The organism is Cellulomonas cellasea (genome assembly GCF_030372105.1).
GTDB classification, from domain to species: Bacteria; Actinomycetota; Actinomycetes; order Actinomycetales; family Cellulomonadaceae; genus Cellulomonas_A; species Cellulomonas_A cellasea_A.
The window spans coordinates 1-230,686 of record NZ_JAUDBQ010000004.1 but is presented as its reverse complement, the minus strand read 5'-3'; the positions used below and the strand labels follow the sequence as shown (position 1 = coordinate 230,686).

197 protein-coding genes, 3 tRNA genes, 1 other RNA gene, 2 pseudogenes and 1 riboswitch (1 of these 204 cut by a window edge) are annotated in these 230,686 nt (G+C 72.9%); of the genes and pseudogenes, 73 read left to right on the top strand and 130 right to left on the bottom strand.

All coding sequences use genetic code 11. The annotated features are described in order from the left end of the window. The 4 genes in view from QUV83_RS05995 to narI are tightly spaced (each overlapping or abutting the next) and all read left to right on the top strand, a layout consistent with a single transcriptional unit that may run on beyond the window. Positions 1 to 3,196 carry the 3' portion of a nitrate reductase subunit alpha gene (locus QUV83_RS05995; RefSeq protein WP_289563307.1) on the top strand. Its footprint begins 470 nt before the window's first position, so 3,196 of the gene's 3,666 nt are visible here — the last part of the coding sequence; the start codon falls outside the window, past its left edge; the stop codon is at positions 3,194 to 3,196. Further along, positions 3,196 to 4,953: a nitrate reductase subunit beta gene (gene narH, locus QUV83_RS05990; RefSeq protein ID WP_289563286.1), complete on the top strand. Its 1,758-nt coding sequence runs from the start codon at positions 3,196 to 3,198 to the stop codon at positions 4,951 to 4,953. Before QUV83_RS05995 ends, narH begins: the two co-directional genes overlap by 1 nt. Continuing rightward, positions 4,950 to 5,651: a nitrate reductase molybdenum cofactor assembly chaperone gene (gene narJ, locus QUV83_RS05985; protein WP_289563285.1), complete on the top strand. Its 702-nt coding sequence runs from the start codon at positions 4,950 to 4,952 to the stop codon at positions 5,649 to 5,651. Before narH ends, narJ begins: the two co-directional genes overlap by 4 nt. Next, entirely contained in the window at positions 5,648 to 6,391 is a 744-nt protein-coding gene (gene narI, locus QUV83_RS05980; protein ID WP_289563284.1) for a respiratory nitrate reductase subunit gamma, read from the top strand. The genes narJ and narI overlap by 4 nt, the downstream gene beginning before the upstream one ends. A 28-nt stretch (positions 6,392 to 6,419) precedes the next feature. Here narI and QUV83_RS05975 read toward each other — a convergent pair whose 3' ends face one another. The 4 genes from QUV83_RS05975 to QUV83_RS05960 form a co-directional block, all read right to left on the bottom strand. Beyond that, positions 6,420 to 7,991 carry an aspartate:alanine exchanger family transporter gene (locus QUV83_RS05975; RefSeq protein ID WP_289563283.1) on the bottom strand — a complete coding sequence of 524 codons (1,572 nt, stop codon included), beginning with the start codon at positions 7,989 to 7,991 and terminating at the stop codon, positions 6,420 to 6,422. Between the two features lie 164 nt (positions 7,992 to 8,155). After that, complete coding sequence (locus QUV83_RS05970) at positions 8,156 to 11,083, bottom strand: beta-glucosidase H (RefSeq protein WP_289563282.1); 2,928 nt, start codon at positions 11,081 to 11,083, stop codon at positions 8,156 to 8,158. A gap of 140 nt (positions 11,084 to 11,223) precedes the next feature. After that, on the bottom strand, positions 11,224 to 11,595 hold the full coding sequence (locus QUV83_RS05965) for a hypothetical protein (RefSeq protein WP_289563281.1): 372 nt from the start codon (positions 11,593 to 11,595) through the stop codon (positions 11,224 to 11,226). A gap of 136 nt (positions 11,596 to 11,731) precedes the next feature. Beyond that, positions 11,732 to 12,622 (bottom strand): UbiA family prenyltransferase, encoded by an 891-nt coding sequence (locus QUV83_RS05960; protein ID WP_289563280.1) that lies wholly within the window; start codon positions 12,620 to 12,622, stop codon positions 11,732 to 11,734. 130 nt (positions 12,623 to 12,752) lie between these two features. Here QUV83_RS05960 and QUV83_RS05955 point away from each other — a divergent pair, with 130 nt between their 5' ends. From QUV83_RS05955 to QUV83_RS05930, 6 genes are all read left to right on the top strand, one after another. Next, a complete protein-coding gene (locus QUV83_RS05955) occupies positions 12,753 to 13,838 on the top strand; it encodes a type III polyketide synthase (RefSeq protein WP_289563279.1) in 1,086 nt (361 codons plus the stop codon). Continuing rightward, a complete protein-coding gene (locus QUV83_RS05950; RefSeq protein ID WP_289563278.1) occupies positions 13,835 to 14,419 on the top strand; it encodes an isoprenylcysteine carboxyl methyltransferase family protein in 585 nt (194 codons plus the stop codon). Before QUV83_RS05955 ends, QUV83_RS05950 begins: the two co-directional genes overlap by 4 nt. Further along, positions 14,416 to 15,447, top strand: a complete 1,032-nt coding sequence (locus tag QUV83_RS05945; protein WP_289563277.1) for an NAD(P)/FAD-dependent oxidoreductase — start codon at positions 14,416 to 14,418, stop codon at positions 15,445 to 15,447. Before QUV83_RS05950 ends, QUV83_RS05945 begins: the two co-directional genes overlap by 4 nt. A gap of 151 nt (positions 15,448 to 15,598) precedes the next feature. Beyond that, positions 15,599 to 17,122 (top strand): MmgE/PrpD family protein, encoded by a 1,524-nt coding sequence (locus QUV83_RS05940; protein WP_289563276.1) that lies wholly within the window; start codon positions 15,599 to 15,601, stop codon positions 17,120 to 17,122. Beyond that, a complete protein-coding gene (gene prpB, locus QUV83_RS05935; protein ID WP_289563275.1) occupies positions 17,122 to 18,015 on the top strand; it encodes a methylisocitrate lyase in 894 nt (297 codons plus the stop codon). The genes QUV83_RS05940 and prpB overlap by 1 nt, the downstream gene beginning before the upstream one ends. A 59-nt stretch (positions 18,016 to 18,074) precedes the next feature. Then, positions 18,075 to 19,271, top strand: a complete 1,197-nt coding sequence (locus tag QUV83_RS05930; protein ID WP_289563274.1) for a bifunctional 2-methylcitrate synthase/citrate synthase — start codon at positions 18,075 to 18,077, stop codon at positions 19,269 to 19,271. A 140-nt stretch (positions 19,272 to 19,411) separates the two neighbouring features. On the opposite strand, the gene pyk is transcribed toward QUV83_RS05930, so the two are convergent. The 16 genes from pyk to QUV83_RS05850 form a co-directional block, all read right to left on the bottom strand. Continuing rightward, positions 19,412 to 20,848 carry a pyruvate kinase gene (gene pyk / locus QUV83_RS05925; protein WP_289563273.1) on the bottom strand — a complete coding sequence of 479 codons (1,437 nt, stop codon included), beginning with the start codon at positions 20,846 to 20,848 and terminating at the stop codon, positions 19,412 to 19,414. 93 nt (positions 20,849 to 20,941) lie between these two features. Then, positions 20,942 to 22,426 (bottom strand): glutamate synthase subunit beta, encoded by a 1,485-nt coding sequence (locus QUV83_RS05920; protein WP_289563272.1) that lies wholly within the window; start codon positions 22,424 to 22,426, stop codon positions 20,942 to 20,944. Continuing rightward, entirely contained in the window at positions 22,419 to 26,990 is a 4,572-nt protein-coding gene (gene gltB / locus QUV83_RS05915) for a glutamate synthase large subunit (protein WP_289563271.1), read from the bottom strand. The genes QUV83_RS05920 and gltB overlap by 8 nt, the downstream gene beginning before the upstream one ends. Positions 26,991 to 27,142: 152 nt before the next feature. Continuing rightward, positions 27,143 to 28,033: a prolipoprotein diacylglyceryl transferase gene (gene lgt / locus QUV83_RS05910; protein ID WP_289563270.1), complete on the bottom strand. Its 891-nt coding sequence runs from the start codon at positions 28,031 to 28,033 to the stop codon at positions 27,143 to 27,145. Further along, positions 28,030 to 28,887: a tryptophan synthase subunit alpha gene (trpA, locus tag QUV83_RS05905; RefSeq protein ID WP_436231886.1), complete on the bottom strand. Its 858-nt coding sequence runs from the start codon at positions 28,885 to 28,887 to the stop codon at positions 28,030 to 28,032. The genes lgt and trpA overlap by 4 nt, the downstream gene beginning before the upstream one ends. Next, positions 28,884 to 30,161, bottom strand: coding sequence for a tryptophan synthase subunit beta (trpB, locus tag QUV83_RS05900; protein ID WP_289563269.1), 1,278 nt, complete (start codon positions 30,159 to 30,161; stop codon positions 28,884 to 28,886). The genes trpA and trpB overlap by 4 nt, the downstream gene beginning before the upstream one ends. Then, a complete protein-coding gene (gene trpC, locus QUV83_RS05895) occupies positions 30,158 to 30,970 on the bottom strand; it encodes an indole-3-glycerol phosphate synthase TrpC (protein ID WP_289563268.1) in 813 nt (270 codons plus the stop codon). Before trpC ends, trpB begins: the two co-directional genes overlap by 4 nt. A gap of 122 nt (positions 30,971 to 31,092) precedes the next feature. Further along, positions 31,093 to 31,731 (bottom strand): DUF4190 domain-containing protein, encoded by a 639-nt coding sequence (locus QUV83_RS05890; protein WP_289563267.1) that lies wholly within the window; start codon positions 31,729 to 31,731, stop codon positions 31,093 to 31,095. A gap of 46 nt (positions 31,732 to 31,777) precedes the next feature. Then, positions 31,778 to 32,236, bottom strand: a complete 459-nt coding sequence (locus tag QUV83_RS05885; RefSeq protein ID WP_289563266.1) for a DUF2752 domain-containing protein — start codon at positions 32,234 to 32,236, stop codon at positions 31,778 to 31,780. A gap of 67 nt (positions 32,237 to 32,303) precedes the next feature. Further along, complete coding sequence (locus QUV83_RS05880) at positions 32,304 to 32,849, bottom strand: DUF4190 domain-containing protein (protein ID WP_289563265.1); 546 nt, start codon at positions 32,847 to 32,849, stop codon at positions 32,304 to 32,306. A gap of 182 nt (positions 32,850 to 33,031) precedes the next feature. Then, entirely contained in the window at positions 33,032 to 33,352 is a 321-nt protein-coding gene (locus QUV83_RS05875) for an HGxxPAAW family protein (RefSeq protein ID WP_289563264.1), read from the bottom strand. 100 nt (positions 33,353 to 33,452) lie between these two features. After that, positions 33,453 to 34,079, bottom strand: a complete 627-nt coding sequence (locus tag QUV83_RS05870) for a Trp biosynthesis-associated membrane protein (RefSeq protein ID WP_289563263.1) — start codon at positions 34,077 to 34,079, stop codon at positions 33,453 to 33,455. Continuing rightward, on the bottom strand, positions 34,076 to 35,644 hold the full coding sequence (locus QUV83_RS05865) for an anthranilate synthase component I (protein ID WP_289563262.1): 1,569 nt from the start codon (positions 35,642 to 35,644) through the stop codon (positions 34,076 to 34,078). The genes QUV83_RS05870 and QUV83_RS05865 overlap by 4 nt, the downstream gene beginning before the upstream one ends. After that, entirely contained in the window at positions 35,644 to 36,093 is a 450-nt protein-coding gene (gene hisI / locus QUV83_RS05860; protein WP_289563261.1) for a phosphoribosyl-AMP cyclohydrolase, read from the bottom strand. Before hisI ends, QUV83_RS05865 begins: the two co-directional genes overlap by 1 nt. A 123-nt stretch (positions 36,094 to 36,216) precedes the next feature. Then, on the bottom strand, positions 36,217 to 38,070 hold the full coding sequence (locus QUV83_RS05855; RefSeq protein ID WP_289563260.1) for an ABC transporter ATP-binding protein: 1,854 nt from the start codon (positions 38,068 to 38,070) through the stop codon (positions 36,217 to 36,219). Then, positions 38,067 to 39,956, bottom strand: a complete 1,890-nt coding sequence (locus QUV83_RS05850; RefSeq protein WP_289563258.1) for an ABC transporter ATP-binding protein — start codon at positions 39,954 to 39,956, stop codon at positions 38,067 to 38,069. Before QUV83_RS05850 ends, QUV83_RS05855 begins: the two co-directional genes overlap by 4 nt. A 94-nt stretch (positions 39,957 to 40,050) precedes the next feature. Here QUV83_RS05850 and QUV83_RS05845 point away from each other — a divergent pair, with 94 nt between their 5' ends. After that, a complete protein-coding gene (locus QUV83_RS05845) occupies positions 40,051 to 40,698 on the top strand; it encodes a TIGR03085 family metal-binding protein (RefSeq protein ID WP_289563256.1) in 648 nt (215 codons plus the stop codon). A gap of 29 nt (positions 40,699 to 40,727) precedes the next feature. Here the strand turns inward: QUV83_RS05845 and hisF are convergent, their stop codons facing one another. The 6 genes from hisF to QUV83_RS05815 form a co-directional block, all read right to left on the bottom strand. Next, entirely contained in the window at positions 40,728 to 41,498 is a 771-nt protein-coding gene (hisF, locus tag QUV83_RS05840) for an imidazole glycerol phosphate synthase subunit HisF (protein ID WP_289563254.1), read from the bottom strand. 1 nt (position 41,499) lies between these two features. Then, a complete protein-coding gene (locus QUV83_RS05835; RefSeq protein ID WP_289563252.1) occupies positions 41,500 to 42,378 on the bottom strand; it encodes an FKBP-type peptidyl-prolyl cis-trans isomerase in 879 nt (292 codons plus the stop codon). A 73-nt stretch (positions 42,379 to 42,451) separates the two neighbouring features. Beyond that, positions 42,452 to 43,813: a Pup--protein ligase gene (gene pafA / locus QUV83_RS05830; RefSeq protein WP_289563251.1), complete on the bottom strand. Its 1,362-nt coding sequence runs from the start codon at positions 43,811 to 43,813 to the stop codon at positions 42,452 to 42,454. A gap of 46 nt (positions 43,814 to 43,859) precedes the next feature. Beyond that, complete coding sequence (gene prcA, locus QUV83_RS05825; protein WP_289563250.1) at positions 43,860 to 44,573, bottom strand: proteasome subunit alpha; 714 nt, start codon at positions 44,571 to 44,573, stop codon at positions 43,860 to 43,862. Then, entirely contained in the window at positions 44,570 to 45,427 is an 858-nt protein-coding gene (prcB, locus tag QUV83_RS05820) for a proteasome subunit beta (RefSeq protein ID WP_289563248.1), read from the bottom strand. The genes prcA and prcB overlap by 4 nt, the downstream gene beginning before the upstream one ends. A gap of 6 nt (positions 45,428 to 45,433) precedes the next feature. Beyond that, positions 45,434 to 45,631, bottom strand: coding sequence for a ubiquitin-like protein Pup (locus QUV83_RS05815; RefSeq protein WP_066588025.1), 198 nt, complete (start codon positions 45,629 to 45,631; stop codon positions 45,434 to 45,436). A 158-nt stretch (positions 45,632 to 45,789) separates the two neighbouring features. On the opposite strand from QUV83_RS05815, the gene QUV83_RS05810 reads away from it, so the two are divergent. Then, the gene (locus tag QUV83_RS05810) at positions 45,790 to 50,979 is read left to right on the top strand and encodes an SCO7613 C-terminal domain-containing membrane protein (protein ID WP_289563246.1); all 5,190 of its coding nucleotides are present in this window, start codon (positions 45,790 to 45,792) and stop codon (positions 50,977 to 50,979) included. 15 nt (positions 50,980 to 50,994) lie between these two features. On the opposite strand, the gene dop is transcribed toward QUV83_RS05810, so the two are convergent. From dop to QUV83_RS05790, 4 genes are all read right to left on the bottom strand, one after another. Further along, positions 50,995 to 52,605 (bottom strand): depupylase/deamidase Dop, encoded by a 1,611-nt coding sequence (dop, locus tag QUV83_RS05805; protein ID WP_289563244.1) that lies wholly within the window; start codon positions 52,603 to 52,605, stop codon positions 50,995 to 50,997. 109 nt (positions 52,606 to 52,714) lie between these two features. Continuing rightward, a complete protein-coding gene (arc, locus tag QUV83_RS05800; RefSeq protein ID WP_289563243.1) occupies positions 52,715 to 54,349 on the bottom strand; it encodes a proteasome ATPase in 1,635 nt (544 codons plus the stop codon). A 174-nt stretch (positions 54,350 to 54,523) separates the two neighbouring features. Beyond that, complete coding sequence (locus tag QUV83_RS05795) at positions 54,524 to 55,570, bottom strand: tRNA (adenine-N1)-methyltransferase (protein ID WP_289563242.1); 1,047 nt, start codon at positions 55,568 to 55,570, stop codon at positions 54,524 to 54,526. Positions 55,571 to 55,581: 11 nt separating this feature from the next. Continuing rightward, entirely contained in the window at positions 55,582 to 56,709 is a 1,128-nt protein-coding gene (locus QUV83_RS05790) for a site-2 protease family protein (protein WP_289563240.1), read from the bottom strand. Positions 56,710 to 56,791: 82 nt separating this feature from the next. Here QUV83_RS05790 and QUV83_RS05785 point away from each other — a divergent pair, with 82 nt between their 5' ends. Further along, on the top strand, positions 56,792 to 57,730 hold the full coding sequence (locus tag QUV83_RS05785) for a RecB family exonuclease (protein ID WP_289563238.1): 939 nt from the start codon (positions 56,792 to 56,794) through the stop codon (positions 57,728 to 57,730). A gap of 14 nt (positions 57,731 to 57,744) precedes the next feature. Here QUV83_RS05785 and QUV83_RS05780 read toward each other — a convergent pair whose 3' ends face one another. Then, positions 57,745 to 58,503, bottom strand: coding sequence for an HAD family hydrolase (locus tag QUV83_RS05780; protein ID WP_289563236.1), 759 nt, complete (start codon positions 58,501 to 58,503; stop codon positions 57,745 to 57,747). Between the two features lie 107 nt (positions 58,504 to 58,610). On the opposite strand from QUV83_RS05780, the gene QUV83_RS05775 reads away from it, so the two are divergent. Further along, positions 58,611 to 59,474: a PAC2 family protein gene (locus tag QUV83_RS05775; protein WP_289563235.1), complete on the top strand. Its 864-nt coding sequence runs from the start codon at positions 58,611 to 58,613 to the stop codon at positions 59,472 to 59,474. On the opposite strand, the gene mshC is transcribed toward QUV83_RS05775, so the two are convergent. Together mshC and QUV83_RS05765 are read right to left on the bottom strand one after the other, a co-directional pair. Further along, on the bottom strand, positions 59,471 to 60,733 hold the full coding sequence (gene mshC / locus QUV83_RS05770) for a cysteine--1-D-myo-inosityl 2-amino-2-deoxy-alpha-D-glucopyranoside ligase (protein WP_289563233.1): 1,263 nt from the start codon (positions 60,731 to 60,733) through the stop codon (positions 59,471 to 59,473). The genes QUV83_RS05775 and mshC overlap by 4 nt on opposite strands. A gap of 32 nt (positions 60,734 to 60,765) precedes the next feature. After that, entirely contained in the window at positions 60,766 to 61,662 is an 897-nt protein-coding gene (locus tag QUV83_RS05765) for an undecaprenyl-diphosphate phosphatase (RefSeq protein WP_289563231.1), read from the bottom strand. 65 nt (positions 61,663 to 61,727) lie between these two features. Here QUV83_RS05765 and QUV83_RS05760 point away from each other — a divergent pair, with 65 nt between their 5' ends. Next, positions 61,728 to 62,690, top strand: a complete 963-nt coding sequence (locus tag QUV83_RS05760; RefSeq protein WP_289563230.1) for an aldo/keto reductase — start codon at positions 61,728 to 61,730, stop codon at positions 62,688 to 62,690. 16 nt (positions 62,691 to 62,706) lie between these two features. On the opposite strand, the gene QUV83_RS05755 is transcribed toward QUV83_RS05760, so the two are convergent. After that, positions 62,707 to 63,039, bottom strand: coding sequence for a primosomal protein (locus QUV83_RS05755; protein WP_289563229.1), 333 nt, complete (start codon positions 63,037 to 63,039; stop codon positions 62,707 to 62,709). Between the two features lie 94 nt (positions 63,040 to 63,133). Here QUV83_RS05755 and QUV83_RS05750 point away from each other — a divergent pair, with 94 nt between their 5' ends. Next, on the top strand, positions 63,134 to 63,391 hold the full coding sequence (locus tag QUV83_RS05750) for a DUF5703 family protein (RefSeq protein WP_289563228.1): 258 nt from the start codon (positions 63,134 to 63,136) through the stop codon (positions 63,389 to 63,391). Positions 63,392 to 63,403: 12 nt separating this feature from the next. Here the strand turns inward: QUV83_RS05750 and QUV83_RS05745 are convergent, their stop codons facing one another. From QUV83_RS05745 to QUV83_RS05715, 7 genes are all read right to left on the bottom strand, one after another. Continuing rightward, complete coding sequence (locus QUV83_RS05745) at positions 63,404 to 64,777, bottom strand: M20/M25/M40 family metallo-hydrolase (RefSeq protein ID WP_289563226.1); 1,374 nt, start codon at positions 64,775 to 64,777, stop codon at positions 63,404 to 63,406. 76 nt (positions 64,778 to 64,853) lie between these two features. Then, positions 64,854 to 66,956, bottom strand: coding sequence for a M3 family metallopeptidase (locus tag QUV83_RS05740; RefSeq protein ID WP_289563225.1), 2,103 nt, complete (start codon positions 66,954 to 66,956; stop codon positions 64,854 to 64,856). A gap of 21 nt (positions 66,957 to 66,977) precedes the next feature. Next, a complete protein-coding gene (locus tag QUV83_RS05735; protein WP_289563224.1) occupies positions 66,978 to 68,006 on the bottom strand; it encodes an NAD-dependent epimerase/dehydratase family protein in 1,029 nt (342 codons plus the stop codon). Between the two features lie 61 nt (positions 68,007 to 68,067). After that, complete coding sequence (locus tag QUV83_RS05730; protein ID WP_289563223.1) at positions 68,068 to 68,610, bottom strand: dihydrofolate reductase family protein; 543 nt, start codon at positions 68,608 to 68,610, stop codon at positions 68,068 to 68,070. Between the two features lie 43 nt (positions 68,611 to 68,653). Further along, entirely contained in the window at positions 68,654 to 70,144 is a 1,491-nt protein-coding gene (locus QUV83_RS05725; protein ID WP_289563222.1) for an APC family permease, read from the bottom strand. Positions 70,145 to 70,238: 94 nt separating this feature from the next. Then, positions 70,239 to 71,354, bottom strand: a complete 1,116-nt coding sequence (ald, locus tag QUV83_RS05720; RefSeq protein ID WP_289563221.1) for an alanine dehydrogenase — start codon at positions 71,352 to 71,354, stop codon at positions 70,239 to 70,241. Between the two features lie 92 nt (positions 71,355 to 71,446). Then, on the bottom strand, positions 71,447 to 72,403 hold the full coding sequence (locus QUV83_RS05715; protein WP_289563220.1) for an aminoglycoside phosphotransferase family protein: 957 nt from the start codon (positions 72,401 to 72,403) through the stop codon (positions 71,447 to 71,449). A 3-nt stretch (positions 72,404 to 72,406) separates the two neighbouring features. Between QUV83_RS05715 and QUV83_RS05710 the strand changes: the two genes are divergently transcribed. Further along, positions 72,407 to 73,198: a fructosamine kinase family protein gene (locus QUV83_RS05710; RefSeq protein WP_289563218.1), complete on the top strand. Its 792-nt coding sequence runs from the start codon at positions 72,407 to 72,409 to the stop codon at positions 73,196 to 73,198. Positions 73,199 to 73,500: 302 nt separating this feature from the next. Here QUV83_RS05710 and QUV83_RS05705 read toward each other — a convergent pair whose 3' ends face one another. From QUV83_RS05705 to QUV83_RS05695, 3 genes are all read right to left on the bottom strand, one after another. Beyond that, on the bottom strand, positions 73,501 to 73,668 hold the full coding sequence (locus QUV83_RS05705; protein WP_289563217.1) for a hypothetical protein: 168 nt from the start codon (positions 73,666 to 73,668) through the stop codon (positions 73,501 to 73,503). A gap of 500 nt (positions 73,669 to 74,168) precedes the next feature. Next, positions 74,169 to 74,609 carry a hypothetical protein gene (locus tag QUV83_RS05700; protein ID WP_289563216.1) on the bottom strand — a complete coding sequence of 147 codons (441 nt, stop codon included), beginning with the start codon at positions 74,607 to 74,609 and terminating at the stop codon, positions 74,169 to 74,171. 1 nt (position 74,610) lies between these two features. Next, on the bottom strand, positions 74,611 to 74,967 hold the full coding sequence (locus tag QUV83_RS05695; protein WP_289563214.1) for a hypothetical protein: 357 nt from the start codon (positions 74,965 to 74,967) through the stop codon (positions 74,611 to 74,613). A gap of 109 nt (positions 74,968 to 75,076) precedes the next feature. Here QUV83_RS05695 and QUV83_RS05690 point away from each other — a divergent pair, with 109 nt between their 5' ends. After that, on the top strand, positions 75,077 to 76,582 hold the full coding sequence (locus QUV83_RS05690) for a leucyl aminopeptidase (RefSeq protein WP_289563213.1): 1,506 nt from the start codon (positions 75,077 to 75,079) through the stop codon (positions 76,580 to 76,582). Positions 76,583 to 76,677: 95 nt separating this feature from the next. On the opposite strand, the gene QUV83_RS05685 is transcribed toward QUV83_RS05690, so the two are convergent. Then, positions 76,678 to 77,043, bottom strand: coding sequence for an oxidoreductase (locus QUV83_RS05685; protein WP_289563212.1), 366 nt, complete (start codon positions 77,041 to 77,043; stop codon positions 76,678 to 76,680). A gap of 277 nt (positions 77,044 to 77,320) precedes the next feature. On the opposite strand from QUV83_RS05685, the gene lpdA reads away from it, so the two are divergent. The 3 genes from lpdA (at position 77,321) to QUV83_RS05670 (ending at position 81,517) form a co-directional block, all read left to right on the top strand. Continuing rightward, positions 77,321 to 78,706 (top strand): dihydrolipoyl dehydrogenase, encoded by a 1,386-nt coding sequence (gene lpdA / locus QUV83_RS05680; RefSeq protein WP_289563211.1) that lies wholly within the window; start codon positions 77,321 to 77,323, stop codon positions 78,704 to 78,706. 30 nt (positions 78,707 to 78,736) lie between these two features. Next, positions 78,737 to 80,491, top strand: coding sequence for a 2-oxoglutarate dehydrogenase, E2 component, dihydrolipoamide succinyltransferase (gene sucB / locus QUV83_RS05675; RefSeq protein ID WP_289563210.1), 1,755 nt, complete (start codon positions 78,737 to 78,739; stop codon positions 80,489 to 80,491). 135 nt (positions 80,492 to 80,626) lie between these two features. Further along, complete coding sequence (locus QUV83_RS05670) at positions 80,627 to 81,517, top strand: TIGR01777 family oxidoreductase (RefSeq protein ID WP_289563208.1); 891 nt, start codon at positions 80,627 to 80,629, stop codon at positions 81,515 to 81,517. A gap of 12 nt (positions 81,518 to 81,529) precedes the next feature. Here the strand turns inward: QUV83_RS05670 and QUV83_RS05665 are convergent, their stop codons facing one another. Genes QUV83_RS05665 through QUV83_RS05655 form a run of 3 tightly spaced genes read right to left on the bottom strand, consistent with a single transcriptional unit; the run spans position 81,530 to position 86,585 of the window. Next, positions 81,530 to 83,095, bottom strand: coding sequence for a protein kinase domain-containing protein (locus tag QUV83_RS05665; RefSeq protein ID WP_289563207.1), 1,566 nt, complete (start codon positions 83,093 to 83,095; stop codon positions 81,530 to 81,532). A 59-nt stretch (positions 83,096 to 83,154) separates the two neighbouring features. Next, positions 83,155 to 84,231 carry a Gfo/Idh/MocA family oxidoreductase gene (locus QUV83_RS05660; RefSeq protein ID WP_289563206.1) on the bottom strand — a complete coding sequence of 359 codons (1,077 nt, stop codon included), beginning with the start codon at positions 84,229 to 84,231 and terminating at the stop codon, positions 83,155 to 83,157. Between the two features lie 35 nt (positions 84,232 to 84,266). Further along, a complete protein-coding gene (locus QUV83_RS05655; protein ID WP_289563205.1) occupies positions 84,267 to 86,585 on the bottom strand; it encodes an MMPL family transporter in 2,319 nt (772 codons plus the stop codon). Between the two features lie 56 nt (positions 86,586 to 86,641). Here QUV83_RS05655 and QUV83_RS05650 point away from each other — a divergent pair, with 56 nt between their 5' ends. After that, positions 86,642 to 87,184, top strand: coding sequence for a MarR family winged helix-turn-helix transcriptional regulator (locus tag QUV83_RS05650; RefSeq protein ID WP_289563203.1), 543 nt, complete (start codon positions 86,642 to 86,644; stop codon positions 87,182 to 87,184). Positions 87,185 to 87,193: 9 nt separating this feature from the next. Beyond that, a complete protein-coding gene (gene lipB / locus QUV83_RS05645; RefSeq protein ID WP_289563202.1) occupies positions 87,194 to 87,877 on the top strand; it encodes a lipoyl(octanoyl) transferase LipB in 684 nt (227 codons plus the stop codon). Between the two features lie 28 nt (positions 87,878 to 87,905). On the opposite strand, the gene QUV83_RS05640 is transcribed toward lipB, so the two are convergent. Then, a complete protein-coding gene (locus QUV83_RS05640) occupies positions 87,906 to 88,409 on the bottom strand; it encodes a flavodoxin domain-containing protein (RefSeq protein ID WP_289563201.1) in 504 nt (167 codons plus the stop codon). A 214-nt stretch (positions 88,410 to 88,623) separates the two neighbouring features. Here QUV83_RS05640 and QUV83_RS05635 point away from each other — a divergent pair, with 214 nt between their 5' ends. The 4 genes from QUV83_RS05635 (at position 88,624) to QUV83_RS05620 (ending at position 92,891) form a co-directional block, all read left to right on the top strand. Further along, positions 88,624 to 89,901 carry an MFS transporter gene (locus QUV83_RS05635; RefSeq protein WP_289563200.1) on the top strand — a complete coding sequence of 426 codons (1,278 nt, stop codon included), beginning with the start codon at positions 88,624 to 88,626 and terminating at the stop codon, positions 89,899 to 89,901. 57 nt (positions 89,902 to 89,958) lie between these two features. Then, positions 89,959 to 90,960 carry a lipoyl synthase gene (lipA, locus tag QUV83_RS05630; protein WP_289563198.1) on the top strand — a complete coding sequence of 334 codons (1,002 nt, stop codon included), beginning with the start codon at positions 89,959 to 89,961 and terminating at the stop codon, positions 90,958 to 90,960. A 72-nt stretch (positions 90,961 to 91,032) separates the two neighbouring features. After that, complete coding sequence (locus QUV83_RS05625) at positions 91,033 to 91,740, top strand: DUF4191 domain-containing protein (protein ID WP_289563197.1); 708 nt, start codon at positions 91,033 to 91,035, stop codon at positions 91,738 to 91,740. A gap of 53 nt (positions 91,741 to 91,793) precedes the next feature. Further along, positions 91,794 to 92,891 carry a serine hydrolase domain-containing protein gene (locus QUV83_RS05620; RefSeq protein ID WP_289563196.1) on the top strand — a complete coding sequence of 366 codons (1,098 nt, stop codon included), beginning with the start codon at positions 91,794 to 91,796 and terminating at the stop codon, positions 92,889 to 92,891. Between the two features lie 4 nt (positions 92,892 to 92,895). On the opposite strand, the gene QUV83_RS05615 is transcribed toward QUV83_RS05620, so the two are convergent. After that, complete coding sequence (locus QUV83_RS05615) at positions 92,896 to 93,393, bottom strand: RDD family protein (protein ID WP_289563195.1); 498 nt, start codon at positions 93,391 to 93,393, stop codon at positions 92,896 to 92,898. 184 nt (positions 93,394 to 93,577) lie between these two features. On the opposite strand from QUV83_RS05615, the gene glnA (QUV83_RS05610) reads away from it, so the two are divergent. Further along, on the top strand, positions 93,578 to 95,002 hold the full coding sequence (gene glnA, locus QUV83_RS05610) for a type I glutamate--ammonia ligase (RefSeq protein ID WP_289563194.1): 1,425 nt from the start codon (positions 93,578 to 93,580) through the stop codon (positions 95,000 to 95,002). Positions 95,003 to 95,433: 431 nt separating this feature from the next. On the opposite strand, the gene QUV83_RS05605 is transcribed toward glnA (QUV83_RS05610), so the two are convergent. The 6 genes from QUV83_RS05605 to QUV83_RS05580 all read right to left on the bottom strand — a co-directional run bounded on the left by QUV83_RS05605 (position 95,434) and on the right by QUV83_RS05580 (position 102,261). Continuing rightward, complete coding sequence (locus QUV83_RS05605) at positions 95,434 to 95,814, bottom strand: hypothetical protein (protein WP_289563193.1); 381 nt, start codon at positions 95,812 to 95,814, stop codon at positions 95,434 to 95,436. Positions 95,815 to 96,448: 634 nt separating this feature from the next. After that, on the bottom strand, positions 96,449 to 96,781 hold the full coding sequence (locus tag QUV83_RS05600) for a hypothetical protein (protein ID WP_289563191.1): 333 nt from the start codon (positions 96,779 to 96,781) through the stop codon (positions 96,449 to 96,451). A 350-nt stretch (positions 96,782 to 97,131) separates the two neighbouring features. Next, positions 97,132 to 97,959 (bottom strand): energy-coupling factor transporter transmembrane component T family protein, encoded by an 828-nt coding sequence (locus tag QUV83_RS05595; RefSeq protein ID WP_289563305.1) that lies wholly within the window; start codon positions 97,957 to 97,959, stop codon positions 97,132 to 97,134. A gap of 2 nt (positions 97,960 to 97,961) precedes the next feature. Continuing rightward, positions 97,962 to 99,707: an ABC transporter ATP-binding protein gene (locus tag QUV83_RS05590; RefSeq protein ID WP_289563190.1), complete on the bottom strand. Its 1,746-nt coding sequence runs from the start codon at positions 99,705 to 99,707 to the stop codon at positions 97,962 to 97,964. Continuing rightward, on the bottom strand, positions 99,704 to 100,597 hold the full coding sequence (locus tag QUV83_RS05585; RefSeq protein WP_289563189.1) for a cell division protein FtsQ: 894 nt from the start codon (positions 100,595 to 100,597) through the stop codon (positions 99,704 to 99,706). Before QUV83_RS05585 ends, QUV83_RS05590 begins: the two co-directional genes overlap by 4 nt. A gap of 41 nt (positions 100,598 to 100,638) precedes the next feature. After that, positions 100,639 to 102,261 (bottom strand): HAD-IA family hydrolase, encoded by a 1,623-nt coding sequence (locus tag QUV83_RS05580; protein WP_289563188.1) that lies wholly within the window; start codon positions 102,259 to 102,261, stop codon positions 100,639 to 100,641. A gap of 124 nt (positions 102,262 to 102,385) precedes the next feature. Here QUV83_RS05580 and QUV83_RS05575 point away from each other — a divergent pair, with 124 nt between their 5' ends. After that, positions 102,386 to 103,429: a LacI family DNA-binding transcriptional regulator gene (locus QUV83_RS05575; RefSeq protein WP_289563187.1), complete on the top strand. Its 1,044-nt coding sequence runs from the start codon at positions 102,386 to 102,388 to the stop codon at positions 103,427 to 103,429. Positions 103,430 to 103,473: 44 nt separating this feature from the next. Here QUV83_RS05575 and QUV83_RS05570 read toward each other — a convergent pair. The 13 genes and pseudogenes from QUV83_RS05570 to QUV83_RS05515 all read right to left on the bottom strand — a co-directional run bounded on the left by QUV83_RS05570 (position 103,474) and on the right by QUV83_RS05515 (position 112,785). Continuing rightward, a pseudogene (locus QUV83_RS05570) lies at positions 103,474 to 104,033 on the bottom strand (RBBP9/YdeN family alpha/beta hydrolase). 651 nt (positions 104,034 to 104,684) lie between these two features. Next, positions 104,685 to 105,125, bottom strand: coding sequence for an Imm61 family immunity protein (locus tag QUV83_RS17655; RefSeq protein ID WP_354003927.1), 441 nt, complete (start codon positions 105,123 to 105,125; stop codon positions 104,685 to 104,687). A gap of 337 nt (positions 105,126 to 105,462) precedes the next feature. Next, on the bottom strand, positions 105,463 to 105,954 hold the full coding sequence (locus tag QUV83_RS05565) for a hypothetical protein (RefSeq protein WP_289563186.1): 492 nt from the start codon (positions 105,952 to 105,954) through the stop codon (positions 105,463 to 105,465). After that, positions 105,951 to 106,238 carry a TNT domain-containing protein gene (locus tag QUV83_RS05560; protein ID WP_289563304.1) on the bottom strand — a complete coding sequence of 96 codons (288 nt, stop codon included), beginning with the start codon at positions 106,236 to 106,238 and terminating at the stop codon, positions 105,951 to 105,953. Before QUV83_RS05560 ends, QUV83_RS05565 begins: the two co-directional genes overlap by 4 nt. 473 nt (positions 106,239 to 106,711) lie before the next feature. Further along, positions 106,712 to 107,548: a TNT domain-containing protein gene (locus QUV83_RS05555; protein ID WP_289563185.1), complete on the bottom strand. Its 837-nt coding sequence runs from the start codon at positions 107,546 to 107,548 to the stop codon at positions 106,712 to 106,714. Between the two features lie 35 nt (positions 107,549 to 107,583). Then, entirely contained in the window at positions 107,584 to 108,084 is a 501-nt protein-coding gene (locus tag QUV83_RS05550) for a hypothetical protein (protein WP_289563184.1), read from the bottom strand. Beyond that, on the bottom strand, positions 108,081 to 109,430 hold the full coding sequence (locus tag QUV83_RS05545; RefSeq protein WP_289563183.1) for a TNT domain-containing protein: 1,350 nt from the start codon (positions 109,428 to 109,430) through the stop codon (positions 108,081 to 108,083). Before QUV83_RS05545 ends, QUV83_RS05550 begins: the two co-directional genes overlap by 4 nt. Before the next feature lie 9 nt (positions 109,431 to 109,439). Further along, a complete protein-coding gene (locus QUV83_RS05540; protein WP_289563182.1) occupies positions 109,440 to 110,372 on the bottom strand; it encodes a hypothetical protein in 933 nt (310 codons plus the stop codon). 7 nt (positions 110,373 to 110,379) lie between these two features. After that, positions 110,380 to 110,745, bottom strand: a complete 366-nt coding sequence (locus QUV83_RS05535) for a DUF6507 family protein (protein WP_289563181.1) — start codon at positions 110,743 to 110,745, stop codon at positions 110,380 to 110,382. Between the two features lie 12 nt (positions 110,746 to 110,757). Further along, positions 110,758 to 111,093 carry a hypothetical protein gene (locus tag QUV83_RS05530; RefSeq protein ID WP_289563180.1) on the bottom strand — a complete coding sequence of 112 codons (336 nt, stop codon included), beginning with the start codon at positions 111,091 to 111,093 and terminating at the stop codon, positions 110,758 to 110,760. After that, a complete protein-coding gene (locus QUV83_RS05525; RefSeq protein ID WP_289563179.1) occupies positions 111,093 to 112,115 on the bottom strand; it encodes a DUF6177 family protein in 1,023 nt (340 codons plus the stop codon). The genes QUV83_RS05530 and QUV83_RS05525 overlap by 1 nt, the downstream gene beginning before the upstream one ends. Before the next feature lie 2 nt (positions 112,116 to 112,117). Further along, positions 112,118 to 112,426, bottom strand: a complete 309-nt coding sequence (locus tag QUV83_RS05520; protein ID WP_289563178.1) for a hypothetical protein — start codon at positions 112,424 to 112,426, stop codon at positions 112,118 to 112,120. Between the two features lie 14 nt (positions 112,427 to 112,440). After that, positions 112,441 to 112,785: a hypothetical protein gene (locus QUV83_RS05515; protein WP_289563176.1), complete on the bottom strand. Its 345-nt coding sequence runs from the start codon at positions 112,783 to 112,785 to the stop codon at positions 112,441 to 112,443. 273 nt (positions 112,786 to 113,058) lie between these two features. On the opposite strand from QUV83_RS05515, the gene QUV83_RS05510 reads away from it, so the two are divergent. The 8 genes and pseudogenes from QUV83_RS05510 (at position 113,059) to QUV83_RS05475 (ending at position 124,583) form a co-directional block, all read left to right on the top strand. Continuing rightward, complete coding sequence (locus QUV83_RS05510) at positions 113,059 to 113,871, top strand: FHA domain-containing protein (protein ID WP_289563175.1); 813 nt, start codon at positions 113,059 to 113,061, stop codon at positions 113,869 to 113,871. Continuing rightward, positions 113,868 to 114,377, top strand: coding sequence for a hypothetical protein (locus tag QUV83_RS05505; RefSeq protein ID WP_289563174.1), 510 nt, complete (start codon positions 113,868 to 113,870; stop codon positions 114,375 to 114,377). Before QUV83_RS05510 ends, QUV83_RS05505 begins: the two co-directional genes overlap by 4 nt. Continuing rightward, positions 114,374 to 115,678: an EsaB/YukD family protein gene (locus QUV83_RS05500; RefSeq protein ID WP_289563172.1), complete on the top strand. Its 1,305-nt coding sequence runs from the start codon at positions 114,374 to 114,376 to the stop codon at positions 115,676 to 115,678. Before QUV83_RS05505 ends, QUV83_RS05500 begins: the two co-directional genes overlap by 4 nt. After that, the gene (locus QUV83_RS05495) at positions 115,678 to 116,568 is read left to right on the top strand and encodes a hypothetical protein (RefSeq protein WP_289563171.1); all 891 of its coding nucleotides are present in this window, start codon (positions 115,678 to 115,680) and stop codon (positions 116,566 to 116,568) included. Before QUV83_RS05500 ends, QUV83_RS05495 begins: the two co-directional genes overlap by 1 nt. Continuing rightward, a complete protein-coding gene (gene eccCa, locus QUV83_RS05490) occupies positions 116,565 to 120,476 on the top strand; it encodes a type VII secretion protein EccCa (protein WP_289563170.1) in 3,912 nt (1,303 codons plus the stop codon). The genes QUV83_RS05495 and eccCa overlap by 4 nt, the downstream gene beginning before the upstream one ends. After that, the gene (locus tag QUV83_RS05485; RefSeq protein WP_289563169.1) at positions 120,473 to 121,021 is read left to right on the top strand and encodes a hypothetical protein; all 549 of its coding nucleotides are present in this window, start codon (positions 120,473 to 120,475) and stop codon (positions 121,019 to 121,021) included. Before eccCa ends, QUV83_RS05485 begins: the two co-directional genes overlap by 4 nt. Before the next feature lie 702 nt (positions 121,022 to 121,723). Further along, a pseudogene (locus QUV83_RS17650) lies at positions 121,724 to 122,690 on the top strand (methyl-accepting chemotaxis protein); the annotation flags it as partial. Between the two features lie 270 nt (positions 122,691 to 122,960). Continuing rightward, on the top strand, positions 122,961 to 124,583 hold the full coding sequence (locus QUV83_RS05475; RefSeq protein WP_289563168.1) for a methyl-accepting chemotaxis protein: 1,623 nt from the start codon (positions 122,961 to 122,963) through the stop codon (positions 124,581 to 124,583). A gap of 12 nt (positions 124,584 to 124,595) precedes the next feature. On the opposite strand, the gene QUV83_RS05470 is transcribed toward QUV83_RS05475, so the two are convergent. After that, positions 124,596 to 124,964 carry a nuclear transport factor 2 family protein gene (locus tag QUV83_RS05470; protein ID WP_289563167.1) on the bottom strand — a complete coding sequence of 123 codons (369 nt, stop codon included), beginning with the start codon at positions 124,962 to 124,964 and terminating at the stop codon, positions 124,596 to 124,598. Between the two features lie 200 nt (positions 124,965 to 125,164). Here QUV83_RS05470 and QUV83_RS05465 point away from each other — a divergent pair, with 200 nt between their 5' ends. After that, the gene (locus tag QUV83_RS05465; protein WP_289563166.1) at positions 125,165 to 125,896 is read left to right on the top strand and encodes a GAP family protein; all 732 of its coding nucleotides are present in this window, start codon (positions 125,165 to 125,167) and stop codon (positions 125,894 to 125,896) included. Between the two features lie 9 nt (positions 125,897 to 125,905). Here QUV83_RS05465 and QUV83_RS05460 read toward each other — a convergent pair whose 3' ends face one another. Then, entirely contained in the window at positions 125,906 to 126,904 is a 999-nt protein-coding gene (locus QUV83_RS05460) for a YihY/virulence factor BrkB family protein (protein ID WP_289563165.1), read from the bottom strand. Positions 126,905 to 126,942: 38 nt separating this feature from the next. Continuing rightward, positions 126,943 to 127,518 carry a GNAT family N-acetyltransferase gene (locus tag QUV83_RS05455; protein ID WP_289563164.1) on the bottom strand — a complete coding sequence of 192 codons (576 nt, stop codon included), beginning with the start codon at positions 127,516 to 127,518 and terminating at the stop codon, positions 126,943 to 126,945. A gap of 95 nt (positions 127,519 to 127,613) precedes the next feature. On the opposite strand from QUV83_RS05455, the gene QUV83_RS05450 reads away from it, so the two are divergent. From QUV83_RS05450 to QUV83_RS05435, 4 genes are all read left to right on the top strand, one after another. Then, positions 127,614 to 128,138 (top strand): RNA polymerase sigma factor, encoded by a 525-nt coding sequence (locus tag QUV83_RS05450; RefSeq protein ID WP_289563163.1) that lies wholly within the window; start codon positions 127,614 to 127,616, stop codon positions 128,136 to 128,138. Beyond that, positions 128,135 to 129,262, top strand: coding sequence for a hypothetical protein (locus QUV83_RS05445; protein WP_289563161.1), 1,128 nt, complete (start codon positions 128,135 to 128,137; stop codon positions 129,260 to 129,262). The genes QUV83_RS05450 and QUV83_RS05445 overlap by 4 nt, the downstream gene beginning before the upstream one ends. Positions 129,263 to 129,458: 196 nt before the next feature. Continuing rightward, a complete protein-coding gene (locus tag QUV83_RS05440) occupies positions 129,459 to 130,991 on the top strand; it encodes a DUF4153 domain-containing protein (RefSeq protein WP_289563160.1) in 1,533 nt (510 codons plus the stop codon). A 96-nt stretch (positions 130,992 to 131,087) separates the two neighbouring features. Continuing rightward, positions 131,088 to 132,005 carry a universal stress protein gene (locus tag QUV83_RS05435; RefSeq protein ID WP_289563158.1) on the top strand — a complete coding sequence of 306 codons (918 nt, stop codon included), beginning with the start codon at positions 131,088 to 131,090 and terminating at the stop codon, positions 132,003 to 132,005. An 11-nt stretch (positions 132,006 to 132,016) separates the two neighbouring features. Here QUV83_RS05435 and QUV83_RS05430 read toward each other — a convergent pair whose 3' ends face one another. Together QUV83_RS05430 and QUV83_RS05425 are read right to left on the bottom strand one after the other, a co-directional pair. Next, positions 132,017 to 132,607, bottom strand: a complete 591-nt coding sequence (locus tag QUV83_RS05430) for a hypothetical protein (protein WP_289563157.1) — start codon at positions 132,605 to 132,607, stop codon at positions 132,017 to 132,019. Between the two features lie 32 nt (positions 132,608 to 132,639). After that, complete coding sequence (locus tag QUV83_RS05425; protein ID WP_354003924.1) at positions 132,640 to 133,839, bottom strand: methyl-accepting chemotaxis protein; 1,200 nt, start codon at positions 133,837 to 133,839, stop codon at positions 132,640 to 132,642. A 207-nt stretch (positions 133,840 to 134,046) separates the two neighbouring features. On the opposite strand from QUV83_RS05425, the gene QUV83_RS05420 reads away from it, so the two are divergent. Next, the gene (locus tag QUV83_RS05420) at positions 134,047 to 135,201 is read left to right on the top strand and encodes an AI-2E family transporter (protein ID WP_289563155.1); all 1,155 of its coding nucleotides are present in this window, start codon (positions 134,047 to 134,049) and stop codon (positions 135,199 to 135,201) included. Between the two features lie 96 nt (positions 135,202 to 135,297). Then, complete coding sequence (locus QUV83_RS05415) at positions 135,298 to 136,497, top strand: AI-2E family transporter (RefSeq protein ID WP_289563154.1); 1,200 nt, start codon at positions 135,298 to 135,300, stop codon at positions 136,495 to 136,497. Between the two features lie 2 nt (positions 136,498 to 136,499). On the opposite strand, the gene QUV83_RS05410 is transcribed toward QUV83_RS05415, so the two are convergent. Both QUV83_RS05410 and glnA (QUV83_RS05405) read right to left on the bottom strand, forming a co-directional pair. Further along, positions 136,500 to 139,538 carry a bifunctional [glutamine synthetase] adenylyltransferase/[glutamine synthetase]-adenylyl-L-tyrosine phosphorylase gene (locus QUV83_RS05410; protein ID WP_289563153.1) on the bottom strand — a complete coding sequence of 1,013 codons (3,039 nt, stop codon included), beginning with the start codon at positions 139,536 to 139,538 and terminating at the stop codon, positions 136,500 to 136,502. A 31-nt stretch (positions 139,539 to 139,569) separates the two neighbouring features. Then, complete coding sequence (glnA, locus tag QUV83_RS05405; protein WP_066587880.1) at positions 139,570 to 140,907, bottom strand: type I glutamate--ammonia ligase; 1,338 nt, start codon at positions 140,905 to 140,907, stop codon at positions 139,570 to 139,572. Positions 140,908 to 141,004: 97 nt separating this feature from the next. On the opposite strand from glnA (QUV83_RS05405), the gene QUV83_RS05400 reads away from it, so the two are divergent. Continuing rightward, positions 141,005 to 142,657, top strand: a complete 1,653-nt coding sequence (locus QUV83_RS05400; protein WP_289563152.1) for an NAD+ synthase — start codon at positions 141,005 to 141,007, stop codon at positions 142,655 to 142,657. Positions 142,658 to 142,724: 67 nt separating this feature from the next. Beyond that, positions 142,725 to 143,537 carry a 3-methyl-2-oxobutanoate hydroxymethyltransferase gene (gene panB, locus QUV83_RS05395; RefSeq protein WP_289563151.1) on the top strand — a complete coding sequence of 271 codons (813 nt, stop codon included), beginning with the start codon at positions 142,725 to 142,727 and terminating at the stop codon, positions 143,535 to 143,537. A gap of 33 nt (positions 143,538 to 143,570) precedes the next feature. Here the strand turns inward: panB and QUV83_RS05390 are convergent, their stop codons facing one another. Further along, positions 143,571 to 143,753 carry an SPOR domain-containing protein gene (locus tag QUV83_RS05390; RefSeq protein ID WP_289563150.1) on the bottom strand — a complete coding sequence of 61 codons (183 nt, stop codon included), beginning with the start codon at positions 143,751 to 143,753 and terminating at the stop codon, positions 143,571 to 143,573. A 56-nt stretch (positions 143,754 to 143,809) separates the two neighbouring features. Here QUV83_RS05390 and map point away from each other — a divergent pair, with 56 nt between their 5' ends. The 3 genes from map to QUV83_RS05375 all read left to right on the top strand — a co-directional run bounded on the left by map (position 143,810) and on the right by QUV83_RS05375 (position 146,496). Further along, positions 143,810 to 144,682, top strand: a complete 873-nt coding sequence (map, locus tag QUV83_RS05385; protein ID WP_436231885.1) for a type I methionyl aminopeptidase — start codon at positions 143,810 to 143,812, stop codon at positions 144,680 to 144,682. After that, positions 144,679 to 145,515, top strand: coding sequence for a polyphosphate--glucose phosphotransferase (ppgK, locus tag QUV83_RS05380; protein WP_289563149.1), 837 nt, complete (start codon positions 144,679 to 144,681; stop codon positions 145,513 to 145,515). The genes map and ppgK overlap by 4 nt, the downstream gene beginning before the upstream one ends. Positions 145,516 to 145,710: 195 nt before the next feature. After that, a complete protein-coding gene (locus QUV83_RS05375; protein WP_289563148.1) occupies positions 145,711 to 146,496 on the top strand; it encodes an MBL fold metallo-hydrolase in 786 nt (261 codons plus the stop codon). A gap of 70 nt (positions 146,497 to 146,566) precedes the next feature. Here the strand turns inward: QUV83_RS05375 and QUV83_RS05370 are convergent, their stop codons facing one another. Further along, positions 146,567 to 146,746 carry an Rv0909 family putative TA system antitoxin gene (locus QUV83_RS05370; protein ID WP_289563147.1) on the bottom strand — a complete coding sequence of 60 codons (180 nt, stop codon included), beginning with the start codon at positions 146,744 to 146,746 and terminating at the stop codon, positions 146,567 to 146,569. 125 nt (positions 146,747 to 146,871) lie between these two features. Next, on the bottom strand, positions 146,872 to 147,381 hold the full coding sequence (locus QUV83_RS05365; protein ID WP_289563145.1) for a hypothetical protein: 510 nt from the start codon (positions 147,379 to 147,381) through the stop codon (positions 146,872 to 146,874). 104 nt (positions 147,382 to 147,485) lie between these two features. Here QUV83_RS05365 and QUV83_RS05360 point away from each other — a divergent pair, with 104 nt between their 5' ends. Beyond that, the gene (locus tag QUV83_RS05360) at positions 147,486 to 147,890 is read left to right on the top strand and encodes a VOC family protein (protein WP_289563144.1); all 405 of its coding nucleotides are present in this window, start codon (positions 147,486 to 147,488) and stop codon (positions 147,888 to 147,890) included. Between the two features lie 3 nt (positions 147,891 to 147,893). Here QUV83_RS05360 and QUV83_RS05355 read toward each other — a convergent pair whose 3' ends face one another. The 3 genes from QUV83_RS05355 to rnpB form a co-directional block, all read right to left on the bottom strand. Beyond that, on the bottom strand, positions 147,894 to 148,286 hold the full coding sequence (locus QUV83_RS05355; RefSeq protein ID WP_289563143.1) for a RidA family protein: 393 nt from the start codon (positions 148,284 to 148,286) through the stop codon (positions 147,894 to 147,896). Between the two features lie 40 nt (positions 148,287 to 148,326). Next, positions 148,327 to 148,884 (bottom strand): isochorismatase family protein, encoded by a 558-nt coding sequence (locus tag QUV83_RS05350; RefSeq protein ID WP_289563142.1) that lies wholly within the window; start codon positions 148,882 to 148,884, stop codon positions 148,327 to 148,329. 104 nt (positions 148,885 to 148,988) lie between these two features. Continuing rightward, positions 148,989 to 149,372, bottom strand: an RNA gene (gene rnpB / locus QUV83_RS05345) — RNase P RNA component class A. An 84-nt stretch (positions 149,373 to 149,456) separates the two neighbouring features. Here rnpB and QUV83_RS05340 point away from each other — a divergent pair. Continuing rightward, on the top strand, positions 149,457 to 150,233 hold the full coding sequence (locus tag QUV83_RS05340; protein WP_289563141.1) for a YaaA family protein: 777 nt from the start codon (positions 149,457 to 149,459) through the stop codon (positions 150,231 to 150,233). Positions 150,234 to 150,264: 31 nt separating this feature from the next. Here QUV83_RS05340 and QUV83_RS05335 read toward each other — a convergent pair whose 3' ends face one another. The 9 genes from QUV83_RS05335 to QUV83_RS05295 form a co-directional block, all read right to left on the bottom strand. Beyond that, positions 150,265 to 151,479 (bottom strand): bifunctional RNase H/acid phosphatase, encoded by a 1,215-nt coding sequence (locus QUV83_RS05335; protein WP_289563140.1) that lies wholly within the window; start codon positions 151,477 to 151,479, stop codon positions 150,265 to 150,267. Then, positions 151,479 to 152,219 carry a zinc ribbon domain-containing protein gene (locus QUV83_RS05330; RefSeq protein ID WP_289563139.1) on the bottom strand — a complete coding sequence of 247 codons (741 nt, stop codon included), beginning with the start codon at positions 152,217 to 152,219 and terminating at the stop codon, positions 151,479 to 151,481. The genes QUV83_RS05335 and QUV83_RS05330 overlap by 1 nt, the downstream gene beginning before the upstream one ends. Further along, positions 152,216 to 153,436, bottom strand: a complete 1,221-nt coding sequence (locus tag QUV83_RS05325; protein ID WP_289563138.1) for a Nif3-like dinuclear metal center hexameric protein — start codon at positions 153,434 to 153,436, stop codon at positions 152,216 to 152,218. The genes QUV83_RS05330 and QUV83_RS05325 overlap by 4 nt, the downstream gene beginning before the upstream one ends. 57 nt (positions 153,437 to 153,493) lie before the next feature. Then, positions 153,494 to 154,378, bottom strand: coding sequence for an MOSC domain-containing protein (locus QUV83_RS05320; RefSeq protein ID WP_289563137.1), 885 nt, complete (start codon positions 154,376 to 154,378; stop codon positions 153,494 to 153,496). A 43-nt stretch (positions 154,379 to 154,421) separates the two neighbouring features. Next, the gene (locus tag QUV83_RS05315) at positions 154,422 to 154,805 is read right to left on the bottom strand and encodes a hypothetical protein (RefSeq protein WP_289563135.1); all 384 of its coding nucleotides are present in this window, start codon (positions 154,803 to 154,805) and stop codon (positions 154,422 to 154,424) included. After that, the gene (locus tag QUV83_RS05310) at positions 154,802 to 154,996 is read right to left on the bottom strand and encodes a type II toxin-antitoxin system HicA family toxin (protein ID WP_289563133.1); all 195 of its coding nucleotides are present in this window, start codon (positions 154,994 to 154,996) and stop codon (positions 154,802 to 154,804) included. The genes QUV83_RS05315 and QUV83_RS05310 overlap by 4 nt, the downstream gene beginning before the upstream one ends. Positions 154,997 to 155,160: 164 nt before the next feature. After that, positions 155,161 to 155,234, bottom strand: a tRNA-Val gene (locus QUV83_RS05305). 61 nt (positions 155,235 to 155,295) lie between these two features. Continuing rightward, positions 155,296 to 155,769 carry a peroxiredoxin gene (locus tag QUV83_RS05300; RefSeq protein WP_289563132.1) on the bottom strand — a complete coding sequence of 158 codons (474 nt, stop codon included), beginning with the start codon at positions 155,767 to 155,769 and terminating at the stop codon, positions 155,296 to 155,298. Between the two features lie 2 nt (positions 155,770 to 155,771). Further along, positions 155,772 to 156,194, bottom strand: a complete 423-nt coding sequence (locus QUV83_RS05295; protein ID WP_289563131.1) for a DUF3052 domain-containing protein — start codon at positions 156,192 to 156,194, stop codon at positions 155,772 to 155,774. 301 nt (positions 156,195 to 156,495) lie between these two features. Here QUV83_RS05295 and aceE point away from each other — a divergent pair, with 301 nt between their 5' ends. After that, positions 156,496 to 159,240, top strand: a complete 2,745-nt coding sequence (gene aceE / locus QUV83_RS05290) for a pyruvate dehydrogenase (acetyl-transferring), homodimeric type (RefSeq protein ID WP_289563130.1) — start codon at positions 156,496 to 156,498, stop codon at positions 159,238 to 159,240. Positions 159,241 to 159,343: 103 nt separating this feature from the next. On the opposite strand, the gene QUV83_RS05285 is transcribed toward aceE, so the two are convergent. Next, complete coding sequence (locus QUV83_RS05285) at positions 159,344 to 159,907, bottom strand: hypothetical protein (RefSeq protein WP_289563128.1); 564 nt, start codon at positions 159,905 to 159,907, stop codon at positions 159,344 to 159,346. A 242-nt stretch (positions 159,908 to 160,149) separates the two neighbouring features. Between QUV83_RS05285 and QUV83_RS05280 the strand changes: the two genes are divergently transcribed. The 5 genes from QUV83_RS05280 (at position 160,150) to QUV83_RS05260 (ending at position 165,183) form a co-directional block, all read left to right on the top strand. Next, a complete protein-coding gene (locus tag QUV83_RS05280) occupies positions 160,150 to 161,412 on the top strand; it encodes a PucR family transcriptional regulator (protein WP_289563127.1) in 1,263 nt (420 codons plus the stop codon). A gap of 107 nt (positions 161,413 to 161,519) precedes the next feature. Further along, entirely contained in the window at positions 161,520 to 162,500 is a 981-nt protein-coding gene (locus tag QUV83_RS05275) for an ACP S-malonyltransferase (protein WP_289563126.1), read from the top strand. Next, on the top strand, positions 162,497 to 163,501 hold the full coding sequence (locus tag QUV83_RS05270; RefSeq protein WP_289563125.1) for a beta-ketoacyl-ACP synthase III: 1,005 nt from the start codon (positions 162,497 to 162,499) through the stop codon (positions 163,499 to 163,501). The genes QUV83_RS05275 and QUV83_RS05270 overlap by 4 nt, the downstream gene beginning before the upstream one ends. Before the next feature lie 76 nt (positions 163,502 to 163,577). Next, positions 163,578 to 163,826 (top strand): acyl carrier protein, encoded by a 249-nt coding sequence (locus QUV83_RS05265; protein WP_289563124.1) that lies wholly within the window; start codon positions 163,578 to 163,580, stop codon positions 163,824 to 163,826. A 112-nt stretch (positions 163,827 to 163,938) separates the two neighbouring features. Continuing rightward, positions 163,939 to 165,183, top strand: coding sequence for a beta-ketoacyl-[acyl-carrier-protein] synthase family protein (locus QUV83_RS05260; protein WP_289563123.1), 1,245 nt, complete (start codon positions 163,939 to 163,941; stop codon positions 165,181 to 165,183). An 86-nt stretch (positions 165,184 to 165,269) separates the two neighbouring features. Here the strand turns inward: QUV83_RS05260 and QUV83_RS05255 are convergent, their stop codons facing one another. Together QUV83_RS05255 and def are read right to left on the bottom strand one after the other, a co-directional pair. Further along, positions 165,270 to 165,770: a DUF3145 domain-containing protein gene (locus tag QUV83_RS05255; protein WP_289563122.1), complete on the bottom strand. Its 501-nt coding sequence runs from the start codon at positions 165,768 to 165,770 to the stop codon at positions 165,270 to 165,272. Positions 165,771 to 165,935: 165 nt separating this feature from the next. After that, positions 165,936 to 166,424, bottom strand: a complete 489-nt coding sequence (def, locus tag QUV83_RS05250; protein ID WP_289563121.1) for a peptide deformylase — start codon at positions 166,422 to 166,424, stop codon at positions 165,936 to 165,938. A 197-nt stretch (positions 166,425 to 166,621) separates the two neighbouring features. Here def and QUV83_RS05245 point away from each other — a divergent pair, with 197 nt between their 5' ends. Genes QUV83_RS05245 through QUV83_RS05235 form a run of 3 tightly spaced genes read left to right on the top strand, consistent with a single transcriptional unit; the run spans position 166,622 to position 170,222 of the window. Further along, entirely contained in the window at positions 166,622 to 167,419 is a 798-nt protein-coding gene (locus QUV83_RS05245; protein ID WP_289563120.1) for an AAA family ATPase, read from the top strand. 49 nt (positions 167,420 to 167,468) lie between these two features. Further along, positions 167,469 to 169,604: a YhgE/Pip domain-containing protein gene (locus tag QUV83_RS05240; RefSeq protein WP_289563119.1), complete on the top strand. Its 2,136-nt coding sequence runs from the start codon at positions 167,469 to 167,471 to the stop codon at positions 169,602 to 169,604. Positions 169,605 to 169,616: 12 nt separating this feature from the next. Then, positions 169,617 to 170,222: a TetR/AcrR family transcriptional regulator gene (locus QUV83_RS05235; RefSeq protein WP_289563118.1), complete on the top strand. Its 606-nt coding sequence runs from the start codon at positions 169,617 to 169,619 to the stop codon at positions 170,220 to 170,222. A gap of 72 nt (positions 170,223 to 170,294) precedes the next feature. Here the strand turns inward: QUV83_RS05235 and QUV83_RS05230 are convergent, their stop codons facing one another. After that, positions 170,295 to 170,483, bottom strand: a complete 189-nt coding sequence (locus QUV83_RS05230; protein ID WP_108723892.1) for a BldC family transcriptional regulator — start codon at positions 170,481 to 170,483, stop codon at positions 170,295 to 170,297. Between the two features lie 60 nt (positions 170,484 to 170,543). Next, positions 170,544 to 170,618, bottom strand: a riboswitch (cyclic di-GMP riboswitch). A 315-nt stretch (positions 170,619 to 170,933) separates the two neighbouring features. Then, a tRNA-Ile gene (locus QUV83_RS05225) sits at positions 170,934 to 171,007 on the bottom strand. Between the two features lie 88 nt (positions 171,008 to 171,095). Between QUV83_RS05225 and QUV83_RS05220 the strand changes: the two genes are divergently transcribed. The 3 genes from QUV83_RS05220 to QUV83_RS05210 all read left to right on the top strand — a co-directional run bounded on the left by QUV83_RS05220 (position 171,096) and on the right by QUV83_RS05210 (position 172,769). Continuing rightward, entirely contained in the window at positions 171,096 to 171,617 is a 522-nt protein-coding gene (locus tag QUV83_RS05220; protein WP_289563117.1) for a hypothetical protein, read from the top strand. Positions 171,618 to 171,708: 91 nt separating this feature from the next. Then, positions 171,709 to 171,781, top strand: a tRNA-Asn gene (locus tag QUV83_RS05215). Positions 171,782 to 171,971: 190 nt separating this feature from the next. Then, positions 171,972 to 172,769, top strand: coding sequence for a transglutaminase-like domain-containing protein (locus tag QUV83_RS05210; protein WP_289563116.1), 798 nt, complete (start codon positions 171,972 to 171,974; stop codon positions 172,767 to 172,769). A gap of 65 nt (positions 172,770 to 172,834) precedes the next feature. Here QUV83_RS05210 and dnaG read toward each other — a convergent pair whose 3' ends face one another. From dnaG to QUV83_RS05180, 6 genes are all read right to left on the bottom strand, one after another. Further along, positions 172,835 to 174,823: a DNA primase gene (gene dnaG, locus QUV83_RS05205; protein ID WP_289563115.1), complete on the bottom strand. Its 1,989-nt coding sequence runs from the start codon at positions 174,821 to 174,823 to the stop codon at positions 172,835 to 172,837. Positions 174,824 to 174,876: 53 nt separating this feature from the next. Beyond that, a complete protein-coding gene (locus QUV83_RS05200) occupies positions 174,877 to 176,151 on the bottom strand; it encodes a deoxyguanosinetriphosphate triphosphohydrolase (protein ID WP_289563114.1) in 1,275 nt (424 codons plus the stop codon). Positions 176,152 to 176,239: 88 nt separating this feature from the next. Beyond that, positions 176,240 to 178,093, bottom strand: a complete 1,854-nt coding sequence (locus tag QUV83_RS05195) for a glycoside hydrolase family 13 protein (protein ID WP_289563113.1) — start codon at positions 178,091 to 178,093, stop codon at positions 176,240 to 176,242. A 3-nt stretch (positions 178,094 to 178,096) separates the two neighbouring features. Next, a complete protein-coding gene (locus QUV83_RS05190) occupies positions 178,097 to 179,008 on the bottom strand; it encodes a sugar ABC transporter permease (protein ID WP_436231884.1) in 912 nt (303 codons plus the stop codon). Position 179,009: 1 nt separating this feature from the next. Next, positions 179,010 to 180,653, bottom strand: coding sequence for an ABC transporter permease subunit (locus tag QUV83_RS05185; RefSeq protein ID WP_289563112.1), 1,644 nt, complete (start codon positions 180,651 to 180,653; stop codon positions 179,010 to 179,012). Between the two features lie 125 nt (positions 180,654 to 180,778). Further along, positions 180,779 to 181,999 (bottom strand): sugar ABC transporter substrate-binding protein, encoded by a 1,221-nt coding sequence (locus tag QUV83_RS05180; protein ID WP_289563111.1) that lies wholly within the window; start codon positions 181,997 to 181,999, stop codon positions 180,779 to 180,781. A gap of 188 nt (positions 182,000 to 182,187) precedes the next feature. Between QUV83_RS05180 and QUV83_RS05175 the strand changes: the two genes are divergently transcribed. From QUV83_RS05175 to QUV83_RS05165, 3 genes are all read left to right on the top strand, one after another. Next, a complete protein-coding gene (locus tag QUV83_RS05175; RefSeq protein ID WP_289563110.1) occupies positions 182,188 to 183,276 on the top strand; it encodes a LacI family DNA-binding transcriptional regulator in 1,089 nt (362 codons plus the stop codon). A gap of 93 nt (positions 183,277 to 183,369) precedes the next feature. Continuing rightward, the gene (locus QUV83_RS05170; RefSeq protein WP_289563301.1) at positions 183,370 to 185,103 is read left to right on the top strand and encodes a glycoside hydrolase family 13 protein; all 1,734 of its coding nucleotides are present in this window, start codon (positions 183,370 to 183,372) and stop codon (positions 185,101 to 185,103) included. 150 nt (positions 185,104 to 185,253) lie between these two features. Next, on the top strand, positions 185,254 to 186,249 hold the full coding sequence (locus tag QUV83_RS05165) for a LacI family DNA-binding transcriptional regulator (RefSeq protein ID WP_289563109.1): 996 nt from the start codon (positions 185,254 to 185,256) through the stop codon (positions 186,247 to 186,249). Between the two features lie 18 nt (positions 186,250 to 186,267). Here QUV83_RS05165 and dusB read toward each other — a convergent pair whose 3' ends face one another. Further along, complete coding sequence (dusB, locus tag QUV83_RS05160; RefSeq protein WP_289563108.1) at positions 186,268 to 187,467, bottom strand: tRNA dihydrouridine synthase DusB; 1,200 nt, start codon at positions 187,465 to 187,467, stop codon at positions 186,268 to 186,270. A 74-nt stretch (positions 187,468 to 187,541) separates the two neighbouring features. On the opposite strand from dusB, the gene QUV83_RS05155 reads away from it, so the two are divergent. After that, on the top strand, positions 187,542 to 188,831 hold the full coding sequence (locus QUV83_RS05155) for a YibE/F family protein (protein ID WP_289563107.1): 1,290 nt from the start codon (positions 187,542 to 187,544) through the stop codon (positions 188,829 to 188,831). On the opposite strand, the gene QUV83_RS05150 is transcribed toward QUV83_RS05155, so the two are convergent. The 3 genes from QUV83_RS05150 to QUV83_RS05140 all read right to left on the bottom strand — a co-directional run bounded on the left by QUV83_RS05150 (position 188,715) and on the right by QUV83_RS05140 (position 191,972). Continuing rightward, entirely contained in the window at positions 188,715 to 189,905 is a 1,191-nt protein-coding gene (locus QUV83_RS05150) for a YibE/F family protein (protein ID WP_289563106.1), read from the bottom strand. The two genes, QUV83_RS05155 and QUV83_RS05150, sit on opposite strands and share 117 nt — an antisense overlap. A gap of 75 nt (positions 189,906 to 189,980) precedes the next feature. Next, positions 189,981 to 190,520, bottom strand: a complete 540-nt coding sequence (locus tag QUV83_RS05145) for a DinB family protein (RefSeq protein WP_289563105.1) — start codon at positions 190,518 to 190,520, stop codon at positions 189,981 to 189,983. 69 nt (positions 190,521 to 190,589) lie between these two features. Next, positions 190,590 to 191,972 (bottom strand): glycine--tRNA ligase, encoded by a 1,383-nt coding sequence (locus QUV83_RS05140; protein WP_289563104.1) that lies wholly within the window; start codon positions 191,970 to 191,972, stop codon positions 190,590 to 190,592. 139 nt (positions 191,973 to 192,111) lie between these two features. Here QUV83_RS05140 and QUV83_RS05135 point away from each other — a divergent pair, with 139 nt between their 5' ends. The 4 genes from QUV83_RS05135 to QUV83_RS05120 are packed head-to-tail and all read left to right on the top strand — an operon-like array spanning position 192,112 to position 195,441. After that, entirely contained in the window at positions 192,112 to 193,077 is a 966-nt protein-coding gene (locus tag QUV83_RS05135) for a metal ABC transporter substrate-binding protein (protein WP_289563103.1), read from the top strand. Then, a complete protein-coding gene (locus QUV83_RS05130) occupies positions 193,074 to 193,895 on the top strand; it encodes a metal ABC transporter ATP-binding protein (RefSeq protein WP_289563102.1) in 822 nt (273 codons plus the stop codon). Before QUV83_RS05135 ends, QUV83_RS05130 begins: the two co-directional genes overlap by 4 nt. Further along, complete coding sequence (locus QUV83_RS05125) at positions 193,892 to 194,812, top strand: metal ABC transporter permease (protein ID WP_289563101.1); 921 nt, start codon at positions 193,892 to 193,894, stop codon at positions 194,810 to 194,812. The genes QUV83_RS05130 and QUV83_RS05125 overlap by 4 nt, the downstream gene beginning before the upstream one ends. Before the next feature lie 44 nt (positions 194,813 to 194,856). Further along, the gene (locus QUV83_RS05120; RefSeq protein WP_289563100.1) at positions 194,857 to 195,441 is read left to right on the top strand and encodes a DedA family protein; all 585 of its coding nucleotides are present in this window, start codon (positions 194,857 to 194,859) and stop codon (positions 195,439 to 195,441) included. 5 nt (positions 195,442 to 195,446) lie between these two features. Here QUV83_RS05120 and QUV83_RS05115 read toward each other — a convergent pair whose 3' ends face one another. The 19 genes from QUV83_RS05115 to QUV83_RS05025 form a co-directional block, all read right to left on the bottom strand. Next, a complete protein-coding gene (locus QUV83_RS05115) occupies positions 195,447 to 195,803 on the bottom strand; it encodes a VOC family protein (RefSeq protein ID WP_289563099.1) in 357 nt (118 codons plus the stop codon). 48 nt (positions 195,804 to 195,851) lie between these two features. Further along, positions 195,852 to 196,625, bottom strand: a complete 774-nt coding sequence (locus QUV83_RS05110) for an isoprenyl transferase (protein ID WP_289563098.1) — start codon at positions 196,623 to 196,625, stop codon at positions 195,852 to 195,854. After that, complete coding sequence (gene recO, locus QUV83_RS05105) at positions 196,625 to 197,356, bottom strand: DNA repair protein RecO (RefSeq protein ID WP_289563097.1); 732 nt, start codon at positions 197,354 to 197,356, stop codon at positions 196,625 to 196,627. Before recO ends, QUV83_RS05110 begins: the two co-directional genes overlap by 1 nt. Positions 197,357 to 197,363: 7 nt before the next feature. After that, positions 197,364 to 198,959, bottom strand: coding sequence for a tetratricopeptide repeat-containing diguanylate cyclase (locus QUV83_RS05100; protein ID WP_289563096.1), 1,596 nt, complete (start codon positions 198,957 to 198,959; stop codon positions 197,364 to 197,366). Between the two features lie 177 nt (positions 198,960 to 199,136). Further along, a complete protein-coding gene (leuA, locus tag QUV83_RS05095) occupies positions 199,137 to 200,882 on the bottom strand; it encodes a 2-isopropylmalate synthase (RefSeq protein ID WP_289563095.1) in 1,746 nt (581 codons plus the stop codon). Positions 200,883 to 201,055: 173 nt separating this feature from the next. Then, a complete protein-coding gene (locus tag QUV83_RS05090; protein ID WP_289563094.1) occupies positions 201,056 to 202,507 on the bottom strand; it encodes a PQQ-binding-like beta-propeller repeat protein in 1,452 nt (483 codons plus the stop codon). Between the two features lie 10 nt (positions 202,508 to 202,517). Beyond that, the gene (locus QUV83_RS05085) at positions 202,518 to 203,819 is read right to left on the bottom strand and encodes an RDD family protein (RefSeq protein ID WP_289563093.1); all 1,302 of its coding nucleotides are present in this window, start codon (positions 203,817 to 203,819) and stop codon (positions 202,518 to 202,520) included. After that, complete coding sequence (locus tag QUV83_RS05080) at positions 203,816 to 206,206, bottom strand: transglutaminaseTgpA domain-containing protein (protein WP_289563092.1); 2,391 nt, start codon at positions 206,204 to 206,206, stop codon at positions 203,816 to 203,818. The genes QUV83_RS05085 and QUV83_RS05080 overlap by 4 nt, the downstream gene beginning before the upstream one ends. Further along, positions 206,203 to 207,348 (bottom strand): DUF58 domain-containing protein, encoded by a 1,146-nt coding sequence (locus QUV83_RS05075; RefSeq protein WP_289563091.1) that lies wholly within the window; start codon positions 207,346 to 207,348, stop codon positions 206,203 to 206,205. Before QUV83_RS05075 ends, QUV83_RS05080 begins: the two co-directional genes overlap by 4 nt. Positions 207,349 to 207,350: 2 nt before the next feature. Next, positions 207,351 to 208,307, bottom strand: coding sequence for an AAA family ATPase (locus QUV83_RS05070; protein ID WP_289563090.1), 957 nt, complete (start codon positions 208,305 to 208,307; stop codon positions 207,351 to 207,353). Between the two features lie 88 nt (positions 208,308 to 208,395). After that, positions 208,396 to 214,446, bottom strand: a complete 6,051-nt coding sequence (locus QUV83_RS05065) for an Ig-like domain-containing protein (protein WP_289563089.1) — start codon at positions 214,444 to 214,446, stop codon at positions 208,396 to 208,398. Beyond that, complete coding sequence (locus QUV83_RS05060; RefSeq protein ID WP_289563088.1) at positions 214,443 to 216,113, bottom strand: serine/threonine-protein kinase; 1,671 nt, start codon at positions 216,111 to 216,113, stop codon at positions 214,443 to 214,445. Before QUV83_RS05060 ends, QUV83_RS05065 begins: the two co-directional genes overlap by 4 nt. Beyond that, a complete protein-coding gene (locus tag QUV83_RS05055) occupies positions 216,110 to 217,675 on the bottom strand; it encodes an FHA domain-containing protein (RefSeq protein ID WP_289563087.1) in 1,566 nt (521 codons plus the stop codon). The genes QUV83_RS05060 and QUV83_RS05055 overlap by 4 nt, the downstream gene beginning before the upstream one ends. 2 nt (positions 217,676 to 217,677) lie before the next feature. Then, positions 217,678 to 218,463 (bottom strand): PP2C family protein-serine/threonine phosphatase, encoded by a 786-nt coding sequence (locus QUV83_RS05050; protein WP_289563086.1) that lies wholly within the window; start codon positions 218,461 to 218,463, stop codon positions 217,678 to 217,680. 146 nt (positions 218,464 to 218,609) lie between these two features. After that, entirely contained in the window at positions 218,610 to 220,106 is a 1,497-nt protein-coding gene (locus tag QUV83_RS05045; protein ID WP_289563085.1) for an alpha/beta hydrolase family protein, read from the bottom strand. Positions 220,107 to 220,170: 64 nt separating this feature from the next. Continuing rightward, positions 220,171 to 221,082 (bottom strand): GTPase Era, encoded by a 912-nt coding sequence (gene era / locus QUV83_RS05040; RefSeq protein WP_289563084.1) that lies wholly within the window; start codon positions 221,080 to 221,082, stop codon positions 220,171 to 220,173. Between the two features lie 16 nt (positions 221,083 to 221,098). Continuing rightward, the gene (locus tag QUV83_RS05035) at positions 221,099 to 222,382 is read right to left on the bottom strand and encodes a hemolysin family protein (protein WP_289563083.1); all 1,284 of its coding nucleotides are present in this window, start codon (positions 222,380 to 222,382) and stop codon (positions 221,099 to 221,101) included. Beyond that, positions 222,379 to 222,831, bottom strand: a complete 453-nt coding sequence (ybeY, locus tag QUV83_RS05030; RefSeq protein ID WP_066587727.1) for an rRNA maturation RNase YbeY — start codon at positions 222,829 to 222,831, stop codon at positions 222,379 to 222,381. The genes QUV83_RS05035 and ybeY overlap by 4 nt, the downstream gene beginning before the upstream one ends. After that, positions 222,828 to 223,829, bottom strand: a complete 1,002-nt coding sequence (locus tag QUV83_RS05025) for a PhoH family protein (protein ID WP_289563082.1) — start codon at positions 223,827 to 223,829, stop codon at positions 222,828 to 222,830. Before QUV83_RS05025 ends, ybeY begins: the two co-directional genes overlap by 4 nt. A 159-nt stretch (positions 223,830 to 223,988) precedes the next feature. On the opposite strand from QUV83_RS05025, the gene QUV83_RS05020 reads away from it, so the two are divergent. Then, a complete protein-coding gene (locus QUV83_RS05020; RefSeq protein WP_289563081.1) occupies positions 223,989 to 224,546 on the top strand; it encodes a Gmad2 immunoglobulin-like domain-containing protein in 558 nt (185 codons plus the stop codon). Positions 224,547 to 224,559: 13 nt separating this feature from the next. Here QUV83_RS05020 and QUV83_RS05015 read toward each other — a convergent pair whose 3' ends face one another. From QUV83_RS05015 to QUV83_RS05000, 4 genes are read right to left on the bottom strand one after another with little or no spacing between them, the layout of a single operon-like run. After that, the gene (locus tag QUV83_RS05015) at positions 224,560 to 225,339 is read right to left on the bottom strand and encodes a 16S rRNA (uracil(1498)-N(3))-methyltransferase (RefSeq protein ID WP_289563080.1); all 780 of its coding nucleotides are present in this window, start codon (positions 225,337 to 225,339) and stop codon (positions 224,560 to 224,562) included. 2 nt (positions 225,340 to 225,341) lie between these two features. After that, positions 225,342 to 226,466, bottom strand: a complete 1,125-nt coding sequence (gene dnaJ / locus QUV83_RS05010) for a molecular chaperone DnaJ (RefSeq protein WP_289563079.1) — start codon at positions 226,464 to 226,466, stop codon at positions 225,342 to 225,344. 43 nt (positions 226,467 to 226,509) lie between these two features. Continuing rightward, positions 226,510 to 227,532 (bottom strand): heat-inducible transcriptional repressor HrcA, encoded by a 1,023-nt coding sequence (gene hrcA / locus QUV83_RS05005; protein WP_289563078.1) that lies wholly within the window; start codon positions 227,530 to 227,532, stop codon positions 226,510 to 226,512. A 58-nt stretch (positions 227,533 to 227,590) separates the two neighbouring features. Next, positions 227,591 to 229,048, bottom strand: a complete 1,458-nt coding sequence (locus QUV83_RS05000; protein WP_289563077.1) for an MFS transporter — start codon at positions 229,046 to 229,048, stop codon at positions 227,591 to 227,593. Between the two features lie 96 nt (positions 229,049 to 229,144). On the opposite strand from QUV83_RS05000, the gene QUV83_RS04995 reads away from it, so the two are divergent. After that, positions 229,145 to 230,008 (top strand): DUF3097 domain-containing protein, encoded by an 864-nt coding sequence (locus QUV83_RS04995; protein ID WP_289563076.1) that lies wholly within the window; start codon positions 229,145 to 229,147, stop codon positions 230,006 to 230,008. Between the two features lie 16 nt (positions 230,009 to 230,024). Here the strand turns inward: QUV83_RS04995 and QUV83_RS04990 are convergent. Then, the coding region (locus QUV83_RS04990; protein WP_289563075.1) for a hypothetical protein at positions 230,025 to 230,686 on the bottom strand (662 nt) is incomplete at its 5' end.

Below are 230,686 nucleotides of genomic sequence, written 5' to 3'. Positions count from 1 at the left end.
CGGCAAGGGCGGGCTGGTCCGCGCGACCTGGGACGAGGCCGTCGAGATGGTCGCCGCCGCGCATGTGCACACCATCAAGGAGCATGGGCCGGACCGCATCGCGGGCTTCTCCCCCATTCCGGCGATGTCGATGGTGTCGCACGGTGTCGGGTCGCGGTTCTTCGCGCTGATCGGCGGCGCGATGCTCTCGTTCTACGACTGGTACGCGGACCTGCCCGTCGCCTCCCCGCAGGTCTTCGGCGACCAGACGGACGTGCCGGAGTCGGGCGACTGGTGGGACGCCGGCTACCTGATCATGTGGGGCTCGAACGTGCCGGTGACCCGCACGCCCGACGCGCACTGGATGGTGGAGGCCCGGTACCGGGGCCAGAAGGTGGTGGCCATCTCCCCCGACTACGCGGACAACGTGAAGTTCGGCGACGAGTGGCTCGCCCCGCAGCCGGGCACCGACGGCGCCTTGGCGATGGCGATGGGGCACGTGGTGCTCAAGGAGTTCTTCGTGGACCGCACCACCCCGCACTTCGACCAGTACGTGCGCCGGTTCACCGACTTGCCGTTCCTGGTGCGGCTGGAGCCGCATGGCGACCGGTTCACGCCGGGCAAGGTCCTCACCGAGGCGGACCTGGGCGGGATCAGCGAGCATGCGGACTTCAAGCCGCTGCTGCTCGACGAGGCCACGGGGCGGCCCGTGGCGCCGAACGGCTCACTCGGATTCCGCTACGGCGCCGAGGGCGAGGGGCAGTGGAACCTCGACCTGGGCGACGTCGTGCCGATGCTCACCATGGCCGGGGAGGGCGCGCGCGGCGTCGAGGTGGACCTCCCGCGCTTCGACGGGGTGGACGGCTCGGCGGGGGTCATCCGGCGCGGGGTCCCGATGCGGGTGGTGGCAGGCCACCTGGTGACCACGGTGTACGACCTGCTCCTGGCGCAGTACGGGGTGGGACGGCCTGGGCTGCCGGGGACGTGGCCCACGGGGTACGACGACGCGTCGTCGCCGTGCACCCCCGCCTGGCAGGAGGCCATCACCGGGGTGGCGGCGTCGAAGGCCGCCCGGGTGGGCCGGGAGTTCGCCGCCAACGCCGAGGAGTCGAAGGGCCGGTCCATGATCATCATGGGCGCGGGCGTCAACCACTGGTTCCACGCCGACACGATGTACCGGGCGTTCCTCACGCTGACCATGCTGTGCGGCACGCAGGGCGTCAACGGCGGCGGCTGGGCGCACTACGTCGGCCAGGAGAAGGTGCGGCCGCTCACCGGCTTCACGCAGTACGCCAACGCGCTCGACTGGTCGCGCCCCCCGCGCCTGATGATCCAGACGGCCTACTGGTACCTGCACTCCGGCCAATACCGCTATGACTCCTTCGGCGCCGACGCCCTCGCCTCAGCGGCCGGCGGCGGGGCGTTCACGGGCATGGCGACGGCGGATGTGCTGGCCAAGTCCGCGCGGATGGGCTGGATGCCCAGCTACCCGACCTTCGACAGGAGCTCGCTGACGCTGGCCGACGACGCGGAGGCCGCCGGGGTCCCGGTCGACCAGTACGTGCCGGCCGCGCTGCTGGACGGCAGCCTCAAGTTCGCGGGCGAGGACCCGGAGGCGCCGGCGAACCACCCGCGCCTGCTCACGGTGTGGCGCTCGAACCTGCTGGGCAGCTCGGGCAAGGGCGACGAGTACTTCCTCAAGCACCTGCTCGGCACCGACTCCTCGCTGCGGGCCCACGAGGCCGAGCCCGGGGTCCGGCCCCGGGACGTGGCGTGGGCGCCCGAGGCCACCCTCGGCAAGCTCGACCTGCTGCTCACCATGGACTTCCGCATGACCAGCACCACCCTGTTCTCCGACGTGGTGCTGCCCGCGGCCACCTGGTACGAGAAGTTCGACCTGAGCACCACGGACATGCACCCGTTCGTCAACTCGTTCAACCCGGCCATCGCCCCGCCCTGGCAGACACGCACCGACTTCGACGCGTTCCACACCATCGCCCGCAGGTTCTCCGAGCTCGCGGCCGTGCACCTGGGCGCCCGCAAGGACGTCGTGGCCGTCCCGCTGATGCACGACACCCCCGACGCCATGGCCAACCCCTCCGGCCGGGTCCGGGACTGGAAGCTGGGCGAGTGCGACCCCGTGCCGGGAAGGACCATGCCGAAGCTCGTGGTGGTGGATCGGGACTACCCGGCGGTGGCGGAGAAGCTCGGCGCGCTGGGCCCGCTCGCCGACAAGCTCGGCGCCACGACCAAGGGCATCACCTACGACCTCACCGAGCCGGTGGCGTACCTGGCCCGCAAGAACGGCGTGGTGCGCGGCGGCGTCGCGGACGGGCGGCCGTCGCTGCAGCGCGACGTGCACGCCTGCGAGGCGATCCTGGCCCAGTCGGCCGCCACGAACGGCGCCCTGGCGGCGGCGGGCTTCCGCGACCTGGAGCGGCGCACCGGGCAGCCGATGGTCGAGGTGCTCGCGCTGGAGAACGAGGGGCGGCGCGTCACCTTCGCCGACGCCCAGGCGGCGCCCGCGCCGGTGCTCACCTCGCCGGAGTGGTCCGGCTCGGAGACCGGCGGGCGGCGCTACTCGCCGTTCACCACCAACACCGAGCACCTCAAGCCGTGGCACACCCTCACCGGGCGCCAGCACTTCTTCCTCGACCACGACTGGATGATCGAGCTCGGCGAGCAGCTGCCGGTCTTCCGGCCGCCGCTCAACATGGCGGCGCTGTTCGGCGAGCCGCAACTCGGCACGCAGGGCGAGCTGGGCATCACGCTGCGGTACCTCACCCCGCACAACAAGTGGTCCATCCACTCCGAGTACCAGGACAACCTGCTGATGCTCAGCCTGTCCAGGGGCGGGCCGCTGATCTGGATGAGCGAGAAGGACGCCGCGAAGATCGGCGTCGCGGACAACGACTGGATCGAGGCGGTGAACCGCAACGGGGTCGTGGTGGCCCGGGCCGTCGTGTCCTACCGGATGCCCGAGGGCACCGTCTACATGCACCACGCCCAGGACCGGCTCATCGACGTGCCGCTCGCGGAGGCGTCGGGCCAGCGCGGCGGGATCCACAACTCCCTGACCCGCATCCTCATGAAGCCCAGCCACCTGGTGGGCGGGTACGCGCAACTCTGCTTCGCGTTCAACTACCTCGGGCCCACGGGCAACCAGCGTGACGAGGTCACGGTCATCCGCCGACGTTCCCAGGAGGTGCGGTACTGATGCGCGTCATGGCCCAGATGGCGATGGTGATGAACCTCGACAAGTGCATCGGGTGCCACACCTGCTCGGTGACCTGCAAGCAGGCGTGGACGAACCGCTCGGGCACCGAGTACGTGTGGTTCAACAACGTGGAGACGCGGCCCGGCCAGGGCTACCCGCGCCGCTACGAGGACCAGTCCACGTGGGAGGGGGGCTGGGAGCTCACCAAGAAGGGGCGCCTGCAGCTCCGCGCGGGCGGGCGGTTCAAGAACCTGCTGACGATCTTCGCCAGCCCCAAGATGCCGTCGATCGACGACTACTACGAGCCGTGGACCTACGACTACTCGGTGCTGACCGACGCCCCGAGCCAGGAGCACATCCCCGTCGCGCGGCCCCGCTCGCTGATCACCGGCGAGGACACCGCCATCACGTGGAGCGCGAACTGGGACGACGACTTGGGCGGCTCGACGGCCCTCGGCCAGGACCCGGTGCTCGCCAAGGTCTCGGACAAGGTCAAGCTGTCCTACGAGCAGACGTTCATGTTCTACCTGCCGCGGATCTGCGAGCACTGCCTCAACCCGTCCTGTGCTGCGTCGTGCCCGTCCGGGGCGATCTACAAGCGCGCCGAGGACGGCATCGTGCTCGTGGACCAGGACCGGTGCCGGGGCTGGCGCAAATGCGTCACCGGCTGCCCGTACAAGAAGGTCTACTTCAACCACCGCACCGGCAAGGCCGAGAAGTGCACGTTCTGCTTCCCGCGCATCGAGGTGGGCCTGCCCACGGTGTGCGCGGAGACGTGCGTGGGGCGGCTGCGCTACATCGGCCTGGTGCTGTACGACGCCGACCGGGTGCTGGAGGCGGCCGCCGTGCAGGACCCGCACGACCTGCTCGAGGCGCAGCGCGGCGTCTTCCTGGACCCGAACGACCCCGCCGTGGAGCGCGCCGCCGAGCAGGCGGGCATCCCCTACGACTGGGTCAAGGCGGCCCGACGCTCGCCGATCTGGTCGCTGATCAGCACCTACAAGGTGGCGCTGCCGCTGCACCCGGAGTACCGGACGATGCCGATGGTCTGGTACATCCCGCCGCTGTCCCCGGTGGTGGACGTCGTCGCGGAGACGGGCGAGGACGCCGAGGCGGCGGACAACCTGTTCGCCGCGATCGACACGCTGCGCATCCCCGTGGAGTACCTCGCCGAGCTGTTCACCGCAGGCGACCCCGCGCCCGTCACGGGCGTGCTGAAGAAGCTCGCCGCGATGCGCTCGTACATGCGCGACCTGAATATGGGCCGCGAGGGCGACCCGTCGATCCCCGCCGCCGTGGGCATGTCCACCCAGGAGATGGAGGCGATGTTCCGGCTGCTGGCCCTCGCCAAGTACGACGAGCGGTACGTCATCCCCCCGGCGCACGCCGAGCAGGCGCACAACCTGGAGGAGCTGGCCTCGGAGTGCAGCCTCGACTACGAGGGCGGCCCGGGCATGGGCGGCTCGGGTCCGTTCGGCGAGGGCTCGGGGGCGGGCACACCGCTCGCCGTGGAGAACTTCCGGGCCCTGCAAGACAGGCAGACCTCAGGGTCGAGCACCGACACCACGGGCGCCGGCAGCAGGGTCAACCTGCTCAACTGGGACGGTCGCGCGGCCCCGCGGGGGATGTTCCCACCCCGGGCGGAGCCGTCCGAGGGGGCGGAGCCGTCCGGGGGCGCAGAGTCGTCCGAGGGCGCTAGCCCCCCTCCCGACACCGGGCCCACGCCCGACCCCAGGCCCGACCCGGGGGCACGATGACGAGCCGTGCGCCGGCCGCCCGGCTGCGGCGTGGGCGGGCCCGGCGCACGCCGCTGGACGACGGCCAGCGCGCACTCGTGCACCGCGTGGCGGCGCTGCTGCTCGACTACCCCGACGCGGAGCTGCTGGGGCGGCTGCCTGCGCTGCGCGCAGCCGTGGGCGCGCTGCCCGAGCCGGTGCGCTCCGACCTCGCCGGGCTCGTCGACCACCTCGCGGCCGTGCCACCCCAAGAGGCCGGCGCGGCCTACGTGGAGACGTTCGACCTGCGCCGGCGCGCCTGCCTCTACCTGACCTACTACGCGCATGGCGACACCCGGCAGCGCGGCGTGGCCCTGCTCGCGTTCAAGCAGGCCTACCGGGCCGCCGGGCTGCTGCTGCGCGACGACGAGCTGCCGGACCACCTGTGCGTGGTGCTGGAGTTCAGCGCGACGCAGGACCTCGCCGCCGGGACCGCCCTGCTGCTGCAGCACCGCGCCGGGCTGGAAGTGCTGCGCCTGGCGCTGCGCGACGCCGGCTCGCCGTACGCGGGAGCCCTCGCCGCGGTGTGCGCGACGCTGCCCCCGCTCGCCGGGAACGACCGTGACGCGGTCGCCCGGCTCGTCGCCCAAGGGCCACCGGACGAGTCGGTGGGCCTCGAGCCGTACGGCGCCCACGACCCCGCCCTCGGCGGCCACCCCTCCGAAGGAGCACGACGATGAGCTCTGGCGACCTGCTGCTCTGGGTGGTGCTGCCGTATGTGACGCTCGCGATCTTCATCGGCGGGCACATCTGGCGCTACCGCTACGACAAGTTCGGCTGGACCACGCGGTCCTCCCAGCTCTACGAGAGCCGCCTGCTGCGCTGGGGCAGCCCGCTGTTCCACTTCGGCATCCTCGCCGTGGTGGTGGGCCATGTCGCCGGCCTGGTGATCCCCGAGTCGTGGACCGACGCGATCGGCATCTCCGAGGGCGTCTACCACGCGTTCGCCGTGGGGGTGGGGTCGATCGCCGGGTTCTGCACGCTCGTCGGGCTCACGCTGCTGATCTACCGCCGGCGGACGGTGGGACCCGTGTTCCGGGCCACGACGCGCATGGACAAGGTCATGTACTTCTTCCTCGCGCTCGTGATCGTGCTGGGCGTGTTCAACACCGTCTCCGGCGCCGTGCCGAGCGTCGAGGGCGACTACAACTACCGCGAGGGCGTGTCCGTGTGGTGGCGCGGGATCTTCTGGCTGCGGCCGCAGCCCGAGCTGATGGCCGAGGCGCCCATCGGCTTCCAGGCGCATGCGGTGGTCGCGATGATCCTGTTCGCGCTGTGGCCGTTCACGCGGCTGGTGCACGTGTTCAGCGCGCCGCTGTTCTACCTGTGGCGGCCGTATGTCGTGTACCGCAGCCGGGGCGATCAGCCGGCCCGCCCGGACCGCGCGGGCTGGGGCGCCACAGAGCCGGCGGACCGCTGAGCCCCTGGACCGCTGAGCCCATGGACGGCTAGATCAGCGCCACCACCGGGGCCAGGATGATCTTCACGATGATGCCGAGCGCGAAGATCGCCGCGTAGCCGCTGTCGATCCGCTCGTCCACGGTGCGGCTGTTCGCGTAGGCCAGCACCGCGGGCTGCCCCACGAAGCCGGCCAGGCCGCCGGCCGCGCGCGCCGAGCTGACCCCGATGAGCCGGGCGAGCACGACGAACAGCACCGAGGCCGCGCCGACCACCACCACGGCCTCGATCACGATCTTGAGGCCGAGCAGGGAGAACGCCTGCCCGGCGAAGGCCTGCCCGGACGCCAGCCCGGTGGCGGCGAGGAACAGCAGCAGGCCGAGCTGGCGGATGGTGAGGTTCGCCGACTGCGGCAGCCCCCACACCAGCGGCCCGGTGCGCTCGAGCCGCCCGAGCACCATGCCCGCGACCAGCGGGCCGGCGGCGGCGCCGAGGGCGAACGTCGTGCCGCCGGGCAGCGGCACCTGCACCAGGCCCAGCAGCAGCCCGAGCACCAGTCCCACGCCTAGGGACAGCGCGTCGACCTCGCTGACCTTGCGCTCCGAGTCCCCGAAGAGCTGGGAGACGGCCGGCATCTCCTCGCGGGGGACGATGACGCGGACCCGGTCGCCGAGCTCGAGCACGAAGTCGTCGGAGGCGAGCAGGTCCAGGTCGCCGCGTCGCACGCGGGTGACGGTGCCACCGAACTTGGCGGGGATGTCGAGCTCGCCGACCGTGCGCCCGGCGACCTTCGGGCTGGACAGCAGGAACCGGCGGAAGTCGACGACGCTGCGGTCGTGCGCCAGGTGCTGGCCCACCCGCTCGCCCAGGTACTCGCGGGCGCGCTGCACGTCCGGCGCCGGTCCGACGACCACGACGACGTCGCCCTCGCGCAGCTCCTCGTCGGCCGTCACCACGCGGGTGTGGCCGTCGCGGGCGAGGTAGGAGAACCGCACCGAGCCGTCGCTGAAGCCCGGCACGTCGCGCAGCGGGCCCGCGCGGTGCACCTCGACGGAGATGTCCACGAGTCCTTGGCGGGCGGCGGACTCCGGGTCGCGCCGCGCCCGCCATGCCCGCCCCACGGTCAGGGCCACCACGATGATCGAGACGGTGACGCCCACCGGGTAGGACAGCGCGTAGCCGACGGCGGGCTCCTGGCTGCCGTCGGCCGCCGCGGTGGCGGCCGCGAGCGCCGGGGTGCTGGTGAGCGAGCCAGCGAAGATCCCCGACGCGATCGAGGAGGCGATGTCGAACCCGCCGGCGAGGACGATGGTGATCCCCGCGGCGATCACCAGGATCACCACGGACACCGCCATGATCGGCAGCTGCCGCCGCAGGTCCCGGAAGAAGCTGTTGCCGGCCGCGAGGCCCACCGTGTAGACGAACAGCGCCAGGCCCAGGCTCTGCAGGAGCCCCAGGCCCTCCCCGAGCCGCGGGTCGAGGGCGCCCACCGCGAGCCCGACGAACAGCGCGCCCGCGGCGCCGAAGCGCAGCGGCCCGAAGGGGACGGCGCCGAGCAGCGAGCCCAAGGCCAGCACCAGCAAGATCGTCAAGAGCGGGGAGGCGGCGAGGACCTCGATCATCGGGCTGCCTGGTGTGTCACGTGCGTCTCCCCACGGGGGCGCGCTGCCCCCACCCGCCCATCCTAGGAGCGCTCGCACACGTCGGCGCCCCGCAGACCAGGAGCCGGGGAGGGGCGGCGCGTACCACCCCTCCCCGGCTCGGCCCGAGGCCTAAGCCTCGACCCTCACGAGCGTGAACGGATCCGCACCGTCCCCACCAGCGGGGTGTCTGCCGAGGACGGCCCGACGTAGACCGGCACGTCCCCGGACGGGGTCACCCACCGGTCGCCGTCGACGTCCCAATAGGAGAAGGCGTGCTGGTCGAGCTCGAGCGTCACGACCTGGCTCTGGCGCGGCCGGAGGGTGACTTTGCCCCAGCCGGCCAGCGACTTGGGCGCCGTGGCCACGGGAGCCGCTGCGAGCTCGCCCGCGTAGGCCTGGACCACCTCGGACCCGGTCCGTCGGCCGGTGTTGGTGATCTTGACGGTGGCGGTCAGGCCCTGCTTGCAGTTCTTGTCCTTCTTGCCACCCCCCTTGCCCCAGCCCCAGCCCTTGTCCTTGCCCTTGCCGTGGCCCTTGCCCCAGTCGTCACCACGGTCGCCACCGCCGTTGAGATGGCTGGACCTGGCGTTGGCCTCATCCGGGTCGGCGCTCTTCTGGTGGCCTCCCGACCCGGAGTCCGGGTTGGTGACGTTCCACGTCTTGCACGCGATCCGCAGGTCGGAGTACGCGAACGTGGTGTACGAGAGCCCGTAGCCGAACGGGTAGGACGGCTCGATGCCGAGCGCCTCGTAGCCGCGGTAGCCGACGAAGACGCCCTCGGTGTACTCGGCGTTCGCGTCGATGCCCGGGAACTGCGCGAGCGTCGACGTGGGCGTCTGGCTGTCGTCCACCGGCATGGTGATCGGCAGCTTGCCGGACGGGTTCGTGTCGCCCCACAGGATGCTGGCGATCGCGGAGCCCTGGTTCTGGCCGGGGTACCACGCGTGCACGAGGCCCTCCACGTCGTCCTGCCAGTCGGAGACCTGGGTGGCCCCACCGGTGGTGAGGACGACGATGGTGCGCGGGTTGGCGGCAGCCACCTGCCGGATCACCTCGGCCTGCCCGTTGGGGAGCTGGAGGGTGGGCAGGTCGCCGCCCTCGGAGGAGTAGTCGCGCACGAACACCACTGCCACGTCCGCGTCGGCGGCCGCCGCGGCGGCGGCGGCGGCCTGCGGGGCCACGACCCCCTCCGGTGGGACCCACCCGAGCTTGATGTGCTGGGCGCCGCCGTTCCAGGCCTCGCTCGTGTCGTACACGTAGGACAGCACGACGGAGTGCGTCGAGCCGGCCTCGAGGTCGATCGGGTACGAGACGATCTGGTCGGCCTCGTTGGCGTTCGGGGTGAACGCCTCGGTGGTGATGACGTCCGCCCCGTCGATCGTGAGCGTCGTCGCGCCGTTCGTGACGACCTGCAGCTCGTAGGTCCCGGTGACCGGGGCCACGATCGAGCCCGACCAGCGCACCGACATGTTGGTGTCGAGGGCCTGGGGCTGGGTCGGGAAGTGCGGCGACGCGGCGTTGAACCCGGTGTAGATGAAGAACCCGCCGTTGAGCCCGGCGTACGGCTCGGTGCGGTCGAGGTACGGGTCCCCGGAGAAGTCCTGGTTGAGGTAGTACTGCGCGGTGAGGCCGTTCTCGCCCGAGGCGGTCCGCAGGAAGTCGGACGGGATCGGCTGGGCGCCCCGCAGCAGCGCGGTGGAGGTCACGGGGTCGGAGCCGCTGGTCCAGCTCACGTCCGCGCCCGCGCCCGCCCGGTTGGTCACGCCCTCGAGCGGGGAGGTCGTCTCCGCCGGGAACTCGATGTGCGAGCTGCCGCCGCCCTGGACGATCGTGTCGGCGTCAGAGCCGATCACGGCGACCGAGCCGACTCCCCTGCCGAGCGGCAGCGCCTGGTCGTCGTTCTTCAGCAGCACGATGCCCTGCTCGGCGATCTCGGCCGAGTCCTGGTTGTGCTCGGCGTAGGGCAACGGCTGGATCTCCAGCGGGTTGTCGAAGACGCCGAGGCCGAACATGGGCCGCAGGATGCGCAGCACCGCGTCGTCGACGCGGCTGATCGGCACGCTGCCGTCGTTCACCGCGTCGATCAGCGGCCCGCAGAACTCGCAGGTCCCGGGCTGCTGGTCCGGTGTGAAGTTGCCGGGCTGCTCCTGGTCCTGGCCCGCGAGGATCTCCAGGGTGCCGTGGTTGGCGCCGTAGTCGGTGAGCACCCAGCCGTTGAACTCGTACTGGGTTTTGAGGATCTGGTTGATCAGGTAGTCGCTCCCGCAGGAGTACTCGCCGTTGACCTGGTTGAACCCGCACATCACGGAGGCGGCATGCGACTCCTCGATGGCGATGTCGTAGGCGCGGTTGTAGATCTCCTGCTGCGCCCGCTCGTCGACCACCGCGTTGAGCCCTTGGAGCCGGTTGGTCTCCTGGGTGTACACGGCCCAGTCCTGCAGGTTGCCGATCATCCCGCCGTAGTTCTGCGTGGTGCGGACGTAGGCGCCGCCCAGCTTGCCCTGGAGCAGCGGGTCCTCGCCGTAGGACTCGAAGTTGCGGCCGTTCTGCGCCACCCGCGCGATGTTGAGCGAGGGGGCCAGCACCAGGTTCTGCCCGGTGAGGAACGTCTCGTCGGTCTCGACCTCGGAGGCGTAGGCGGCGATGTCGGTGTCCCAGGCCGCGGCCACGCTGACGGCTGAGGGCAGCAGGGTGGACAGCTGGCCGGGCACGTCGGGGTTGGCGACGCGGACGCCGTTGCGCCCGTCCGTCATCCGCAGCGACGGGATCCCCAGCCGCTCGATGGGCGCGTTGTAGAAGCCGTACTGGCCGTTCAGCTCGCCGTGGAGCATGTCGACCTTCTCTTCGAGGGTCATCTCCGCGAGGAGCGCCTCGGCACGTTCGGTCGCGGACTCGTCCGTGTCCCACCACTGCTGGCCGGACCGCCAGTTGTCCCCCTTGGTGTGCTGTTGGCCTCCTCGCGGCGTGTTCCTCTCGCCTGCCACGGCCGCCGTCGTCGGCGCGACGAGGGCGACCGCACAGGCGGCGGCAGCCAGGACGCGCAACGGCGGTGATAGTCGTGCTTGTCGCATCGGACACTCCCTCGTGTCGGGGATCCCGCGCGGCGGATGAACGTCGCTACGGCGCTCGTGCGGCACCCCAGAGGCGATTCACACTATTTCACCCGATATGCCCTGCCAACCGCTCAGCAGATCTGGTATAGGCGCGCCGGTCAGCGCACCAGATCTGCCTCCCGGGCGCTCAGATGGACGACATCGCCCTCGACCCGGGCCACCTGAGCCGACGACGCGAACCGATGCCACCCCCCGAGGGCATGCCGGTCGATCCGGAGATAACCGATGCGCGCGAGCTCGTCCCTCGCCTGCCGCGGGAGACGCTCCTCGTCATTCATCGCCGCGGCCACGGCGCCGATGATGCCCCCACCTCCCCCGGGCTCCTGGCCGCGTGCCGTCACCGCCTCCGGGTCTCCCATCCGGACGAAGCCGACCTTGCCCACCTCATGCCCTTCCACGTCGACGACCTTCATCCCCTCCCGCACGTGCGCGATCGGGCCCGGGTCGTCAAACGGCAGCTCCCCAGTCATCTCCACCCCCTCGTCGAGCGGGCGGACGTCCGCCCACCTGCGCTTCCACGGTATGCCCGGGATGTCCGGGCTGCCCGCCCTCGCCCGGCGGACCCCGCGCAGCCCTCCGAGGCTCGGCGCACGGGCGCGACGGGGCTCAGGCCTGGGCCCCGAGAGCCCCGATGAGCAGCACCACGTCCACAGCGGCGACAGCCATCGCCAACGCGAACGGCAGCCTGCTCCACGGGCGGGCCACCGCCGTCGCGGCGCAGCCCGCCACGAGCAGGACCGCTGCCGCGAGGCCCGCGCCCGGTGGGCCGATCAGCCCGCTGCCCGGCGCCAGCACCAGGCAGCCGGTCGCCACCAGCATCGCCGCGGCGGCGAGCACGGTCGAGGCCCGCGCGCCCAGCCGGTGCGGCAGTCCGCGCACCTCGGTCGCGGCGTCGTCCTCGAGGTCGGGGACGACGTTCACGAGGTGCGCCCCGACCCCGAGCAGCGCGCCTGCGGCCACAGCCCACCATGGAGGTCCCGCGCGGCCCGGCACAGCGAGCGCGGTGAACACCGGGATGAGGCCGAACGACACGGCGAACGGCGCCCAGGACCACGCCGTCCGCTTGAGCACCAGGTTGTACGACCACGCTGACGCGACCGCGAGCAGGTGCAGGCCGCCCGCCCGCCATCCCAGCGCCCACGAGGCGGGGACGCACGCCGCGAGCGCCGTCAGGGCAGCCCCCCGCACGACGCCCACGCGCAGGCTGCCGACGGCGAGCGGCTTGTCGGCCCGGCCGACGCGGAGGTCCCGGGCATGGTCGACCCAGTCGTTCGACCAGCCCACCGAGAGCTGCCCCAGGAGCACCGCCCCGGCCATCGCGAGCCACACCCCCACCGCGGCGCCCATGCCCGCGCACAGCGCCGTGGCGAAGGCCGTGACCGCGAGCGCGGGGCCGAGGTGACTCGCCTGGAGGAGCGCCCACGCGGCGCGCCACGGCCTGCGCCGTCCCGCCGCGGGAGCGCCCGACGGCGGCCCGGCCGGCGCCCGCGACGGCATCGGGGAGCCTGGGCGGCTCGACGCGCTCGGTGCCCGCAACCCGTCCGACATCGGCCTCACCCCCGCCACCGAGAGTAGGGGCGCCACCAGCGCCCGCGCCGTTCGAGCCAGGGCGTGGCACGATGCCGAAATGTCCAGGATCGTCGCAGTCGCGCCAGTCCTCCCCGAGCACGCCTACTCACAGGCGACAGTCGCCGCGCACATCGCCCCGCTGCTGAGCCCCGATCCCGCCCGCCAGGCCGTCATCACCCGCCTGAGCGCCGCCAGCGGCGTCGACACCCGGCACTTCGCCCTGCCCCTCGAGGAGTACGCCGGGCTGCGCTCCTTCGGGCAGGCGAACGACCTGTTCATCACCCTGGGACTGGACCTCGCCGAGGAGGCCGTGCGGCAGGCCCTCAAGGCGGCGGCGCTGGGCCCGGACGACATCGACCTCATCATGTTCACGTCGATCACCGGGATCTCGGCGCCGTCCCTCGACGCGCTGCTCGTGGGCCGGGTCGGCCTGCGGCCGGACGTCAAGCGCATCCCGGTCTTCGGGCTCGGCTGCGTCGCGGGGGCCGCGGGGCTCGCCCGGCTGCACGACCACCTGGCGGGCCACCCCTCCGATGTCGCGCTGCTCGTCTCCGTCGAGTTGTGCTCGCTCACGCTGCAACGCGACGACGGCACACTGGCGAACGCTGTCTCATGCGCGCTGTTCGGGGACGGCGCCACCGCGGTGGTGGTGGCCGGCGACGAGCGCGCCACCGACGCCGCACTGGCCGGCCCGACGATCCAGGCCACCCGGAGCTGGCTGTTCCCGGACACCGAGAACGTGCTCGGCTGGGATGTGGTCGACACGGGCTTCCGCATCGTCCTGGCGCCGACGCTGCCACGCCTCGTGGAGTCGGCGCTCGGGCCCGCTGTCGAGTCGTTCCTCGGATCGCAGGGCCTGGCCGTCGCCGACGTCGCCGCCTGGCTGGCCCATTCCGGCGGCCCGAGGATCCTCGACGCCGTCGCCAGCTCGATCGGACTGCCGCCGGATGCGCTGGATCTGAGCCGGCGGGCGCTGGCCCGCACCGGGAACCTCTCGTCGTCGGGGGTGCTGCACGTGCTCGCCGACGCGCTGGCCGGGGCAGAGCACCCGCCGCCGCCGCGCGGGTCTCCCGTGGTGCTGCTCGCCCTCGGTCCGGGGGTCAGCACGGAACTGCTGCTGCTGCGATGGGAGGCACTGACATGAGCACGCTCACCCTGTTCACGCTCCTGGTCGCCGCGGTGGCGGCGGAGCGGCTCGTGGAGTTGGCCGTCGCGCAGCGCAACGCCTCCTGGGCGTTCGCGCACGGCGGCGTCGAGTCGGGGCGCGGGCACTACCCCGCGATGGTCGCGCTGCACACGGGCCTGCTGGGCGCCTGCGTCGCGGAGGCGTTCTGGTCAGGGCGCCCGTTCGACCCGCGGTGGGGGCTCGTCGCGCTGGCGGCGGTCCTGGCGAGCCAGGCGCTGCGGTGGTGGTGCGTGGCGACGCTCGGCCCCCGCTGGAACACCCGGATCATCGTCGTGCCCGGGCTCGCGCTGGTGGCCCGCGGCCCGTACCGCTGGCTGCGGCACCCGAACTACGTGGCCGTGGCCCTCGAGGGCGCCGCGCTCCCGCTCGTCCACTCCGCCTGGCTGACCGCAGTGGCGTTCACGGTGCTGAACGCGGTGCTGCTGCTGCGGTTCCGCATCCCCGCCGAGGAGCGCGCGCTGGCGCTGGCGCCCGCCTCCCCCACCACCCCCGCCCCTTCGGGCAGCCGCGGCGGCGGACAGAGCCCGGCGGGGTCATGAGCGCGCCCGTCGACGTCCTGGTCGTCGGCGGCGGTCCCATCGGCCTGGCGACGGCGATCGAGGCGCGTCTTGCCGGGCTCAGCGTGGTGGTGCTCGAGGCCCGCCGCGGTGTGATCGACAAGGCATGTGGCGAGGGCCTGATGCCGGGCGCTGTGCGGGCGTTGGACCGGCTGGGCGTCCACCCCGTGGGGTTCCCCCTGGCCGGCATCGCGTACGTGGATGGCACGCGGCGCGCCGAGCATCGCTTCGTGGCCGGCCCCGGGCTGGGGGCGCGCCGCACGCGGCTGCACGCGGCCCTCGCGGTGCGGGCCGTGCGGCTCGGGGTGACGGTGCGCCAGGCGCGGGTCACCGCCGTGGCGCAGGATGCGGCGTCCGTCCATGCGGCAGGCGTCAGCGCGCGCTGGCTGCTGGCCTGCGACGGGCTGCACTCCCGGGTGCGCGAGCTCGCCGGGCTGGCCGTGCCGCCGGCGCCCGCCCGGGGCCGCCGACGGTTCGGGCTGCGGCAGCACTTCCGCGTCACGCCGTGGAGCGACGTCGTGGAGGTGCACTGGTCGCCCCGCTCGGAGGCCTACGTGACGCCGGTCGCCCCCGACCTGGTGGGCGTCGCGCTGCTCGGGCCGCCCGGCGCCGGCTACCGGGAGTCGCTCGCCGCGCTGCCGGACCTCGCGGCCTGCCTGGAGGGCGCCGTGCCGGTGGGAGCCCTGCGCGGCGCGGGCCCGCTGCTGCAGCGCGCCCGGCGGCGCTCCGCCGGGCGCATCCGGCTGGTCGGCGACGCGGCCGGCTATGTCGACGCGCTCACCGGCGAGGGCATCCGGGTGGGCCTGGCCCAGGCCCGCGCTGCGATCGCGACGCTGGACGCGGGCGAGGAGGCCTACGAGGCGGCGTGGTCGGCGGCGACGCGGGACTACCGCGTGCTGACCTCGGGGCTGCTCGCCGCGGCCCGCTCGCCGTTGCGCGGCGCCATCGTCCCGGCCGCAGTCACGCTGCCCCGCCTGTACGGCCGTGTCGTGGAACGCCTGGCCAGGTGAGGCGGCGCCGCGGCGCCTGTGTACAGCGCATGCCCTGGTTGATACGTTCCGTCCACCCGATCGAGGAGGGCCGGATGCGCGGCAGCGGCACAGCACCCGCCCGGCTGCGCGTCCTCTCCGCGGCCAGTCCCGACGACGCCGACAGCCCCGCATGATCGCCCATCGCGTCCGCGTGCACCCCAGCAGCGAGCGGCTGCCTCGTTCCCAGCAGCTCGCGTGGGCGTTGGCGGAGGTCGCCGCCGACGATGTCCCGGTCGACGACGACGTCGCGGAGATGGTGGTCAACCGGGTCCTGGACGACGCTGCCGTCGCCGCCGCGTCACTCATGCGGCCGCCCGTGGTGGCGGCCCGGGCGCAGGCCCTGAGCCACCCGCGGTCCCGCGGTGGCACGGGGTCCACGGTGATCGGCGTCGACCCGGGCGTGCGCACGAGCCCCGAGTGGGCGGCGTGGGCCAACGGCGTGGCGGTGCGCGAGCTCGACTTCCACGACACGTACCTCGCCGCCGACTACTCCCATCCCGGGGACACGATCCCGCCGCTGCTGGCCGTGGCCCAGCACGTCGGCGCGTCCGGCGGGGACCTGGTGCGCGCCATCGCCACGGCCTATGAGGCGCAGGTGGCGCTGGTCCGCGCCATCAGCCTGCACCGGCACAAGATCGACCACGTCGCGCATCTGGGGCCCGCGGTGGCCGCCGGGCTGGGCTCGCTGCTCAGGCTGCCGCCCGAGGTGACGTTCCATGCGATCGGGCAGGCGCTGCACACCACCACCGCCACCCGGCAGTCCCGCAAGGGCGAGATCTCCACCTGGAAGGCCTACGCGCCGGCCTTCGCGGGCAAGGCAGCCGTCGAGGCCGTGGACCGCGCCATGCGCGGCCAGACCTCCCCCACCCCCATCTACGAGGGCGAGGACGGCGTCATCGCGTGGCTGCTCGACGGCCCGGACGCCGAGTACGAGGTGCTGCTGCCCGGGCCGGGCGAGCCGCGCAGGGCGATCCTGGAGACGTACACCAAGGAGCACTCGGCCGAGTACCAGTCCCAGGCGCTCATCGACCTCGCGCGGCGCCTGCACCGCGAGCGCCCCGAGGTCGGCGACCCGGGCAAGGTCCGCTCGATCGTGCTGCACACGTCCCACCACACCCACCACGTGATCGGCTCCGGCGCGAACGACCCGCAGAAGTACGACCCGCAGGCCTCCCGCGAGACGCTCGACCACTCGATCCCGTACATCCTGGCCGTTGCCCTGCAGGACGGCGCGTGGCACCACGAGGCGTCCTACACGCCCGAGCGCGCGGCCCGGCCGGACACCGTGGAGTTATGGCGGCGGATCACCACGGTGGAGGACCCGGAGTGGACCCGCCGGTACCACGCCACCGATCCGCGGGAGAAGGCGTTCGGGGGCCGCCTCGTCGTCGAGCTGGCCGACGGCTCCCGGCTGGAGGAGGAGATCGCCGTGGCCGACGCGCACCCCCTGGGCGCCCGCCCGTTCACGCGGCCGCAGTACCTGGACAAGCTGCGCGCCCTCGCCATGGACGCCATCGCCGACGACGAGCTCGAGCGCTTCGTCCACCACGCGCAGCGGCTGCCCGCCCTCGGCCCCGGCGAGCTCGACGGCGTGCACCTCACCGCCCGGCCCGGGCTCCTGGACCACGCCAACAGCCCGGGAGGCCTGTTCTGATGCTCTACTCCGACGTCACCCCGGCGGCGAAGCGGCGCGCCCTGCGCGAGCGCCTCGCCAGCGGCGACCTGCTGCAGATGCCCGGCGCCTTCAACCCCCTCGCCGCGCGGCTCATCGAGGCCAAGGGATTCGACGGGGTGTACGTGTCGGGCGCGGTGCTCTCGGCGGACCTCGGCCTGCCCGACATCGGGCTCACCACCGCGACAGAGGTGGCCGCCCGCGCCGGGCAGATCGCCCGCATGACCACCCTGCCCACCCTGGTCGACGCCGACACCGGGTTCGGCGAGCCGATGAACGTCGCCCGCACCGTGCAGGCCCTCGAGGACGCCGGGGTGACGGGCTGCCACATCGAGGACCAGGTGAACCCGAAGCGCTGCGGGCACCTCGACGGCAAGCAGGTGGTCGGCGAGGCCACCGCCGTGCAGCGGATCCGGGCCGCCGTCACCGGGCGCCGCGACCCCGACTTCCTCGTGATGGCCCGCACCGACGTCCGGGCCGTCGAGGGCCTGCCCGCCGCGATCGACCGGGCGAAGGCGTACGTCGACGCCGGGGCCGACGCGGTCTTCCCCGAGGCGCTGCTCGGGCCCCACGAGCTCGAGGCCTTCCGCGCCGCGATCGACGTCCCCCTGCTCGCGAACATGACCGAGTTCGGCAAGGGCGAGCTGCTCACCGCGAAGCGGCTCGCCAGCCTCGGCTACAACATCGTCATCTACCCGGTCACGCTCCTCCGGCTGGCGATGGGCGCAGCCGAGGCCGGCCTGGACGAGATCCGGGACACGGGCACGCAGGCCGGCCTGCTGGACCGCATGCAGCACCGCTCCGACCTCTACACGCTCGTCGACTACTCCGGCTACCGCGCGTTCGACGCGGGGATCGACGACTTCCAGCTCTGACAACACCAGCTCTGACAGCTCAGGCGCACCGCGACGTCACCACGACGATGGAGGCACCGATGACCGACGAGAGCACCCCCACGGCAGGCACGGCCGCCGCGCTCCCCGACCGGCCCGAGATCCATCGGGGGCTCGCCGGGGTCGTGGTGGACGCCACCGAGATCTCCTCGGTGGATCCCGCCAGCAGCTCGCTGCTGTACCGCGGCTACCCCGTCCAGGAGCTCGCGGGGACCCGCTCCTTCGAGGAGGTCGCGTACCTGCTGTGGCATGGCGAGCTGCCTGACGACGCCGAGCTCGAGCAGATGCGCGCGCAGGAGCGCGCGCGGCGCGAGCTGCCCGACGCCGTGATGGAGACGGTGCTGGCGCTGCCCCTGACCACCCACCCGATGGACGTGGTGCGCACGGCGGTCAGCGTGATCGGCGCCCACGACCCCACAGCGGAGGACAGGTCCCCCGAGGCGGACCTGTCGCGGGCGCAGGACCTCATGGCGCAGCTCCCCGGGATCGTGGCCCTCGACCAGCGCCGCCGCCATGGCCTGGAGGCGGTGGACCCCCGCCCCGACCTCGGGTACGCGGAGAACTTCCTGCACATGGTGTTCGGGCAGGCGCCGCCCGAGCCCGTCGTCCAGGCCTTCGAGGTGTCGATGGTGCTGTACGCGGAGCACTCGTTCAACGCCTCGACGTTCACCGCCCGGGTTGTCGCGTCCACGCTGTCCGATCTGCACTCGGCTGTCACCGCGGCGGTCGGCGCCCTCAAGGGCCCGTTGCACGGAGGCGCCAACGAGGCCGTGATGGCGGCGTTCGGGGAGATCGGCACGGCCGACAGGGTGGACGCCTGGCTCGACGACGTGCTGGCCCGCAAGCAGAAGGTCATGGGGTTCGGGCATCGTGTCTACCGCACCGGCGACTCCCGGGTCCCCGCGATGAAGGCCGCCCTCGACGGGCTGCTCGCGATCGACGACCCGGAGGGCCTGGGCGCGATGTACGCCGCCCTGGAGCGCGGCATGGCCGAGCGCACGGGCATCCTGCCAAACCTCGACTACCCGACCGGGCCCGCTTATCACCTGATGGGCTTCGACACCCCGACGTTCACCCCGCTGTTCGCCGCGAGCCGTGTGGTCGGCTGGACCGCCCACGTGCGCGAGCAACTCGCGCACAATGCGCTGATCCGGCCGCTCAGCGAGTACACCGGACCCGAGCGCCGACACGTGCCGCAGGGCGCGGGACGCGGCCCCGAGCCGGCCCGCCCGCGCTGACGCCCGCGCTGACGCCCGCGCCTGAGCGCCGTGAGCGCCATGAGCGCCATGAGCGCCATGAGCGCCATGAGCGCCGTGAGACGGCGCAAGCCCCCGGGAGCGTTTGCTCCCGGGGGCTTGCGTCTGCGTGAGGCTGGTGATCAGGCGATGCGGCCCGAGCCGCCGTCCTCGTCACCGATCTTGTGCACGACGATCGAGTTCGTCGAGCCGACCTCGCCGACCGGCGTGCCCGCGACGACAACGACGTAGTCGCCGATCTCCGCGAGGCCGTTGGCGCGCAGCGTCGTGTCGACCTGCTTGACCATCGCGTCGGTGCTCTCGACCGAGGGCACCTCGTAGGACTGCACGCCCCAGCTCAGCGACAGCACGTTGCGCACCTGGCGCTCCGGCGTGAAGGCGAGCAGCGGGATCGACGAGCGCAGGCGCGACATGCGGCGGGCCGAGTCGCCCGACTGCGTGAACGTCACCAGGTACTTGACGCCCACCGTCTCGCCGATCTCGGCGGCGGCGCGCGTGATGGCGCCACCACGCGTGTGCGGCGTCGAGCCGAGGGGCGCGATGCGCTCCCGGCCCAGCTCCTCGGTGTTCTCGATGATCCGCGCCATGGTGCGCACGGCCTCGATCGGGTAGTCGCCGACGCTGGTCTCGCCCGAGAGCATGACCGCGTCCGCGCCGTCGAGCACCGCGTTGGCGCAGTCGGAGGCCTCGGCGCGCGTCGGGCGCGGAGCCGAGATCATCGACTCGAGCACCTGCGTGGCGACGATGACGGGCTTCGCCGAGCGGCGGGCCAGCTCGACGGCGCGCTTCTGCACCAGCGGGACCTGCTCGAGCGGCAGCTCGACGCCCAGGTCGCCACGGGCGACCATGATGCCGTCGAACGCGGCGACGATCTCGACGAGGTTCTCGACAGCCTGCGGCTTCTCGATCTTGGCGATGACGGGGAGGATCCGGCCCTCCTCCTCCATGATCCGGCGGACGTCGTCGTAGTCGGCCGCGCTGCGCACGAACGACAGCGCGATGATGTCGGCGCCGATCTGGATGGCCCAGCGGAGGTCCGCCTCGTCCTTGTCGCTCATCGCGGGCACGGAGACCGCGACGCCCGGGAGGTTCAGGCCCTTGTTGTTCGAGACCGGGCCGCCGACCTCGACGCGGGTGACGACGCGGGGGCCGTCGACCTCGATGACGCGCACGAGGACGCGACCGTCGTCGATGAGGATGGGGTCGCCCACGCGGGCGTCGTTCGGCAGGCCCTTGTGCGTGGTGGAGACGAGCTCCTTGGTGCCGGGCACGTCCTCGGTGGTGATGGTGAAGATGTCACCCTCGGCCAGCTCGTGCTTGCCCTCGGCGAAACGGCCCAGGCGGATCTTGGGACCCTGCAGGTCGACCAGCACGGCCACGGAACGGCCCGACGCCTGAGCGGCGGCGCGCACGTTCTCATAGACCTTGCGGTGCACGTCAGTGTCACCGTGGCTACGGTTCAGGCGGGCGACGTCCATGCCGGCGTCGACCAGCGCCTGGATCTGTTCGGCGGACTCCGTGACGGGTCCGATGGTGCAGACGATCTTTGCTCTACGCATGAGGCAAGCCTAGGCCTTTCGTGGGGAACTGGTTCGGGACCGAACGTCCCGGCCCGCGTTCCCACCGACCGGTTGCGACGTTGATCAGGGGAATTACGGTCGCAGCGCCATGGTTCGGGCCGTGACCGGAGCAGGGAGCTCGGTGCTCCCTGCGAGATAGGTGTCGACGGCCGCGGCGGCTGCGCGGCCCTCGGCGATGGCCCAGACGATGAGCGACTGCCCGCGCCCGGCGTCGCCGGCCACGAAGACGCCCGGCAGCGAGGTCGCGAAGTCGTCAGAGCGCTCGACCAGGCCGCGCGAGGTGAGCGCGATGCCCGTCTGCTCGACGAGCTCGCCCGTCTCGGGGCCGGTGAAGCCCATCGCGATGAGCACGAGGTCGGCGGGGATGTCCCGCTCGGTGCCCGGGGTGGGCACACGCCGCCCGTCGGGCAGGTACTCCGTGGTGGCGAGCCGCAGCGCGCGCACCCGGCCCGCCTCGTCGCCCTCGCCGCCCAGGAACGCGACGGTGGAGGCGAGGTAGTCGCGCTCCCCGCCCTCCTCATGCGAGCTCGAGACCTCGAACAGGATCGGGTCGGTGGGCCACGGCTGGCTCTCGGGCCGCTCCGTCGGCGGGCGCTTGCCGATCGCGAGCGTGGTCACCGACGCGGCGCCCTGGCGCAGTGCCGTGCCCAGGCAGTCCGAGCCGGTGTCGCCGCCGCCGATGATGATGACGTGCTTGCCGGTGGCCGTGATCTGGTCGGGCACGTCGTGGCCTGCGACCACGGCGTTCGCCTGGTGCAGGTAGTCCATCGCGACGTGCACGCCGTCGAGCTCGGAGCCGGGCACGCGCAGCTCGCGCGGCACCGTGGCGCCGGTGGCGACGACCACCGCGTCGAACCGGGCCTGCAGGTCGTGCCAGGAGATGTCATGGCCGATCTCCACACCCGGGCGGAACCGGGTGCCCTCGGCGCGCATCTGCTCGAGCCGGCGGTCGATGTGCCGCTTCTCGAGCTTGAAGTCCGGCACTCCGTAGCGCAGCAGGCCGCCGATCGCGTCGTCCCGCTCGAAGACGGCGACGGTGTGGCCCGCCCGGGTGAGCTGCTGGGCGGCGGCCAGCCCGGCCGGCCCCGAGCCCACCACGGCCACCGTGTGGCCGGTGAGGCGCTGCGGCACCTGGGGCTGCACGAAGCCGCGGTCGAACGCCTCGTCGATGATCGAGACCTCGACGTTCTTGATCGTCACCGGCGGCTGGTTGATGCCCAGCACACAGCTCGTCTCGCACGGCGCGGGGCAGATCCGGCCGGTGAACTCCGGGAAGTTGTTCGTCGCGTGCAGGCGCTCGATCGCATCCGCCCACTGCCCGCGCCACACCAGGTCGTTCCACTCGGGGATCAGGTTCCCCAGCGGGCAGCCGTTGTGGCAGAACGGGATGCCGCAGTCCATGCAACGGCCGGCCTGGCGGGTCAGCACCGCGGTGTCCTCGGGGTGCCCGGCGCGGTGCTCATGCACCTCGCGCCAGTCCATCAGGCGCACCGGGACGGGACGGTTGGCGGGCAGCTCGCGCTCCCGCACCTTCAGAAAGCCATGCGGGTCAGCCACGTGCCACCTCCAGGATCTCGTTCCAGACACCGGGAGCCGCCGGGTCGAGGCCGTCGGCCTCGGCCTGGGCGAGCGCACGGCGCATGCGGGCGTACTCGGTGGGCAGGATCCTCGTGATCCGCGCGCGGGTGCCGGCCGGGTCGGCCAGCAGCTCCTCGGCCACCGGGGAGGACGTCTCCGCCAGGTGGCGGCGGAGCAGGTCCTCGACGAGCGCGGCGTCCTCGTCGTCCAGCGGCTCGAGCGCCAGCTCGCCCGAAGCGAGCGCCGCGGTGTTGAGCAGCGCCGGGTCGACGTCCAGCACGTAGGCGCTGCCGCCGGACATGCCCGCGGCGAAGTTGCGCCCCGTCGGCCCGAGCACGAGCACCGTGCCGCCCGTCATGTACTCGCAGCCGTGGTCGCCGACGCCTTCCACGACCAGCGTCGCGCCGGAGTTGCGCACTCCGAACCGCTCCCCGGTGAGCCCGCGCACATACAACTCGCCGGAGGTGGCGCCGTAGCCGATCACGTTGCCCGCGACGACGTTGTTGCCGCCCGAGAGCACCGCGTTGCGGTCCGGCCGCACCGCGATCCGGCCGCCGGACAGGCCCTTGCCGACGTAGTCGTTCGCGTCGCCGAACAGCCGCAGCGTGATGCCGCGCGGCAGGAACGCCCCGAACGACTGCCCGGCCGAGCCGGTCAGCGTCACATCGATCGTGCCGTCGGGCAGGCCCGCGCCGCCGTGCCGCCGAGTGACCTCATGGCCGAGCATCGTCCCGACAGTGCGGTTCACGTTGCGCACCGGCAGCGAGATCTGCACGGGCGTCCCGTGCTCGAGGGCGTCGGCGGCGAGCGAGATGAACTGGTTGTCGAGCGCCCGGGCGAGCCCGTGGTCCTGCTCGCGGGTGTGGTGCAGGGCCGAGCCCTCCACCGGCTCCGGCACCGCCAGCACGGGGCCCAGGTCGAGCCCCTCGGCCTTCCAGTGCTCGATCGCCGTGCGCGTGTCCAGCAGCTCGACGCGCCCCACCGCCTCCAGCAAGGTGCGGAAGCCGAGGCTCGCGAGGATCTCGCGGACCTCCTGGGCGATGTACTCGAAAAAGGTCACCACGAACTCGGGCTTGCCGGTGAACCGCTCCCGCAGCTCGGGGTTCTGCGTGGCGACGCCCACCGGGCAGGTGTCCAGGTGGCACACCCGCATCATCACGCAGCCGGACACCACCAGCGGCGCCGTCGCGAAGCCGAACTCCTCGGCGCCCAGCAGCGCGCCGACCACCACGTCGCGGCCAGTCTTGAGCTGGCCGTCCACCTGCACGACCACGCGGTCGCGCAGGTTGTTCAGCACCAGCGTCTGCTGCGTCTCCGCGAGCCCGATCTCCCACGGGGTGCCCGCGTGCTTGAGCGACGTCAGCGGGCTCGCGCCCGTGCCGCCGTCGTGACCGGAGATCAGCACCACGTCCGAGTGCGCCTTGGCGACCCCGGCGGCGACCGTCCCGACCCCGAACTCGCTCACGAGCTTGGTGTGGATGCGGGCCCGCGGGTTCGCGTTCTTCGCGTCGTGGATGAGCTGCGCGAGGTCCTCGATCGAGTAGATGTCGTGGTGCGGCGGCGGCGAGATGAGCCCGACGCCAGGCGTCGAGTGCCGCGTCTTGGCGACCCACGGGTACACCTTGTGGCCCGGCAGCTGGCCGCCCTCGCCGGGCTTGGCGCCCTGCGCGAGCTTGATCTGGATGTCGTCGGCGAACGTCAGGTACTCGGACGTGACGCCGAACCGGCCCGAGGCGATCTGCTTGATCGCGCTGCGCCGCTCCGGGTCGTGCAGCCGCTCCGGGTCCTCGCCGCCCTCGCCGGTGTTCGATCGCGCGCCGATGCTGTTCATCGCCACCGCGAGCGTCTCGTGCGCCTCGGCCGAGATCGAGCCGTAGGACATCGCGCCCGTGTTGAACCGCTTGACGATCTCGCTGACCGGCTCGACCTCGTCGATCGGCACCGGCGTGCGCTCGCCGTCCTTGAACTTCAGGAGCCCGCGCAGCGTCATCAGCCGCGAGGACTGCTCGTCGACCCGCTTCGAGTACTCGCGGAACACGTCGAACTGCCGGGTGCGCGTCGAGTGCTGCAGCCGGAAGACCGTCTCCGGGTCGAACAGGTGCTCCTCGCCGTCGCGGCGCCACTGGTACTCGCCGCCCACCGCGAGCCGCTGGTGCGGCTGGCGGTTGCCGCTCGCCGGGTAGGCGTCGGCGTGCCGCGCCGCGACCTCGGCCGCGATGACGTCCAGGCCCACCCCGCCGAGCCGGCTCGTGGTGCCCGTGAAGTACCTGTCGACGAGCGCGTGGGACAGGCCGATGGCCTCGAAGACCTGGGCGCCGCGGTAGGACGCGATCGTCGAGATCCCCATCTTGGACATGACCTTGAGGACGCCCTTGCCGAGCGCCTTGATGAGGTTCTTGACGGCCTGCTCGGGCTCGACCCCGGGCAGGTAGCCGCTACGGGCCAGGTCCTCCACCGTCTCCATCGCGAGGTACGGGTTGACCGCCGCCGCGCCGTAGCCGATCAACAGCGCCGCGTGGTGCACCTCGCGGATGTCGCCGGACTCGACCACCAGGGAGACCTGGGTCCGGCTGCGCCGCCGCAGCAGGTGGTGGTGCACCGCGCTGGACAGCAGCAGCGACGGGATCGGGGCCAAGTCGGCGTCGCCGTCCCGGTCAGAGAGCACGATGAAGCTCACGCCCTCGGCGACCGCCCGGTCGACCTCGGCGAAGATCTCCTCGAGCCGGCGCTCCAGCGCCGCTCCCCCGCCGTCCACCTTGTACAGGCCGCGCACGATGATCGAGCGGAAGATCCCCGCGAGCTTGGGGTCCTTGTCGATGCGCACGATCTTCGCGAGCGCGTCGTTGTCGATGACCGGGAACGGCAGCACCAGCTTGCGGGCGTGCTCGGGCAGGTCCTCCAGCAGGTTCGGCTCCGGCCCGATGGCGCCGCCGATCGCGGTGACCAGCTCCTCGCGGATCGCGTCCAGCGGCGGGTTCGTCACCTGCGCGAACATCTGGGTGAAGTAGTCGAACAGCAGGCGCGGGCGCGTCGAGAGCACCGCCACCGGGGTGTCCGAGCCCATCGCGCCGAGCGGCTCCGCGCCCGTGGCGCCGATCGGGCCCAGGATGATCTTGAGCTCTTCCTCGGTGTACCCGAAGGCCCGCTGCCGGCGGCGCACCGACGCCGACGAGTGCGCCACGTGCTCACGCTCGGGGAGCTGGTCGAGGTAGACCGAGTTCTCCCGCACCCAGTCCGCGTAGGGGCGCTGCGCGGCGAGCTGGGACTTGACGTCCTCGTCGTCGATGATCCGGCCCTTGCCGGTGTCCACCAGGAACATGCGGCCCGGCTCGAGCCGGCCCTTGCGCACGATGGTGGACGGGTCGAGGTCCAGCACGCCCGCCTCGGAGGCCATCACGACGAGGCCGTCCTCGGTCACCCAGTACCGGCCGGGACGCAGTCCGTTGCGGTCCTGCACCGAGCCGATCAGCGTGCCGTCCGTGAACGTCATCGCCGCCGGGCCGTCCCACGGCTCCATCAGCGTCGAGTGGTACTCGTAGAACGCGCGCCGCTCGGGGTCCATCTGAGCGTGGTTCTCCCACGCCTCCGGGATCATCATCATCACGGCGTGCGGCAGTGACCGGCCCGCCAGGTGCAGCAGCTCGAGCACCTCGTCGAAGCTGCCGGAGTCCGAGCCGCCCGGGGTGCACACCGGCAACAGCGGGGCCAGGTCGCCCAGCAGCTCGCTGGACAGCATCCCCTCACGGGCCGCCATCCAGTTCCGGTTGCCGCGCACCGTGTTGATCTCGCCGTTGTGCGCCACGATCCGGAACGGCTGCGCGAGCGGCCAGGACGGGAAGGTGTTCGTGGAGAACCGCGAGTGCACGAGGGCGAGTTCGCTCGCGTAGCGCGGGTCCGAGAGGTCCGCGAAGAACGGCTCGAGCTGCGCCGTGGTGAGCATGCCCTTGTAGGTGAGCGTGCGCGCCGACAGCGACGCGAAGTACACGCCCAGCTCGCGCTCGGCCCGCTTGCGCAGCCGGAACGCCCGGCGGTCGAGATCGATGCCCGACAGCTCCCGCGAGGGGTCGGCCACCACCAGGTGCTTGAACACCGGCATCGACGCGCGGGCCGTGGGCCCCACCAGGTCCGCCGTCACGGAGATGTCGCGCCAGGCCAGCACGTCGAGCTTCTCCTCGACGGCGATGGCCTCGATGCCGCGCACCGCTGCGGCCTGCTCGCCGGCATCGACCGGCAGGAAGGCCATCCCGATGGCGTAGTGGCCCGCCGGGGGCAGCTCCGCGTCGACGACGTCCCGCAGGAAGGCGTCGGGGATCTGCGTGAGGATGCCGGCGCCGTCGCCGGAGTCCGCCTCCGCGCCCACGGCGCCTCGGTGGTCCAAGTTGAGCAGCGCCGTCAGGCCGGCGTCGACGATGTCGCGGCCAGGGGTGCCGCGCAGGGTCGCGACGAACGCGAACCCACAGGCGTCGTGCTCGGCCACAGGGTCATAGAGACCCTGCGACACCGGCGCGCGCAGCATGCCGGGGGTCACGGGCGACGTGGACATCAGCACCGTCCTCAGAACCCCGAGCTCGGGGCGTAGCGACAACATGGAGGGAAACGCGGGGTCGCCATTGGCCCGAACGTCACGCGACGATATCCCCTCGTGCGAGGTGGGTCACATCGTCGTTGTGAGGAGAGTGCACCCGTCCGCCCCGGTCAGCGGGCGGGCTCCGATGCGTTGTCCTCGTCCTCCTGCGCTTCGGGGGTCCTCAGCAGGAGGCTCGTCTCGCGTCCAGGATGCCGACGTCCGACCAGGATGAACGCTACCAGCGCACCGACCCCCACCACGATCGACGTCCAGACATTGAGGCGGAAAGGCCCAATCATCTCGGCCGGGTCGATGCGCAGGAGCTCGATCCACAGGCGCCCCGTGGTGTAGATCACCACATACAGCCAGAACACCCGACCGTGGCCCAGCCGGTATCGCCGGTCGAGCCAGATGAGCAGCGCGGCGCCTGCGAGGTTCCACAGCAGCTCGTACAGGAACGTCGGGTGGAACAGCGTGCCCGACTCGTAGCCGAACGGCAGGTGCGCGTCATCGATGCGCAGCCCCCAGGGCAGTGTCGTGGCCGAGCCGAACAGCTCCTGGTTGAACCAGTTGCCGAGCCGCCCGATGGCCTGCGCGACCAGCAGCCCGGGCGCGACGGCGTCGGCGAACGACGCCAGCCGCACACCCTGCCGCCGGCAGCCGATCCACGCGCCCACCGCGCCGAACGCGACGGCGCCCCAGATCCCGAGGCCGCCCTCCCAGACGGCGAAGGCGCTCCACGGGTCGCCCCCCTCGCCGAAGTACTGGTCGGGTGAGGAGATCACGTGGTAAATGCGCCCGCCGATGATGCCGAACGGCACCGCCCAGAAGGTGATCTCCAGCACGTCGTCGGCGTCCCCGCCCCGGGCGACCCAGCGGCGCTGGGTCATGAGCACCGCCACCACGATGCCCGTGAGGATCGCGAGCGCGTAGGCGCGCAACGGGAACGGCCCGAGGTGCCACACGCCCACCGACGGGCTCGGGATGGCAGCGGGCAGTGCCAGCGCGAGGGCGTTCACCGGCGGGCTCCTCGCACCCCGGCGGCGAGCCCAGCGGTGACATCGGCCAACCGATCCAGGCCACGCGCGGAGTCGGGAGCCGACTCCACCAGGGCGCGGACCAGCGCCGAGCCGACGATCACACCGTCGGCGTAGGCCGCGACCTCCGCGGCCTGGTCGGGGCGGGAGACGCCAAGGCCGACGCACACGCGCTCGGCGCCCGCGGCCCGGGTGTCCGCGACGAGCTGCGCGGCCCGGTCCCCGACCGTCGCGCGCTCGCCGGTGATGCCCATCGTCGAGGCGGCGTAGACGAACCCGCGCGATGCCGCGGAGGTGCGCGCCAGGCGCTCGGGAGTGGAGCTGGGCGCGACCAGGAAGACCCGGTCGAGGTCATGCTCGTCAGAGGCCGCGATCCAGCGCGCCGCCTCGTCGGGGATGAGGTCGGGGGTGATGAGCCCCGCGCCGCCCGCGGCGGACAGGTCGCGCGCGAACGCCTCGATCCCGTAGCGCATGACGAGGTTCCAATAGATCATCACCAGCACCGGGGCGCCCGCCTGCGCGACCTGCTCGACGGACGACAGCACGTCGCGCACCCGCACCCCGCCGGCGAGCGCATGCTCCACGGCGTGCTGGATCGTCGGGCCGTCCATCACCGGGTCCGAGTAGGCGGCGCCGAGCTCGACGATGTCGGCGCCCGCCTCCACCATCGTGCGCGCGGCCTGCACCGACCCCGCCACGTCCGGATAGCCGACCGGCAGGTAGCCGATCAGCGCCGCGCGGCCTGGCTCGTCCGCAGTGCCGGCGGCGAGCACGTCGAGCAGCGAGCCCGTGGGGCTCTGGCCCGTCGCGCGGTCCGCCGCGTCGAGAACACTCACAGCTGCACCCCTTCGTCGGTGGCCCCGGCGGCGTCGTCGACGAGGCCGAACCAGCGCGCGGCAGTCGCCACGTCCTTGTCGCCCCGGCCGGAGAGGTTGACCAGGATGACCGGCGCCTGGCCGTCGGGCACGTCCCAGGACGCCGCCGCAGCGCCGAGCCGCAACGCGCCAGCCAGGGCGTGCGCGGACTCGATCGCCGGGATGATCCCCTCGGTGCGGCATAGCAGCCGGAACGCGTCCATGGCCTCGGTGTCCGTGACGGGCTGGTAGTCCACCCGCCCGATGTCGTTGAGCCACGCGTGCTCCGGGCCCACGCTCGGGTAGTCGAGCCCAGCGGAGACGGAGTGGCTCGGCAGCGTCTGGCCGTCCTCGTCCTGCAGCAAGTACGACAGCGCGCCATGCAGCACGCCCGGGGCGCCGCCGCTGAACCGGGCCGAGTGGCGGCCCGACGAGATGCCCTCGCCGCCCGCCTCGAAGCCGAACAGCCGCACCTCGGGGTCGTCGAGGAACGCGTTGAAGATGCCCATCGCGTTCGATCCGCCGCCCACGCACGCCGCGACGGCGTCCGGGAGCCGGCCGATCTCCTCCGCGAGCTGGGCCTTCGCCTCCTCGCCGATGACCTTGTGGAAGTCGCGCACCATCTCGGGGAACGGGTGCGGGCCGGTGACGGTGCCCAGCAGGTAGTGCGTCGTCTCGACGTTGGCCACCCAGTCCCGCAGCGCCTCGTTGATCGCGTCCTTGAGCGTGCGGGTGCCGATGGTCACCGGGATGACCTCGGCGCCGAGCAGGCGCATCCGGGCGACGTTCAGCGCCTGGCGCCGGGTGTCCTCCTCGCCCATGTAGATCGTGCACTCGAGGTCCATGAGCGCGGCCGCCGTCGCGGTGGCCACACCATGCTGCCCGGCGCCCGTCTCCGCGATGACCCGCTTCTTGCCCATGCGCTTGACCAGCAGGGCCTGGCCCAGCACGTTGTTGATCTTGTGCGAGCCGGTGTGGTTGAGGTCCTCGCGCTTGAGGAACACCCGCGCGCCGCCCCCGACGTGCTCGGCGAACCGGGGCACCTCCGTGAGCATGCTCGGGCGGCCCGTGTACGTGCGGTGCAGCCGGGCGAGCGCCTGGCCGAACGCCGGGTCGGCCAACGCCTTGTGGTACTCCGTCTCCAGCTCGTCGAGGGCCGCGATCAGCGCCTCAGGCACGAACCGGCCGCCGAACTGGCCGAAGTACGGCCCCGCGTGCGTGCCCAGCGGGCCGCCAGACAGCTCCGGGGCGCTCACTGCCGCACCGCCCGCAGCGACGGGTGCGCCCCCGCGGCGACCAGGTCGGCCACCGACTCGCGCGGCGCGTCGTCCGTCACGAGCGCCTCCCCCACCAGCACGGTGTCGGCGCCGGCACGCGCGTAGTCCATGACGTCCAGTGGCCCGCGCACCCCGGACTCGGCGATCCGCACGATGCCCGAGGGGATGGACGGGGCGACGCGCGCGAAAGTGCCGCGGTCCACGTCGAGGGTCTTGAGGTTCCGGGCGTTCACGCCGATCACCCGCGCGCCGGCGTCGGCGGCACGCGCCACCTCCTCGGTGTCGTGCACCTCCACCAGCGCCGTCATGCCCAGGGAGTGGACGCGCTCGATGAGCGAGGTCAGCACCGTCTGCTCGAGCGCCGCCACGATCACCAGCACCAGGTCCGCGCCATGGGCGCGCGCCTCCCACACCTGGTACGGCGTGACCACGAAGTCCTTGCGCAGCACAGGGATGTCCACCGCCGCGCGCACCGAGTCCAGATCCGCCAGCGAGCCGTTGAACCGGCGCTGCTCGGTGAGCACCGAGATGGCGGCCGCGCCACCCTTCTCGTACTCCGCGGCCAGGGCGGCGGGGTCGGCGATGGACGCGAGGGCGCCCTTGCTCGGGCTCGACCGCTTGACCTCGGCGATCACGGTGACCGCGTCCTCGACCCGGAGCCGCGAGAGGCACTCCTTGGCCTCGGGCATCCGGGCGGCGCGCTCCTTGAGAGCCGCCAGCGGCGTGGCCGCCTCGCGTGCGGCGAGGTCCAGCCGCACTCCGGCGACGATGTCGTCGAGAACTGTCATGTCTCCCCCTTCGGCACCCGTCACCGTTCAGGTCGACGGCCTCATCCCTTGCCATCGTAGAGGCGAGTCCGCACGGCCCCGACCAGCGGCCAACCTGTGGACCCGCAGGTTGGCCGCAACGGTCAGTAGCCGTAGGAGTTGCTGCTGGCCCCGACCAAGATCAGCGGCAGCACGACGAAGAACAGCAGGATCAGCACGCTGATCCCGAGGGAGATCCACCCGAGCACCACTCCCGCAGTGGCCAGGCCCGCGTTGTTCGCCTCCCCGGCCAGTGCCGCGTCCTTCGCCTTCTTGCCGACGATGATCGCGGGGATGCCCGTGAAGAACAGGCAGCCCAGCACGAACGACGCGATGCCGAGGACGAGCGACCACACCGCCAGGTCATTGCGCGGGTACACGTAGGGGGCGGCATACCCGTACCCCTGCTGTGCGGGGTAGGGCTGCTGGGCGCCGTAGGGCTGCTGGCCCGGGTGGGGCTGCTGCGCGCCATAGGGCTGCTGCGCGCCGTAGGGCTGCTGGCCCGGGTAGGGCTGCTGCGCGCCGTAGGGCTGCTGGCCCGAGTAGGGCTGCTGGGCGCCGTAGGGCTGCTGGCCGGCGTCAGGCTGTTGGCCGGCGTCAGGCTGCGGCGTGCTGTGCGACTGGCCCGGCGCGGGCGGCTGCGCGGCGTCCGGCTGCTGCGCCCCGGGATACGGCGGCTGCGCGGGCTGCTGCGGCTCGGCGCGGTCGGCGTCGTCGGCGGGCTGGTTCGGGTTGTCGCTCATGGCACGCATCTCTCTGTGGTCCTGGTCGGTCTTGTGAGCCTAGGCCTCAGGGCGCCAGCCACGGGGCGAGATCGGGCACGTTCCGCAGCGCGGAGTAGCCGAGCACGACCACGAGGAACAGCCAGGCGGGCCACGCCCTCACCCGGTCGGATGGCGCGCGGGACGTCCCACGCCACCGCCGGACGGCCCAGCGCCCCCACAACGCCGCTAGCAGCGGCACGGCCAGCACCCACAGCGGGTTCATCGCCCATGCGCCGGCCAGGTCGCCCGTCGCGAGGTCGTGCGTCGCGCGCAGCCCTCCGCAGGCCGCGCAGTACAGCCCGGTGAGGGCGAGCAGCGGGCACACGCCGTACTGGCCAGGCGTGTGCGGGCTGACGAGCGCGACCACAGACGTGGCGATGGCGATGCCGAGGGCGACCGCGCCGGGGGCCGCCATCCGCGCGAGGCGCCCTTGCGGGGCCGTCGGGACCTGCGCCTGGGCGGTGGCGTGCTCGTGTGGCGCCACAGACGCAGGCCAGCCCGCCCCCGGATCTGGGAGCGGGCTGGCCTGCGGGTCGTTCATCGAGCTCGGCTCAGTACCCGCTGGGCGTGTTCGACATCTCGTCCAGGAAGTCGGTGTAGCCGGCGATGCCGCCGATCGCGATGAAGAAGATGATGCCCAACACGGACAACGCGATGGCGACCCAGCCCAGGATGATGCCGGCCGTCGCGAGCCCGCTGTTGTTGGCCTCGCCCGAGGCGACTGCCTTCTTCGCCTTGGAGCCGACGATCACGGCCGGGATCCCGGTGAAGAACCCGCACGACAAGACGATGCCCACCAGGCCCAGGACGAAGGACCACACACCCAGGTTGTTCTTGGGGTAGCCGTAGGCGGGCTGGCCGTAGCCGCCGCCGGGGTACTGGCCGGCGCCGCCGTACTGCGGGGCGGCCGGGTAGGGCGTGCCGGGCTGCTGCGCCTCGCCCGGGTACTGCGGGGCGGACGGGTACTGCGGGGCCGGCGGGTACTGGCCGCCGCCAGGCTGCTGCGGGGTGCTGCCGGGCTGCTGCGGCGTGCCGCCGGGCTGCTCGGGCTGGTCACCGGCGCCGTACGGGTTCTGCGGCTCGTTCGGGGTCGACATCATGTCTCCTGAGGTCACACCGACGGCACGCACCATCGGTAAGGAACGGTCTGACTCCGGCAGGGCAGGTCAGCCATGCCGCGCGGGCAGGCTAGTGCCGATGCCCAGCCCGCACGGCCCGACACGTCGCCGCGAATAACTCGCCCACCTGGGGCGGGGCTCCTCGCGGCGACCTCTTGAGTTCAGTGTGCGCCGTGTCCGGCCTGCTTGGCGAGCGTTGCGGCGCCACCCTGGCCGTGGCCGAGGATCTGCATGACCTTGCCGACGACGACGCCGAGCACGAGGACGCCCATCCCCGTCCAGAAGAGCCACGGCTGTGCGAAGACGAGCGCCAGGCCAGCGATGGTGAAGCCGACGAGGACGAACACGACGAGCGTCCACGAGGCGTTCGTGTGGCCGTGGTTCGTCGGCGGGGTGGTGAGGGGAAGGGTGACGGTCTCCTCGGATGTGGAACCCGTCGGGGCACCGCTCCCGGGACGACGTTCGACAGTCTGCTCGGCCATGTGACGGCGCCTTTCGGGTCAGAGATTCTGCTGGACACCTTATCGGACCAGCGCGGACACCGGCGCGCGGGGCGCCGGCCCTGGCATGTCGGGCGGGGTCTCAGGTGGGGTCGTCGCCGCGGGTCAGCGAGTCCCAGGCGGCTTGGTCGTCGTCGGGCTCCACGCGTGCCGCCACGGGGTCGGCGGCGCCCGGGGCGGAGTGCCGGCGCGTCGGGCTCGGCCAGGCGCGTGACATGACCGCCAGCAGGGCCGCTCCGCCCAGGTCGGCGGCGCCCACCACGAGGGCCGCCCACGGCCACAGGGTGGGTCGCACGGGCGCGGCGAGGGCGCTCACGCCGGTCAGCTCCGCCGCGGCGGTCTCCGCGATGCCCGCGCTGTCCGTGAGCGCGCCCACCGTCGACGCGAGCACGATGGCGCCGGCCAGGGCGACGACCGCCACCACCACCCAGCGCCCGGCGCGACCCACCAGGCCCGTCGCCCCCATCGCCGCCAGCAGCACCACCGCGGCGGCCACGACCCCGGGCGCGGCTTGCGTGCCCGTGACGTCGACGGGGACCGCGCCCTCGAGCGCGGAGGCGCCTGTGCTGCGCAGCCAGACTGGGACTGCGCTCACCGCCGTGAGCGCGGCCAGCAGCAGCAGGAGCATCGCCGCGGGGCCGCGCCCAGCCCGGCGCCCTGGGGCGATGCCCGGCGAGGCGTCGCCGTGGGCGGACGTGTGCGAGGTCATCGCCGCACGGCCCGCACACGCGACGCGATCTGCACGGCGCGCACCGCCGCGGCCGCCTTGTTGCGCGACTCCTCGTACTCGAGGGCCGGCACCGAGTCGGCCACGATGCCGCCGCCCGCCTGCACGCTCGCCCGCCCGTCGCGGATCAGGGCCGTGCGGATCGCGATCGCCATGTCCATGTCGCCCGCGAGGTCGAAGTAGCCGACTGTGCCGCCGTAGATCCCCCGGCGAGCCGGCTCGATCTCGTCGATGAGCGCGATCGCCCGCGGCTTGGGCGCGCCGGAGAGGGTGCCCGCGGGGAACGTCGCCATCAGGGTCTGCAGCGCGGTGGCGCCCTCGCGCAGCCGCCCGACCACCGTCGAGCAGATGTGCATGATGTGGCTGAAGCGCTTGACCTCCATGAACTCCACGACCTCGACGCTGGCCGGCTCGCAGACCTTCACCAGGTCGTTGCGGGAGAGGTCCACCAGCATCAGGTGCTCGGCGCGCTCCTTCGGGTCGGCGAGCAGCTCGTCCATGAGCTGCTTGTCGTGGTCCGGGTCCGTGCCGCGCGGCCGCGACCCCGCGATGGGGAAGGTCACGACGCGCCCGTCGGTCACCTTGACCAGTGTCTCGGGGCTGGACCCGACCACGGCGAACCCTGCGCCGTCCGCGTCCTCGAGCTGCAGGTAGTACATGTACGGGCTCGGGTTGATCGTCCGCAGCACGCGGTACACGTCGATCGGGTCCGCCGGGCACTCCAGGTCCAGGCGCTGGGAGAGCACCACCTGGAAGACCTCGCCGTCGCGAATGGCGTCCTGGCCCGTGCGCACGGACTCCTCGAAGTCCGCCCGCGAGGTGCGGAACTCCAGGGCCGGCTCAGGGGCGTCCACCAGCTCCGACGCCGCGGGGGGCGCCGGGCTCAGCAGGCCCTGCTGCATGGCGTCCAGCCGGGCCACGGCGTCGGCGTGCGCGTCGTCGACCCGCTCGTCGGTGTCGTCGAAGTTGATCGCGTTGGCGACGAGCCACACCGAGCCGTCGTGGTGGTCGACGATGGCCAGGTCGCTGGCCAGGCACATGGTCAGCTCGGGCACGCCGAGCTCCTCGGGCGCCCGGGCAGGCAGAGTCGGCTCCCAGTGCCGCACCACGTCCCAGCCGAGTGCGCCGACCAGGCCGCCGGTCAGCGGGGGCAGGCCCGGCGCCGCGGGGGTGCGCAGCACCTCGAGCGTCGCGCCGAGCACCTCGACGGGGTCGCCCTCGAGCGGCACGCCCACCGGGACGTCGCCATGCCACACGGCGCGGCCGTCGCGCGCGGTCAGCGTCGCGCGGGACCGCACGCCGATGAACGAGTAGCGCGACCAGGCGCCATCCGACTCGGCGGACTCCAGGATGAACGTCCCCGCCCGCCCCTGCGCGAGGGTGCGGTACAGGCCGACCGGCGTCACGTCGTCCGCGAGCAGCCGCCGGACCACGGGCACCACGCGACGCTCGGCGGCGAGGGCGCGGAACTCCTCGAGGAGCGGCCACGTCGCGCCCCACGGAACCTCGACGGCTGTCGTCGCGGCGGGGACGGCGGGTGCGCTCATCATGCTCCTCGGGTGTGGGGTGGGACGGATGTGCTGTCGGCTTCCGGCTCGGGGCGCCAGCCCACGACGGCGGGCAGGTCGCCGCCGGCCTCGAAGCAGGTGCGCGTGCCGGTGTGGCACGCCGCGCCGACCTGGTCGACGCGCACGAGCAGCGCGTCGCCGTCGCAGTCCAGGCTGACGGACTTCACGTACTGGGCGTGGCCTGACGTGTCGCCCTTGCGCCAGTACTCCTGGCGCGATCGGCTCCAGAACGTGACGCGGCCCGACGTCAGCGTGCGGTGCAGCGCCTCGTCGTCCATCCAACCGACCATGAGCACCTCGCCGGTGTCGTGCTGCTGCACGACGGCGGCGATCAGGCCCGCGGCGTCGCGGCGCAGGCGCGCAGCAACGGCGGGGTCGAGGCCGGTTCCGGGAGTCGGGTCCGTGGTGGGCGAGGTCGGTGCGGGCACCCCTGGATCTTCCCACGCAGGCGCGGCGGCCGGTCGTGCGGTCCGACGCCCGGACGCCCGCCGGGCATCGACCGCGGCCCAGCCGTCGAGCGGCGACCAGTCACGACGCCGCCGGTGGCAGGCTCAGCGGGTCTGCGACACCCAGCTCGCGTGCATCCCCGCGTAGGCGCCGCCACGCGCGACGAGCTCGTCGTGCGTGCCCACTTCGACGACCTCGCCGGCGTCGACCACGACCACCAGGTCGGCGGCCTCCGCGGTGGACAGCCGGTGCGCGATCGTCAGGGTGCTGCGGCCCTGGGTCAGGGAGCGCAGCGCGCGGGCGATCCGCACCTCCGTGGCCGGGTCGACCGCCGAGGTGGCCTCGTCCAGCACGAGCAGGTCGGCGCCCGCGAGGTGGGCCCGCGCGAGGGCCACGAGCTGGCGCTCCCCCGCCGACAGCGACTCCCCGCGCTGGCCCACAGGCGTGCGCAGCCCCTGGGGCAGCTCGTCGAGCCATTCGCCCAGGCCCAGTTCCACGAGTGCGCCGCGCGCTGCCGGCTCCCATGCCTCGGGGGTGGGCGCGTCGACGCCGCGCATCCCCAGGGCGATGTTCTCCCCGAGGGTCGTGTCGAACAGGAACCCCTCCTGGGGCACCATCACGACCCGCTCGCGCAGGTTCGCCAGCCCGATCTCGCGCACGTCCACCCCGTCGAGCAGCACCTGGCCCGACGTCGGGTCCATGAGCCTGCCGACGAGCTTGGCCATCGTCGTCTTCCCCGAGCCGGTCGCGCCGACCACGGCGACGGAGGTGCGGGCGGGCAGCTCGAGGTCCACGCCGTGCAAGACCGGCGGGCCGCCCGGGTACGCGAAGCCCACATCCCGCAGCGTCACAGCAGCGGGGCCGCGCGCTGAGCGCGGCGCGTCGGGGCCCGCGTCGACGACGCTGACCGGGGTCTCGATGACGGCCAGGACGCGGCGCCAGCCCGCCACGGCGTTCTGCAGCTCGTTGAGCACCTCGGTGGCCATCTGCACGGGGCCGGTGAAGAGCTGCACCAGGAACAGGAAGGCCAGCAGCCGCCCGACGCTCAGGTCGCCCGCGATGCCCAGATAGGTGCCGCCCACCACGACGGCGGCGAGCACCAGGTTCGCCACCAGCACGCCACTGGAGAACACGAGGGCGACGGTGTTCTGCGCGCGCACCATGGCGTTGCGCGTGCCACGGATCGCGCGGTCGATCTTGCGCTGGGTGCGGGCCTGCACGCCGTACGCGCGGATCGTCTCGGCGCCCACGACGGCCTCGGAGATCGCGCCGAGCATCGCGCCGATCTGCTCGCGGACAGCGGTGTACGCGGCGTTGACGCGCTTCTGCAGCGGCCCGAGCGCCACCATCAGCGGCAGGAAGCACAGCCAGACGAGGATCGTCAGCTGCCATGAGTAGACGGCCATGAGCGCCGTCGCGACGGTGAGCTGCAGCAGCGAGACGAGCAGCATGATGCCGCCCCACTGGACGAACATCGAGATCGTGTCGACGTCCGAGGTGACGCGCGAGACGAGCGACCCGCGCCGCTCGGTGTTCTGGGTCAGCACCGACAGGTCGTGCACGTGCCGGAACGCCCGCACCCGCAGGGCCAGCAGGCCGCGCTCGCTGGCCCGGAAGAGCCGCACGTTGACCAGCGCCGAGCAGGCGGCGCCGGCCAGCAGGCCGACCACCGCGAGCGCGACGAGCGTGAGCACGCGCCGGACGTCGGGGCCGTCGGCCGCCAGGATCCCGGTGTCGATGGTCTGCTGCACCGCGATCGGCACCACGATGCGCCCGGTCGCGGCGAGCAGCGCCAGCAGCAGGGTGAGCGCGATGCCGTCGAGCAGCTCCGGGGAGACCTGCACGCCGCGCCGCAGCGTGCTCCAGACGCCGAGTGTCGAGGCGCCGATGCGGTGATCGGCTCCGTGCGGCGTCGCGGGGGCCGACGTGGTGGGCTCGGTGGCGGCGGGGGCGGTCATCGGAGTCCTCCGGTCGGCAGCTCGGCGGACTCGTCCAGCTCCGCGGCGCGGCGGGCCGACTCCTGCTCGTAGGCGGTGGCGAGCTCGCGGTACCCGGGGTCGCGGGCCAGCAGCTCGGCATGCGTGCCGCGGTCGACCACGCGGCCGCCCTCGAGGTGCACCACCTCGTCGGCGAGGCTCACCGAGGACATCCGGTACGCCACCATCAGCACAGTCGGCGACACCGCTCCATCGCCGGCGGAGGCCGCGGCGCGCAGCCCGGTGAGGATCTGCTGCTCGACGCCGGGGTCGACGGCCGACGTCGCGTCGTCCAGCACGAGCAGCCGCGGCCGCCGCACCAGCGCGCGGGCCAGCGCGAGCCGCTGCCGCTGGCCGCCGGACAGGTTGGACCCTCGCTCGCCCAGCGGCGCGTCGAGGCCGCCTGGCAGGGCCCTGACCACGTCGTCCACCCGGGCGAGCCGCAGCGCCGCCCAGACCTCCTCGTCGCTCGGCGCCCCGGGCTCGGCGACGTCCGCGAGGGTGACGTTGCCCCGCACCGTGTCCTCGAACACGAAGGTCGTCTGCGCCACGAGCGCCACCTGCGAGGTGATCGCCTCGGCGCGCAGGTCGCGCAGGTCGTGGCCGTCGATCTCGACCACGCCGCTCGACGGGTCGATCAACCGGCTGAGCATCGAGGCCAGCGTCGTCTTGCCGGCCCCGGTGGGGCCCACCAGCGCGACGGTGCGGCCCGGCGCGAGGTCGAGGTCCACCTCCGCCAGCAGCTCGGCGGAACCGCCGCCGGCCGGCACGCTGACGCCCACCTGGCGCATCGAGACGTGCGCGCCCTCGGCGGTGCGGGGCAGGTCGCCCTCGCCCGGCTCGAGCGCGCTGGTCGAGTCGAGCACCCGCGCGACCCGGTCGTGGCCGACTAGCGCGCGCGGCAGGTCGCCCAGCACCCAGCCGAACGCGCGCACCGGCACGGCCATGAGGGTCAGCAGGTAGGCGGCCGAGACGATGTCGCCGGTGCTCACCGCGTTGTCGGCGGCCCGCATCGCGCCGACCAGCAGGAGCAGCAAGGTCCCCAAGCCCGGCAGCGCGTCGATGGTCGGGTCGAAGAACGCGCGGATCACGCCCACCTTGATGTTCGCGTCCCGCAGCGTCTGCGCGCTCGCCGTGAACCGACGCTCCTCGCGGTCCTCCGCGCCGAGCGACTTGACCAGCAGCGCGCCCTCGAAGCTCTCATGCGCGATGTCCGAGACCTCCGCGCGGAGCTGCTGGGCGCGGGTGACCGCCGGGGACATCTTCCGCTCGAAGACCACGTTCGCGACCATGGCCAGCGGCAGCACGACGAGCGCGGCCAACGCGAGCCACACGTCGGTGCGCAGCAGCTGCACCGCCGCGACGCCGATCATCACCACCACGCCCAGCGCGAAGGGCAATGGGTTGAACACCGACGTGGTGGCCTCGACATCGGCGTTCGCGTTCGACAGCAGTTGGCCGGTGGGGTGGCGCCGGTGCCACGACATGGGCAACCGCAGGTACTGGCGGGTCACCTTCGCGCGGAAGCCCGCCTGCTGGTCGGCCACGCCCATGCCCGCGAACACGCGGCGGCCGGCGACGCTCAGCGCCAGGGTCACCGCGACGGCGACCAGGGCGAGCCCGGCGAGCCAGATGCGCTCTCGCGCCTCCGCGGAGCCGTTGAGCGCGGGGACCACCACGTCGTCCGTGACGACGCCCAGCACGCTGCTCACCGCGACCGTCGACGCGCCGAACACCGCCGAGGTGCCGATGGCCAGCACATAAGTGCGCGGCTGGGAGGCTATGCCCTGCCACAGCAGGAGGGCCGATCGTCGGGCGAGGGATCCGGTCAGCGCGACCTGACGCGGTGCTGCGGGGCGCGCGGGCACAACGGTCCTTCCATGGGGCGGGCGGGATCTGAGGATCCTCTCACGCACCGCCGACAGCGGTCCGTGAGGGCTCGTGACGTGGGACGATGCCCGCATGACGACGTGGCACGCGCTCGAGCGCGCAGACCTGGTCCAGGCGCTGTCCGAGGCCGGGCCCGACGCGCCCACGCTGTGCGCCGGCTGGCGCACCCGCCACCTCGCCGCGCACGTCGTGCTGCGCGAGCGCTCGCTCGTCGTGCCGGCCGGGCTCGGCGGGCCGCTGGCGGAGCGCGCCGACCAGGCCATCGAGGACGCCGCGGCCCAGGGCGCCACCGCGCCAGGCTTCGAGGCCCTCCTCGAGCAGATCGCCGAGGGCCCCCGCCCGTGGCATCCGCTCGCCTGGGGCGCCGAGCTCGCCAACGTGCTCGAGTTCTTCGTCCACACCGAGGACGTGCGCCGCGGCGACGGCCACGCCGCCCCGCGCGGGCTCGACCCCGACCGCTCCGAGGCGCTGTGGCGCCAGCTGCTGCGCATGGCCCCGTTGGCCTACCGGCGCTCAGGCGCGGGGGTCGTGCTCGTCCGCCCCGACGGCGTGCGGCGCGCTGTGCGCAGGCCCACCGGCGACCAGGGCGCCGTCGTGGTGCGCGGCGCTGTCTCCGAGCTGGTGCTGCACGCCTTCGGGCGCGGCGCGGCGGCCGACGTGACGCTCGACGGCGCGCCGCACGCGGTCGACGCGGTGCGCGACCTGCTGCCCGGCGGCTGAGAGGCCGCGACTGAGGGCTGGGGGCTGCCCTAGCGGACGGTGATCCCGGCCGCCCGCAGGTGGTCCTTGACCTGCCCCACCGTGAGCGCGCCGAAGTGGAACACGCTCGCGGCGAGCACGGCGTCGGCGCCGGCTCGGGCGGCCTCCACGAAGTGCTCGGGCGTCCCCGCCCCACCGCTCGCGATCAACGGCACCCGCACCTCGCGGCGCACATCGCGCAGCATCTCCAGGTCGAAGCCCGCAGTCGTGCCGTCGGCGTCCATCGAATTGAGCAGGATCTCCCCCGCGCCCAACTCGGCGGCGCGCGCCGCCCACTCCACCGCGTCGATGCCGGTGCCGGTGCGACCGCCGTGCGTGGTCACCTCGTAGCCCGAGTCGGTGCGCACGTCGCCGGTGACCCGGCGCGCGTCGACGGACAGCACGAGCACCTGGCTGCCGAACCGCTGGGCGATCTCGGCGATCAGCTCGGGGCGCGCGATGGCCGCCGTGTTGACGCCCACCTTGTCCGCGCCCGCCCGCAGCAGCCTGTCGACGTCATCGGTGGTCCGGACGCCGCCGCCGACCGTCAGCGGGACGAACACCTCCTCGGCGGTGCGGCGCACCACGTCGTAGGTGGTCTCGCGGTTGCCGGACGAGGCCGACACGTCGAGGAAGGTCAGCTCGTCGGCGCCCTCGGCGTCGTAGCGGTGCGCGAGCTCCACCGGGTCGCCGGCGTCGCGCAGGTTCTCGAAGTTGACGCCCTTGACGACGCGGCCCGCGTCCACGTCCAGGCACGGGATGACCCGCAGCGCGACTCCCATGTCAGCCTCCCGTCCCGCCGGCGCCGGACGCGGGGCCCGTGGCCAGGATGTCGATCACGAACACGATGGTCTGGCCGGCGAGCTCTTCGCTCTCGGTGGCGCGCATCGGGTAGCTCGGCGGCACCACGAGCATCACCTGGCTGCCGACCGGCTGCTCCACGAGCGCCGACCACGCGGGCACGCTGTCGAGCCGGAAGGTCCACGGCACGCCGTTGGTCCAGCTGGTGTCGAACGGCTCGCCGGACGTCCACGAGAACCCCGTGTACTGCACGGTGATGGTGTCGCCCTCGGCCACCTGCTGGCCGGTGCCGCGCAGCAGCGGCTGGACGACCAGGTCGGTGGGCGGCTCCGTCTCCGACGGTGAGATCGACGGGGCGCCGTTCTCCGCCAACGTCACCGTGGGCAGGTCCTCGCGGGGCGCCAGCGGCTCCCCGTCGGCGCGGGTGTTGAGCACGTCGATCACCGTGACCGTCGGGTAGTTGGCCGCGCCGCTGCCGGGCGCAGGGCTGACCTGCACCAACCGTGCGCCGACGCGCTGGCCGCGCAGCATCTCGTAGAGGTCCTTGCCGAGGTCCTCGGCCGTCAGCACGCGCGGCGTGGGGTTCGTCGAGTAGCTCTCCGTGACGACGCTCGCGTCCGTGGCGTTCTCCAGCCAGAAGTCCACGAGCACCGGGCTGCCCTCGACGAGCTCGGGGCCGGTGCCGGGCCAGACCTCCTGGGTCAGCGTCTCGCTGACCGACAGCGGCGTGCGGTACGTCACCGTCGGCTTCTCGCCGGCCGTCCCGGTGACCACCACCTCCGGCGGGTCGTCCGGCGTGGCCACACAGCCGGTGAGCAGCAGCATCGCGGCCGCGAAGCACGCGACAACGTGACGTCGCACAGTCGTCCTTCCGTCGTGGATCCGGCCCACTGTACGGGGCGGGCGCTGGGCGCCCTGCGGAGGTCCACGACGATCACATGGACTCGATGAGCCTCTCGACGCGCTCGTCGACGTTGCGGAAGGGGTCCTTGCACAGCACAGTCCGCTGCGCTTGGTCGTTGAGCTTGAGGTGCACCCAGTCGACGGTGTAGTCCCGTCGGGCCTCCTGCGCCTTGCGCACGAAGTCGCCGCGCAGCTTCGCCCGGGTGGTCTGCGGGGGCACCGCCGTCGCCTCGAAGACCTCCAGGTCGGTGGTGACCCGCTCGACGAGGCCGCGCGCCGCGAGGAGGTTGTACAGGCCCTCGGTGCGGGAGATGTCGTGGTACGCCAGGTCGAGCCGCGCGACCCGCGCGTCGGACAGGTCGAGGCCGTGCTTGGCGCGGTAGCGCTCGATCAGCCGGTACTTGATCACCCAGTCGAGCTCGCGCTCCACCAGCGCCAGATCCCCCGTGCGCAGCGCCCGCAGCCCGCGCTCCCACAGGTCGATCACCTGCTTGACCACGGGTGTCGGCCCGACCTCCCGGTCCACGAAGTCCTTGACCCGTGCGAGGTACTCCTCCTGCAGGTCGACGGCCGTGACCGTGTGCCCATTGGCCATCACCACAGGCCGCTTGCCCGTCATGTCATGGCTGATGTCGCGGATCGCGCGGATCGGGTTCTCCAGGGCCATGTCCCGCATGGGCATGCCCGCCTCGATCATCCGCAGGATGAGGTCCGTGGACCCCACCTTCAGCAGGGTCGTCGTCTCCGACATCGACGAGTCGCCGACGATCACGTGCAGCCGCCGGTAGTGCTCGGCGTCGGCATGCGGCTCGTCCCGTGTGTTGATGATGGGGCGCGACCGCGTCGTCGCGCTCGACACCGCCTCCCAGATGTGGTCGGCGCGCTGCGAGAGGCAGTAGACGGCGCCCCGCGGCGTCGTGAGCACCTTCCCGGCGCCGGTGAGCACCTGGCGGGTGATGAGGAACGGCACCAGCACGTCCGACAGCCGCGCGAAGTCGCCCTGCCGGCGCACCAGGTAGTTCTCGTGGCAGCCGTAGGAGTTGCCCGCCGAGTCGGTGTTGTTCTTGAACAGGTGGATGCGGCCCGTCAGGCCCTCGTGCTCCAGGCGTTGCTGGGCGTCCTGCACCAGGCCCTCGAGGATCCGCTCGCCGCCCCGGTCATGCGCGACGAGCTGGCGCACGTCGTCGCACTCGGCCGTCGCGTACTCCGGGTGCGAGCCCACGTCGAGGTACAGCCGCGACCCGTTGCGCAGGAACACGTTCGACGACCTGCCCCACGAGACCACCTTGCGGAACAGGTAGCGCGCGACCTCGTCGGCGGACAGGCCACGCCCGTCGTCCGACGCGCACGTGACGCCGTACTCCGTCTCCAACCCGAAGATCCGACGGTCCATCGTTCGCCCCCCTGTGGTCAGACTGCCCTGCATGCGAGCCGACGGCTCATGAGCTCGGCGGCGCCATCGCGAGCAGGTCCTCGAGCACCGGGCCGGTCAGCCGGCGGAACGCGCGCCTGGGCCGGGTCCGGTCGAGCACCGCGACCTCGAGCTGGCTGGCCGGGATCTCCTGCGGCTCGCCCTCGCCCGTCGATCCGAGCACCCTGACGGCCACCGAGAGCACCTCGGGCAGGGACATCCCCGCCCGCCACTCCTCGGCGAGGACGGTTCCCAGGCGCTCGGCCTGGCCGCCCATCACCACGTAGCCGTACCCGTGCTCGTCGGCCACCGAGCCGTCATAGGACAGCCGGTAGATCTGGTCCCCGGCCGGGGTGTCCGCCACCTCCGCCACGACCAGCTCGACCTCGAGGGGCTTGGACTCGGTGGTGAACACCGTCCCCAGCGTCTGCGCGTATGCGTTCGCCAGCCCCCGGGCGTTCACGTCCTTGCGGTCGTAGGAGTACCCGCGCAGGTCCGCGTAGCGCACGCCCGCCACCCGCAGGTTCTCGAATTCGTTGTACTTGCCGACCGCCGCGAACGCGATCCGGTCGTAGATCTCCGAGATCTTGTGCAGCGCGCGGGACGGGTTCTCCGTGGCGAACGCGATCCCGTCCTCGTATTGCAGCACCACGACCGACCGGCCGCGGGCGATGCCCTTGCGCGCGTAGTCGGCCCGGTCCTTCATGAGCTGCTCGGGCGAGACGTAGAACGGCATGCTCATCGGTCGGAGTCCTCCGTCTCGCGGCGGTCGCGGCGATGCTGCTCGCGACGCTCGTCCAGCACGTCCTCCACGATGCGCCCGAGCTCGTCCTGGGGCACCCGGACGTAGCCGGCCGCCGTGACGCTCGCGATCACGGGGTAGATCCGACGGGACTCATCCGGCCCGCCCGTCGCGGAGTCGTCGTCCGCGGCGTCCACCAACGCCCCCACAGCGACCCGCACGGCAGCCGTGGCGTCCAGGCCCGGCCGCCAGAGCTTCTTCAGCGAGCCCCGCGCGAACACCGAGCCCGAGCCGACGCTGTGATGGTCGCGCTCCTCATACCGGCCGCCCGTGACGTCGTAGGAGAAGATCCGCCCGGCCCCGCGGTCGAGGTCGTACCCAGCGAACAGCGGAACCACGGCCAGGCCCTGCATGGCCAGGCCCAAGTTGCCGCGGATCATCGTGGACAGCCGATTGGCCTTGCCGTCGAGCGAGAGCAGCGTGCCCTCGATCTTCTCGTAGTGCTCCAGCTCCAACTGGAAGAGCCGGACCAGCTCCACCGCCAGGCCAGCGGTGCCGGCGATGCCGACGGCGGAGAACTCGTCGGCGGGGAAGACCTTCTCGATCTCGCGGTGCGCGATCATCGAGCCCATCGTGGCGCGGCGGTCGCCCGCCATGATCACGCCCCGGTCGAACGTCAGGGCGACGATCGTGGTGCCGTGCGGCGCGAGCGGGCCCTCGCCTCCGGGCTGCTCACCCCGCCCCGGCAGCAACGCAGGGGCGTGGCCCTGCAAGAACTCGACGAACGAGGAGGAGCCGGGCGTGGTGAACGCGCCCGGCAAACGCCCCGGGGACGCCGTGTGGTCCGTGCCCATCGGCGCTCACTGACCGCCCTTCTGCACGAACCCGCGCACGAACTGCTCCGCATTGGACTCCAGCACCTCGTCGATCTCCTCGAGGAGCGCGTCGACCTCGGCGTCGCGGGCCTGCGCCGCGGGCGTCGGTGGCGTGGGGACGTCCGGTCCGTCGACCGGCTCGTCCTCCTCGCGGCGGACGCGACCGTGTTCCTGACCAGCCATCGTGACCTCCCGGTGTGCTGAACGAGTCGTGCTGCTCCCACAGTAGGCCCTGCCCCGCGACCGGTCCGACTGGAGCCGTCCACCCTGCGGACAGCCTCGCCGACATCGGCTGTGGAATACCCGCCCAGCGGGCCTCCGGGTACGCCACGATGTGCCACATGCCGTCCTCGCAACGCCCTGACCAGCCAGGCGACCTCGTCATGGCGGTGCGCGCGGCGCTCGTCGACTCCTCCCGCTGCCCGGCCTGCGCAGCCACGCTCACCGCGAGCACCTGCGTCGTCTGCGGCTTCGAGCTGACGGGCTCCGGCGGGCGCCGCCTCTGGGAGCTCTCCCAGGAGGCTGTCGGCGCGCTGGACCGCCGGACGGAGCACCTCGACCTGATGCGGGCGGAGCAGCATCAGCGCCGGGCGGCCGAGGCCTCCGCGGCCGCGGCGCGCGCGGCGGAGGTCGCCGCGGCGGCACGGGCGGCGGCGGTGGCCGCCGAGCAGTCCGCGGCGGCGGCATGGTCGTCGCCGCCTGTCGCCCCGATGGCCGCCCCGCCGCCGCGAGTCGCGCCTCTCGCCGGGCCGCCCACTGGCCCTCCCCTCATCCCGTACTCCACACCTCCCCTCCCCCGCCCGATGGCGTCACAGCCAGCGCCACCGCCGCGGGCGCCGTGGCGTGTCCAGACGGTGCTCCAGATACTCGGCGCGCTCCTGATCGCCGCCGCCTGCGTGGTCTTCCTGCTGTTCAGCTGGGGATGGCTCGGCTTGGTGGGCCGCGCCGCGGTGATCGGCGTCGGAACCGTGGTGGTCTTCGCCGCCGCGTCGAGCCTGCGCCGGGCCCGCCTCGGCTCCAGCGCGGAGGCCGTCGGCGGCATCGGGACGGTGATGCTGCTGCTCGACGCGTGGGCGGTGCACGCCACCGGCCTCATCGCGCCCAGTAGCGGCGCCGTGTACGCGGCTGCCGCATGCCTGGTCTGCGCGCTGCTGCTCGGCGCGTGGGGGCACGTCGCGCGGATCAGGACCGGCGCCGCCGCCGGCGCGGTGCTTCTGCCGGTGGCCCCGGTGCTGCTGGCGCCGCTGACGCCTGGGCACACTGCGTGGCTGCTGGTCGGGAGCGTGTTGCTCGCCTCGGCCCGGTTCGCCATGGGATCCGCCACTGCCGTCGCAGGTCCGCCGCCCGGCGAGCCCGCCCGCGGCGAGGACGGGCCTGGCAGTGGCCTGGGGCTCGGCGCCGAACGGGAGCGGGGCTGGAGCGGGCTCGAGCGCGGGGTGCTGGAGTGGGTCGCGTGGCTGGCGGCCGGATCGGCCACCGTCATCGCCCTCGTCGACGTGGCGCGTGCCACCGCCAGCCCGTGGTCCCCGGCCGCCGCGCTGCTCCTGCTCGCGGTGTTGGCGGGCCTCCAGAGCCGCTGGTCTCGCGCGCGGCATCCGCGCAGGGCCGCGGCGTGGGAGGCGGCGGCTGGCGCGCTGCTCGCGCTCGGGTCCGTGGGCGTCGGCGTGGCCGGGGTCCACGCGGGGATTCCGAGCGGCGTGTTGTGGGCGTGGGCCCCCGCCAGCGCAGCGGCTGTCACGATCGGCCTGGCGCGGGCCGCGGCGGGCCGCGCGACTCGCGGGGCCCTCGTCGTGGCGATGCTCGCGGCGGCTCCCTCGGCATCGATGCTCGTCGCGCTGCTCGCGGCGCTGATGCTCGACGTCCGTCAACTGCCGCCACCGCTGACGGCGGCTGCTGTCGTCGGCGGCGCGCTGGCCTTCTGTGCCGCGACGGGCCTCGCGTCGCCGTGGCGCGCGGCCCGGGTGGGCGGCGCGTGGACCGCGGCGCTGGCGCTGCTCGCGCTGCCCGCGCCAGTCGTCTCGATGTGGCCGGGGCTGGGGCCCGTCGGCCTGGTGCTGCTTCTCGCCTTCGTGGCGGCCCTCGGGGTCCTCGCCGACAAGGCCGGGCTGCGCCTGGACGGTCGCAGCCGCACACCCCTTCGCTCACTGGTGGTCCTGGCCCCGGTGGTGGCGCTCATCGCGTCCCGGGACGCCGTGTCGGCAGGTCTCGCACTCCTCGCCTGTGCGGCCGTGGCCGTCGTCACCCGCGGGTGGGCGTCTGGCCGGGCCCTCGCCCGTGCCGCGCTGCTCGCCACAGCCCTCGGGCTGCTCTGGCTCGGCGGGGTGGTCCTGGTCGCGAAGCCGCTCGCCCCGGGGACTGCGGCGGCCGTCCTCGCGGCGCCGATGCTCGCGGCGGTCGTCGCCGCCGTCCTCGCCCCGCGCATGCCGTGGACGCGCGCCGATCGATCGGCTTCGCTGTCCGTCGCAGCCACGGTGTCCGTCGCCGCGTGGATGTCGGGCGCAGCGGGCCTGCCCGCACAACCCACTGTGCTCGACCAGGCGGCGCTGATCGCCGTCGCCGTGGCAGCCGCCGTGGCGGCCCTCGTCGTCGCGGGGCGCGGCCGGTCGACGCTGGGGCCGCGCTGGCAGGTAGGCGCCTCGGCGGCGTGGGCCGTGCTGGTGCCGGGCTCCTTGCTCACCGCGTGGCTGGCCACCGACGGCGCGCTGCTCGGCGCCGCACTGCCGGTGGCCGTCACAGCCGTCGCGGGCGCCTGCGTGCTGCTGGCCGGGCCGCTGTCGGCCCGCCAGGAGGACGCCCGCCGCGCCACCGAGGGCGCAGGCTGGGCGATGGCCGGCACGCAGCTGCTCGCGGCGGCGGCCACCGTCGGCGCCCAGGGCGGTCCCGGGCGCCTCGCGCTGGCGGTCGTCGTCAGTGCGGTGGTCGCCGGGGCCTGGTCGTGGCAGCCGGGCCGCCGATGGGCCCGCTGGTGGGCTCTCGGACTGGGCGTCGCCGCGACGTGGGTGCTGCTGCTGCACGGCGGAGTGGGCGCCCCCGAGGCCTACCTGGCGCCGACGGGCGCCGTCCTCCTCGTCGTGGCGCTGCGACGCCGGCGCCTCGGCGGCGAGGACGACGTGCCCCTGCTGGTCGCCGGCCTCGCGCTCGCCACAGTGCCGACTGCGCTGCTCGGCGGCGACCTCCCCCTGGGGAATGTGCCGCGCGCCGCGCTCGCCCTCGGCGCGGGAGCGGTGCTCGTCGCCTGCGGGATGTGGGGCCGGTCCAGGCCCTTCCTCGCGGCGCCGCGCCGCGACGTCCTCCTGGGGCTGGCAGTCCTCGTGCTCGTCCTCGGGCCGGCGGGTCATGCGCTGCGCGCGACCGAGCCGGTGAGACGGGGCAGTGGGCTGCCCGGGACCCTGGGCCTCGAAGAGGTCGAGGCATGGTCCCTGCCGGCCGTCGCCCTCACCCTCCTCGCCTTGCGGGGGCTGGTCACCTGCACGGCGCGCAGCCGGCGGGCAGCGCTGCTCGTCGGGCCGTGGATCGCGGCCGGGATCGCGGCGATCCCGAGCCTGCTGGCCGTCGACCACTCGACGCTCGGGACAGTCCGCTGGTCGGTGCTCTTCGCGGCGGGCTGCGCTCTGGCCCTGCACAGCGCGGCTCGGGGCGGATGGAGCACCCCGGGAGGAGCGCCCACCGTTCCGGTCGGCCTGGTGGTGGCGGCCGTCGCGGCGTTCACCAGCGCGTCGTCCGCCATGAGCGCGCTCTGGGACCTCCCCTTGGCGCTGCTGGGCTTGCTGCTCGTCGCCGTGACCGCGTTGCTGCTGCGCGCCGGGGCGCAGGTCCCGACTCTGCTCCACGCGGGGGCGCTGCTGCTGCTGCCCTCGGCCCTCCATGACGACACCTGGCGTGTGCTCGCCGCGCTCGTCGTCGGCGCCGCGCTGGCGGCCTGGGCGACGCGCCTGGGCCAAGGGCCCGCGTCCCGACTCCTCGCGCTCGTCGGCACGATGCTCGTGCTGGCCGGGCCCGTCCGCCACGGACTCGTGGCCGCCACCGTCAGCGCGGGCACACCCGCACTGGTCGAGGTGGAGCTGTGGGCGATCGCCTCGGCCCTCGTGACCGCCGGCGCGGCCCGTGCGCTGCACCGCCTCGGCGGCGACGACGCCCGGGCGGTGGACCGGGTGGCGCCCTGGCTGCTCACCCTCGTGCTCGTGCTGCCCACCGCCATCGCTGTGGACGAGACCCCGGCGGGCCTCCTGCGCTGGGCCTGCGTCATCGTCGCGGGGGCCGCGTTGGCCTGGTGGGCGGCCTGGTCCCCGAGGGCCGGGGCCCGAGCGGCCCAGCTCGTGGCGATCGGGCTCACGGCGTGTGCGCTGGCCACGCCGTCCGCCGTCCTGCAGGGCGTGCTGCCGAGCGTGGAGCTCCCCCTGGTGGTGCTCGGCGTCGTCCTCACCGCCACCGCCGTGTTGAGGGCGGCCCGCGGACGCGCGGACGTGATGACGACAGTGGCCGGACCGCTCCTGCTCGCCTCGCTCGCCCTCGGCCCCGCCACCACCTGGCGCGCGCCCGTGGCCCTTGCCGCCGCTGCCGTGTTGATCGCCCTGAGCGCGTCGACGCTGTGGGGCGGGCGGCACTCCGCTGAGCCGGGCGCGCCCTCCGCTGAGCGCAGCGCGCGAGCCGCACGGGCCAGCGCGGGCCCGCTCCTCGGCGCGGTCCTCCTGTCCGTCATCGTCGCCACCCGCGATGCCGCAGTCCCCGCGACGGTCCGCGCCGGTGGGACCACCCCGGGTCTGGGCGACGTCGAGCTGTGGTCACTGCCGAGCGCCGGGCTCCTCGCCGCCGCACTGGTCCTGGCCGCCTGGCGATGGCCGTTCCCGAGCCCGGGTCCACGCCGATGGGGACTGCCCTGGGTCACGGCCGTCGCGCTGGCCCCGACGCTGCTCGCCGTGGACTCCAGCGGCTCCGGGACGGTGCGCGCCCTCGCGGTGCTGACGGCCGGGAGCACGCTGGCGCTCATCGCCGGGCTGCGCGCTGCGACGGGGGCGGCCCGGACCCGCGCCGTCGCCACCGGGCTGGTCAGCGCCAGCGTGGCGGCGCTGCTGGGGGCGTGGCTCACCCCGGTGGTGCCGCCCGACGTCTACCTCGTGCTGCTCGGGGCGGTCGTGCTCGCCCTCGGGACCGCACGGCTGCGGCGCGACCCGGATGCCAGCAGCTGGTCGGCGCTGGGAGTCGGGCTGGTGCTGGTGCTGGCCGTCCCGTTCGCCACCGGCTGGGCGATCCCCACCACGTGGCGGCTGCTGCTCGTGGTCGTGGGGGCGCTCGTCGCGGTCGTCGCCGGGGCGGTCCTGCGCTGGCAGGCCCCGTTCCTGCTCGGCGGCGCCGTGCTCGGAGCCGTCGCGCTGATCCAGGCCTCGCCGGCGGCGGTGGCCGCGATGCGGGTCGTGGAGTGGTGGGCCGTGCTGGCCGTCGGCGGCGCCGTGCTCCTCGGGCTGGGCCTCACGTACGAGCGTCGGCTGCGGGAGGCCCGGGAGGCCGTGCGGTTCGTCGGGGCGATGCGCTAACGGCGTCCTCCCGGGTCAGGTCCCCAGCGCCTTGAGCAGGCTTCCGGCGTCCGGGCTCGCCTCGAGCAGCGCGCCCACGTGCGCCTCGGTGCCGCGCAGCGGGTCGCGCATCGGCACGCGCTGCAGGGTCGGGGCGCCGGGGACGTCGAAGATCACCGAGTCCCAGCTCGCCGCGGAGACCTGCGGGCCGAACCGCGCGATGGCCTCGCCGCGGAAGTAGGCGCGGGTGTCGCGCGGCGGGTGGCTGACGGCCTGCTCGACCTCCTCGGGCGTCACGAGCGTCTCCACCGCCCCGGCGGAGAGCAGCCGGTGGTAGAGGCCGCGCTCGGGCCGCACGTCGGACCACTGCAGGTCGACGGCGGCGAGCCGGGGGTGGTCCCACTCCAGGTGGTCACGGCGGCGCATGCCCTCGAGCAGCCGCAGCTTGGCGAGCCACTCCACTTCGCGGGCGCAGCTCGCCGGGTCCTCGGCGAGCCTGCGCAGCAGCGACTCCCAGCGGTCGAGCACGTCGCGCGTCTCGTCGTCGGGCTCGGCCCCCGTGCGGGCCAGCGCGTCGCGCACCGCGTCGAGGTAGGCGCCCTGGATCTCCAGGGCTGTCATCCGGCGCCCGTCCGCGAGCTCCAGGCGCTCGGTCAGCGCCACGTCATGGCTCACGAGGTGGGTCGCCGAGACCGGGTCGCGCAGGGTCAGCGCGTCGACGGCCGCGAGCATCGGGCCGACGTCGACCCCCGCGACCTCCGACTGCTCGATCAGCCAGAGCACGAGCGAGGTGGTGCCGAGCTTGAGGTAGGTCGCCACCTCCAGCAGGTTCGCGTCGCTGAAGATCACGTGCAGCCGGCGCCAGCGGTCCGGGTCGGCGTGCGGCTCGTCGCGCGTGTTGACGATAGGCCGCCGCAGCGTCGTCTCCAGCCCGATCTCCGCCTCGATGTAGTCCGCGCGCTGGGAGATCTGGAACCCGGGGCGCTCCCCGCGCTGCCCGAGGCCCACCCGGCCGGCGCCCGTGAACACCTGGCGGGTCACCAGGAACGGCATCAGCCGGGAGGCGAGTTGGGCGAACGGGACCGCGCGGTCCACCAGGAAGTTCTCATGGGTGCCGTAGGTGGCGCCCTTGCCGTCGACGTTGTTCTTATACAGCGCGACGTCGGGCAGCGCGGGCGTCGACGCGAGGGCGCGCACGGACGCGAGCATCACCAACTCACCGGCCCGGTCCCACCGGACGGCGTCCAGCGGCCCGGTGACCTCCGGCGAGGAGTACTCGGGGTGCGCGTGGTCCACGTACAGGCGGGCGCCGTTGGTGAGGATGACGTTCGCGGCGCCCGGGTCCTCGTACTCCTCGACAAGCGAGCGGGCGAGCTCCTGGGGGCCGTCGCCGGACGGCGCGGGCCGCTCCGGGTCGTTGGTGAGCATCGACGGGTGCGCGGACGCGCGCTGCAGGTGGAATCCGCGGGCGTCGAGCAGCGGGTCCTCGTCGTCGTAATCCCACCGGGCGCGGGTGCGCGTCCCCTCGCGGGCGGCGGCGTGCACGGCCACGACGTGGCTCGACAGCAGCATGGGGTTGGCGTTGGGCCGCCCCGGTTGGAGGATCCCGTACTCGGTCTCGATGCCCATCACACGACGCACGCTCACAGGCACACCCTAGGCGTCGGGCCGGACGGGCAGTGCGCCAGTCCGGACGGGCAGTGCGTCGGGCTGCACGGGCAGCGCGTCATGCGCGCCGCCCGTGCCGCCCCACGTGTCAGAGGTACTGCCCGGTGCTGGTGACGGTCTCGATCGTGCGGGACGCGTCGGCGCCCTTCTTCCCCTGGACGATCGTGCGGATGAACACGATCCGCTCGCCCTTCTTGCCGGAGATCCGCGCCCAGTCGTCGGGGTTGGTCGTGTTGGGGAGGTCCTCGTTCTCCTTGAACTCGTCAACGCAGGCCGTCAGCAGGTGGTCCACCCGGACGCCTCGCTGACCGGTGGCGAGCAGGTCCTTGATGGCGGACTTCTTGGCCCTGTCGACGACGTTCTGGATCATCGCGCCGGAGTTGAAGTCCTTGAAGTAGAGGATCTCCTTGTCACCGCTGGCGTACGTCACCTCGAGGAAGCGGTTCTCCTCGCTCTCGGAGTACATGCGCTCCACGACGCGGTTGATCATGGCCTCGACGGCCGCGCTCGCCTGTCCGCCGTGCTCGGCGAGGTCGTCGGCGTGGATGGGCAGCGTGGGGACGAGGTACTTGGCGAAGATCTCGCGGGCGCTCTCCGCGTCGGGCCGCTCGATCTTGATCTTCACGTCGAGCCGCCCAGGCCGCAGGATGGCCGGGTCGATCATGTCCTCGCGGTTGGAGGCCCCGATGACGATGACGTTGTCGAGCCGCTCCACGCCGTCGATCTCGCTGAGCAGCTGGGGGACGATCGTCGTCTCGACGTCGCTGGAGATCCCGGTGCCGCGGGTGCGGAACAGCGACTCCATCTCGTCGAAGAACACCACCACGGGGTGCCCCTGGGACGCCTTCTCACGTGCCCGGGCGAAGATGAGCCGGATGTGGCGCTCGGTCTCCCCCACGTACTTGTTGAGCAGCTCGGGGCCCTTGACGTTGAGGAAGTAGCTGCGCGCCTCGTCGCCCTCCTCGCCGCGCGCCTTCGCGGCGGTCGTCGCGAGCGAGCGGGCCACAGCCTTGGCGATGAGCGTCTTGCCGCAGCCGGGCGGCCCGTACAGCAGGACGCCCTTCGGCGGCTTGAGGCCGTGCTCCCGGAACAGGTCCGGATGCAGGAACGGCAGCTCGACCGCGTCGCGGATGGCCTCGATCTGCGGGCCGAGGCCGCCGATGTCGGAGTAGTCGATGTCGGGGACCTCCTCGAGCACGAGGTCCTCGACCTCGGCCCGGGGGATGCGCTCGAGCACGAAGCCGGAGCGTGTCTCGACAGTCAGCGCGTCGCCCACCCGCACCGAGTCCTCGAGCAGCTGCCCGGAGAACCGCACGACCCGCTCCTCGTCGCCGCGTCCCACCACGAGGGCGCGATGCGTGCCGAGCAGCTCCTTGACGGTGACGAGCTCGCCGACGTCCTCGTACCCGCCGGCCTCGACGACGGTCAGGGCCTCGTTGAGCATGACCTCCTGGCCCGGCCGCAGCCGCTGGACGTCGATCGTGGGACTGGCGCCGACATGCATCTTGCGGCCGGAGGAGATGACGTCGACGGTGCCGTCGGGCCGGGCCGACAGGAACGTCGCGAAACTCCCCGGCGGCTTGGCGAGCTCGTCGAGCTGGCGCTTCAGCTCCACGATCTGCTCGCGGGCCGCCATCAGCGCCTCGGCGATGCGCTCGTTGCGAGCGGCGAGGAGGTTGATCTCACGTTGCAGGTCGTGGCCAGGTGCTGCCGGTTCCGTCATCGTGTGGTCCTCCCATGATCGACCCCCGAGGTGCACACCGATGTGCTGGTCTGACGACCCTAACTTCTCGGGCGCCACCCTGCCGAGCGTTTCTCTCCTGGTGGGCATGCCGCCGCGAACGCGCTGGTCACAAGGCTCAGAGCAGGTCGCGGCGGCTCGCCCGCCAGACTGGCGTCACTCGGTGACGGGACCCCGCCCGACATCGCGGCGCACGCGGCGGATCTTCTTGTCGGAGATGGGCCGCTCGCCCAGCGCCTCGGGCGTCCACGCCTCGTCCGGCACCGCCGACGCGCTGCTCGCCTCGGCGTCCTGCGAGCCCGGCAGCGGGTAGGCGCCCTTCGACGGGCGACGGCGGCGCAGCGGCGCGTCGACCCCGTCGGCCAGGCGCCGGGTGGTGAGCAGGAAGCCGGTGTGCCCGATCATCCGGTGCTGGGGGCGGACGGCGAGCCCTTCGAGGTGCCAGCCGCGGACCATGGACTCCCACGCCTCGGGCTCGGTGTAGCGCCCATCGGCGCGGAGGTCCTCGGCGAGGCGGGAGAGCTGGGTGGTGGTCGCGACGTAGGCGATCAGCACGCCGCCGGGCGCCAGCGCGTCGGCGACGGCCTCGAGGTTCTCCCACGGGGCGAGCATGTCCAGCACCACGCGGTCCACGGAGCCGGGCTCCGCCACCGTCGGCAGCACGTCGGACAGGTCGCCGACGGACAGCCGCCACGCCGGGTGCGGGCCGCCGAAGAACGACTCGACGTTGCCGCGCGCGATCTCCGCGAAGTCCTCGCGCCGCTCGATGGAGTGCAGGTGGCCGCCGTCGCCCACCGCGCGCAGCAGCGACATGGTGAGCGCGCCGGAGCCGACACCGGCCTCGACCACCCGGGCGCCCGGGTAGATGTCCGCCATGGCGACGATCTGGCCGGCGTCCTTGGGGTAGACCACTGCCGCGCCACGCGGCATCGAGAGCACGAAGTCGCTCAGCAGGGGGCGCAGCGCCAGGTACTCGATGCCCGCGGTGTTGCGCACCACGGTGCCCTCGGGGGCGCCGATGAGCTGGTCGTGCGTGAAGTAGCCCTTGTGCGTGTGGAACGAGCCGCCGGGGGTCAGCGTGATGGTGTGCAGGCGGCCGCGCGGGTCCGTCAACTGGACTCGGTCGCCCTCCCGCAGCGGGCCGCGGCGCTGGGCCGCCCCGGTGCTGGTGGTCGTGGGGGAAGTGGGCGTCTGGTCGGTCACGGGGGTCGAGTCTAGGAGCGCAGCGCCGCGATCACGTCCGCGGCGCGGACGATGGCCGTCACGCGGCCGTCCTGGACGGCCGCGACGACGCCCGATGTGCGGGTCACATGGCCGACGGCGCGCACCAGGTCGGCGCCCCGCAGCCTGGCGTCGACCACCGCGCCCACGGGAATCACCACCGCGACAGCCGAGACGGGGGTGACGGCCCGATGCTCGGGCGGGACGGCGGCAGCCGCGGCCTGGTCGACGTAGGCGGCGGGACGGCCGTCGGGCGACAGGATCACGACCTCGTCGGCCTGGGCCTGGCCGCGGGCCCGGTCGACGTCCGCGAGGGTGGCCTGCACCGGCACCGACGTGGCGCGCCGCCCGACGGACTCCACCGTGAGGCTCTCCAGGTTGCGGTTGGTGCGGCCGGCGGTGATCGCCGCTGACGCCCCGTTCCAGAGGAACGCCCCGATCAGGGCCGCCCACACCACCGTGAACAGGTCCACCGGCCGGCCCTGGGCCAGCGGCGTCGCCAGGGCCCACACGAGCACCCCGATCGCGACGACCCTGCCCGCCCAGCCCGCAGCCACCGAGCCCTTGTGACGGTCGCCAGTGACCTGCCACACAGCCGCCTGGAGGATCTGGCCGCCATCGAGCGGCAGGCCGGGCACGAGGTTGAACAACCCGACGAAGCCGTTGGAGATCGCCCCGGCGTACAGCAGCAGCGCTAGCAGCCCGGTGGAGGGCCCGGCCTGGGCGCCCAACCAGAAGAGCAGCGCGAGGACCAGGTTCGCGACGGGGCCGACGACGGCGACGAGCGCGCTGGTGGCCGGTGTCGGCGCCACCCCGCTGAACGTGGTGTGGCCGCCCCACACGGTGAGCGCGAACTCCTCGACATGCTGGCCGCGAGCGCGGGCCATGAGGCCGTGTGCCAACTCGTGGATGAGCACCGAGCCGAACAGCAACACCGCGAAGCCGAACGCCACGACGTACCTGGCCGCGCCGATCTGCGGCGCGGCGGCCTCGACGGTGGGCGCGAAGATCAGCGTCAGCACCGCGGCGGCGAGGATCCAGCTACGGGTGAGGATGATCGGGGCGCCGGCCACGCGGCCGATGACCCAGCCGGGGGCGCCGGGGCGCGCGCTGTTACTCACCCGGTCAGCCTAGGTGCCCGAGGCGCCTGCGCGGCCCAAGCCCGGCGACCGCGGTGTCAGGCCCCGCGCCTAGGCTGGCGGCGTGCCGACCACGCAGACCCCGTTCCTCCCACCCGAGCCTCCCAGCAGCGAGGCGCCCGGTGGTGAGGCGCCTGCCGAGCGCCGCTCCACGCCCGGCCTCTCCCCCTCACGCGCGAACGACTTCCTGCAGTGCCCGCTGCTGTTCCGGTTCCGGGTGGTCGACCGCCTCCCCGAGCCGCCGAGCGCGGCAGCCGTGCGGGGCACCCTGGTCCACGCCGTGCTCGAGCACCTCTTCGACCTGCCCGCTGGCCAGCGCACCCTCGCCGCGGCGCACGCGATGCTGCCCCAGCGCTGGGAGGAGCTGCGCGCCGCCCAGCCGCGGCACGCAGAGCTCTTCGAGCAGGAGGCCGAGTGGGACGAGTGGCTGGCCAGCGCTGGCCGCCTGCTCGACACGTACTTCACCCTCGAGGACCCGAACCGCCTGCAGCCGCATGAGCGGGAGATGTCGGTGCGCACGCAACTCGACGACGGCCCGCAGCTCCGCGGCATCGTCGACCGCCTGGACGTGGCGCCGAACGGGGCCATGCGGGTCGTGGACTACAAGACGGGGCGCTCCCCACGGGCCGGCTACGAGAGCTCGGCGCTGTTCCAGATGCGCTTCTACGCGTTCATGCTGTGGCGCGAGCGCGGCGAGCTGCCGCGCATGCTGCAGCTCGTCTACCTGGGTGATGGCACGATCCTGCGCCACGAGCCCACCGAGCCGGAGATGCTCAGCCTCGAGGCCCGGGTCCGCTCGATCTGGACAGGCATCGAGGACACGGCCCGCAGCGGCGACTGGCGGCCGCGCAAGTCGAAGCTGTGCGACTGGTGCGCGCACCGCGACCTCTGCCCGGCCTTCGGCGGCACGCCGCCGGAGATCCCCGAGGGGGCCGTGCGGCTCGCCCTCGGGGTGGAGCCGGTGGCCGGCGGCCGTCCGCTCACGCCCGCCGACGCCACCTGACCCCCGCGAGCGTCCTAGCGGGGCTCGAGCAGCTCGCCCCGCAGCACCCGGCCGAGCTCGCCCAGCGTCACGTCAGCCAGTGACCGGACCCTGCTGACACCGGGCCGCGGCGCGAGCCCCACCATCACCTCGACGGCGACGACGTGTGCCCCCGAGGCGACGGCCGAGGAGATGCCCGCGGGCGAGTCCTCGAACGCGATGCAGTCGGCGATGTCCACTCCGAGCCGCGCGGCGGCGGTGAGGTAGGGCTCCGGGTCGGGCTTCGGGCGGGCCACCTCGTCGCCGCACACCGAGATGTCGAACACCCCGGCGGAGCGCACGAACGGGTCGGCGAGCTCGCGATGCGAGGACGTGACCAGCGCCATCGGCACCTGGGCATCGACGAGCGCGGCCAGCAGCTCCTGGGCGCCAGGCTGCCACGGGGTCCCCGCGGCGACACCGGCGGCGACCCGGCTGTTGAGGAACGAGCAGATCTCCTCGTCAGAGAGGTCGACGCCCCGAGCCCGCAGCGCGGCGGCGCACGTCTCCATCGGGTTGCCGACCATCGCGAGGCCGTCCTCATGCGTCCACTCGGCGCCGTGCAGGGCTGCCAACTCGAGCTCCGCGCCAATCCAGAACGGCTCGGAGTCGATGAGCGTGCCGTCCATGTCCCACAGCACAGCGGCCGGGAGCGCCGGAGCGGACGACGGCGGCGGCGACCCGGCGGGGCGGCTGGCGGCGGAGCGCGCGGTCATGTCGAGGGCGTTGAGGGCTGTGTCAGCAAGATCGGGCATCTAGCCGATGGTAGGCGAGCCGCCCTGGAAGCGGCCCGGCAGCCCACGCGCGCCGTGTTCGGCGCTGCGGCTCGGACGGTCCGTGACAGCGCCCCTAGGCTGGGGTGATGAGCGAGCAGCCACAGGGGCCGACCGACGTCCCGACGAGGGACCCGATCATGCTGGCCGCCTTCGAGGGCTGGAACGACGCCGGATCGGCAGCGACCCAGGCGCTCGAGCACCTGCATGAGGTGTGGGCGGCGGAGCAGGTCGACGAGCTCGACCCGGAGGATTACCACGACTTCCAGGTGAACCGGCCGATCGTCGGGCCCGGCCCTGACGGGCGGCGGGAGATCACCTGGCCCACCACATCCGTGGCGGTGGCCTCGGCTCCGCGCACGGGCCGCCAGGTGGTGCTGGTGCACGGCATCGAGCCGTCGATGCGCTGGCGGCGGTACTGCGCGGAGCTGCTGGACATCGCGGAGCGGCTGGGGGTGCGTACGGTGGTGACGGTGGGCGCCCTGCTCGCCGACGTGCCGCACACGCGGCCCATCCCGGTGACGACCACGAGCGAGGACGCGACGGTCCGCGAGCGCCTCGGGGTGGAGACCAACAGCTATGAGGGGCCCACGGGCATCGTCGGCGTGCTGCAGCACGAGGCGGAGGCGCGGGGCATGAACGCCCTGTCGCTGTGGGCCGCGGTGCCGCACTACGTGGCGCACCCGCCCTCGCCGAAGGCGACGCTGTCGCTGCTGACCAGCATCGAGGGGCTGATCGGGGAGCCGGTGCCGCTCGGCGAGCTGCCGGACGACGCGATCGCCTGGCAGCACGGCGTGGACGAGCTCTCCGCCGAGGACAGCGAGATCGCCGAGTACGTGCACCAGCTCGAGGAGGCGAAGGACACCGCCGAGCTGCCCGAGGCGAGCGGTGAGGCCATCGCCCAGGAGTTCGAGCGCTACCTGCGCCGGCGGGACAAGGGCACCGGCGGCTAGAGCCGCACGCCGAGCAGGGTGTTGACGGCCCGCGCGATCACGCCGGGCGCCCCCTCGACCGCGTCGTCGGTGCTCCCGCGCGAGATCGACTCGGCGGCCCACGCGTCGACGGCCGCCAGCGCGGCGGGCGCGTCGAGGTCGTTCGCGATCGCCGCCCGCATCGCGGCGAGGGTCGCCGTCGCGTCGGGCCCGCCGTTGCCGGCGACGGCGGCGCGCCACCGCTCCAGGCGCTGCCGGGCGACGACCAGGTCGTTGCGGGTCCAGCTCCAGTCGTCGGCGTAGTGGTGGGCCAGCAGCGCCAGGCGGATGGCCATCGGGTCCTCGCCGGCCTCGCGCAGCCGCGAGACGAGCACCAGGTTGCCGCGCGACTTGCTCATCTTCTCGCCGTCGAGGCCCACCATCCCCGCGTGCACGTGGTGGCGGGCGCCGTGGCCGTGGTCGAGCAGCCGGGCGTGGGAGGTGCTCATCTCGTGGTGCGGGAAGCGCAGGTCCACGCCGCCGCCCTGCACGTCGAACGGGAGGCCGAGGCCGTCGCGGGCGATCACCGCGCACTCGATGTGCCAGCCGGGGCGGCCACGGCCGAGCGTGCCGCCGTCCCAGGCGGGCTCGTCGGGGCGCTCGGCGCGCCACAGCAGCGGGTCCAGCGGGTGGCGCTTGCCGGGACGGTCGGGGTCTCCCCCGCGCTCGCCGAAGACCTCGAGCATCGCCTCGGCGTCGAGTCCGGCGACCTCGCCGAAGGCCGGGTCGGCGGAGAGGTCGGCGTACACGTCGCCCTCGCCGTGGCCCGTGGCGTCGGGGACGCCGACCCGGTAGGCGGCGCCGGCCGCCACGAGCTGCTCGACGGCGTCGACGACGGCGGGCACGGACTCGACGGCGCCGGTGTAGACGTCCGGCGGGACGACGCCGAGCGCCGTCATGTCCTCCGCGAAGAGGGCCGTCTGCTCGCGGGCCAGCTCACGCCAGTCCATGCCGGTGGCGGTGGCACGCTCGAGCAGCGGGTCGTCGACGTCGGTGACGTTGGAGGCGTACCGCACCCGCTGCCCGGCGTCGGTCCAGGCCCGCACCAGCAGGTCGAAGGCGACGTAGGTGGCCGCGTGGCCCAGGTGGGTCGCGTCGTACGGGGTGATCCCGCACACGTACAGCGTGGCGGTGGGCCCCGGCGCGGCCACGACGAGCTCGCCGGTGGAGGTGTCCCGGACTCGGACGGGCTCCCCTTGTCCGGGGAGCTGGGGGATCTGCGGGGCCGGCCAGGTAAGCACGTCGGAAGCCTAACCGCCGTGGGCGGGCACTCCTACAACGCCCCCTGCGGCTGGACGCCGATGGGGTCGAGCACGCCGGTGAGCAGGAGGATCGCCACGACCGCGGCCAACGCCAGGCGGTAGATGACGAACGGCTTGTAGCTGAACGTCGAGACGATCTTGAGGAACGCGATGATGACCACGTAGCCAACCGCGAACGCCACGATCGTGGCCACCAGCGTCGAGGCGAAGCTGGGCGTGCCGTTCTGGCCGAAGTCGCCCACGCTCTTCGCGAGCTGGAACAGGCCCGAGCCGAACACCGCGGGCAGCGCCAGCAGGAACGAGTACCGCGCCGCGGCCTCGCGGGTGTAGCCCATGAGGAGCCCGCCGGTGATCGTGCCGCCCGAGCGGGACACGCCGGGGATCAGCGCCATCGCCTGCGCGAAGCCGAACAGCACCGCGTCCTTGGTGTTGAGCTCGGTGATCTCGCGCCGCTTCGAGCCGATCCGGTCCGCCCAGCCGAGCACCAGCGCGAAGCCGGCGAGGGTGAGGACGATGAGCCACAGGTTGCGGAAGCTGCCCTCGATCTTGTCCTGGAAAGCCAGCCCGAGGACGACGATCGGCACCGACCCGAGGGCGATGAACCAGGCCATCAGCGCCTCGTGGTCCGGCCGCTGCCCCCGCGGGGCGCCGAGCCGGGCGCGCAGGTCGGTCCCCCGGTCGCCGCGCACCGAGCTCCACCAGGCGCGGCAGATGCTCGCGATATCGCGCCGGAAGTAGAGCAGCACGGCGGTCTCGGTGCCGATCTGCGTGATGGCGGTGAACGCCGCGCCGGGATCGGCCGAGCCGATCAACTCGCCGACGATGCGCAGGTGCGCGCTCGACGACACCGGGAGGAACTCGGTGAGCCCCTGCACCAGTCCGAGGACGATTGCTTCCCATGTACCCATGCCGGACTCCACGAGCGTGAACGATAGCCCCCCCGACGACGACTCCCCGATTACCCTTGCGCCTCATGGAACAGCGCCAGGTCGGCCGCACGGGTCTTCGCGTCTCTCACCTCGGCCTGGGCACCCTGACCTGGAGCCGGGACACCGACGAGCACGAGGCCCGCGAGCAGCTCCGCGACTTCGTCGACGCGGGCGGCACGCTGGTGGACACCTCGGCCTCATACGCCGACGGCGGCGCGGAGGAGCTGATCGGCTCGCTGCTCGGCGACGTGGTGGCCCGCGAGGACGTGGTGCTGTGCACCAAGGCCGGCGTGCGGCGCACCGCGTCCGGGGGCGTCGTCGACGCGTCCCGTGGCGGGCTGCTGACCACGCTGGACGCCTCCCTCGCGCGGCTGCGCACCGACCACGTGGACCTGTGGCTGGTGCAGACGCCCGATCCGCGCACGCCGCTCACGGAGACGGTCTCCGCGCTGCGGCTCGCCGTCACGAGCGGGCGGGCCCGGTACGTCGGGCTGTCGAACCACGCCGGATGGCAGGTGGCGCGCGCGGCCACGCTGCTGGGCGACGACGTGGGCCTGGCCGCCGTCGAGGCGGAGTACTCGCTGCTGCAGCGCGGCATCGAACGCGAGGTGCTCCCCGCCGCCGCTGATCTGGGCGTCGGGGTGCTCGCCTGGTCGCCGCTGGGTCGCGGGGTGCTGACGGGCAAGTACCGCCGCACGATCCCCGCGGACTCGCGTGCCGCGTCCCCGCACCTGGCGGGCTTCGTCGAGCCCTACCTGGGCGCCGACTCGCTCGCGGTCGTGGAGGCTGTGGCGATCGCCGCACAGGGCCTGGACCGCAGCCCCCTCGACGTGGCGCTGGCGTGGCTGCGGGTGCGGGCCCAGGTGTCGTCGGCGATTGTCGGCGCGCGCACCGCCGCGCAGCTCCGCGCCTCGTTGGCCGCGGAGGACGTCCAGCTGCCGCCGGAGATCCTCCGTGCCCTGGACGAGGTCAGCGCGCCCGACCTGGGCTATCCCGAGCGCCGCTGACCCTCACACCCGCCGGTCACTGGTCCTGGCGGGCCGATCCGTCGACCAGGTCGTCCAGGTCGTCGTACTCGTCGTCGTCGGCGGCGTGCGGGGCGTCGCCCTCCTCGTCGAAGTCGTCGTCATCGTCATCGTCGTCGTCGTCGTCTTCGTCGTCCGCGAGGTCGAACGGCGTCGCCTCGCCGTGCACGGTCGCCAACGCGTCGTCGTACACCTCGAAGGCGTCGGCGAGGATGTCGTACGCGTCGTCCACTGCTGGGTCGTCCTCGCCACGCCGGGTGGTCACGGCGAGGTAGTGGGCTTCGAGGGCGGCGATCAAGCGGTCAAGCGCGGCACGGGGGTCGGCGGTCATGCCACGACGGTAGCGCCGAGCCGTGCACAATGGCACTGAATCAACCGGGGCCAGTCGGCGTTGTCCCGGTCTGTCAGGAGAACGGTGGTGGCGGATGGCCGACAGTCACACAGGACGTCCCGTCCAGCGGGCGAGGAACACGCCCGCAGCGCAGTTCGAGTACCGGGTGCTCACGTTCCCGGGCACCGTCAGCCGCGGCGACACCCGCAGGAGGCTGACGGAGGAGGCCGAGTACGGCCGGTGGGAGCTGGCACGCACCCGCCTCTACGCCGGTGGCGAGCGCAAGGTATGGCTCCGGCGCAAGATCATCCGGGTGCGCAGCACGCTCGACTTGGTGCCCGACCTCGGCTGAGCGGCTTCCCGGTCAGGCCGTCTGGAGCAGCCGGTCGAGGACCCGCACCCCGAACCGCAGCGCGTCGGCCGGGACCCGCTCGTCCACGCCGTGGAACATCGAGGAGAAGTCCAGCGAGGAGGGCAGCCGGAGCGGGGCGAAGCCGTAACCGGTGATGCCGAGCACCGACAGCGACTTGTTGTCGGTGCCGCCCGAGAGCGTGTACGGAAGCACCGCGGCGCCCGGGTCCTCCGCGAGCAGCGCCGCCGTCATCGCGTCCACGAGGTCGCCCTCGAACGGGACCTCCAGCGCCACGTCGCGGTGCAGCACCTCGATCCGCACCTCCGGCCCGGCCAGCTCGTGGAGGGTCGACATGAGCTGGGCCTCGTGCCCGGGCAGGAAACGCCCGTCGATGACGGCCTCGGCGCGGCCGGGGATGACGTTCGCCTTGTACCCGGCGGTGAGCTGGGTGGGGTTCGCGGTGTTCCGCAGCGTCGCGCCGACGAATCGCGACGCGGGGCCGAGCGCCCGCACCAGCCGGTCGACGGTCTGCGGGTCGTACGGGTCGAACGGGAGCCCGGTGAGGTCCGCGACGCCGCGCAGCAGCCGCTCCACCGTGGGCGTCAGGGCCAGCGGCCACGGGTGCTGTCCGATGCGCGCCACGGCCGCGGCGAGGTGCGTGACGGCGTTGTCGTGGTTGACCTGGCTGCCGTGGCCGGCCCGGCCGTCGGCGACCAGGCGCAGCCAGCCGATGCCCTTCTCGGCGGTCTGCAGCAGGTAGGCCCGGCGGCCGTCGACCTCGACGGAGAATCCGCCGACCTCGCTGATCGCCTCGGTGGCGCCCTCGAACAGGTCGGGGCGGTGGTCCACAGCCCACCGGGCGCCCTTGACGCCACCGGCCTCCTCGTCGGCGAAGAACGCGAGCACCACGTCCCGTGCGGGCTTGCGGCCCTCGCGGGCCATCTGCCGCACGACGGCGATCATCATCGCGTCCATGTCCTTCATGTCCACGGCGCCGCGGCCCCAGATCAGGCCGTCGCGCTCCTCACCGCCGAACGGGTCCACCGACCAGTCGGAGGCCTGCGCCGGGACCACGTCCAGGTGCCCGTGCAGCACGAGCGCCGGACGCTCCCGGTCGCGCCCCTCGAGCCGCACCACGACATTGGCCCTGCCCGGCTCGCTCTCGAAGTACTCAGGGTCCAGCCCGACCTCGGTCAGCAGCCCCATGACGTACTCCGCCGCGGCGCGCTCCCCCGGCCCGGACCCGTCGCCGTAGTTCGACGTGTCGATCCGGATCAGCTCTTGGCAGATGCGGACGACCTCGTCAGCGGCGGTCGGGTGGCCGCCTGAGGCAGCGGGGGCGCCGACGGGCGCGGTGGACGAGGCACGGTCATCACCTGCGGACATGCCCCTCACCGTACCCGTCGGCGGATCACCAGGTCAGGCTCCTGCCACCCGGTGGACTCCCGCGCCCGACCCCCGCTCAGTCGGTCGAGGCCGACGCCGCCGCGAGCAGGCCGCGCCGCGCGAGCAGCGGGGTGATCTCCGGGTCGCGGCCGCGCAGCTCCCGGAACGCGTCCATCGGGTCGCCCGAGCCGCCGCGCGCGAGCAGCGTGCGACGGAACCGCTCGCCGTTCTCGCGGCTGAGGCCGCCGTTCTCCTCGAACCACGTCACCGTGTCCGCGTCGAGCACCTCCGACCAGATGTACGAGTAGTAGCCCGCGGAGTACCCGCCCCCGAACACGTGGTTGAAGTACGTGGTGCGGTAGCGCGGGGGCACCGGCTCGAACGCCACGCCGGCGCGCTCGAGCGCCGCGGCCTCGAAGGGCACGACGTCCTCGGCGTCGGTCGGCACGTCCTGCGGCGCCAACTGGTACCAGGCCTGGTCCAGCAGCGCCGCGGCCAGGTACTCGGTGGTGGCGAAGCCCTCGTTGTCGAGCCGCGAGGCCAGCATGGTGTCGACCCACTCCTGGGGCATCGGCTCGCCGGTGACGTGGTGCACGGCGTACGCGCGCAAGATCGACGGCTCCCACGCCCACATCTCGTTGACCTGCGACGGGTACTCCACGAAGTCCCGGGGCACCTCGGTGCCGGACTGCGATGGGTGCCGCACATCCGAGAACAGCCCGTGCAGTGCGTGGCCGAACTCGTGGAACATCGTGATGACCTCGTCCCAGGCGAGCAGTGTCGGCTCGCCCGCCGGGGGCTTGGGGATGTTGAGGTTGTTGACCACCACGGGCTTCTCGCCCAGCAGGTGGGACTGGTCCACCAGGTTGTTCATCCAGGCCCCGCCGCGCTTGGACTCGCGGGTCCAGAAGTCGCCGAGGAACAGCCCCAGCGCCGTGCCGTCCTCCTCGAAGACCTCGAAGACGCGCACGTCGGGGTGGTAGCCCTTGAGGTCGGCGCGCTCGGTGAACCGGATGCCGTAGAGCTCGGTGGCCGCGCGGAAGACCCCGTCGTGCAGCACACGCTCCAGCTCGAGGTAGGGCCGCAGCAGCGAGTCGTCGAGCGAGCGGCGCTCCTTGCGCACCTGCTCGGCGTAGTACGCCCAGTCCCATGCCTCGAGCTCGGCGCCGGGCACGTCGCGCTCCAGGGCGGCCTGCAGGTCGGCCGCCTCGGCGCGGGCGTTCGCGACGGCGGCGGGCGCGAGCTGGGTCAGGATGCCCGTGGCCGCCGCGGAGGTCTTCGCGGTGGCGTCCTCGGCGATGTAGGCGGCGTGGTGCTCATAACCCAGCAGGCGGGCCCGCTCGGCGCGCAGCCGCACGAGGGCGAGCACCGTGGCGCGGGTGTCGTGGTCGTCGCCGGTGGCGCCACGTGTCACGGATGCCGTGTGCAGCCGCTCGCGCAGCGCGCGGTCCCGCAGCACGGCCAGCGGGGCCTGCTGGGTGGGCAGCTGCAGCTCGATGAGCCAGGCGCCCTCGTGGCCACGGTCCGTCGCGGCCTGGGCGGCGGCGGCGCGGGCGTCGGACGAGAGCCCGTCGAGCTCGCGCTCGTCCGTCACCAGCACCGCCGCGACATTGGCGCCGGCCAGCAGCTTGCGGCCGAAGGCCGTCTCCAGCGACGTGATCTCCGCGTTGAGCGCGCGCAGCTGGTCCTGGGACTCGGCGTCCAGGCCGATGCCCGCACGGATGAACGCCGTGCGCTGGCGGTGCAGCAGCCAGGCGGTGTCCGGCTCCAGCGTGAGATCTCCGGACTCGACGGCCTGGTGCAGTGCCTCGAGCCGGGCGAAGATCCGCGCGTCGAGGTACAGGGCGTCCGCGTGGGCGGCCAGCAGGGGCGCCACCTCCTCCTCGATGGCCTCGAGGCCGGGGGTGGAGTCGGAGCTCGACTGGTTGAAGAACGCCGTGGCCGCGCGGTGCAGGAGCCGCCCGGAGCGCTCCAGCGCCTCCAGCGTGTTCTCCGGGGTGGGCGCGGCGGGGTCGGTGGCGATCTGCTCGATCTCGGCCCGCTGCTGGGCCATCCCCGCGAGCATCGCCGGCAGGAAGTGCTCCTCCCGGATGCGGGAGAAGTCCGGCAGGCCGTACGGCAGCGTGGACGGGGTGGCGAAGGGGTTGGCCGGGTCGAGGTCGATCGTCATGCCGGCCATCATTCCCGACGCGGGGATCGCTCAGCGTGCGGCGCGCGCCAGGTGGGCGTCCTCGGCGGCGTAGTCGAAGAAGTCGCGCCCGGCCTCCATGCGCGCCACGCCGGGGAACGCGGTGCGCCAGTCCTCGCGCGCGGCGGCCGCGAGGAGCCACTCGATCGCCGCCTCGACGGTCTGCTCATATCCGCCGGGCGCGGTGTAGCCGAGCTCCCGGGCGGCGGCCGTCATGTCCAGCACCACCGGCCTCGGCACGGCCCACGGCGTCAGGCCCACGTTGCCGCGCGGCGGCCCGCTGAGCGGCACGGTCTCGGCCTCGTGCCCCATCGCGGCGTGCACCACCGCGCCGATCTCCGCGACGGTGAGCGCCTGCGGGTCGGCGGCGTTCAGCACACGCGTCCCGGGTGCGGCGGCGGCCAACCGCACGAGCTCGCCCAGCACGGCGCCGGAGGTGGTGTGGAACCGGCTCTCGCCGTTGTGGGCCACCACGCGCACGGCGCGCCCGTCGAGCGCGCGCTTCACGAACGTCCACTCGCGGGGCTGCACGCAGCCGGGGCCGTGGATCGCGCCGGGCCGCAGCACGGTGACCGGCACGTCGGGCTGGCCCAGCCACGCCTGTTCCAGCGCCGCCTTGCCGGCGGCATAGCCCGTGCGGCCAGGGGCGACTGTCGCCTGCCCCTCGCCCACCGGATCGGGCAGGTCGGGGAACTCGTCTGTCTCGAGGGAGCGCCCGGCGCCGTCCGCGTAGACGGCGGCACTGGAGACCACCACGGCCGATCCCACCCGGTCCCGGTGCGCGAGCACCTGGGCGGCGTCGCGGTCGTCGTAGGCGATCACGTCGACCAGCACGTCGACCCCGGCGCCCAGGGCGCGGTCCAACGCGGCCGGGTCGCGGCGGTCGCCCAGCACCGGCTCGGCGCCCCAGGCGCGGACCCGCTCGACGTGGTCGCCCGAGCCCCGGCACAGGACGCGGACGTCCCACCCGTCGGCGAGCAAGGCCCCCACGGCCGCCTGCCCGATCTGCCCGCTGCCGCCCAGCACCAACGCGTCTGCCATGCGCTGACGCTATCCGCACCGGCGGCGGCACACTGCGTCTGCGTCTGCGTCTGCGTCTGCGTTAAGCCTCCTGCGGACCCCGGCCGTAGCGCAGCTCCATGAACGAGCTGCCGAGCCGCTGGACGTCCCGCAGCTCCCATGTGCCGGGCAGCCGCGCGGGGAGCAGCGGCGATCCGCCGCCCAGCACCACAGGCGCGATCCCGAGCCAGATCTCGTCGAGCAGCCCACGCTCGGCGAATTGCGCGACGAGCCCGCCGCCGCCCACCAGCCACACGTTCCGCCCGGCGGCGGCCTCGACCAGGCGGGCATGCACGTCGCCCACGTCGTCGCTGGTCAACTCGATGTCGGCATCAGGGAACAGCCGCAGCTCCCGGTGTGTGAACACCGCCGTGCGCAGGCCGGGGTACGGCCATGCCGCCTCCCCGAGGAGGAACTCGTAGGTGGTCGCCCCCATGGCGATCGCGCCCACGTCGGCCATGAACGCCTGGTAGTGCTCGCCCACGCCCTCCGCGTCGTTGAACTGGAACAGCCAGTCCAGGGAGCCCTGCTCGTCGGCGATGTGGCCGTCCATGCTGGCGGCCACGTAGTACTGGGTCAGCGTCATCTCGGCAGCGTCCCACCCGGGTCCGACACCGCAACCGCTCCCCTCAGCCGGGAGGCGTCTTGAGGGCCCCGGGCGCCTCCGACGGCGGGACCCCGGGCGCCAGCCTGCTGTGCCGCCTGCCGTAGGCGAGGTAGATCACGAAGCCGATGGCCATCCAGGCCACGAACCGCAGCCACGTCTCGACGGGAAGGTTGAGCATCAGCCACACACACGTCAGCACACCGAGGATGGGCACGAGCGGCACCCACGGCGTGCGGAACGGCCGGTGCAGGTCCGGCCGGGTGCGGCGCAGGATCGGGACGGCGACGCACACCACGGTGAACGCGAAGAGGGTCCCGATGCTCACCAGCTCGGACAGCTCGCTGAGCGGCACGAACGCGGCCAGCGCGACCACCCCCAGGCCGATCAGCACAGTGATCGTCGACGGGGCGCCGTGCTTGTTCACCCGGGCGAGGCGCTCGGGCACCAGCCGGTCGCGGGCCATCGCGAACAGCACACGGGACTGCCCCAGCATGAGCACGAGGATCACCGTCGTGATCCCCACCACCGCGCCCAGCGCGACCAGCTTGGCCGCCCAGGTGACGCCCAGGGTCTCGAACGCCTGCGCCAGCGGGTCCGCGTCGTTGAGCTCCTTGTACGGGACCATCCCGGTGATCGTCGCCGCCACCGCCATGTACAGCACCGTGCAGATCGCCAGCGAGCCGAGGATGCCGCGGGGCATGTCCTTCTGCGGGTTCCGCGTCTCCTCGGCGGTCGTCGCGACGATGTCGAAGCCGATGTAGGAGAAGAAGACGACTGACGCCGCCGCGAGGATGCCGTACACGCCGTAGGCCGTCGGCTCGAGGCCGAGGACCGCTTGCACGATCGGCTGCCGCAGCACGTCCGCGCTCCCCGGCGGGAGCTCCTCCGCCGGGGGGATGAACGGCCGGTAGTTGGCGGTGTCGATGTACCGCAGCCCCACCACGATCACGATGAGGATGACCGCGAGCTTGACCACCACGAGCGCTCCCGTGAACCGCCCCGCGTCCTTGGCGCCCAGCAGCAGCAGCGCCGTGAGCGCCACGACGATCGCCGCTGCCGCGAAGTCCGGTTGCGCGTCCGCGCCGGCCATCCACGTCGGCAGGCCCAGCAGGGTCTGCAGGTAGGCCGACCAGCCCCGCGCGACGACGGCCGCCCCGAGCATGAGCTCGAGCAGCAGGTCCCAGCCGATGATCCACGCGATCACCTCGCCGAGTGTCGCGTAGGAGTAGGAGTAGGCGCTGCCCGCCACCGGGACGCTCGATGCGAGCTCCGCGTAGCAGAGGGCCGCGAACCCGCAGGTGATCCCCGCGAGCAGGAACGAGATCGTCACCGCGGGGCCGGCGTTGACGGCGGCCTGCTGGCCGGTGAGCACGAAGATGCCCGTGCCGATGATCACGCCGATGCCGAAGGAGATCAGGTCGATCGTCCGCAGCTCGTGTTTGAGCTGGTGGCCGGGGTCGTCTGTCTCCGCGATGGCCTGCTCGATGGTCTTGACGCGACGCTGCATCGCCATGGAGGCGCCTTTCGTTCCGGCGGTCACCCGACGATAGCGACGGCTCCGCCGACCCGCGCGGGCAGGGCGAAGGCCCTCGCGCGGGCCCGGGCCGTCAGACGGCCAGGCCGGGGGCCGCGGCGACCGTGTAGCCGTGTGCCGCCGCGACCTCGGGGCTCAGCAGCTGCCCGGCGTGCGTGACCAGGCCGCCGGCGAGCGTCGGATCGGCGGCGGTCGCGGCCCGCCACCCGTGGTCCGCGAGCGCTGTCAGGTACGGCAGGGTCGCGTTGGTGAGCGCCCGCGTCGAGGTGACGGGGACGACGCCGGGCATGTTCGCCACGGCGTACAGCACGGCCCCGCCCACCCGGTACGTGGGCTCGTCGTGGGTGGTCGGACGGGTGGGCTCGAAGCAGCCGCCCTGGTCCACGGCCACGTCGACGAGCACGGAGCCCGGCCGCATCCGGCTGATCAGCGCGGTGGTCACGAGCTGCGGCGCCCGGGCGCCCGGGACGAGCACCGCGCCGATCACCAGGTCGGCGTCCGCCACCTCCCGCTCGAGGGTGTAGGCGTTCGAGGCGAGCGTGCGCACCGAGCCTTGGAACTGCACGTCGAGCTCCCGCAGGCGGCGCGCCGACACGTCGAGCACCGTGACGTCGGCGCGCATCCCGCGCGCGATCTCCGCGGCGTTGCGCCCCGCCACCCCGCCGCCGATCACCAGGACCTTCGCCGCGTCGACGCCGGGCACCCCGCCCAGGAGCTTGCCGGACCCGCCGACGCTCTTCATCAGGTGGTACGCGCCGACCTGCGCGGCGAGCCGCCCAGCGACCTCGCTCATGGGGGCGAGCAGCGGCAGCGACCCGTCGTCGGCCTGTACCGTCTCGTAGGCGATGGCCGTGGCGCCGGAGGCGAGCAGGGCGTCGGTGGTGGGCCGGTCGGCGGCCAGGTGCAGGTAGGCGAAGAGCACGAGGTCCTCGCGCAGGAACCCGTACTCGGACGCCACCGGCTCTTTGACCTTGCACACCAGGTCGGCGTCCTCCCACACGTCGGCGGCGCGCATGACCACGCGGGCGCCGGCGTCGGCGTACAGGTCGTCGGAGATCGCCGACCCGACACCCGCCCCCGCCTGCACCAGGACGTCGTGCCCCGCGGTGACGAGCTGGTCGACGCCTGCGGGCGTGATGGCCACGCGGTACTCGCGGTTCTTGACCTCGGTCGGGATGCCGATCCTCATCGCGGGGCTCCTGGCGGTCGATGGAGTGGGTGCGTCGGGTCTGCCCCAGTCTGTCGGCCGAGCGCCCGCGCGTCAGCCGATTCGGGCGCCGCTCATGCGAGCGCGGCCCACACCGCCGCCTGGTCCAGCTCGCGTTGGGCGCCGGCGAGGTCGCCGAGCTCGTCCCACCGCCAGAGCGCGCCCTCGACGGACCGGGCGAGCGCCCACTGGATGACGCGCCGGCGGTCCAGACCCGCCTCGTCGGCGGTGAGTGCGGTGCGCTCGCGCAGCAGGCCGGCCGGGTCGGCGGAGCGGAACGGCGGGTCGACCTGCTCGAGCAGCGGCCACAGGTCGTACGCGGGGTCGCCCCACAGGGGCTTGGGGTCGATGGCGACCCACCGCCCGTCCGCGCCAAGTAGCAGGTTGCCCGGGTTGAAGTCGCCGTGCACGACGGCGGTCTCCCGCGCCGTCGCGGGCAGCTCGCGCAGCAGGTCGTGGGCGCGGCCGACGAGGCTGCCATCCACGTCGAGCTCACCCTCCACCGCGGCCCGCCCCGCCCTGTCGAGCAGGGTCTGCGCCCAGGCGCGGCACACCTCCGCCATCTGCGGCAGGTCCTCGAGGCCGCCCGCGGCTCGTGCCGTGACGAGCTCGCGGTGCCCCCTGGCCGCCGCGGCGAGCAACTCGGACGCGGGCGCGGTGGCGGCCGTCATCGCCGTGCCGGGCGCCACCTGCTCGAGCAGCAGCGCCCAGTCCTGCGGGTGGTGCTCCAGCAGCCGCGCTGTGCCGTGCCCGTCCCAGGCGCGCAGCGCGGCGGCCTCGTGGCGGGCCTCGTCATGGGGGAACGCCACCTTGAGCACGACGGCCCTGCCGGCCGCGGTGCGCGCGGGGGCGGTCCAGGCGGAGGCGCCGTCCCGGTAGGGCTCGCCCAGCGCGAGGTCCCAGCGCCGTGCGGCCCGCTCGACGAGGGCGGGCAGCTCCTCGAGCCAGCGCGCGCCGGAGGGCGTGCGGCCGACGCCGTCGTGCAGGATCGTCGGGACGGCGAGGTCGGGGCGCGCGGTCTGAGGGGTCACGCATTGACGGTACGGGAGGCGCGGGTGCGCGAGGTGTTCCGCAAGCAGCGGGCGGATGCGCCGCCCGGCTTCTTCGCCTGCGAGGCGGCCGGGCTCGACTGGCTGCGCGCGGCCGACGCCGTGCCGGTGGTGGGGGTCGTCGACGTCGGGCCGGGCCACCTCGACCTGGAGCGGCTCGCCTCAGTCCCGCCGTCTCGTGCCGCCGCCCATGCCCTCGGCGTGGGACTGGCCGCGATGCATGACGCCGGCGCCCCGGCGTTCGGCAGCCCGCCTGACGGGTGGGCCGGGGAGTGCTTCTTCGGCCCGATGTCCGACCCGCTGCCGATGCCCACCGGGCGATTCGCCGCCTGGGGCGAGTTCTACGCGCACTGTCGGCTGGAGCCGATCGCCCGCCAGGGCAGCCGCCGCGGGGCGCTGGGGCCCGACGACACGCGGCTGCTCGACGCCGTGGCCGCCCGCCTCGCCAGTGGCGACTGGGACGACGACGACACGCCCGCGCGCCTGCATGGCGACCTGTGGGGCGGGAACATCATGTGGACGCCGCAGGGCGCCACCCTGATCGACCCCGCCGCGCACGGCGGCCACCGGGAGGCCGACCTAGCGATGCTCACGCTCTTCGGGCTGCCCCACCTGGACGACGTCATCGCCGCCTACCAGCAGGCGCATCCGCTGCGCCCCGGGCTCCGCCGACGGATGGGCCTGCACCAGCTCTATCCGGTCGCGGTGCACGCGGTGCTGTTCGGGGGCCACTACGTGGAGCAGATGCGACGCCTAGCGGCCCCGTACGCGTCCTAGAACGCCTACGGGGCCGCTGGCTCGTCAGTCAGCATCTGCACGTCGCCGTCCACCGCGTCCGCTTGTCCTCTTCACACGCGACTTGAACCGCCCTGGGCCTTGTTGAGGGCTGTCGGCGACGAGCCACCCGGACCGTGTCCGTCCACCCCTCGCTAGGGGCGCGTCCTCCACGTCCGGGCCGATCCTTCGCGGCGGGATGCTGACACCGCCGCGCAGACCGGGAGCACCAGTCTCAGGGTGCTCAGCAAGAACCGTCCAGGGATTATTCCCCGCGGCCCCTGCTGATCATCGCGCTGTGTGCGTCACTTGCCGCGCGAGCCCCGCGCCTGCTTGCCGCTCTTGGGGGCGGGAGCCGCCTGGGTGGGGTCGCCGAGCTCACCCACGAGGGCGTCGTAGATCGGCGACGCGTCGTGCGCCGAGCCGTCGGCCCGAGGAGCCGCGATCGCGCTCGAGAGGTCCGGTCCACTCATCGATGTCTCCTGGAGAGGTGGGTCAAGTTGCCGACCCATCCTGCGGGACGCTCGCTGTGTTCGCCACACGAGGCGCCCCGGCCGCGGGCTGTGCACGGGTCAGGCCGATCCCCCGCCGCGGGCGGTACCGTGGCCATCGCCCGGCGCTCCCCTGCCCCCCTTGCGGAGCGTCGGGCCTCGACGTCGGAGCCTGCCTTCGAGCTGTGGCGCCGTGCTTCAGGCGGTAGGTCTCGTGCGGCGCGAACACCAGCGGACTGCCTCCGCGCAGGGCCCCGACCAGCGTGATCATCGGCATCTGGAGCCCCGCCCCGGACCCAGCGCAGGGCTCCGGCGCAGGGCGCGGCGCGGGCCGGGCAGGCCACATGGCGTCGCACGCCGACCACGCTGGGCTCCGTGCGCCCGACCGCGACGCGGCGACGGGCGAGAGGCGCCCACGCAGGGTCCCGGCACTGCACGCAGAACCCGACCGGCTGTGAAAATTGTCACGGTCGGGAGTCTGCTCAATCCGCCGACGCGGGCCTCGGCCGGGTGTGCCACAGCCACGCGACACCGAGGAACGGCAGCACCAGCGGCACGAAGCCGTAGCCCGCCCCGAACCCCGACCACACCGTCTCGTCGGGGAAGTCGCCCGCGTCGAGCAGGGACAGCGCGCCCACGGCGAGCACCCCGACGAGCTCCACCACCACCGCGGCCCAGGCGACGCGGCGCGCCGTCGGCGTGCCCTTCGCCAGGGCGAGGGTCGCGACGACGTAGACCACTGCCGACAGGCCCGAGAGCAGATAGGCCAGTGGCGCCTCGTCCAGCTTGGTCGCGATCTGGAAGCCGGCCCGCGCGGTCGCGGCCAGCGCGAACACCCCGTAGACGGCGACGAGCGCCCGGCCCGGGCCTGACGACGTGCTCCCCGGCACGGGGGTGGTCTGCTCCGGCAGCGTGATGCCCATCTCAACCCATCCAGATCTGCAGCAGTCGGTACTCCAAGAACACAGCGGTCAGGCAGGCGACCAGCAGCACCACCGAGCTCCAGCGGGTGCGCTCCGCGAACGCCCACGCCGCGGCGAAGGGCAGGATCATCAGCTGCACCACGATGTAGCCCCAGAACGTGCCCGGCTCGGGCGAGCCCGTCCCGTTCAGCACCAGCACCAGCGCGACGACCGCCTGCAGCACCATCAGGCCCTCGACGACGGCGCCGCCCCAGAGCTGGCGCAGGATCACCGCGCGGTCACGGACGACGAACCACGCCGCCCACGCCGCGAGGACGGTCGCGGCTCCGATCACGACGAGTGCGAGGGGGCCGACCACGAGGCCCCACCGTACCGGCGCGCGCGCCCCGCGAGGGCGCGCGCGGGGCCGGACGGCCGGCGGGTCGAACGTCACGGGCTCACGCCGCCTTCCGGACTACCATCGGCATGTGCCTCGAGTGACTCTGACTTCCAAGAACCCTGAACTCCTCTCCGTCGACGCCCTGGTCGTCGCCGTCGCCCAGGGCGACAGCGGCCCCCGGCTCGTGGACGCCGACTGGCTCCCCGCCGAGGTGCGCGCCGAGATCACGGCCGTGGCCGGCCCGCTCGGCATCACCGGCGCCGTCGACGAGGTGCGCAAGCTGCCCACCGGCGGCCGCATCGCCGCGAAGCTGCTCGTCCTGACGGGCGTCGGCTCGGCGCAGTCCCCCGACGCGGAGACCATCCGCCGCGCCGCCGGCGCCGCCGTGCGCGAGCTCGCCGGCTCGGCTTCCGCGGCCCTCGCGCTGCCCGCCGACGACGTCGCCCACCTGACGGCCGTCACCGAGGGCGCGCTGCTCGGCGCCTACTCCTACACGCGGTACCGCGACGCCGAGGCCAGCAAGAAGTCCGCGCCCGTCACGGAGGTCCAGGTCGTCACGCCCCTGGCCAAGGACAAGGCCGTCAAGGCCGCAGTGGCCCGCGCCGAGGTCGTCGCCGAGGCCGTCCACGCCACCAGGGACCTCGTCAACTCCGCGCCGAACGACCTGTACCCCGCCGCGTTCGCCGACCTCGCCAAGGCCGCGGTCAAGGAGGCGGGCCGTGGCAGCGCGCTGAAGATCACGGTGCTCGACGAGAAGGCGCTCGCCGCCGGCGGCTACGGCGGCCTCACGGGCGTCGGCCAGGGCTCGGTGCGCGGCCCGCGCCTCGTCAAGGTCGCCTACACCCCGAGCAAGCCCGCCGCGAAGGTGGCGCTGGTCGGCAAGGGCATCACGTTCGACTCGGGCGGCATCTCCATCAAGCCCGCGGCCGGCATGGAGGCCATGAAGTCCGACATGGCCGGCGCCGCGGCTGTTCTGCACACGGTGCTCGCCGCCGCGCAGCTCGAGCTGCCCGTCGCCGTCACCGGCTGGCTCTGCCTCGCGGAGAACATGCCGTCGGGCACCGCGCAGCGCCCGTCCGACGTGATCACCATCCGTGGCGGCAAGACCGTCGAGGTGCTGAACACCGACGCCGAGGGCCGCCTGGTCATGGCCGACGGCCTCGCCGCCGCCGTCGAGGAGAAGCCCGACGTCGTCCTCGACATCGCGACTCTGACGGGCGCGCAGATCGTCGCCCTCGGCAACCGGGTCTCCGCGGTGATGGGCTCGGAGGACGTGCGCGCCGAGGTCGTGGCCGCCGCCGACGCCGCGGGCGAGCAGTTCTGGCCGATGCCGATGCCGGCCGAGCTGCGCGCCGGGCTCAACTCGAAGGTCGCCGACCTGGCGAACATCGGCGACCGCTTCGGCGGGATGCTCAGCGCCGGGCTCTTCCTGCAGGAGTTCGTCGGCTCCACGCCGTGGGCGCACCTCGACATCGCCGGCCCCTCCTTCAACGAGAAGGCCCCGCACGGCTACACGCCGGTCGGCGGCACGGGGGTGGGCGTGCGCACGCTGCTCGCGCTCATCGAGGCGCGCGCGGCCGCCAGCGCGAAGTAGTCCTCACCACGCCGGGCTCCCGGCGCGGCACAGCAGAACGGCCCGCTCGGGATTCCGACCGGGCCGTTCTGCTGTGCTGGTGGTTGCGCGCGCCGTCAGGCCTGGCCCCTGCGGCGTTGCCGCTCGATCCGCTGCCTGGTGTTCCAGTCCCGCATGCGCTGCGGGTAGCCGGTGCGCTGCACGTCGTACACGGGGACGCCGAGCGTGCGGGCGATCTCGTAGGCGGTCTTCGCGTCGGGCACGCGGCGCCGCGTCCACTCGCCGTCAGTGGCGATGAACATCACGGTCGTCTGCGTGACGTTGGTCTGCGGCTCGACGTACGCCTCGACGCCGACCCGGGTGGCCACGAAGTCCCCGAGGTGCGCCATGGTGGCCCGCTCGCGGTCGCGCCCCTTCTCAGGAGCGGCCTCTGGCGGCGTCGTGTTGCGTCCAGCGCGACGCCAGCGTGTGAACAGACCCATGGCGGCAGCGTACCGACCTGACCATCAGCGCACCGTGCGCTTGGCGCGACCACGCGCGCCCGCCCTCTGATGGGCCGTTGGTCGCGTCGAGGGCTCCCTGTGGTGTGCCCGCAGTCACAGATGTGGATCGTGAGCCCGACAAGGCGGACATACATGGGACGAATGTTCCCAGCGTCACAACGCATCAGGCCCGATCAGGTTCGTTCGCCATGCGCTGGGATGACAAGATGGGCGCCGAACAGCATGAATTTACACGTCTGCACCTGAGGAGTTGCACGTGGCCGACACCACCGGAACCGCTTTCGACATCGTCGTCCTGGGCGGAGGAAGCGGCGGCTATGCGGCTGCGCTTCGCGGAGCCCAGCTCGGCAAGAGCGTGGCGCTGATCGAGGGCGGCAAGCTGGGCGGGACCTGCCTGCACAACGGCTGCATCCCGACCAAGGCGCTGCTGCACGCCGCCGAGATCGCCGACAACGCCCGCGACGGAGCCCACTTCGGTGTGCACACCGAGCTCAAGGGCATCGACATGGCGGGGGTGAACCAGTACAAGGAGTCGGTCGTCGCCCGGCTGTACAAGGGCCTGCAGGGGCTGATCAAGTCCCGCAAGATCACCGTCTTCGAGGGCTACGGCAAGCTCGTCGACAAGAACGCCGTCGAGGTCAACGGCCAGCGCGTCACGGGCGAGAACATCGTCCTCGGCACTGGCTCCTACGCCCGCTCGCTCCCCGGCCTGGACATCGGCGGCCGGGTCATCACCTCCGACCAGGCCCTGCAGCTCGACTGGGTGCCGCGCTCCGCGATCATCCTCGGCGGCGGCGTCATCGGCTCGGAGTTCGCCAGCGTGTGGCGCTCCTTCGGCGCCGACGTCACGATCATCGAGGCGCTCCCCCACCTGGTCCCCAACGAGGACGAGGCGCTGTCCAAGGCGTTCGAGCGTGCGTTCCGCAAGCGCGGCATCGGCTTCAACCTGGGCGTCCGCTTCCAGGGCGTCACGCAGGACGACAACGGCGTGCACGTCACCCTCGAGGACGGCAAGACCTTCGACGCCGACCTCCTGCTGGTGGCCGTCGGCCGCGGCCCCGTCACCGCGGGCCTCGGCTACGAGGAGCAGGGCCTGACGCTCGACCGCGGCTTCGTCATCACCGACGAGCGCCTGCACACCGGCGTCGGCAACATCTACGCCGTCGGCGACATCGTCCCCGGCCTGCAGCTCGCGCATCGCGGGTTCGCGCAGGGGATCTTCGTCGCCGAGCAGATCGCCGGGCTCAACCCGCAGCCGATCGTCGAGTCGGGCATCCCCCGCGTCACCTACTCCGACCCGGAGGTCGCCTCCGTCGGGCTCACCGAGGCCAAGGCCAAGGAGATCCACGGCGCTGACGCGGTCGAGACCCTCGAGTACAACCTCGGCGGCAACGGCAAGAGCCAGATCCTCGGCACCGCCGGGTTCGTCAAGCTGGTCCGCCAGAAGGACGGCCCCGTCATCGGCGTCCACATGATCGGCGCCCGCGTCGGCGAGCTCATCGGAGAGGGCCAGCTCATCGTCAACTGGGAGGCCTACCCGGAGGACGTCGCCAACCTGGTCCACGCACACCCCACGCAGAACGAGGCTCTCGGGGAGGCGCATCTCGCGCTCGCCGGCAAGCCGCTGCACGCCCACAACTGACCCCACGAATCGAAGGAGACACGAGCGGTCATGTCTGACAACGTGCAGCTCCCCGCCCTTGGCGAGTCCGTCACCGAAGGCACCGTCACCCGCTGGCTGAAGAACGTCGGCGACACCGTCGAGGTCGACGAGCCCTTGCTCGAGATCTCGACCGACAAGGTCGACACCGAGATCCCCTCGCCCTTCGCGGGCGTGCTCGAGCAGATCCTGGTCCAGGAGGACGAGACCGTCGAGGTCGGCGCCAACCTGGCAGTGATCGGCTCCGGCGACGGCGCGGCCCCCGCGGCCGAGCCCGCGCAGCAGGCTCCCGAGCCCGCCGCCGCTGAGCCCGCCGCAGCTGAGCCCGCCCCCGCGCAGGAGCAGGCCCCGGCCGCGCCCGCCGCCGAGCAGGCGCCTGCTGCGGAGGCCCCCGCAGCGGGCGGCTCCGGCGGCGAGGAGGTCACCCTCCCCGCGCTCGGCGAGTCCGTCACCGAGGGCACCGTCACGCGCTGGCTGAAGAGCGTCGGCGACACCGTGGAGGTCGACGAGCCCCTGCTCGAGATCTCCACGGACAAGGTCGACACCGAGATCCCCTCGCCCCTCGCGGGCACCCTGCAGGAGATCCGGGTCCAGGAGGACGAGACCGTCGAGGTCGGCGCCGTGCTGGCCGTCATCGGCTCGGGCTCCGCTGCGGCCGCTCCCGCCCCGGAGCAGGCAGCCCCGGCGGCTGCGGCCCCCGAGGCCCCGGCCGCTCCCGCCCAGCCGGCCGCCGCCGCGCCTGCTCCGGCAGCCCCTGCGGCTCCGGCCGCTCCGGCTCCGGCGGCTCCGGCTCCGGCCGCTCCGGCTCCGGCCGCTCCGGCTCCGGCCGCCGCGGGCACGTACCTCACGCCGCTCGTCCGCAAGCTCGCGGCCGAGAAGGGCGTCGACATCGCCACCCTCACGGGCACGGGCGTCGGCGGCCGGATCCGCAAGGAGGACGTCCTCGAGGCTGCCGCCAAGGCCGCCGAGGCCGCGAAGGCCGCCGAGGCCAAGCCCGCCGCGTCGGCTCCCGCCGCCGCCAAGGCTGCCGCCCCGGTCGAGGTGTCGCCCCTGCGTGGCACCACCGAGAAGGCCAGCCGCCTGCGCCAGATCATCGCCGAGCGCATGGTCGACGCCCTGCACAGCCAGGCGCAGCTGACCACGGTGATCGAGGTCGACGTGACGAAGGTCGCGCGGCTCCGGGCGAAGGCCAAGAACGACTTCAAGGCTCGTGAGGGCGTCAACCTCACGTTCCTGCCGTTCTTCGTGCTGGCGGCCACGGAGGCCCTCAAGGCGCACCCCAAGGTCAACGGGGTGCTCGAGGGCAACCAGATCACGTACCACGGCGAGGAGAACGTCGGCATCGCCGTCGACACCCCGCGTGGCCTGCTCGTCCCCGTGATCCGCGACGCCGGCGGGATGAACCTCGCCGGGATCGCCCGCAAGATCGCGGACCTCGCGGCCCGCACGCGTGACAACAAGGTCAAGCCCGACGAGCTGAGCGGCGCGACCTTCACGGTGACGAACACCGGCTCGGGCGGCGCGCTCTTCGACACGCCGATCGTCCCCGGTGGCACGTCCGCCATCATGGGCACCGGCACCATCGTCAAGCGGCCCGTCGTCACGACGGACGCCGATGGCGCCGAGGTCATCGCGATCCGGTCGATGTGCTACCTGTCGCTGTCCTACGATCACCGCCTGGTGGACGGCGCCGACGCGTCGCGCTACCTCATGACGGTCAAGCAGCGCATCGAAGAGGGCGCGTTCGAGGACCAGGTCGGCCTCTGACACCTGCTCGTCCCCGCTGCCCCCGGCGGCCGGCTCATGCCGGTTGCCGGGGGCAGCGGCATTCCCAGGCGACGACGCACGGCGGCGCGGGCCGGGACGCAACCGTCCGCGCGGGGCCGTCCGTAGGGTGGGGCCATGGAGATCGTCATTGCCGGCTCGCACGGGCCCATCGGGACGGCGCTCGTCGCGGAGCTGCGCGATCAGGGTCACCGCGTCCGCCGGCTCGTCCGCCGCACAGCCCAGGGGCCCGACGAGGTGAGCTGGGACCCGCGCGCGGGCCGGCTCGACGCCCAGGACCTGCGGGGCGCAGATGCCGTCGTCAACCTGGCCGGGGCGAATATCGGCGACTGGCCGCTCACCGGCGCCCGCAAGCGGGAGGTGGTGGCCTCGCGCACCCGGTCGACCACCCTGCTCGCCGAGGCGCTGGCCGCGCTCGACACTCCGCCTGCGGTGCTGCTGCAGGCCTCCGGGATCGGCGCCTACGGCGACCGCGGCGACACGGTGGTCGACGAGTCGCAGCCGCTCGGGCAGACGTTCTTCGCCGGGGTGGTCAGGCAGTGGGAGGCCTCGACGCAGGCCGCTGAGGCCGCGGGCGTCCGCGTCGCCCACCTGCGCACCGGCATCGTGCTGGCGCCGAGCGGCGGCGCGCTGGGACGGCTGCTGCCCCTGCTGCGCCTCGGGATCGGCGGCCCACTCGGCCCCGGAAGCCAGTACTGGAGCTGGATCGCCCTGCCCGACGAGGTCGCCGCCATCGCCCACCTGCTCACGGCGCCCGTGCGGGGCCCGGTGAACATGGTCACGGCCGCCACCCCGAACGCCGAGCTCACCCGGGCGATCGCCGCGGAGCTGCACCGGCCCGCCGTGCTCCAGCCACCCGCCTGGGCTCTGCGCCTGGTGCTGGGCGATCTGTCCCAGGAGGTGCTCGGCTCGGTGCGCGCCGACCCGGGCAAGCTGCTGGCGAGCGGCTTCACCCCCCGCTACCCGGATGTCGCCTCGGCTGCCCGCTACGTCACGGGCGAGGCCTGACCTCAACCGGCCTCACGGGCCCGCCTCCACCTCGGCGACCCGCCAGCCCTCGGTGGTCAGGCGCAGGACAAGCACCACTGTGGTGCGCTCCCCCGCCGCGACGTCCTCGTGGACCACACCCTCGGCGGTCACCCGCTGGTGTGCCGTGACTGTCGAGGTCACGAGCACCCGTGCGGCGTCCTGCGCGGGGCCCGCGGCAGCCCCGCCCACCCGCAGCACCCGGGCGACAGGCTCGGAGACCGCCTGCGCGTCATGCACCTGCACGCCGAGGCCCACGACGCGCAGGCCCTGCGCCGCCAGATCGGCCAGCAGCCGGAGATCCGCGAGATGCGCTGGCGACCCCGCGGCCTCCACGGCGGCGAGGCTGGCCGGGTCGCCGCTGGCGATCGCCGCGATCCGCGCGGACGTGAGCGCCACCGCCGCGGCTACGGGATCGGGGGCTGCCGCGGCGACGGGGTCGGGCTCCGCTGCTGCGGCGGGGTCGGGTGTGGCGAAGTGGTCGGGGGTGGTGGCGATATCGGGCGCCGTGGCAGCGGCACCGGCCTCGACCGCGATGCTCGCCGTGCGCTCGGCCTCGTCCGGCCCGGGGCGCAGCGCGGCGACCACGCCCACGACTCCCACCCCCAGCACGATCGCGACGATCGCCGCCCCCACGGCCGGCGACTTCCAGCGTGAGTCGGCGCGGTGCCGCGACGCGCCCCGCCCGCGCAGGGCCGAGCCTGGCCGGGTGCTCGAACGCGGGCCGGGGCTGGCGCCCAGCCGCACGAGCTCGGCGCGGGCGAGCACCCCGGGGTCGGGCAGCGCGATGGGCAGCGCCTCGTCGACCCGGAAGCACGCGTCGCCCAAGGCGCGGGCGTGTGGGCGCTCGCTCGGGTCGGCGGCGCTGGCGTCGGCCAGCACCTGGCGCAGCTCGGCAAGCTCGGCGCTGGGCATCCCCGGGGGCCGGTCCGGCGGGAGCTGGGCGAGCACCGTCTGCGCGAGCGCGTGGACGTCGGACGCCGAGGTGGGCTCCCCGCCCCGCTCGACCTCCGGCGCGGTGAAACCCGCTGTGCCCCCGCTGTCGACCACGCAGCCCTGCAGGTCCACCAGCACAGGGCAGCCGTCCTGCCGGATGACCACGTTCGCGGGCGCGACGTCCCCGTGCACCAGCCCCGCCGAGTGCAGCGCGGCGAGCGCGTCGGCGAGCGGCACGGCCACCGTCACCGCCTCCCCGGAGGTCAGCGGCCCGCGCGCCGCCCGCAGCGCCTCGAGCGTCGGGCCGGGCACGTGCTCGACCAGCAGGGCGCATCGGCTCGGCGGGACCGGGACGGCGGCCACGAGCCGGGCGAGGTGGGGGTGCTGCAACTCGATGAGGCGGCGCAGACGGGCCTCACGTCGGGGGTCGGGCGCGAGGTCGAGCATGCGGACGACGACGCGCAGCGCCGGGTCGTCGAGCGAGGTGGCCGACCACGCGGGGCCGCCGCTCCCTCGGCCCACCGGGCCCAGCGCCCGGTACCCGGCCATGAGCAGGGCGGCCGCCAGCGCGGGATCGACCCTTTCGGGCGGCTCGGCGGCGCCGGTGGGACGTGACGTGGGCATGCGCCCCATCGAACCGTGTGGAGCCCCCTCACACCACGCTGTCCACAGGCCGAGGAGGCTCAGCCTCCCGTCGCGGGCCCGCTCGTCGCCGGCCCGAGCGCCACGACGCGCCCCTCGCGGGCAGAGACCCGCGCGGCGTCCAGCACCGCGGCCGTCCGCACCGCGTCCCACGGGTCGACCGGGGGCGGGGCGCCCTCGTCGAGCCAGCGCTGCACGGCACGGTAATAGTCCTCATGCCCGCCCGGCGCCCGCGGCACGGCGATCCGCTCGGCGCCGCGCACCAGCCAGCCCTCGTGGTCGCCGCCGCCAGTCTGGACCCATGTCTCGTCGAGCACCTCGAAGGGCGTCGGCTCCCCCTCGTAACTGGTCACGAGGAAGGCGCCCTTGTCCCCGAGCACACGGGTGCGCGGGCCGGGCGCGCCGGTGAGGCCGCCCGCTTGCAGGTGGCTGATGACAGCCGGCCCACCGTCGGTCGACCTGTGCGTGAGCGCCAGGAACACATCGTCCTCGGCGGGGGTCGTGATCGACCTGAGCTCGGCGTAGACGCTGGTCACGGCCCCGAAGAGCTGCATGGCCGAGTCCACGAGGTGCGCCCCCAGGTCGAGGAGCAGGCCGCCGCCGATGAGGTCCTGCTCCTTCCAGCGGTGCTGCGGCTCCGGGCGCCACCGCTCCCAGCGGCGCTCGAACCGGTGCACCCGGCCGAGCTCGCCCGCGGCCATGACCGCCTGGAGCGTGAGCTGCTCAGGGTCCCAGCGACGGTTCTGGAACACCGTGAGCCGCCCACCGGAGCCCTCGGCGCACCGGGCGAGGGCGCGCGCGGCCTCGGTGGTGGTGGCGAGCGGCTTGTCGACCACGACGGGCAGGCCCGCCGCGAGCGCCGCATGCGCCTGCTGGGCGTGCTCGGCGGTGGGGCTCGCGATGACGACGAGGTCGAGCGCGGCCGCGTCCTCGAGCAGCGCGTCCACGCTGGGCACGACCGTCACGCCGGGCCAGTCCTCGCGGGCCGCGGCGGACCGCTCGGGGCTCCGGGTGACGACATGCGTGACCTGGAGCCCCGCCTCGCGCAGCAGCCGTGAGTGGATCTTGCGCCCCGCGGACCCGTATCCGACCAGCCCGACCTGCATCGTGTCGCCCATGCGCTCACCCTAGGCGGCGGCGCGGGGCGGCGCGCCTAGCGACTGGAGGCGGGCGCGGCGCCCTCCGTCCCCTGCGCCGCGATCGCCTCGGCCTCGACATCGGCGCGGGCGAGCCGGCTCGGCCACCAGGCGACGCGGCCCAGGTCGTGCACGAGCGCGGGCACCAGCAGGCTGCGGACGATGAGCGTGTCGATCAGCACGCCGAGGGCCACGATGAAGGCGAGCTGGGCGAGGAACAGCAGCGGCAGGATGCCGAGCGCCCCGAACGTCGCCGCCAGAACCACGCCCGCCGACGTGATGACGCCGCCGGTCACGGCCAGGCCCCGCAGCACGCCCTCACGTGTGCCGAAGTGCACGGTCTCCTCCCGCACGCGCGTCATCAGGAAGATCGAGTAGTCGACGCCCAGGGCGACCAGGAACACGAACGAGTACAGCGGGACTGTGGGGTCCGCGCCGGGGAAGTCGAGCACGTGGTTGAAGACCACCGCGGAGACGCCGAGCGCCGCGGCGAAGGACAGCACGTTCGCGACGACCAGCAGCAGCGGCGCGACGAGGGCGCGCAGCAGGATGACCAAGATCACCAAGATGACGGCGAGCACCGTCGGCACGATGACCTTGAGGTCGCGGGCGCCGGCGATCTGCGTGTCGAGGGTCTCGGCCGCGGCCCCGCCCACGAGCGCGTCGGGCGACGCCTGGTGCACCGCGTCGCGCAGCCGCTCGATGGTCTCGACGGCGGCTTGTGTGTCGGATCCCGCGGAGGTGACGACGTTGACCTTCACCATGCCGTCGACGACGCGGGGCTCGGCTGCCGCGCCCCCGCCCGCTGCCCCGCCCGCGGGCGCTCCCGTGTCCTGAGCCGAGACGGGCGTGGCCGACTCGACCCCCTCGACGCCCTCGGCCGCCGCGACGACGGCGTCGAGGTCGCCCTCGGGCGCGATCACGATGGCGGGCTGGACGACGCCGGCCGGGAAGTGCTCGGCGAGCACCTCCTCGCCGGCGACGGAGTCGACGGGGGTGAGGAAGACGTCGGACTGGTTGGTGCCGCTGGCCTGCAGGGTGGGCAGGAACGCGGCGCCGCCCACGAGGACGAGCGCGGTCAGGGCCCAGACGGGTCGGGCGTGCGCGCCGACGAAGCGCGCCAGGCGGCCCCACAGCCCGGTGAGCACCTCGCTGGTGGGCCGCAGCGCCGGGACGTCGCCGCTCGCCGCGCCCTCGACGGGCCGGGGCTTGCGCGGCCAGAACAGCCCGCGGGAGCGCGAGCCCAGGATGAGCAGCAGCGCGGGCAGCAGGGTGAGCGTGGCCAGCAGCGCTGAGGCGATGCCGATCGCCCCCACCGGGCCCAGGCTCCGGTTGGACCCGAGGTCGGAGAGCAGCAGGCACAGCAGGCCGGCGATCACGGTGCCGGCGCTCGCCGCGATCGGCTCGATGGAGCCGCGCACGGCTCGTGCCATCGCCGTGTAGGCGCTCGGCACGCGGCGGAGCTCCTCGCGGTAACGGCTGACGAGCAGCAGCGAGTAGTCGACGGCGGCGCCCACCACGAGGATCGACAGGATGCCCTGCGCCTGCCCGTTGAGCACGAGCACGCCGTCGTCGGCCAGGTTGTACACCACCAGCGCGGCCAGGCACAGCGCGAACACTGCCGAGAGGATGACGATCAGCGGCAGGAACGGCGAGCGGTAGACGAGGATCAGGATGACGAGCACGGCCCCGAGGGCGACCAGCAGGAGCACGCCGTCGATGCCGCCGAACGCCTCGACGAGGTCGGCCACGTAGCCGCCGGGCCCGGTGACCCAGGCATGGAGCCCCAGCTCGCCCGCGCTGTCGGCGGCGGCCCCCAACTCCTCGGCGAGCGAGGCCCGCAGCTCGGAGACGACTGCGCCGGTGACGCCCTCGCCGTCGGCGAGCGGCTCCTCGGTGGCGGCGGCGTCGAGGGACAACGGGATGAGCAGCGCCTTGCCGTCCTCGGACGGGACGGCGACGGTGGGGCCGGCCAGGACGTCGGCGAACGTCGCGGGGTCGCCTGCTGCCGCGTCGGCGCCCGGAATGGGTGTCTCTGGCAAGGTCTGCAGGTACTGCTGCACAGCTGCGACCTGCGCGGCGGTGACGTCGCCACCGCCTGAGGGGGTCATGACGACGAGCACCGGTAGGGTCTCACTGTCGATGAAACCTTGACCCGCCTCGGCGGCCTGGGTCGACTCCGCAGAGGACGGCAGGAAGGCTGCCGTGTCGTTCGTCTGGACCTGCGAGAGGCGTCCCTGAGCCATCCCCCCCGCACCGCCGATGGCCAGCCAGGCGGCGAGGACAGCGACGATCACGAGAGCTCGGACGACGGCCCCTGCGCTTTTACTCAGCATGCTGAGTACTATGGCGGGGTCGGTCGCCGATGCGCAATTCGGAAGGACGCGAGCCGATGGCCACCGAGCCCCTGTCGCAGCAGCAGGAGCCACCCGCCGAGGGCGCGATGCCGTGGGACCAGATGGGCTCCCCCGACATGCGCCACTGGCCGCTGGGCCGGCTGCTCTCCGCCGCCTCCCGCCGTGTCGAGCGCGAGTGGAACGCCCACTTGGCCGGGTGGGAGCTGAACCACGCCAGCCTGCCCGTCCTGGTGCACCTGATGCGCCGGCCGCACTCCCAGCGCGAACTCGCGAACGCCTGCGGCGTGACGGAGCAGACCATGAGCCGGGTGCTCGCGAAGATGGAGCGCACGGGCTACATCAGCCGCAGCGCCCACAGCGGCGACCGGCGCAGGCACGTGATCGCCGTCACCGACGCCGGGCGTGACGCGGCAGCGGTGGCCGCCGACCCGGCCCCGGCCGAGGAGATGACCGCCCGCGGCCTGACCGACGAGCAGGTCGAGCAGTTGCGCGAGCTCCTGGCCATCGTCGCCCGGCCCGCCGGCCCAGGCGTGCCCAGCCCGCGACCGGGCGCCGGGCCCGCGCCCCGCCAGGGCTAGCCTGGCCGCATGCAGTTCGTCGAGCTCGACCTGGGGACGCGCCTCCTCCCCTACCAGCCGACCTGGGACCTCCAGCGCGAGGTGCACGCCGCGGTGTCCGCTGGCGAGCGGGACGACACCGTGCTGCTCTGCGAGCACGAGGACGTCTACACCGCCGGGCGCCGGACGGCGTCCTGGGACCGCCCCGTCGACGGCTCGCCCGTCGTGGACGTCGACCGCGGCGGGCGCATCACCTGGCACGGTCCCGGCCAACTGGTCGGCTATCCGATCGTGCGGCTGCCCAGCCCTGTGGACGTCGTCAAGTATGTGCGGGCGCTCGAGGAGACGCTGATCCGCGCCTGCGCCGACCTGGGCCTCGCCGCCGAGCGAGTCGAGGGCCGCAGCGGTGTGTGGTTCCCCGCCGATCCGGCCATTGGCCCCGGCGACGGCCCTGCGCGCCGGGCGCGGAAGGTCGCCGCCATCGGCGTCCGGGTGGCGCGCGGCGTGACCATGCACGGCTTCGCGCTGAACTGCGACGCCGACCTGGGCGCCTACGAGCGCATCGTGCCGTGCGGCATCCCGGACGCCGACGTCACGTCGCTGTCCCTGGAGACGGGCAGGCGGGTCTCGATCGCCGAGGCGCTGCCCTTGGTCCGCCACCACCTCGTCGAGGTGCTCGGCCCGCAGCTGGCCGCGCCGCTCCCACCCGCCTGACGCGGGGCCGAACCGAAGTCAGCAGCCTTCAGCCGCCGGGGCCGCGCGGGCTCAGCAGCTGCTCGGCGATCGTCCCCGCCCACCCCCGGACATCGTCGAGGTCACGGAAGTCGCCCGGCTCCGGGTCGATTCGCGCGACGACCGCCCGCTCGTCGATGCCGAGCTCGGAGGGCCGCAGCCGGCCCGGGAAGCAGCGGGGCGCGACGGCGCCCGTGCGGCGCGCGGCGTCCCTCACGTCGTCCGGCTCCTGCGGCGTGGCGTCCTCGCCCACCGGGCCAGACCAGAACAGCCACACCGGCCGGGCGCTGAGCGCGCCCTCCTGACGGTCCACGAGCTCGCGCAGCGACGCCGCGAGCCGGCCGTTGTAGACGGACGAGCCGAGCACCACCGCCGCGTAGGGGGCCAGGGTGCCGACGTCGTCGGGCTCGATCTCGTCGACCTCGTGCCCCGCCTCGGCGAGCACCTCGGCGACGACGGTCCCGATCTCCTGTGTCGCTCCGTGCCGTGACGCGACGCTCACCAAGATGCGCAAGAGGACCTCCGTGCCGATTCGATTGGGCGACGTCACCCAGGAACAGGGTGCACAGGTGAGGACCCGACGCGCTAGGCCAGAGGTCCTCACAATCGTCCTCGCCGCTGTGCGCAGCGGGGACACGCGCCACCCCGCAGATCACCGAGGCGCCCGGGGCTCCCGGTATCATCGAGGTGCTCAGGGTCAGGTGCGCGCCGGGAACGGGTGGGTCGGCGTGCCCTCACGCATCGCCGAGGCCATGAACCAGAGCTCCACCACAGCGGGCGCCTTCGCCGCCTACCGCAGCCTTCCCGCGCTCAGCGGCCGGGCCTACCTCCCCATCGCCTTCCTGGCGCGACTCCCCTTCTCGATGAACACCCTCGGGGTGATGGTCCTCGTGACCGCCACCACCGGGTCCGTCGCGGCCGCCGGGCTGTCCACCGCGGCAGCGTCCCTCGGCACCGCGGCCTTCGGGGCCGTGCAGGGCAAGCTCGCGGACCGCCTCGGGCAACGCCCTGTGCTGATCGTCGCGAGCATGCTCAACGCGGTGGCCGCCGTGCTCGTCGTGCTCGCGGCCACTGGCGGCGCGCACCGTGCCGTGCTCGCCGCCGCCTGCTTCCTGCTCGGCGCCAGCGCGCCCCAGGTCGGCGCCCTCGCGCGGGTGCGCTGGATCGCTCTCATGCATGACGAGCCGCAGACCATCGGCGCGGCCATGGGCTACGAGAGCACCGTCGACGAGATCACCTTCGTGCTCGGCCCCGCGCTGGTCGGCGTCATCGCCACCGCCGGCAGCCCCGCCATCGCCCTGCTCGTCGCCGCGGGCCTGGTCACCACGTTCGGGTTGGCGTTCGCCCTGCACCCGACCGCCAACGCCCCGACCCGCCGGGCCCGCCCAGTCTCGGGCAGCACGCGGCACGGCTCGCCCCGCGTGCTGCGCCGGCTCGTGTTGCCCCTGGTCGGCATGCTGGGCGTGGGCGTCTTCTTCGGCAGCACCCAGGCCGGTGTGACGGCGGTCGCCGAGGCGGCGGGCCAGGCGGGCATCGCCGGGCTGCTCTACGCCGTGCTCGGCGTCGGGTCGGCGATCACCGCGCTCGCCCTCGTCGCCGTTCCCGACACGATCGGCTACCGCACCCGCTGGGTGGCCGGAGCAGCCGGCCTGACCCTCACCACCGCGGCGACGCTGCTCACCGACGGGCCGGGCCAGCTCGCGGCGGTGCTCGCCGTGGTCGGCCTGTTCGTCGGCCCCACGCTCGTCACCCTGTTCTCGGTGGGCGGCTCGCTGGTCCCCGTCGCCCAAGCCGGGACGGCGATGACCATGCTCGTGAGCGCGAACGTCGTCGGCGTGGCCCTCGGCGCAGCCGTCGCCGGCTCCGTCGCCGACCAGGCGGGCGCCCCGGCGGTCTTCGTCGTGCCGCTCATGGCGGCGGCCCTCGTCGCGGCGGCCGGCCTGCTGTCCCCGCGAGGACCCGCTGGCGCGACGTCCACCACCGAGGTGACCAGCACATCCATGTGACGGGCGACTCCTCGCGGCTCCCGCCCCAGCGGGGGCCGCTGTCGTAGGGTGAGGAACGTGACGATCGCTCCCGAAGGACGCAGGATGCTGCGCGTCGAGGCCCGCAACGCCGAGACCCCCATCGAGAAGAAGCCCGACTGGATCCGCACGCGGGCCACGATGGGCCCGGAGTACACCGAGCTCAAGGGGCTGGTGAAGAGCGGCGGCCTGCACACGGTGTGCGAGGAGGCCGGCTGTCCCAACATCTTCGAGTGCTGGGAGGACCGGGAGGCGACGTTCCTCATCGGCGGCGACCAGTGCACGCGCCGCTGCGACTTCTGCCAGATCGACACGGGCAAGCCCGCGGACTTCGACGCCGACGAGCCGCGCCGCGTCGCCGAGTCCGTGCAGGCGATGGGCCTGAAGTACGCCACCATCACCGGCGTCGCCCGCGACGACCTTCCCGACGGCGGCGCCTGGCTCTACGCCGAGACGGTGCGCCAGATCCACGCCGGCAACCCCGGCACCGGCGTCGAGCTGCTCATCCCCGACTTCAACGCCGTCCCGGACCTGCTCGCCGAGGTCTTCTCGTCGCGCCCCGAGGTGCTCGCGCACAACGTCGAGACGGTGCCGCGCATCTTCAAGACGATCCGGCCCGGCTTCCGCTACGACCGGTCGCTGTCGGTCATCACGATGGCCCGTGAGGCGGGGCTGGTCACCAAGTCCAACCTCATCCTCGGCATGGGCGAGACGATCGAGGAGGCGAAGGAGGCGCTGGCCGACCTGCACGCCGCCGGCTGCGACCTCATCACCATCACCCAGTACCTGCGCCCGTCGGTGCGCCACCACCCGGTCAGCCGGTGGGTGCGCCCCGAGGAGTTCGTGGAGTTGTCCGAGACGGCCGAGCAGATCGGCTTCCTCGGGGTCATGTCCGGCCCGCTGGTGCGCTCGTCCTACCGGGCTGGGCGCCTGTGGGGCCAGGCCATGCGCCGCAAGGGCCACGAGATCCCCGAAGCCCTCGCGCACCTCGGCGAGGAGCGGGCGTCCCGGCAGGAGGCGTCGAGCCTGCTGGCTCGCTGACCTCGACGAAAGGCCGGCCTGCGCGGCGGAGGCGTCCCGATCTCCCTCGGACGGTCGGTAGACTCCAACGTCATGGCCCGTGACACCAATCCCGCCCCCGCCAAGGTGAAGAAGACCCGGTGGTACCACCAGGTCTGGCAGGCGTACCAGATGACCCGCCGCAACGACCCGGCGGTGACCTGGCTCGTGCTGGCGGTGTTCTTCGGCATCGTGGCCCTGGGCGCCGTCATCGGCATCCTGATCAACCACCCCGTGTACGTGCTGGTGGTCAGCCTGCCGTTCGCGGTGCTGGGCGCGATGTTCATCCTCGCGCGTCGCGCCGAGGCCGCCGCGTACACCCAGATCGAGGGCCAGCCGGGCGCTGCGCGCGCCGCCCTGGGGACCATCCGCCGCGGGTGGACGTTCCCCGAGGAGCCCGTCGCCGTCGACCCCCGCACCCAGGACCTCGTGTTCCGCGGTGTCGGCCGCGCGGGCGTGGTGCTGGTCGGCGAGGGTCCGGCGCCGCGCATCGAGAAGCTGCTGGAGTCGGAGCGCAAGCGCACCGCCCGCGTCCTCTCCGGTGTGCCGATCACGCTCATCCAGGCGGGCAACGGCGAGGGCCAGGTGCCGCTGCGCAAGCTCCCGCGCGCCGTGCAGAAGCTCAAGCCGACGCTGACCAAGCAGGAGACCGGCGAGGTGCTCAAGCGACTCACCGCACTCGGCGCCGTCCGGCTGCCGGTGCCCAAGGGCGTCGACCCGATGCGCGCGCGCCCCGACCGCAAGGGCATGCGCGGCCGCTGACCGTCCCCAGGAATCCGGTGGCGTCCTCTGACGGCGCTGCTTAGGCTCACCGGATGCCCGACACCCCGCTGACCAGCGCCACCATGCCTGCGACCGCGTCGATCCAGGCGATCCACGACCTGCTGGCCGCAGCGGCGGCGGAGGACGGCTTCTCCGGAGCCGTCCACATCGCCCAGGGCGCCGAGCCGTTGCTCGACGCCGGTTACGGCGTGACGTCGCGCCGCTGGCATGCCCCGGTCACGACCGCGACCCGGTTCGACATCGCCTCGATCACCAAACTGTTCACGGCGGTGGCGGTGCTCCAGCAGGTCGAGGCCGGCCGGCTCGACCTCGACGCCCCGATCACCGACGCCATCGACCTCTCCGGCACGACGATCGCGCCCACGGTGACGCTGCGGCATCTGCTCACCCACACGTCGGGCATCGGCGACGACGCCGACGAGGAGGCCGGCGAGTCCTACGAGGCGCTGTGGCTCGACCGTCCCTGCCACACCGTCACGACCACCGCCGACTTCCTCCCCCAGTTCGCGCACAAGCCCGCCAACTTCGCCCCCGGCGAGGGCTGCCGCTACTGCAACGTGGGGTACGTCCTGGCCGGCCTCGCGCTGGAGGCGGCCACGGGCACGCCGTACCGGGACCACGTCCGCGAGCACGTCTTCGCCCGCGCCGGCATGCACTCCTCGGGGTTCTTCGACATGCGGGACGCCGTGCCCGACGTAGCCGAGGGCTGGGACCCCGTGCGGGATGACGACGGGGCCATCACCGGCTGGCGCTCGAACATCTTCTGCTACCCGCCGATCGGCTCCCCCGACGGGGGCGCCCACGCGACCGCGCGCGACCTCGTGCGATTCCTCGACGCGGTGCGCGGCGGTGAGCTCCTCGGGCCCGAGATGACTGCCGCGTTCCTCACCCCGCAGGTGACGCACCACGAGTCGGAGGGGCGCACCGTCCGGTACGGGTTCGGACTCGAGTTCGTCGTGCTGCCCGACGGATCAGTGCGGTCGTACTCGAAGGACGGGATCAACGCCGGCGCCAGCGCGATACTGCGGCACTACCCCGCAAGCGGGGTCACCGTCGCGCTCGTGACCTCGTCGGAGGCTGGCGCGTGGGCGCCGTTCCGCCGCATCGACGCGCTCCTCGACGGGGGCTGAGCGGTCAGCGCCGGACGATGGCGGTGCCGGCAAGCCTGTCGTGCATGCCGCGGCCGTCGGCGTCCCAGATGACGACCGGGATCACCAGGCACAGCAGCACCGAGCGCACGATGCCGGAGAACAACCCCGGGACAACCGCCGGGCCGGCGTCCACGAGCGGCTCCTGACCGCTCGGATGCGGGCCCAGCCGCTCGGGCGCCGCGACCCGCCGCACCCGCAAGCCCAGCAGGCGATGCCCCAGAGTCGTGCCCAACAGGCTCACGAGCAGGATGTTCTCGACGGCGAACACCCCGAGCGTCGCCATCGGATGCCCGTCAAAGAACGCGTTGGAGATCGCCACGCACGCGACCCAGTCGACGATCAGCGCCAGCACCCGTCGCCCCAGCGGGGCCAGGGAGTTCGCCCCCTCCTGCGGGAGCCCCAACCGGGCCCCCTGGTACGCGCCGCCACCCCTCGACGGCCCGCCCTCGAGCCATGACCCCATACTCTGACGTGCGTCCACACCGCTAGCCTAACCAGCGGGAGGAGACGGTCCGACGATCTCCGGCGACAGGGGTCCGCCGCGCGATCGTTACACCAGGGGGTGTCGCGTAACACCCCCGAAACAGGCAGCACACAGTCGAGTAACGGCGTGGGCCTAGCCTCGACACGCCCGATCAGGGCACGACAAACCCGAGGAGCAGCGGATGTTCAACAAGCCAGAAGAGGTCCTGGCGTTCATCAGGGACGAGGACGTCAAGTTCGTCGACGTGCGTTTCTGTGACCTGCCCGGCACGATGCAGCACTTCAACGTGCCGGCCGGCACCCTCGACCTGGACTTCTTCACCGAGGGCCAGATGTTCGACGGCTCCTCGATCCGCGGCTTCCAGGCGATCCACGAGTCCGACATGAAGCTGATCCCGGACGTCACGACGGCCTACGTCGACCCGTTCCGCACGGAGAAGACGCTCAACGTCAACTTCCACATCGTCGACCCGTACACCGACGAGCCGTACAGCCGCGACCCCCGCCAGGTCGCCGCCAAGGCCGAGGCCTACCTGCGCTCCACCGGCATCGCGGACACGGCGTTCTTCGCCCCCGAGGCCGAGTTCTACATCTTCGACGACGTGCGCTTCGAGACGAAGCAGAACGCCGGGTACTACTACATCGACTCCATCGAAGGCGCCTGGAACTCGGGCCGCGTCGAGGAGGGTGGCAACCTCGGGCACAAGACGCCCTACAAGGGCGGCTACTTCCCCGTCCCGCCGGTCGACCAGTTCGCCGACATCCGCGACCAGATCTCGCTGCAGCTCGACGCCCTCGGCCTGCAGGTCGAGCGCGCGCACCACGAGGTCGGCACCGCCGGCCAGGCGGAGATCAACTACCGCTTCGACGAGCTCGGCAAGTCCGCCGACAAGATCCAGCTCTTCAAGTACGTCGTGAAGAACGTGGCCCACGCGAACGGCCGCACCGCGACGTTCATGCCGAAGCCCCTCTTCGGCGACAACGGCTCGGGCATGCACGTGCACCAGTCGCTGTGGAAGGACGGCAAGCCGCTGTTCTTCGACGAGAAGGGCTACGGCGGCCTGTCCGACATGGCCCGCTGGTACATCGGCGGCCTGCTCAAGCACGCTCCCTCGCTGCTCGCGTTCACGAACCCGACGGTGAACTCCTTCCACCGCCTGGTCCCCGGCTTCGAGGCCCCGGTCAACCTGGTCTACTCGGCCCGCAACCGGTCCGCGTGCATCCGCATCCCGGTCACCGGCTCGAACCCGAAGGCCAAGCGCATCGAGTTCCGCGTGCCGGACCCGTCGTCCAACCCGTACCTCGCCTTCGCGGCGATGCTCATGGCCGGCCTCGACGGCATCCAGAACCGCATCGAGCCGCCGGAGCCGGTCGACAAGGACCTCTACGAGCTGCCCCCCGAGGAGCACGCCCTCATCCAGCAGGTCCCGGGCTCGCTCTCGGAGGTGCTCGACCACCTCGAGGCCGACCACGACTACCTCACGGCCGGCGGGGTGTTCACCCCCGACCTGATCTCGACGTGGATCGACTACAAGCGCTCGCACGAGGTCGACCCGATCCGCCTGCGGCCGCACCCGCACGAGTTCGAGCTCTACTACGACTGCTGATCGCCCGCGCCCACGGCTGCTCCCGTGAGCGTCTGACCTGCAGTGATGACGCCCCCGTCGCCCTCGTGGCGGCGGGGGCGGCACACTTTTCGCCACAGCCGGGTGCGGCGGCTGCGCCGCCCGGGCGCCGCCAGACGGTTCCCGGCATGCACCCCCGGTCCACTCCCCTGCCGCAGGCCAACCTGGCCGCCCCTCAGCGGGTTGTTTGGGCTCACGCCAGTGTCGGCCAGCAGGCGATGGGCTGCTCGATCACCTGGACGCGACGGCCCGCGGGAGCCAGATCGAGGGTGTGACCACCGGAATCGCGGTTTGCACGTGTTGTGTACATCGAGCAGCGGGACGCCCGACCAGCACCCGGGGAAGCACGAACTTCGCGGATACGGTCCCAGCGGTTGGTGTTCGCCACTAGGCGGATCCTCTGGCTCGATGTCCTAAAGCCAGCCTCGGATGCCCCCGGCCATGTGCCGCACGACGTACCACGCGGCCAGGTCGGCAAGCTCGGTGTCTCCTTCCCTGAGCTCCCACGCGCTGGCGTACTGCGAGTTCACCGGAGCGGGGACGTCACCAGCACACAACGCGGCACGGATCGCGAACCGCTCCACCAGGGTGAGCATGCGCTCGGGGTCTCGCAGTCCTGCGGCGAACGCCTCAAGTTTTGGGGCAGCGACGGCGACGGCGTCCACGGGCACGTCTGGCGTCATGACCGACTCCCAGGCGTGCGTGTCCTGGCAGACTCGGACGTGCCCGACCACAGGGCGGGCGCCAGTGCGGGCCATCGCCAGGCCGTGCCCGATCAGGGGGCGAGCCGCCACCCACCGAGTCTCGTTCGCGACTCGCTCTGCCACGCCGCGCACGCTAGTGCCCTTGCCCCAGTAGATCGCAGGGCTGCGCAGCAGCGCCGCAGAGTCAGGACCGGGGGGTGCGATGACCCAGGCGTAGAGCCCCGGGCCATCCACAACCTCGCTACTTCCAGGCGCCGCCGGATCCCATTCGATCCCGAAGTACTCCAAACCGGTCTTCACCAGCAGCGGGGTGCCAAGAAGCACGGTTGCCGGCGCGGTCCACCCCTCGTCGGACAAGTTCGTCGCGTTCGAATGCCGCCTTGTCGGCTCTGGCATCTACGCCCCTTCCCATCGAGTCGGGCGCCAAGTGCGCCGTGAGGACTCATCGTCATCGCAGGACGAGGGCGTATGGGACCTTCGGCCGGCTGGACGGGCCTCCCCTGTCAAAGCGCGAAGCGAGAGGGCCTCGCCTCGAGGCGTTCGACCCGCCGCCGGCGGGGACGCGAGCGGTTGCGCCGACCACCTCGGCGCCATCCGGGCTCCGGGCGCGCCGTTGATTAGCGCCTGCACCCCGCCCGTTGCTCTCAGCCGACCCTGCCAGACCCTCGACGCCCCTCAACACCTCGACGCACCACCCCGAGCGGCACACTCTGCGCGGCCACGGTCACGCCCACACGTCGAGAAGCAGGCCTACCGTTGCCATGAACGATGCCGTGGCCAGCAGCGACCAGGACGTGAGCATCCGGTTCACCCTGTCGTATGCCGTCTTCTCCACCGGGCTGCTGGCAAGCAACGTCCTCACCAGCCGTCGCTGCCTGAAGCTGGCGATCGGGCGCCACCATCCCTTCTCGTCGCGCAGGTCGCGAACGATCACGGCTGTTCTGAGCACCTCCATGTCCTGCTCTCTCATCTCAGCGAAGGCTGAGAGAGCTTGAAGAACGGTGCCTCCCATCGTGATCAGAGCGGCAATCAGCGTCCAGGACCATCCCATCGACATGGTGTGATGATCTCGGTGAACGCCGACATCACGGCACGGGGGCCGCCGAACGGGTGAACCACTCCGCGATCGCCTCACCCGTCGCACGCTTGACTACACGTCGCCGTGTGAACGCGCCGTCGCCCTCCGACTGGCGCGCAGAGCCTGGCGACGAGACGCAGATGCGCTACGGCGAGCAACGGCGTGTATCCCGCTGATCGTCCGCGCTCACGGCTGTTCCCGTGAGCGCTTAACCCGCAATGATGACGCCACGTACAGGGCTGCACCGCCCTTCACCAGGCGGTGCACCCAGGGCTCGGCCATCCGAGCCGGGTCGGCCGGTGCTCTTCTGCCGCCGGACAGCCGTTCGCTCATCCCCTATGCAACGGCCACGTGGCCCCGGCCCAGTAGCAGGCGCCGATCAGGAGCGCCGTCGCCGCCAGGACGCCGACGTCGACCCGCCCGAACCGCAGCGACCCGATGCGGATCGCCCGCCCACGGGGGTCGATTGTCGCGAAGGTGAACCCGCGTGCTTCGAGGGCCTCGACGGTGGTCCGGACGGACTTCGCGGTGTTGAGGAAGATCGGGTAGAACGCGCGGATCGTGATCAGCACCCAGTGCACGAGTGCTCGCCAGCCGAGGATTCCCCGGCGGGTGGGCGGCGCCTGACGCAGCCGGTAGCCCTCGACGACAGTCGAGAACTCCTCGACGAGGATCGGCATCATGCGGTAGCCGTAGGAGACGGCGAATGCGACCGCGGGCGGGAACCGCAGGGCGAGCAGCGCGTCGGAGAGCTTCTCGGGGTCGAGGGACACGAACGCGGCGAGGCTCGCCAGTGAGAGCACGCCGAGCTTGGCGGTGACCTCGAGCAGCGCGACCACCGTGGTGAGGTCGCCGCCGAACAGGGTCGCCGCGAGCGCGAGGTAGAGCAGCTCGAAGCCGAGGCCGATCACGAAGAGGCCCAGGACGAGCGGCCCGACCCGGGCGAGCGTGACGGCGACTGCCCCGAGGACGAACAGGGCTGCGAGGGTCGTGAGGTTGTGCGTGAGCCACGGGGCGAGCGCCATCAGCAGGTACCAGCCGATGACGGCGCGCGGGTCCATCGCGACGAACAGGCCACCGCGGGTGGAGTAGGCGGTGCGGATCAGCTCGAGTTTGATCCACTCGACCGACAGCACGTCGTGGTGCGTGCGGGTCATGCTCACGTCAGGGCTCCAACGGGTGCGGGCGCGTAGTGCGCGGCGAACTCCTCGACTGTCAGGGGCAGCGGGTCGAGGCCGAGCGCGAGCCCGAGCTGGGTGATCTGCGGCGGCACCAGGTGTGCGGGCGCGAGCACTCCCGGTTCGGCGAACAGCTCGCGGGGTGTGGTGTCGGCGATGACGCGCCCGGCGTCGAGGACCAGCACCCGGTTCGCCCACTCGGCGACGAGGTGCATGTCGTGGGTGGCGACGACGGTGCAGGCGATGTCGTCGGCGAGGTCGGCGAGCATCGCGATGACGTCGTCGCGGCTGCTGACGTCCAGGCTCGCGGTGGGCTCGTCGAGCAGCAGCAGGGCGGGCCGCATGGCCAGGCCGATGGCCAGGGTGGCGCGCCGCTGCTGCCCGCCTGAGAGGGTGCGCCCGTCCCGGTCGGCGTGCTCAGTCAGGCGCACCCGGGCGAGGATCCGGTCGACGAGGGCGTCGACGTCGGGTGCCCTCCGTCCGGCCGGGAACAGGGCGACGTCCTCGCGGATGGACGCCTTGAGGAACATCCGCTCGGGCCGCTGGGCCAGGTAGGCCGCTCGCTCGGCGAGCCGTCCGGCGCGCTGCTTGCGGGTGTCGACCCCGTCGAGCTCGACAGTGCCGCCCCGCGGGACGTGGATTCCCGCGAGCAGGCGCATGAGCGTGGTCTTACCTGCGCCGTTGCCGCCGACGAGCGCGACGCGGTCGCCCTCGCGGAGCGTGACGGACAGGTCGTCGATCACCGGGTGCAGACCACCACCGACGTCGCGATAGCCGTGGCTCACGCCCCGTGCGACCGCGACCGCGCGCGGCTCCGGGAGTGCGGCGCCGGCGTCGGCCACCGGCGTCGCCACCTCGACCGGGCGCACGAATCCTGCGTGCTGCTCCGCGCGCACGAGCTCAGCGGCGCGTGCCACCGACAGCGGCACCCCCGACACCCCGATTCGGTGCAGTCCCGCCACGATCTGCGGCGCGGGGACACCGTGCTCGGCGAGCTCGTCCGCGCGGCCGAGCGCCTCGGCGGTGGGCAGGTGCCACACCGGCGCGCCCTGGCTCATCAGCAGCACGGACTTCGCGTACCGCGCGACGAACTCGGCGTGGTGCTCGATCGTGATCACCGTGATGCCGTGCTGCCGGTTCAGGTCGGTCAGCCGCTCGTAGATCTCCACGGCGGCCGCGGGGTCGAGCTCGGCGACCGGCTCGTCCACGACCACCACCTCGGGGCGCAACGCGAGCACAGACGCCAGGGCCACCAGGTGGGCCTGTCCCCCGGACAGCTGCCAGACGAACCGGTCCGCGAGGTGCGCGATCCCGACCATCCGCAGTGCCTCTGCGGTGCGCTCGGCATGGTCCGCCAGCCCGAAGTTGATCGGCCCGAACGCGACCTCGTCGCGCACGGTCGGCCGCACCAACTGGTTCTGGAAGTCCTGGTAGACGTACCCGACGGAGCTGGACAGCTGCGCGACGGACGACTCCCATGTGTCGACGCCGCCGACCCGCACCTCGCCGGCGAACTCGCCCGACCAGTAGTGCGGGACCAGGCCGTTGAACGTCTTGCACAGGGTGGTCTTCCCCGACCCGTTGCCGCCGACGACCGCGACGAAGTCACCCCGCTCGATCCGCAGGTCCACATCGCGCAGCGTGTCGGTGTCCGCCCCCGGGTAGCGGAAGCTGAGCGCCTTGGCCTCGATCGCCGGGACGGCGGGCTGCCGCGTCCCGCCGGTCATCGGTCGGCGCGGCGACGCCGCCACACGGAGAACAGGATCGCGGCCAAGGCGAGCACCACGACTACCGCGCCGACGCCCACCCACAGGAACGCGTCGCCGTGCTGGCCGCGCAGGTCCGACTCGACGGCGCCGATCGAGACGTCCCACGCCTCGAGGAACGCGAACACGAACGACAGCAGGGACGCGAGCGCGGCAGCGACAACGAACCAGCCCGCCCGCGGCACCGTCCCGGGACGTGGCTCCCCCGGCGCTCGCGGGCGCATGCCCAGCAGCGGCTCGATGCGGCCATGCAGCGCCGGGATCAGCCACATCGCCGGCAGCGCGCCGAACAGGATCCCGGAGACGATCAGGTCGACGCCGAACCCGACGCCCTCGAGCAGCAGGATCGACTGCGGCAGCCCTTGCACGAACTCCGCGTCCTCGACTCCGACCCAGACCTTGGCGAGGTCGACGGCCGCCGACAGGAACTTGTCGATGCCGACGATCAGCAGCGCGCCCAGCCAGATCTGCGGCCGGCTGCGCGGGTTGCGCAGGACTGAGCCGGCGATGTAGATCGCCAGGAACATCTGGATGAAGCCCTCGAGCTCCGACAGCCCCGAGAAGTCACCCATTAGCAGGTCGGTGAACACGATCTCGCCGAGCGGCGCGCCCAGCGCGGCCCAGAACGGGTTCAGCAACGCCGCCAAGGTCAGCGGGACGAACACGAAGTACGCGACCGACACGTCGACGGGGCCGATGGTCACGTCGGGGATGACCTCGAGCAGGATGTTCGCGAGGCCGAAGAGCGCCATGGAGAGCACGAAAACCATGAGGTTCTGCGGTGTCGACGTCCGAGCGGAGCCGATGCCGCGCAGTGCGCCGCGGCGCTCTGGCGCCTGGGTGGTGGACATGATGTGGCCTTCCTGGTGCTGAGGGGCAGGGCGGACGTCGATCAGGGCACGAGCGCGGGGCTCGCGAGCTGCAGGAGGGCGAGCAGGTCGCCGGGGGTGTCCACGACGGCGGTCGCCAGACCGGTCGCGACCGCCGCGTCGAGGTCGGCATCGTCGGTCGATCCGCCGCGGACGAGGACGCGGTGCGCGATCCCCGCGGCCAGGGCGGCCGCGGCGTCGTTCTGGGGCTTGTCACCGAGGAACCAGGAGCGCCACGGGTCCGCGTCGGCGATGCGCAGCGCTTCACGCACGATCGTCACGTCGGGCTTGCGCACTCCGACCTCGTCGGAGCAGACGTACGCCCCGATCAGGTGGCCCAGCCCGTGATCCGCGCACTCGGCACGGACCGCGCGCCCGCTGATCGTGTTCGACACGACGACGACCGGCATCCGCTGGTCGCGGCACGACTCCAGGAGGTCCCGCACCCCGAGGCGCAGCACCCGGCGCGACTTCGCGCGCCCGAAGCGCGCCATGATGTCGTGCGCCTCGGCCGCCAGCACCGCCTGCTGGCGCGCATCCAGCGAGGCGCCGAACCAGTCGCGCCAGAACACGACGGGGTCCACCTCGGGCAGCGAGCCGGAACCGGCCGCGAACCGCTCGACGGCCTCGGCCTTCCACGCGCGGTGCACCGCGCGTGCGCATGCGACCAGGTCGAGCACGGCGTCGGCGTCCGTGTCCCGCAGCAGGCCCGCCAGCCACGCGGCGAACTCCCGCATCGCAGCTGGATCGTCCTGCGAGTCGGAGATGACACCGCCGTGGTCGATCAGCAGCGCCGGGCGTGACCCGCCCGTGCCATCCCCGGTGGCCGGCCGTGGACGAGGCCGCTCACCCGCCAGGATCGCGGCGCCGAGCGCGTCGGCAAGGCCCTCGGGCGTGTCGAACGTGGCGTCGGCGCGCTCCGCGACCAGGAACGGAGGCGAGTCGGTGTGCTGGCTGCGCGTGAGGAGGACCGCCCCGACACCGGCCCGCCTGCCGGCGACCACGTCACGGTCCTGGGTGTCACCCACGTACCAGGAGCGGTCGGCGGTCGTGCCCAGCGCCGCAGCGGCCAGGTGGATGATCCCCGGATGCGGTTTCCGCAGCCCGACCTCGTCGGAGTAGCACTGCACGGCGAACCTGTCCTGCAGTCCATGCGCGGCGAGCACCTGGCGGTGCGAGCGTCCGGAGTGGGCGTTCGACACGATCCCGACCGGGATGCCGTGAGCATCGGCGAGGTCGAGCAGCCGCATGATGCCGGGGCGCAGGTGGTGCTCGGACAGGATGGTGGTGACGTCCAGCAGGACGTCCGACGCCTCGGCGATCAGCAGGGCACGCGCGCTGGCCGGCAGATCGGACGCGAGGAAGTCCCCGACGATCTCCCGGGGCGCCAGCTCCAGCGGCGCCCGACGCCGGCTCTGCGCGTGCTTCCAGTGCTTGAGGGCCGTGAGCCCCGCGTTGACCGAGTCGTGCAGCGCGTCCACGTCCACGGGGAGCACGGCACGTGCCAGGCGGGCGCCGATGGCCTCGGCGAGACGTCGGCGCCCGTCGGGAACCTTGGTCGTCTGGAACACCACCCCTCCGAAGTCGAGGAGGAGCGCGTCTGGAACGTTCCGGATGCTGGTCGCATGCGCGTCGAGGGAGGTCACGGGCACAGACGCTAGGGACCGCCGATGTCGCGAAGGCCACCGGCAGGTGAACGGAACTGGAACGTTCCAGACGCGGTCCTGGCCGCCAGGGTCGCGCGCGCGAGCGCGTGATAGGAACATCTCGATGCCCCGCCCACACCGCCCCACGATCATCGACGTCGCCCACGCCGCCGGGGTGTCGAAGTCGCTGGTCTCAGCCGCGTTGCGGGGTGACGCCGGGGTCAGCGCCGACAGCCGACGGCTGGTCGAGCAGGCCGCCGCCCGACTCGGGTACCGCACGAACGGCTGGGCGCAACGCCTGGCGAGCGGCCGCAGCAACCTGGTCGGCGTGCTGCTGACCGACCTGCGGAACGCGTACCACACCGACATCGTCAACGGCATCGAGGACGCCGCCGCCGAGGCCGGATACGGCGTCATCCTCAGCCACGGACGCAACGACCCGGGCATCCTGCGGGCACGGCTCGCCGACCTCGTCGGGCTGGGCGTGGACGCGGTGATCGCGGTGACCGCCCGCCTTGGCGAGCGCGACCTCGCCGACGTCGCCGGGCGGCTCCCACTCGTCGTCGTCGGCCGGCCCGCCACCGTCCCCGACACCGCCGGGTGGATCTCGAACGACGACGAGACAGGCGCCCGCCTGGCAGTCGAGCACCTGCTCTCCGCCGGCCACACGCGCATCGCGTACCTGTACGCCTCAGACCGCCCCGCCGCAGTCGCACGACGCGACTCCTACCGGGCCACGTCCGGGGCGACAGGCCTCGAATTCGACGAGCGCGACGACGGCATCCGGCGTCTGGTCGACGCGGTCCGCTCCCCCGCCGGACCGACCGCGGTCTTCACCGCGAACGACCGGCTCGCTGTCAGCCTGCTCGCGCGCGCCGCGGACGAGGGCATCGACGTCCCCGGCGACCTCGCCGTGGTCGGATACGACAACACCGAACTCGCGGAGCTCATGCGTCCGGGCCTGTCCAGCGTCGACCAGCCGCGCGAGTGGATGGGACGCACCGCGATGCGGCACGTCTTGTCGATGCTCGGCGGCGAGGCGCCGCAGCGCGACATCGCCGAGCCGACGCTCGTCGTGCGCGCCTCGTCCCGGTCAAGTGACGATCGGCCAGGCGCAGGGGGCCATGGCGCCACCCTGGGGTCACGCCCGGCTCGCTGTGGGGAGTGACTAGTCAGGATGTCGGGCAGGTAGCGCCCCTTGCGGGCTTCACGTCATGGGGTCGGCGTCAGCAACGCATCGAGCAGAGCCCTTCCCTGCGGCCAGCAGCCAATGCCGGAAAGCGAGTTGATGTGGCCCAGTGCCCCGACGTCCACCAGCTCCGCGCCGAACGTGGCCGCCGCGCCTTCGGCGTGCGCGAACGAGCCGTAAGGGTCGTCCTAACTGGCGACCAGCACCGTCCGGTACGGCAGCTCTTGGGGCTCCGGCGTGTCGAATCCGATCGCCTCACCGGGGAAGACGGGGCTGCGCACGTCGGGTATTGCTACGAGCAGAGCCCCCACCACACCCTCGTCCTTGTGCTGCGCCGCCCACTCGGTGACGAGTGCGCATCCGAGGCTATGCGCCACCAGCACCTTGGGCCGTCGACGCCTCTGAGGGTCTCGTCGAGCTCCCGCACCCAGACGTCGCGCACGGGTGCGTCCCACGACGAGTGCTCCACCCAGACCCCGTGCGGCAGCTCGGCGTGCCACCGAGCCTGCCAGTGGTCGGCGCCCGAGTTGCCGATGCCCGCGACGAAGACCGGGACCGCGTTCGCGGAGCGCAGGAGGTTCATGCCGGACACTCTCCCACCTCGTCACCACGTTCATGCCTCGTCTTGGGACCGACGCCGCCGAACCGCAGCCGATGGATCAGTTCTGAGGGAAGGCAGGCGAGCCGTGCGGATCCCGAAAGGAGGCGACGAGATCATCGAAGGGAACGGATAGCGCATTCGCCATCTCCAGCGCTTTACGCCTGTTGAGCAGGTCGCCGAGTCGGACCGGCGGGTCGCCGTGGATCGCGAGATCCGCAGAGAAATCCGGCTCTTCCAGGACGTCGAACCCGGGAGGCGCCGAATCATCAGGCGAGGAGATCCTCAGGAACTGCCAGCCCTGCCGAGAATGCCTCAACGAACACCGCGACGTCTGTGAAGACAAACTTGGTCCCCGGCATAGCGCCACCGTTTCCGGGCCACCTCAGATTCCCGTGACGATCCACATAGCGAGCGACCCAGCCCGCTCGGCCCAAGGGAGCCCTTGTGGTGACGTCGTCACCCCACGGGTCCAGGTCACCCAAGGGGAGCCCCCGAGAGACGCTTCAGAACTGAAACTACATGCATTGTCACTGACCATCCTCTCATCCAGCGCGCTGGCGGCGCGCTCATACGTATAGCGCGACGGATTCAGGCTCGCTTTGAAGTTATCGGCTCCGCGGGTCGAGATCTCCTCTATACATCTTGGGATCGACCCTGCGGGAAGGCGGGCAGACCATTTGGGTCTCGATAGGACGCAATCAGATCACCTAAAGAAACCGACAACGCGCGGGCCAACCCGATCGCAGTCCGGGTATGAAGCAAGTTATCCACGCGAACGGGCGAAACGCTGTGGATCGTCAGAATGCCCGAACCGTGTGGCCCTTGAGACACCTCGAATCCCGGGGGGAGATCCTTTGCGCTTCCCGCGATCCTCAAGACATCCCAGTTCTGTTGCATCCGCCAAGAGTCGCCGTACCACATCGTCAAGAACGTCTCGACGACCGAAAGCGTCGCTCCTCTGAGCCTTAGCCCGTCAAACGCGCCACGTTCCCACGAGTTGATCTCGAACGTGCCGTCTCGCTCTGAGATCACGAGACCGGCATCGACAGCTCCCCAATAGTCGCCCTCACTCATCGCCCGGTAATGGGCGCCCGCTGCTTGCATGATCTCAACTAGCCGTGGATCTAATCCAATCACCTGTTGCGAGCACCCCATTCTTGATGTCAAATTCATCCCCGACAGGAAGCTCACCCTTGCCTCTGACGCCAGTCGTCCCCAAACGCTAGGGAGAGATAGACCTTAACGGCTCGAAGGTTCGCGCCTGAGCACTCGGGAAGCCCGAAAGCCGCCCATACGCCATCTCGAGCGTCTTACGTCTGCTGAACAGGTTGCCGAGTCGAACAGCTGGGTCGGAATTGATGCAGGCGACACGACCGCCAGGCGCATCGCCGTACGGATACCGGGCGGGCGGTCACCCCTGGGGGAAGGCCGGCAATCCGTCGGGGTGCCGGTATGAGGCAATGAGGCGGTCGAACGGAACCACAAGAGCGCGTGCTAGATCAATCGCCATTCTTTTGTCAAACAACTCGCCCAGCAGTATTTCCGGATCGCAATGGATGCGGAGTCCGACTCGCCGGCGCCCGGGTTCCTCCAGCACCTCGAAGCCAGGTGGAAGCCCTGTATCAGGAGTGCTAATCCTGAGAAATCGCATGCCGTGTATAGCGCGCCAGTCGTTGCCGAGCGTGATTGTCAAGTAGACCTGCACTATGTGCGAAGTGGCTCCAGTTAGTTCAGGTGGGAGCGTGCGACCCCTCGACCAAGGAGAAACGTCAAACAGCGCGCCCTTCTCGGTGATAACACACCCGGCCTCAGAGTCACCCCAGAATGGTGAGCCGTTCACAGTCCGGTACCTGTCCCTCCCTTCCTCTAATAGCAACTTCAAGCGTTCGTCAATGTCAATCAAGTCAGCACCCCTCGTCTCAACATTTCATTCACTCGCACCCCGACGCCATTCTCCAGGAATTGTACCTGGATCCCGCCACCGGGTTGACCGAAGGCCTTGGCAACGTGCGACACCTGGATTTCCACGCCTTCGCGCGCGGCCGCAACGGCGTCGAAGGTGTACTGGTAGACGTCGCTACCTAGGGTGTCAGGCGTCAAGGAGCGCTGCGCCCAAGGGGTCTCTGGAGGAATCCCCAGGAAGAAGCCGTGGGGTTCGCCGACTCGGTCTAGTTCGGTCCCGAACATATCGGCGAACAAGGTCGGGTCTTCGAAGACGATCTTCGTGCCAGGGACTGCCCCCTCATTGAGAGGCCTTCGGAGCTCTCCGTTGACGTCTATATAGCGTTCGATCCACTCGCTGCGAGTCAGCGGATGCTCGTCGACGGCATCGACCCCCCAGGCCTGGTCAGTGGCGCCGCCGACGGCGCCCCCTCAGAGGCCTGTGCGGGCAGCTCCGCATAGGAGGGCAAGTCGACGCCTGCGGGGAGCGATCGATGCCCGAACTGGAGATTGATCGGCTCTTCGACTCCACGACGCCATCCCAGTCCACATTCAGCGCCGTTGTGCGCGAGTACTTCCCATGCGCGGAAGGCGGTGTTGACGTGTCGGGCGCAGGGCGTGTGTCAGCGAAGCCTGCACCCGCGCAATTCGGCGGAGCATGCTAGCGGGTGCGAGAAACACCCGGGTCCCCATTCGATCACGGAATATCAAGCGGAGTCTCACCCGTGGGGAAATGCCGGCAATCCGTCGGGGTGCCGGTATGACGCGATGAGGCTGTCGAACGGAACTGCCAGCGCGCGCGCAAGACCAATCGCTTTTCTTCTGTCACGCAACTCGCCCAGCACTATTTCCGGATCGCGAAGAATGCGGAGTTCGACTCGGCCGCTCTCTGGTACTTCCCGCACCTCGAAACCGGGTGGCAGAATCGCATCAGGCGTGCTGATCCTGAGTAAACGCATGCCATGAACACTGCGCCAGTCATTGCCAAGCGAGATCGTCAGGTAGACCTGCACTACGAGCGAAGCGGCTCCAACTAGTTCGGGTGCTTTCGTACGACCTCTGGACCAGTACGAAACGTCAAAGAGAGCACCGTTATCAGTGAGAACATACCCGGCCTCAGAGCTGCCCCAGAACGGCGCCCCGTCTACAGTTCTATATCTATCCCCTCCCTCTTCCAGCAGCGACTTCAGACTTTCGTCGAGATCAATCACGACAGCACCCCGAGTTCCGGACATTTCACTCACTGAAACCCTGCCACCATGCTGCAGGAACTGCACCTGGATGCCGCCACCGGGCTGAGCAAAGGCCTCGGCGACTTGCGACACCTGAATTGTTACGCCATGACGCGCGGATGCAGTGGCGTCGAGGGTGTACTGGTGGACAGCGCTACCTAGGGTGTCAGGGGTTAACGACCGCTGCGCCCAAGGGGTCCCTGGAGGAACACCCAAGAACGATCCGCCGGGTTCGCCAACCCGGTCGAGTTCGGTCCCGAACATCTCGGCGAACAAGGTCGGGTCTTCGAAGACGATCTTCGTGCCGGGGACTGCCCCCCTCATTGAGGGGCCTTCGGAGGTTTCCGTTGACGTCCATACTAGACGGATTCTCCCTGAGGAAAGGCTGGCAGCCCGTCAGGGTGCCGGAACGAAGCAATGAGCTCATCAAACGGAACCACCAGGGCACACGCCAGCTCGATCGCTTTTCTTCTATCAAATAACTCGCCCAGCAATATTTCCGGATCGCCATGAATGCGGAGCCCAACTCGACGACGCCCCGATTCCTCTATCACCTCGAACCCAGGGGGCAGTCCCGTATCAGAAGTGCTGATCCTGAGGAAGCGCATGTCGTGCACACTACGCCAGTCATTGCCAAGCGAGATCGCCAAGTAAACCTGCGCTATGCGAGAAGTCGCTCCAGTCAATTCTGGCGGGTACGTGCGCCCCCTGGACCAAGATGAAACGTCAAAGACACCGCCGTTCTCGGTCACAACACGCCCGGCCTCAGAGTCTCCCCAGAATGGCGCGCCGTCTTCAATTCTGTACCGATCCCCGCCCTCCTCTAGTAGCGTCTTCAATCGCTCGTCGATATCGATCACGCCAACACTCCTCTAGTCAACATGTCGTTCACTGGCACCCCGACGCCATCCAGCAGGAATTGTACCTGGATGCCACCGCCGGGCTGACCGAAAGCTCTAGCGACCTGCGACACCTGAATTTCGACGCCTTCGCGTGAAGCCGCAGCGGCGTCAAAGAAGTACTGGAAGACGCGGCTGCCTAGGGTGTCAGGAGTCAAGGAACGCTGCGCCCAAGGGGTGCCTGGTGGAATGCCCAGGAAGAAGCCTCGGGGTTCGCCGATCCGGTCGAGTTCGGTCCCGAACATCTCGGCGAACACGGTCGGGTCGTCGAAGATGAACTTGGTGCCAGGAACCGCTCCATCATTCAGGGGCCTTCGAATATGCCCCGTCTCGTCCACGTAGCGCTCGACCCATTCGCTGCGGGTCAGCGGATGGTCGTCGACGGCGTCGCGGCCCCAGGCTTGGTCGACCGCGCCGCCTACGGCAGCCACGTCCTCGGAGACCTCCATTGGCGGCTTGGCGTAGGAGGGCAGATCGTCACCCGCGAGGGCCGGTCGATGGCCGTAGTGTGGATCGACAGCCACTTCTGTGTTGTGACGCCACCCCGGTCCGCGTTCAGCGCCGTTGTGCGTGAGCTGTTCCAGTGCGCGGTGGGCGGGAGTCGACACGTCAGGTGGCACGTCGAGGCGTGAGCCACCGATGCCAGCAGTCACATCAGACGGCCCGGCAGGATGCCCGTTATCACGCGCTGGTGCCTGCGGGCTCTCGGATACGGGCGGCGAGAAACGCGGCGCGGCCTGTGCGGGTCCCCCTGGGTGCAGGTCGTGCACCGGAAGGCGACCGTCCGGCGCGGTCGGCGTGCCGGTACCGAGGTCGGGCATGGTGTCGCGGCCGAACAGCGCCTCATGCACGGGCGTGTGAGCCGCCGCGCCCGGGGCAGCGTGTGGGGCGTCAGTCATGGCGTTAACGAGCCCACCGGGATTGAGGCGGCGGATCCCGGCGCCTGCGTCGACGACCTGCCCGGCGCGCGTCGTGGTCACGAGGCCGTCGAGGTCGAACCGGGCGACCGCCGTGCGTAGGCCGGTGACGAGCTTGACGCTCCCGCGTACGGCCCAGGACCCGCCCTGCACGGCGAGCTCGGCTCCGACGCCGGCGATGCGTGCGACCCGGGCGCCGATGGAGCCCGCTTTGAGTCCGGCGCTGATCTGCCCGGCGACGGGAATGAAAAACGTGCCCACGTTCAACGTCACAGCGGTGCCGGCCGCTATGCCGTCTTCCTTCCACCGGTGCCAGCCGTCCTCAGCGGCCGGGTCCCACCCGACCAGGGAGCCGCCGGCGTTGCGTACCGTGATGGCGCGCTCGTACATCCACATCATTCAGGTGTCGTCGAGGTTGCCGTTCGCCGCCTTGACCCCCGCGACCAACCCGACCGGCGACCCGAGGACCGCGAGCGACCCGACCAAGTCCCCCAGCCCACTCCAGGCCTGCCCGTACCCGGCGCGGGTCCACCAGTCCTCGGTCTCGGGGTTGTACCCGAAAACGAGCATCCCAATGCCCTCGAAGAACTCCGAGCCGAACGTGTGAGCGCCGTGCCCCACCGACTCCAGGCAGTTGCGGTCCTCCACCACCGGCGACCCCCATGGCATCTGCGCGTCGGCGGAGGTGAACGCGGCAGCGGGGATGGCCTCGACCGGCACGATGTGCACACCGGCCATCAGAGCGTTGATCGACCGGGCGCAGGTGGTGGCGGCGGTGGAGATGTCGGCGAGGATCCGCGCGTACTCCTCGAGGAGAGCGGTGTTGCGCGCGACGGAGTCCCCGTCCTCGGTCCAGGACACCTTGACCCTGCGCTTCTCGACGAAGATCACGAAGTCGAAGGTCGAGGACAGCTGGTCCCCGAGGCTGGCATTCGCGGACTCGGCCGCGTCCACCCACACGCCGTTGACCACTTTCGCCCGGAACGCGCTGGCGCGGCGCTCCAGGTCGGCCAGACGCGGCTTGATCGCCTCGAGGGCTCCGGCATAGGTGTCGATGTGCGTGGCGGCTTTTCCGAAGCGGGAGTTCACCTGCTGTGCGGACGTCACCGCCGGCGCCATGACCGTGTACACCTGCTCCTGCTCGGGAGCCTGGTAGCAACCGGTGAGCCGGTCCCAAATGATCTTGACCGTGGTGGTCCTCTCCTCCACCGCCTGCCCCATCGAACGCAATGCCCGCGCCGAGTCGCCGATAACGGCGATGTCGAGGTCGGCGGACTTGGCCGGGAACGCAGCGGGGTTGATGAGGCCCGCACTGGAGGTCGCGTTGGCCATCGTCGCCTCAGCCCTGGTGCCCGTGCTGGGCGAAGTAGGTGAAGTCGCCGGTCTCAGCGGCCCGGGTCAGCTCCGCCTGGTACGCCCCGGCCATGTCCTCTTGGCCGTTGTTGTACGCGATGACCGCGTTCGCCACCCCCAGGGTCCCGGCGTTGATGCGGTTCGAGATGGTGGTCAGTTGGCCCATCTGGTCGCCCAGCATCGCGTTGACCGCTGCGGGCACATCGCCGGTCAGGGGCCCAGCCCAGCCCAGCCCGTCGAGGACGGACTGGAACTTCGCCTCCGGCAGCTGCTCGCCGAGCTCCGTGGCGGTGGCCTGCACCTCGTTCAGGACCGCCTGCACGTCGGCCGGTCGGATGCTCCAGCTGGTCACGGTTCCCCTTGGTCAGATGCGGTCGGTGACGACGCCGCCGACGGCGACGGCGATGGCCTCGGCCAGCGCGCGTCCGTCGGTGGGGTCGCCGAACGGGATGGCCATGTCGGTCCACAGCGCGAAGCTGGCGGGCGGGTCGGCCACACACTGGGCGGCCTGGGTCGGGTCGAGCACGGGCCGGGACGGGTACACCGACAGCAGCGCGCGCCCGTCGCCGTCGACGATCTGCCGGACCAGACCGTTGTGGTAGTCGATGTACGTCCCCAGTGGGTGCTCCTGTGCGGCGGCGACTCCGATGGCGTGCGCGGTGGGCGCCACGTCGGACAGCAGCACCAGCTCGGTCGGCATCAGATCCCCTCCCCGAGCCCGGTTGCGGCGGCGATCCGCTCCGGGCCGATGTCGTAGGCGAAGGCCATGAGCTGGGCCCACAGCCCGATGTCCGGGTCGGAGAACCGCACGAGCACGGCCGGGGCCTTTCCCGGCCCGAGGACCGAGACGTCATGCCGTTGCACGAGGGCGTCGATGTCGAGCCGCAGGTCGTAGACGCCTCGTGGGCCGATGAGCACCGCGAGCGGTGCCTCCGGGGCCTTCGCGGTGGGGCGCTGCACCGGCCCGGCGTCGAAGTGGGCCAGCGAGCAGAACCCGATCGTGGGCCGGAACCGTTCGGCGATCTGGGCGAGCGCATGTGACGCCCGGGCGATCGGGTCGGCGAGCTGGCGGGGGTACGCGCCGAGCACGACGCCGCCCTTGGCCTGCTCCAGCACGCCGTGGCGGGTCCGCGCCGCCAGGACGTCCACGAACTGCCCGTCCGGCCCCCATCCGTGCAGGGCTGCCGTGACGGGCATCTGCGAGCGCGCGGCGGCGGTCACCGCTGCGACGTCCCAGGGCTCGAGCAGCGGCTCCCATGGGCCCCACAGGCTCAGGCCCGTCCCGCCGAGCCCTGTGACGGCGGCCTCGGCCAAGGCCCCGACGGTTGTCGACGCGGCCGCACGGGAGTGGGCGTGCACGTCGAACATGAGCACGCCGACTCCATCGGCGGTAGGCCGCTCGAATCCGGGCAGCCGGTCGCGGTTAGTGCCGGACCGCTGCCATAGGTCCTCGAATGACTCGATGCGATACCCCGACAACCCGTCGAATCCCCCGTTGTCAGCCCACACCGCCCAATGCCCACCGGCGCGCCGCAGGGCGAGGGAGAGCAGCGGGCTGAGCGACGCGTCGGCGCGGGTGACGAGGACGGGTCGGAGCCCGTCTTCTGTCGTGGCCTCGAGGAACGTCGCCAACGGGGCGGACAGCGTCACGTGGCGGGACGACGCCGACCACAGCTGGTAGTCCTCGGTCCACTCGTCGGCGACCGGGTGGACGACGTGCATGCTCAGCCTGGGATGTAGGACGCGGCGCGCTGCAGGCTCCGGCGCGCGACCTCGTCGTTGTCCGCCAGGGAGTTGCGGATCGCGGTGATGATGCCGCGCACCTCGGCTCCCGCGGCGTTCCACTGCGACTCCATCGCGGCGTACCGGTCGGAGACGCCGTCGGCCAGGTACACCGCCATCGCCGCCTTGACGTCCTGGTCGCGGCGGGTCAGCGCGGCCTCGAGCGCGGAGGCGGCGCGCTCGAAGTTCGCCTGGGCGGCCTGCGAGGAGTTGATGTCGTAGTCGTTGCGGTCCAGCTGGTTGCTCGACATGTGGAGTCCTTTCCTCAGCCGCGGGGGGCGAACTTCGAGGTGTCGGCGCCGGCGAAGTCCGCCGCGCCCTCGGCCGCGTGGTGCGCGTCGGCGCCCTCGTCGGCGGCGGTCACGAACGCGAGGTTCTGACCGGCGATGGACTCGGTGATCCCGACGAGGGCGTTCGACAGGGTCGACGCGACGTCCTCGGTGCGGGCCTTGAAGTTGTTGAACGCGGCCTTCGCGGCGCCGTTGAACGTGCCCTCGAGCGGCTCGGCGGCGTCCATCAGGTTCCGGACCAGTTGGGCGAGGTCGTCGGACTCCGTCGCGGTCTTGCGGCCGAGCACCTGCAGCGCGTCAGCCTCCATGGCGAACTTCACGAGCCCCTGCTTTCCCGGCCATGCGGCGGCCGCCGTTGATGTCGTGATTGACCGCGATCGTAGGTGTTAGCACCTCTTGTGACCAGGGTGAAGCCACCCCTGTGGAAACCCCGGCGGAACGGCGCCCACCACGCGGTACGGTCTGGCGGACCGAGACGACGGAGGGCAGCACATGGCGACGTTCACGCAGTTCACCGCCGTGGGCTCGATCACCCTCAGCACCGGCTCGGCGATCGTCCGGAGCCTCGTCGGCCCGCCGAGTCGGCACTGCTCATGAGCCAAGCCATCCGGGCGTTCACGCCCGCCGAGGATCTGCCCGGGGTGGTGCGCCGCTCCGGCGGGACCCGGACGTCCGCGGTCACCGGGACGGTCGTGCCCGCGACCGGGGCCAGCCGGGCGTGGCCTGCGCTGGACGGGCTCGGCGTGCTGCTGCTGGCAGCGCTCATCGGCGCGCTGACGGCGCCATGGGTGGCCGCCGTGGCCGCGCCCGCCGCCGCCGCTGGAATCGCCGTCTGCCTGATGCGGTCCGGTCGGACCCCGGCGCACATGCTGCTGGGACTGCGCTCAGTCGATCGGGTGACAGGGATTCCCTCGACGGCGCGGCAATTGCTGGGGGCGCGGCTGGTGACCGCGGATGTGCGCAGCGGCCCGGACCCGTTGCGGATCCTGGCGGGCGCAGCGCTCGCCGTGCCGTCCGCTCGGCTGGACCCGTGGGCCCCGCAGTCGGCTCATGGCGCCCACGGCGCCCCGCTGGTGCTCGTCCTCGACGACGGCCGCCGGCTCGAGGTCACCAAACCGACGATCCTCGGCCGCCGCCCGAGCGACCCGAGTGGCGCGGCGGCCGTCTTCGCCCTGACCGACCTCAGCCGCACGTTGTCCCGCAACCACATCGTCGTCGCCCCGCACCCCGACGGGGCCCAGGTGACGGATCTGGGATCCGCCAACGGCACCTCCGTGGCCGTGCCGGGCGGCCCCCTGACCCGGGTGCAGGCCTCGGTCGCCGTCGTGGTCCCCGTCGGGGCGTGCGTGGTCGTCGGCGATCGTGTGCTGGTCGTGCGCGGCCCGAGCGAGGTGTCGACGCCATGATCGACCGGGACCAAGTGCTCCTGGAGTCGACGCGCACCCACCGAGAGCGGGTCGCCTCCGCCGTGCTGTTCGGCGCGTTGGACGCCCGCCGCAAGGCGCCGACGAACGGCCGCAAATTCGTCGGGTCGGTCGTCCTGGCGGCCGTGGCCTGCGTGGGCTGCCTGGCATTCTCCTTCGTCGTCGACCTCCTCGACGAGCGCCGCCAGGACCAGGCGGTCGCGTCGCTCGCGGCGGCGATGGCGGCCAACCCGCTGCCGGAGACCGACGAGCTCGTGTCCGACCCCGAGACCGGGTTCCTCCGGGAGACGCGCACCGGCCGGTTGGTGGACCCGCGCACCGGGTTCGAGGTGGACGAGGACACGGGGTACGTGCGCAACCCCGAGGGGCGGCTGGTCGACCCGCGCACCGGATGGTTCGTCGACCCGGCCAGCGGGCTGCTGACCGACCCGGCGACCGGGGTGACGGTCGACCAGTCGACGATGCGTGTCGTGGAGGAGGACGAGTGAGCGGTTGGACCCGGCTGACGGTGCACGGCACGGCGCGCAGGGCGCAGGTCGTGCTGCCCGACGACGAGCCGGTCGCCGGGCTGCTGCCGCCCCTGCTCGACCTGTTGGGCGAGGAACGGGCTGCCGGGGCGCGTCCGGTCACACTCGTCACCCTGCTCGGGGAGCAGGTCGACCCTGGGCGCAGCCTCGCCGAGCAGGACGTCATGCAGGGCTCCCTGCTCCGCCTGGTGCGCGTCGACCAGGCGCCGCCGCCTCCCGAGGTTGCCGACGTCACCGACCTCGTCGCCGCGCAGTTGGCCGAGCGCGGCGACCGGTGGCAGCCGCAGTGGTCGCTCGCTCTGGCGACCATGCTCGCGGGAGCCGCCGGATGGCTCGCCGCGCGGGCCGCGGTCGCCTCGCCGATCGACGCCGCCGTGCTGATCGCGATCGTGGCCGGCGCCGCTGTGCTCGCTGCTGCAATCGGGAGGGTGCGCGCACAGCCGGGCACGGCTCTGGGCGCGGCGGCTGCGGGGGCTTGGGTCGCGGTGGCCCCCTCGATGGCCGGCCGGCTCGATGTCGCCGTGCCCGGCGCCGCGGTGCTCGTCGGCGTGCTGGGCGCGGGCTTGATCGTCGCAGTCGTCGCCGGAGCGGGGCTGCGCCGCGTCCCCGTCGCGATCGGCGCGCTGCTCGGTGCGCTGCTCGCCGGCGCCGCGCTCGCGCTCGCCCCGCTCATCGGGGTTCCCGGCGCCGTCGGGTCGATCGCTGTGGGATGCGTGCTGGTGCTGGGGCTGCTGCCGGGGGTGGCGATGACGGTCAGCGGGCTCAACGGCCTGGACGACCGGGCTGTCAGTGGGGACCGCCCGGCGCGGGACCGGGTCGTGCTCGCGGTGCAGGACACCTATCGGGCGCTGACGTCGTCCACGATCTCGGTGTGCGGGGTGGCGGCGGTCACGGGGTGGGCGCTCGTCGTGCAGGACGGCGCGCTCTCGGCCTTGCTCGGCGGAGTCGTCGCGGCACTGGTGGCGTTGCGGGCGCGGGTGCTGCCCTTGGCGCCCCAGCGCCTGGCCGTGTGGGCGTCCGCCACGGCGATCGGGCTGGGGTGGGCCATCACGCGGATGCAGGACGCGCCCCTGCTCGTGGCGGGGGCCGCCGGGGGCGCAGTGCTCGTGGCCGTGCTCGCCGTGACCATTCGCCCCTCAGGCCCGGTCCGGGCGCAGGCCCGACGGGTCGCGTCGGTCGTGGAGTTGCTCGGCGTCGTCGCGACGGTCCCGCTGCTGCTCGCCCAACTCGGTGTGTTCTCCGACCTGCTCGGGACGTTCTGATGGGCGCGCTCGCCGGCGCCCTCAAGCACCTCGTGGCCGCCTCCGCGCCGGAACGCGCCGATGAGCTGGTCGCCCTCGACGCCGCCGCCCGCGCCCCTCTGCCCCTGTCGACGCGGGTGGGGGTCGTCGCGACGGCCGGAGGCTCGGGCTGCTCGGTGGTCGCCGGAATCCTGGCAGCCACCCTCGCCGCCCGGCGCGGCGGGCGCGTGCTGGCCGTCAATGCCTCCGCGGGGGGCCGGTCGCTGCTCTGGCACGGCGGGTGCGCGCAGCCTGCGGCGTCGACGGCGGAGCAGCACGCCGCCCGGCGCGCGGCCCGGTCGAGCGCGCAGGCGACGGCGGGCCTGACCCGCACCTCGGCAGGCCTGTACTGCCTCGACCTGGCCGAGGACGGCGCGACGGCGCCCGACGCGCGGTGGTGGCTGGGCGTCGGCCCCGCCGGGCGGTTCTTCGACGTCGTCGTCACCGACCACGGGGCCCGCACACCAGCCCGTTCCGGACCGGTCGCCGCGTCCGCCTCGGTGGTGTGTGTCGTCACCCACGCCGAAAGGTCCGCGTGGCAGCACGCCGTCGACCTGGCCTCCGCCTTCATGGGCGCGGGGGTTCCCGCGGTGCTCGCGGTGAACGCGGCCGGTGGACGGGCCCCGGCGTGGTGTCGCACCGCCGCTCGCCTGTCAGCCGTGCCAACGGTGCTCGTCCCGCATGACCGCGCGCACGGCGCCGCGGAGCCTGCGCCCAGGCGCGACCTGCGTCCGGCGACGACGCTCGCGGCGCTGCGACTCGCCGCGACCGTGCTCAGTGCCGCGGCTCCGAGCAACGCGGCCGGTGGGGGCGTCCCCGCAGCGGCGCTGTCCGAGCGCGCGCCGCTGTCACGACAGGGGGCGCCCTCGTGACCATCACCGTGGTGCACCGCCCCACGCGCTCCACGACGCCGCTGGCCCGGCCAGAGCCACGCGCCCTCGCCGCCCCGCCGCCCCTCGAGGACGACCAGGGCTCACGCACCCCGTTGCAGTTCCTGCTGCCGGTCATCGGGGCGATGTCCTCGGTCGTGATGATGGTCGTCCTGCGCAACGGCCAGCCGTTGTTCCTGGTGGTCGCCGCGCTCGTGTTCGTGGTCGCGATCATCGGCGGTGTCGGATTCGCCCTGACCGCCCGTGGGCGCGCGGCCCGCACGGCCCGCTCCCGCCGCGAGGCGTACCTCGACTACCTCGAGCGGGTGCGCGGCGAGCTGTCCAGCGAGGCCGCGGCCGCACGCACGCACGCGTTGACCTTGCACCCCGACCCGGCGTCGCTCGGCGACGTGGTGCGCGACCCGGCGCGGGTGTGGGAGCGACGGCGGCGTGACGACGACTTCCTCGTGGTGCGCGTCGGCGCGGGGGCGGTGCCGTGGTTCGACCTCACGGCGCCGGCTCCGGAGTCCCCGGTGACGCCGCACGACCCACACATGGCGGCCGAGGTCGAACTGGTCATCGACCAGTACTCGTGCGTCGAGGCGATGCCCGTGGCGGTGGACCTGCGCGGCGCGGGCGTCGTGGCCGTCATCGGGGACAGGGCCCGCACCGTCCCGCTCCTGCGCGCCGCGCTCGCGCAACTCGCCTGCTCCCACACCCCCGACGACCTGCAGCTCGCCGGCGCCTTCGCCGCTGAGCGCGCGGCGGACTGGGACGGCCTGGACCTGTTGCCGCACGTGCTCGACCCGGACCTGTTCGACGGCCCCGTCCCGGCCCGGCGGGTCGCGCCCGACCTGCACGAACTCGCCCCGCTCCTGTCGCGCACACTCGGGAACCGGCTCGCCCACGCACGCGCCGCCGGGCGCGCCGGAGGGCTCGCCGCGCCCGCCTCCCGGCTCCTCGTGGTGAGCGACGACCACGGGCGGCGCGCCCAGCGGCTCCCAGTGCCCGGTGGCGACGCCCGAGCCTTGGGCGTGGGGGTCGTGCACCTGCTCGACGACCGGCTCGACGAGCCCGACGACGTCGATGTGCGGATCGTGCTCGACGACGACGGGGCCCTGCTCGTCACCGCGCCGGGCACGTCGGCTGCGACGGAGCAGCGGATCGCCCCAGACGGGCTCAGCGCCGCGGTCTTCTCCGCCCTCGCCCGCTCCCTGGCCGCGTTGCGCACCGCGCAGATCAGCGCGCCCGACGAGGAGGACGACCGGACCCCGTCGGTGCACGACTTGCTGGGCATCGACGGGCCTGCCGGGCTCGACCTGGGCACATCGTGGGCGCCACGCGAGCAGGTCGACTTCCTGCGGGCGCCGTTCGGGTGGGACGACTCCGGGGCGCCCGTGCACCTCGACCTCAAGGAGTCCGCCCAACTGGGAATGGGCCCGCACGGCATTTGCGTGGGCGCGACCGGGTCGGGCAAGTCGGAGATGCTCCGCACGCTGCTGCTCGCCCTGGCGTTGACCCACCCGCCCGAGGACCTGGCGATGATCCTCGTCGACTACAAGGGCGGGGCCGCGTTCGCCCCGCTCGCGCCGCTGCCGCACCTGGCCGGGCTCATCGACAACCTCGCCGATGACGCGCAGCTCACCACCCGGGCCCGGGCGTCGATCGCCGGGGAGGTCGTGCGGCGTCAACGGATGCTCAAGGACGCCGGGTCGCTGGCGTCGATCACCGCCTACCGGCGGCTGCGGGCCACCGAGCGGCCGGAGTTGCCCGCGATGCCGCACCTGTTCGTGGTCATCGACGAGTTCGGCGAGTTGCTCACCGCCGAGCCGGAGTTCGTGGACCTCTTCTTGCAGATCGGTCGCATCGGCCGGTCGATCGGGGTGCATCTTCTGCTGTCCAGCCAGCGCGTGGAGGCCGGCAAGCTGCGCGGCCTCGACACCTACCTGTCCTACCGGGTGGGGCTGCGCACGTTCAGCGAGGCCGAGTCGCAGGTCGTGCTCGCCACCGCTGACGCATACCACCTGCCCGCGCTACCCGGCTACGGGTACCTCAAGGTCGACACCAGCGTGTACACCCGCTTCCGCGCCGGATACGTGTCCGGCCCCGCTGGCCGGGCCAAGGAGCCGGCCGACGACGGCGCCGCGAAGGTCCTCGCCCTGCCGACGTTCAACGGCCTGCGCGCCAACCGCCCTCCGACCGGCCGCGCCGGGGCGCCAGACGAGGACGGCCCCACGCTCGTCGGGGAGGTCGTGCGCGCCCTGCGCTCCCCCGAGCGTGCCGTGCGCCCCGTGTGGCTGGCCCCCCTGCCCGACCGCCTCGCACTCGGCTCGATGCTCGGGCAGAGTGACCAGCCGGCCCCCGGGCTCTCAGCCGTCGTCGGGCTGCTGGACGACCCCGCCACGCAGACGCAAGAGCCCTGGCGCCTGGATCTCACCCGCGCCGGCGGGCACGTGGCCATCATCGGCGCGCCCCAGTCCGGGCGCACGACAGTCCTGCGCACCATCGCCGCGTCGCTGGCGCTGACCACCACTCCCCGCCAGGTCGCCATCTACGGGATGGACCTGGCCGGCGGTGGGCTGGCCCGCATCGAGGGGTTCCCGCACGTCGGCGGGGTCGCCACCCGCGCGCACCGCGAGCGCCTGGTGCGGCTGGTCGAGGAGCTCACGGCGATGATCGCCACCCGCGAGGCAGTGTTCCGCGAGCGCGCCATCGACTCCACGGCGCAGTTGCGCGCGCTGCACGCCCAGGGCCGCGTGCCCGAGCTCGCCGCGCCTGACGTCGTGGTGCTCGTCGACGGGTACGGCCAGCTGCGCACCGACTTCCCCGAGCTCGAGGACTCCTTCGCCGCCGTCATGCAGCGGGCCGCGTCGTTCGGGCTGCACTTAGTGCTCGGGCTGACCCGCTGGAGCGACCTGCGGATGGCCCACCAGTCGCTGATCGGCGCCCGCGTCGAGTTGCGGCTCAACGACCCGGCTGAGTCGAGCATCGACCGCAAGCTGTCAGCGACGATCTCGCCGGACACTCCCGGGCGGGTGCTCCTCGACGACCGCCGGTTCGCGCACGTCGCGCTGCCGGTGCTGCACGTCGTCGCCGACGACGAGGTCGGGCCCGAGCTCGAGCTGCTCGCGGCCCGAGCGGTCGCGGCCTGGTCTGGGCCGGCCGCCGCGCCGATCCGCCTGCTGCCCTCGCACGTCGACCCCGCCGACCTGCCCGACAGGTTCGACGAGCCTGACGCCGTGCCCATCGGGCTGCGGCAGGACACGATGGACGCCGCGTTCTTCGGCCTGCTCGCCGAGGACCAGCACCTGCTCGTCCTAGGCGACGCCCGCTCGGGCAAGTCGACCCTGCTGCGCACGATCGCGGCCGGTCTGCAGGACCGGTACACCGCCGACGAGGTGACGATCGCGGTGGTCGACGTGCGCGGGCAGGTTCCCGCCGCCATCGATGAGGACTACCTGGCCGCGCACGCGCGCACCGCCCAGCAGGCCCGCGCCTTGGCCACCTCCATCGCCGCCGAGCTCGACAAGCGCCCCGGGCGGGACGCCGAGACCCGGGCGCGCGAGCCGCGCATCGTCCTGCTCGTCGACGACCACGACGTCATCGCCGCCGCCGGGCCCGACCCGCTCGAGCCGCTGCTGGCCCACCTGCCCGCGGCGCGCGACCTCAAGCTCCACCTGATCGTCACCCGCCCGGTCGCCGGCGCCGGACGCGCCCTCTACCAGCAGTCCCTGCAGACCCTGCGCGACACTGGTGGATCCACGCTCATCCTGTCCGGCGAACGCGCCGAAGGCCCCCTCGTCGGGCGGGTCCACGCCGAGCGCTTCCCACCGGGCCGTGGCCGATTCGTGCGCCGCGGGACCACGCCGTTCGTCGTCCAAGTCGCCGCGACGCCGGCCGAGCTGTCATGAGGGCGATCGTCTTCGTCGGGACCAGTGGAGGCGCTGGCGTCACCACCCTCGTCGCGCTGACGTTCACCGGCCTGCGCGACGCGGGCGCCGCGCCATGGGTCTTCGCTCCCGAGCGCGGCGACACCCTTGACCGCGCGCACCAAGCCGAGGCCCCTCACGCCGACCGCGGCGCCGCTCTCTGGGATGCCGGGGTGCTGCGGCCAGACGCGTCGCTGGCAGCCCTCAGAGGCTCCGACGTCCGGCTGGTCCTCGTCGCGCCCGCGACCCCCGTGGGAGCAGCCGACGCGTCCGACGCCCTCGAACGCCTCGCCGGCGCCGATCAGACACTCGCCGCGACCTCGTCACTCGTCCTCACTGGGGTCCATGGGCCGCGCCGCCACTCACTCCGCGGAGCCTTCGGTGTCCCCGTCCACCAGATCCCCTACGACCCGGCGCTCGTGCGGCCTGGCCCCGTCGCGGCCCACGGCGAGCTCCGGCGCGACGCCCGGCGGGCGATCCGGTCCTGGTGCGCGTGGGTGGCACTCACTCGGCAATCGACCGGTTGAGGCCTCCTGCCCCCGCGGCGCGCGTCGCTCCGTCAGCGGGGCGCAGCGAATAGTCCCGATCCAGCATTGCATTCCCCCGGCGATTGTCGGCGCAATAGGTTGCCGCAGGGTGAAAACGCGCCGGGTGGCTGATCTCACAGTGGTATTGAGTCGAGTTCTCATTCACCGCGCCGATGGAGAGGACATTCGGCCGACGAATGAGCACCCGCGAACCATGACGTCACCCGATCCCGCCCCGGCGGTGCTCATCGGCGTGGAGCGCGGCACCAGCAGAGGAACGCCCATGAGCACAGCGAGCCAGGCCCCGACCAGCGGGCCCGCCCAGCGACCCCGTCGCCGCACGTGGCGGGACGCCTCCGTCCAGACGCAGATCCTGGTGGTCGTGACGCTCCTCGGCGTGGTCTCACTGGGCGCGGGGTGGATGGCATGGCCAACTTGCGATTCGCGGGACAGGACTTGGACCGCATCCTCGAGATCCAGCGGGCCGCCGAGCTGCCCGATGCCATCGATCATGGGCAGGTCACCGCCCGCTGGATCCTGGCTCAGATGGCGGCGGTCGAGGACCCGGGTCTGGAGAGGGAGCTCCTGGCCTTGGAGGAGGAGAACGACGCCGAAGTCCAGAACGCGATCGAGGAGTTCGGGGCCTCGGAACTGGCCCGCGTCGGCGCGTGGTCGGCGTTCGTCGAGGGGTACACGGCGTGGCTGGAGGCCCGTGACACGCAGATCGCCCCTGCCGCGCTCGCCGCGGACACAGCACGCTACGAGAAGGCGTCGCAGCAGGTCGGCGCTCCCCTGGTCGCCGAGTTCGAGGCCGACCTGACGGCGGTGCGCGAGGCCGCGGGGAAGGAGATGGCCTCGATCGCCGCGACCAGCCAGGCACGCACCGCTCAGGCGAGGCTCGTCCTGATCACGTCGGTGGCGGTCGCTGTGGTCGTCGCGATCGCGTTGGGAGTCGTCGTCGCCCGACGGCTGCGCTCCGCCGTGCTGAAGGTCCGTGTGGCGATCTCGGCGATGGCGCGGGGTGATTTCACGGTGGCCGCCGATGTGGCCAGCGGGGATGAGGTGGGCCAGACCGCGCGGTCGCTGGCGGTGGCGCAGGAGTCGGTGCGGGGCACCCTGGGCCGGGTCGCGAGCACCGCTGACATCGTCGCGGCGTCGGCGGGCGAGTTGTCGGCCGCGAATGCGCAGGTCGCCGCTGGGGCACAGGAGACCAGCTTGCAGGCTGCGGCGGTGGCCGCGTCCGCCGAGCAGGTCAGCCGCAGTGTGCAGGCTGTGGCCGCGGGGTCCGAAGATGGGCGCGTCGATCCGGGAGATCGCGCAGAACGCGCATGAGGCCGCCCGGGTGGCCGCGCGCGCCACCGAGGTCGCGGCGTCCACGAACGAGCAGGTCGCACGGCTCGGGTCGTCGTCGGCGGAGATCGGGGATGTGGTCAAGGCGATCACGTCGATCGCGGAGCAGACGAACCTGCTGGCCCTGAACGCGACGATCGAGGCGGCTCGCGCCGGCGAGGCGGGCAAGGGGTTCGCCGTCGTGGCCGGGGAGGTCAAGGAGTTGGCCTCGGAGACCGCGCGGGCCACCGAGGACATCGCGCGCCGCGTCGAGGCCATCCAGGCGGACACAGCGGGGGCCGTGGGCGCCATCGGCGAGATCTCGCAGATCATCTCGACGAGCTGACCCGCATGTCCGCCGAGCTCCGCGCCCAGGTCGACTCGTTCACCTACTGACGCCGACGGGGCGCCTGCGCTCGGCCCTGGATCCGCCGCGTCCGACGCACGCGCTCCCTGGCTACCCGACGCGTCCGACCTGCGCGGATGACCGACGTCCGCGTATGACCGACGTCACGGTGGCCGCAGGTCAGAACCGCATGAGGCGACCCGATCGGGTGAGCAGGGCCCTGGCCCGCAGCTCACCGTCGTCTTCGGTTCTGGAGGTCATCTGATGGCACGTCTCGCGCTACGCCGCGGTGTTGGTCTGGGCGGCAAGGTCGTGGCCATCGGCGCCATGGGCGTGCTCCTTGCCATCGGCGTCACCGCCACGGCGTGGGTCACGGGGTCCGTGCAGGCCACCCAGACAGCCCATCTCACCCGGTTGTTCGACCTGCGGCTCCAGATCGCCGACATCGCGCGGTACAACTCCGATGTCACCGGCTGGCAGACGGCCTATGCCTGGGACGCGAGCACTCTGGGACCACAGGAGGCAGTGGCCCCGGGCGCTGCGAACCGCCAGGGGTACGTGGACTCGTCGCAGGCGCTGCGCTCGCTCCTCCCCGAGGTCGACGTCGCGGTGATGACCCCCGATGAGCGCGCCGTGTTCGACCACATCAGCGAGCGATGGGACGTGTTCTTCGTGGCTGACGACGCCGTCGTCGCGCTGTACGAGACCGGCACGGAGAGCGCGAAGGCCAAGGCCGACGCGTTGATCGTTGGAGACGTGTACGCCATCTACGACGACATCACCGCGGACACGGCAGCCCTCGACGGCATGCTCGCCGACCGCAGCGCACGCGCTGTGGCGGACACGGATGCGGCGACGGATCGTGCGCGCATCGTCATGATGGCCACGGTGTTGGCGGGCGCCGTGCTGGTCATCACCGCCACGCAGGTGGTGGGCCGGGGCGTCCGACGGTCCGCGACGCGCCTGACCGCCGCGATGGACGCCCTCGCGGCAGGCGACCTGACGGTCCTCGCCGAGGTCACGAGCCGCGACGAGCTCGGGAGGATGGCGCAGACGCTCACCGTCGCGCAGGGCTCGTTGCGGGGGCTGATCTCGGGGGTGGCGGGCTCGGCTGACATGGTCGCGGCCTCCGCGGAGGAGTTGTCGGCGGCGAACGTGCAGGTGGCGGCTGGGTCGCAGGAGACAAGTGTGCAGACGGGCGTGGTGGCCGCGGCGGCGGAGCAGGTCAGTCGCAGCGTGCAGGCTGTGGCCGCGGGATCCCAGCAGATGGGCGCGTCCATCCGGGAGATCGCGCAGAACGCGAACGAGGCCGCGCGTGTGGCCGAGCGGGCGACGGGGGTCGCCGAGTCGACGAACGACCGGGTCGCGAAGCTGGGGGCGTCGTCGGAGCAGATCGGCAACGTGGTCAAGGTGATCACGTCGATCGCGGAGCAGACGAACCTGCTGGCCTTGAACGCGACGATCGAGGCGGCGCGCGCTGGCGAGGCGGGCAAGGGCTTCGCCGTCGTGGCCGGGGAGGTCAAGGAGCTCGCGTCCGAGACCGCGCGGGCCACCGAGGACATCGCGCGCCGGGTCAAGGCCATCCAGGCCGACACCGTGGGCGCCGTCGAGGCGATCAGCGAGATCTCGCAGATCATCGCCAACATCAACGACTACCAGCTCACGATCGCCTCCGCCGTCGAGGAGCAGACCGCCACCACGAACGAGATGTCGCGGGGGGTCGGCGAGGCGGCGTCCGTGTCGGGCGAGATCGCCACCAACATCACGGCCGTCGCGACGACCGCCGAGGCGGGGGCCGTCATCGCCGGCCAGATGGGTGCGGCTGTCGAGGAGCTGGCCCGGATGTCCGCGGAATTGCGCACCCGGGTGGACGCCTTCACCTACTGAGACAGGGCCCGCTCAGCGGTGGTCGGACTCCTGCAACGGGATCACCCAGGCGCGCCGCTCGGCGATCTTGCCGTCCCGTAGGACGAAGACCTCCGCCATCGACATGCGCACCTCGCCCCCGGCGGCGAGCCGCGCGACGCCGAGGAGCTCCGCCATGACGACGTCCCCCTGTTCGACCATGCGCACGACCTCCAGCTCAGGAGGGTCGATGAACGTGGGGGCGCCGTCGATGGCCTGGTCGTACGCCTCTTTGCCGACGAGGTGGAAGGCGCCGAAGACGGTCCACTCGATGTCGTCGGTGAGGCAGCCGAGGATCTGCGCGTGGTCGTTCTTCCGGAACCCGTCCAGGTACGTGGTGACGACGTCGATGTTCTGGGACATGGTCGTGCGCCCCCTCACCGGGCCGAGCCGCGCGGACTGCCGACGTCGCGATCGTAGGGGCGACGGGCCCGCCCCGCCCAGTGCCCATCCCCGCGTCGGGCTGTCCACCACGTGGCGGAGGTGGTGACCGCGCCCCAGGCGCTCCCCTACCGTGTCGCGCACGCGGTGCGAGGGGCGCCCGCGACACTGCTGGGGGCCATGTGGACGCGCTGACTCCGACCCTGCTCGCCATCTTGGCCGGCCTCGCGCTGGTGGACAGCCTGAGCCTGGGGACGCTCGGGCTGCCGGTGTGGATGCTGGCGCAGCCGCGCTTCCGGACGCGGGTGGTCCTGGTCTACCTCGCGACGATCGCCGCCTTCTACTGGCTGCTCGGCGCGGCCCTGCTCGCTGGCGTGGGCGTCGTGGCCGAGCAGCTCGCGACGCCCGACGGCCCGGTGCTGGACTGGGTCCAACTCGCCATCGGCGTGCTGTTGTTCCTGGCGAGCTTCCTGTTCGACGGCCCGATCGGCCGCTGGCGGCGCGAGCGGCGGGAGATGTCCGGGAGGCAGAGCCGCTGGCAGCGGTGGCGCGCGAGCCTGGTCGGCCCCGACGCCGACGCGGGCGCCGCCGCGCTCGCGGCTGTGGGCGCGGGGGCCGTCGAGGTGGCGACGATGGCGCCGTACCTCGGCGCGATCGGCTTGCTCGCCGTCAACGGGGTCGGCCTCGTGCCGGGCGCCGTCGTGCTCGCCGGGTATGGGGTGGTGATGGTGGCGCCGGCGCTGACGTTGCTGGCGCTGCGGTTGGTGCTCGCGGCGCCGGTGGAGCGCCCGCTGGCGCGGCTCAACAAGTGGTTCGAGCGCCGCGGCGGCGACGTGCTCGCGTGGACCCTCGGCGTCGTCGGGTTCCTGGTGGCCACCGACGCGCTCGGGCGGTTGCGTGACTCGGTCGGCTGAGCCAACCCGTCAGCGCCCGCTGTCGGCGCCGGTCCCCGCTGCCAGTCGGATCTCGCGTCCCCGCGCGACGTCCGCCTGGTGTTTGCCCTCCCGCTTCTCGCTGGCGCGCGTGTCCCGCGGGGGCAGTTGCAGCGCCTCCTCGGCGGCGATCCCGGCTTGGAGCTCGCGGCCCCGCTCCATCTCGGCGTCGAGTTCTGCCCCGAACAGCAGTGCGAGGTTCGTGATCCACAGCCACAGCAGGAAGACGATGACGCCGCCGAGGGCGCCATAGGTCGCGTCGTATGAGCCGAAGGAGCCCACGTAGAAGGCGAAGCCGACCGAGGCGACGATCCACACGAGGATCGCGACGACCGCCCCGACGCTGATCCATCGGAACCTCGGCTGGCGCACGTTCGGCGTGGCGTAGTACAGCAGCGCGACGATCACGACGACGAGCGCGAGCGCCACCGGCCACTTCGCGATGTTCCATGCGGTGAGCGCCGCCGAGCCCAGGCCCAAGGCCTCGCCGATGGTGGACGCGACCGGCCCGGACAGCACCAGGGCGGCGGCCACCAGCGCGGCCATCACCACGACGGCGGCCGTCACCAGCAGCATCACCGGGCGCAGCTTCCAGATCGGCCTGCCCTCCTCGACCCCGTACACGCGGTTCATCGCCCGCCCGAAGGCGCCGACGTAGCCGGAGGCCGACCACAGCGCGAGGACCACGCCGACGATCAGCGCGAGCCCCGCCGAGTCGCCCGATCCGGCGACCTGGTGGATCAGCGGCTCGATCGTCTCCATGGCCTCCGCGGGCACGACCGACGACGCGATCCCGAGCACGTCCTCGACGATGGCCTCACTGTCGCCGACCAATCCCAGCAGCGACACCAGTGCCAGCAGCGCGGGCGCCGACGCGAGGACCGCGTAGTACGTCAAGGCCGCTGCCGCGTCTTGGCACTGGTCGCGGGAGAACTGCCTCAGCGTGGAGCCGGCGACGTGCTTCCACGAGCTCGCGTGTGCCTTGGTCATGGTCCTCCTCGGTGCTGAACCCCACGTGCTCGTCCTGATCACACGAGTCTGCGGCGCATGACGATGCGGGGCATCTTGCTCGCGAGCGCGTCTGTTGTGCCGATCACCTGGAAGCCCGCGGCCTCGAACATCGACCGCGTGCCGACGAACGCCATCGTGGTGTCCATCCGGCCGGGCGGGTCCACGGGATACGCCTCGACGGCCGGCGCGCCCCGGGACCCCGCGTATTCCACGGCGCCCTCGATCAGCGGCCTGGTGACGCCCTGCCGGCGATGCCCGCCGCGCACGACCACGCACACGATGCTCCACACCGGCACGTCGTCGACGGGGCGGATGACCCGCGAGCGCGCCAGCCGCGAGTTCTCGCCGCGCGGTGAGATGTGGCACCAGCCCACGGGCGTCCCGTCGAGGTAGGCGACGACCCCGGGCGGGTCCTCCCGCTCGCAGAGCCTGCGCATCGCCTGCTCGCGACTGCCCTGGCCCAACGACTCGATCTCCTGCGCGCGCAGCCGATGCGACAGGCACCAGCACGCGTCCGCGCGACGGTTCGGGTTCACGATGTCCGCGAAGTCCTCGAACCGGTCCGGCGTCACGGGCCGCACATCCCAGGCCATGGGTCGATCTCAGCACCGGCCGCCGACACGCGCCCCCGCTGAGACCTGCCGAGGGCCGGACTCAACATCCTGGGACCCTCACGACTTGGAGGGGTATGACGACTTCACAGCATGGGCCTCCACCGGGCGGCCCACCGCCGCTGGACTTCCCCCTGTGGTACCAGGCGGAGCTGCCGCGCGTCTGCCGTGCGCTGGCGCTGGCCACCGGCGACGTCGGGCTGGGCGAGGAGGCGGCGGCGGAGGCGTTCGCGCGGGCCCTCGCGTCCTGGGACCGGGTGGGGCGGATGGAATCGCCGGGAGCGTGGGTCTACACCGTGGCGCTCAACGAGGTGCGTCGCACGTGGCGTCGGGCGCGGCTCGAACGGCGGTATGTGGAGCGCCAGCGTCTCGAGGACGTCCCCGCGCCGGTCGCGCCTGACGACACGCTCTGGCGTGCCGTCGCAGCGCTGCCCCCGCGCGCCCGGACCGCCGTGGCCCTGCGCTACGTGGCCGACCTGCCCGAGGCCGAGATCGCCGACGTCATGAACGTCCACCGCGGCACCGTCGCGGCGACCCTGTCCACCGCCCGCCGGCAGCTCGCCGCCAGGCTCGGCCCTGCCCTGAACGGAGAACCCCGATGACCCGCGACCTTCTGAGCCACCTCGCCGATGTCGAGATCCCGACGCCGGAGCCTGACCTCGCCCGCGTCAGCCGGCGCGCACAGGGCCTGCGTCGCGCACGGCGGGCCCGCCTCGCCGGGGGGACCATGCTCGCCGTGGCGGTCTTCGCCGTGGGCGGCGTGGTCATTCCCCAAGGAAACGAGGGCCCCACCGGGAACACCATGCCGATCGCGCTCGCCCTGGGTGTGGCGCCGGCACGCGCCGCGGACGCGGGAGCCTGCAACATCGGATGGGCCGACTGGGTCGACCGCTCCGACTGGGCCGCCTTGCCGGATGTGGCCGGCTCCGCGAGCCTGATCGGCGACGCGTCCTTGTCCCTGGCCAGCATCGGCGTGCACCTCAACGAGTCCGCGTGCGTGCCCTCGGTGCCGGTGGCCGTCCTGTTCGCCGAGGCCCCGGTGCAGGGGATCACTGTGTGGGCGGACGTCGCCGACCCGTTCCCGGGCGTCGCCGACGAGCTCCACGACGTCCAGGTCCGCGGCGCCCAGGCTCGGCTGCGCGCCTTCGAGGGCGGCGGGATGATCGTCGCGTGGCCCGCCGAGGACGGCACGACCTGGATGGCCTCGGGCAGTGGGATGAGCCAGACGGTGTTGATCGAGGTGATCGACGGGCTGCGCTTCGCGCCGTCGGGAACCTTGGACGCGAGCAGCGTCCCCGCGGGCTTGGAGCGCGCGGCGATCAACACCCAGCCCGCGTCCCGGACGAGTCGGACGTGGTGGGCCAACTACGGGGAGACCGACACGCTGGTCGAGGACGCCGGCGGCCTCGTGCCCGCGCCGAACGCGGGGATTCGCCTCGAGGCGAGCACCGCGTGGGCCGAGCCGGTGGAAGTCGTCGCGTCGGCGTGGGCTGAGGCCGTGCGCTTCGTGGACATCGACGGAGCCCGGGGCGCGTTCTCCCCGTGGGGTGGCGACCCGGCCAGCGACACCGGTGGCTGGCTCCGTTGGCACAGCGAGGGCGTCACGTATGAGCTGAGCGGAGCGGTCTCCCTCGAGACGCTCGTGGCCGCGGCGGCGAGCGTCGAGTTGGTCGAGCTCGACGATCCGCGGGTCGCCCGGGCGCCCGACTACCCGCCCGCCAGCTGACCCCTCGGTCGTCACACCCTGCGAGCCCGATGTGCTGGCAGGGTGTGACGCCCATTCGGCGCCGCACTCTTCAGCCCCGGTTCCTCCACGGTGCGCACCGGTTCGTCACGAGCGGCCGCACTCCTGCACATGAACCGCCCGCGGCTCCCACCAGGCCGCCGGACGCGAGTGGGCCGCGCTGCCTAGCGTCAACCCTATGAGCGAGCTGAGCGCCCCAGCGTCGGGTCCGACGCCCATCCCTGGCGGCTCCGGTGCGGCGATGCCGGGTCCCGTCCCCACCTTCACACTGCCGCGTGCCCTAGCGGCGCCGTTGCGCGAGTTCTGGGCGGCGGGTCCCCGCACGGCGTCCGTGCGGGCGCTGGCGGCCTGCGCGATCGTGGGGCTGCTCGGGGGCGCCGTGCTGGTGGGGCACCGCCCCGGGCTGGGGGTCGCTGTGATGGGCCTGGCGCTGTGGGCGGTCGCGCTCCCGACGCTCATCCGTCGACGCTCGTTCGCCGACCTCACCACGGCCGCCCTGTCGATCGCGCTGCTGGCCGTGGTCGCGGTGCGCGACGCGGGATGGGTGGCGGGGCTGTGCGCGCTCGCCGCCGGCTGGGCGGGAGCCGTGGCGGTGACGTCGGCGCGCTCGGCGCCCGCCGTGGTCCTCGGCCCTGTGAGCTGGGCCGCCGGGATGGCGCGCTCACTGCCGTGGCTCGCCCGTGGCGCCCGGGCTCTCGGCGAGGGCCGCCGCGGGCAGCTCGGCGTGGCGGCGCGCAGCATCGGCGCCACTGTCGTCCTGCTCCTGGTCTTCGGCGGCCTCTTCGCGAGCGCCGACCGGGTCTTCGCGAGCTACCTGCCCCAGGTGGAGCTGTCGTCGCTGCCCGCGCGGCTCGTGGTGGGCGCTCTGCTGGCCGCGGTCGCCGCATCGCTGGCCCATCTGGCCCTCGCTCCCCCGCCGTGGTCGGCGGCCGCGTTGCCGCAGGCCCGCGCGGCTCGGCGCGGCGAGTGGCTGCTGCCCGTGCTCGCCTTGGACGCGCTGGTGTTGTCCTTCGTGCTCGTGCAGGTCGGCGCCCTGCTCGGCGGCCACCGGCACGTGCTCGAGACCGCCGGGCTCACGTACGCCGAGTACGCCCGCGAGGGCTTCGCCCAACTCATGGCCGTGACCGCGTTGACCCTCGCCGTCGTGGCGCTCGGCGCATGGCGGGCGCCCCGGGAGACGGCCCGCGACCGGCTCATGACCCGGGCCGGGCTGGGGGTGCTCTGCCTCGGGGCCCTCGGCGTCGTCGCCTCGGCGCTGCGCCGCATGGACCTGTACGTCGACGCGTTCGGCCTGACCAGGCTGCGGATCTTCGTGGTGGTGGTCGAGCTCGTGATGGCCGCGGTGCTGGTCCTCGTGCTGGTCGCGGGCGTGCGGTGGCGGGCTGACTGGCTGCCGCGCGCGGTGGTGCAGGTCGCCGCCGTCGCGATGCTCGGCCTGGCCCTGGTGAACCCCGATGCGCAGATCGTCCGGCACAACATGGCCGCGGGCCCGGAGGCGCAGCCGCTGGACGTCAGGTACCTGCAAGGGCTGTCGGCCGACGCGGTGCCCGCGATGGCGGCCCTCGACGAGCCATGGGCGTCGTGCCTGCTCGCCGGGCGGCGCGTCGACCCGGCGCACAGCCCCGCGGAGTGGAACCTCGGCCGCGAGCGCGCCGCCCGCCTGGTGGAAGCCCAGCCGGGCTCGCCCAACAACGTCACCTGCGTGCCCTGACCCCAGGCCACTCACCCCCAGGACCTTCGACCCGGTGGCGACTGCGCGCCGGATCCGTACGCTGACCTCAGTGTTCGTCCCAATGAGGTGATGGTCATGTTCTCCGAGGGCCCTGTCGTCATCGCGCTCGACGGCTCGCCGCACAGCGCGGGCACGCTCGCCTTCGGCGTGGAGGAGGCGCTGCGCCTCGGCGCGCCGGTCGTCCTCGCGCGGGCGCCCCTGGCCCCGCACCGGTCCTCGGCCTGGGCCTTCGCGTGCTGGCCCGGCGCGATGGCGGCCTATCTCCCCGACGACGACACCGCCGACTACCTTGCCCAGGCCCGCTCCGAGCTGAGGCTGCTGCATCCCGGCCTCAGCGTCTCCACACGCCTGGTGCGCGGCCCGATGCTGGCGTCCCTGTGCGCGCTCAGCCACGACGCGCGACTCCTGGTAGTCGGCGCCCGGGCGCGGTGGGGCGGCCCCGGCCCGAGCTCGGTCAGCGCCCACCTCGTGCGGTATGCGCACTGCCCGGTGGCGGTGGTCCCCACCCAGGGCGCGGCGGCGTCGGACGTGTGGACGCCGGTGGTCGTGGGCGTCGACGGCTCGCCGGCGTCAGTGGCGGCGGCCCGCACCGCCGCGTCGGCGGCCGTGCGGCGCGGCGTCCCGCTGCTGCTCGCCCATGCGCGCCCCTCGACGGGCGACGCCCCTCGGCCACGTCGTGGCGCGGCGCCCCGGCTCGCGGACCCGGACGATCCCGCGCATGACGGCGCACGGGCCGTCGCCACGCTCATCCGCGCAGAGCAGCCGGGCCTCGAGGTGCGGCTGACCCTCATGGAGGACCGTCCCGCGCGCTCGCTCGTGGAATTGGGCCGTGACGCCGCGCTGCTGGTGGTCGGCTGCCGCGGCCTGGGCCCGGTGCGCGGGGCGCTGCTGGGCGCTGTCAGCCGCGCAGTGCTGCGGCACGCGTCCTGCCCCGTGCTGGTCCTGCGGGAGTCGATGGACCCCACACGTCATGCGGCGGGCAGCCCGGCCTGAGGCCCGCTAGCTCACGGCCTGGCGCGTCGCGCCTGGGCGAGGGAGGTCGCCACGGCGCCCAGCGGGCCCATGACCAGGGCGACGCGGGTGTGCGGCGCGCGGACTCCGCGCGCGGCCAGCCCCACCCCGCATCGGTGCACCGCGCTCTCGACGAGCACCGGCACGATGATGCCCGCGGCGGCTGCCGCGTAACGCAGCGCCGACCTGTCGGAGCCGGTCAGGAACCGCCCGTCGGCGTCCACCGGCAGGCCGAGGGCCGCAGGGCTCACCGCGGGCCCGCCGGCGACGTGCGCGGCGATCGAGCCGGGGCTGGGGGCGGCGCGCAGGGCCTGCGGCGCCTCCCGGACATCGGCCCCATCGGACGCGGCAGCCTCCGATGCGGCCACGGACTCCTCACGCCACCAGGCGTAGGCGCCCCCGCCGACGAGGAGCGCGGCCTTGAGCAGCGCGCGGGCGCGACGGGACTCCACGACGTCGGGCAGCGCGTACCAGAGCACACCGACGATGCCGACCACCACCGCGTCGCCGACCTGACCTGCGCGATGCCCCATCGCTCCCCCGTCCCCATGCGCCCGCCGGTCGAGCGTGAGCCACCCTGGCATGAACGCCCGTGGACGTCCACGGCCAGGCCGGGTCAGTAGGTGAAGGCGTCCAGGCTGGTGCGCAGCTCGGACGCGACACGCGCCAGCTCGTCGATGGACCCCTGCACCTGGGTGAGCGCCGCCGTCGACGACTGCGTGGCCGAGGCGACACCGCTGATGGTCGAGGCGATCTCGCCAGAGCCCGACGCGGCCTGCTGGATGCCCCGGGACATCTCATTGGTCGTGGCGGTCTGCTCCTCGACGGCGGAGGCGATCGTCACCTGGTAGTCGTTGATGCTCGCGATGATCTGCGAGATCTCGCCGATGGCGCCCACCGCGCCGGCCGTGTCCGCCTGGATGGCCTCGACGCGGCGCGCGATGTCCTCGGTGGCCCGCGCGGTCTCCGAGGCCAGCTCCTTGACCTCCCCGGCCACGACGGCGAAGCCCTTGCCCGCCTCGCCCGCGCGCGCCGCCTCGATCGTCGCGTTCAAGGCCAGCAGGTTCGTCTGCTCCGCGATCGACGTGATCGCCTTGACCACGTTGCCGATCTCCTGGCTCGAGGCGCCCAGCTTCGCGACCTGGTCGTTGGTGGAGGCCGCGACCCCTGTGGCGCGGGAGGCGACCATCGCCGCCTCGTTGGCGTTCTGCCCGATCTCGCGGATCGAGGCGCCCATCTGCTCCGCCGCGGTGGCGACCGCCTGCACGTTGTTGTTGACCTGCTCCGCCGCGGCGGCGACCACCCCGGCCTGCGCGCTGGTCTCCTCCGACCCGGCCGCCATCTGGGAGCTGGCGACGGACATCTCCTCGCTGGAGCTCGCCATCGTCGCGGCCGTCGCGGCCACAGCGGTGAACGCGGAGCGCAATGAGCCCTGCACCGAGGTGAGCAGCGACGCCATCTGCCCGAGCTCGTCGTGGCGGACTCGGTCCGCCCCCACCGTCAGGTCGCCGCCCGCCATGGCCTCGAGCCTCGCGGTGAGGCTGCGGACTGACGCCCGGATGCCGCGGGCGAGCGCGAGCGCGAGCCCCCACATCACAGCGATCCCCACGAACAGCAGCGCCAGGATGACCCGCACGGTGAGCCTCGCCTTGTCGGCGCCGCCAGCCCCGGCCAGGTCGTACATGACCACTGTCGCGAGGCCGCCCAGCACCACCGCCCCCACGGTCAGGAAGGACACCAGGCCCAGGATCTTCGCTCGGATCGTGATGCGGGCGAACCAGGGGGCGCCGGAGTCCGGCGTGTGCTCTGACTGCATGGGAGGCTCTTTCGTCACGGGACCCGGCTACTACGCTCGCTCGTCTTATCGGCCGTCCCTCGCCAGGAATGAGCGGGTCTCGGCCACGGATGCGCGGGGCCCCTGGGCCCAGGCGCGCGAACGCGCTGTCGCCGGGAGCGCAGCCGCCCCCGCTCGGGCAGGATGGCTGTGGCGCCAACGCCCGTCCGATGACCGCGAGGGGCCGCGATGAGGAGTCAGACGGCATCCCGTGATGCCCACCGCCCTCCCGCGTGGCTGCCCCGGGCACTGCTCATGGCAGTGGTCGCCGTGTTCGCGGGAGTGCTGGCGTGGCGCGCGCTCACCCAGCTCGGCACGGTGATGACGATCCTCGTGGTCGCGTGGTTCCTGTCCTTGGCGATGGAGCCTGTGGTGCGGTGGCTCGCCCGCCGCGGGATGCGCCGCGGGCTGGCCACGGGCCTGGTGATGGTCGGCGGGATCGCGGCGACGGGCGCGGTGCTCGCCGTGTTCGGGCAGCTCTTCGTGGTGCAGCTCGTGGAGTTGTTCGAGGATGTGCCGGCGCTGTACGCGCAGGTCACCGAGTTCCTGGACAAGTCCTTCGGGTACACGCTGCCCACCAGCGACAGGGTGCTCTCGCAGATCGTCGACAGTTGGGGCAGCGACGTCGCGCAGGGCGTCATCGGTGTGGGCGGCACCATCATCGGCGCCCTGTTCATCATGGCCGCCGTCCTGCTGGTGGCCTACTACATGGTGGCCCAGGGGCCTGCGTTCCGGGCGTCGATCTGCCGGCTACTGGCCCCCCACCGGCAGCGCGAGGTGCTGCGCGTGTGGGAGGTCTCCCAGGAGCAGGTGTCGAACTTCCTCGTGTCGCGCATCGCGCTGGCCGCCATCGCGACTCTCGCGACCTTCGCCTTCCTGACGATCGTGCGCGTGCCGTACGCGTTGCCGCTCGCCGCGTTCACCGGGATCGTGTCGCAGTTCGTGCCGACGGTCGGCAGCTACATCGGCGGCGCCCTGCCCGCGGTGGTCGCGCTGTCGGTGAGCCCGTTCACCGCGATCGGCGTCGTGATCTTCATCGTCGCGTACCAGCAGGTCGAGAACCTGGTGCTGGCGCCCCGCATCGCCGCACAGACGATGGCCCTGAACCCGGCCGTCGCGTTCCTCGCGGTCGTCGCGTTCGGGGCGGTCTTCGGGGCGTTGGGCGCCTTCCTGTCGCTGCCGGTCGCCGCGACCATCAAGGCCGTCTCGGGGACGTACCTGCGCCGCCATGACCTGGTGGACTCCGACCTCCTGGTGGACAAGGCCCGCGAGCGCGGGGGCCGCCCCGATCCGGGTGGCGGCCCGCCCGACGACGCCGCGGGCCAGGACGACGGGGACGCCTGAGGGGTCGACGACGCGAAGGTCCCCGCCTCGGGCGCGCCATCCGGTAACTTCCCTCCATGCCGCGCCCATGCGGCCTTGACCCGTGAGGGAACCCCCATGAGGACGACGACAGCCCAGCGCGCGAACTCCGGCCGTCCGCCAGCGTGGCTCCCCCGCGCCCTGCTGATGGCCGTGGTGGCCGTCTTCGCGGCGGTCCTCGCGTGGCGGGCGCTCGGGCAGCTCGGCTCGGTGATCACCATCCTCGTCACGGCCTGGTTCATCGCCCTGGCGATGGAGCCGCCGGTGCGCTGGCTGGTGCGGCACAGGATGCGCCGCGGAGTCGCCACGGGCCTGGTGATGTTCGGCGTGATCCTGGGGAGCCTCGGGCTGCTGACGGTGTTCGGGCAGTTGTTCGTCGCCCAGCTCGTCGATCTCATCCGCTCGGTGCCGGAGCTCTACGAGCAGCTCACCGCCTTCGTGCTCAACGCGTTCGGCTACGAGCTGCCGACCACCGACAAGGTGCTCGTCCAGCTCGTCGACAGTTGGGGCACGAACGTCGCGCAGGGCGTGATCGGCGTCGGCGGCACCATCCTCGGCGGGCTCTTCGTGCTCTCCGCGGTGCTGCTGGTCGTCTTCTACATGGTCGCCCAGGGCCCGCGCTTCAAGGCCTCGATCTGCAGCCTGCTGGCGCCCGAGCGCCAGCGGGAGGTGCTGCGCGTGTGGGACGCCTCGCAGGAGCAGGTCTCCAACTTCCTCAGCTCGCGGATCCTGCTCGCGCTGGTGTCGGCCTTCGCGACCTTCGTCTTCCTGACAGTGGTGCGCGTGCCGTACGCCGTGCCGCTCGCGGCGTTCACGGGGCTCGTGTCCCAGTTCGTGCCGACCATCGGCACCTACATCGGCGGGGCGCTGCCGGTGGTCGTGGGCCTGACGGTCAGCCCGCTGACCGGGCTCGGCGTGGTGATCTTCATCGTCGTGTACCAGCAGGTCGAGAACCTGGTGCTCGCCCCCAAGATCTCCGCGCACACGATGGAGCTCAACCCCGCCGTCGCGTTCATCTCGGTGCTGGCGTTCGGCGCCGTGTTCGGGGCGCTCGGGGCGTTCCTCGCGCTGCCGGTCGCCGCGACGATCAAGGCCGTCTCCGGCGCCTACCTCAAGCGCCACGAGCTGGTGGACTCGGAGCTGTTGGCCGACGGCGCCACGCCCGCGCCCCGCCGCCAGGCCGCGGCTGCGGCCCCGGTGGCCGCTGACGCCGCTGACACCGCCGACGAGGACGCGGCCGAGGCCACCGAGCCGGACTCGGTCGCGGCACGGTCCTGACGTCAGGCGTAGAAGACGCGCTCCACCACGGCCCGCGCGCGCCGTGACGTGCGCAGGTACTCCTCTTCGAGCTCCCCGGCCGAGCCGGACGGGTAGCCCAGGATGCGCGCCATCCCGGACAGGGCCTGCGTGTCGTGGGGCAGCACGTCGGCCTGGGCGCCGCCGATCCGCCCGGTCCACAGCACGATCGCGTCCCGCAGCCGAGAGGCCAGCTCCCACGCGTCGGTGAGCGTCGCGGCGTCGGAGGCGTCCAGCAGGCCCGCGCCCACGGCGGCGGAGAGCGCGTCGAGCGTCGAGGTGGTGCGCAGGCCCGGCACGGCATGCGCGTGCTGGAGCTGGAGGAGCTGCGCCGTCCACTCCACGTCGGAGATCCCGCCACGGCCGAGCTTCAGGTGCCGGGCGGGGTCGGCGCCGCGCGGCAGCCGCTCGGACTCCACCCGCGCCTTGATCCTGCGGACCTCGCGCTCGACGGAGGCGTCGAGCCCGCCTGCGGGGTAGCGCAGCGGGTCCACGAGGTCGGTGAACCGCCGCCCCAGCCCGGGGTCCCCCGCGACGGGCCGGGCGCGCAGCAGCGCCTGGCTCTCCCACGGCGCCGACCAGCGGTCGTAGTACTCGACGTACGAGGCGAACGAGCGCACCAGCGGGCCGTTGCGACCCTCGGGGCGCAGGTCGGCGTCCACCTCGAGGGCCGGCTCGGGGCCCATCTCGCCGAGGAGCTTGCGCAGGCGGGTCATCACCGCGAGGGCGAAGTCCTGCGCGACGCCCGCCTCGGCGCCGGGGAGCGGGTCGTGCACGAAGAGCACGTCCGCGTCGGAGGAGAAGCCCATCTCCTGGCCGCCCAGGCGCCCCATGGCGACGACGAGCAACAGCGTCGGATCGGCGTCCAGCCCGCGCTCGGCCCGGACCTGCGCGGCGGCGACCCGCAGGGCGCCCGCGAGGACGACGTCGGCGGCCACGGTCAGGCTCGCCTCCGACCGGGTGCCGGTCTGGACGCCCAGCACGTCGGCCGCGGCGGCGCGTGCCAGCTCGCGGCGGCGCAGCGCCCGCAACGCCGTCACGGCGGCGCCGGGCTCGGCGGCTCGGGCGAGGATCGCGTCCGCCTCGGCGGTGAGCGCCTCGCGGGTGGGCGGCGCGAGCTCCGCGTCGTCGGCGAGCCATGTCACCGACTCCGGGGAGCGGGACAGCGCGTCCGAGACGTACCGCGAGGTCGACAGCACGCGTGCCAGGCGGTGCGCGGCGAGCCCGGAGTCGCGCAGCAGCTTGAGGTACCAGTGCGTGGTGCCGAGCTCCTCCGACAGCCGGCGGAATGCGAGCAGTCCCGCGTCCGGGTCGGCGCCGTCGCCGAACCAGCCCAGCATGACGGGCAGGAGCTGCCGCTGGATGGCGGCCCGGCGGGACACCCCCTCCGTCAGCGCGGCGATGTGCCGCACGGCGCCGGCCGGGTCCCGGTACCCGATCGCGGCCAGGCGTGCCCGGGCCGCCTCGGGGGCCAGGCTGGCCTCCTCGGCGGAGAGCTGCGCGGTGGCGGGCAGCAGCGGGCGGTAGAAGAGCTCCTCATGCAGCCGGCGGACCTCGCGGCGGACCAGCCGCCAGCGGTCGGTGAGGCCCTGCGCGCCGTCGGCCCGCATCCCCACGGACCTGGCGAGCCGGCGCAGGTCCGCCTCCGAGGTGGGCATCAGGTGGGTGCGCTGCATCCGGTAGAGCTGGATCCGGTGCTCCAGCGCGCGCAGGAACCGATAGCAGACCGCGAGCTGCGCGGCGTGCTCGCGGCCCACGTAACCGCCCGCGGCCAGCGCCGCCAACGCCGTCAGGGTGTGCGGGCTGCGGATCGACTCGTCGGCCCGCCCGTGCACGAGCTGCAGCAGCTGCACGGTGAACTCGACGTCGCGCAGGCCGCCCTTGCCGAGCTTGAGCTGCCGGTCGGCCTCCGCCGCGGGCACGTTGTCCTCGACCCGGCGACGCATGGCCTGTGAGTCCTCGACGAAGTTCTCCCGCTGCACGGCCGCCCACACCATCGGGTTGACGGTCTGCACATAGGCGCGACCCAACTCGGCGTCCCCCGCGAGGTGACGCGCCTTGAGCAGCGCCTGGAACTCCCAGGTCTTGGCCCAGCGCTCGTAGTAGGCCTTGTGGCTCGCGAGCGTGCGCACCAGCGGGCCGTTCTTGCCCTCGGGGCGCAGCGCCGCGTCCACCGGCCACAGCGCGGGCTCGCCGGAGGACGTCGAGGAGCATGCCCGGGCGAGCCCGGCGGCGAGCCTCGCCCCCGTGGCGAGCGCCTCGTCCTCCGTGGCGCCCTCGGCCGGCTCCGCGACGTACACGACGTCGACGTCGCTCACGTAGTTGAGCTCTCGCCCACCACACTTGCCCATTCCGATGACCGCGAGCCGCACCCCCGCGCCGTGGTCGTCGAGGTCGGCGCGGGCGATCGCCAGGGACGCCTCGAGCGCCGCCGCCGCGAGGTCCGCGAGCGCGGCGCCCACCGCCGGCAGCTGGGAGATGGGCTCCTTGCAGCACAGGTCGGTGGCGGCGATCCGCAGCATCCGGCGCTGGTAGGCGCGGCGCATGGCGTCGATCGCGCGCGCTCCCCCGTCGTCGGCCACCGGGACGTCGGCGGCCGGATCGGCGCCGACGGCCTCGAGCAGCTCCGCGCGGACGTCAGCGGCGGGGACGCCGGTGCCCGGCGCCGGGTCGGCGATCACGGCGAGGTGGTCGGGATGCGCGGCGAGGTTGTCGCCGAGGGCCACCGACTGGCCGATGACGGCCAGCAACCGGTCCCGACCGACGCCCTCCGCGAGCAGGCCGGCCAGCAGCGCGCGGTGCTCGGCGCGGCCCGCGACCGCCCCGGCGATCTTGGCCAGCGCGAGCAGCGCCTGATCCGGGTCCGCGACCTCGGCGAGCGGGCCGAGCAGCCTCTCCTCGGCATCCGGGACGATCGCGAGCAGGCCAGGGTCCTGCAAGAGCCGTTCGGCGCGGGCGGCGTCCTCGAAACCTGCTCGGGTCAGGCGCCCCGCGAGGGAGACCCCCCGTCGTCCTGTGCTCACGCCGTCACGTTACCGGCGTGGGCGAGCGTGCTCACAGGACGGGCAGGAACCGCTGCAGCTCGTACTGCGTGACCTGCGCCCGGTACTCGTCCCACTCCTGCTTCTTGTTCCGCAGCACGAAGTCGAAGACGTGCTCGCCGAGGGTCTCGGCGACGAGCTCCGACTTCTCCATCACGGCGATCGCGGCGTCGAGGGAGGTGGGCAGCGGCTCGATGCCGAGCGCCCGGCGCTCCGCGTCGGTGAGCTCCCACACGTCGTCCTCGGCGCCCTCGGGCAGCTCGTAGCCCTCCTCGATGCCCTTGAGGCCGGCCGCGAGCAGCACCGCGAACGCGAGGTACGGGTTCGTGGCGGCGTCGACGGCGCGGTACTCCACGCGGCTCGAGTTGCCCTTGCCCGGCTTGTACATCGGCACGCGCACCAGCGCGGAGCGGTTGTTGTGGCCCCAGCAGATGTAGCTGGGCGCCTCGGCGCCGCCCCACAGCCGCTTGTAGGAGTTGACGAACTGGTTCGTCACGGCGGTGATCTCCGCGGCGTGGGTGAGGATGCCGGCGATGAAGCTGCGGGCCACCTTCGACAGCTCGAGGTGCGCGCCGGGCTCGTGGAACGCGTTGCGGTCGCCCTCGAACAGCGACAGGTGCGTGTGCATGCCCGATCCGGGCTTGTCCGGCAGCGGCTTGGGCATGAACGACGCGAAGACGCCCTGCTCGAGGGCGACCTCCTTGACCACCGTGCGGAACGTCATGATGTTGTCCGCGGTGGTCAGCGCGTCGGCGTACCGCAGGTCGATCTCGTTCTGCCCCGGGCCGGCCTCGTGGTGGGAGAACTCCACCGAGATGCCCATCGACTCGAGCATCGTGATCGCGGCGCGGCGGAAGTCGTGCGCGGTGCCGCGCGGCACGTGGTCGAAGTAGCCGCCCTGGTCGACGGGCACCAGCGGGCGCAGCGGGTCCGCCGGCGCCTCGAACAGGTAGAACTCGACCTCGGGGTGCGTGTAGAAGGTGAAGCCCTGCGCGCTGGCCTTCGCGAGCGCGCGCTTGAGCACGTTGCGCGAGTCAGCGAGCGACGGCTCGCCGCCCGGCGTGAGGATGTCGCAGAACATCCGCGCGGTGCCGTGCCGCTCGCCGCGCCACGGCAGGATCTGGAAGGTCGTGGGGTCGGGCTTGGCGATCATGTCCGCCTCGTACACCCGGGTGAGCCCCTCGATGGAGCTGCCGTCGAACCCGATGCCCTCGGAGAACGCGGCCTCGAGCTCGGCCGGGGCGATCGCGACGGACTTGAGGATTCCGAGCACGTCGGTGAACCAGAGGCGGATGAAGCGGATGTCCCGCTCTTCGACCGTGCGGAGCACGAACTCCTGCTGCCTGTCCATGCGGTACATCCTGCCCGATGCGTGTTGCCGCTGGTGACATACGCGCAGGCGATTCCCGGCAGGTGGGCCATCCCGCTGCGGGGCCTAGGCTCGGGACATGGCATTGCGCATCGCCCTGGCCCAGATCGACACATGCGTCGGCGACCTCGACGGCAACTCCCAAGCGGTGCTCGACTGGTCGCAGCGCGCGGCCGAGGCGGGCGCTGACCTGGTCGTCTTCCCGGAGATGACCCTCACGGGCTACCCCATCGAGGACCTGGCGCTGCGCGCCTCGTTCCGGCGCGGCGCCGAGCGCGCGCTCGAGCGGACCGCGGCCGAGCTCGAGGCGCGCGGCCTGGGCGGCCTGGCGGTGCTGGTCGGCACGGTGGGAGACACCGCCGTCCGCGAGCATGACGGCGCCCCCGCGCGGCCCACCAACCAGGCGGTGCTGCTGCAGCACGGCCAGGTGGTGCGGCGGTACGACAAGCACCACCTGCCCAACTACGGCGTCTTCGACGAGTTCCGCATCTTCGCGCCCGGCGACGACATCTGCGTGCTCGACGTGCGCGGGCACCGGGTGGGCGTGGTCATCTGCGAGGACATCTGGCAGGACGGCGGCCCCGTCTCCGAGATGGACCAGAACGAGATCGCGCTGCTCGTGGTGCTCAACGGCTCCCCCTTCGAGGAGGGCAAGGGGCACATCCGCACTGAGCTCGCCGCCCGTCGCGCGCGGCAGGTCGACGCCCCCGTGGCCTACGTGAACATGGTGGGCGGCCAGGACGACCTGGTCTTCGACGGCGGCTCGTTCATCGTCGGCGCCGACGGGACGCTGCTGGCCCGGGCGCCGCAGTTCGTCGAGCACCTGCTGGTGTGGGACCTGGACGACTCGCGCGCGCCGCGCACCGGCGAGATCGCCCCGCACCTGGACCCCGACGAGGAGGTCTACCGGGCGCTGGTCACGGGACTGTCCGGGTACGCGCGCAAGAACGGCTTCCGGTCGGTGGTGCTCGGCCTCTCCGGCGGCATCGACTCGGCGCTCGTGGCCGCCATCAGCGCGGACGCCCTGGGCGGCGAGCACGTCGTCGGGGTGTCCATGCCGTCCCGGTACTCCTCCGAGCACTCGAAGGACGACGCGGCCGACCTGGCGAAGCGGATCGGCGCCGACTACCGCGTGCAGCCCATCGGCACGATCGTCGACGCGTTCGATGCCCAACTCGGCCTCGAGGGCGTCGCGGCGGAGAACCTGCAGGCCCGGGTGCGCGGCATGATCCTGATGGGCTTGTCGAACGCCGAGGGGCACCTGGTGCTCGCCACCGGGAACAAGAGCGAGCTCGCGGTCGGCTACTCGACCATCTACGGCGACGCCGTCGGCGGGTACGCCCCGCTCAAGGACGTCGACAAGTCGCGGGTGTGGGCGTTGTCCCGCTGGCGCAACAACGCGGCGATCGACGCCGGGCAGATCCCGCCCATCCCGGAGAGCTCCATCACCAAGCCCCCGTCGGCCGAGTTGCGGCCCGGCCAGACGGACCAGGACTCGCTGCCGCCCTACGACCTGCTCGACGAGGTGCTCGACGCCTACGTGGAGCACGCCGAGGGCCGCGCCGAGCTCCTCGCGCGCGGCTACGACCCGGAGGTGGTCGACAAGGTCCTGTCCCTCGTCGACCGCGCCGAGTGGAAGCGCCGCCAGTACCCGCTGGGCCCCAAGGTCACAGCCCTCGCCTTCGGCCGCGACCGTAGGCTTCCCATCACCACGCGTTGGCGCGAGCCCTGACGGGCACGCCGCAGCCGATCACCGGAGCACACGCCGTGCGCTCCCCGGACCCACAGGAGCGAGCCGAATGACCACGACCCCCAAGCGCGTGCGCGTCCACCACCTGCGCGAGGCCAAGGAGCGCGGCGAGAAGCTGACGATGCTCACCGCCTACGACGCGCCCACGGCCCGCATCTTCGACGAGGCGGGCATCGACCTGCTGCTGGTCGGGGACTCGATCGGCAACACGATGCTCGGCCATGAGACGACGATCCCCGTCACGGTGGACGAGCTGATCCCGCCGGCCCGCGCGGTCGCCCGCTCGGTGAGCCGGGCCCTGGTGGTCGTGGACCTGCCGTTCGGCTCCTACGAGGCCGGCCCCGAGCAGGCCCTGGCCACCGCCGTGCGGCTCTTCAAGGAGACCGGCGCGCACGCCGTGAAGCTCGAGGGCGGCCGACGTGTCGCCGCCCAGGTCCGGGCGCTGACCGACGCCGGCATCCCCGTCTTCGGCCACCTCGGGTTCACGCCGCAGTCCGAGAACGCGCTTGGCGGCAAGCGCGTGCAGGGCCGCGGGGAGGACGCCGCGGAGCTGCTCAGCGAGGACGCCCTCGCGCTGCAGGACGCCGGCGCCGTCGCGATCGTCCTGGAGATGGTCCCCGCGCCCGTCGCCGCGCGGCTCACCGAGATCCTGCGGGTGCCGACCATCGGCATCGGCGCCGGCGTCGAGTGCGACGGCCAGGTGCTGGTGTGGCTCGACATGGCGGGGATGGGCGACTGGTCGCCGCGGTTCGCCAAGCAGTACGCCCAGATCGGCCAGGCCCTCGGCGACGCGGCGCGCGCCTATGCGGCCGATGTGCGCGGCGCCGTGTTCCCGGACGACGCGCACTCCTTCTTGCAGTGAGGCGCTAGTTCTCGCAGTGAGAGGCCAGGCCGCTCAGCGGCGGCGCTCCTCGTCCTCCTCGTCCCACGCCTTGCTGCGGGCGGCGGCGAGGTCGAGCGCCCGCTGGGCGGCCTCGCGCGTCGGGTAGGGGCCCATCCTGTCCTTCCAGTCGGAGACCTTCCCCTCCTCGACCTGCCCGGTCGCGATGTTGTAGTAGTACTCGCCACTGCCCGACATGCCGCCTCCTCGTCGTGACCGCACCTCGGCCCCGCGTGCTCCGTAGACTGCCATCTATGTCGACCGTGCACGCGCCGAGAGCCAGCCTCGTCCCGGGGACCATCAGCCCGCAGCTGCAGGTCCCCGCCTCGATCCCGCGTCCGGAGTACGTGGGCCGCCCGGCGCCCACGCCGTTCACCGGCAGCGACATCCCGGCGCCGGAGGTGCTCGAGCGGATCCGGGTGGCCGCGCGCATCGCCGCGCAGGCCCTGGAGGAGGTCGGGCGCCACGTGGCCCCCGGCGTCACCACCGACGCCCTCGACCGGGTGGGCCACGAGTTCCTCATGGACCACCACGCCTACCCGTCGACTCTCGGCTACCGCGGGTTCCCCAAGTCGCTGTGCACCTCCGTGAACGAGGTCATCTGCCACGGCATCCCCGACTCGACGGTGCTGCAGGACGGCGACCTGGTGAACATCGACATCACCGCCTACATCGGCGGGGTGCACGGGGACAACAACGCGACGTTCGGCGTCGGCGAGCTCGACGAGGAGTCCGCGCTGCTGGTCGAGCGCACCCGCGAGTCGCTCAACCGCGCCATCAAGGCGGTGAAGCCCGGCCGTGAGATCAACGTGATCGGCCGGGTCATCGAGAAGTACGCGCAGCGGTTCGGGTACGGCGTCGTCCGCGACTACACGGGCCACGGGGTGGGCGAGGCATTCCACACCGGGCTGGTGGTCCCCCACTACGACGCCGCGCCCAACTACGCCACGGTGATGGAGCCCGGGATGGTGTTCACCATCGAGCCGATGCTCAACCTGGGGACCCCGGAGTGGGAGATGTGGGACGACGGCTGGACTGTCGTCACCGCGGACCGCCGCCGCAGCGCGCAGTTCGAGCACACGTTGGTCGTGACCGAGACCGGAGCCGAGGTGCTGACCCTGCCATGAGCCACCACAACGATCACCAGCACAAGCACGACCACAAGCACGATCACAAACACGGCAAGCGCCATCACCAGCTCGCCGAGCGCCCCACCACGGCCTTCGGCATCGACATCGGCGGCAGCGGCATCAAGGGCGCGCCCGTCGACCTGGTCAAGGGCGAGTTCGCGGGCGAGCGAGTCCGCATCCCCACCCCGCAGCCGGCGACGCCGGGCGCCGTCGCGCAGACGGTCGCCGAGGTGATCGAGGCCTTCCACCTGCCGAAGGACGTGCCGGTGGGTGTGACGTTCCCGGCCGTCATCCTGCACGGCGTCGCGCAGTCCGCGGCCAATGTGGACTCCTCCTGGATCGGGACGGACGTCGAGGACGTCATCGCCGACGCGACGGGCCGCACCGTGGTGGCCGTCAACGACGCTGACGCCGCGGGGCTCGCGGAGACCCTGTACGGCGCGGCGCGCGGAGTCTCGGGCGTGGTGCTGGTGACGACGCTCGGCACGGGCATCGGCTCGGCGCTGGTGGTCGACGGGCGCCTGGTGCCGAACACCGAGCTGGGGCACCTGGAGATCGACGGCCACGACGCGGAGAGCCGTGCGGCGGAGAGCGCGCGGGACCGCGAGGAGCTGAGCTGGGAGCAGTGGGCCGAGCGGCTGCAGCGTTACTACAGCGTGGTGGAGAACCTCTTCTGGCCCGATCTGATCGTGGTGGGCGGTGGCGTCAGCAAGCACTACGAGAAGTTCCTGCCGTTGCTCAAGCTGCGCACGCCCATCGTGCCGGCGACGCTGCGGAACGCCGCGGGCATCGTGGGGGCGGCGTCGTTGGCGGCGGACGCCTCGCACTGACCGCCGGACGCACTGACGGCGGCATCCCTGAACGGGATGCCGCCGTCGCTCGGTCGCGTGGCGACCGCAACGCGAGCCTGCTGCGGGGGGGAGGCTGCTGCTCGCGTCCTTGGAATGAGCCTCCCAGAAGAGAGCGCTTTCTGGGTGAAATGTCCCATGAGGGTGTTCTCATCTGCTCCGACCTACGATCAAGCCATGACTGCCGCGCCCACGTTCACGCAGGTCGCCCCCGGAACTTGGACAGCGACGGCCAACATCTGGACGAGCCTCACCACAGCAGTCATCTCACCTGACGGCGCCTGCCTGCTCGTCGACCCGGGGATCAGCGTCGCCGAGCTGGACGCTCTGGCACAGGAGGCCGCCGAGCGCGGCTGGCGGGTCACCGCCGGGTTCTCCACCCACCCGCACTGGGACCACGTGCTGTGGCACGCGGCCTGGGACGGCCCACGCTGGGCGACGGCGGAGGCCGTCGAGTCTCAGGAGCGCACCCGCGACGCCGATGTGGCGAAGGCCGCCGCAACCACGCCCGGCCACGACCCCGCCCTCTTCGGCCGGCTCACCGCGCTGCCGCCAGAGGCCGACGAGATCCCCTGGGACGGGCCTCAGGCTGTGGTCGTGCGGCACCGGGCACACGCGCCCGGCCACGCCGCGCTCGTCCTGCCGCACGCCGCGACGCTGCTGGCCGGCGACATGCTCTCCGACCTGGAGATCCCCCTGCTGGACACCGACGCGGCCGATCCCCTGGGCGACTACTGGGCGGCGCTCGACACCCTGGAACGCGCCGCTGCGGACCATCGCGTCAACACGGTCATCCCCGGACACGGCCACGTGGGAGACAGCGCCGAGCTCGCCCGCCGGATCGCCGCCGACCGCCGCTACCTCGACGCGCTCGAGCAGGGCCGGGAACCCGACGACGACCGGCTGAGGACCCCGTGGCTCGCCGAGGAGCACCGCGCCCACCTCGCACGACTGCGTCGCTGAAGGGCCCAGAGACGACGACGGCCCCGAGGCCGCGACCGCGACCCGGAGCCGTTCTTCGAGGAGGGGCGCCTCAGCCGTTGCCGAGAGCCTCATCCCCCTTGTCGCGGGCCTGCGACACCTTGTCCTCGTGGCCCTCCGCGACCTTCGAGGCCGCGGACTCCGCCTTGTCGAGGCCAGAGTCGCTGGCCTCCTCGGCCTTGTCGCTGTGCGCCGCCTCCGAGGCCTTGTCCTTCATGTCGTCGATCCCCATGGGAGCGTCCTTCCGTCGAGGCTGGGCCCGTGCGGGCCCACTCCCATCGTCCGCCGCCGCTGTGGCGCGTGCATCTGGCGCCTGGCCGCCGCGGCCATCCACGGTCGCGCACAAGCCGCGGTCGATCACACCCGTTCGTCAGCCCCCTCCAACGCGGCCGATCCCGCCGCGATCCGCTCCACCCACTCGGGCGTGGCGCGGCCCCGCCGCCGATCCGTGAGCACTCTCCCGCGCGCGGCCGTCGTCTCGGTCGCGCTCGGCGCAGGCGCAGCCGAGGCCACCGGGCCACCCACCCCGAGCAGCAGGCCCCAGGCGGCGTCGAACACCTCGAGATCGTCGGGTGTGGCCAGCTCGCTCTCCGCCAGGCGGTACAGCACCGCAACCCCGACCCGGCGCCGTTCCGGCGCTCCGGTGAGCACCTCGTCCAGCGCCCACTGGGTCCGCCGCCACCACTCGGCCTTCGCGTCGGCGCGCCTGCGCTGCGCGATGGCGGCATAGGCGACGGCGCCGGCGATCGCCCCCGCGCACAGTGTCGCCGCGGGCCCCAGCACCACCGCCCAGCCGAGCCAGTCGGAGTCCACGGCGGCGTCGACGACGGCGGCATCGACGACCGAGCGCATAGCGATCAGCGGCATGACCATCCCCCGATCCTCGCAGAAGGGGCGATCCGGGCAGAGGGGACGCGCGGGACGGGCACGAGCCCTTGCTGACGCGCCCAGCGCTGCCTATCGTCCACGCCATGGGCATCCTGCTGAGCGGGCTAGTGATCGACTCCCATGACCCCGCCGCCCTCGCGGCCTGGTGGGGCGAGGCGCTCGGGCGGGAGGTGGAGGTCGACGACGAGGACGAAGTCGGCCTGGCGCCCTCGAACCCGCAGGAGCCTGGCCTGCTTTTCCTCCGCGTCCCAGAGGACAAGGTCGTCAAGAACCGGTTGCACCTCGACCTGCGGCCTCAGGACGGCTCCGACCAGGCGGCCGAGCTCGAGCGGCTGCTCGCGATGGGCGCGCGGCGCGTCGACGTGGGGCAAGGCTCCGACGTGACGTGGGTCGTGCTCGCCGACCCCGAGGGCAACGAGTTCTGCCTGCTCCGGTCCACGCCGTCGGACCTCGCCGCCGCGGAGGCCGCAGCCGAGGCGCTCCCCTGACCCTCAGCCCTCGGGGACAGCGGCGATCGCGTCGATCTCCACCAGGGCGCCCGGCCGCGCCGGGGTGACGGCGAGGACCGTCACCGCCGTGCGCCGGTTGCCCCACACTGCGCCCGTCGCGGCGTACGCCTCCGTGGGGTCCACCCCTGCGGCGAGGTAGATGGTCAGCCGCGCCACGTGCTCAGGCCCCGTGCCCGCGTGCTCGAGGACGGCCAGCAGATTGCGGAACGCCTGCTCCGTCTGCGGTCCGAGCCCCTCGAGCAACTCGCCGGAGCTGTCGGCCCCGTTCTGCCCGCCCACATAGAGCACGGGCCCCGGCGGGACGATCATGCCCTGCGTGAAGGCCGGGTTCTGATGCACTCCTGGCGGGTCGACGGGTGTGAGCTGGCTGGTCATGAGCTTCCCCCTCGGACGTGCGCTGGATGTGTCTGGGCGGTCAGGCGCTCCTGAACGCCACGTCTGCTGCCGGGACCACTGCCGCAAGCCGGCCCGGCGCGGCCTGGAACCCCCAGTACAGGTTCGTGTGGGCGATCACCTGCTGGGGAGGCGGTGCGCCCCACGCCGACTTGTCGCCGGTGGTGTGCGCGTCGCTGACGAGTGTCACGTCGTAGCCGCGGGTGAACGCGCCGTGGATGGTGGAGCGGACGCAGGCGTCCGACTCGGCGCCCGTCACCACGAGCCGCCCGACGCCCGCCCGGCCCAGCACGTCGTCGAGGTCGGTCCCCTCGAACGAGTCGCCGTAGGCCTTGTGGACGAGTGGCTCCGCGTCGTCGCGGACCAGTTCGGGGATGCCCTCCCAGGAGTCGGAGCCGCGCGGCAGGTCCTCGTCGGAGTGCCGCACCCAGATGACCGGGACCCGCTCCTCGCGGGCCCGCTCGATCAGTGCGGCGATACGGGCGGTGGTCGCCGTGCGCTCATGCGCTCCGTCCACGACGCCGTTCTGCATGTCGATCACGAGCAGAGCGGTGTGCGGGCGGTCGGTCAGCGTGGTCATGGGATCTCCTCGCACAGCGGCGTTCAGCACAGCGGCGTTCACATGTGGTGTAGATCACCCTAGGACGACCCACCGACACGCGTGCGGCGGCGAGAGAGAAAGCGCGGATGAGCCAGTCGTACGCCGGGTTCTGTCCCCGTGCCCAGTTGCCCGGACACGGGTGGCGACCATCCATCTACGACGTGCGTTGCCGCACGCCTCCAGCGGTCTACCCGGGAGCTCGGGCGAGCAGCCCTCAAGCACTCCCTGTCTGACCTTGCTCCGGGTGGGGTTTACCTAGCCGCACCGGTCACCCGGCACGCTGGTGGTCTCTTACACCACCGTTTCACCCTGACCCCGCCTGCTCCGAGGAGCGTGCGAGGCGGTCTGTTCTCTGTGGCACTGTCCCGCGGGTCACCCCGGGTGGGTGTTACCCACCACCCCGCTCTATGGAGCCCGGACGTTCCTCGGCGAGCCCGAGGGCTCGACGCGGCCGCCTGACTGACTCATCCGCGGCGCCAGCCTAGCCGTTGCCGGGCGCCGGGCACGCATCGCCGGGCGACCTCCATAATTCGGAGCCGTAGAGTCGGGGGGTGCTCGTCCTGCTCCCACCCTCCGAAGGCAAGACCGCGCCGGCCACCGGCTCCCCGCTCGACCTCGCGGCGCTGTCGTCCCCGGCCCTGAACCCATGGCGGGAGAAGGTGCTCGACGCGCTCGCCGAGGCCAGCGCCCGCCACGACGCCGTCGCCGTGCTGGGGGTCGGCGCCAGCCTGGCCGACGAGGTCGCGCGCAACGTCGGGCTGCGGTTCGCGCCCACCGCCCCCGCGGCCGGGGTCTACACCGGCGTGCTGTACTCCGCAGCCGGCCTCGCAGGCATGTCGGGCCCGGCGGCCGTGCGCGCCGCGCGGTCGGTGCGGGTCGTGTCCGCGCTGTGGGGGCTCGTCGCGCCCGACGACCACATCCCCGCCTACCGCCTCTCGATGGGCGTGGACCTGCCCGGCATCGGGCCGCTGGCACGTGCCTGGCGTGAGCCCCTGTCCGCGGAGCTCGACGCGCGCGGCGAGGCCGAGCTCGTGGTGGACTGCAGATCCGCCGCGTACCTGGCGGCATGGCGGCCCTCCCACGCCCCCCAGTGGGTGGCGGTGCGCGTGCTGCGCGAGCTCGACGGCAAGCGCTCCGTCGTCTCGCACCACGCCAAGCACACCCGGGGGGTCCTCACCCGGCACCTCCTGACGCGCGCGGCGCCCGAGCCGGTGGACGCGGAGCAGTTGGCCGCGGCGGCAGGCGAACTCGTCGGCTCCGAGCTGCACGACGTCGAGCTCGGCCCAGCCGGCCGCGGCGCGCGCACGCTGTCCCTCGTGGTGCGGTAGCAGCACGGCCCCTTGCCGCGGGAGGGCGCTGTCAGCGGCCGCGCGCCCAGCCCTCGCTCGGCGCCCCTGCCACGGCGACCTCGGTGCGCCCGTCCTCGAACAGCCGCACGATGCTGACGGAGGCCGGAGCCACCCGCAGCCTGCTCCAGGACGACGGCTGGGCGCCCATCGCGACGCCCACCGCGGCCCGGATGGACACCGCGTGGCTCACCACCACGACCGTGCGGTCGACCCCTCCTGCCAGCAGCTCGGCGAAGACCTGCTCGATGCGCCGCCCGACGTCCTCAATCGACTCGCCACCCGGGGGCCGCACGTCGGCGCGGGTGTGCCACGGCTCGAGCATCCCCGGCCAGCGATCCTCGATCTCGCGGGCCGTCAAGCCCTGCCACTCGCCGAAGTCGGCCTCCTTGACGAGTTCCATGACGCGCACCGGCAGTCCCAGCCGGTCGGCGACGACGGCGGCCGTCTCCTGCGTGCGGACCATCGGGGACGCGATGATCTCCGTCGGGTAGGGGATGTCGCCCCACAGGTCGCGGCCCACCCGCTCGATCAGCTCAGCGGCGGCGGCGGCCTGCTGACGGCCGTGCGGGCTGAGCGGCGGGCCCGGCTCGGAGGAGCCCGAGTAGCCGCCCGCTGCCGTCATCGATGTCTCGCCGTGCCGGAGGAACACGACGGTGACGGGCTCGGCGTCGTCGAACCGCGGCGCTGCGCCGGACGGCCGGCGCCCCCGGCCCGAGACAGGGGCGCCGGGCGCGCCCTCCTCGCCGCTGAGGGCAGCGCCGGCGCCGCGCGGGGCCAGGTCCCGGGCGATGGAGCGCGCCGTGTCCATGGCCTCGTTGGCGAGCGCGTCCGCCGCGGCGTTCTGGGCCCGCGGCACCCACGTGTACGTCACCCGGTCGGCGGGCAGCACCGCGCGGGCGAGGTCGGCGAGCCGGCGCATCTCGGTGTGCTTGATCTGCCACGCGCCGGACATCTGCTCCACGACCAAGCGCGAGTCGAGGCGGACCTCCACCTCGGCCTCGGGGTCGATCGCCGCCGCGGCGCGCAGCCCCGCGACGAGGCCGGAGTACTCGGCGACGTTGTTCGTGGTGTGCCCCAGGTGCTCGGCGCGCTCGGCCAGCACCTCGCCGGTGCGCGCGTCACGCACGAGCGCGCCGAAACCGGCAGGGCCAGGGTTCCCGCGCGATCCGCCGTCCGCCTCGACGATCAGCCTCCTGCGCTCCCCTGGCCCCCCGGCGGCGTTCATCAGTAAGCGTCCTCGCCCCGCACCAGGATCCGGCCCGAGTCCTCGCAGAAGACGATCTCCTCGGCCGGGAGCGCCTTGATCCGCGCCAGCTCGGTGCCGGGGACCTGCAGTCCGCTGCCCTCGGAGCGCCCGTGCCGCAGCCGTGCCACGGCAACGCCGCCGAGACGCCCGCGCAGCCGCTCGTACAGCGCGACCAGCTTGTCGTCGAGCGGCGCGATGGTCTCGGCGCGCTTCGCCGCGACCTGCTCCGCCTCCGCGTCGAGCTCGGCCAGGGCCTTGTCCCGCTCGGCCTCGAGCTCGCCGCGCTGCGCGATCAACTCGTCATGCGCCTGGGTGAGCCCCGCCAGGGCTCCCTCATGCGCCTCGAGCCGCTCCATGACCTCCAGCTCGACCTCCTCGAGGTCGGCCTGCCGCCGGCCCAGCGCGACGAGCTCATGCTGCAGCGCCTGGAGGTCCTTGGGGCTGCCGGTGCCCGAGTTGAGGCGGGCCTGGTCGCGGTCGGCCCGCGTGCGCACCTGCTCGACGTCCGTCTCGGCCTTCTTCAACTCGCGGCGCAGGTCGTTCGCAGCGGTGCGCGAGGTGACGAGGGCGGTGTCGAGGTCGGCGATCCTCCCGTCCAGCTCGGCGAGCGTCGCCAGCACGGGGAGCGTGCGGCGGCGGTGCGCGATCTGGTCCAGGCGGGTGTCGAGCTCCTGGACGTCGAGCAGCCGGCGCTGCTCCTCGGGGGGTGCTGTGGTCACGGTGCGGTTCCTTCCGACGGCGGGACGTGGTCCGGGCTCGAGACACGGTCGGTCCACGGGTCGGTGCGCAGCGTGCTGACCCTGGTCTCCACCGTAGTCCCGGTGATCTCGAGCGAGGTGCGGAGGTCGGCGGCGGCCTGGACGAGCCAGGGCCACTCCGACGCGTAGTGGGCGACGTCCACGAGGTACGGGGTTGCGGGACGCGCGGGGCCGGCCTCGAACTCGGCGCGCTCGCGCTGCTCGGAGGCCGGGTGGTGGCGCAGGTCGGCGGTGAGGTAGGCGTCGACGCCCGCGCCCCGCACCGCGTCGAACAGCGAGTCGCCCGATCCGCCGACGACGGCGACCCGCTCGACGAGCCCGTCGGGGTCGCCCGCGAAGCGCACGCCCTGCGGAGTCGGGGGCAGCGCCCGCGCGACACGCTCGGCGAATCCGCGCAGTGTGGTCGGCTCGGCGAGGCGGCCGACCCGGCCCGTGCCGGTGGGCCCGTCCCAGCGTGCCAGCTCCAACACGTCGAACGCCGGCTCCTCATAGGGGTGCGCCGCGCGCATCGCGGCGACGACGGCGCCACGCAGGCGTCGCGGGGCGACCATCTCGACGCGCGCCTCGACCACGGCACTCGCCTCGCCCGCGCGCCCAATCGCCGGATTCGCGGCGTCGGACGGCGTGAACGTCCCCTCGCCGGTGGTCTGCCAGGCGCAGCGCGCGTACTCGCCGATAGCGCCGGCGCCTGCCGCGGCCAGCGCGTCGACCAGCCGCCCGGCGTCGGCGACCGGGATGAAGACCACATGCTTGTCGAGCGGCTCAGCCGGGATCGCGACGAGCGGCGCGAGGTCGACGAGCCCGACGGCTCTCGCGAGCCCTTCGGCGACTCCCCCGGCGGCCGCGTCGGCGTTGGTGTGCGCGTTGTACAGCCCGACGCCCGAGCGGATCAGCTTGTGCAGCAGCGCGCCCTTGAACGTCGTCGCCGCCACCGAGTGCACGCCCTTGAGCAGCAACGGGTGGTGCACGAAGACCAGGTCCGCGCCCCAGGCGATCGCCTCGTCGACGACAGCGTCCACGGGATCGACGGCGAGCAGCACCTTGCGCACCGGCTGGGCCGGGTCCCCGGTGACGAGGCCGACGGAGTCCCACTGCTCGGCGGTGCCGGGCGGGTAGTGCCGCTCGAGCACCCGGACGACGTCGGCCAGGGTCGGATGCTGGTCGGGAATGGGGCTCACGGGATGAACGCTACCTGGCGTCCAGGCCGCCGAGCACGAGCCGTCGACCGGGCGCCGTCAGCCGGTGACGACCACCTCGTCGCCCACCGCCACGCGACCCGTGCCAACCGGCGCCACCCTGACGCCGAACCACACCTTGCCATCCCAGCGGCGATGCCGTGCCAGGGACCGCAACGGCTCCTTGCCCCGCGCCAGGGTCTGCGGGTCGACGGTGGTGAGCACGCAACGGTCGCAGTGCTCGGCGAACCGGTACTCGACCCCGCCGATGCGCAGTCGCCGCCACGAGTCCTCCGCGAACGGCTCGACGTCGTCACCCGCCACCACGAGGTTCGGGCGGAACCGCTCCATGACGAGCGGCGCCGGAGCCTCGCCGCGGGCACGGGCCTCCTCCGCCGCCCACACATCGAGCTGCCGCAGCGACGCGGCGGTGGTGACCAGCAGCGGCCCGTCGTCGGCGAGACTCAGGAGGTCGCCCGGCTCGCCGCCGTGCGCCTGCGACATCGGCCGACGGGCCGGGTCGTCGAGCCACACCAGGCGGACGGGCCGGCCGAGCACCTCCGACAGCCAGGCATGCGCGCGGCCATCGGCGGCGGCGGCCACCCCGACCCGCGACAGGGTCACGGCCGTGTCCGCGGGGCCAGCAGGCTCCGAGACGCTCAGTGGATCCTGCCCGGCGGCATGCAGCACGACGCCCCCCGCCGCGGGGGTGGCGGTGATCGCGAGCATCTCGGGGTGCTTGCGCGCCGTCAGCGTCGCCCCGCTCTCATCCACCACCATCCAGCGGCGGTCGCCGGCCAAGCCTTGCCGCTCGACGCCGGCGGACTCGACCGAGACACCGCGCAGGGACTTCACAGGGAACAGGTTCAACTCGCCGACGTGCACGAACGCCGACGCTAGCAGGGCGGGCGCCACCCACTCGTGCGACCTGGACGACCCCGCCACCCGTTTCCCCACCTCTGCGGGAGAGGGGACTCGCGCTGGCTACTCAGCCTCTGACGAGCTGGTGGGCGCGCTGGTGTGAGACTCCGAGGGCCGCTCCGACGTCGCGCAGAGGCACGTCGTGGGCGACGAGTGCGCGGGCGAGCTCGCGTGCGCGCTCAGAGGCGTCCCGCTCGAGGCGGGCCGCCTCAGCGCGCTCGTCGCGGATCAGATCGAGCGCTGCTTGGACGTCGATGTCGTCGACCGCCCCGACGGTGACCTCGATTTCCACCTGGTCGATCGGCACGTTGAGGGTCACCGCGACGAGTTCTCGGGCCATGCCCTTGACATCGCTTAGCCGACGGGCCTGCGTCATGCCGTCGATCGCCGGTACAGAGACCGTCCACCAGCGCCTTTCCCGAGTCGCGCGGGCGGTGTACGTGGTGCTCATCTCGCTGCCTCCATGGCCTTGAGGATCTTGCGGTAGACGCCAGGGCTGATGGTCCGATGCCCGTCTGGGACCGCCACTCCCACGCCACCGGGGTGCTGCCACCACGTGTGGGATCCGACCGTTCGGATCGGCTCGAACCCCGCGGCCCGCAACTCACGAGAGACCTTGCGGGTGGGCTGCTCCGCGATCACCGAATCAGTCTAGAGTCAGTAGACGAGAAGAGTCTAGGCTCGCTAGACGCTCGAGCGCCCCAGCCCCGGGAGCGACGAACGCCCGCGACGTCGAGGGCGGCTCGGGCGACCGGGACCCGTCCGATAGGGCTTGCTCGGGCTGCCTTGAACGGCAGGTTCACGGGTGGGCCCGGCCGGTTTCGAACCGGCGACCTCCGCGGTGTAAGCGCGGCGCTCTGACCAGCTGAGCTACAGGCCCCTCGACGGTCGCACAGCCTACCGGCCCGGTGGGGGCACGGCAGGGCTGTGCGCCGTCGTCCTCAGACTGTCAGACCGTCGAGCGCCGCCTGGTAGGCGGCCAGGTCACGGGCCTGTCCCGCGGGGTTCACGACACTCCAGCGCAGCACCCCGTCGGCGTCGATGAGGAAGCTGCCGCGCAGCGCCCGGCCCCGCTCGGCGTCGAACACGCCGTAGGCGCGGGCGACCTCCCCGTGGGGCCAGAAGTCGGAGAGCAGGTCGAACGTGTAGCCCTCCTGCTCGGCCCATGCCCGCTGGGAGAACGTCGGGTCGCAGGAGACCGCGAAGAGCCGGACGCCCGCCTGCTCGAAGGCGGCGATGTTGTCACGCAGCTCGCACAGCTCGCCGGTGCAGATGCCCGAGAACGCGAACGGCACGAACACGAGGACAACCGGGGCTCCCCGCAGCGTGGAGAGCGTCACCGGCGTCCCGTGGGTGTCGGTGAGGGTGAAGTCTGGCGCCGGGGCGCCGATGAGAGGCGCCGGCTGCTCGGTCACCGTCAACGACCGCGCCCGCGGTAGCCCAGGCGGGTGGCCGACCAGTCGTCGGCGATGGAGAAGGTGCTCGTGACGTGCAGGCCGGCTGTGGTGCCAGCCTCCTCGAGCTCGCCGTGGTCGACATGACCCGTGCGGCCCTTCTTCGGCGTGAAGACCCAGATGGTCCCGCCGTCGTCGAGCACGGTCTGCGCGTCGACCAGCATGTCGGTGAGGTCACCGTCGCCGTCCCGCCACCAGATGATGACGCCGTCAGTGACGTCGTCGTAGTCCTCGTCGACGAGTTCGGCCCCGGTGGCCTCCTCGATCGCGCCCCGCAGGCCGCCGTCGACGTCATCGTCATATCCGAACTCCTGGATCACCTGACCCGAGGTGAATCCGAGACGACCCGCCGCCTGTGCAGCCGCGTTGTCCGCGGTGGATGCCACGTCCTGACCCGTTCCCTTCCGTCACGACCGCCCGGGAGGGCGACCTGCTGATGCTCGCAAACCGTAGCCCACCGCACCGGACGATGCTCTGGCAAGGGCTGGTCGTGTCGTTCCCACGTCCGCTGTCGCGGACGTCACGTCCCATTTTCGGTGTCCGGTGTGACTTTGTGGGCTGCGAGGTCGGAGAATGGCCACGACTACCCGAACCTGTCGAGCCGCAGCAGCGTGCCACGACGGCGCCGGGCCAAGAGAGCGCGCTGAGGCCGATGGCCTCGCCGCGGACGAGAGGCGAGGAGCACAGGTGGCTTCGACCGAGGACACAGGTCCGCTCATCAACGGCTTGCTGAGCCAGGTACCGGACATCGACCCTGAGGAGACCGGCGAGTGGGTGGACTCACTCGACGGCCTGATCGACGACAAGGGCGGGCCTCGCGCGCGCTACGTGCTGCTCAACCTGCTGAAGCGGGCACGCGAGCGCAACGTGGCGATCCCGACGTCGCTGAACACGCCGTACGTGAACACCATCGGTGTCCACGAGGAGCCCTACTTCCCGGGTGACGAGGTCCTGGAGCGGCGTTACCGCTCGTGGATCCGCTGGAACGCGGCCGTCATGGTCACGCGCGCGCAGCGTCCCGGGATCGGGGTCGGCGGGCACATCTCGTCGTACGCCTCCGTGGCGACGCTGTACGAGGTGGGTCTCAACCACTTCTTCCGTGGCAAGGACCACCCGGGCGGCGGCGACCAGGTCTACTTCCAGGGCCACGCCTCCCCCGGCGTGTACGCCCGCGGGTTCCTCGAGGGCCGGCTCACGGCCGAGCAGCTCGACGGCTTCCGCCAGGAGCTCTCGCACCCGGGCGGCGGCCTGCCGTCGTACCCGCACCCGCGCCTGGCCCCGGAGCTGTGGGAGTTCCCCACGGTGTCGATGGGCCTGGGCCCGGCGTCCGCGATCTACCAGGCGTGGACCAACCGCTACCTGCACGAGCGCGGCATCAAGGACACCAGCCAGCAGAACGTCTGGGCGTTCCTGGGCGACGGCGAGATGGACGAGCCCGAGAGCCGCGGCATGCTGCAGCTCGCGGCGCAGCAGGGCCTCGACAACCTGACGTTCGTCGTCAACTGCAACCTGCAGCGCCTGGACGGCCCGGTCCGCGGCAACGGCAAGATCATCCAGGAGCTCGAGGCGCAGTTCCGCGGCGCCGGCTGGAACGTCATCAAGGTGATCTGGGGCCGCGAGTGGGACGTCCTGCTCAACGCCGACAAGGACCGCGCGCTGGTCAACCTCATGAACGTCACGCCTGACGGCGACTACCAGACGTTCAAGGCGAACGACGGCGCCTTCGTCCGCGAGCACTTCTTCGGGCGCGACCCGCGCACCAAGGCGCTCGTGGAGAAGATGACCGACGACGAGATCTGGGCGCTGAAGCGCGGTGGCCACGACTACCGCAAGCTGTACGCGGCCTACGCGGCGGCGACGGCCCACACCGGCCAGCCGACGGTCATCCTCGCCCACACCATCAAGGGCTACGGCCTGGGCTCGGGCTTCGCGGGGCGCAACGCCACGCACCAGATGAAGAAGCTCAAGTCGGACGACCTGAAGACGCTGCGCGACTCGCTGCACATCCCGATCACGGATGAGCAGATCGACGAGAACCCGTACGTCCCGCCGTACTACCACCCCGGCGAGGACGACCCGGCGATCCAGTACATGCTGGAGCGGCGCCGGGCGCTGGGCGGGTTCGTCCCCGAGCGGCGCTCCAAGCACACGCAGGTCAAGCTCCCGGACGACAAGACCTACGACCTGCTCAAGAAGGGCTCCGGCACGCAGGAGGTCGCCACGACGATGGCGCTCGTGCGCCTGTTCAAGGACCTGGTGCGGGACAAGGAGTTCGGCCACCGGATCGTCCCGATCATCCCGGACGAGGCCCGCACGTTCGGCCTGGACGCGATCTTCCCCTCGGCGAAGATCTTCAACACCAACGGCCAGCACTACCTCGCGGTGGACCGTGACCTGATGCTCTCCTACAAGGAGTCCGAGAGCGGCCAGATCATGCATACCGGCATCAACGAGGCAGGCTCGGCGGCCGCGTTCCAGGCCGTCGGCACGTCGTACGCGACGCATGGCGAGCCGCTGATCCCGTTCTACTTCTACTACTCGATGTTCGGGTTCCAGCGCACCGGCGACCAGTTCTGGGCCGCCGGCGACCAGATGACGCGCGGGTTCCTCATCGGCGCCACCGCAGGCCGCACCACGCTCACGGGCGAGGGCCTGCAGCACGCCGACGGGCACTCGCCGCTGCTCGCGGGCACCCAGCCGCACGTCGTGCACTACGACCCGGCGTACGGGTACGAGATCCGGCACATCGTGCGCGACGGCATCCAGCGGATGTACGGCCAGGACGACCCGCGCGACCCGGACGTCATGTACTACCTCACGGTGTACAACGAGCCGATGATCCAGCCGGCCGAGCCGGAGGACGTCGACGTCGAGGGCATCCTGCGGGGCATCCACCAGATCGCCCCGGCCGAGGGCGACGGGCCGCGCGCCCAGATCCTCGCCTCCGGCGTGGCGGTGCCGTGGGCGCTCGAGGCCCGTCAGCTCCTCGCGGAGGACTGGGGCGTGCGCGCCGCGGTGTGGTCCGTGACGAGCTGGAACGAGTTGCGCCGTGACGGCCTGGCGGCGGACGCGCACGCGTTCCTGCAGCCTGGCGAGGAGCCGCGTGAGGCGTACCTGACGCAGAAGCTGCGCGGGGCCGAGGGCCCGTTCGTCGCCACGACGGACTACGACCACCTCGTCGCCGACCAGGTGCGCGCGTGGATCCCGGGCACGTACGCCACGCTCGGCGCGGACGGCTTCGGCTTCTCCGACACGCGCGCGGCTGCCCGCCGGCACTTCAAGATCGACGGTCCCTCGACCGCGGTCCGGGTGCTGCAGCAGCTCGCGCGGACGGGTGAGGTCCCGGCCGACGCCCCCGCGCGGGCGATCGAGCGGTACCGCCTGCACGATGTCACCGCTGGCACGTCCGGCAACGTGGGTGGCGACTCCTGAGTCGCTGACCTGGCACGGGACAGGCCCCGGATCGCAGTGGCGATCCGGGGCCTGTCCCGTTGTCCGTTGTCCGGGTAGTGCTGCCGCGGCGGGGTGGCGCGCCTCAGGCGTCGGGCGAGTGCTGCTCCGCGTGCGAGATGGCGTCGCCGAGCTCGAGCCGCAGGGCGGCCGCGGCGTCGGGGTCGGGGTACATGTCGAGCGAGGCGAGGTGCTGCTTGGCCTCGAGCGGGCGGCCCGCCTCGAGCGAGGCCAGGACGAGCTGGCGGCCGACCTCCAGGTCGTGCTCGCGCGGGCGCCAGTGCCCGACGCCGAGCCAGAGCGCGTCCACGGGCTTGTCCGCCTCGCGCAGCACCTTGAGCCCCTCGGCCAGCGCGCGCCCGGTGGGCTCCCGCTCGGCGGCCGTGGTCAGCCGGCGCAGGGTGCCCTCGTGGTCGTCGCGCACCGACAGGCGCGCCACCTCGATCAGCGGGTACCAGGCCCGGGGGTTCCCAGCGAGCTCCTCGCCGAGGGACCAGACCGCCAGGTCGGCGGCGCGTTGGCGTTCCCCGTCGGGCAGCGCCCGCGTGAGCGGGTCGTGCTCGGAGCCCTCGGGCTCGGCGGCGCGGCGTCGGACGATCTCCGCCAGCGCGCGGAAGGCCCGCTCGTTGTTCGGGTCGTCGCTGAGCACAGACCGCAGAGCGTCCTCGTGCAAGGTGTCCCCCCGGCGCGCAGTCTTAGTCGGACGCCGCGCGCCGACCCGCGACGCCGACGAGGGGCGACGCATGAGCTGACGGAGTCGCGGCAGGAGAGCCATGACGCGACCTTAGTCGCTCACCCCCGCCTCGCGCTCCCCCACGCGCCGGGTTGTCGCAGGTTCGCGCCCCGCACACTTTTGTCGACTTCCCACAACTCGGCCCTTATGCTCGGCCCATGGTCTCGCAGCGCCGCCACCCCGCCCCCTCTGCCGGAGCGCAGACGCCCGCGATCGACCACGACGCCGACGCGGCGGTGGGCCCCGTCAGCTCCCGCCCGGCGACCGCGCAGCGCGCGGGCATCGAGACACTCCGTCGTGTGCGCGACGGGAACGCCCTGCTCACGACTGCCGCGATGCGCCGGCTCGACGAGGACCTCGACTGGTACCGCGCGCTGCCGGCGGAGGACCGCTCCTCGGTCGGCCTCGTGGCGCAGGCTGGCATCAACGCCTTCGTCGACTGGTTCAGCGACCCGTCGACCCCGCCGCACGCCGTCGGGGAGATCTTCGCCGCGGCGCCGCCCGAGCTCACCCGGTCCATCTCGTTGCAGCACACCCTCCAACTCGTCCGGGTGCTCGTCGACGTGGTCGAGCAGCACAGCGACCAGCTCGCGGCGCCGGGCGCCGAGCGAGACCTGCGGGAGGCCGTCCTGCGGTACTCCCGGGAGGTGGCGTTCTCCGCCGCCGAGGTCTACGCCCGCGCGGCGGAGAGCCGCGGCGCCTGGGACGCGCGCCTCGAGGCGCTCGTCGTGGACGCGCTCGTGCGCGGCGACGTGGACGACTCGTTGCGCTCCCGGGTGGCGGCGCTCGGCTGGGTGGGGCGGGGCCAGACGCTCGTGATGGTGGGCACCACGACGTCTCCGCTGGACGATGTCCGCACCGCCGACCTCCGCCGTGCCACGCGCCGCGCCGCCGAGGACGCCCTGGTGGGGATACAGGGAGACCGGCTGGTCGTCTTCCTGGGCGGCGAGGGGGACCTCGCGGCGGCGGCGGTCTCGCTGCTGCCCAAGTTCGGGCCCGGGCCCGTGGTGATCGGCCCGACGGTGCAGCATGTCGTCGACTCGGCCCGCTCGGCGCGTGCCGCGTTCTCCGGGCTGATCGCGGCCCCGGCCTGGGAGCAGGCGCCGCGCCCAGTGCAGGCCGACGACCTGCTGCCCGAGCGGGTGCTCATCGGCGACGCCACCGCGCGCCGCATGCTGGTGGCCCAGGCGTACGTCCCGCTCGCAGCGAGCACCGGGTCCCTGCTGGAGACGCTCTCGGCATACCTCGGCGCCGGCCGCTCGCTCGAGGCCGCCGCGCGCACCCTGTACGTGCACCCCAACACGGTCCGCTACCGCCTGCGCCGGGTCGCCGACGTCACCGGTTGGGACCCGCTCGACCCGCGCGAGTCCTATGTGCTGCAGACGGCGCTTGCGCTGGGACGACTCGGCTCTGACGGGTGAGGAACTGGGGGCACTGGGGCCTTTGTAGGGTCGACACAACCGCCTGACCCAAGGTTGGTGCGCGTCGTGGGGACCGCCCGAAGGTCCCTGGACGGCATAGTCGACGTGTGCTTGCCATCGTGTGCCCAGGTCAGGGCTCCCAGTCCCCCGGAATGCTCGCCCCGTGGCTCGATCTCGAGGGCGTTGCCGGGCGTGTCGCCGCGTTCTCCGAGGCCGCAGGGCTGGACCTGAGGGCGCACGGCGTCGACTCCGACGCGGAGACGATCCGGGACACCGCCGTCGCGCAGCCGCTGATCGTGGCGATGTCGCTGATCTCGCTGCACGCCGTCCTCGACGGCCAGGACGCCGCCGCCGTCGCGGGCGTCACCGCAGGCCACTCCGTCGGCGAGCTCACCGCGGCGGCCGTCGCGGGCGTGCTCTCCGACGAGGACGCGGTGAGCCTCGTCACCGTGCGCGCCTCGCTGATGGCCCAGGCCGCGGCCGCCGAGCCCACCGGCATGAGCGCCGTCGTCGGCGGCGACCCGGAGCAGGTCCTCGCGGCGATCGCCGAGGCGGGGCTGTGGCCCGCGAACGTCAACGGAGGCGGCCAGGTCGTCGCCGCCGGCGCGCTGGAGGGCCTCGCGTCGCTCGCCCAGAACCCGCCGGCCCGGGCGCGGGTCATCCCGCTCCAGGTCGCGGGGGCGTTCCACACCCCGTTCATGCAGCCCGCGCTCGACGGCTTCGCCCCGGTGGCCGCCAGCCGCGCCGCCCAGGACCCCCGCCTGGTGCTGCTCTCCGACGCCGACGGCGCCGCCTACGGCGACCTGCCGGGCGAGCACGGCCCGCTGGGCTCCGCCTCCGACGTGCTGCACCGCATCGCGCAGCAGATCGTCGCGCCCGTGCGCTGGGACCTGTGCCAAGAGACGATGCAGCGGCTCGGCGTCACGGGCCTGCTCGAGCTCGCCCCCGGCGGGGTCCTCACGGGCCTGGCCCGGCGTACGCTGCCCGGGGTGGAGACGGTGGCGCTCAAGTCTCCGACCGACATCGAGGCCGCCCGCGACCTCATCGCCCGCCACGCTGCCCCGATCAGCCAGGAGGCCTCCTCGTGACCCGTCCCACCCTCACGCAGTCCACCGGACCGGCGCACTCCCGCATCCTCGGGCTGGGCGTCATGCGCGGCGAGCGCGTCGTGACCAATGACGACTTGGCCGGCCCGATCGACTCCTCCGACGAGTGGATCCGCCAGCGCACCGGCATCGTCACGCGGCGCCGCGCCGCCGAGGGCACCGGCGTGCTCGACCTCGCCGAGGAGGCCGCCAACGCGGCGATCAAGGACGCCGGGCTCACCGGCGCCGACATCGACGCGGTGCTGGTCTCCACCGTCACCTACTTCCACCAGACGCCGTCCGCCGCCGCGGTCCTCGCCGACCGGGTGGGCGCCACGCCCGCCGCGGCCTACGACATCTCGGCGGCCTGCGCGGGCTACTGCTACGGCATCGGGCAGGCCGACGCGCTGGTCCGCTCCGGCGCAGCGCGCAACGTGCTGGTGATCGGCGCCGAGAAGATGAGCGACTTCGTCGACCCGACGGACCGCAGCATCTCCTTCCTGCTCGGCGACGGCGCGGGCGCCGTGGTCATCGGCGCCTCGGACTTCCCCGGCATCGGGCCCACGGTGTGGGGATCGGACGGCTCGCAGTCCCAGGCGATCCGCCAGACGCACTCCTGGCTCGACACCCGGGACAATGGCGCTGGCTGGCCCACCCTGCGCCAGGAGGGCCAGAGCGTCTTCAAGTGGGCGGTGTGGCAGATGGCCCCCGTCGCGCAGCGCGCCCTGGACGCCGCGGGAGTCACCGCCGACCAGATCGACGCGTTCATCCCCCACCAGGCGAACATGCGGATCATCGACCAGATGATCAAGCAGCTCAAGCTGCCCGAGTCGGTCGCGGTCGCCCGCGACATCGCCGACACCGGCAACACATCGGCCGCCTCCATCCCGCTCGCGACCGAGCGGCTGCTGCGCGAGGGCGAGGTGTCGAGCGGCGCGCTGGCCCTGCAGATCGGCTTCGGCGCCGGCCTCGTCTACGCCGCCCAGGTCGTCGTCCTGCCCTGACCGCCCCGGCGGCGTTCGCCGCCCGGTAGCGTTCAGCCCCGTTCACCCCCGCATCACCCAACCAAGGAGAACACCGATGGCGCACAGCGAGCAGGAGATCCTGGCCGGACTGGCCGAGATCGTCAGCGAGGAGACCGGCCTTCCCACCGACTCCGTCCTGCCCGAGAAGTCCTTCACCGACGACCTCGACATCGACTCGCTGTCGATGATGACGATCGTGACCCTCGCCGAGGAGAAGTTCGACGTGCGGATCCCCGACGACGAGGTCAAGAACCTCGCGACCGTCGGCGACGCCGTGAACTTCATCGCCAAGGCGCAGGCCTGATCCTCGCCAGCCCCACATGCTCGACCGCGTCCAGGCCTGGCCGTCGCGGCGCCGTCCACCGGCGCCTTGACGGCCGGGTCCTGGCCGCACACCCATCGAACTGGAGCAGCCAATGACCCCCGTCACCGACGTCGTCGTCACCGGCCTGGGCGCCACCACGCCGCTGGGCGGGGATGTGGCCAGCACCTGGCGCGCTGCCCTCGCCGGTGAGTCCGGCGCCCGGCCCTTCGAGAACGACTGGGTCGAGACGTATGACCTCCCTGTGACCTTCGCGGCGCAGATCAAGGTCCACCCCTCCGAGGTGCTCCCGCGCCAGGAGATCAAGCGCATGGACCCCTCCGCGCAGTACGCGATCATCGCGACGCGCGAGGCCTGGGGCGACGCCGGCAAGCCCGAGGTCGACCCCGACCGGCTCGGCGCCGTGGTGTCCTCGGGTATCGGCGGCATCTGGACCACGCTCGACGGCTGGGACACGCTGCGGGAGAAGGGCGCCCGGCGCGTCCTGCCGATGACGGTGCCCATGCTCATGCCCAACTCCCCCGCCGCTTATGTCGAACTGGAGCTCGGCGCCCGCGCGGGCGCCCATGCCCTGGTCTCCGCGTGCGCCTCAGGCGCCGAGGCGATCGGCTACGCGGTCGAGATGATCCGCTCCGGCCGGGCCGACGTGGTGGTGGCTGGCGGAACCGAGGCCGCGATCCACCCGTTGCCGATCGCCGCGTTCGCCGCGTCGCGCACCGTCTCGTTGCGCAACGACGATCCTGCTGGGGCCTCGCGCCCCTACGACGTGAGCCGCGACGGCTTCGTGCTGGGCGAGGGCGCCGCCGTGGTGGTCCTCGAGAGCGCCGAGCACGCGGCGGCCCGTGGCGCCCGCGTGTACGCCCGCATCTCCGGGGTCGGGCTGAGCAGCGACGGGTATCACATCACCTCGCCGGAGCCGAGTGGCCGCGGTCAGATCGCGGCGATGCGGCAGGCGCTGGCCGACGCGCAGGTCGCGACCTCCGACGTGGTGCATGTGAACGCCCACGCCACCTCGACGGTGGTCGGCGACCTCATCGAGGCGCGCGGCGTCCGTGACGTGTTGGGCGCGGACGCGGACCAGGTCGCGCTCTCGGCCACCAAGTCGATGACGGGGCACCTGCTCGGCGGGGCGGGGGCGCTGGAGACGATCTTCACCGTGTTGGCGCTCGCGGAGCGCACCGCTCCCCCGACGATCAACGTCACGGACCCCGACCCGGAGCTCGTGCTGGACCTCGTGCGGGACAAGCCGCGCGACCTGCGCTCCGGCCAGGTGGCGGCGATCAACAACTCGTTCGGCTTCGGCGGCCACAACGTGGCACTGGTCGTGACGAGCGCCTGAGGGCGCCCATTCGACGCCGCTCAGCAGAACGGCCCCGACGCGATGAGCGTCGGGGCCGTTGTGCTGTCTGATCCGTCGAGGCGCCGTCAGCCGACGCGGTGCAGCCAGCGCACGGGGGCTCCGGCTCCGGCGTAGCGGAAGGGCTCGAGCTCGTCGTCCCACGCCTGGCCCAGTGCGAGGTCCAGCTCGGCCCGCAGCCGGGCCGGGTCGGCAGCGTGGGTGAGCGCCGCGCGGATGCGGTCCTCGGGGACCACGACGTTGCCGTGCACGTCGGTGGCCGCGTGGAAGATCCCGAGCTCGGGCGTGTGGCTCCACCGGGCGCCGTCGGAGCCGTGGCTGGCCTCCTCCGTCACCTCGTACCGCAGGTGGGTCCAGCCGCGCAGCGCCGAGGCGAGGCGCGCGCCCGTCCCCTGCGTGCCCTGCCACGAGTGCTCAGCGCGGTACATGCCGCGCGCTGCGGGCTGCGGCGTCCAGTCCAGGGACACACGGGTCCCCAGAAGATTCCCTGCTGCCCACTCCAAGTGCGGGCACAGCGCACGCGGCGCTGAGTGCACGAAAAGTACACCGCGGGTGATCGCACCTGCCATGTCGCCCTCCTGACGGATCGAGGTTCGTCTTCCCCAACGACCTCAGCCCGTTCCCGGGAGTTGCGGCACAGTCTCGCGGCGTGCTGGGGACAGCATGCCCGACGGCTGGGACGTGGCGCCAGCCGTCGGGCGAATCGCCCCGATTTCTCGGATGGAACCGCTGGGTCAGGCGAGCTGCTCCCGGATGGCGCGCATGGCCTTCTTGCGGACGGCGCGGTCGAGGCGGTCCAGGTAGAGCATCCCGTCGAGGTGGTCGACCTCATGCTGCAGGCACCGGGCCATGAGCTCGGTGCCCTCGACGACGACCTCGTTGCCGTCCAGGTCGACGCCGACCACGCGGGCGTACCACGCGCGGCGCGTCGGGTACCAGAGGCCCGGCACGGAGAGGCAGCCCTCGTCGCCGTCCTGGTAGTCGTCGGACAGCTCCACGATCGTCGGGTTCAGCACGTAGCCGACCTCGTCGTCGATGTTCCAGGAGAACGCCCGGAGGTTCACGCCGATCTGGTTGGCGGCGAGGCCGGCCCGGCCTTCGTAGTCGACGGTCTCGACAAGGTCCACGACGAGCGAGCGGACGCGCTCGTCGACAGTGGTGATCGGGTCGCAGGGGGTGCGCAGGACCGGGTCGCCGACCGTGCGGATCTCTCTCATCGCCATGGCGGGATTGTTTCATGCGCGCGGGGCATGCGTTTCGAGGTCCAGGCGCGGCGAGGACGCGGCGCCGATCCGGCCCGTGGGAGACCCCTCGTCGTGTGACGGACGGAACTCTGCGTCGGCCCCTTCTCGGTTGCGGCGGGCCGCGCGCCCGACTTACTTTGTACTGACCGGTCAGTTCAAACTGCGAAGGGCACACCGTGCAGCACGCCATCCAGAGCCGCCACGACGGCGCCGCCGCTCTCCCCACCGAGCAGCTGGATCCCGACACCGGCTCCCCCGCCACATCACGGCAGCCCACCGGACTCGCCGTCCGGGCCCGCGGCCTCGCCCTGCACGGCGCCCGCGGCCTCGTCTACGGCCCCCTCGACCTCGAGATCCCCCGAGGGGCCCTCCTCGTGGTCCAGGCGCCCCAGGGCGGCGGCCGCTCGAGCCTGCTGCTCACCCTCGCTGGCCGCATGGTCCCCGACAAGGCGAGCTCGCTGACGGTGCTCGGCGAGCCGCTGCCACGCCGCCGCACCGCGGTGCAGCGCCGCGCGGCGATCGCCGGGTTCCACGGGATCGACGAGCTCGACGAGTCCGTGACAGTCGGCGAGACCGTCCGCGAGCGGCTCGCCTGGCTCTCCCCCTGGTACCGGCGCACCCCACGCGTGGACCAGCGTGGGCTAGCGCGGCTCGCCCGGCCCGTGTTCGGCGAGCGGCCGCTGCCGCGCGTCGACAGCCTGGTGTGGGACCTCGACGAGGTCGACGTGATGCTCCTGCGGGTCACGCTCGCGATGGCGCAGCAGCCCGAGCTCCTCGTGGTCGACGACGTCGACCAGGTGCACGACTCGGTCCGCCGCCAGTTCGTGTGGACCCGGCTCGAGGCGCTCGCCCAGGGCGGCGTCACGGTGATCGCGTCGGTCGCGTCACTCGACGAAGTCGCCCGCATGCGGTGGGACCGCCGCCCCGAGCAGCTCACCCTCGCGACCGGGCCGCGCGCCCTGCACGCCGACTGACACCTCCCCGCCGCGCGCCTCGCGCAGCCCCCCGCCTCGAAGGACCCTGATGCTCTCCCTCACCTCGACCGGAACCGAGCTCCGCCGGTTCCGCCGCGGCCGGCTCCCCCGGCTCGCCGTCGCCGCGATGATCCTCGTCCCCCTGCTCTACGGAGCGCTCTACCTCTGGGCCTTCTGGGACCCGACCGGCAACATGGACCGGCTCCCCGTCGCGCTCGTCAACGCCGACCAGGGCGCCGACGTGGACGGCGAGCGGCTCGACGCCGGCGCCGACGTGACCACACGGCTCGTCGAGTCGGGCGACCTCGGCTGGGTCGAGGTCGACGCCGAGGAGGCCGCCGAGGGCGTCTCCGACGGCACGTACTACTTCGCGGTGACAGTGCCCGAGGACTTCTCCGCCGACATCGCCTCGGCGGCGGGCGACTCGCCCACCACCGCCCAACTCCTGGTGACCTACAACGACGCGAACTCGTTCCTCGCCTCGACCCTCGGCCGCAGCGCCATGACGCAGATCCAGTCCGCGGTGTCCGCGACGATCGGCGAGCAGGTCGTCGACCAGGTGCTCGTGGGCCTCGGCTCGGCGCGCGACGGGTTCGCGCAAGCCTCCGACGGGGCCCTGACCCTGCGCGCGGCGGGCGGCCAGCTCGCCGACGGCGCGCACGAGGTCGCCGACGGCGCCGCGAGCGCAGCCGCGGGCGCAGCCGCCCTCGCCGACGGCTCGCAGCAGCTCGTCTCAGGCTCGCAAACCCTCGCCACCGGCTCGCAGCAGGTCGCGACGGGCGCGGGCACGCTCGCCTCCGGCGCCGCCGCGGCAGCAGACGGCGCGGCGAGCCTGTCCACCGGGGCCCGCTCGCTGGCCGACGGGGCCGCGTCCGCCGCGTCCTCCTCGACCACCCTCGCCAGTGGTGCGGGCGACGTCGCCGCGGGTGTGCACAGCACCGTCACGCAGGTCGGCTCGCTCACGTCGGCCCTCCCCGGGCTCCAGTCCGGCCTGACCCAGATCGGCGGCTACCTCGGGGCCCGCGCCTCTGCGGGAGACGCCACGGCGTCCCAGCTCCTCACCGCACTCCAGCAGGCCCAGTCCCAGCTGCCCAGCAGCACGACCCTCGCCGCCATGTCGGGGCAGCTCGCCCAGCTCGACGCGGGCGCGGCCCAGGTCGCCCAGGGCGCGTCGGCGCTCAGCACCGGGCTCGGAACCCTCTCGAACGGGGCCGACGAGCTCGCCACCGGCGCGGGGGCGCTCGCCGACGGCACAGCGCAGGTGTCCGACGGAGCCCAGTCCCTCGCCTCGGGGTCCCAGGCGCTCGCCACCGGCTCTTCGACGCTCGCGTCGGGCACCACCGCCCTCGCCTCCGGCGCGGTCGAGCTGGCCGACGGGACGGGCGCCCTGGCGGACGGCGCCGGCCAGGTCGCCGAGGGCAGCGACCAACTGGGCGACGGCACGCAGACGCTCGCCGACGCACTGGCCGGCGGCGCGGACGCCATCCCCGACGACGACGCGAGCCTGCGCACCGACCGCGCGGAGATGATCAGCTCGCCCGTGTCCGTCGCGGAGGACGACCTCGCGACCGCCGAGGGCTTCGGAGAGGGCTTCGCGCCCTTCTTCCTCCCGCTCGCGCTGTTCGTCGGCTCGCTCATCACCTGGCTCCTGCTGCGCCCGCTGCCCACCCGCGCCCTCGCGACGCGCACGTCCGGCCTGCGCGTGGCCCTGGCCGGGTTCGTGCCGGCCATGCTCATCGGGGTCGGCCAGGTCGCCGTCATGCTGGGCGTCACCCACTGGGGCGTCGGGCTCGAGATGCACAGCGCCGCCGGGACCGTCGCTTTCACGCTGCTGATCGTCGCCGCGTTCCTCTCCCTCCAGCAGATGCTCACCACAGTGCTCGGCCCCGCGGCGGGCAAGGTCGCGATCCTCGCGCTGCTGATGTTGCAGCTCGCGTCCTCGGGCGGCACCTACCCGGTGGAGACCACGCCGCTGTTCTTCCGGGCCGTGCACCCGCTGCTGCCCATGAGCTACGCCGTGACCGGACTGCGCGAGGTCATCACGGGCGGGGTCGACGCGCGACTGTGGGGGGCGGTGGCCTACCTCCTCGCGGTGCTGCTCGGCTCGCTCGCCGTCACCGCATGGCGTGCCGGCAAGCTCCGGACGTGGAGCCTGTCCCGCCTGCACCCCGCCCTCGAGATCTGACAGGCTGCCCCCATGACCAGCACGCCTCCCGGCTCCGCAGCACCCCCGCGCCGATCAGGACGCGGTGACCGCGGGGCCGGGACCCGTGCGTTCATCGTGGACGCGGCTGTCTCGCTCATCGCCGACCGCGGCTTCTCGGCGACCTCCGTCGACGACATCGCCGCGGAGGCGGGAGTCGCCAAGGGGAGCATCTACTACAACTTCGGCTCGAAGACGGCGCTGTTCGAGGCCGTCATCGTCGAGGGCGTGGGCCGCCTCACCACCGCCCTGCGCGCCGCCGCCGAAGGGCTTGAGGGCCGCGCGGCGATCGAGGCCCTGGTGAGCGAGCTGCTCGACCAGGTGCGCACACACCCCGACTTCGCCAAGCTCATGGTCGCGGAGATCTTCCGCACCGGCCGCGACTGGCAAGAGTCGATCCGGCTGGTGCGCGAGGAGTCCATGGGCATCTTCGCCGACGCCGTCGCGACGAGCCGCCCCGACCTGGACCCGAGCCTGACGGCCGCGGCGATCTTCGGGGCCACGCTCGTCACCGGCCTCGAATGGCTCGCATTCCAACCGCATCGGCCCGCGGCCGACGTGCGCCAGTCGGTCCTGGCGACGGTGCTCGACGCGTACTGAGCACCTCGCCCCATGCACACGACGAAGGCCCCGGGTTCATCCCCGGGGCCTTCGTCGACGTGTGCTGTGGAATCAGCCCTCGGTGCGCTGCTGCGGGACGCCCGTCAGCAGCTCGCGGACCTCGGCCTCGTGGAAGCGACGGTGCCCACCGAGGGTCCGCACTGCCGAGAGCTTGCCCGCCTGGGCCCAGCGCGTGACCGTCTTGGGGTCGACGCGGAACAGGACTGCCACCTCACCGGGCGTGAGCAGCGCACCCGGCATCTGCGTGGCGGACTCGTTGCGGTTGGGGGTGGTAATGGCCATGACTGGTGACTCCCGTCGTTCGGTAGCTCGGCTAACCGTGAAGGCCCCGTGGCTTTGCGTCCCCACCTCGCGGCGGGTTTGCCGTTCTCGCTGACGCCCTGAACTATGCAGGAAACTGGACAAGCGTGCAAGAAACTGACCGGGTGAAATCGGGCGGTCTCCTGAACATCCGCCTGTAACGGCGCCCTCCGCGCGAAGACCGGAGAAATCGCAACAACATCGACGTCCCCGATGCACGGGACCAAGGTCCCCTCTATGCTCGGCGCAACGTCCAGGCGCGAGCGGGACGTGGTGGCGAGATGTCCACGGCAGGCGAGGGCGCCTCATCTTGTGCGGATGAGGCGCCCTGTCTCGCTCCCGCCTCGTCAAGCGCCATGAGGCGGTCGCGCGGACGTGCCCGTGCGACGGTGGGCCAGGTGGGGCTTGAACCCACGACCGACGGATTATGAGTCCGCTGCTCTGACCGGCTGAGCTACTGGCCCGCGACGGGACAGGTTACCGGTTCTGACCGTCAGCCTGGTGATCCCGGCCTTGACGCAGCCCACGGCTCCGCCCGGCTAACGTGGGCATGTGCCCCTCTTCTCGCGCCGCCCGTCCCTGCCCGACCCGGTCCGAGGCCGGCTGGCCCTCCCGCCCAGGGACCGCGTCCTCGCGGTCGTCGAGCTCGCTGACGGCCGCTGGGCAGTCGCCACCCGGCTGGCCCTGTGCCTGGCCGACACCGGCGCCGAGGCGGGCGCTGTGCGGCGACGCCCCTGGATCGACGTGGACCGCGCCCAGCTCACCGTCGAGACCTCCACCATCACGGTGCACTGGGTCGACGGGACCACCGAGGACCTCCCGCTCACCGAGCGCGGGGCGCCGGCGTTCGCGCAGACGCTGCGTGAGCGCGTCCAGTCGTCGGTGGTGCACTCCGAGACGGTGGTGCTGCCCGGCGGTTCGACGGTCCGGGTGGCGTTGCGCCGCGACGAGCAGGGCGACCTGGTCTCCCAGGTGATCGGCGACGGCTCGGTGGACCTGTCACAGCCTCGCGTCGGGGCGCTCGTGGACGCGGCGGAGCTGCGCGTCCGGCGAGCCGCGGGGCTGCCCGACTAGAACCTCGGGCGAGTGTCCCCGACGAGGCCCAGGGGGCGCCCGCCGATTTCGAACCACCCTCACCCGGCTGCTACAGTCTTGTCCGCCACGATCCCTCGTAGCTCAATTGGCAGAGCATCCGACTGTTAATCGGACGGTTACTGGTTCGAGTCCAGTCGAGGGAGCAACGCAAGGCCCTGACCGCGGAGAACACCTGCGGTCAGGGCTTTTCTCATGAGCGTCGATGACCCTGCCGCGCAGATCCACAGCGCCGGGCTCTGGCGCCCGCCCCCGGCCCGGCCTCACACTGCATTTGCGCCGTGGGCAGACCCGTCGCCCTCACCCAGGACCTCCTCCCGAAAGGTCGCGACGTCGGTGCTGCGGACCGTCACCTCCCACCTCTCGTTCGACGTGCTCGGCCCCGCCGACCTGTACCTGGCGGTGGCGGTGGCCGACGGCGCCTATGACCGCCAGGAGCACCTGACCGTCTCCCATGCGCACGGGCAGCTCGACGTGGAGGAGATGAAGGGGCCGAACGGCTCGCGCGTGCACCGGGCGGCGTCTCCCCGGGGGCGGGTCGTGGTCGACTACCGGGCGCAGGTCTCCGGGCTCGCCGACCCTCCTGCTGTCGAGGATGGCGACCTGTTGGAGTCGCTGCGGCCGAGCCGGTACGCGCAGTCGGACCGGCTGTTGGCGTTCGCGCAGGCGCAGTTCGGGCCGCTGGAGGGCAGGGCGCTGCTCGACGCTGTCGTGGGATGGGTGCGAGGGCATGTCTCGTACGTGTCAGGGTCGAGCGGCCCGACCGACGGCGCCACCGACACGCTCCTGAGCCGGCGCGGGGTGTGCCGTGACTTCGCGCACCTCGTCATCGCCCTCCTGCGGGCCCGAGACGTGCCGGCGCGGCTCGTGTCCGTCTACGCCCCCGGGCTCAGTCCCATGGACTTCCACGCGGTCGTGGAGGCCTATGTGGACGGGGCCTGGACCGTCGTCGACGCGACTGGCCTGGCGCCGCGCGCGGCGATGCTGCGGATCGCCACCGGAAGGGACGCCGCCGACACAGCGTTCCTGTCGAACTACGGCGGGCAGATCACGTTGCGGGCGTTCACAGTGACGGCCACGACGCATGGCGACCTGCCGGCCGACGACGGGGTCTCTCCCACGACGCTGCGCTGACCTCGCGGGGCCGGGAGGCGCGTCGAGCGTCAGGCGTTGGCGCTGTCGCGCAGGGTGCGGCAGCGTCAGGCGTTGGCGCTGTCGCGCAGGGTGCGGCGCCGGGCCTCGACGGCGACGAGCTCGGCGAAGGCGGCCTGGTAGCCCGCTGGGTCCTGGGCGCCGTCCATCCGCTGCAACCGGCCGCGCAGGTCGGCGATGTGCCGGGTGAAGCCGATCTCGACGAGGGCGAGCACCACGCCGCGCACATAGTCCGCGAGCGCGGCAGGGCGGTCCTCGGGCAGGGGCGCCACGGCGAGCTCGGTGACGAGGCCCGCGACCGGCTGGGCGGCCTCCTCCTGGACGCGCGCGACCCAGGCTGCGGCGTTCCCCGTGCCGGAGCCGGCCAGCGCCTCACGGGCCCCCTGGAGGCCGCCTGCGGCCCGGATCGCCTCGTGCACGGCCCGGTAGGCGGGCGCGGTGAACGCGTCGGCCTGCAGGTGGTCGAACTCCTCGGGCACGAGCTGGGGGTGCTGCAGGACGACCTCGAGCACGGTGCGCTCGGTGCGGGCCACGGGGTCGCGCTGGTCGGGCTGCCGCATTCGCGCCACCGGCACGTGCTGGCCCTCGTCGGAGGGGGCGCGGTCGGCGCGCTGCGGGCCGCCGCGACCGTCGGGGCGGCCGCCGCGCGGGTCGTTGCCGCGCCCCGCCCCGCCTTGGCGCCCGGCGGACCGCACGGCGTCGCTCACGGACCCCTGGTCCATGCCGAGCCAGCCGGCGAGGAGCCTCGTGTACTCGGGCCGCAGGGCGGTGTCGCGGATGCCGGCGACGACGGGCGCGGCGGCCCGCAGCGCGCCGACGCGGCCTTCCGCGGTGCCGAGGTCGTAGGCGCGCAGCGTCGCCCGGATGACGAACTCGAAGAGCGGCTGCCGCCCGGCGACGAGGGCGCGCACCGCCTCCGGACCCTGGGCCTGGCGCAGCTCGCAGGGGTCCATGCCGCTGCGCTCCACGGCGACGAACGTCTGCGCGGTGAACGTCTGGTCCTCGCCGAAGGCGCGCAGCGCGGCCTTCTGCCCAGCGGCGTCGCCGTCGAACGTGAAGATGATCTCCCCGCCCACGGACGCGCCGGAGGCGAGCTGCACACCGCCGCTGGAGCCGGCGTCGCCGACGAGGCGGCGCACGATCCGGGCGTGGTCGGGGCCGAAGGCGGTGCCGCAGGTCGCGACGGCGGTGCCCTCCCCTGACAGGTGCATGGCCATGACGTCGGTGTACCCCTCGACGACCACCACGCGCTTCTCCTTGGCGATCTCCCGCTTGGCGAGGTCGATGCCGTAGAGCACCTGCGACTTGCGGTAGAGCGGCGTCTCGGGGGTGTTGAGGTACTTGGGGCCCTGGTCCTCGTCGTAGAGCTTGCGCGCCCCGAAGCCGATGGTGTCGCCGGTGACCTCGCGGATGGGCCACACGAGCCGCCCGCGGAACCGGTCGTAGAGCCCGCGGTTGTTCTGGCTGACGAGGCCCGAGGCCGTCAGCTCCGCCTCGGTGAAGCCACGTCCGCGCAGGTGGCGCAGCAACGAGTCGAACCCCTGGGGCGCGTAGCCCACCCCGAACTGCTCCGCGGCGTCGCGGCCGAAGCCGCGCTCGGCGAGGAACTGGCGCGCGGTGGCGGCGCCGGGCGTGGTGAGCTGCTCGGTGAAGTAGGCGGCGGCGACCCGGTGGGCCTCGAGCAGCCGCTGCCGACGCCCGGGCTCCTCGCCGGGGCGGGGGGCGCCGCCCTCCTCGTAGCGCAGTTGGAGCCCGACCTTGCCGGCCAGGTACTCCACGGCCTCGGCGAACGGGAGCCCGTCGATCTTCTGCACGAACGAGATGACGTCGCCGCCCTCGCCGCAGCCGAAGCAGTGCCACAGGCCCACCTGGGGGCGGACGTGGAACGACGGGGAGCGCTCGTCGTGGAACGGGCACAGGCCCTTCGCGGAGCCGACCCCCGCCGACTTGAGCGTCACGTGCTGGCCGACGATCTCCTCGATGTGGGCGCGCTCGCGAACCGCCTGCACGTCCTCCCGCCGGATCCGTCCTGCCACGACCGCAGTCTAGGCGAGCGGGCTGGTCACGCGGCCCACCCCCGGCCGGGCGGTCAGCGGCGCGGCGGGCGCACCAGGCGGCCGTGCAGCTCGGCGGCGGAGACGTCGGTGAGCGAGGCCACCTGGTCGATGACCACACGGAGCCGGGCGCCGTCGTCGGCAGCGGCAGCCCAGTCGGCGGCGAAGGGTGGCTCAAGGCTGACGGGGGCGCGGTCCGCCATGACGTGCACCAGGTCGGCGAGGATCTCGCGCTGGCGGTGGTAGAGCGGCTCGAGCTCGCGCGGCGCCATCACGTAGGCCACGGCGAGGCCCTTGAGGACGAGGATCTCGGCCATCGTCTCGTCGGGCACCACGAGGTTGGCGGCGTACCGCGTGAGCGGCCCCTCGCCGTAGAGCTCGCGCGTGGCGGCCTGGGCGGCGCCCGCGAACCGGCCGATGAGCTGGCTGGTGGCGTCCTTGAGCATCGCGAGGGCGCCTCGAGAGCCGTCGAAGCCGTGCTCCCACAGCCCCTCGGCGTTGAGGCGGTCCATCGCGTCGAGCAGCCTGTCGCCGTCGATGTCGTCGCCGTACCAGGCCTGCACGCCCTCGACGACGCGGGCGCGCTCCTCGGCCTGGGTGAGCACCACGAGGTCGAGGCGTCCGCCGACCACGGCGTCCTCCACGTCGTGCACCGAGTAGGAGATGTCGTCTGCCAGGTCCATGACCTGCGCCTCGAGGCACTTGCGACCCGCCGGGGCGCCCTCGCGCAGCCAGGCGAACACCGGGGCGTCGTCGCTGTAGACGCCGAACTTGTGGGTGGGCCGCCCGTCGGGCATCACCGGGCCCTCCCCCGCCGCCCACGGGTACTTGGTGGCGGCGTCCAGGCTCGCGCGGGTCAGGTTGAGGCCGACGGCACGCCCGTCCGGCCCGACGACCTTCGGCTCGAGGCGGGTCAGCAGCCGCAGCGTCTGGGCGTTCCCCTCGAAGCCGCCGATGCCGCGCGCGATCTGGGCCAGCGCGCGCTCGCCGTTGTGGCCGAAGGGCGGGTGGCCCAGGTCATGGGCGAGGCAGGCGGTGTCCACGACATCCGGGTCGCAGCCCAGGGCCTTGCCGATCTCACGGCCCACCTGCGCCACCTCGAGGGTGTGGGTGAGGCGGGTGCGCACGAAGTCGTCCGAGCCGGGGCCCAGGACCTGCGTCTTGGCGCCCAGGCGCCGCAGGGCCGAGGAGTGCACCAGGCGCGCGCGGTCCCGCTCGAACGGGGAGCGGGCGCGCGACTTGGGCGCCTCGGCGACCCAGCGCGCGCGGTCCACCTCGGTGTATCCGTCGATCAGGGTCTGAGCTGTCACGGGCCTCACCCTAGTCAGCCTCGCTGACGGGGCCTCCGGCGCTCCACAGGCCGGCGCGGCGACGCCGCGCCCACCCCCGGCGCCAGCCTCACGCCAGGCGCCACACCTGCACGCCCGGGCCGTCGCCGGGCAGCTCGATGCCATCCGCGCGCAGCCGCAGCGCGGCCCCGCCGTGCAGGTTCTCGACGTCGCCCCCCGCCGGCACGAGATGCCGCGGCAGCGTCGCCCCGCCCCACGGCGCCCGGGACGCGAGCACCAGCACCCGCTCGTCGGCGGTCTCCCGCAGGTACGCCACGGCATCGGGCTCCACGAGCGCCCACCGCAGGCCGCCCTCGCGCAGCGCCCGCGAGCCGCGGCGCATGGCGATGAGCGAGCGGTAGAGGTCGAACGTCGCGGCGTCCCAGCCCGGGCCGCCGCCGGCGTCGATCTGCGGCCACGGCATCGGGACGCGCGCGTGCTCGCCGTTGACGCCGGTCAGCCCGCCCTCGTCGCCCGCGAACATCACCGGCGTGCCCGGGTAGGTGAACAGCAGGCCCGCGGCGACCTCGGCCATCTCGCGGGACTTCACCACCGTGCGCAGCCGCGGGGTGTCATGCGAGCCGAGCATGTTCCACTGGTGCGTGGTGATCGACCACGGCACCGCGGCGTCGAACTCCCGCATCGTCGCGACCACCGAGGGGCCGTCCCGGCGCGGGATCGACGTCGGCAGCCCCAGGAAGCCGAGCTGGTTGTCGGGGTCCACGAGCCATGTCCATACCGGGCGGGTGAACGCCGTGTAGTTCATGTTCGTGTGCCACCCGCCGGCCCGCAGGTCCAGGCCGGCGTCGTGGAAGTGCTCGGCGGCGAGCACGGCCTCCGGGTTGAGGTCGCGCATCGTGGCGCGAATGGTGCGGGCCACCTCATGCGTGAAGTCGTCGGCGCCGTAGCGGCCCGTCATGTTGGCGACGTCGATCCGCCAGCCGTCGAGGCTCACGGGCTCCCGGAGCCATCGCCCGATGACCGAGTCGGGACCCTCGATCAAGCGCTCCGCGAGCGCGGGGGCGTTGTAGTTGAGCTTGGGCAGCGAGGCGTGGCCCAGCCAGGCCACATAGCCGGGATCCTGCTGCTGCCAGTAGTAGAAGGACGCCTCCTCGCTCGCGCGGTCGGCCTGCGCCCGCGCGAACCACTCGTGCCCGGCGCCTGTGTGGTTGGTGGTGAGGTCGCCGATCAGCCGCATGCCGCGGCTGTGCAGCGCACGGCTCAACGACACGAGGGCCTGGTCGCCGCCGAGCAGCGGGTCGACGTGGTCGAACGTGCTCGCGTCGTAGCGGTGGTTGGAGCGCGCCGGGAAGATCGGCGTCAGGTAGACGGTGTCGACGCCGAGCCGCTGCAGGTGGTCCAGCCGCTGCTCGATGCCGGGCAGGTCACCGCCGTAGAACTGCGTCGCGACGCCAGGCCCCGCGGCGATCGACTCATCCGCCCAGTCCGCGGGCTGGGCCCAGTCCGGCAGCTCGCCCACCGGCGGGCCGGTGTGCCCGCTGGAGCGCGCGAACCGGTCCGGGAAGATCTGGTAGACGACCGCGTCGTCCAGCCACCCCGGCGCCGGCTCATGGGCCGAGAGCCGGAAGTCGTGCGTGTCGGCCACGTCCCGCGCATGCGTCCCGGTCCCGTTGAGCCAGCGGTAGCCGCCCGGCTCGTCGAGCAGCGCCCGGTAGCCCGTCACCGGGTTGTGCATCGGGAGGTCGGCGACGTACCAGCGCTCATGCTCGTCGGCGTGCTCGAGCCGGGCGGGCGCCATGCGCGGCTCGGCGTCGCGGACGGTGCGCACCCACAGCGCCCGCTCGGAGCCCGTGGCCGGCACGCGGAAGCGCACCGGGACCACGTCGCCGAGTTGCGGGGCGCCCTGCGGGACGTACAGCTCCGACCCGTCGTGATGCGGCTGGTCGAGGAGGTGGCCCGCCACGCGTCAGCCCTTCACGGAGCCCGCGGTCAGGCCGCCGACGATGTACTTCTGCAGGAAGAGGAACAGCGCCAGCACCGGGATGGCGGAGATCACGGCGCCCGCCGCGAACAGGCCCCAGTTGGCCTCGACCAGGTCCGAGACCCAGTTGTAGAGGCCCACGGCGAGGGTCCAGTTGCCCTCCGACTGCAACACCGTGCGGGCGATGATGAACTCGCCGAACGTGCTGATGAAGGACAGCAGACCCACGACAGCCAGGATCGGCGCGACCAGCCGCAGGATGATCGTCCAGTAGATCTGCGCGTGGGTGGCGCCGTCGATCTTCGCGGCCTCGTCGAGCTCGCGCGGGATCGTGTTGAAGAACCCGTACATGAGGAACGTGTTGACGCCGAGCGACCCGCCCAGGTAGATGCAGATCAGCGCGAGCCGGCTGTTCAGGCCCAGGCCCGGGATCACGTTGCCCAGGGCGATGAGCAGCAGGAAGATCGCGACGAAGGCGAGCATCTGCGGGAACATCTGGATGATGAGCAGCGTGGTCAGCCCCACCCGGCGCCCGGTGAACCGGAACCGGGAGAACGCGTAGGCCGCCGCGGCGCCCATGAGCACTGTGCCGACCGCCGTGATGCTGGCGATGACCAGGGTGTTGGCGACCCACTCCCAGAAGCGGGTCTCCCCGAGCTGGGCGTAGTTGGAGAAGCTCACCTGGGAGAACAGCTTGTTGGAGCCCGTCAGCGTCCCCTTCTCGCTCAGCGAGGAGGAGATGATGTAGAGGATCGGGAAGCCGGCGTAGACCACGGCGACGACGCCGATGAGGTGGCGCCAGCCGAGCTCGCGGGCCCAGCGCTTGAAGCCCATGCGCTGCGTGACCTCGGCCTTGCGGGTGTCCGGGGCGCGGGTGGGGAGGACGTCGGTGGCCATGTCAGCTGATCTCCTCGAGCGAGCGGGTCCGACGGAACGCGATGGCGGAGACCGTGCCGACGATGATGAAGATGATGATCGACAGCGCGCTGGCCAACCCGAAGTCCTTCGGGGCCGATCCGTCGATTCCGGAGACGGAGTAGACCATCGAGATCAGGATGTCGGTGTGTCCCAGTGGCACCGAGGCGTCCGCGAATCGGGGCCCGCCGCCGGTGAGCATGTAGATGAGCGTGAAGTTGTTGAAGTTGAACGCGAACGACGAGATGAGCAGCGGGGCCGTGGAGACCAGCAGCAGCGGCAGCGTCACCGAGCGCAGCGTGCGCCACTTGCTCGCGCCGTCGATCTTCGCGGCCTCGAGCACGTCCCCCGGCAGCGACTGCAACGCGCCGGTGCAGATCAGGAACATGTAGGGGAAGCCGAGCCACAGGTTGACGCCGAGCACGGCGACCTTCGCCAGCACCGGGTCGGTCAGCCAGCCGATCTGCGCGCCGCCGAGCAACACCTGGTTGACGAACCCGTAACTGCGATTGAGCATCCCGGACCACAGCAGCGCCGCCAGGAAGCCGGGGATCGCGTACGGCAGGATCATCAGCGTCCGGTAGATCTTGCGCCCGCGCAGTCGCTCGTCGTTGAACACGATGGCGAGGAACAGGCCGAGGGCGAACGTCGACACCACGGACAAGATCGCGAAGGCGAACGTCCAGGCGAGGATCTTGACGAACGGCTGGGAGTAGCGGCTGTCGGAGAACGCCGTGGTGAAGTTCTCGAAGCCGACGCCGACGCGCCAGCCGACACCGAGCTTCTTGCCGAACGCGTCCTCGAACTCGCCGCGGTCGTTGGGCGAGTACACGTCGCCGGTTGTCGTGTCGGTCATCGTGTCGGCGGCCTCGTCGTAGACGAGGGTCGAGGTGTAGGCGTACCCGGTGCGGGCGTCCTGCGTGCGGATCGAGCCGTCCTCGGGGTCGTCGGAGAACGGGACCCGCAGGTTGGTCACCTCGGTCTGGCGGGCCAGGACGGCCTGCCGGTCGAGCACCTCGTACCCCGGGACCTCGACCACGGTGGTCCCCTGGACCACCGCGTCGTCCGCGGTCTCGAGCGGCTGGTCGGCGCGCCCGACGCGCACGTCTCCGTCCTCGGTGAGGACGCCGAACGCGAGCTCGTCGCCGTCCGCGAGCACTGTCAGCGGGTAGGAGGCAGAGCCCTCGACGCGGCGCTCGTTCTGGATGAGCAGGGCCTCGATGGCCTGCTCCTTCGTGGAGTTGTGCCCGTCGCCGTAATTGGTGAAGGCGACGTAGCCCGTGTAGGCGACCACGTAGATCTGGAAGACCAGCAGGAACGCCAACCCCGGGAGGATGTACTTCAGGGGCAGTGCGCGACGGGAGAAGTACACCCAGTTCGCGACGACCACCAGGGCCGCCATCGCGGCGAAGATGCCCCAGGCCTCGGCGTTCCAGGCCGCGAACAGCGCGTACACGCCGAGCGCGTCGATGACGGCCATGAGCACGAGTTTGGCGACGAAGCCCCGGGTGAACTCGCGCGCGTGGGACCTGTCGATCGGGCGCGCGCGTCGCTTCGGGGGCGTGCCACCGCCGTCGCGGACTCCGGGGGTCGTCGGCTCGACGACCGCGGGCTGGGGGGTGGACATCACTGCCTCCGGGGCTCAGGTGCTCAGGTGGGCGAGGGGCGGGAGGGCGCCCTCGACGGTGAGCCGGTGGCGTGCGGCTGGCGCACGCCACCGGCTCGTGCGGTGCTACGACCGCGGGGTACGGCTCACTTGCTGATCGCGCCCTCGATGTCCGAGACCATCTTGTTCCAGGCGTCGGCCGGAGCCGCGGCGCCCGAGATGATGTTGGCCTCGGTGACGCCCCAGAACTCCCAGACCGAGTTCATGGCGGGGATCGACGGCATCGGCGCAGCGGTGGCGCCCACGGCCGCGAAGCCCGTCATGATCGGGTCGTCGGCGAACTTCTCGGCGGCCGACAGGAGCGCCGGCGGGCGGTTGCCCGCCTCGGCGAGGGTCACCTGGGCATCGGTCGTCGCGATGTAGTTGACGAGGAAGTCGTTCGCGAGCAGCGCGTTGTCGCTCTGCGCGCTGACGTAGAAGCCCTGCACGCCGGCGAACATCTCGGCGGGCTGGCCGCCGGCCGACGGGATCGGGTCGATGGCCAGGTCCAGGCCCTCGAAGGACTCGATCATCCAGGGGCCGCCGATGATGAACGGCGACTCGCCGTTGGAGAACGCCTCGACGGCGATGTCGTAGGTGATGTCGGTGCTCAGCACGCCCGCGGCGCCCTGGGCCTGGAGCCACGTGGCGTACGCGACGCCGGCCTCGCCGCCGAGCGTCAGCTCGTCGGTGTAGGAGCCGTCAGCGTTCTGCGCGAACACCGGGGCGCCGAAGGACGTCTGCAGCGGGTAGTAGGTGTAGGGGTCGCCCTCGACGCCGGTCTGGACGAGGATCGGGTACCGGGTGCCCGCGGCCTGGCCGGCGGCGACAGCCTCGTCCCAGGTCGTGGGGGCCGTCGCGGCGAGCGCCGTGTTGCGGATGAGGGCGATGTTCTCGACCGCGTACGGGACGCCGTAGACCTGGCCGTCCTGCGAGAAGGCCTCGGTGGAGGTCACGATGAAGTCGCCGGCCTTGTCGCCGAGCTCCACCGGCGCGACGACGCCGTTCTGCAGGAAGGCGCCGAGCCAGTCGTGGCCGCCGACGGTGATGTCGGGGCCCTTGCCGGTCGGGACCTGGGCGATGAAGTCGGCCTGGATGTCGCCGTAGTTCTTGAGGACGAGCTCGACCTTGAGGCCGGACTCCGTCTCGAAGGCCTTCGCGGCCTCGGCCACTGCGTCCTGGCGGGTCTCGTCGACCCAGATCGTCAGGGTGTCCTCGCCCGACCCGGCGGTCGCCGACTCGCTTGCGGGCTCGGCTGAGCCCGAGCACGCCGCGAGTGTCAGCGTGAGGCCGAGCGTCGCAGCGACTACAGGGATGCTCCGTCGCATCATCGTTCTCCATATCGACAGGGGAGATGCCGCATCGGAGGGATCTCCCACCGACGCTGGCCTGGTGTGGCGTGACGCTAACGCTTTTGCAAGCCACCTTGCAAACCGTTACGGTAACTTTCAGGCAACAGTTGCAAGGTCGGCTACGCGGGCACCTCCGTGGGCTCATACCCGGACGAGGAGGTCCTATGTCGCTTACGCTGCCCCACGTGCGCACCCGTCTGACTGACCTGGCTGAGCAAGCCGGAGTCAGCACCGCGACTGTCTCGCGCGTGCTCAACGGCAAGCACGGCGTCTCCGCGCAGACTCGGCAAGCCGTGCTGGCTGCCCTCGACATGCTCGGCTACGAGCGCCCCGAGAAGCTCCGCACCCGGTCGGCGGGCCTCGTCGGCCTCGTGGTCCCCGAGCTCTCCAACCCGGTCTTCCCCGCGTTCGCGCAGGTCATCGAGACGATGCTGTCGCAGCGCGGCTACACCCCGCTGCTGTGCACGCAGTCCCCCGGCGGCACCACGGAAGACCAGTACGTCGAGATGCTCCTCGAGCACGAGGTCGCGGGCATCGTCTTCGTCTCCGGCCTGCACGCCGACACCTCGGCCAGCCCCGAGCGCTACCACCGGCTGCGCAGCCGCGGGCTGCCGATCGTGCTGGTCAACGGGTTCTCCGATGGCGTCGACGCCCCCTCGGTGTCCAATGACGACCTCGCCTCGATGGAGCTGGCCTTCCGCCACCTCGTCTCCCTCGGCCACAAGCGCATCGGCCTCGCGATCGGCCCCGACAGGTTCGTCCCCGCCCAGCGCAAGGTCGAGGGCTTCACCCGCAACCTGGAGCGCCACTTCGGCGAGGTCGACCCCACGTCGCACGTCGTCACGACGCTCTTCACCGTCGAGGGCGGCCAAGCCGCGGCCGGCGAGCTCATCGACTCCGGGCACACCGCGATCATCTGCGGCTCCGACCTCATGGCCCTGGGCGCCGTGCGCGCCGCCCGCCAGCGCGGCCTCGCAGTGCCCGACGACCTGTCGATCGTCGGCTACGACGACTCCCCGCTCATCGCCTACACCGACCCGCCCCTGACCACGGTGCGCCAGCCGGTGCAGGCCATGGGACATGCGGCGGTCAGCGCCCTCGTGTCCGAGATCAACGGCGTCCAAGCCCCGCGCGCCGAGCTGCTCTTCCACCCCGAGCTGATCGTGCGCTCCTCGACGGGCGCCGCCCCGGCCTCCCCCGAACCGCTCGCCCCCGCCGGCCTCTCAGCAAGCACGGCCACCATCACCACGTGATCCAGCACGCACTGCGCACGGCCCCCATCGGCATGCGCTCGCACTCCCGGGGCTTGGCAGCCCACCCGTCCTGAATCGAGGAAACCCGTGTCCATCGCCGACCCCCACGGCACGATCACCACCACGACCACGCTCGTCCACGCGCCCAACGCGACAGCCGGCGAGTGGTGGCGGAACGCCGTCATCTACCAGGTCTACCCCCGCTCTTTCGCCGACGCGTCGGGCGACGGCATCGGCGACCTGCCGGGCGTCACCTCGAGGCTCGACCACCTGGCGCGCCTCGGCGTCGACGCGATCTGGCTCTCGCCGTTCTACAAGTCCCCGCAGGCTGACGCCGGGTACGACGTGGCGGACTACCGCCAGATCGACCCGCTGTTCGGCACCCTCGAGGACTTCGACGAGCTGCTCGAGCGCGCCCACCTGCGTGGCATGCGGATCATCGTCGACCTGGTGCCCAACCACACCTCCGACGAGCACGAGTGGTTCACCGCGGCCCTCGCCGCCGGGCCCGGCAGCCCCGAGCGCGAGCGCTACATCTTCCGCGAGGGCAAGGGCGAGAACGGCGAGCTGCCCCCCAACAACTGGGAGTCGATCTTCGGCGGCCCGGCCTGGACCCGCACCACGGACCCGTCCGGCGAGCCCGGCCAGTGGTACCTGCACATGTTCGACACCCGTCAGCCCGACCTGAACTGGGACCACCCCGAGGTCCGCGCGGAGTTCGAGGACGTGCTGCGGTTCTGGCTGGACCGCGGCGTCGACGGCTTCCGCATCGACGTGGCGCACGGCATGGTCAAGGCGCCCGGGCTGCCCGACTGGGACGGCTCGGTCTCGATGATCGACGGCTCGCATGACGAGGACGGCTCCACGGGCGCCGGCAACTCCGGCCCGATGTTCGACCAGGACGGCGTGCACGACATCTACCGCGCCTGGCACAAGGTCCTCGCCGAGTACGACGGCGACCGCGCGCTCGTCGCCGAGGCGTGGGTGGAGCCGCTGTCCCGGCTCGCGCGCTACGTGCGCTCCGACGAGATGCACCAGGCCTTCAACTTCTCGTTCCTCAGCACCCCGTGGGACGCCGCCGCGCTGCGCACCGTCGTGACCGCGTCGCTGGCCGCCAACGACGCGGTCGGGGCGCCCACCACCTGGGTGATGTCCAACCACGACACCGTGCGCCACGCGTCGCGGCTCGGGCTCCTCGAGCCGAACTCGCGCCCCAACGGCATCGGCCACGGCGACGAGCAGCCCGACGAGGAGCTCGGCCTGCGCCGCGCCCGCGCCGCGAGCTTGATGATGCTGGGCCTGCCCGGCTCCGCGTACCTGTACCAGGGTGAGGAGCTCGGCCTGCCCGAGCACACCGCCCTCGACGACGACCTGCGCCAGGACCCGGCGTGGTGGCGCTCGGGCCACACCGAGCGCGGCCGTGACGGCTGCCGCGTCCCGCTGCCCTGGGCGTCGGACGCGCCGGGCTTCGGCTTCTCGCCGACGGGCGCCACCTGGCTGCCGCAGCCCGCGCAGTGGGCGGCGTACGCGCTGGACGCCCAGAAGGGCGTGCCCGGCTCGACGTACGAGATGTACCGGGAGGCGCTGCGGGTCCGCCGCGAGTTCCACCTGGGCACCGGCTCGCTCGCGTGGGTCGAGGGCGTCGGCGACGAGAAGGCCGCGGTGTCCTTCGTGAACCGCGACGTGCTGGTCGTGGCGAACCTGGGCGACGAGCCCGTCGAGCTGCCCGCCGGCGCCACGGTGCTGATCTCCAGCGCCGACGTGGTCACCGAGGACGGCCGCACCGTCGTGCCGACCGACGCGACCGTGTGGGCGCGCCTGTCCTGACCTGCCCCGCGACACGCCACGCCCGGTGAGGCGTGGCGTGCCCGCGGCTGGCCCGGTGCGTGCGAGAGTGCGACCGGCGAGGGATCATCCCGATATGATCCGGGCGCCGGTCGCACTCGCGGCACCAGCACCAGGCCAAAGGAGGCGGACGTGGGATCGTGGCGACCCGCGACGATCAACCTGGTCGCGACACGCGCAGGGGTGTCCCGCGCCACTGTCTCCCGGGTGATGAACGGCAAGTCGTCGGTGGCGCCCGAGCTCGCCGCGCGGGTCCACGCGGCCGCGGCGGCGCTCGAGTACCGCCCGAGCATCGTCGCCCGAGGGCTGGCCGGTGGCCGCACCTCCACCGTGGCGCTCGTGGTCCCGGACTTGGCCAACCCCCTCTTCCAGGGGATCCTGCGCAGCCTGGGCCAGGCCGCCGGGCGCGCCTCGCACCGGCTGCTGGTGGCGGAGTCCAACGAGGACGTCGCCGCCGAGATCGAGATGGCCCGCGAGGCCCGGCGCCGCTGCGACGCGCTGGTGCTGTGCGCCCCGCGCATGTCAGCCGAGGTCCTCGCCCAGCTCGCGCCCGAGCTCGAGCCGCTGGTGCTGCTCAACCGTGCCGTGCCCGAGGTCCGCTCACCCCAGGTCACCGTCGACTACGCGGCGGGCATCCGCGACTTGGCCTCCCATCTGGAGGGCCTGGGCCACTCCCGGCTCGCCTACCTGTCCGGCCCCGCGACCAGCGCCTCCAACGCGCTGCGCCTGCACGCGCTGCACGAGCTCACGGACGCCGGGCGGATCCAGCTCGACGTGCTGCCCTGCGGCCCGTCCTTCGCCGACGGGCATGCCGCCGCCGGCGCCGCGCGGGAGAGCGGGAGCACGGCGGTGGTGGCCTACAACGACCTGGTGGCCCTCGGCGTGCTGTCGGGGCTGCACGAGCTGGGCGTGCGGGTGCCGGAGCAGATGTCGGTGGTGGGCTTCGACGACATCCCGTTCAGCGCCTACTCCACCCCGACGCTGACCACCGCGACGGTGCCGACGGATGAGATCGGCGAGCACGCCTGGGCGCGGGTCAAGGCGTTGCTGGACGGCTCCCCCGTGCCCGCGGACCTGCGCCTGCGGCCGCGCATCGTCGTGCGAGGGAGCAGCGCCCTGGCGCCGTGAGCGGCGCATCGGCCGGTGTCAGCCGCCGGAGATGCTCAGTTCGGCCTCGTGCAGCGCGCGGCGGAAGTCCTCCGACAGGTCGCGTGAGTCCAGCCAGCCCTCGGGGAGGATCGGCCGCTTCGGCGAGCCCGCCCGCCCGCGCTGGCCCTCGGCCGCCTCACCCGGGTACGGCTGGTCGAGGTCGAGCGCCGCGAGCCTGTCGTCGAGCTCGGCGAGCGTCGAGACCAGGCCCAGCGCGGCACGCTGCTCACCGCCCACCACATACCCCTTGAAGTACCAGGCCATGTGCTTGCGCATCTCGCGCATCGCCTTCTGCTCCTCGCCGAAGTGCTCGATCATCAGCTCGGCGTGGCGGCGCACCACCGTCGCGACCTCGCCCAGCCCCGGCCGGACCCGCACGTCCGAGCCGGCGAAGGCCGCAGCGAGGTCCGCGAACAGCCACGGGCGGCCCTGGCAGCCGCGACCCACGACCACCCCGTCGCAGCCCGTCTGCGCGACCATCGCCAGCGCGTCCTCGGCGGACCAGATGTCGCCGTTGCCGAGCACCGGGATGTCGGTGACAGCCTCCTTGAGGCGCGCGATCGACTCCCAGTCGGCAGTGCCGGAGTAGTAGTCGGCGGCGGTCCGCGCATGCAGGGCCACCGCGGCCGCGCCCACCTCCTGCGCGACCAAGCCGGCTTCCAGGTAGGTCAGGTGCTCGTCGTCGATGCCCTTGCGCATCTTCACCGTCACCGGGACGCCATGCGGGCTGGCGGCGTCGACAGCCGCGCTGACGATCGAGCGGAACAGGTCCCGCTTCCACGGCAGCACTGCTCCCCCGCCGCGACGGGTGACCTTCGGCACCGGGCAGCCGAAGTTCAGGTCGATGTGGTCCGCGCGGTCCTCCGAGGCGATCATCCGCACCGCGGCGCCGACGGTCCCCGGGTCCACGCCGTACACCTGCACCGAGCGGGGCTTCTCATCGGGCTCGTGGGAGATGATCCGCATCGACTCCTCGCCGCGTTCCACCAGCGCCCGGGACGTCACCATCTCCGCGACGTACAGCCCAGCGCCGGACTCGCGGCACAGCCGACGGAACGCCGCGTTGGTGACGCCCGCCATGGGGGCCAGCACCACGGGGGTGTCGATCGTCAGGGGCCCGATGCGCAGCGGGGGCAGCACCTGGCCCGCTTGGGCGGCGGGCGCCGCGGCGGCGGCGTCCGGGAGGTTCTCAGTCACAGAAGGCACTGGACGATTGTCCCCCACCGCGCGGCGGCGGTCGAAGCGGGTCGCCGGTCCGCCACAATTCCCCGGTGCCCGCCCTCCGCAGTCCTCGCCGCACGACCCTGGTCCTGCTCGGCATCCTCGTCCCCGTCGGCCTCGCGGCGCTGGTGGGCATGCTGCTCACCTGGCCGGGTGAGCCCGCCGCCACCCACGGGTCTGTCGTCGACGTGGAGGTCGAGCACCCCACCGCCACGGTGGCCTCAGCCGTCACCGCCCAATGCGAGGGCACCGTCGAGGACATCCGGCCCGACGGGTCGGTGCCCGCGTCGGTGAGCTGCCTCCAGGTGCGGGCCACAGTGACGAGCGGACCCGAGCGCGGCGCCGAGATCGAGGTGTGGGCCACCGCCACGCTGACCCCCGACGACGTGCCCGCGGGGACGCGGATCGTGGTGCAGCGCTACCCCGGCGCCGACGGGGAGCCGGATGTGTGGGCGTGGCACGACTTCGAGCGGGCGCTGCCGCTGATGACCCTGGCCCTCGTGTTCGCGCTGGTCACCGTGTTGGTGGCGGGGATGCGGGGGCTGCGCGCCATCATCGGGCTGGCCATCGGCTTCGGGGTGCTGGGCGCCTACGTGCTGCCCGCGCTGCTCGCCGGGTCGGACGCCCTCGTCGTGGGGCTGTGCGGGTCGGGCGTCATCATGTACGTCGTCCTGTACCTGGCCCACGGGTTCTCCGAGCGCACCTCGACGGCGTTGCTCGGCACCGTCATCGGGTTGCTGGTCACCGCGGGGCTCGGGATCGTCGGTGCGCGTTGGGCGCACCTGTCGGGCGTGGTCAGCGAGGACACCTACCAACTCGCCGGGCTGCTGGGCGACCAGGGCGCCAGCGCGCTGCGCGGCGTCTTCCTGTGCGGGGTGGTGCTCGCGGGGCTCGGCGTGCTGAACGACGTGACCATCACGCAGGCGTCGGCGGTGTGGGAGCTGCGCGCCACGATGCCGGGCGCCAGCCGTCAGGAGCTGTTCCGGCGCGGGATGCGCATCGGCCGCGACCACATCGCGTCCACCGTCTACACGATCGCGTTCGCCTACGCGGGGGCCGCGCTGCCGGTGCTGCTGCTCGTGCAGGTCTACCAGCTCTCCCTCGGCCAGACGCTGACCAGCGGCTCCTTCGCCGAGGAGATCGTGCGGACGCTCGTGGGGTCCATCGGGCTGGTGCTCGCGATCCCCCTCACCACCGCCGTCGCGGCGCTGGTGGTGAGCGCCTCACCCGTCGACGTCGCGCCCGGCGGCGGGCGCCGGATCCGCCCCGGGGCCGCCGGGCACGGCCACAGCCACAGCCACGGGCACGGGCACGGGCACAGCCACGTCAGCGGGCACTGAGCGGCGCGCGCTGACCACCACCGCCGCCACCGCCGTGGTCAGCGGGATCGCCAGCACCAGGCCGATCGAGCCGACGAGGGTGCGCACCACCTCCTCGGCGATCTCGCCGCTGGTCAGCGACGCGAGCAGCGGCCGGTCGGACATGCTCACCAGCAGGATCAGCGGCAGCGACGCCCCGAGGTACGCGAAGGCCACGGTGTAGACGGTGGACGCGATGTGGTCCCGGCCGATCCGCATGCCCCGGCGGAACAGCTCGACGCGGGACATCGCCGGAGCACCGGCGTGCAGCTCCCACACGGCCGACGCCTGGGTGATCGTCACGTCGTTGAGCACGCCGAGCCCGGCGAGGACGATGCCGCACAACAGCACGTCCCGCAGCGTGACCAGCGGGGCGTAGTGCTGCAGGTCGAGGGCGTCCTGCCCGACGACGCCCGTGAGCTGCGCGGCGCCCGTGGCCCAGGCGGCGAGCGCCGAGGTGGCGACGAGGCCGCCAAGGGTGCCCACCAGCGCCGTGGACGTGCGCGCCGAGAACCCGTGCGCGAGGTACAGCAGCACGAACATGAGCCCGGTGGCGGTGACCAGCGCCACCGGCACGGCGGGACGGCCCTGGAGCAGCGCCGGGAGCATGAACACCCCGATGCCGGCCAGAGAGACGCCGAGCCCGGCGATGGCGGCGAGCCCCCGCCAGCGCGCCACAGCCACCACCAGCACCGTGAAGACGGCTGCCAGCAAGGCCATCGGGGGCCCGCGCACGAAGTCGACGAAGACATGCGTGGTGGTCGACGCGCCGTCTGCTGCGGCGCCGGGAAGCCGCATCACCACGAGTCGGTCACCGGGCTCCACCTCCGGCAGGTGCTCTGGCGGCACAAGCACCGGAGTCGGCTCCCCCTCGGCGGTGCGGGCCCTGACCTGGTCCTCGGCCGCGGCGTCGGCGTCCACCGCGAGGACCTCGACCTGGGCATAACTCGACCCGGGCGCGAGCGTGGTCAGGCTGGGCGACTCGGCGTCGGGCCAGAGCAACCAGGCGCCGAGCAACGTGACGGCCAGGGCGGGCGCCAGCACTGCTGCGAGCACCGCGCGAACGCGGCCGTCAACACGGATGCGGGCATGCGTGTGCGAGTGGGCGCCCGGCGCGTGCGACAAGGCGGCCTACTCGCCGACGAGTCCGTCGACGGACTCCCGCAGCAGGTCGGCGTGGCCGTTGTGGCGGGAGTACTCCTCGACCATGTGCACCAAGATCCAGCGCAGACTGGGCGTCCGCCCGTCAGCCCAGGCCCGTCGGGCGGGGGTGTCCAGGCCGCCACCGTCGGCCAGCGCCAGCGCGACGAGCTCGCGGGACCTGTCCACCGCTCCCTGCCACAGCGCCAGGAGCTGCTCGGGCGTGTCCTCGGCGGCCGAGTGCCACTCCCAGTCGGGGTCGGCGCCCCAGTCCACCTCGTCCCACGGCGCGCTGGGCTCGAGGCCGTGCAGGGATCGCGAGAACCAGTGGTCCTCGACGTACGCCAGGTGCTTGATCAGGCCGCCCAACGTCATCGACGAGGCGCCCGCCGTGGCGCGCAGGGCCTGCGCGTCGAGCCCCGCGCACTTCCACGCGAGCGTGTCGCGGTGGAAGTCCAGGAACCCGAGCAGTGTCGCCGTCTCGTCGGCCGCCACCGGGGGCTCGACGCGTCCCTGCTCATCCACTGCCATGCGCGCGAAACTACCTCAGCCGATCGCGAGGACGGGGGCGCGCCCACTGGGCGCGCCCCCGTCGCTGCGTCAGGCTCCGACGAGGCGTGTGGCCAGGTACGGGGTGACCTGGTCGAGCGAGACCCGCTCCTGCGTCATGTCGTCGCGGTGGCGGATCGTCACGGCCTGGTCGTCGAGCGTGTCGAAGTCGACAGTGATGCAGAACGGCGTGCCGATCTCGTCCTGGCGGCGGTACCGGCGGCCGATGGCCCCGGCGTCGTCGAACTCCACGTTCCAGCTGCGGCGCAGCTCGGCGGCGAGGTCGCGGGCCTTGGGCGACAGCGCCTCGTTGCGGCTGAGCGGCAGCACGGCCGCCTTGACCGGCGCGAGGCGCGGGTCGAGCTTGAGCACCGTGCGGGTGTCGACGCCGCCCTTGGTGTTGGGCGCCTCGTCCTCGGTGTACGCCTCGACGAGGAACGCCATGAGCGAGCGCGTCAGGCCTGCTGCGGGCTCGATCACGTACGGCACCCAGCGCTCGTTCTTGGCCTGGTCGAAGTACGACAGGTCCTGGCCCGAGTGCTCGGTGTGGGTCTTCAGGTCGAAGTCGGTGCGGTTCGCGATGCCCTCGAGCTCGCCCCACTCGCTGCCCTGGAAGCCGAAGCGGTACTCGATGTCGACGGTCCGCTTGGAGTAGTGCGAGAGCTTCTCCTGCGGGTGCTCGTACAGGCGCAGGTTGTCGCGCTGCAGGCCCAGGTCGACGTACCAGTCGGTGCGCGCGTCGATCCAGTACTGGTGCCACTGCTCGTCGGTGCCGGGCTCGACGAAGTACTCCATCTCCATCTGCTCGAACTCGCGCGTGCGGAAGATGAAGTTGCCGGGGGTGATCTCGTTGCGGAACGACTTGCCGATCTGGCCGATGCCGAACGGCGGCTTCTTGCGGCTGGTCGTCACGACGTTGGCGAAGTTCACGAAGATGCCCTGCGCGGTCTCGGGGCGCAGGTAGTGCAGCCCGGACTCGTCCTCGACGGGGCCGAGGTACGTCTTGAGCATCATGTTGAAGTCGCGGGGCTCGGTCCACTGGCCGCGGGTGCCGCAGTTCGGGCAGGCGATGTCGCCGAGGCCGTTCTCGGGCGCGCGGCCCTTCTTCTCCTCGAACTCCTCGAGCAGGTGGTCCTCGCGGAACCGCTTGTGACAGCTCAGGCACTCGACCAGCGGGTCGGTGAACACCCCGACGTGGCCGGAGGCGACCCACACCTTGCGGGGCAGGATGACTGACGAGTCGATGCCGACGACGTCCTCGCGGCTGGTGACCATAGCGCGCCACCACTGCTTCTTGATGTTCTCCTTGAGCTCGACGCCCAGTGGCCCGTAGTCCCAGGCGGAGCGCGTGCCCCCGTAGATCTCTCCGGACGGGAAGACGAAGCCCCGGCGCTTGGCCAGGGAGGTGACGGCGTCAAGACGGGACGGGGCCACAGCTCACACTCACTTTGTTCTCGCGTGCCCCCGCCTGGCTGGTGGAGGCTCCGGGACGAGGTTACCGGGGCCGTGCGGCGCCATGCCCCCGGGCTCCATCAGATTGACAATGATTCTCAATCTAATGAGAATGATCCTCATGCAATTCGGACGCGGCCTGCTCGGCCCCACCTGCGGCCTGTCCCTGGCAGCGCTCATCCTCACCGGCTGCGGCGCCGCCGCCGACGGCGCCTCCGACACGCGGCTCAGCGTGTCCGCCTCGTTCTACCCGCTCCAGTTCGTCACCCAAGCAGTGGGCGGCGACCGTGTCGACGTGTCCTCCCTGACGCCGCCCGGCGCCGAGCCGCACGACCTCGAGCTCTCCCCCAGCCAGGTCAACGCGCTGCGCTCCGCCGACCTGGTCGTCTACCTCTCCGGCTTCCAGCCCGCGGTCGACGAGGCCGTCGCCACCGCCGACCCCGCGCACATCGTCAACGCCGCCGACGTCACCACGCTCCTGCCCTTCTCCGACGAGCCCGTCGAGGAGGCCGGCGAGGAAGACCACGCCGGTCACGACCACGCCGATCACGACCATGACGGCCACGACCACGGCGACCTCGACCCGCACTTCTGGCTCGACCCCACCCTGCTGGCCCCCGTGGCCGACGCCGTCGCCGCCCAGCTCAGCGAGCTCGACCCCGACGGCGCCGAGGAGTTCCAGGCGAACGCCCAGGCGCTCACCGCCCGGCTCGACGAGCTCGACGCCGCGTACCAGCAGGGGCTGGCCTCCTGTGAGCGCCGCGTGTTCGTCACCACGCACACCGCCTTCGGGTACCTCGCCGAGCGCTACGGCCTCGAAGAAGTCGGCATCTCCGGCATCGACCCCGAGGCCGAGCCCTCCCCCGCCCGCCTGCAGGAGATCCGCGACGTCGTCGAGAGCGAGGGGGTGACCACGATCTTCTTCGAGGCGCTGGTGAGCCCCAAGGTCGCCCAGACGCTGGCCGCGGACCTCGGGATCGAGTCCGCAGTCCTCGACCCCCTCGAGGGCGTGAGCGGCTCGCAGACCTACTTCTCCGTGGCCGAGGACAACCTCCAGGCCCTCCAGACCGCGCTGGCCTGCGCATGAGCGCCGACGCCCAGCCCACCCCGGCCGCCCCGGCGCCCACTGACGGACCGCCGGTCCTCGAGGCCCAAGGCCTCGGCGTCGCACTCGGCGGCCAGCAGATCCTCAGCGGGATCGACTTCGCCGTGCGCCCCGGGGAGGTCGTCGCGCTGCTCGGCGCCAACGGCTCCGGCAAGTCGACGCTCGTGCGCGCGCTGCTGGGCATCGTGCCCACCGACGCGGGCACGGTGCGGCTGTTCGACAAGCCGCTCGGCAACGGCGTCCCCTGGAACCGGGTCGGCTACGTGCCGCAGCGCCTGCCCGCCGCGACGGGCGTTCCGGCGAACGCCCTCGAAGTCGTCGCCTCGGGCCTGCTCACCGGCCGGCGGCTGCGCCCGCCACGCGACGCCCGGCGCCGGGCCCGCGCCGCGCTCGAGCAGGTCGGCCTCGCCGACAAGGCCCGGCGGCCCGTGCACGAGCTCTCCGGCGGGCAGCAGCAGCGCGTCCTGATCGCGCGGGCCCTGGTGCGCGACCCCGACCTGCTCGTGCTCGACGAGCCCACGTCGGGCATCGACATCCCCACCCAGCAGACGTTCGTCGACACCGTCCAGCGGCTGCACGCGGGCGGCGCCACGATCCTGGTCATCCTGCACGAGCTCGGGCCGTTCGCCCCCCTGATCCAGCGCGCGCTCGTGCTCCGGCACGGCCGCCTGGTCCACGACGGCGCGCCGCCAAACCCCCGTGACGAGCACGCCGCGCCCGGACACCAGCACACCCACCCGCACCCGGATCCCGAGCCGCCGAACGCCGGTCCCACGATCACCATCGAGGTCACCCCATGACCTGGCTCGACCAGATCATCACCATGCTGGAGTGGCCGCTCATGCAGCGGGCGCTCCTCGCCGCGCTCCTCGTCGGCGCCGCCGCCCCCGTGGTGGGGACATTCCTGGTGCAGCGGCGGCTCGCGCTGATGGGCGACGGCATCGGCCACGTCGCCCTCACCGGTGTCGCGCTCGGGTGGCTCGTCGGCAACTGGGCGAACCTCGTCCAGCACGACACGCTGGCCGTGCCCGGCGCCGTGCTGGCCGCGATCGTCGGCTCCGTGGTCATCGAGCTCGTCCGGGAGCGCGGCCGCACCAGCGGCGACCTGGCCCTGGCGATCATGTTCTACGGCGGCATCGCCGGCGGCGTGCTGCTGATCAAGGTCGCAGGCGGCACCAACGCGAACCTCATGGCCTACCTCTTCGGGTCGATCTCCACGGTCTCCGGCGGGGACCTGTGGTGGACCGCCGCGCTGGCCGTCGTCGTGCTGGGCGCCGGGGTCGGGCTGCGCACCGCGTTGTTCTCGGTGAGCTACGACGAGGAGTTCGCGCGCGGCTCAGGGCTGCCCGTCCGGTTCCTCAACATGCTCATCGCCACCGTCGCCGCGCTGACAGTCACCATCGCGATGCGGGTGGTCGGGCTGCTGCTCGTCAGCGCCCTGATGATCGTCCCGGTGGCCATCGCGCAGGTGTTCGCCCGTTCCTTCGGCCGCACGATGGCGCTCGCGAGCGCGATCGGCGTCGCGGTGAGCGTGATCGGCCTGTCCGTCACGTACTGGCAGGACTACCCGCCAGGCGCCACGATCGTCGTGCTCGCGATCCTGGTGTACGCCGTCGCTGTGACACTGCGACCGCTGATCCGCCGCCCCACACCACGCGAGGACCCCCACCCCGACCTGCCGGACGACGTGCTCCTCGCCGTGGACGCCCGGGACTGACGCCCTGATCCCGGGGCCTTAGAACGCTCGTAGACTGGACCCTCGTGAACGATCCTGCTGCCGCCTACGGACTGGGTGGCCGCCCCTTCTGGTTCGTCATCATCGCGCTCGTGGTGATCGTCCTGTGCCGATCCCACCTGACCTACTGGGTGGGCAGGGCGGCCTCCGTGGGCGCCGGCCGCCTCGCCGCCACCGGCCGCGGCCCCCGCTGGTGGACGACCCTCCGGGCGCGCGCCGCCGCGTGGGGCTCCACGGTCCCCGCCAAGCGCGCCGCCGCGGCCGTGCACCGATGGGGCCCGCTGGCCGTGACGTTCGCCTACGTGACCGTCGGCGCCCAGACCGCCGTGCTCGTCGCCGCCGGCGTCGCCCGCATGCCGTACCTGCGCTTCACCCTCGCGTCCATCCCCGGGGCCATCGCCTGGGCCTTCATCTGGGGCACGGTCGGGCTCGGGGCGGTGTGGGCCGCCGCGGCGCTCGCCGCCGAGTCGCCCTGGGGGCTCGCCACCGCCGCGCTCGCGCTCGCCGGGATCGCCGCCTGGTGGTTCCGGCGCCGCGCGACGCGCCGTGCCGGGGCCGTCGACGCCTCCGACGACGCCCCCGTCCCCGCCGCAGGGCTCCCGCTCGACTGACGGGCTCAGGCAGGCGGGGCCGAGACGCAGAACTGGTTGCCCTCCGGGTCGGCGAGCACCGTCCACGCGAGCCCGTTCTCCCGGTGCTCGGCCACGAACTTCGCGCCCACCCCGATGAGCCGGGCCACCTCGGCCACCCGGTCCGGCGTCGTGAGGTCCAGGTGCACGCGGTTCTTGCCCCGCGTCGGCGCCGCCACCTGCTGGAAGCCCAGCGCGGGGCCGCCCTCCGGCCCCGGCGCGACCACCACGAAAGGCGTGTCCGCCGGGTCCTGGACGACACCGCCCGTCTGAGCCGCCCACCACTGGGCCAGCGCCGGGGCGTCGAGAGCGTCGAAGGTCATCATCTCCACGGTGAGTGTCATCCTCCGCACGCTAGCGGCCGACCCCGACACCCTGTCCAGCCTTACCGCCTACGCGACGGGCTGGTCGACGGCTCCCCCGTAGCGCCGGTCGCGCCGCGCATACGTCTCGACGGCGCGCCACAGGTGCCGGCGGTCCACATCCGGCCAGGGCTCGTCGAGGAAGACGAGCTCGGCGTAGGCGGACTGCCAGATCATGAAGTTGGAGGTGCGCTGCTCCCCCGACGTGCGCAGGAACAGGTCCACGTCCGGCAGGTCGGGCTCGTCGAGGTGCCGCGCGATGGTCTTCTCAGTGATCTTCGACGGGTCCAGACGCCCGGCGGCGACCTCCTCGCCGATGGCCCGCACCGCGTCGGCGATCTCGGCGCGGCCGCCGTAGTTGACGCACATCGTCAACGTGCACGTGTCATTGCCGCGGGTGAGCTCCTCGGCGGCCTCGAGCTCCTTGATGACCGAGCGCCACAGTCGCGGGCGCCGTCCGGCCCAGCGCACCCGCACGCCCCAGTCGTTCATGGTGTCCCGCTGTCGGCGCAGCACGTCCCGGTTGAAGCCCATGAGGTAGCGCACCTCGTCGGGTGAGCGCTTCCAGTTCTCGGTGGAGAACGCGTACGCGGAGATGTGCTTCACGCCGATCTCGATGGCGCCCGCGACGACGTCCAGCAGCGACGCCTCGCCGGCCGCGTGGCCCGCGGTGCGCGGCAGCCCACGGGCGTTCGCCCAACGGCCGTTGCCGTCCATGACGATCGCGACGTGCTGCGGGATGAGCTCCGCGGGGATGGCAGGGGGACGGGCGCCGCTGGGGTGCGGCGGCGGAGCGATCGGCATCAGACCCTCTCGACCATGGGCAACGAGCGCAGTTGGCGCTCGAGGTGGAACTGGCAGTATGCCGCGACGAGGCCGTCCGCCTCACGCCGGTGCCGTTCGGCGCTGGCCTCCGCGACGTCCCAGTGGCCGGCGAGCAGCGCCGCGAGCAGCGTGAACGTCTCCTGCGCGGGGGATGTGGCCCCTGGCGGACGACAGGCCTGGCAGACGGCCCCACCCTGCGCCACGGCGAAGGACGTGTGCGGGCCGGGGCGGCCGCAGCGCGCGCAGTCGGCGAAGCTGGGCGCCCAGCCGGCGATGGCCAGCGCGCGCAGCAGGTACGAGTTGAGCACCAGGCCGGGGGCGTGGTCGCGCGCCGAGAGCGCACGGACTGCGCCCACGAGCAGCCAGTACTGCTGCACCGACGGGTCGTGCTCGTCCTCGACGAGCCGCTCCGCGGTCTCGAGCATCACCGTCCCGGCGGTGTACAGCGCGTAGTCCTCGCAGATGGGCCGCCCGTACGCCCCGATGGTCTCCACCTGGGTGACCAGGTCCAGCGAGCGGCCGGTGTTGAGCTGCACGTCGATGTGCATGAACGGCTCGAGCCGGGAGCCGAACCGGGAGGTGGTGCGGCGCACGCCCTTGCCGACCGCTCGGACCTTCCCGTGGGTGCGGGTCAGCAGGGTCACGATGCGATCGGCCTCGCCCAGCTTGTGGGTGCGGAGGACGATGGCCTCGTCGCGGTAGAGGCTCACCCGGACATTATCCGCCGAGCACGACCACCTGGTCACGTCCGCCACGCTTGGCCGCCCGCACGGCCTGGCCGAGGCCGTCGAAGAGGGCGTCGGCGCTGCCCACGTGGGCGACCCCCACTGAGAGCGTCACCGCGAGTCCCGGCGCGATCGCGTTCCAGTCGGCGTCGTGCGCGCCCGCCAAGATGCGCCGCCCGAGCCGTTCCAGCCTCGCGGCGCTCATCGCCGCACCCGGCGGGGGAAGGATCACGAACTCGTCGCCGCCGAAACGCGCCACCAGGTCGTCCTCCCGGGCGAGGTCGCTCAGCAGCTCGGCGATCTGCACCAGCACCGCGTCGCCAATCACGTAGGAATGCTGGTCGTTGACGAACTTGAAGTCGTCGACGTCGACGAAGAGCCCCGCCAGCGGCCCGTCGCCACCGGCGACGAAGTCCTGGATGGCGCGCCGGTTGCCGACCCCGGTGAGCTCGTCGAGAGCGCTCAGGGCAGTCGCCCGGGCGCTCTGCTCGACCAGCTCCTGGATGCGGACCTTGCTGAGCAGTGCCTCGAAGCGCTGCTCGCGATCGGTCCATGTGCGGCGCGCGACCCGCCGGAACATCACGGTAGCCTGCACGGCCGCCGGGTGGTCGCCGTGCCGTCCGCGCGCCGCCTCCAGCAGCACCGCGTCGACGGCGGTCAGCCACACCTCGCGTTCGCGCGTCTCGACCTCGGGGCGGACCTGCGCCATCATCGCCTCCGCCTCCGCGTAACGCCCCACAGTCGTCAGCGCCAGGCCGATCGCGCACATCGCGGCCACCCATTCGGGCCTCCCCCGGAACTGCTCGAGGGCCGCGCCCGCCCGCTCGGCGAGGGCCAGCGCGCGCCGGGGCTCGCCCAGGCCGACCATCGCGACGATCTCCGCGGCATCGGCGGAGACCGCGTGGTCGACGGGGCCCGCGGCACGGTTGCCCCCCACCAGGCGGCGCAGCAGCAGCACGCGCGACGCGAGCTCGGCGAAGGTCGCGGACGCCTCGCGCTCCAGGCCCAAGACCAGCAGCCGGGCGCCCCACTCGGCGAGGTTCCGCATCGACTGGGCCACCACGTTGGCGTCGAAGCCCGCCGGGACCAGACGGTGCAGGCGGCGCAGCAGCGCATGGCTCTGCTCGTAGAGCTCCGCAGTCCGCAACCCGTTCGCCAGCACCGCGACGGCTGACGCCTGGTTGTACCGGCGCCCGTCGGGGACGCCCACCAGGCTCCACACGCGGGCCAGCAGGTCCATGACCTCGATCGCGGCGCCGGCACGGATCCGCGCGAGCGCCCGCACCGCCAGGGCCTTCGCCTGCCAGTAGGGCTCATCGTCGCGCTCGGCGCGGGCCAGCAGCTCATCGGCGCAGTCGACGGCGGCGTCGACCTGCTCCAACTCGATCAGGCACTGCCCGCGGGTGAACAGCAGGTAGCGGACCGTCGCCTCGTCGCCCGCCAGCTCGGCGAGCGTGATCCCGTGCGCGCACAGCAGCAGCGCCGCTGGGGGGTTCCCGTGCAGGAACTCCCAGTAGGCGCGATCGGCCACGAGGTCGAACACGCCGAACTCGGAGGTCGCCACGAGCTCTGCCCCGATGGTGCCCACCCCGTCTCCCCGCATCACCAGACGCGCCGCGCACGATGTTCCTCGATGCTCATCGGCGCGCGTGGCCCGCTCTGCAGGGTCTCGGCGGAACGTCACCCGAATGAGTGCGCCCGGCGCAGCACGGCGAAGGCCGCCAGACGCGGGTGCGTCCGGCGGCCTTCGCCGAGGTGCTGCGGGTCAGCGCTGCGCGCGGTTCACCGCGGAGATGATCGCCTTGAGCGAGGCAGTCGTGGTGGACGGGTCGATGCCGACGCCCCAGAGCGTCTGGTCGCCGACCGCGCACTCGACGTACGCGGCAGCCGTCGCGTCCCCACCGGAGGACAGCGCGTGCTCGGCGTAGTCCAGCACCGAGACCCGCACGCCCAGGGAGCCCAGCGCGTCGAGGAACGCGTCGAGGGGCCCGTTGCCGGAGCCCTCGAGGGTGCGCGGCTCGCCGCCGTCGGCGACGTCCACCGAGAGCGTGACGGTGCCCTCCTCGGAGCTGGTCATCCGCATGCCGCGCAGGCGCAGGCGCCCCCACGCCGCCAGCGGGCCGCCCGGCTCCACGGGGAGGTACTCGTCGTTGAAGATCTGCCACAGCTCGTCGGCGGTGACCTCGGCGCCGTGGGTGTCGGTGTGCGCCTGCACCACATGCGAGAACTCGATCTGCAGACGGCGCGGCAGGTCGAGGTCGCGCTCGGACTTCATCAGGTACGAGATGCCGCCCTTGCCGGACTGCGAGTTGACCCTGATGATCGCGTCGTAAGAGCGCCCCACGTCCTTGGGGTCGATCGGCAGGTACGGCACCGCCCAGACCAGGTCGTCGACGTCGCGGCCCGACGCGGCGGCCTCGGCCTCCATCGCGTCCAGGCCCTTCTTGATGGCGTCCTGGTGCGAGCCCGAGAACGCCGTGAAGACCAGGTCGCCACCCCACGGGTGCCGCTCGCCCACCGGCAGCTGGTTGCAGTGCTCCACGGTGCGGCGCACGTTGTCCAGGTCGGAGAAGTCGATCTCGGGGTCGATGCCCTGGCTGAACAGGTTCATCCCGAGGGTCACCAGGCAGACGTTGCCGGTGCGCTCCCCGTTGCCGAACAGGCAGCCCTCGATGCGGTCCGCGCCGGCCAGGTAGCCCAGCTCGGCGGCGGCGACACCGGTGCCCCGGTCGTTGTGCGGGTGCAGCGAGAGGATGACGTTCTCGCGGTAGCGCAGGTTCCGGCCCATCCACTCGATCGAGTCGGCGTACACGTTGGGCGTGGCCATCTCGACGGTGGCGGGCAGGTTGATGATGACCTTGCGGTCGGGCGTCGGCTCCAGCACGTCGAGCACCGCGTTGCAGATCCGCGCGGCGAACTCCAGCTCGGTGCCGGTGTACGACTCGGGCGAGTACTCGTAGAACACCTCGGTGCCGGGCACCGTCTGCTCGTACTTCTTGCACAGCTGCGCGCCGGACACCGCGATGTCGACGATGCCGTCCTCGTCGGAGCGGAACACCACCTGGCGCTGCAGCGTGGACGTGGAGTTGTACAGGTGCACGATGGCCTGCTTGGCGCCGGCGATCGCCTCGTAGGTGCGCTCGATCAGGTGCTCGCGGCACTGCGTGAGCACCTGGATGACGACGTCGTCGGGGATCCGGCCCTCGTCGATCAGCATCCGGACGAAGTCGAAGTCCGTCTGTGACGCCGAGGGGAAGCCGACCTCGATCTCCTTGAAGCCCATCTGCACGAGCAGCTCGAACATCTGCAGCTTGCGCGCCGGGCTCATCGGCTCGATCAGGGCCTGGTTCCCGTCACGCAGGTCGACGGCGCACCAGCGCGGGGCCTTCGTGATGCGGCGGGTGGGCCAGGTGCGGTCCGGCAGGTCGACGGTGATCTGCTCGTGGAACGGCGCGTACTTGTGGACGGGCATGCCGGAGGGCTGCTGGGGAGTGCGGTCGTGGTAGCTCATCGAGGATCCTTCGCTGGTCGGTGGGAAGCAGCCGGCACACCGAACACCGCGGCGAGGATGCGGCCTGACTAGGCCTCGCCGCGGCGAAGAAGAAGGAGCAGCTCGAGCTTCAGCACTCGGCCACTGTACTCCGGCGGCACGCGCCAGGTGAGCCCGCGGCGCGCCGTGGGCTCCTACCCCAGGACGACCAGCTCGTCCGCCGTCCAGGCCAGCAGGTTCCCACCCTCCACCGAGACGAGCGTGGTCCCGTGCGGGAGCGGCGTGGACCAGTACGACACGCCGTCCGCGATCCCCCGGGCCACGAGCACCGGCTCGCCGTCGACGCCCAGCTCGGCCGTGAGCACCAGCGACCCGTCCGACACCGGGGGCAGGCTCAAGTCCGTCTCGATATCCCACGCCACCTCGCCCGAATGGGCGTCAACGCTCAGCTGCCGGCCAGGCGCCGCCAAGATGAGCTGGCCGTCCACGATCACCGCCGGGTCGAGGTCCGTGCCGATCGTCCAGAGCTGCTCGCCGCCGAACGCGGTGGCCGCGCTGATCTCACGGCCCGCGTCCAGCAGCACGAGGTCGTCGGCGGTGCCGTCGTCCACCGGGGGCCGGGCAGGCAGGGAGGGCATGTCCCGGAGGCGACGGCCCGTGGACCCGTGCAGCGCTCCCCCGCGCGCCGTGGACCAGGTGCCGAACCGCTCGCCGTCGGAGCTCGCCAGGACGAACGCGAGGTTCGTGGCCCAGTAGAGCTCGGCGCCGTCCTGCGCGTCGAGGACCGCTGTGCCGTACCCGCCCAGCAGCACATGCTCGGTGGTGACCACAGCCGTCGGCCTGCTGACGTAGACGTCGGAGCCGATGGACTGGCGGCTCTTGTACTCCCACTCCGCGACGCCGGTCAGCGGGTCGCGCAACGCCGCGCGGAAGAACCCGTCGGAGTCCTCCGTCACGAGCACCACGTCGTCGCCGCGCCGCTCGATCAGCGTGACCTCGTCGGCGACCTCCCACTCGCCGGCCACCGAGCCGTCCGCGGAGTCCAAGGCCACGACCCGCGCCGCGGGCGTCGCCGTGCCCTCGGCGCCGGCGTAGACGGGCGGCGGCGTCCGCACCAGGCACACGACGTAGGCCCCGACGTCGGCGCTCGCGCTGGGGCAGTCGGGGCCCTGCGCCTCCGCCGCGACGGTCGACCCGGCCACGAGGCTGGTCGCCCAGCGCTCCTCGCCGGTCCGCGCGTCGAATGAGGCGACCTGCCAGGAGCCGTCCTGGCCGCTGAGCACCGCCAGCCCGCCGCCCGCCGCGAACGCCGTGGCGCCGGCGCCCACCGGGCTCCGCCAGAGCTCGACGGGCGCCCCGTCCAGGGGCCGCAGGAGGCCGGGGACGGCGGCGAGCCGCTCGAGGCGCTCGCTCTCACCACGCGCGGACAGCGCCGAGCCGACGGCGAGGGCGAGGACGACGGGCACAGCCACCGGCCACCAACGGAGCGCCGCCCGCCCGGCGCCACGCGAGCGCGGCACGTCGGACGGGTCGTCGAAGGATGTCGAGTCGCCCGGGTGGAGCGGATCGCGTGCCGGACCGCTGATCGAGTGGTCGTCCTCGACGAGCTCGACCGCAGCCATGCGGTTCAACGGCGCCAGTGCCATACGGGCGATTCTAGGCCTGCTGACGCACCCGCGGGCCTCGGACCAGGCGCAATCCGCAGTTGCCGAAGGAGACAGTCGCCCCCACCGGGAGCCGCACATGCTGCTCGGGGCCGCACACGATCTGCTGGCCGTCGGCCAAGGTCACGAGGGTGCCGTTGGTGGAGCCGCGATCGGCCACCCAGACGGCGCCGCCGTCGATCCCGATCTGCAGGTGCGTCTTGGACACGGACCTGCCCGGGTCCACCACCCGCACCACCTGCGCGCCGTCCGAGGCGACCGGGTTCCGGCCGATCAGCGCAGTGCCGACGACCCGCACCAGACGGCCGTCATGCAGCTCGATCTCGGCGCCTGTCGGGTCGGCGTCGGCTTCCGGCGCCGCATCCTCGAGCGCCTCCCGCGTCCGGACGGGCGACCGCCGGGTCACCTCGAGCTCCGGGTCGAGCGTGTCGTCGACAGGGCTGGCGGCGAACTGCACCGGGCGGACGACCTCCATCAGGCGGGTGTCGACATCCGGGGCCACGCCCGGCTCCCGCAGCGGCGGCAGGACGAGCGCACCGGTCGCCGGGCCGTGCCGGTCCGCCAGGAGCGCGGTGAGCCGCCGGGAGGCGGCGGCGTGCGCGTCCTCCTCGCCGGACGACGGCGACGACCCGGTCAGGCCCAGCGCCGCCCAGGTGTCCGGCACGGCCGGCGGGGCGACCGGGAGGCCACGCTCGGCCACAGGCTCCGGGTCGACGGGCAACAGCTCCACACGCTCGGGCCGCTGGCGGCCCGACGTGGATCCCCCGCGTGAGGCCGGGCGGCGGGCCGCCGCGCGGCCACGGACGTCCACGACCTCCGCCCCCGTCAACTTGTCATGCCAGCCGCGGTGGCGGCCCGAGCTGTCGAACGCCGGGGAGGCCAGCATGACGAACTGCCCCACCAGGCAGGCCAAGGAGCCGCCCGCGATGAGCACCGAGCGCTGCAGGGCGCGCCACATGCCGATCGGGTCTCCCGTGCGCACGTCGACGGTGCGCAGCCCCAGCAGGCGCCGGCCCACCGTCCAGCCACGCGAGCCATGCGCCCACCACTGCGCCGTCAGCAGCACGAGGCCGAGGAATGTCGCGGCCCCCAGCGGGCCGAGCACGCGCGGGGACCAGTCGAGCCCGTCCCACCCGGAGTCGGTGAGCTGCTGCGCCCACACGGCGAGCACCGAGCCGAGCGGCACGAGGGCCACCGGCGCGACGAGCGCGGCGTCCACCACGCCCGCGAGGAAGCGCCTGCCGAGTGGCGCGGACGGCGCGGGCACCAGGTAGCGCGGCGAAGCGGCGGTCATGGGATGCGTGCCTCCTGATCGACTTGCGCGCTACGACGGGCCTCGTGTGGTGCGGCGCCATGGGCGCCCGCCTTCGGCCGGCCGCGCGCCCGGTCGCGCCGTGCCCGACGACGACGCTCACGACCCGAGGCGAGCGAGACCCTGGACCGCCACCACCGCCGACGCGAGACGCTGGCCCGCAGACGGGCGAGCGCGGCGTCGACCCGCGACCAGTAGGCCGTGGCGACGTGGTCGCCTGGCGTGTCCGGCCCGAAGACCACGGCGTCGGCCTCCTCGGCGAGGACCCGGACGATGGCGGCGACCTGCGCCCCCGCCTCCGGCGCGCGGTCGGCGAACGAGCCCGCGAGGGCCTGCGCCGTCTCCCGGCGGGTGGCCAGTGGCGACGTGGGCCGGCCGAGGTCGTGCACCGCGTCGAGCACCTCGTCCCAGCCGCCAGCCACCCTGCCCACCGCGTCCGGGTGACGCCGACGGCGCCTGCGGCGACGCAGTTTCAGGGCCACGACCAGGAGGAACGGGCTCGCCAGCAGCAGCAGCGGCGCAGTGGCCACCCCGGCGACCAGGAGCACACGCCACCACAGCGGCCGGTTGTCCGGCTCGGGGTCCGGATCCTGGGCCTGCGGCTGCTCGGTGTCGTCCTCCGGCGGCGAGTCGGGCTCGGGCGGCGCCGGGGGCGGCTGGACGACCTGCGGCTCCGGGTCGGACGGCTTGGTGGTCGCGTCCTCCTGCGGGGTCTGCGCGCGCGGCGGCGTCGGGTCGAACGCGACCCAGCCATGCCCGGCGAACGCGATCTCCACCCAGGCCTCCACGTCGTCGCCGGTGAACGTGATGGCGTCGGCGTCAGGCTCGGCGTCACGGCTCGCCGCGGCGTCCTCCACGCGGTCCTGAGGCGCCACGAAGCCGATCACGACGCGCGAGGGCAGCCCCATCTGGCGGGCCATCAACGCCATCGCCGACGCGTACTGCTCGCCGTCGCCCACCATCAGGTCGCCGCCCAGCAGCGACGTGAGCCGGTCGGCGCCGTGGCCGGAGAGCGACGGGTAGTCGCCGCTGAGCCCGTGGCTGAAGTAGCCGTCCTCGGTGAGCGCCTTCTCCAGGCTGCGGGCGATCTGCACGGGGGTCCCGGCGTCGCGGGCCACCGAGGCGGCCGCGACGGCGACGGCGTCCGGGACGGAGGCGACGCCCGGGACGACCACCGACGCCGCGCTGGCGTCGCCGACCACCTCGTCCGACGGCTCGTCCGGCACCACCACGTCGAGGGTGTAGGACAGGCCGGGCCGCAGCCCGCTGGTGAGCACCGCCGATCCGGTCGCGTCGTTGTAGCGCAGATCGGCGTCCGAGGCGCCCTCCACCTCCACGGCCCGAGCCTGGCCGACGGTCGGCAGCCACACCCCGGCGAGCTCGCGCACCTCGATCCGCACGCGGGCCTGCTCGCCGCTGGCCGAGGTGTCGATCGTCTCGCCCACCCGCCGGAACTCGCCGGAGGCCGCGGCGGACCCGTCCCCGGCCACGTTCCACACCACGCCGTCGAACCGGTCCATGGTGGCCAGCCGCACCCGGGCCCCGGCGGGCAGGCCGCTCGCGGTGAACAGCTCGACGTCCTTCTCCTTGACGAGCTTGCGGAAGCCTGACAGCGGGCTCGGGTACGCGCTCGGGTCGAACGGCGGCACGATCTCGTCGCGCAGCACGAACCGGGGCGTGTCGCCGACGACCAGCGGGGCGCCGGCCATCCCACCGGCCACGGTGAGGCCCACGAGCGAGACCACCGCGACGACCCGCCGGGCCCGGAGCAGGCCCCCGCGCCATGAGGCCCAGCCCAGCAGGACCACGCCCAACGCCACCCCCGCGGCGACGGGCGCGAATGTCTGCCGGGTGCCGAGCAGCACGGCCAGCACCAGCACGGCCATCGGGGCCACGGCCGCCAGTGCCGCGCGCGCCGGGCGGCGTGCCCGCAGCGTCGTCGCCGTGGCGACCGCCGAGCCCACCAGCGCCGACGTGAACGGCACGACGAGGAAGTTCGCGGCAGCGCCCAGCGGCGGCTGCAACGTCAGCACCTGCTTCCAGGTCGTCGCCGCGCCGGCCGCCAGCGACAGCAGCGTGTCGGCCGTCGGCAGCACCCCCGCGATCGTGGTCGACGGCGCCGCGAACGCCCCGCCGCACAGCAGGTACGCGAGCACCAGCCCCGCCACGACGGTCATCGCCGACCAGCGCCGCAGCGCGCCCAGCACGGCCACCCCGGCGCCCAGCACCAGGCCACCGGCGATGGCCGGCACGGCAGCGGCGGCGCCGTACACGGGAATGAGCGGGATCAACGCCACCGCCATGGCGCTGACCAGCACCACCACGTCCACAGCGGCCCGCCAGCCGGTGCGCGCGACCACGGCGCTCATCCGAGCGCCCTGCGCAGCACCCGGGGCAGGTCGTCGAGGCCGCCGAGCGTGGCGAGGGTCAGCGAGCCCTGCGTCCGCACCTCCACCTCGGCGCCCAGAGCGCAGGTGATCATGACCGTGCGGGTGCCGACGGGCACATGCCGCACCCCGGCGCGGAGCTGTGCCACCGTGGGCGTCGAGCCCGCGACCAGCAGGGCCACCGACGCCTCCGGGGTGTCGCGGGCGATGCGTCGGCCCAGGTCCCCCGCGCCAGCGGTGCCGAGCGCCAGGGCCAGCGCGGCGCAGTCGTCGAGCAGGCGCGGCGGGGTCTCGACCCGCAGCCGTCCTGGGCCCGCGAGCACGGCGAGGTCGCGCTCCTCGCGCAGCACCTGGACGCCGAGCGAGGCCACAGTCGACACGGCCAGCTCGAACTCGTCGTCGTCGGCGTAGTCGCGCGGGTCGGTGGACAGCGCCACGACGGTCTGGGTGCGGCGGGTGTCCTCGAACTGCTTGACCATCAGCGCGCCACGTCGGGCGGTGGTGCGCCAATGGATGTACCTGCGGTCGTCGCCGGCCACGTAGTCGCGCAGCGCGTGGAAGGACAGGTCGCTGTCGGACAGGTCGCGGGTGGACTGCCCCTCGAGGTCGCGCAGCAGGCCCGAGCTCGCGCCCGCCAGGGAGACGATCTCGGGGTGCACGAACAGCTCGGCGGGCTCGGTCCACCGCAGCCGCCTGCGGGCCAGGCCCAGCGGGTCGCCGCGCACCGAGCGCACCGGCCCCACCACGACGACGGCGCGCCGCGTCGTGGGGATCGCGAACAGGTCCTCATGCTCCTCGCCGCTGGCCAGCGACGGCAGCGCCAACTCCGCCGCGCCCGCCCCGACGGGCAGCTCGATCCGCGCGGGCAGCGACCGGTGCCGGGCCGTGTTGCGCACCGCGAGCCGCCCGACGGCGCGCTCCCCCACCCGCACCCGGTGATCGGCCAGGTACAAGTCCACGACGTACCTGTCGCGCCCGACGGTCATGAGCAACGACACCGCCACCGCCACGGCCAGCGCCGCCCCGGCGCCCGCGAGCTCGAGCCAGCCGAGCCACCGGCCGAGCACGACGCCGACCAGGGCGCCCGCGAGGGCTCCCCAGCCGACAGGGCTGATCCGTGGCACCGTCAGACCGCCCGCAGGGCCGGGGGCTGGGTGTCGGCGACGATCCGGTCGAGCACATGCGTGGTGGTGACACCGGCGAACTCCGCCTCGGTGTCGAGCATGAGGCGGTGTGCGAGCACCGGGGAGGCGAGCGACTTCACGTCGTCCGGGACCACGTACGAGCGCCCCTCGGACGCGGCCCAGACCTTCGCGCAGCGCACCAGCGCCAGGCCTCCGCGCACACTGGCGCCGAGTGCCGTCTGCGCGTCCTCGCGGGTGGCCTCCAGCAGGCGCGCCACATAGTCGAGCACGGCGGCGTCGATGTGCACCGTCGTCGCGAGCTGCGCCATGTCGCCCACGGCATGCGTGGTGATCTTCGGCTTGAGCGTCGTCGTGCGGTCCTTGGCGCCCGCGAGGATCTCGACCGCCGACGCCCGGTCCGGGTAGCCCAGGGACGTCTTGATGAGGAACCGGTCGAGCTGCGCCTCGGGCAGCCGGTAGGTGCCCGCCTGCTCGATGGGGTTCTGCGTCGCGATCACCATGAACGGGCGGCCCACCGGGTGCGTCACCCCGTCGACGGTGATTTGCGCCTCCTCCATGACCTCGAGCAGCGCGGACTGCGTCTTCGGCGAGGCCCGGTTGATCTCGTCGGCCAGCACCACCGACGCGAAGATCGGGCCGGGATGGAACTCGAAGCGCCCCGATCCCTGGTCGTAGATGGTCACGCCGGTGACGTCGCTGGGCAGCAGGTCCGGCGTGAACTGGATGCGGTGGTGGGTGCCCTGCACAGTCGCCGCGATGGCCTTGGCCAGCGACGTCTTGCCGGTGCCCGGCGCGTCCTCCAGCAGCAGGTGGCCCTCGGCGATCATCGCCGTCATGGCGAGGCGCACCGCGTGCTCCTTGCCGAGCACCGCCCGGCCCACGTTGTCCACGAGAGTGCCGAACGTCTCGGCGAACCACGTCGCTTGCTCAGGTGTCATCGGGGTGCTCTCTCTGGGTGGGGCGGGTGCAGGGAAGTGCTCGGGGCCGCGGCGCCGTGGGGCGGCCCGGGTCGGGGCGGCTCATCGGTCATCCGCTCGTGGCCGGGACGGCGATCTCGGCCGACGTCGCCCAGGCCCCCGGGCCGACGGAGCTCAGCGCCCGGACGCGGACCGTGACGGCGCCGCCGCCGGCCACCCCCTCCCCGACGACGCTCACGACCCCGGCGCCGACGGAGCCGGCGGAGAGCCTCGTCCCGCCGCGCAGGATCTCCCACTCGTAACCGGTGACCGGCCGCCCGTTGGCGGTCGCCGCCGTCCAGCTGAAGTCCAGCACCTCGGCGCGCGGGGACGTCGCGGCCAGTCCGGTGGGGGCGCCGGGGACAGCCGGCTGGCCGGGCGCGGCGGACTGGCGGACTGCCTCCGACCATCCGACGGAGTTCCCGACGCGGTAGTCCACGGTGACGGTCCCGCCGGACTGATCCACCTGCGCCGGTGGCGCCCCGTCGACCCAGCCTCCCGCGCTCGACGGGTTCCCCCCGGCGTTGATCCGGTGCTGGCGACGCGTGATCGCGGCGCCGCCGTCAGCCCCGTCGGCAGCGGAGACGACAACCTGGTCGACGCCGCCCGACGTCACGGAGAGCTGCGGCGCCGCCGGGGCCGTCAGCACGGTGACCGCCGGGAAGGAGACCCACTCGCTGGCCAGGTCGCGCGAGTTGACCGCGCGGATCCGCAGGGTGAGCGTCGTGCCGCCCGCGATATTGGGGATCGTCAGCGTCGTGGAGGTCAGGGAGTCGTCGCGCCCCTCGATCTCATACCGGCTGATCGACATCCCCCGGCCCCCGGCGTCGCTCGGCGGGCTCCACGACAGCACCACCGAGCCGGCACCGAAGGCGGCATTGGCGGAGGCCGTCGCCGAGAGGCCCTTCGGGGTGTCGGGGGCGCTGTACGTGGTGCCGGTGACGGAGCCCCACGGGCCCTCGCCCGCCTTGTTGACGGCGCGCACGCGGATGTCGTAGCTCCGGCCGCGCTCCGCCTCGGCGATGACGTAGTTGTTCACGTTCCCGAGCGGCGCCGGCTGGGCGCCGTCCACCGAGACCTCGTAGCGGGTGATCTCGGCGCCGTTCGTGGCCGGCTCCGCCCAGGTGACGTCGATGCGGCCCGTGGTGCCGAACCAGCCTGTGACCGTGCCGGTGGCCGTGACCACCGGCGCCTCCGGGGCCTTCGCCGGGACCTCTGGCGATGACGCGAGACTCCACGCGCTCGGCTCAGGGAGCTTGTTGTAGGCGCGCACCTGGACGGTGTACGCGGTGCCGTTGCGCAGCCCCGTGAACGTCGCCGACAGGGACGACGTGGACTGGGTCGCGCTGCCGCTGCCGGGCGCAGGCGAGATCATCACCTCGTAGCGGGTCACCGGCGAGCCAGGGCTCGTCGGCGCGCTCCACGTTGCCGTGACCTGGCCATCGCCGAAGCTCAGGGCCGGCGCCTCCGGCCGGTCCGGCACCGCGTCGGGCCGCGCCGTCGCCGAGGCGGGGCTCGGGTCGGACCAGTCGACGGCGTTCTTCGCGGCGACAGTGAACGTGTACTCGACGTCGTTCGTGAGGTTGTCGATCGTGCAGGTGGTGCTGGCGCACTGGCGCTCGGTGCTGCCCGGCACCGTCACCCGGTAACCGGTGATGCGCTCGCCCCTGTCGTCGGGCGCGTCCCAGCTCAGCACCACGGTGCGGTCGCGCACCTCGACGACGCGCGGCGCCTTCGGGGTGGCGGGCTTGCCGCGCACGACCACCGTGATGCGGCCCTCGACCTGCCGGTCCGGGTCGCCTGTGGCGTCGCGCACCGCGAAGCGGACGACCATCGCGCCGACGAACTCCGCGCCGGGCCGCACGTTGACTGTGCCGCCGGAGACGGACGCCGTGCCCGCCCCGGGCGTCTCCACGACGGCCTCGACGATGGTCAGCGGGGTGTCGGGGAACGGGTTGTAGGCGCCCGCGAGCGCGTCCACCGCGGTGTCGCGCCCCTGCACGCCATCCGGGATGTGCCGGTCCACCACGCGGGGCATCGCCCGGGTGCTGGCCGTGGCCCGCAGGTCCACCTGCACCGTCATGGAGCCCGCCCTGCCGTAGCCGAGCGCCACGTCGAGGGACCCGGTGGTGCCCTTCGACGTGGTGCGCCCCGCCGCGACGCGCAGCACCGAGCCGTCCAGCGTGGCGGTGAACCCGGAGGGCACGGCGGAGCGGAGCTGGTAGGAGTACACGTCGGCTGCGCCGCTGGCGCCCTCGGGTCCCGTGGTGAAGGTGCGCAGGTCGACGACGATGGGCTCCTCGCCCGGCGCCACGGCGATCGGCGGGGCGACGAACGTCGGGGGGTAGTCGTCCACCGCGTACACGGTGACCGCCAGCGTGATGACGGAGGTGCGGCCGGTGGTGTCGGACGCGCTCGTCCGGTCGGTCACCGGGACCGTGATCGAGGCCGGCCCGGCGTAGCCCGCCGCCGACGTGAACACCAGCGTCGTCGGATCCCGCACCAGGTCGGAGCCATCGGACTTCGTGGCCTGCACCGCGTCGGGGTCGGCGATGGTCGCGGTGCGCCCGGGGGCGACCTGCACCTGCTCGTCGAGCGGGATGACGAGTTGCTCGCCGGACGCCACCCGCAACGCCGGCGCCTTGGGCCGGGGCGTCGGGGGGAAGAACCCGAGCGCGGGCACCGTGATGAAGGCATAGGTGCTGGCGGTGCTGGAGGTGGTGTTGGTCAGCTGGTAGGGGACTGTCTGCGCGTGGTCGACCAGCGTGATGACGACGCTGCCCGTGGGGGTGACCGTCGCGACATCGGCCGCCGACGCGGGCACTGACACGGCGAGGTCGCTCAGCGGGCCGCTGGGGTTCTGCGCCACCGCGAGGACGTCCACCTCGACGCTCTCCCGCCCGAGGGTGTCGATGGCGGGCACCACGACGTCACGGGCGACCGGCGGCAGCACGGGCGCGTCCTCGAGCACCGTGACCGTCAGCACCGCGGAGTCCCGGCCACCCCGGGCATTGGTCACCGTGTACGCGATCTGCAGCACACCCGGGTTCGACGGCGCCTGCACGATGATCCGGCGCCCCTCGACGCGCGCGTCGATCCCGTCGGCCTTCTCCAGGGTCTCCGAGAGCAGGAGCTCGCCGCCGCTGGCGTCGATGTCGTTGGCGAGCACGCGGACCTCGACCCGCTGCCCGGGGCGCACCGTCACGTCGTCGTTGCGCGCCGTGATCTGCGCGGACGCGGCGGGCCGGGGGCTGATGCCGACGCGGACCGTCGCGACGGCGCGCTGCCCGGTCCAGTCCTCCACGGCGTAGGTGAACGAGTCGGTGCCGGACTCGCCGGGCAGCGCCTCGTACTCCAGCCAGTCGGCGCCCGACGCGACGACGCGCCCCTTGGCGGGGGCGACCGCCACGCCGAGCAGCGTCACGCCGTCGCCGTCGTCGTCGATGCCCACCAGCGGCACCGCGATGCGCACGGTCTCCCCCTCGAACACCCGGGCCGTGAGGTCGCGCGGGCGCGGCGGCGCCTTGGCCGTGGCGTCCGACGCGTGCACGCGCACGGTGAGGGTGGCCGCGGTCTCGTTGCCCGTCTCGTCGCGGACGATGAACGTCGCGTGGGCGGTCAGCGCCTTCGCGGGCGCCTGGTAGCGGAGCACGTCGCCGGAGACGAACAGCAGGCCCTCGCCCTCGCCGAGCGGCTCGGCGAGCTCGGGCACCACGGTGAGGGCGTCGCCGTCGGGGTCGTAGGCGTGGTCGAGCACGGGCACCGTGACGACGCCGCCCGTGCGGACGCTGACCTCGATGTTCTCCACCACCGGCGGCTGCGCGACGGCGGAGGCCGGCACCGGGTGGACGGAGATCTCCCCCACCGCCGACGCGGGCCCGTTGGACACCGTGTACGCCAGCGACACCGGCGCGGTGAGGGTGCGCGTCGCGGAGATCTGCACCAGCTCGTGGTTGAGGATCGCCACCCGCAGCCCGGAGTCCGCGGGGACGTCGACGGACTGCAGCACCAGCACGCCGCCGGCGGGGTCGGAGTCGTTCGCCAGCGGCGCCACAGTCACCTCGCGCCCGGGGGCGAGGTAGACCCGGTCGCGGACGGCCACGGGGGGCTCGACCTGGGACGGCCACTCGAGCACGTCGATCCGCGCGAGGCCGGTGGCCTGCTGGGGCGCCGCCGCCACCACGAAGCTCACGTAGTACGTGCCGGGGCGCGGGGCGCTGAACGTGAAGGTGCCCGCGGCCAGGTCGGTGGTGATCTTCGCGCCCGCGAGCTCGTCGACGCCGGCCAGGCGCACCGGCTCCTTGCCGCTGGTGCGCACGGCGTCGAGCGGTTGCAGCCGCACAGGCTGGTCCACGTAGGTGACGGCGTGCACCGGGTCGATCTGCGGGGCCAGCGAGCCGGCGGCCCGCACGTCCACGATGAGCGTCCCCTCGGCGGTCTCCTGGCCGTCGGAGACGAGCAGCCTGATCTGGGCGCGGCCCAGCGCGCCGCCGTCCGCCTGGTACGTGACAGTGCCGTCCTGGCGGAACCGGACGGTGCCGGCGTCCGCCGTGGCGTCGACGAGCGTGAGGTCGTCGCCGTCCGGGTCGGTGAAGTCCGCGAGCGCGCTGTACTGCGCCTGCGCGTCCTGTTCGACGCTCAACGAGCCGATGCGCGTCTGCGTGGGCGCCTCGTTGAGGCCCGGGTCGCGCACGGTGAGCAGCACACTCGCCGTCGAGGGCGCGCCGGTGCCGCGTCCGTCGGAGATCGTGTACGTGAAGACCGCGGACCCGCTGGCGTCCGGGTTGACCCGCACCTGCAGCGCGCGCCCCCCGTAGATGGCCTGCAGCGTGCCGAACTCCTCCGGCAGCTGGTCGAACTCGCTGACCGCGAGGATCCCGCAGTCGGAGGACGAGTCGTTGTCGATGACCGGCAGGATCATGGTGCGGCCCGGGCGCACCCCGAACTCGTCGTCGGTGGCCTGCGGGATGGTGGCCTCGGTGCCGCACTCCGCGAGCAGGTCCTGGGTCGTGGAGGCGCCCTCGGCGTCCTCCTCGCGCTCCTCCGGCTCGTCCTCGGGGACGATGTCCTCCCAGTTCGGCTCCCGCAGCTCGGTGTCCTCCTGGGGCATCCACAGCCGCCCCCGCAGGGTGTCGTTGAGCACCACGATGCCGCGGTTGACGCGGAAGGCGAGCTCGTCCTGCGTGGACATGCCCTCCAGGTCCAGCACCTCGGGCTCGCCGTCGCCGCACACGCGCAAGTACGAGCCAGTGCCGGTGGCCCACGCCCCGTGGGCGCAGCCGTCCAGGCGCACCGGCGCGGCGGGCACGCCCTGCCCGGTCGTCGCATGGCGCTCGGCGTCGCCGCCGCCCAAGGGCGCCTCGACCAGGGCGTCACGCGTCGCGACGAGCACCGCGTCGTCCGCGGGCCCGGGCTGCTGCAGCACCAGGTCGCGCCCGCCGTCGAGCTCGATCGCGGCCTGGCGCGTGCGCACGGTGCTGCCGCTCAGCCCCACCGGCTCGTCGCCGACCGCTGTGAGCTGCTCGACCTCGGCGCCGAGCGTGCCCGCGGCCTCGGCCTGCGGCTGCCCGTCGAGCAGCACGACCCGCGTGACGTCCCCGGTCTCGGCCGCCACCCCGTAGGCCACACCCGCGTCTGTCACCACGACGCGGCCGCCTTCGCCGAGCGCCATGTCCGGGGTGTCGGACGTGGGCGCCAACGACCCGAGCTGCGCGACGGGGCGCACCCAGGCGTCGCCGTTGGGCGCGATCACCGCCACGGCGCCGCCGCCCATCGACACCTCGGCCCCGGAGGGCAGCGCGACCTGCGCGGCGAGCGTGACCGACGCCGGATCGACGACGGACACGGTCAACGGCTCGACCAGCAGCACGTCGGCGCCGTCCTGCAGCACGTCGAACCTGCTGCCCGTGGTCACCAAGCCCGCGTTGAGCTCCTCGACCTGCGCGTTCAGCCGCCCGAGCCGCAGGGACTCGGTGGCCGTCAGCCACACCCCGGAGTCGTTGAGGTCGACGCGCGCGAGCGGGAAGCCCGGGTTCACCAGCGCCAGCACGGCCAGCACGGCGGGCACGGTGACGACGGCGGCGACCTGGGCGGTGCGGCGACGGACGGCTATCAGGCTCATGGCGCGCAGGCCTCCGCGGGCTGCGACGACGACGCGCGGTTCGCGCGGACGATGGAGACCTCCACACAGACGGGCTCGTCAGGCGCCGCGGGGACGGACACCCGGCGCTCGGCGACGAGCTCCAGCTCCGTGCCGCCGGTGGCGGTGCGCACTCCCCACAGGTACTGGTCGCCCTCGGCCGGGTCGGGGTTCGACCAGGTGAACTCGACGCCGTCAGCGGTCCGCCGCCCCTCGAGGCCCGCCGGCGCGGGCACCACTGTGGACACGCCGCCGACCGTCGGGGCCGCCAGCTCGGTGGCGGTGGAGCCGGGGCCGATCGGCGCGTTGTCGCGGCCGCCCAGGGTCAGCGCGGCGACGCCGGCGAGCACGGCCACGACCAGCACCGCGGACACCGAGCCGATCGCCCGGCGCATCCCCCGGCGGGAGGATCCGCCGTCCGCCGGGGCGCCCGGAGCGCCCACGACACGCGGCGAGCCCGAGGCTCCGGCCGCGCCCGGCAGCGGGGCCACCGCTCGGGGCGACTGCACACCGGCGGGCAGGCCCAGCGCGACGGCCGGCCGCGCGTCGGACGGGCGCCCGCCGACGGGTGGGACGGCCGCCAGCGGATCGACGGTGTGCCCGGGATCGGGGGGCCGCGGGGCGCCGGCGTGCGTGCGCGCGGACATCTGCGCGGGCAGGCCCGTCGAGTCGATGCTGATCACAGGGCGCAGCCTGGTCGCGTCGTCGCTCGCCGGAGCCGCGGGCGCCGACGCGGCGAGCTGCTGGGCCGCGGACATCGGCGGGGTGAGGCGCGCGTCATCCGGCAGGTCCAGCGGCGTCACCGCGAACCCGAGCGCCGCCTCGATCTGCTGCAGGGCCCGCGCGAACGCGGCCGCGGTGGCGAATCGCTGGTCCGGGTCCTTGGCCATCGCGCGGGCCAGGACAGCCTGCAGCGAGGCCGGCACGTCCTCGCGGCCGGTGGACGCCACGGGGGTGCGCTCGATCCGGGCGACGACGTCGGCGGCGCCGTTCGGGCTGCCGGGCGCCTCGAAGGGCGTGCGGCCCGCGAGCAGCGAGTAGACGGTCGCCGCCAGCGAGTACACGTCCGAGCGGGTGTCCCCGTGGGGTTGGTGCGCGAGGAGCTCGGGCGGCGACCACGGGATCGACATGCCGAGCGCTGCGCCGGCGCCGGCGCCCGTCGTCGCGGCGATCCCGAAGTCGGTGAGCGCGGGCCAGCCGAAGTCGGTGGTCAGCACGTTCGCGGGCTTGATGTCCCGGTGCAGGATGCCCGCGCGGTGGGCCGTCTCCACGGCGGAGCCCACGCGGATCGCGATCCGCAGCGCCTCCGGCACCGAGATGCGCTCACGCCGGTACCGCTCGGCGAGCGCCGGCCCCGAGCAGTACTCCATCACCAGGTACGGGCGGCCGTCGGGCGCGATGTCCGCGTGATGGATCGTGACGATGGACGGGTGGTGCGACAGCTGTGCCATCAGGTTCGCCTCGGTGCGGAACCCCGTGCGCAGATCGTCGTCGAGCGATCCCGCGAGCAGCACCTTCACCGCGACCAGGCGGCGCGGCAGGTCCTGCTCGTACAGGAAGACGTCGGCGAAGCCGCCGAGGCCGAGCACCCGGATGAACCGGTGCCCGGCGATCTGCGGCGGCGTCGACGCCACACGGCGTGCGGTCACGTACCCCGCTCCACCGTGAACGTGACACCGTCCCCGAGGTCGACGAGCTCGCCCGGCCGCACGAGCGTCGGCTCGCCCGGATGCAGGCGGCGCGCGCGCTCGCCCTGTCGCGACACCAGCACGCCGTTGGTGGACTGCAGGTCCGTGACCAGCACGTCCTCGCCCTCCATGCGCACCTCGGCGTGGGTGCGCGAGATGTCCTGCTGCGGTGACGGCACACTCACCAGTCGCGGCAGCTCGCTGTTCGTGACGCGCAGCACCTGCGGGGCGCGGCCGAGCAGCACCGACCGGTCCAACGGGACGACGGCGCCGGTGGACAGCATCAGCCGCATGGCCGCCGGGGGCTCCGGGGCGACGACCCGGAACGGGCCGGGCACCTCGTCGCCGGCCCACGACGGGAGCTGGTCGCGGATCGCCACCAAGTCGCTGCTGAGGATCGTCAGGCCGTCATGGTCGTCGGGCGCCAGGAGGTCGCCGGCCGGGGCGGGCGCGGCGTGCATCGCGGCCTCAGCCTCGGCGACGACGGCGGACGCCTGCTCGGCGTAGGCCGAGCCGAACACGCCGCCCAGGCCGACCCGGTCGAGGTCGGCGTTGTCCACCCGGTCGACCTCCGCGCGGAGCTGGTCGATCCGGAACGGGTCGGACGGCGCCGGGCTGCCGGCGTCGAATGCCCCGCCATGGCCGTGTGCGGTGAGGGCGTCGACGGGCGCCTCGAACGCGACCGACGGGGCGGGCTCGGCCGCCGGCTCCAGCAGCCAGGCGGGGGCGCCGACGATGAGGGTCTCGGCTCCGAGGGCGGGCTCGTCGCGCTGCGCTGGCCCGTCCGGCTCCGGCTCGCCCTGCGGGCGCGCGTCCTCGAGCTCCGTCGCCCAGACGGCCAGCTCGGGCGGCAGCGCTGTCTCCTGCGCCAGTGCGGTCTCGATGGCGGGCTCGGGCTCGCCCACCTGGAAGGGCTCGCTGACCGGCTCAGGCTCCAGGACGGGCTCAGACTCCAGGACTGGCTCAGGCTGCTCGGCCGGCTCAGGCTCGTCGACCGGCTCGGCATGCGAGGACACGGCGGCCCCGCCCACCCGCTCGGCGTCGTCGTCGGCGCGGATCTGCTCGACGCCGGCTCCGGCGGTGGCCGACAGCGCGACGCGCACCCCACCCGCCAGCACGACGCCCGCGGCGAGCGGGAGCGCCGTCGACACAGTCCAGGGCGCGCTCCCCGCGACGCGCACGGTCATGACGTCGGCGCCCTCGGCGACGCGCTCGGACCAGGTGGTGACCTCGCCGGCCGCCAGGACGCGGCTCCCCCCGGCGCCGCTGACCTCGACTTCGACGTCCCCACGCAGCGCGGCGTGCACGCGGCCGCCGGTGACGTCGACGAGCGCGAAGGGCTGCAGGCCGCTGATGCCGCCGCGCAGCAGGACCTCGAGCTGGTCGGTGAGGCCGCCCGCGGCGGGCGCCGCGTCCCACACCGCACGGACCGTCTCGGGCGAGGTGGTGGGCGCGAGCAGGGCGACGATGCCGCCGCCGACGACGGCGTGCCACTGTCCAGGGGCGTACTCCGGCACGATCACTGTCAGATCTCCCTCGGTCTGGCACGCGGCACTGTCGCGCCGTCGAGCATCTCGTCCCATGCGCTCGCCCCAAGCCCGGCGCCCGCGCGCGGGACCGTCAGGTGCGTGTCGCCTTCCTCTGCCGTGGCGACGTCCACGACCACTGTGCTGACGTTGTCGTGGCCGCCGGCCTCGACGGCGAGCCGCACCAACTCCTGGGCGGCGTCCTGCGGGTCGGCGAACTGCCCGAGGACGTCGGCGATCGCCGCGTCGGACAACTCGCCGGTGAGGCCGTCGGAGCACACGAGGACCCGGTCGTGCGGCCCGGCGGGGATCATCCAGTAGTCGGGCTCCGGGCCGGCGCCACTGCCGAGGGCGCGCGTGAGCACGTGGCGCTCGGGGTGCGTGCGCGCCTGCCCTTCGTCGATCTCGCCGTTGTCGAGCATCTCCTGGACCACCGAGTGGTCGACGCTGATCTGGCGCAGGTCGCCGTCCAGCCACCGGTACACGCGGGAGTCGCCGACGTTGAAGACCAGCCAGTAGGAGCTGCCCTCATGCTCGGCCACGGCGACGCCGGCGACTGTGGTGCCGCAGGGGCGCCCCTCGAGCGCCTCGCGGATGCGCTCGGCGGTGCGGGTGAAGCAGGTGTGCACGTCGTCGGACGTGGCGTGGGGGCGGCCGGCGAGCTGGGCGAACTCCTCGACGGCGAGCCTGCTCGCGACGTCGCCCGCGTCATGGCCGCCCATGCCGTCGGCGACAAGGAAGACCGGCGGGTAGGCCAGCAGGGCGTCCTCGTTGACCGCGCGCACCAGTCCGCGATCGGTCGCGGAACCCCACGACGTGCGCAACGACTCACCCCCAGGATTGTCCGGGACGGCGTCGCGCCCTCGAACTGGTTGTATCGGCCCACATCGTGCCCTAGTTGAGGGGCAGATGCGTACCGCCGCCCACCTGGTCAGATGCCGAGTTGGTACACGCCCCAGTAGGCGAGCACGACGAGCAGCACCATCGAGCCGAGCAGCGTCGAGCCCAGGCTCCCGATGGCGACGGCGCCCCGCGCGATCATCGCGCGCTCCTCGCGCAGCCGGCGCACCCGGTCGATGAGCATGACGCCCGCGACGACGGCGCCGATGCCCAGCGCCCGCACCGCCAGCCATCCCCCCTGCACGATCCACACGTTCCGCTCGTAGCCGAGCGCGAGCCGCGCCACGGCCAGCAGGTACCAGATCAAGGCTCCTATGGTCAGCAGCGCGAGCACTCCGAGGGACCAGGTGCGCGCGGCGACGCCGGGGGCCATCGCTCGGCGTGCGGGCGACCCGCGCAACCGGTCGACGCCGCGCGCGGCGAGCAACCCCAGCGGCCCGAGGACCACCAGCGCCGCCCCCGCCGCGGCCACTCCGACCACCACGTCGCCGTCGCCCAGCCAGCGCGGCGTCGGCACCGGCCCGGCCAGGTACGCCTGCGCGGGATCGGCGCCGGCGATGCGCGGCGCGGCGCCGGCGGTGCTCGGCAGCCCGTCGACCCAGTCGGACAGGTCCCGCAGGAACGTCGCCGAGACCTTGCCGTCCACCTTCAGGCCGTGGTTGGCATCCTCGTAGTAGCGCACCGTGATGTCGGTGTTCCCGACGATCGCGGTGTCCCGGATGATCTGCTCGGCGCCCTGCACCATCGGCATGGACAGGTCGGCGGTGCCGTAGACGACCAGCACCGGCTGCGTCATCTGCCGCTGGAACGGCGCCACGTCGAAGTCGATGTACTCGAAGTCCCCGCCGGGCAGCGACATCCCGACCGCGCGGGGGATCGCGCGGAACACCCCGCCCGGGACGTCGGTGTTGCGCAGGTAGGCGTCGGTGGCGAACGCGGCCTGCTGGCGGGGCGGCACCACGGGCGCGGAGACGAGCACGACGAAGGCGACCTGCGCGTCACGGGCCGCTATCACCGGGGCGATCCAGGCGCCCTCGCTCTCGCCGTAGACGCCCACCTGGTCGGGGTCGACCCCGGGCACGGTGCGCAGCAGCCGCACCGACTCCTGGTAGTCCGCCGCCATCGCCTCGTAGTCGCGGTGGCTCGTGGTGTAGGTGTCCATCCGCTTGCTGGGCACCAGGGCCACCACCCCGGACTCGGCGAGCGCCTGCGCCTGCGCGCCGAACGCCTCCTCCGATTGGCCGGTCCCGGCGCCGTGGATGAACACGACCCCGGGGCGGCCGTCGGGCGCGCCGATCGGCTCCATGAGGCGGGCGGCGACAGTGGCGCCGTCCAGCTCGACGACCATCTCCGTGGTGCGGACGTCGTACTGGTGGCGCGCCTGGGCGCCGCCGATGGCGGTGGACTCGCTCTCCCGCGGCAACGGGTCGCTGATCGGCGCTGGATCCCATTGCGGGCCCATGATCGCCCCGATGAGGGCGAGGAGGATGATGCCCACCGCGGTGCTCCCTGCGATCCGGTAGGGCATCCTCCCAGTATCCCGCACGGCCGGTGGGTCGGCCTCGGGTGTCAGGTGCTGGCTCACTCGCTGGTCAGAAGCCCAGGCGGCCCAACTGCTTGGGGTCCCGTTGCCAGTCCTTGGCGACCTTCACGTGCAGGTCGAGGAACACCCGGGTGCCGAGCAGCGCCTCGATGCCGTGGCGGGCCTGCGTGCCGACCTCGCGCAGCCGCGAGCCGCCCTTGCCGATGACGATGGCCTTCTGGCTGTCCCGCTCCACGAAGAGGTTGACCCGCACGTCGAGCATGGGCCGCTCGTCGGTGGAGCCCTCGCGCGGCACCATCTCGTCAACCACCACGGCCAGCGAGTGGGGCAGCTCGTCGCGCACGCCCTCGAGCGCCGCCTCCCGCACCAGCTCGGCGACCATGACGGCCACCGGCTCGTCGGTGAGCTCGCCCTCGGGGTACAGCGCGGGCCCCTCGGCCAGGTGGCTCACCAGCACGTTCTCGAGCACGTCGACCTGGTACCCGGACTCGGCGGAGACGGGCACGATGTCCGCCCAGTCGCCGAGCTGGGAGATCGCCAGCAGGTGCTCGGCGAGGCGCTGCTTGCCCACCAGGTCGGCCTTGGTGGCGATCGCGACGACGGGGGTCTTGGCCGGCCCCTGGGCCAGGTCGTGGAGCTGCTCGGCGATGAACCTGTCCCCGGGCCCGACCTTCTGGTCGGACGGCAGGCAGAAGCCCACCACGTCCACCTCGGTGAGGGTGTCCCGGACGAGGGTGTTGAGCCGCTCGCCCAGCAGGGTGCGCGGGCGGTGCAGCCCGGGGGTGTCGACCAGCACGAGCTGGGCGTCGTCGCGGTGCACGATGCCGCGCACGGTGTGCCGGGTCGTCTGCGGGCGCCCTGAGGTGATCGCGACCTTCTGGCCGACGAGCGCGTTGGTGAGGGTGGACTTGCCGGCGTTCGGTCGCCCGACGAAGCAGGCGAATCCTGAGCGGAAGGTCATTCGGGTGGCTCCAGTGTCAGCGTCGTGAGGGGAAGTCGTCATGGTCGTCGGCCTCGTCGGGCTCGTCGTCTCGGGCGATGCGGCTGGCGAGGATCGTCATGATCTGCTTGCGCCGCCCGCCGGCCTGCTCGGCGACCAGGTGCAGGCCGTGGATCTCGCCGACCGAGCCGGGCAGCGGGACCTTGCCGAGCGCCTTGGCGAGCAGCCCGCCGGCGGTGTCGACGTCGTCGTCCTCGACCTCCAGCCCGAACAGCTCGCCCAGCTCGTCCTTGCCGAGGCGGGCCGGGACGCGGATCACGCCGTCGCCCAGCTCCTCGACCACCGGCCCGGAGCGGTCGTGCTCGTCGGTCAGCTCGCCGACGATCTCCTCGAGCGCGTCCTCGATGGTCACGAGCCCGGCGATGCCGCCGTACTCGTCGACGACGATCGCGATGTGCGACGAGCCGGCCTGCATCTCGCGCAGCAGCTCGTCGACGGGCTTGGACTCGGGGACGAACACGGGTGGGCGGGCGATCGACGCGGCGGGGGCGGAGGCGGCCTGCGGCTCGTCCGCGAGGCGCCGGACGACGTCCTTGAGGTACAGCACGCCCCGCAGGTCGTCCACCGAGTCGCCGACCACCGGCACCCGGGAGTAGCCGGAGCGCAAGAGCAGGGACTGGGCCTTGCGCAGCGTGGTGTCGGCTCCGGTGGTGAGCATGTCGGTGCGTGGCACCATCACCTCGCGGGTGAGGGTGTCGCCGAGCTCGAGCACGGAGCGGAACATGTCGCGCTCGTCCTCCTCGATGACCTCCGACTCGCTGACCCGCTGCACCATGTCGCGCAGCTCGTCCTCGGCCTCGACGGTCCGGCCCGACGGGGCGGCCCGCGCGAAGCCGCCGACCAGCGCGGAGACCACCAGCAGCAGCCGCGAGAACGCCACCAGCACCGTCACGGGGTGCTGGCGGCCCAGCGTGCGCGGGCTCACCCGCACCAGCAGGTACGCCACGAGCGCGCACAGCACCCCGGCGACGACCAGCACCACGTACCAGGGCCAGCCCGTGGACGCGACGATCAGCGTGAGGCACACGGTGGCCGTCATCTCGCCGAGCAGTCGCACGAACGCCGCCGACGACGAGACGCGCACGGGGTGCTCGACGAGCTTGCGCACCCGGTCCGCCGCGGCGTGGCGGGCGGTGTAGAGCTCCGCGACGGCGGCACGGGTGACGCGCAGCACCGCCACCTCGCTGGCGCTCAGCGCGGCCGCCAGCACGATCCCGACGAGGGCGAGGGTGACCAGCAGCCCGATGGGCGGCTGCGTCATCGACCGGCCAGGAACGTCAGGAGGAGCTGGCGTTGCAGCGCGAACATCTCCTTCTCCTCCTCGGGCTCGGCGTGGTCGTAGCCCAGCAGGTGCAGGATCCCGTGCGTGGTCAGCAGCAGCAGCTCCTCGGCGGTGGAGTGCCCGGCGACGCGCGCCTGCTCGGCGGCCACCTCGGGGCACAGCACCACGTCGCCGAGCAGCCCGGCGGGCGTCTGCTCGCCCTCGCGCCCGGGGCGCAGCTCGTCCATCGGGAAGGAGAGCACGTCGGTGGGGCCGGGCTCGTCCATCCACTGCACGTGCAGCTCGGACATGACGTCCGTGCCGACGAGCAGGATGGACAGGTCCGTCTGCGGGTGGACGTGCATGGCATCCAGCACGTAGCGGGCGAGCGCGGCGAACTCCGCCTCGTCGACCTCGGCGCCGGACTCGTTGTTGACCTCGATGCTCATGACCTGTCCCAGCGCGCGTACGCGTCGATGATGTCGCTGACAAGCCGGTGACGCACCACGTCCGACGACGTCAACCGGCAGAACTCGACGTCGTCCACGTCGGCGAGGACCGACTCGACCGTGCGCAGCCCGGAGGCCGTCGCAGCGGGCAGGTCGACCTGGGTCACGTCTCCCGTGACCACCACCTTGGAGCCGAAGCCCAGGCGGGTGAGGAACATCTTCATCTGCTCGGTGGAGGTGTTCTGCGCCTCGTCGAGGATGATGAAGGAGTCGTTGAGGGTGCGCCCGCGCATGTACGCGAGCGGGGCGACCTCGATGGTGCCCGCCTCGATGAGCCGCGGGATCGACTCGGGGTCGATCATGTCGTGCAGCGCGTCGTACAGCGGGCGCAGGTACGGGTCGATCTTGTCGTTCAGGGTCCCCGGCAGGAAGCCGAGCCGCTCCCCCGCCTCGACGGCGGGCCGGGTCAGCACGATCCGCGTCACGGTGCGCGCCTGCAGCGCCTGCACGGCCTTGGCCATCGCGAGGTACGTCTTGCCGGTGCCGGCGGGGCCGATGCCGAACGTCACGGTGTTCCTGTCAATGGCGTCGACGTAGTCCTTCTGGCCCGCCGTCTTGGGCCGGATGGTGCGCCCGCGCGAGGACAGGATGTTGAAGGACAGGATGTCGGCCGGGCGGCCCACCGCGCCGGCGGTCAGCATCTCGACGGTGCGCGTCACGACGTCGGGGGTGAGCGGCGTGCCGCTGAGCGCCATCTCGACCAGCTCGTCGACCAGCCGCGCGACGAGCGCGACGTCCCCGGCGGGCCCGGCCATCGAGACCTCGTTGCCGCGGACGTGGATGTCCACGGTCGTGAAGCCGTGCTCGATGGCGCGCAGCACCTCGTCCCGGAGCCCGAGGAGCTCGACCATCGACACAGCGGGCGGGATGGTGATCCGGTGCTCGACCCGGGCCCCGGCCGCGGTGGTCGAGCGTCGTGCGGATGTGCTCTCGGCCATGTGCTCGGCTTGCGCCGCTGCGCTCCTTCGGTGATGACGTCCTGACGTGACGCTGATCCCCCCATCCTACCGAGCGGCGCGCGACACGACGTGCGCCCACGCGCTCAGGGTCGCCCCGCCCGGCACACTAGGCGCGACACCCGACCCGAGGAGCCCTCGATGCCCGCCGGACATCTCGCAGCCGTCACCCGGACCACGCTCGCAGCCGCCCTCGCGCTCGGCGGGGTGCTCAGCGCCGCGGCATGCGCCGCCCGGCCAGCCGACCAGGATCTGGGGTCTCCCGCCACGAGCGCGAGCGCCTCGCCCGACGGCCCGACGGCCGGCGGCGGCGCGACGACGACCCCAACGCCCGAGCCCACCCCGCCCGCCCCCGACGCCACAGCCACGGCTGTGCTCGACGATGTGCTGGTGAACGGCCAGAACTCCCTCCTCGAGCCCCGCTCAGGGGCCACAGTCACCGGCCCGCAGGTCACAGTGACCGGCGAGGGCACCGCCTTCGAGGGGACGCTGGTGTGGGAGGCCGTCGACGTCGGCTCGGGGCAGCCGGTGGCGCAGGGGTACACCACTGCGGGGGCCAACGGCGCGATCGGCCCGTTCGAGATCCGCGAGACCCTTCCGTCGGGCACGCTGCGCCTGTCGGTGTGGGAGCCGGGTCAGGACGACGAGGCCTCGGCGGAACGTCGCGGGCTGGTGACTGTGACGTTCACCGTCCAGTAGCCCGCCTCGGGGGTCAGCCCCAGCGACCGAGCCGCTGCGCCAGCATGGCCAACGCGACCGGGCCCGCAGTGGAGGTGCGCAGCACATGCGGGCCGAGCCGCACAGCGCTGGCGCCCGCCGCGAGCAGCGCCTCGAGCTCGCGGGCGGAGATGCCGCCCTCGGGGCCGACCACCACCAGCACCTCGGGCGCGGGGGCATCCGGCGCCGCGGGCTGCGGCAGCCGCACGTCGGCGATCGGCGCGCTGGCCTCCTCGTGCAGCACCAGGGCGACTCCCCCGGCGGCCACGACCTCCTCGACGCGCGCGGCCAGGCCGCGCCCGTCGACCGCGAGGCCGACGTCCGGGACTCTGGCGCGACGGGACTGCTTCGCCGCCGCGCGCACCGTGCCGAGCCAACGGGCGCGGCTCTTGGCGGCGCGGTCGCCGCGCCACACCACCACGGAGCGCTCGGCCTGCCACGGCAGCACGGCGTCGACCCCGACCTCCGTCGCGGCCTCGATCGCCATCTCGTCGCGGTCGCCCTTGGCAAGCGCCTGCACCAGCACCAGCCGCACGTCAGAGGCGGGCTCGCGCACCACGTCGAGCACGTCCAGCCGCACCCCCTCGCCGCCCACGGCGGCGACGGAGCACTCCAGGCGCACCCCGGCGCAGTCGACGACGTCGACCCGCTCGCCGGCGGACCGCCGCTGGACCACTCCCGCATGGCGCGCCTCGGCGCCCTCCAGCACGTACACGCCCCCGGGGGCGACGTCGTCCAGCGAGCCCGGCGAGGCCAGGAAGACCGGTGCGCTCACCCTCAGCGCCCGGCGAGCTTCTCGCGGAGCTTGGCGAAGACCCCCGAATGCGAGGAGGCGAGCCGGGTGTCCGGCCGCTCCTCGTTGCGGGCCGCCGCCAGCTGGCGCAGCAGGTCGGACTGCTCGTCGTCCAGGTCGGTGGGCACCTTCACGTCGACGTGCACGTGCAGGTCGCCACGGCCGCCCACATGCAGGCGCCCGACGCCCAGGCCCTTGAGCGTGACCACCTGCGCGGGCTGGGTGCCGGGGCGCAGGTCCACCTCGCGCGGGCCGTCGAGGGTGTCGAGGGTCAGCATCGTGCCGAGGGCCGCGGCGGTCATCGGCACCTCGAGCGTGCAGTGCAGGTCGTCGCCGCGCCGCACGAACGTGTCGTGCTTGCGCTCCCGGATCTCCAGGTACACGTCGCCCGCGGGGCCGCCGGCGGGGCCGACCTCGCCCTGGCCGGTGAGCTTGATCCGGGTGCCGGTGTCCACACCGGCGGGGATGTCGACCTCGAGCGTCCGGCGCGAGCGCACCCGGCCCTCGCCCGAGCACTCCGGGCAGGGCTCCGGGATGACGGTGCCGAAGCCGTGGCACGCGGCGCAGGGCTGGGACGTCATGACCTGGCCGAGGAACGAGCGCGCGACGCGCTGCACGCTGCCGCGCCCACCGCAGACGTCACAGGTGCGCGGCGACGTGCCCGGGCGGCAACAGCTGCCCGAGCAGGTGGGGCACAGCACCGCCGTGTCCACCTGCACCTCGCGGTGCGAGCCGAACGTGGCCTCTGCCAGGTCGATCTCGAGCCGCACCAGCGCGTCCTGGCCGCGACGCGCGCGCGGGATCGGGCCCCGCTGCGCGCTCTGCCCGGCCGCGGCGCCGAAGAACGTCTCGAAGATGTCTTGGAAGCCGAAGCCGCCGCCCATGCCACCGCCCGGCGACGCGGGGTCGGCGCCCAGGTCGTACATCCGGCGCTTCTCGGGGTTCGACAGCACCTCGTAGGCGCGCGAGACCTCCTTGAACCGCTCTTCCCCGGCGCCCTCGCCCGCGACGTCCGGGTGGTGCTCGCGCGCGAGCCGCCGGTAGGCCTTCTTGATCTGCTCGGGGCTCGCGTCACGCGGCACGCCGAGGATCTCGTAGTAGTCGCTCACTGATCGCTTTCTGTGGGAGGCGGGAGGATGTGGGGGCGGGTGGTCAGCCGGCCAGGATGCGTGAGAGGTAGCGCGCGACCGCGCGCACCGACGCCATCGTCCCCGGATAGTCCATGCGCAGTGGCCCGATCGATCCGATCCGCGCCACTGACGTGCCGTCGACGCCGTAGCCCGTGGTGACGAAGCTCGTCTCGACCAGGCCCTCGTGCTGGGTCTCGCGGCCGATGCGCACCGAGACGGCCTCGGCGTCCTCGGCCATCTCGCCCAACAGCCGCAGCAGCACCACTTGTTCCTCAAGCGCCTCGAGGACGGGGCCGATGGTGTGCGCGAAGTCCGCGCCCCCGGCGCGCGCGAGGTTCGCGGCGCCCGACAGCACGATGCGCTCCTCGCTGTCCTCGGCGAGGGTCTCCTCGACGACGCCGACGACGGCCCGCACGAGCTTCTCGTCGCCGGGCGCGAACGCGTCCGGGAGCTGGGAGAGCACGTCGTCGAGGTCCGCGAGCCGGTGGCCGGCGGCGGCGACGTTCAACCGGATCCGCAGCCGGGCGACCACTGCCTCGTCAGCCGGCGCCTCGAGCTCGAGGGTGCGCTGCTCGACGCGCCCGTTGTCGGTGATGATGACGACGAGCAGGTGGCGCTCCCCCACCGGGACCAGCTCGAGGTGCCGCAGCGACGAGCGGCGCAGCGACGGGTACTGCACGACGGCGACCTGCTGGGTGAGCTGCGCGAGCAGGCGCACCGCGCGGTCCACGACGTCGTCGAGGTCGACTGCCTCGTCGAGGAAGCCCTGGATGGCGCGCTTCTCCGGGGCGGAGAGCGGCTTGACGGTGGAGAGGCGGTCGACGAAGACGCGGTAGCCCTTGTCGGTGGGCACCCGGCCGGCCGAGGTGTGGGGCTGGGCGATGTACCCGCCCTCCTCCAGCACCGCCATGTCGTTGCGGATGGTCGCGGGCGAGACGCCGAGCGCATGCCGGTCTGCGAGCGCCCGGGAGCCGACGGGCTCACGGGTGGCGACGTAGTCCTCGACGATCGCGCGCAGCACGTCGAGGCGACGGTCCTCGTTCATCTCACCTCCTGGCGCCTGAGTAGCCGTGGGTAGCACTCCTGGGGCACGAGTGCCAATTCTACGCGGTCGCGGGAGACTGCGGACCGCCCCCTCCCTGGGTGTTCGCCGAGCGCGTGCGCAGGTCGATCACAGCGACGACCAGCGCGACTGTCACCAACGCGGAAGTGACCAGCAGCGCGCGCCCCACCGCGAGGCCGCCGGAGCCGCCGGCGGCGAGCGTGGCATAGAACACGGCGACGTTCACGGCCACGCCGAGCGCCGAGCCGACACGCTGCCCGAGCTGCAGCATGCTCGCCGCCACGCCCGCCGACCCCACCGGGGCGCGCTCGAGCGTCAGGGTCTGGTTGGGGGCGATCACGAGGCCGCTGCCGGCGCCGGTCACGAGCTGCGTGGCGGCCACCACCCAGCCGACGGTGGACGCGTCGAGCGTGCGGAAGGCCAGGTCGGCGCCGGCCAGGCCCAGCAGGACGAGCACCAGCCCCACCACCACCAGGCGCCGCCCATGCCGCACCACGAGCCGCCCGGACAGCGCGGCCGACACCGCCGAGGCGATGGCGAACGGCATCCCGACGAGCCCCGCCTGCAGCGCGGAGTACCCGAGGATGCTCTGCAGGTACAGCGTGATCACCAGGAAGATCGCGGTGAAGCCCGCGAAGTAGGCGAAGCCCAGCAGCGCGCCGTTGCGGAACGACGGCTGCCCGAGGACCGCCGGGTCCAGCACCGCCGCGCCGGTGCGTCGTTGGTAGCGGCGCTCCCAGACGACAGCGGCGGCCCCCACGACCGCCGCCACGGCCCACCACCACCAGCGCGCCGGGTCGTCGCCCAGGCCCGTGGTCGTCACCAGGGGCAGCATCAGCGCGACAGTGGTCAGGCCGATCAGCGCCAACCCGACGGGGTCGGAGCGCGGGGCGCCGTGCGGGCGCGTGCGCGGCAGCCATCGCAGGGCCAGCGGCAGCACCACCGCCATGACGGGCACGTTGACGATGAACACCCACCGCCACCCGGTCTCGGTCCCGGCCACCTGGATGATCACGCCGCCGAGCAGCGGGCCGATCGCCGTGGAGACCCCGATCGTGGCGCCGAAGGCCCCGAAGGCGCGGGCCCGCTCGGGACCCCGGAAGAGCTCCTGGATCAGACCCGTGATCTGCGGGTTCAGCACCCCGGCGCTGAGCCCTTGCAGCAGCCGCATGACGGCCAGCGCGCCGCCCGTCGGCGCCAGGCCCGCGCCCAGGCTCGTCAGCGCGAAGCCGATCAGCCCGGCGATCATCAACCGGCGCCTGCCGCGAGCGTCGCCCCACCGGCCCGCCGGGACCAGCGCCAGCCCGAACGCCAGCGTGTAGCCGGCCACGACGAGCTGCAACTGGCTCGAGCTCGCGCCGAGCGCCGCGTCGATGGACGGCAGCGCCACGTTGACGATCGAGACGTCGAGCATCGTCATGAAGCCGATGGCCAGGCACACCAACAGGGCCCGCCAACGGCGGGGGTCCGGCACGAACTCGCCGGTGGCAGGCGACATCACACGCCCAGTGCACCACGCCATCCGCCGCGCCCGCAGCGCGCCACCCCTGGAAGCCTCCACCGGCTGGGCCGGACCCGCCCTTAGGCTCACCGGGTGACTCACGACCGCTACGGCCAGGACGTCCTCGCCAGCGCCCAGCGCCCGGCCCACCACCGTGCGCCGCGCTCCTCGACACCGCAGGCGGCCGAGCTCGGGCTGGTGGTCGAGGAGGTCACCACGGGTTGGGTGGGCGCCGTGGTCCGCGTCGAGAAGTCCGGCGGCCAGCACGTCGTCGTCCTCGAGGACCGCAAGGGCCGTACCCGCACCTTCCCGCTCGGCCCGGGGTTCTGGGTCGACGGCTCCCCGGTGGAGCTGACCCCGCCGGTTGCCGCGAGCGCCCCCGCGCCGCCGAAGCGCACGGCGTCCGGCTCGGTGGCGGTGCACGGCGCCCAGGCCCGGGTGGCCCGTGGCAGCCGCTTGTGGGTCGAGGGCAAGCACGACGCCGAGCTCGTCGAGAAGGTGTGGGGCGACGACCTGCGCCTCGAGGGCGTCGTGGTGGAGCTGCTCGACGGGGTGGACAACCTCGCCGACGCCCTGGCCGACTTCGCGCCCGAGCCGGGCCGCCGGGTGGGCGTGCTCGTCGACCACCTGGTTCCCGGGTCCAAGGAGCGGCGGATCGCCGACGCGGCATTGCGCACCGTCCCCGCCGGCACGGTGCTGGTGCTGGGCCACCCGTACATCGACGTGTGGCAGGCGGTGCGACCCGAGCGCGTGGGGCTGCGCGCATGGCCGGTGATCGAGCGCGGCACCGAGTGGAAGCTCGGCATCCTGCGCGAGCTGGGCTGGCCCGCGGACGACCAGGCCGACGTCGCTCGCGGGTGGCAGCGCATCCTGCGGTCGGTGCGCTCCTACGCCGACCTCGAGCCGTCCCTGCTGGGCAGGGTCGAGGAGCTCATCGACTTCGTGACAGCCCCCTGACGACGCCGCGCCCGGCTCAGCCCGCGACGGGCTGGCCCAGCAGCCGGCGGTACAGGTACGCCTGCGCGAGCACCACCAACGGGATGGCCACGATCAGCCCCACCCCGCACAGCAGCGCGCCGACGATCACCACCAGCAGCCCGGCGAGGGAGAACAGCGCCATGGTGGCGGCGTTCTTGGTGATGAGCTGCGCACTCGAGCGCAGCGCGTCCAGGGCGTTCTGGCGCACGTCGATCACGAAGTACAACGTGAACTGCAGGAAGAACCACACCACGAGCGCCCCGATGCCGCAGACCAGCGACCCGAGGGACGTCAGCACGCTCACCAGCAGGGCCGCGAGCAGCACGTCCCCGAGGCTCGGGAACGAGAACATCGTGCCCATGTCGAGCCGCTCCCCACGGCTGATCGCGAGCGCTCCGCGCACGATCGCCGCTTGCAGCACGTAGGTCACGAACATCACGACGAGCGTCAGCAGGAGGCTGCTCAGATACGCGCCCACCCCGCCCACCACGCCGATCCCGCGGTAGTCGCTCCAGTCGACTCCGAGGTCGGCGGCGGCGACCGCCACGTTCCACAGGATCGACACGAGGACGCCCACCAGCAGGAAGGCGATCACCGTGACGAGGATCGGCCCGAGGTTCGCGGTGAAGGAGCGCCAGCCCCAGGCGTAGGCGTCGC

Coding starts and splice junctions, on each gene's coding strand:
- QUV83_RS05660 (WP_289563206.1), bottom strand. CDS start 84,231: ATGGGCGACACGATGCAGGTCGGGCTGGTCGGATACGGGTCCGCGGGG.
- QUV83_RS05135 (WP_289563103.1), top strand. CDS start 192,112: ATGCAATTCGGACGCGGCCTGCTCGGCCCCACCTGCGGCCTGTCCCTG.
- QUV83_RS05265 (WP_289563124.1), top strand. CDS start 163,578: ATGGCGCACAGCGAGCAGGAGATCCTGGCCGGACTGGCCGAGATCGTC.
- QUV83_RS05260 (WP_289563123.1), top strand. CDS start 163,939: ATGACCCCCGTCACCGACGTCGTCGTCACCGGCCTGGGCGCCACCACG.
- ald (WP_289563221.1), bottom strand. CDS start 71,354: ATGAGGATCGGCATCCCGACCGAGGTCAAGAACCGCGAGTACCGCGTG.
- QUV83_RS05540 (WP_289563182.1), bottom strand. CDS start 110,372: ATGGCCAACGCGACCTCCAGTGCGGGCCTCATCAACCCCGCTGCGTTC.
- glnA (WP_289563194.1), top strand. CDS start 93,578: ATGTTCAACAAGCCAGAAGAGGTCCTGGCGTTCATCAGGGACGAGGAC.
- QUV83_RS05355 (WP_289563143.1), bottom strand. CDS start 148,286: ATGACCAGCCAGCTCACACCCGTCGACCCGCCAGGAGTGCATCAGAAC.
- QUV83_RS05970 (WP_289563282.1), bottom strand. CDS start 11,083: ATGCGACAAGCACGACTATCACCGCCGTTGCGCGTCCTGGCTGCCGCC.
- QUV83_RS05085 (WP_289563093.1), bottom strand. CDS start 203,819: ATGACCGCCGCTTCGCCGCGCTACCTGGTGCCCGCGCCGTCCGCGCCA.
- QUV83_RS05495 (WP_289563171.1), top strand. CDS start 115,678: ATGGGCGCGCTCGCCGGCGCCCTCAAGCACCTCGTGGCCGCCTCCGCG.
- QUV83_RS05705 (WP_289563217.1), bottom strand. CDS start 73,668: ATGAGTGGACCGGACCTCTCGAGCGCGATCGCGGCTCCTCGGGCCGAC.
- QUV83_RS05880 (WP_289563265.1), bottom strand. CDS start 32,849: ATGTCGACCCCGAACGAGCCGCAGAACCCGTACGGCGCCGGTGACCAG.
- QUV83_RS05760 (WP_289563230.1), top strand. CDS start 61,728: ATGGAACAGCGCCAGGTCGGCCGCACGGGTCTTCGCGTCTCTCACCTC.
- QUV83_RS05455 (WP_289563164.1), bottom strand. CDS start 127,518: ATGGCCTGGGATGTGCGGCCCGTGACGCCGGACCGGTTCGAGGACTTC.
- QUV83_RS05520 (WP_289563178.1), bottom strand. CDS start 112,426: ATGTCGAGCAACCAGCTGGACCGCAACGACTACGACATCAACTCCTCG.
- QUV83_RS05575 (WP_289563187.1), top strand. CDS start 102,386: ATGCCCCGCCCACACCGCCCCACGATCATCGACGTCGCCCACGCCGCC.
- QUV83_RS05235 (WP_289563118.1), top strand. CDS start 169,617: ATGACCAGCACGCCTCCCGGCTCCGCAGCACCCCCGCGCCGATCAGGA.
- QUV83_RS05360 (WP_289563144.1), top strand. CDS start 147,486: ATGGGCATCCTGCTGAGCGGGCTAGTGATCGACTCCCATGACCCCGCC.
- QUV83_RS05110 (WP_289563098.1), bottom strand. CDS start 196,625: ATGCCGATCGCTCCGCCGCCGCACCCCAGCGGCGCCCGTCCCCCTGCC.
- QUV83_RS05945 (WP_289563277.1), top strand. CDS start 14,416: ATGAGCGCGCCCGTCGACGTCCTGGTCGTCGGCGGCGGTCCCATCGGC.
- QUV83_RS05765 (WP_289563231.1), bottom strand. CDS start 61,662: ATGGGTACATGGGAAGCAATCGTCCTCGGACTGGTGCAGGGGCTCACC.
- hrcA (WP_289563078.1), bottom strand. CDS start 227,532: ATGAACGAGGACCGTCGCCTCGACGTGCTGCGCGCGATCGTCGAGGAC.
- QUV83_RS17655 (WP_354003927.1), bottom strand. CDS start 105,125: ATGAGTGAGGGCGACTATTGGGGAGCTGTCGATGCCGGTCTCGTGATC.
- QUV83_RS05335 (WP_289563140.1), bottom strand. CDS start 151,479: ATGAACGCCGCCGGGGGGCCAGGGGAGCGCAGGAGGCTGATCGTCGAG.
- QUV83_RS05555 (WP_289563185.1), bottom strand. CDS start 107,548: ATGAGGGGGGCAGTCCCCGGCACGAAGATCGTCTTCGAAGACCCGACC.
- QUV83_RS05655 (WP_289563205.1), bottom strand. CDS start 86,585: ATGCTGAGTAAAAGCGCAGGGGCCGTCGTCCGAGCTCTCGTGATCGTC.
- QUV83_RS05505 (WP_289563174.1), top strand. CDS start 113,868: ATGATCGACCGGGACCAAGTGCTCCTGGAGTCGACGCGCACCCACCGA.
- glnA (WP_066587880.1), bottom strand. CDS start 140,907: ATGGACAGGCAGCAGGAGTTCGTGCTCCGCACGGTCGAAGAGCGGGAC.
- QUV83_RS05810 (WP_289563246.1), top strand. CDS start 45,790: ATGCCGTCCTCGCAACGCCCTGACCAGCCAGGCGACCTCGTCATGGCG.
- QUV83_RS05960 (WP_289563280.1), bottom strand. CDS start 12,622: ATGCCGTCGCGGGCGCCGGCCGGGCCGCCGTCGGGCGCTCCCGCGGCG.
- QUV83_RS05585 (WP_289563189.1), bottom strand. CDS start 100,597: ATGTCCACCACCCAGGCGCCAGAGCGCCGCGGCGCACTGCGCGGCATC.
- arc (WP_289563243.1), bottom strand. CDS start 54,349: ATGACGGAACCGGCAGCACCTGGCCACGACCTGCAACGTGAGATCAAC.
- QUV83_RS05625 (WP_289563197.1), top strand. CDS start 91,033: ATGGCCCGTGACACCAATCCCGCCCCCGCCAAGGTGAAGAAGACCCGG.
- QUV83_RS05045 (WP_289563085.1), bottom strand. CDS start 220,106: ATGCCCTACCGGATCGCAGGGAGCACCGCGGTGGGCATCATCCTCCTC.
- QUV83_RS05090 (WP_289563094.1), bottom strand. CDS start 202,507: ATGGCACTGGCGCCGTTGAACCGCATGGCTGCGGTCGAGCTCGTCGAG.
- gltB (WP_289563271.1), bottom strand. CDS start 26,990: ATGTCCACGTCGCCCGTGACCCCCGGCATGCTGCGCGCGCCGGTGTCG.
- QUV83_RS05865 (WP_289563262.1), bottom strand. CDS start 35,644: ATGAGCGCACCCGCCGTCCCCGCCGCGACGACAGCCGTCGAGGTTCCG.
- QUV83_RS05940 (WP_289563276.1), top strand. CDS start 15,599: ATGATCGCCCATCGCGTCCGCGTGCACCCCAGCAGCGAGCGGCTGCCT.
- trpC (WP_289563268.1), bottom strand. CDS start 30,970: ATGACAGTTCTCGACGACATCGTCGCCGGAGTGCGGCTGGACCTCGCC.
- QUV83_RS05450 (WP_289563163.1), top strand. CDS start 127,614: ATGACGACTTCACAGCATGGGCCTCCACCGGGCGGCCCACCGCCGCTG.
- QUV83_RS05735 (WP_289563224.1), bottom strand. CDS start 68,006: ATGGCAGACGCGTTGGTGCTGGGCGGCAGCGGGCAGATCGGGCAGGCG.
- lipB (WP_289563202.1), top strand. CDS start 87,194: ATGCAGTTCGTCGAGCTCGACCTGGGGACGCGCCTCCTCCCCTACCAG.
- QUV83_RS05425 (WP_354003924.1), bottom strand. CDS start 133,839: ATGCAGTCAGAGCACACGCCGGACTCCGGCGCCCCCTGGTTCGCCCGC.
- QUV83_RS05730 (WP_289563223.1), bottom strand. CDS start 68,610: ATGACGCTGACCCAGTACTACGTGGCCGCCAGCATGGACGGCCACATC.
- QUV83_RS05020 (WP_289563081.1), top strand. CDS start 223,989: ATGCCCGCCGGACATCTCGCAGCCGTCACCCGGACCACGCTCGCAGCC.
- ppgK (WP_289563149.1), top strand. CDS start 144,679: ATGAGCCACCACAACGATCACCAGCACAAGCACGACCACAAGCACGAT.
- QUV83_RS05255 (WP_289563122.1), bottom strand. CDS start 165,770: ATGGCAGGTGCGATCACCCGCGGTGTACTTTTCGTGCACTCAGCGCCG.
- QUV83_RS05000 (WP_289563077.1), bottom strand. CDS start 229,048: ATGTCGCCTGCCACCGGCGAGTTCGTGCCGGACCCCCGCCGTTGGCGG.
- era (WP_289563084.1), bottom strand. CDS start 221,082: ATGACCTTCCGCTCAGGATTCGCCTGCTTCGTCGGGCGACCGAACGCC.
- QUV83_RS05475 (WP_289563168.1), top strand. CDS start 122,961: ATGGCACGTCTCGCGCTACGCCGCGGTGTTGGTCTGGGCGGCAAGGTC.
- QUV83_RS05595 (WP_289563305.1), bottom strand. CDS start 97,959: ATGACCCGCACGCACCACGACGTGCTGTCGGTCGAGTGGATCAAACTC.
- QUV83_RS05650 (WP_289563203.1), top strand. CDS start 86,642: ATGGCCACCGAGCCCCTGTCGCAGCAGCAGGAGCCACCCGCCGAGGGC.
- QUV83_RS05025 (WP_289563082.1), bottom strand. CDS start 223,829: ATGGCCGAGAGCACATCCGCACGACGCTCGACCACCGCGGCCGGGGCC.
- QUV83_RS05950 (WP_289563278.1), top strand. CDS start 13,835: ATGAGCACGCTCACCCTGTTCACGCTCCTGGTCGCCGCGGTGGCGGCG.
- QUV83_RS05180 (WP_289563111.1), bottom strand. CDS start 181,999: ATGCGACGGAGCATCCCTGTAGTCGCTGCGACGCTCGGCCTCACGCTG.
- leuA (WP_289563095.1), bottom strand. CDS start 200,882: ATGAGCTACCACGACCGCACTCCCCAGCAGCCCTCCGGCATGCCCGTC.
- pyk (WP_289563273.1), bottom strand. CDS start 20,848: ATGCGTAGAGCAAAGATCGTCTGCACCATCGGACCCGTCACGGAGTCC.
- QUV83_RS05620 (WP_289563196.1), top strand. CDS start 91,794: ATGCCCGACACCCCGCTGACCAGCGCCACCATGCCTGCGACCGCGTCG.
- sucB (WP_289563210.1), top strand. CDS start 78,737: ATGTCTGACAACGTGCAGCTCCCCGCCCTTGGCGAGTCCGTCACCGAA.
- QUV83_RS05145 (WP_289563105.1), bottom strand. CDS start 190,520: ATGGCAGTGGATGAGCAGGGACGCGTCGAGCCCCCGGTGGCGGCCGAC.
- QUV83_RS05725 (WP_289563222.1), bottom strand. CDS start 70,144: ATGGCGATGCAGCGTCGCGTCAAGACCATCGAGCAGGCCATCGCGGAG.
- QUV83_RS05530 (WP_289563180.1), bottom strand. CDS start 111,093: ATGCCGACCGAGCTGGTGCTGCTGTCCGACGTGGCGCCCACCGCGCAC.
- QUV83_RS05415 (WP_289563154.1), top strand. CDS start 135,298: ATGAGGACGACGACAGCCCAGCGCGCGAACTCCGGCCGTCCGCCAGCG.
- QUV83_RS05745 (WP_289563226.1), bottom strand. CDS start 64,777: ATGTCCGCAGGTGATGACCGTGCCTCGTCCACCGCGCCCGTCGGCGCC.
- QUV83_RS05890 (WP_289563267.1), bottom strand. CDS start 31,731: ATGAGCGACAACCCGAACCAGCCCGCCGACGACGCCGACCGCGCCGAG.
- QUV83_RS05470 (WP_289563167.1), bottom strand. CDS start 124,964: ATGTCCCAGAACATCGACGTCGTCACCACGTACCTGGACGGGTTCCGG.
- QUV83_RS05740 (WP_289563225.1), bottom strand. CDS start 66,956: ATGGCCGGCATGACGATCGACCTCGACCCGGCCAACCCCTTCGCCACC.
- QUV83_RS05080 (WP_289563092.1), bottom strand. CDS start 206,206: ATGAGCGCCGTGGTCGCGCGCACCGGCTGGCGGGCCGCTGTGGACGTG.
- QUV83_RS05400 (WP_289563152.1), top strand. CDS start 141,005: ATGGCATTGCGCATCGCCCTGGCCCAGATCGACACATGCGTCGGCGAC.
- QUV83_RS05240 (WP_289563119.1), top strand. CDS start 167,469: ATGCTCTCCCTCACCTCGACCGGAACCGAGCTCCGCCGGTTCCGCCGC.
- prcB (WP_289563248.1), bottom strand. CDS start 45,427: ATGGGCACGGACCACACGGCGTCCCCGGGGCGTTTGCCGGGCGCGTTC.
- QUV83_RS05510 (WP_289563175.1), top strand. CDS start 113,059: ATGAGCCAAGCCATCCGGGCGTTCACGCCCGCCGAGGATCTGCCCGGG.
- pafA (WP_289563251.1), bottom strand. CDS start 43,813: ATGGACCGTCGGATCTTCGGGTTGGAGACGGAGTACGGCGTCACGTGC.
- QUV83_RS05065 (WP_289563089.1), bottom strand. CDS start 214,446: ATGAGCCTGATAGCCGTCCGTCGCCGCACCGCCCAGGTCGCCGCCGTC.
- QUV83_RS05315 (WP_289563135.1), bottom strand. CDS start 154,805: ATGAGCACCACGTACACCGCCCGCGCGACTCGGGAAAGGCGCTGGTGG.
- QUV83_RS05070 (WP_289563090.1), bottom strand. CDS start 208,307: ATGACACCTGAGCAAGCGACGTGGTTCGCCGAGACGTTCGGCACTCTC.
- QUV83_RS05185 (WP_289563112.1), bottom strand. CDS start 180,653: ATGTCCACCCCCCAGCCCGCGGTCGTCGAGCCGACGACCCCCGGAGTC.
- QUV83_RS05775 (WP_289563235.1), top strand. CDS start 58,611: ATGAGCGAGCAGCCACAGGGGCCGACCGACGTCCCGACGAGGGACCCG.
- QUV83_RS05855 (WP_289563260.1), bottom strand. CDS start 38,070: ATGACCGCCCCCGCCGCCACCGAGCCCACCACGTCGGCCCCCGCGACG.
- QUV83_RS05420 (WP_289563155.1), top strand. CDS start 134,047: ATGAGGAGTCAGACGGCATCCCGTGATGCCCACCGCCCTCCCGCGTGG.
- QUV83_RS05125 (WP_289563101.1), top strand. CDS start 193,892: ATGACCTGGCTCGACCAGATCATCACCATGCTGGAGTGGCCGCTCATG.
- narI (WP_289563284.1), top strand. CDS start 5,648: ATGAGCTCTGGCGACCTGCTGCTCTGGGTGGTGCTGCCGTATGTGACG.
- QUV83_RS05780 (WP_289563236.1), bottom strand. CDS start 58,503: ATGCCCGATCTTGCTGACACAGCCCTCAACGCCCTCGACATGACCGCG.
- QUV83_RS05350 (WP_289563142.1), bottom strand. CDS start 148,884: ATGACCACGCTGACCGACCGCCCGCACACCGCTCTGCTCGTGATCGAC.
- QUV83_RS05930 (WP_289563274.1), top strand. CDS start 18,075: ATGACCGACGAGAGCACCCCCACGGCAGGCACGGCCGCCGCGCTCCCC.
- narJ (WP_289563285.1), top strand. CDS start 4,950: ATGACGAGCCGTGCGCCGGCCGCCCGGCTGCGGCGTGGGCGGGCCCGG.
- QUV83_RS05525 (WP_289563179.1), bottom strand. CDS start 112,115: ATGCACGTCGTCCACCCGGTCGCCGACGAGTGGACCGAGGACTACCAG.
- QUV83_RS05365 (WP_289563145.1), bottom strand. CDS start 147,381: ATGCCGCTGATCGCTATGCGCTCGGTCGTCGATGCCGCCGTCGTCGAC.
- hisF (WP_289563254.1), bottom strand. CDS start 41,498: ATGGGAGTCGCGCTGCGGGTCATCCCGTGCCTGGACGTGGACGCGGGC.
- def (WP_289563121.1), bottom strand. CDS start 166,424: ATGGCGATGAGAGAGATCCGCACGGTCGGCGACCCGGTCCTGCGCACC.
- QUV83_RS05965 (WP_289563281.1), bottom strand. CDS start 11,595: ATGACTGGGGAGCTGCCGTTTGACGACCCGGGCCCGATCGCGCACGTG.
- QUV83_RS05700 (WP_289563216.1), bottom strand. CDS start 74,609: ATGGGCATCACGCTGCCGGAGCAGACCACCCCCGTGCCGGGGAGCACG.
- prcA (WP_289563250.1), bottom strand. CDS start 44,573: ATGAGCATGCCGTTCTACGTCTCGCCCGAGCAGCTCATGAAGGACCGG.
- QUV83_RS05755 (WP_289563229.1), bottom strand. CDS start 63,039: ATGACCGCCGACCCCCGTGCCGCGCTTGACCGCTTGATCGCCGCCCTC.
- QUV83_RS05390 (WP_289563150.1), bottom strand. CDS start 143,753: ATGTCGGGCAGTGGCGAGTACTACTACAACATCGCGACCGGGCAGGTC.
- panB (WP_289563151.1), top strand. CDS start 142,725: ATGACCACGACCCCCAAGCGCGTGCGCGTCCACCACCTGCGCGAGGCC.
- QUV83_RS05975 (WP_289563283.1), bottom strand. CDS start 7,991: ATGATCGAGGTCCTCGCCGCCTCCCCGCTCTTGACGATCTTGCTGGTG.
- QUV83_RS05845 (WP_289563256.1), top strand. CDS start 40,051: ATGACGACGTGGCACGCGCTCGAGCGCGCAGACCTGGTCCAGGCGCTG.
- prpB (WP_289563275.1), top strand. CDS start 17,122: ATGCTCTACTCCGACGTCACCCCGGCGGCGAAGCGGCGCGCCCTGCGC.
- QUV83_RS05190 (WP_436231884.1), bottom strand. CDS start 179,008: ATGGCCACCGACGTCCTCCCCACCCGCGCCCCGGACACCCGCAAGGCC.
- QUV83_RS05685 (WP_289563212.1), bottom strand. CDS start 77,043: ATGGGTCTGTTCACACGCTGGCGTCGCGCTGGACGCAACACGACGCCG.
- QUV83_RS05035 (WP_289563083.1), bottom strand. CDS start 222,382: ATGACGCAGCCGCCCATCGGGCTGCTGGTCACCCTCGCCCTCGTCGGG.
- QUV83_RS05460 (WP_289563165.1), bottom strand. CDS start 126,904: ATGACCAAGGCACACGCGAGCTCGTGGAAGCACGTCGCCGGCTCCACG.
- QUV83_RS05280 (WP_289563127.1), top strand. CDS start 160,150: ATGGTCTCGCAGCGCCGCCACCCCGCCCCCTCTGCCGGAGCGCAGACG.
- QUV83_RS05130 (WP_289563102.1), top strand. CDS start 193,074: ATGAGCGCCGACGCCCAGCCCACCCCGGCCGCCCCGGCGCCCACTGAC.
- QUV83_RS05115 (WP_289563099.1), bottom strand. CDS start 195,803: ATGACACTCACCGTGGAGATGATGACCTTCGACGCTCTCGACGCCCCG.
- QUV83_RS05445 (WP_289563161.1), top strand. CDS start 128,135: ATGACCCGCGACCTTCTGAGCCACCTCGCCGATGTCGAGATCCCGACG.
- QUV83_RS05750 (WP_289563228.1), top strand. CDS start 63,134: ATGGCCGACAGTCACACAGGACGTCCCGTCCAGCGGGCGAGGAACACG.
- QUV83_RS05440 (WP_289563160.1), top strand. CDS start 129,459: ATGAGCGAGCTGAGCGCCCCAGCGTCGGGTCCGACGCCCATCCCTGGC.
- QUV83_RS05560 (WP_289563304.1), bottom strand. CDS start 106,238: ATGTTCGGGACCGAACTAGACCGAGTCGGCGAACCCCACGGCTTCTTC.
- QUV83_RS05875 (WP_289563264.1), bottom strand. CDS start 33,352: ATGGCCGAGCAGACTGTCGAACGTCGTCCCGGGAGCGGTGCCCCGACG.
- ybeY (WP_066587727.1), bottom strand. CDS start 222,831: ATGAGCATCGAGGTCAACAACGAGTCCGGCGCCGAGGTCGACGAGGCG.
- QUV83_RS05545 (WP_289563183.1), bottom strand. CDS start 109,430: ATGTACGAGCGCGCCATCACGGTACGCAACGCCGGCGGCTCCCTGGTC.
- QUV83_RS05600 (WP_289563191.1), bottom strand. CDS start 96,781: ATGTCGATGGGATGGTCCTGGACGCTGATTGCCGCTCTGATCACGATG.
- QUV83_RS05670 (WP_289563208.1), top strand. CDS start 80,627: ATGGAGATCGTCATTGCCGGCTCGCACGGGCCCATCGGGACGGCGCTC.
- QUV83_RS05230 (WP_108723892.1), bottom strand. CDS start 170,483: ATGCCGGGTGCGCTGCTCACGCCCGGTGAGGTGGCAGTCCTGTTCCGC.
- QUV83_RS05430 (WP_289563157.1), bottom strand. CDS start 132,607: ATGCCAGGGTGGCTCACGCTCGACCGGCGGGCGCATGGGGACGGGGGA.
- QUV83_RS05375 (WP_289563148.1), top strand. CDS start 145,711: ATGACTGCCGCGCCCACGTTCACGCAGGTCGCCCCCGGAACTTGGACA.
- QUV83_RS05955 (WP_289563279.1), top strand. CDS start 12,753: ATGTCCAGGATCGTCGCAGTCGCGCCAGTCCTCCCCGAGCACGCCTAC.
- narH (WP_289563286.1), top strand. CDS start 3,196: ATGCGCGTCATGGCCCAGATGGCGATGGTGATGAACCTCGACAAGTGC.
- QUV83_RS05815 (WP_066588025.1), bottom strand. CDS start 45,631: ATGGCTGGTCAGGAACACGGTCGCGTCCGCCGCGAGGAGGACGAGCCG.
- QUV83_RS05175 (WP_289563110.1), top strand. CDS start 182,188: ATGTCGCTTACGCTGCCCCACGTGCGCACCCGTCTGACTGACCTGGCT.
- map (WP_436231885.1), top strand. CDS start 143,810: ATGTCGACCGTGCACGCGCCGAGAGCCAGCCTCGTCCCGGGGACCATC.
- QUV83_RS05590 (WP_289563190.1), bottom strand. CDS start 99,707: ATGACCGGCGGGACGCGGCAGCCCGCCGTCCCGGCGATCGAGGCCAAG.
- QUV83_RS05870 (WP_289563263.1), bottom strand. CDS start 34,079: ATGACCTCGCACACGTCCGCCCACGGCGACGCCTCGCCGGGCATCGCC.
- QUV83_RS05435 (WP_289563158.1), top strand. CDS start 131,088: ATGTTCTCCGAGGGCCCTGTCGTCATCGCGCTCGACGGCTCGCCGCAC.
- QUV83_RS05370 (WP_289563147.1), bottom strand. CDS start 146,746: ATGGGGATCGACGACATGAAGGACAAGGCCTCGGAGGCGGCGCACAGC.
- QUV83_RS05485 (WP_289563169.1), top strand. CDS start 120,473: ATGAGGGCGATCGTCTTCGTCGGGACCAGTGGAGGCGCTGGCGTCACC.
- QUV83_RS05665 (WP_289563207.1), bottom strand. CDS start 83,095: ATGCCCACGTCACGTCCCACCGGCGCCGCCGAGCCGCCCGAAAGGGTC.